This window comes from Corynebacterium argentoratense DSM 44202 (assembly GCF_000590555.1).
Lineage (GTDB): Bacteria > Actinomycetota > Actinomycetes > Mycobacteriales > Mycobacteriaceae > Corynebacterium > Corynebacterium argentoratense.
On sequence record NC_022198.1, the window covers coordinates 1,841,403 to 2,031,902 of the forward strand.

Consider the following 190,500-nt stretch of genomic DNA (forward strand, 5'->3'; position numbering starts at 1 on the left):
GGCGTGATGGGCTTTGGCCGTTTGCTCATTGGGGGGAGGACGGTTGCGATTACTCGAGGCACAGTGACGTCGTCGGATGATGGATGCACGTGGTTGGGTTTTTCTGCGGTGGAGGTCGCGGAGGGTTTTAGGCGGCGCGGTTTGGGGACTCATTTGTGTTCGCAGATGTTGGCGTGGGGCCATACTCAGGGCGCCGGGAGCTCGTATTTGCAGGTTATTAGCAGTAATGTGGCGGGTATTGGACTGTATGATGCTTTGGGTTTTTATGAGCATCATCGGCATCGTTATGCAGAGCTTGTGGTTGGTGGTGCGTAGTGGGTTTCCGGGTTGCGACGTGGAATATTAATTCGATTCGTTCCAGGGTGGATCGGGTTGTTGCTTTGTTGGAGCGCCACGATATTGATGTGTTGTTGTTGCAGGAGACGAAGTGCCCGCCGGACGCTTTTCCTTTTGAGGCTTTTTTTGAACGTGGTTATGACGTCGCGCATAACGGTGTGAATCAGTGGAATGGGGTGGCCATTGTGTCTCGGGTGGGTATTGATCATGACAGCGTTCGGATGTCTTTTGCTGGCCAGCCTGGTTTCGCTAAGGATCCGGCGGCGGAGCAGTCACTGGAGCCTCGGGCCGTGTTTGCGCAGTGTGGTGGGGTGGATTGTTGGTCGCTGTATGTACCTAATGGGCGTAGCTTGAAGGATCGTCATTTCGATTACAAGATTGCCTGGTTGAAGGCTTTTGCCGAGCAGGTGTCTTCGTCGGGGTTGACGGTTGTGGGTGGGGATTTTAATGTGGCGCCTTTGGATGAGGACGTCTGGGATATTGCTTATTTTTCGGGTTCGACGCATGTGTCTGAGACCGAGCGCGCCGCGTTAGATTTATTTGATGACGCCGGGTTGGTTGAGGTCACGCGTCCGCTGACGGGCCCAGGTTTTACGTATTGGGATTATACTCAGGGCCGTTTTGCTAAGAACGAGGGCATGCGTATTGATTTTCAGTTTGCTAGCCCGGATCTTGCGTCCCATGCGCGGGCTGCGCTGATTGATGTGGAGGAACGTTCTGCGGAGCGCACATCGGATCATGCGCCGGTCGTTGTGGATTACGATCTTGAGCCCTCACGCGAGTGGATGCTTGCTCCCGAAGACTGCCCGCAGCGCGAGCAGGAAGACTGCGCCTCGTGATACATACTTTCGCTTCGGTGGTTCCTTTTGATTCTTCGCTGAGCACGTGGCAGTGGGTGGCGTTGTTTATCGAATATACGATCAAGATTGTTGCGATCGGTTGGGTGCCGGCTGGCCGCAAGCCTAGTTCTTCTAGCGCCTGGCTGTTGGCGATTTTGTTGATTCCTTTGATTGGTCTGCCGCTGTTTTTGCTGATGGGCAGCCCTTATATCAATGGTCGTCGCCACCGTATTCAGCGGGAAGCTAATGAGGTCATTCAGGATGTGCAGGCGGATTTGCCTGATGTTCCTGCACCGGTGAGCCCAGAGCTTGCGTCGATCATTCATCTCAATCGGGTGCTTACTGGCATGCCTGCCGTGGTGGGTTGGAACCAGGGCCTGCATTCTGATTATGAGCAGTCGATCCAGGCTATGGCTGATGCGGTGGATGCGGCCGAGAACTATGTTTATGTGGAGATCTACATCGTGGCGTGGGATCACACCACGGACGTGTTTTTCTCCGCTTTGCAGCGCGCGGCAGCCCGCGGCGTCGACGTCAGATTGTTGTTCGACCAGGTTGGCTCCTGGAAGTATCCGGGATACCGCAAGCTTGGCCGCAGGCTCACCCAGGCTGGGGTCAATTGGCGCATGATGCTTCCGCTGGCCCCATGGAAGTGGCGCTTCCGCCGGCCAGACCTACGCAACCACCGCAAACTGTTGATCGTTGACGGCCAGCGTGCGTTCATGGGCAGCCAGAACATGATCGATTCTTCCTACCTGCTGCGCAAGAATGTCAAAAAGGGTACCCACTGGGTTGATGTGATGGTGGAACTGGGCGGCCCAATCGTCAGCTCCTTGGAAATGGTGTTTGCCATGGACTGGTTAATGGAAACCGACGAGTTGGTAGAGATCGTACCTTCGGCCAACGACATTGCCTTGGATTCCTCCCCCGGAGCGAACATTCTGCAGTTGGTGCCCTCCGGCCCCGGTTATTCCACTGAACCGAACTTGAGGATGTTCGTGTCTTTGGTGCACCACACCAAGGAACGCTTGATCGTGTGCAGCCCCTATTTCATCCCCGATGAGTCCCTATTAGAGGCGATCACAACGGCGTGTTACCGCGGCGTCAGGATTGATTTGTTGGTCAATGAGCAATCGGACCAGTTTGTGGTGGGCCACGCCCAATCCAGCTATTACCAGTCGCTCCTCGAGGCTGGTGTGCATATTCACCTCTACCCCGCGCCGGCTGTGCTGCATTCAAAGTTCTTGGTGTGCGACCCTGGCCCCGATGCTATTGCGGTGATGGGCTCATCCAACATGGACATGCGTTCCTTCGGCCTCAACTACGAAATTTCGATGATGAACTCTTCGGGGGATTTGAAAAATCAGCTCACCGACCTGGCTAAACAATACATGGACGTGTCTAGGGAGCTGTCGTTGGAGGAGTGGAAGCAGCGGGGATTGTTCCGACGCTATGTGGACAATGCGATGCGCCTGACCTCCGCCCTTCAGTAGGGCGAAAGCCAGGCGCTCTTCCCGCAGAACACTGGGTGGGGCGACGCAGTTTAGACGTCGCGTTTGTTGATCAGCAGCATGCCCAGCAGCAGGATCACAAAGAAGACCACCACCGAGTACACCAGGGAGCCTGTGGTTTCCCACGGTGCGTCCGGAATGGGGGAATCGTTGATAAAGGCATTGAAGTTGGTGATGGGGCCGAAGCGTGTGAAGAATTTACCGATCTTCGGCAGCATGCTCAGCAAGCCTTCGAGCATGAGGTACCACACCAAAACGATGGAGATGGCGCCGGCACTTTGACGAACCAGCATCCCAACGCCCATGGCAAGGACGACCATCATGACTGCCGTCAGCGGCACCTTCCACAGCTGCTCCTGCACGGCGTCGAGACCAAATTCCAGCGCCGCACCGTACTCTGAGCCAAGCATCAGACGTCCGACAGCGAACACAACGACGGTTGCTAGGAAAGACAACACCGCGGCATAGGTGGCGTAGAGGAACAGCTTGGCTGCCAGGACTTTCCACCGTTGGGGTGTGGCTGTGTATGTCACGGTGTGAACACCGTAGCGGTATTCGGTGGTGACCACCATGACCGCTTGGATGATGATGACGACTATGGCTACGGCGGTCATGCCCAGCAGCATGTTCGACGGGGTAAAGCCCAGCGCGGCCCCGGGTGCATCCTTGTCAGTCATCGTGATTTGGATGAGGGGGAATACGAAGGAGAAGAACAAAAACAGGCTGGTTGTCCACCACAGTGAGGCCGTGGTGTGCAGCTTTGTCCATTCGGCTCGAAGTGTACGCATTAATGCTCTCCTTGGTACTGGACGGAATCGCTCGTGGATGCCATGAAAGCCTCTTCGAGACTGGCGCGTTGGGTGCTTAGCTCGGCTAGGGGGATGCCCACGGAGAAGGCGAGTCCGCCGACGTCTTCACCGCTGCTGCCGTTCACCACGAGGGTGTGCCGGCCTTCCTCATCCTGGCCGCGGGTGAAGCTGAATTGCTCATCTTCAAAGGCGCTGGCCAGTGGTTCGAGGTGCTCGGGTTCGCGAGGGCGAACAACCACCGAGGAGTGCGCACTGTTTTTAATAAATTCGTACGTTGACTGCTGTGCGATGAGCTTGCCACGGCCGATGACCACTAGCTCATCGGCTGTCAGTGCCATTTCGCTGAGCATGTGGGAGCTGACAAAAATGGTGCGGCCTTCGCTGGCGAGGGTCTTGAGGAAGTTCCGCACCCACAGGATACCTTCCGGGTCGAGGCCATTGACGGGTTCGTCCAACATGAGCACCTCGGGATCCCCCAAGAGTGCTTGGGCAAGCCCCAGGCGCTGGCCCATGCCGAGTGAAAACCCGCCGACGTGTTTTTTGGCTACCTCCTCCAAGCCGACGAGGCCGAGAACCTCATCGACGCGGCTGGTGGGTATGCCTGCGGAGTGAGCGATCCATCGCAGGTGGTTGCGCGCGCTGCGGTTGGGGTGCACTGCCTTCGCGTCCAGCAGCGCACCTACGGTGTGCAGGGGGTTGCTGAGTTTGTTGTAGGGCACGCCGTTGATTGTTGCGGTACCGGAATTGGGCCGGTCAAGCCCGAGAATCATGCGCATGGTGGTTGATTTTCCGGCGCCGTTGGGCCCGAGGAATCCTGTGACGATCCCTGGCCTGACGTGGAAGCTCAGGTCATCGACGGCGCGGGTGGCGCGGTAAGTTTTCGTAAGCCCTTCGACTTCAATCATGACATTTACCTTATATGATGGTGTGATGCTGGACTTTTGGCGGCGCCGCCTGCGAGGGCTTCGTTTCTTAGCGACCTCGCTTGGCTTGATGATGCTGGTCACCGTGGTTGTCACGGTGGGAATTCTGGCTGCCGGCGTGTCCATGGCGAATACATCGGATGCGCGGCGTCATGACATGGGGGTTTTGATTTCAACAACAGAGCCCACGGCATTTTCTGCCCACCGTTTGTATTCGTCCTTGTCGGTGGCCGATATGTCAGCCACCACCGCATTTGTTGGTGAGGATGCTGCGGATTATGACGTCGCGTTGCGTCACGCTGTGGAGGCAGCCACTGATGTTGCAGGTGGTTTGGACACCCAGGATCCGGACGACGCGAAGACGATGGCGTTGGTGCAGGAGGTTCAGCAGCAGCTGCCGGTGTATTCGGCGATGGTTGCCAGAGCGCAGGCTCTGGGTGATACCGCGGAAATGTCGGATGCGACTGCGTTGATGCGTACCACCATTCTTCCCACTGCGGAGGCTTTGTTTGTGCGCACCAACCGTAAGGTCTCTGATGATCAGGCGGCGTTGACGCACCCCCAGTGGGTGCCGATTTCTGGTTTGGTTGTTGCCGTGGGCATGTTGCTTTTGGCCCAGGTTTTCTTGGCATGGCGCACTAATCGCCGGCTCAATAAGGGTTTTGCGGCGGCGACGGTCATGATGACGACCGCTTTGTTGTGGGTGGGTGTGTCCAATTGGATGACGTTTAATGCTGGCGTGAAGGGTTTCGAGGAGGCCTCTGACCCGTTGAAGGCTTTGACCAACGCCAGGGTGTACGCCCAGCAGGCCCGCACCGATGAGACCCTCGGTTTGGTGGTCGATAAGCGCACCACGGTCGACACCTTTACATACGATATGCAGCGTATTTCCTACGCTTTGGATGTATATGCGCGTTCCGACTTGGCGGAAACACCGGCGAATGCTGAGCGGCTCGAGGCCGCTCGCTCGGCGGTGGAGCAGTGGAAGCAGGCTCACCCGTTGAAGCTCAGCGGCACTGCCGCCCAGGGCGCGGCCTACCAGTCGGTGGATGACAATGTTGCCGAGCTGATGCGCAATGCCCGCCAAGAACTGCGCAGTTATTTCAATGTTGGTTTTTCCGCCAGCCGGGTGGTCAGCGCGGTCGTGTTTGTGCTGTCGCTGGCATCAGTGTTGGCTCTGTGGTTGGGCATCAGGCCTCGTTTGCAGGAGTACCTATGACAGACAGCAACGTGACTCGATCGAACGCCGCGGACCCCACGCCTACTGCGGCTACGGCGGCTGTGCCCTTTGATCCTTTCGCCGACGATGACGACGAGCTCGATCAGCTGGTCAGTGGTTTAGACAATCACCGGGCTGCACTCAACACATTTAAACAGAGAAGAACGACGTCGCGTGCTGCGCGCCTGGTCGCAGACGGAATGGTGGAGTTGCCGTTCATTCCGCTGCAAGACCCGGAAGATGCTGTGGTCCAACCGGATCCGCGTTTTGAGCCGCCCGTGCTGAAGCCCGGCGATATTGTTGCGGGGCAGTACGTCATCCGCGGCGTCATCGCCCATGGCGGCATGGGGTGGGTGTACCTGGCTGTTGACCGCAACGTGTCCGAACGCTGGGTTGTGTTGAAGGGCATGTTGGATGGGGGCGCCCACATCGCACAAGCCGAGCGGGAGTTTTTGGCGGATATTACCCACCCAGAGATCGTCAAGATTTTTAACTTTGTCGATGATCCTCGGGTGCCTGGTGGCTTTATCGTCATGGAGTATGTGGGCGGGCCATCGTTGAAAGGTCGGCGTTTGGACGTTGATGTGGCCATCGGATACATCCTGGAGATCCTGCCCGCCCTTGAATACCTGCACAGCCGTGGGGTGGTGTACAACGACCTTAAGCCGGACAACATTATTGTCTCCGAAGACCAGGTGAAGTTGATTGACTTGGGTGCGGTGACCGGCATCGGCGCGTTTGGCTTCATCTACGGCACCAAGGGCTTCCAAGCACCAGAGGTAGCGAAGGAAGGCCCATCTGTCGCCTCGGATATTTACACCGTTGGCCGCACTCTTGCGGCTCTGACCTGTGGTTTGCCGGTAGTGGATGGGGCTTATGCCCCGGGAATCCCCTCCCCCACCGACGAGCCAATGCTGCGCCGCAACCTAGCTCTGTACCGCTTCCTGCTGCGCGCCACAGACCCCGATCCTTCGCGTCGATTTTCCACGATCAAGGAGCTCCGCAATCAGCTCTACGGAGTATTGCGTGAAATCCTCGCCCTGCGCGACGGCAAACACTTCCCGGCACAGTACTCGCTGTTTTCCCCTCAGCGTACGACCTTCGGCACCAAGCATGTGGTGTTCCGCACCGACCAATTAGTCGACGGTATCGCCCGCCGCGTCACTATCACCGCACCCGAGGTAGTCTCGGCCCTGCCCGTGCCGTTGATTGACCATAAGGACCCCGGCGCGCGACTGCTCAGCGGATCTTCCTACGCAGAACCCCAAGAAACACTCGAAGCGCTGCGCACAGCAATAGACTCCCAAGAATTTGCTGGGAGCGTCGAGATCCCGCTCGGTGTTGTGAGGACGCTGCTCGATCTCGGTTTTACGGTAGAAGCACAGCAGTGGCTGCAATCGCTGGAGTCACGGTTGGGTCGCGACTGGCGGCATCAATGGTATTCGGGAGTCACCAGCCTACTGCTTGAGGATTTTCCGGCCGCCCAGCGCTTCTTTGCAGAGGTGCTAACCATGCTGCCCGGAGAATCTGCGCCAAAGTTCGCCCTCGCCGCTGTCGACGAACTGATACTGTTAAGCGAAGAATCCTTGTTGTCGCCCGATATTCTGACCGCCGCCAGCATGGGCTCCATCGAAGAAGTCCCCTCTGAGGCTTTCGAATTTATGGACCCAACATGGGGGCATGTGACCGATGATCCGATGGCGCTTCGCTTCCACTCCATGCAGCTCTACGCAGTGGTGTGGGCAACCAACCCTACAACCGTGTCCTCGGCATTTGGGCTTGCACGCCAACTAATGGCAGAGGACCAAGTAGAAGCAGCGGTCGCAGCACTGGACCGCGTACCGCAGGCATCCAGGCACCAGCGCATGGCGAAACTCACCACCATCGTGCAATTGATCACCGGCACGGACGCGTCCGAATCCCGCATCCGGCGTGCAGCCCGCCGCTTGGAAGAAATTCCCACCAACGAACCACGCCTACTGCAACTGAAAATTGCAGTGATGTTCGCCGCACTCAACTGGTTGCGCACCACAGGTTTGGACGCAGCCGCCAGCAGTGGCGAACTGTTCGACGCCCCATTTACCCAACATGGACTACGTGAAGAGCTCGCCCATTCCCTGCGGTTGCTCGCAAGAAACGCCCCCTTCCCACGCCACCGCTACGCACTAGTCGACATGGCTAATGCTGTGCGACCACGAACATGGTTTTAAAATAGAAACCCATGAACCGTTTTTTGTGGGGTCTTCTAGGTTTCGCCGTCGTTGCCACCATCTGCGCAATCGGCGCGTTCGGCTTTGTTGTGTTTCAAAACAAGCCGGGCAGCACCGCCGACAAGGCATCTGCGACGATGACGACAACAGTGACATCCACGGCGTCATCAATCGCGCAAAAGCCAACACCCCAACAAACCACCAGCACCACAACGGCGCCGAAAAAAGATAGTGGCCGCCCCTCCAACCTGAGCGACCACGGATGGTCCGGATACCCCGGCGCCAGCTGCAACAGCAACGACACCTGGGTGTTCGCCGCTGAGGGCCACGGCAACTACATGACGATCTGCAGAGTCGGACAATCTGGTGGTTTGTACTACCGCGGCTACTTCGATGGCGGCAGCTGGGAAGCCGACGTCTCGTACTCCGACCTCGGGTCCTCTACTTTCGAGGTGCCCGCATACCCAGCCGTGTTCCACATTTCGCCCAACGGGTTAGCGGTAAGCGGGCCTGATCCTTTGTACTACGAGTTCGAAGCCAGCTTCACCGCATAGCGAGCAATCGCTAGCTCCTCATTGGTGGGGATCACGAAGACCTTCACCTGGGAATCATCAGTCGAGATCTCACGCGCGCCCTCATTGGGCAGGGCGTTGCGCTCTGGGTCGATCTTGATGCCGAAGCCCTCCAAATTCGACAGGGCATCCGCGCGCACATTGGCGGCATTCTCGCCCACACCAGCGGTGAAAGTAATGGCGTTAACCCTGCCCAACGCAATCATGTAGCTGCCGATATAACGGCGCAGTTGGTGAATATAGACGTTGTAGGCAAGCCAAGCGTCTTCGTTTTCTTCCGCAATCAGGCGCTCAATATCGCGGTAGTCATTAACCCCGCATAGACCCTTCACGCCGGACTCGCGGTTGAGCAGCTTATCGATCTCGTCGATACTCATGCCCGCGCTGCGGTGAAGGTGGAACACAATACCCGGGTCAATATCACCCGAGCGAGTGCCCATCACCAAACCAGACAGTGGGGTCATGCCCATCGATGTATCCACCGCGCGGCCACCACGGATCGCCGCCGCAGAGGCACCATTACCCAAGTGCAGGGTGATCTGGTTGACCGCCTCCGCCGGCATACCCAGCATCTCCGGCACATGGCTGGAAACATACTCGTGACTGGTGCCGTGGAAACCGTAACGGCGCACCCCATGGTTGATCGCGACGTCAGCGTTAATCGCATAGAGCGCTGCGGCAGGTGGCATCGAATGGAAGAAACCAGTATCGAACACAGCGACGTGGTCGACATCCGGCAAGATTCGGCGGGCGACCTCAATGCCATCAATGTTCGCTGGGTTGTGCAAAGGCGCGAGCGGGATAAGGTCGCGGATCATGTCCAGGATCTCATCGGTGATGATCTCTGGCTGGCTGAACAAAATACCGCCGTGCACCACACGGTGGCCGACCGCCGCGATTTCAACGTCGCGGGGGCCGCAGCCGTGCTCGTTCATCAACTCAAACGCAAGATCCAACCCGACGGAGTGGTCCGGGATCGGCGCCTGCTTGGTGTACTTATTCCCGTCGTACTTCAGGGTGATGTTGCCTTGAGGCTCGCCAATCTGCTCCACCAAACCCGACACAAACGGCGTATCGGTGGCATTGCAGGTGGGATCCACCAGCTGGAATTTGATCGAGCTTGAACCGGAGTTCAACACTAGGGCGAGTGCCATTTAGCGTCCACCTGCCTGAATAGCGGTGATCGCGACAGTGTTGACGATATCCGGCACAGTAGCGCCACGGGAGAGGTCATTGACTGGCTTATTCAAACCCTGCAGGATCGGCCCAATGGCCAGCGCGTGGCCGGTGCGCTGGGCGGTCTTGTAGCCGATGTTGCCGGCCTCCAAGTCGGGGAAGATAAACACGCTTGCTTGGCCCGCAACCTCGCTGCCGGGCATCTTCTTCGCCGCAACGCCCTTATCAACCGCGGCGTCAAACTGCAGTGGCCCATCGACCTTCAACTCTGGGTCAAGACCGCGGGCGATCTCCACAGCTTGCGCGGCACGGTCCACATCGGGGCCACTACCGGAGGTACCGGTGGAGTAGGACAACACGGCGACGCGCGGGTCGATACCGAACTTCGCTGCGGTCTGGGCGGACACCACAGCGATCTCGCCCAATTGTTCCGCGGTGGGGTTGGGGTTGACCGCACAGTCACCGAACGCCCACAGGCGGCCGCGCAGCACCATCAGGAAGATCGAGGACACGACGGAGGCACCGGGGGCGGTCTTGATGATCTGGAAGGAAGGCTTGATGGTGTGCGCGGTTGTGTGCGCGGCACCCGACACCATGCCATCAGCCAGGCCGTTGTGCACCATCATGGTGGCGTAGTAGGAAATATCCCGCATGGTTTCGCGGGCTTCTTCCAGCGTCAGCCCCTTCGCCTTACGCATCTCGGCGAATTGCTGGGCAAATTCCTCCCGCTGAGGGTCGGTCTCTGGGTCCTTCAGGTGCGCGCGGCTAAGGTCGACACCCAGCTCTGCGGCACGCGCCTCAATGGCTTGAGGATCACCCAAGATCGTCAGCTCACAAATATCCTGTGCGAGCAGTTGTGACGCCGCGGTCAAAATGCGGTCATCATCGCCTTCCGGCAGCACGATGTGCGCGCGGTGCTGGGCGGCCTCTTTAAGCAACCAGTGCTCGAAGGTCACAGCATTCATCACCACGTCAGCCGGGGTGCGCGTGAGTTCCGTGATGCGCTCGAGCGTCGCGGCGTCATCAAGATTGTCGAGCTCTGCGGCAGTCACGTGACCTGCGATCACCGCGCCCAGATCTTCCGCGTGCTCGTAGGACAAGGCCACGCGGGCGTCGATGTCCTCTGCAACCAACAGCAGCAGGGGAACGCCCAGTGCTGCGGCTGCTTTGGCGTCGAAGTCCAGAGAGCCAGTGCCTTGCAAAAGGGAGGGCTCGCTCAGGGGCTCCGCAGCGATCACCGCGGCCAAAGAGTTGACCTCGCCCGCGACGAGTGATTTGTGTGTGAGGCCCAACGCCCGGGCAAGGCCCGCGACGTCCACCCCCTTGCACGTGCGTCCGATCGACGTGAAGATCACGGAGTTAGCGCTCAAGGTTGGTCCTTCCATCATGTGCGGCCGCTCGCCACGCAGGGCTTTTGTGATACATCGAACAAGTTTAGCTGTTTGGTGCCTGCGTGTGTAAGCATTGAGAGCAAACCCTATCTTTTAAACCATAAGGAATGTCTGTGCGTCCATTGCGTGTTGCTGTCATCGGTTCCGGCCCAGCCGGGATTTACGCCTCCGACCTTTTGATGAAGTCCGACCGCGACGTCCGCGTCGATCTTTTTGAGCGTATGCCCGCTCCCTTCGGTCTGATTCGCTACGGAGTCGCCCCCGACCACCCCCGAATTAAGGGTATTGTCAACGCGCTGTACAAGGTGATGGAAAAGCCCGAACTTCGCCTACTCGGCAACGTTGATGTCGGCAAGGACGTCACCGTCTCTGAGCTGCAGCAATTCTACGATGCTGTCGTGTTCGCCACCGGTGCGACCGCCGACCGCGACCTCAATATTCCCGGTATTGACCTAGAGGGCAGCCACGGCGCCGCAGAATTCGTTGGCTTCTACGACGGCAACCCCGAATTCCCCCGCACCTGGGACCTGTCTGCGGAAAAGGTTGCTGTGATCGGCGTGGGCAACGTGGGTCTTGACGTCGCGCGCGTCCTCGCCAAAACCGGTGAGGAACTGCACGTCACGGAGATCCCGGACAACGTGTACGAAACGCTGAAGAATAACAAGGCCACCGAGGTGCACGTCTTCGGCCGTCGCGGCCCCGCCCAGGCGAAATTCACCCCGCTGGAGCTCAAGGAGCTCGACCACTCCCCCACCATTGAAGTTGTGGTCAATCCCGAAGACATCGACTACGACGAGGCCTCCGAGGCAGCCCGGCGCGAATCCAAGTCCCAGGACCTGGTGTGCCAGACCCTCGAGCAGTACGCTATCCGCGACCCCAAGGGCGCGCCGCACAAGCTGTTCATTCACTTCTTCGAATCCCCGGTGGAGGTCATTGGGGAAGACGGTAAGGTTGCCGGCTTGAAGACCGAGCGTATGCAGCTAGACGGCAAGGGTGGTGTCGTCGGTACCGGCGAGTTCAACACCTGGCCTGTGCAGGCGATTTACCGCGCTGTCGGTTACCGTTCCGATGCCGTGAACGATGTGCCTTTTGACGATCGTGCCGCCGTTATTCCCAACGATGGCGGGCATGTGCTTGACGGTGTTGACGGCTCCCCGATCGCTGGCCTGTACACCACTGGCTGGATCAAGCGCGGCCCCGTTGGCCTGATTGGCAACACTAAGGGTGATGCGAAGGAAACCATCGAGATGTTGCTTGCCGATGACGCCGCGGGCAACCTGCCCACTCCTGCACAGCCCGAGTTGGATGCCGTGATCGGTTTCCTCGAGGGCAAGGGCATCGAGTACACCACCTGGGAGGGGTGGCACAAGCTTGACGCCGTCGAGCGTGAGCGCGGCGAGGCTGAGGGCCGCGAGCGCAAGAAGGTCGTCGAGTGGGAAGAGATGGTGCGCCACAGCCGCAGCTAATCGCCGCGCACCCTCGCACCGGATAGACGTTTAAGGACGATGGGGCTGCCCTATGCCGGGCAGCCCCATCGTCCTTTTTGCAAAGCTTTTTGCTCTTAGGTCTTTACCGGAGTGACTGCCGCGGCGGCGCGGGTCGCCCGCGTCCGAGCAGTGTCGATGTCTTCTGCGGTAGCTAGTGCCACGCCCATTCTGCGGCGCACGTGGGCTTCTGGCTTGCCGAACAGGCGCACCTCCGACTCTGGAATCGATAGGGCCTCAGCGACACCCTCGTAACCAATATGCTTGGCCTCCATGCCGCCGTAGATAACAGCGGATGCACCTGGTGAGGTGACGGTGACATCAATCGGCAAGCCCAGGATTGCTCGGGCATGCAGCTCGAACTCGCTAAAGCGCTGTGAGCACATCGTGACCATGCCGGTGTCGTGAGGACGCGGCGAGACTTCAGAGAAGTAGACCTCGTCACCAGAAATAAACAGCTCCACACCGAACACACCACGGCCGCCCAGGGCGCGCGTAATGCGCGCCGCAACGCTACGAGCGTTGTCCAAGGCTTCTTCACTCATCGGCATGGGCTGCCAGCTTTCAACGTAATCGCCGCTGTCCTGCCTGTGGCCGATGGGTTCACAGAACCAGGTGGCGGCCTCCCCGCTGACGGGATCAATGGAACGCACAGTGAGCAACGTGATTTCGTAATCAAATTCCACAAAGCCTTCGACAATCACCCGGCTTGCGCTCACGCGGCCGCCAGCGATCGCATACTCCCAGGCCGACGCGACGTCATCGGTGTTTTTGATGACGGATTGCCCCTTGCCGGAGGAGCTCATCACCGGTTTGACCACGCAGGGCATACCAATGGTTTCCACCGCTTGCTCGAACTCTTCAAAGGTGTCAGCAAAAGCATAATTACTGGTGGGAAGGCCGAGTTCTTCGGCTGCGAGCCTGCGGATACCCTCGCGGTTCATCGTCAACTGCGTTGCTTCCGCGGTCGGGATGACAGTGAAGGAGGCTTCCTCCAAATCACGCAACGCCTCGGTGGCGATTGCTTCAATCTCGGGGACAATGAAGTGCGGGCGGACTTTTTCCACCAGCGCCGTGACCTCTTCCGGATCCATCATGTCCAGGGTGTAAGCGAAATGGGCGATCTGGTGGGCAGGGGCATCCGAATAGCGATCCGCCGCATGCACCTCAACGCCAAGCCTTTGGAAAGCGATGGCCACCTCTTTGCCTAGCTCGCCGGAGCCCAGGAGCAACACCCGGGTTGCGGTTGGCGACAAAGGGGTACCGATCTTTCGAGGGGTAAACATGCACACAAGTCTAGACCAAATTTTGTAGACAGCTCGGTTCACTCTTATGCTTGCGGGGCACGTTGCTTCAGGGAATCCGGTGAGAATCCAGAACTCCTGTGGGTCAACCCAGACTGCGGCCTGAAAACCCGCGACTGGGAGGAAACACGGGCCTGCCTGCGCAACATGGTGGAGGCCGCGAACCGTATCCGTGAGACTATTCCCGCAACGGGGTAGGATTTCACCATGGCTTACCACGCGGACTCATCAGACCTTGAAGTTAAAGAAATCCTCACGTGGGAGGGCTTCGGTGTTGCCTCCCGTGAGCTCGCCCAACAGATCGTCAACAGTGGTTTCGAACCGGACATCATCATCGCCGTTGCTCGCGGTGGCTTGCTGCCCGCAGGCGCATTGTCCTATGCAATGGGCGTGAAGCTCTCCGATGCCATCAACGTTGAGTTCTATACCGACGTTGAGGAAACCCTGCCTGATCCAGTTCTGTTGGAGCCTCTGCTGGATGTGGATTCGATCCGCAACAAGAAGCTTCTCGTGGTTGATGACGTCGCGGACTCCGGACGCACCCTGGCTCTCGTGCTGGATTTGCTGGCCAAGGAAGGCGCGGACTGCCGCTCCGCCGTGTTGTACGGTAAGTCTCGCTCCGAGATCTCCCCGGATTACGTGTGGAAGCGCACCGACGATTGGATCGTCTTCCCCTGGTCTGCTGAAAAGCCCGTCCAGGCACAGTAAGACTCAGGGGCGCGGAGGGCTTGTCGACGTGAGCGATTATGAGCCCGCTGGAGCCCGCATAAGCGGACTCCAGCGCAGGCGAGTGTAGCGAACGGCGATAAGCCGCTCCGCGCCCCTTACACTTATGTCTTGGGGTTGTTAGGCCGATGTCCAGTTACGGACGTATGCGAATACGCTCGGCCAGTCGAGTTTCTTCACCGCGAAGTTCACGCCAGCGAGGTAGATGGCCGCGGCGATCCCAAGGCTGATCACGGCACCCAGTAGTATCGCTCCTGGGAAGGGGTTGATGAGCATCAGTGCGCTGCCGGGTAGCAGGGGATCCACGGTGCTGAGTCAGTCATGCCTATCACCATAGAGAAAAAGGAATAAGGAAAGCCCCGGGAACTCCACGAACAGGGGTGGCTCCCGGGGCTGGGCTCGCGTGTACTACTAGTCCTTGGTGATCTTGTAGTACAGCGGGAAGCTATTCCACGAGAAGACCACGTCGTGGACCTTGGTGGAGTAGCCTCCAGCGACCGCGCCGTACCACGTCGGGATCAACGGCATGTCGTCGAACAGGATTTCCTGCGACTTCAGGTAGCCCTTGTTGGCTTCCTCGACGGTCGGCTTGGAATTGGCGTCGGCCAACGCGGCGTCAAAGCGTTCGCTGTTGTATAGCTCGTCGTTGCCTGCGCCGCCGGTGCTGAACATCGGGGTGAGGAAGTTGTTTTGGCTCGGGTAGTCACCGAACCACCCGGTGCGGTAGATGCCTTCGATGGAGCCGCCCGCGACGTCAGAAATCATTGACTTGAAGTCGGGATAGGGGTTGAGGACGGCATCGACCTTGAGCTCGTTACGCAGCTGGTTGGCGATGGCTTCCATCCACGGGCGGTGGTCGGCATCGGCGTTGAAGGAAAGCTTCAGTTGACCCTCGTAGGGGCTGATGGCGTCAGCCTGCGCCCAGAGTTCACGTGCACGCTCGGGGTTGAATTCCAGGAATTCGTGGCCGGGGATGTCAGCAGAGTAGCCACTGTTGACGGCTGCTGTGAACTCGGTGGCGGGCTCGCGCACACCACCCAAAATCTTGTCGGAGATCTCCTTGCGGTCGAAAGCCATCGAGATGGCTTTGCGGCGCAGGCGGCCTTCCTCCGTGTTACCGAAGTGCGGGGAGTTGTAATTAATGCCAAGGTACTGGGCGACGCCTGCCGGCTGGGACTCACCGCGACCATCGAGGTCCTGTTTGAAGGTGTCGTAGAGGTTGGTGGGAATCTGGTCGAGGACGTCGAGGTTGTCGGCCTGCAAGTCCGCGTAGGCGGCTTCGAGCTTGGGGTACATGACGAACTTGATGCCGTCGTTGCGTGGCTTGAACTCGCCCGTGTAGTTCTCGTTCGGGACGATGGTCAGGGTGCTTTCGTGCTGCCAATCGGTGAGCTTGTAGGGGCCTGCGCCGATGGGGTTCTCACCGTAGGCTTTGATGTCTTCCAGCGCGGAGTCCGGCATGGGGAAGTACGCGTGGTAGGACAAGGCCAGCAGGAAGTCTGACTGGGGTTGGCCGAGCTCGATGGTGAAGTGGCGGTCGTCTTGGACGCTCAGTCCTTCGAGCTTCTCGACGCTATCTGCGTAACCCTTGATGGGTTTGAGGAACTTGGCGCTCACCAGGTCATTGGCGACTGCGAAGTTCCATGCGTCGACGAAGTTGTGGGAGGTCAGCGGCGAACCGTCGGAGAACTTGAGGCCGTCTTTGAGGGTGACATGGTAGGTGCGGTCACCTTCGAGGCTGATGTCCTCTGCGAGGTCATTGTGGGGGTCGCCTTTTTCATCGACGCTGACGAGGCCTGCGAAGATGCTTCGTACTACGCGGGTGCCGCAGATTTCGTTGGTGTCTGCGGGCACGAGTCCGCGTTTCGGTTCGCAGCCGTAGGCGGTGACGTAGTTGTGTCCGGTTGCGCCCTCGTCGGAGGTGTCGGTGGAGCATGCGCTCAAACCGATCAGGGCGAGTGCTGCAGTGCCAAGCGCTATGGCTTTAGCTCCATTCATGTTTGTACCTATCTATTCAATCAACATAGACCAAGCGGTCTAAAGTGTAGCAGTAATCTATCCACAATCACCAGGCCGCACAATCTGCAGATCACGCACGTGCCTATAAAAAGTCACCTTATCTACTTCTCTAGCCCGCGGCACCCCATCCACGCTGACAAGCAGCCCACTTCCCCCCGCCTGCACTGCCCTACCCGTCTTAATTGATGACGCCGCGTTACCCCTGCGCCCCACAGCCGTCGCCGCGATTCCCGGCGCCCCCATGAGCGGCACCAACCGCGCCACCGCCGGCGCATCGAAGAAGCGACGCTTCCGCACCTTCGACACCAACACCTGCGAATCAACCACCACTTCACCCACTGGCACCGCAATCTCCGCCTGGCCAGCAACAACCACCCCGGCGTCATCACGAATACACGGCGCGGGACGAACCGTACCTTCAAATGCCACCGACCACGGGTCAACAATGCCAAAGTTCACCGCCGCCGGACTGCGCACATCATCAGGCACCCACGCCACAGGCATCCACAAACTGTCGCGGCGCATCAGGCGCGTGAGGACGGCAGACAACGCGGCGTCAGACCCCACAACAACAATCCGCGGATCCCCCTGGACGTACTCAGCCTGCGGCGCCGGACCGGGTTCCCCCTGGTGCGGAGCCTCCGGACTGCGGAACATCTCGTCCAGAGAAGGCGTCGGATCCTCCGGTAATGCCTGCGCACAGTAGTCGTCAACCACCCGCAAGTCACGACGCCCCGGGACCGCAGGCAGGTCCACACTTTCCACAGGGCAGACAGCCTGGCCACAGCGCAAGATCAACATAGTAAGATAATGCACCGTCCGCAGTACGCACGCGAAATAAGGAACATAATGGCCGCAATCGTCATCGTCGGTGCCCAATGGGGCGACGAAGGAAAAGGCAAAGCCACAGACATCCTCGGCGGGCTCGTCGACTACGTCGTCAAACCCAACGGTGGTAACAACGCCGGCCACACCGTCGTCGTCGGCGGTGAAAAATACGAACTCAAGCTGCTGCCTGCAGGTGTACTCTCCGAAAACGCCACCCCAATCCTGGGCAACGGTGTCGTCATCAACCTCGAAGCCCTGTTTGAGGAAATCGACGGACTCGAGGCCCGCGGCGCCAACGCTTCCCGCCTGCGCATCTCCGCCAACGCCCACGTCGTCGCCCCCTACCACCAGGTCCTCGACCGAGTGCAGGAGCGCTTCCTAGGCAAGCGTGCCATCGGCACCACCGGCCGCGGCATCGGCCCGACCTACGCCGATAAGGTCTCCCGCGTCGGTATCCGCGTCCAGGACATCTTTGACGAGTCCATCCTGCGCCAGAAGGTCGAATCCGCGCTCGACGTCAAGAACCAAATCCTGGTGAAGATGTACAACCGCAAAGCCATCGTGGCTGAGGAAATTGTGCAGTACTTCCTGTCCTACGCCGACCGCCTGCGCCCCATGGTTATCGAGGCCGAACTGGAGCTCAACAAGGCACTCGATGAGGGCAAGCATGTGCTGATGGAGGGCGGCCAGGCAACCATGCTGGACGTCGACCACGGCACCTACCCCTTCGTGACCTCCTCCAACCCGACTGCCGGCGGCGCCTGCGTGGGATCCGGTATCGGCCCCACAAAGATCACCAGCTCCCTGGGTATCATCAAGGCCTACACCACCCGCGTTGGTGCCGGCCCCTTCCCCACTGAACTGTTCGACAAGTGGGGCGAGTTCCTGCAAACCACCGGCGGCGAGATCGGAGTGAACACCGGCCGTAAGCGCCGTTGTGGTTGGTACGACTCTGTGATTGCCCGTTATGCATCCCGCGTCAACGGCTTTACCGATTTGTTCCTCACCAAGCTCGACGTGCTCACCGGCATCGGCGAGATCCCAATCTGTGTGGCCTACGACGTCGACGGCACTCGCTTTGATGAGATGCCGATGACCCAGTCCGACTTCCACCACGCCTCCCCCATCTACGAAACGATGCCGGCGTGGGACGAAGACATCACGGGCTGCAAGTCCTTTGAAGAGCTCCCCCAGAAGGCTCAGGACTACGTCCTGCGCCTGGAGGAGCTATCTGGTTGCCGCATCTCCTACATTGGCGTTGGCCCCGGCCGCGACCAGACTATCGTCCGCCACGACGTGATGGACAACTAGTCGCGCACCTCGGGGGGCATCGCGGGGTGCTCGCTCGTCGGCTGAAGCACTGCCACAGCCGAGTAGCGCGACATCCCGCATACTTGCAACAGGTCGACAATGATCGACCGCGACTGCGCTAGAATCACCTGCGCGGTCAGCACCCCACCCTCGGCCACTTCCAGTCCAGCGCGAGCCCCCAACTCCCTTAAGCGACGCACGAGCTCAGGAATAGCGACATGCTCATCTAGGTCTCCGGATTTCGTGTAGAGCTCAGCTAATTGGCCAGCTACATCCGCAAGACTGGAGATAATCCACAGCTGCTCTTTCGACACGGTGTCATGGTCTTCAACCAGGGTGAGTGCCCGTCGCGAGAGCACACGGGTGTTTCTCATCGCATTATCGACGGGGTTCAGGATGCGCACCAAGGATTTGATGCGACGCTTATGGCGCCACAACAGGGGCGACACCGCGACTGATTCCTCCCCCTCTTTCGCTGCGGCGATCATGCTGTTGATGTTTGCCTGCGAACCACGAGCTTTCTTCAGAGCTTTCTGAATGCGCTCGGCATCTTGTTCGGGAATTGCTGCCGCAACTTCTGCGAGGGTGGAGGCAGTTAATGCGAGCACTTTAGAAATTTCCATGCGCCCGCCCTTAAGCGGGCTGGTTGGCATGAGAGCGATGACGATGACGCCGATAAAGCCACCGACGAAAGCGTCAAGCATGCGGCCCGATCCGCCGGAGGTGCCGGGCGGCATGATGGTTGCGATCAACACCGACCCCAGGGCGGCTTGGGTGGCCATGAGCGGGCCTTTGTCGAGGAACACGGCTACGGCGAGGGAGGCCATGACGAGCAGCGGCATTTGCCACCAGCCGGTACCGAAGTGCCCGACGAAAAGGTCACCCACACCAACACCCAAGGACACACCAATGTTGAGTTCGACTGCTCGCCGCAGTCTGTCCCCACCGGTAAGGCCGAGGACGATAACTGCGGCCATGGGGGCGAAGAATGGTTGGTGGTGGCTGAACAGGTGGACGGCAATGAGGTTTGCGAAGCCCGCTGCGACGCCTACTTGGAGGATGGGAAACAGCGAGGCTTTGAGCCGTTGCCATCGTGTGGTGATGAGGTTGGGTGCGTAGTGCAGGCCCATCGTGGGCATCGTCGGCCTCCCATTGTTGGCTCGTGAGGTTACTGTGCTGGGTTTAAACAGTACAAAAGCAAACACCCCACGGCGTTGCCCTTCCATGGTAGTGGTGGGTAACGCTGCAGGGTTTTAAGCTGTTCCGCCTGCTTTAGCTGCAGGGGTACAGGGTTTACTTGTTCAGGGTGGTGCCTACGGAGTGCAGGTCGGTGCAGGACTCGACGACGCGCTCTGCCATGCCGGCCTCAGCAGCCTTGAGGTAGGAGCGGGGGTCGTAGACCTTCTTGTTGCCGACTTCGCCGTCGATCTTCAAAACGCCGTCGTAGTTGGTGAACATGTGGCCGGCGACGGGGCGGGTGAAGGCGTACTGGGTGTCGGTGTCGACGTTCATCTTCACAACGCCGTAGCGCAGGGCTTCTTCAATCTTTTCCTTCTCGGAGCCGGAGCCACCGTGGAAGACGAAGTCGAAGGGCATTGCGCCTTCGTCGAGACCGAGCTTCTTAGCGGCTGCTTTCTGGCCTTCCAGGAGGACCTCGGGCCGCAGCTTGACGTTGCCGGGCTTGTAGACGCCGTGGACGTTGCCGAAGGTTGCAGCCAGCAGGTAGCGGCCCTGCTCACCGGCGCCGATAGCGTCGATGGTCTTTTCGAAGTCTTCGACGGAGGTGTACAGCTGTGCACCAGCCTTGGCTTCGACGCCGTCCTCTTCGCCACCGACGACACCGATCTCGAGCTCGAGGATGATGTTGGCGGCCTTAGCCTTAGCCAGCAGCTCCTGGGCGATTTCGAGGTTCTCATCGATCGGGATAGCGGAGCCGTCCCACATGTGGGACTGGAACAGGGGCAGCTCGCCGCGGTCGACGCGCTCCTGGGAAATGGCGATCAGGGGGCGGACGTAGGTGTCCAGCTTTTCCTTCTGGCAGTGGTCAGTGTGCAGCGCGATGTTGATCGGGTAGTTCTTTGCTGCTTCGTGTGCGAACGCGGCGAGGGCAGTTGCACCCTTGACCATGTTCTTGACGTTAAGGCCAGAGCCGAACTCTGCACCACCGGTGGAGAATTGGATGATGCCGTCGCTTTCTGCGTCGGCGAAGCCCTTGAGGGCTGCGTTAATGGTCTCGGACGAGGTGCAGTTGATGGCGGGAAGGGCGTAGCCACCGTTCTTCGCCTTGGTGAGCATCTCGGCGTAGACTTCCGGGGTTGCGATGGGCATTAAACAAACCTCCAAATTGGGTGTCTTAAGTTCTCTACTTTCCGATTATGCCCGATTGGGCACTTTCGCGCTGGAGTCGTGAGATATCCCACCTTTTTGGGGTCCTGACGCCGCCCCTACCGCAGGTTATCGCGCGTAGCCAGCCTGCGATACTCGTGCTGCAGCCTCGAGCAGCATCCAGCCTGATAACTGCACGGATAGGTCTCGTTCAGCGATTTGTGAGCTGCTCACGGCACCAGAAATGGAGGAGCCGACGACGCCTGAATTCTGTGGCAACGCGGCGTCATTAACCCAATCGGCACTAAAGACGGGGAGCCCATCTATTTCGAGGCGGTGGTTCCAGACACTCTCCGCAGAAGACAAAACCAAACGGGCAGCGATCTTCCGAGTTGCCCGATTAAGTCCGGAATCATCGGGCAATCGGACAGCGACGTCTGCGAGGTAGCGGGCGAGGATCCCCTTGAATAGTCCACCGTCTCCACCACCGGTCTGCCAGTCAATAACGCCGCCGGGCGTTGCCATTGTCTTGGCGATGGAGTGCACTAGGTCCCGAAGTTTGGTGATGTAGCCCATGGCTTCATCGGCTTTTTCGGCATCCGCGATCGAACTGATGGGTTGCTCCAGGCCCGCCGCTTTGCGTAGGGCATCAGAGATTTCTAGGCAGGCACCCAGCATGACGCCCTGGCAGTACGGGTGGATGTCTTTGACCACTTCGGGCCCGTGCATGCGCATACGCACGCCGTCCATGACCAGTCCGTCGTCGCCTACTAGGTTGTCAAACACCCAATCAGTGAGCTCTTTGGCGGCACCCAATTGACCTGCCCGCGCAAACATAATGGCGGCGGGACCGTTGGTGGGAACGTTGTAGAAAGTTTCGTTTGTACGCCACGGCACCACGCCCATGAGGGAGTCTTTGCCGCCCGAAATGTCGCTTTCCAGCCGCTTAAGGTGCTTGGGTTCTTTCTGATTTTTCAAGCTTGTGACGCGTTGGGACGCGAGCGCCAACCACGCTTTGTCGTCGTAGTAGCGGTTGGCACGCACGTTACGCAGGTTGCGCACGCGGATTCCCCGCAGAGTGTACTTCACCCGGGCAAGGCGTGCTGAGGTGGGGTGGCGGTGTGCAGCGTCGATAAGGCAGTCGAGGTAATGGGCCTGCCACCAGTAGTGCCAGTGGAAGAACAGTTTGTCCCGGCTGGTGGGCGGCCAGGTGACGACCGCAAGGTTGGTTTTGGGAATACCCCAGACTCGGCTGGCATGCCGTTCGTTGATTGCTTGCTCCGCGAGGTCAGCGCGGTACGCCCATTTTTCTTGCACGATTATCTTTTCGTCGCGGTGATGCTGATTGTTACCAACTATTACCATAGTCGGCGTGCTGGCGGATCCATGCGTGCATGGCGATACCCGCAGCCACCCCCGCATTGATGGATCGTGTCGACCCAAATTGGGCGATGGAGCACGTCATGAGGGCGCCTTGTTGGGCTGCTTCTGTCACGCCGGGACCTTCTTGCCCGAAGAGAAGGAGGCAGTTGCGTGGCAGGTCTGTGGTTTCCAGTGGCACGCAGCCGGGGGTGTTGTCGATCGCTACGACGATGAGGCCGTTCTCACGCGCCCACTTCAACAGGTGGTCGACGTCGGGGTGGTGCATGAGGTGCTGGTAGCGGTCGGTGACCATCGCGCCGCGGCGGTTCCATCGACTACGCCCCACGATGTGCACCATGGATGCGGCGAAGGCGTTTGCAGTTCGCACGACGGTACCGATGTTGGCGTCGTTTTCGAAGTTTTCGATGGCGATGTGCAGCGGGTGGCGTTTGGTGTCGAGGTCTTCGACGATGGCTTCGCGCCGCCAGTAGCGATAGTGGTCGACTACGTTGCGTCGGTCGCCTTCGGCCAGCAGGACCGGGTCGTAGCGTGGGTCATCGGGCAGTGGCTGCCCCGGGTGTTCTTCAGCCCAAGGCCCGAGCCCAACGGGGCGGGGGTTCCACTCTGTTGGGCCAACTGACTGTTCAGACTCAGCCTTCTCGACCTCCGACTGAGGGGTGTTATGCGAGGTCAAGGTCTTCGAGGCCGAGGAGGTAGCGGTATTCAAGGCCTTCGGCAGCGATGACTTCGCCTGCACCGGTGTTGCGGTCGACTACTGTTGCGACACCTACTACTTCTGCGCCGGCTTCGCGTAGTGCCGCGACAGCGGTGAGTGGGGAGTTGCCTGTGGTGGTGGTGTCTTCGACGACGAGCACCTTTTTGCCGACAATGTCGGGGCCTTCGATTCGGCGTTGCATGCCGTGTTTCTTGGCTTCTTTGCGCACCACGCATGCGTCAACGGGGCGGCCTTCTGCGTGCATGATCGCGGTTGCTACTGGGTCTGCGCCGAGGGTGAGTCCTCCGACATGGGCGTAGTCCCAATCGCTGGTGAGTTGGCGCAGCAGTTTGCCGATGAGTGGCGAGGCTTCGTGGTGGAGGGTGGCACGGCGCAGGTCGACGTAGTAGTCGGCTTCTTTTCCGGAGCTCAAGGTCACTCGTCCGTGAACAACGGCGAGCTTTTTCACCAGTTCAGCGAGGCGTTTGAGGGCAAGTTGGTCGACTTTAGTCATTGGTTTCTTTCATTGTTGTTGCTGAGTCAGCCTTTTCAGTTGCGTCTTCAAAGATAACTGAGGTGTTGGGTAGGTTTCGTATTATGCGGGTGCCGGCGAAGTCACTGACGTTGGGTTGCTCGAGTTTTTCCGCGATGGCATCCACTTCGTCTGCTCCCAGCCCTGTGGGGGTGATGCTGCCGCGTTGCTCGTGTTGGTAGCGGGTGGGTAGTTTGATCGCTGGGGGCTGTGGCAGTGGGGGTGTGATGTTCTGCGCGTTGTTGTCGTCGGTGTCGACGCGTATGAGCTCGTCCCATGGGGTGTGTTTGCTGGGCAGTATGTGGGCAATGTTGGCCAGCGTGATCAACCCCGGATGCGGTTCGGTGTCGCCTGCCGCGACGAGCCAGTCGGATATGCACCAGAATTTGGTGAATTTGTCCGGCAGTTCTTGCAATGCGGGGTGGGTGCGGGGATCCGCGTCCATGTAGGGGTTGTCGCAGGTCCAGCCATCTTGTTTCCGGAAGAAGCTGAGTGTCTGCGGCGAGCTAACAGTGCGCTTTACGGCTACGAGTGGTGGGTCCTGTGTGGTGTACACGTGGTGGCTGAGGTACTCGTGCTTCTGAGTGTGCTTGAGTTTTTTGCCGGGCAGTCCCCATGCTTCCGCTAGTTCCGCCTGGCTGTTTGTGGCGGTGTTTTTGCGGAGCATGCGGGAGCCCATAGTTGCAGCACGTTTGAGTGCGTCTGCGATGCGCGTGAGCAGGTCCGTGAGCATGTGTTAGGCCCCGTGTTGTACTGGGTTGTTGGGGTCGGCGCACCATTGTGACCAGCCGCCCATGTAGATTGCTGCGCCGGGGAGTCCTGCGTGGTGCATGGCGGCGACTGCTTGGCAGCTGTGAATGCCGGATCCGGAATAGATGATGACGTCGCGGGGATCGGTGACTCCGACGGATTCAAACGTTATGCGGATCTGCTCGGGAGTTTTGTATGTGTTGTCTTCGTTAAGCAGTTCTCGGGAGGGCAGGTTGACTGCGCCTGGAATGTGCCCTGCCTTGAGGTCTAGGTGCTCTTTGCGGCCTTGGTAGCGGTTTGCTTCGCGAGTGTCGATGAGTAGTTTGTTGCCTGCTTTGACATCATCGATGGTGGCTACGGGCAGTTGGCCGGGTTCTGGGGTGAGGGTGCAGTTGTTGTGTAGGTTGCCGGGGCCGCCTACAGTGTCGCCGCCGGCTGCTTCCCATGCATCGAGTCCGCCGTCGAGGATTTTGACGTTGCTCACGCCCGCCCAGGTGAGGATCCACCAGGCGCGTGCAGCGTAGATGCCTTTGCCTTGGTCGTAGACGACGACCTCATGGTTGTCTTGGAGACCCCAGGAGTTGAATGCGCGTTGGAGTATTGCTTTGTCGGGTAGTGGGTTTCGTCCGAGCTTGCTGCTGGGTACTGCGGCGAGTTGGGTTGCTGGGTCGCAGCACAGTGCTGTGGGGATGTGCTCGGAGTGAAACTTTTTTTGGGTTGCGTCTTCGCCAGCGACCCAGGTGCAGGCCAACAGTGTTGTGCGGCTGCCGTGGTAAAGCCGGTCGGTGAGTTCGTCGACGCTAACAATGATGCTCATGCCTATCAGTGTAACCCTGGTCAGAGTGGGTCGGCGCAATAAAAAAGGGGTGGTTCACGAAATGCGAACCACCCCAATATCGGCGCTGCAGCGCCAATAGTGTGTACTAAACACCCACCTTCAGGGACTCACCGTCATCGGCAACACCAACGACCACGGCGTCACCATCACGCACATCGCCAGCCAACAACTTCTTAGCCAACTGGTCACCAATGGCCTGCTGCACCAAACGGCGCAACGGGCGGGCGCCATACGCAGGGTCGTAACCGCGCTCCGCCAACCAGACTTTCGCGGCGTCATCAACAATCAGCGTCAACCTGCGGGCAACCAAACGCTTCTGCAGAGACCCAATCTGGATGTCAACGATGCTGGTCAGCTGCTCCTTGCTTAGAGGATCAAAGATCACCACATCATCCAAGCGGTTCACAAACTCCGGTTTGAACGCTGCCTTCACCGCGTCCATCATCTGCTCCCTAGTACCGCCGGCACCCAGGTTGGAGGTGAGGATCAAGATGGTGTTGCGGAAGTCCACCGTGCGGCCCTGGCCATCGGTCAAGCGACCTTCGTCCAACACCTGCAACAGAATGTCGAAGACATCCGGGTGGGCCTTTTCCACCTCGTCGAACAGCACCACGGTGTAGGGGCGGCGGCGTACAGCCTCCGTCAACTGTCCACCCTGGTCGTAACCAACGTATCCGGGAGGAGCACCAACCAGGCGGGCAACAGCATGCTTCTCGCCGTACTCGCTCATGTCGATGCGGACCATGGCGCGCTCGTCGTCAAAGAGGAATTCCGCCAAGGACTTCGCAAGCTCCGTCTTACCCACACCCGTGGGGCCGAGGAACAGGAAGCTACCGGTGGGGCGATCAGGATCGGAGACGCCCGCGCGGGCACGGCGCACAGCGTCCGACACTGCCACGACGGCTTCGTCCTGGCCGACCACGCGCTTGGCGAGGAAGGACTCCATCTCCAGCAGTTTTTCGGTCTCACCCTGCATCATCTTGCCGGCGGGAATACCAGTCCAGGCGCTGACCACCTCGGCGATAGTGTCCGGGGTGACTTCCTCCGACAGCATGGAATTGTTGCCGGATTCCGCCACCTCCGCTTCAGCCTCCTCGACTTGCTTCTCCAACTCGGGGATGCGGCCGTAGCGCAGCTCTGCAACCTTGCCAAAGTCACCTTCACGCTCGGCAATCTCGGACTCTTGACGCAGCGATTCCAGTTGTTCTTTGGCCTCACGCACCTTGTCAATGGCGGTTTTCTCGTTGGACCAGCGGGCAGTCAACTCGCTCAAAGTCTCGCGTTCATCCGCGAGTTCTTGGCGCAGCTTAGCCAGGCGCTCGACCGACGCGGCGTCCGTTTCCTTCGCCAGAGCCATTTCCTCAATCTCCAAGCGGCGAACCGTGCGCTCCAAAGCGTCGATCTCCTCCGGGGAGGAATCAATCTCCATGCGCAGTCGACTGGCAGCCTCATCCACGAGGTCGATGGCCTTATCCGGCAGGAAGCGGGAGGTGATGTAGCGGTCGGACAAAGTAGCCGCAGCAACCAGCGCGGAGTCCTGGATGCGCACACCATGGTGCACCTCGTAGCGTTCCTTCAGGCCACGCAAGATACCCACGGCGTCTTCAACACTGGGTTCGCCCACGTAAACCTGCTGGAAACGGCGCTCCAACGCGGCGTCCTTCTCGATGTACTTCCTGTACTCCTCCAGAGTTGTGGCTCCGACCAAACGCAGTTCACCGCGGGCGAGCAGGGGCTTGATCATGTTGCCAGCGTCCATTGCGGAGTCACCGGTCGCGCCGGCACCGACGATGGTGTGGATCTCGTCGATGAAGGTGATGATCCGCCCGTCGGCATTCTTGATTTCGTCGAGCACGGCCTTAAGGCGTTCCTCAAACTCACCGCGGTATTTCGCGCCGGCGACCATCGAACCCAGGTCAAGGCTAATCAGCGTCTTGCCTTTGAGGGACTCAGGGACGTCACCCGCAACAATGCGGCGCGCAAGGCCTTCGACAATCGCTGTCTTACCCACACCGGGCTCACCAATAAGCACCGGATTGTTTTTGGTACGACGGCTCAGCACCTGTACCACGCGGCGGATTTCCTCATCCCTACCAATGACGGGATCGATCTTGCCTTCGCGGGCACGCTTGGTGAGGTCGGTGGAGTACTTCTCCAATGCCTGGAACTGCCCTTCGGGGTCTTCGCTGGTGACGCGTTGGCTACCCCGTACGGTCGGAAAGGCACCCTTGATAGCGTCGTAGGTGGCACCTTGTTCCTGCAAGGCTTTAGCCGCATCGGATTCTCCGCGCGTAATACCTGCAAGCAGGACTTCGGTGGACACAAACTCGTCGCCAAGCTCGCCGGCTAGCTCTTGAGCTGCGGTAAAGGCGTTGAGGCAGTCACGGTTAAAGTTGGGCTTCGCGATACCGGAGCCTTGAGCTTTGGGGTAAGAATCGACAAGTGCTTGCGCCTTGGCCAGCACCGCATCAGCTTCAACGCCTGCGGCTTTAAGCACCGGGTAAGCGATGGAATCTTGCTGTTTAAGCAAGGCCACCAGTATGTGGGCCGGGCGAATGTCGGGGTTTCCTAATGCGCTGGCCTGCTGCAAAGCGGCTTGTAAAGCTTCGTTGGTTTTTGTGGTTGGTGTGAATGTATCCATTATGTTTCTCCTTTATCTATGGGGCTTGTCGCGCCCTCTCATTGTGTATAACGCACGAGAAGTTGAGTGTGTTCCACTCAAGTAAAAAATCTACAAAATTTTTTGAGTCGACCACATTCAACCTTGCGGGCTGCGGCATACTTAGGTGGTGACTCTCGCCGACACCCTCCGCGCCGAACCGAAGCGCCTCTCCCACTTCGGCGACCTCGCACACTCCGCCCTGCTGCGCCGAGCCCCAGGCCTCATATCGTTTTTCGGCCCCAACCCCCACACCGAACTCACGACCGCAGTCCTGTTCATCCTCACCCACAGCACCCCGGGCCCGCAGGATTCCGGCACACAAACACCCCTCTCACCGCGTATTGACGCCGCGGGGGCAGGCGCCCTGCGCGCCCTCGCCACCGAACACGTGGCCTACATGCCGCCGGACCCCGCACTGTACCTTGCGGCAGCGGACGCCCTGTGCGAAGCACTACGCGACAGCTGCGCCGACCAGCCCTTCCAGCAGGTACTCGCCGCCGAAAAAGCGCTGCGCGAAGCATGCTCGCTCATGGCTACGCATGCCAAAAGCCTAGAACCCACAACCACCACCGCAACCGTCGTCGACGTCGAACAGCGCAACGCGGACATTGTCGTAGTTCGCATGGTCGCGCAACGCCCCATCGCTTACCTCGCCGGGCAGCAGGTCCAGGCCTGCCCGGATATCACCCCCGGTCAGTGGCGCCGCCTCGCCCCCGCCCTACCGTCCAATGATCAAGGCCACGTCGAATTTCACCTGTCCAAGCCTTCCCCGGTGCCCCGCGCGGGCGACACCTGGACGCTGGGGCTTTCCAGCGGAAATACCGCCGTGACAGGCGATCAGGAACTACTGCTCATTGCCGAAGAAACAGGTCTCGCATCGGCCCGCGCGATCATCCTCGACCTGCTCCAACGCGGCGTCACTACCCGCACTCACCTATTCTTCGGTGGCACTTCACCGGGCCGGCTTTACGACCTGTTGGGGCTGTGGCAGTTGGCCGGCACAAGCCCGTGGTTATCCATCACCCCGGTCTACCAGGAAGAACGAGACCCCTGGTGGTTGTCCCCCACCGAGCACTGCTCCTGTCCCCGCGGCCTGCACCTGCCGCAGGTCGGTTCTCTTGCCGACGTGGTTCCGCGCTTCGGCAGCTGGGAAGACCGGGACGTGTTGATCTTCGCGACCGATCACACCATCAATGACGTCGCGTCGGCAATGCGCGCAGCGGGCACTCCGGGCAGTCACATCCGCTCGCTGCGCACTGCTTCCGGCTAATCGTCGGCCAGCACCGGCAGAGTTTTTCGCACGGCGTCAACACCCTCGACGTCTAGGTCATGGATGAGCAGTCCTGGCTCGGCCCCAAGGCTCTCCGAAGGGGTTCCGTCCGCCAGGAAAACACCGCTATTGCCCACGCCGCATGGGCCTTCGCGGGTGATCCCTTGGGTTTCGGGGTCTGCCTGGTCGACAGCGAAAACCACGCAGGTGGAGTCCATTGCCCGAGCAGAACCCAAGGTGTTCCACTGGCGTACTTTACCCGGCCCACTTTGCCACGATGCGGACACGATGATCGCCTGGGCCCCAGCGCGTGCGAGCTGTTTAAACTGCTGTGGGAAGCGAATGTCGTAACAGGTTGCTACGCCCCAGCAGACCCCCTCGTAAGTGAAGGTCAGATTGGCTTCACCTGACTTGACGTTGTCAGACTCTTTAAACCCGAAGGCATCGTAACAGTGGCGCTTGTTATACCGGTGCTCGGTGCCGTCCGGAAGGACGACGAACAAGGTATTGTGCACCCGATTGCGCCCCTCTTGGTTGTCGGCTGGGGTGAAGCCACCGACGACCACCGCGATGGAATGCTCCTGGGCTGCCTGCCGGATGGGGGCTAGGAAATCTTCGATGCACTCCGCATTGTGATCGAGCCGCCCGGTTCCAAAAGCCTGCGACGTTGCCTCCGGAAACGCCACAAGTTGCGCGCCCTTCCCGCTTGCCTCGGAAATTAGTTGGCATACTTGCCGGGCATTATCGGAAGGGCTGGGACCTGTTGTGAGCTGGGCTAGTGCAACACGCATGGGTCAAGCCTATGTGAAATTCTTCTAACTCGTAGCACTATTGTCCACAACCAAGCTATGCGGACACAGTGCCCACAACACAGGTATCTCGCACACTGGTGCCATGACTTCCAAACAATCACCGCTCACCGAACACTTAAGCATTATGAACTCCAGCTTTTTGGATGCGATGCCTTGTTTCGACCCGATGCCGCGACCACAAGTGGCACCGCCCGACTCAACAGGCTTAGGCTTTTGCGAACACCTAGGATCCTTAGAAGCCTTCCGCTCCGCCGCATCAGATTTAGTATCTGCCTGCGAGCACTCAACTTCGCTTATGGATCAGGCAGTTGCCCAGCTGAGGGCATCGGTTGCAGAGTTTATTGCCAGCGTATGGCAGCAGGACGATGTCCTGACCGAGGTGTTGGATGGAGGGCACACGCGGTGAGTCTTCGTCTACCCACTGGCCCACCCTCAGCATCCCATGGCTTATCCACCCTCGAGGCAGCCTTGCGCGTGTGGGCACAGCAACTGTCGGATCATCGCGAGCTCGTCAGCGATAGCTGGTATGCCCACCTTGGGCGAAGCGTCAGCGGAGCAGCCTTCGACGAAGCGTTCACCGCCCACCTGCGTCTAACCTCCCCCGCTGAGCAGGTCATCTCGGTGTTGCAGCAGGCAGAAGGTGTTACCAGTGCAATCGCCACCGCCCGTCGGGATCTTGAGCAGCGTGTGGCCGAAGCAATCGATCATCTTGCCGCCGTGGGGATTTACCTGCGCTCGGGGAATATGTTGTATGCCGCGGACCATGCGGTCGAATTACTGCCTGACGCTCGGGCATTGTTTGATGCTTTTGGTCAGATTGCCTGGGCCATTGACCAGCATGGTGCCGATGAGCTTCGCCGTATCGCGCAATTCACCAATCCTTCCCTCATGCCCGTGTTAACTGCCACGGCAGATGGCCTCGATCAGCTCGATGCACCGTGGCCGCCTCATCCCCATGACGTGGAGCTGTGGGTTTCACAGCACCCTGAGGTGGAATTACTCGACTCCCCCGGTGAAGGCTTTGCCTACGCAGTCGGCGATCCTGGCGCCAGCAGCCACATCATTATTGTCGGCGGTGTTGGGTCCAGCAGCGACAGTTCGTGGGAACGCAACCTGCAGCGGGCGTTGACGACAGCGGCCGCAACAGATTCTCGTGTAGTGATGTGGACGGGTTATGACGCCCCGGGGGTGCTGCCCTTCGGTATCAGCGACCGACGCGCGCATGACGCCGCCGGGGATGTTCATTCATTCATCGAGCACTACGCCAATCAACTAAGGGACAATGATTCCAGTAGTGGCTCGGATCGTACCTTAACGTTGGTGGGCTATTCCTATGGTTCTCTAGTAGCGGGCCTTGCAGCTCGCCAGGGTCTGCCCGTGGATTCCATGGTTTTTGTGGGCAGCCCGGGGACTGGGGCGCATGATGTGGAGGATCTTCGGATCAAGCCCGGCGGAAAAGTGTATGCGGTGATGGGCACTTCAGATCCGATACGGGTGGCAACCAGCAACCATCAGGGGCTGTTCGGTCCCGACCCAGGTGGTGATTCTTTCGGGGCGATTGGGGTGGAAGTCCCCGCAGACCACAGTGGCTACTGGGAAAGCTCGGACTTCCTCGATGTACTCCGCCGGGCTTCGGCTCCCTAGGGCCAACCCGGGGGATATGGCTCCTTAGAACAGGCCGGTGGGCTTGTCGGAGTAAGATACAAGCATGCACTTGGTCTGGGTGTAGTGCGCCACCATATTTGAGAAAAAATTTACAAAAATCTTTGCTTAAATTTGCAGATCACTTTCGTTAAGCTAAAAATCGCTGGTAACCCCACCTCGACAATGCCCCAAATCCTCAAAATGTGATATCACTTTATGTATGAGTAATGACCCAAAAATCCCCCAAACCGTCGAAGTGTCTACCGATCCAGTAGGCCACACAGGCACCAACGTTGATGTCCAGGAACGGCCCGCAACCACAGGCGGGGCAGCAGCCGCCATTATCACCCTCGTCATTGCAGTCGCCCTGCTGGGAATTGCAGCCTTGCTCGCCCTTCAAGCCATGGCGGCACTCATGGAAACTAGCGTTGGCCTGGGCATACTACTTGGCATTGTCGCCGTACTGGCACTGATCGCCTCGCCCATCCTGTTCAGCATGGTCAAGGTCGTCTCCCCCGGACACACCCAAGTCCTGCAGCTGTTTGGCAAGTACCTAGGCACCAACCGGCGAACGGGACTAACTGTCGTCCCACCGCTGTCCTACGCAACGAAAGTCAGCGTACGTGTCCGCAACTTCGAGACCAACGTCATCAAGGTCAATGATGCCGGCGGCAACCCCATTGACATCGCAGCCATCATCGTCTGGCAGGTAGCCGATACCGCTAAAGCCACCTTCGCCGTGGAAGAGGTCGATGAGTTCATCCGAGCCCAAGCAGAATCGGCCCTGCGCCACGTCGCCTCAACCCACCCCTACGCCCCCTCAGCGCAGTATGCGCATTCCCTCTCCGGATCCACCGACGTCGTAAGTGCGGAAATCGCCGATGAGGTCGCCGCCCGCGTCGCCGTCGCAGGCCTCGAAATCGTCGAGGCTCGCATCTCCGCCTTGTCCTACGCGCCGGAAATTGCCCAGGCAATGCTGCAACGCCAACAGGCCTCGGCAATCGTGGATGCGCGGGAAACCATCGTCGAGGGCGCAGTTTCCATGGTCGAATCCGCCCTCGACCAGCTGGAAAAGCGCGACATCGTTGACCTCGATCACGAACGCCGAGCAGCGATGGTTTCCAACCTCCTGGTCGTACTGTGCAGCGAAAACAACACCACCCCCGTAGTCAATGCCGGCAATCTGTACCCCTAAAACGACCGCCTCATGCCAAGGAAACAAGTCCCCCTTCGGCTAGACCCCGACGTCTATGCCGCCCTTGCCAGGTGGGCGGCTGATGACCTCCGTAGCGTCAACGCACTCATCGAAGTGCTCCTTCGCGATGCCCTTAAGCGGGAGGGCCGCATGCCCCGCAGCGCCGGCCCACTACCCCGCCGGGGTCGACCACCTGAAAAAGAGGTGTAAATTACCAACTACCCACTATTGGAAACATTCACCAGACGGCAACATGCACAGAATAACCTGGCAGCCCTACGTACTTGGGGCATTAGTAACAGTAATTTCCACGGGCATGCTCCTTTACGGCTGGGACAACATCCCTGACACCTACGCCACACATTTCACCACTGGTGGCGAAGCAAATGGCTTCACTAACAAAGGCCCCGAGGTGTTCTTCGGCCAATACATGGCAGTAGGAATCCTCACCCTCGGCCTGGCCCTTGCCCTCCCCGACACGTTGCCTCTGCCCAAAAAGACAACACTGGAGCCTTGGCGGTCTTCCTCATCATCGCCACACTTGGAATCGCGATCGGGAGCGTGGCCTATGCCTAGCGTGCAGAGGATAAAGCAGCGGCCGAGACCAAAGATGCCCCAGCCGAAAGGCCCAAGGATGCAGAATTTGATACATCCAAGTACAGGAAGGGAGGGTTTTCTACTACGACCCGGATGACCCAGCTTATTTTGTGGAGAAGGCAATGGGCACCGGAATTGATTTCAACTACGCGCACTGGCCAGCGAAAGTTTTCCTAGTGTTCGTCGTCGCCCTCGTCGTAGTACCTATCCTGTTGGCGGCACTGTCCTAAAAGAACCACACTAACTAGCAGCTGCGACCTCTACGGTTTTCCCACACCACAATCGACGTCGAACGAGGCACATGCACCAGCTCACCGCGCGGCCGACCCCTTTGCGCCGAAAGACGTTCATTGTCCCGCCGCAACTGAGCATTCTCAGCACGCAAAGCCTCATTTTCCACCTTGAGCTGCAGGATCTCCTTAATGCCAGCAAGGTTAACGCCCTTGTCCTGACTTAGCCGCTGAATCGTACGCAAGGTATCAACATCATCCTGCGAATAGCGGCGGCCACCCCCACGAGTCCGGGCGGGGGTCACCAAACCCATGCGATCGTACGTACGCAGCGTCTGCGCATGCATCCCAGCAAGCTCGGCAGCTACCGAGATGACATACACCTTCTCACCCTGCTCCGACTGCCCGGCCGAAGAACGCGAATTGTTGCTCATCACTCATCACGCCCCTGCCCAGCCATCACGCGGATCAACACCCTGAGCAGCCACAGCGTCAGCATAAGCCTGCAGCGCCTGCTTCGCGGCGTCATCAAGCGAGCTGGGAACCTGCACAGCGAGCTTCACCAGCAAGTCACCGGCAGCGCCCTTACGCCGAGGAACACCCTTACCCTTGACCCGCAACACACGGCCATCGTTGGTGCCGGCAGGAACCTTCACCTTCACACGACCATTAAGCGTGGGAACAGACAAAGTTGTACCCAAAGCCAACTCTTCAAACGACACCGGCACCGTCAACAACAGGTTGTCATTCTTGCGTTCAAACAACTTGTCAGGCCGAACGTGCACGGTGACCAACACATCGCCGCTAGGAGCACCATTAGGCCCAGCCTCGCCGCGGCCCGCCAAGCGCACCTTCTGCCCATCATTCATCCCCGGAGGGATCTTCACGTTGATCGTGCGATCACGATTCTGCACACCGGTACCGCGGCAATCCGCACACGGATCCGTGACGACGCGGCCGGAACCATTGCAGTCTGAACACGGCGCACTAAAACCGAAAGCACCACGGTTTTCATTGACGAAACCGCTACCGTGGCAAGTACCGCACGTCGTTGGGTTACCAGACGTCGACCCCGACCCATGACAGGTCTTACAGGGAGCATTGCCCTTAATCTGCAAACTCAGCTGCGTACCCAACACAGCCTCGCGAAAATCCAGGATGACGTCGGTTTCTACATCCGACCCCCGCCGCGGCCGCGCTTGGCGGCGAGAAGAGCCACCGCCGCCACCCCACATGCCGCCGAAGATGTCGCCAAGACCGCCCTCCGCAGAAAAACCTCCACCCGGTCCAGATCCACCGAAGAGATCCGAGAGGTCGGAAATGTTGAAGCCATCCTGCCCGCGAAACCCGCCGGCCGCGGCGCCTCCAAACCGGCCAAAACCACCCTGGGCGATCATGGCCTTCAGCTCGTCGTACTCCGCACGCTTCTTGTCATCACCGATGACGTCGTAAGCTTCCGCAGCCTTCTTGAAACGCTCCTCGGCAGCAGCATCACCGGGATTCTTATCCGGGTGATTATCCCGGGCAAGCGTCCTGTACGCCTTCCTAATCTCGTCGTGGGTTGCGGACGAGGAGACCCCCAGATCCGCGTAATAATCCTTGTCAGCCCATTCAGCTTTGCTCACTGGGCATCTCCTCCTTTCCGGCTATTCGACCGGATAGTTAAATAAATAATTTTTGTTTTAATGTTGTCTAAAATTTCTACTAAAAAGCGGGGTCAGCAGCAGAAATACTGTCCACCGACCCCGCTATTGTGGCCTAAAAGCAGACTCGCTTAGGCCGGATCCGCAATAATCACCATTGCGGTACGGATCAGACGATCACCCATCGCCCAACCAGAGCGAAGGACCGTACCGATCACCTTGGTTTCACCGGTGGAGGTGTCCTGAACAGCCTCGTGGCGCTCAGGGTCAAACTCGTCGCCCTCGGCACCAAACTCGATAACATCGAACTTGGTGAAGGTCGCACGGATTTTATCGTTAACCGCCTTCAATGGGCCCTGCAGGTCACCGTGCTTTTCGGCGAGCTCCAGATCATCAACAACGGCCAACAATTCGGCAACGACACTAGCTTTCGCGGCATCCACCACCGCTGCTCGGTCACGCTCGGTGCGACGGCGGAAGTTCGCATACTCCGCCGTCACCCGCTGCAAGTCCTCTGTACGCTCAGCCAATTGCTGCGCGACGTCGGGCTCAACAGTGCCTTCAACCGGTTCCTCGACCGACGCGGCGTCATCATCCGGCTGTTCAGAATCGGACTGCTCCGCCATCTTGGCGAGAACTTCCTCCTCAGTCAGCGTCGTCGGCTGTTCCTGCTGATCGTCGCCGAAGCCATCGGCCGCGCCTTGCGGATCCTGGGGATCACTATGCTGATCGCTCACGACACAACACCTCTACTTACTTGTTGTCTTCGTCGTCGACAACCTCAGCGTCAACAACATCATCATCAGAGCCGTCCTCAGCGCCGGCCTCAGCAGCCTGGGTCTCGTAGAGCTCCTTGCCCATTTCCATGGACCCCTTGGACAGCTCCTCGACAGCGGACTTGATTGCCTCGATGTCCTCACCCTTCAGAGCCTCTTCGACACCCTTAGCGGCCTCTTCGACCTTGTTCTTGACGTCATCGGACAGCTTGTCGGCGTTGTCTTCGACAGCCTTGCGGGTCTGGTACACCATGGACTCAGCAGAGTTGCGGACCTCCTGCTCCTCGCGGCGCTTCTTGTCCTCCTCAGCGTGAACCTCGGCGTCCTTGATCATGCGATCGATTTCATCCTGGGACAGGCCAGAACCATCCTGAATCTTGATGGTGTTTTCCTTGCCGGTGCCCTTGTCCTTCGCGGTGACGTGGACGATACCGTTAGCGTCGATGTCGAAGGTGACCTCGATCTGCGGAACACCACGGGGAGCCGGAGCGATACCGGTCAGCTCGAAGGAACCGAGCAGCTTGTTGGCAGCAGCCATCTCGCGCTCGCCCTGGAAGACCTGGATCTGAACGCTGGGCTGGTTGTCCTCAGCGGTGGTGAAGGTCTCCGAACGCTTGGTCGGAATGGTGGTGTTGCGTTCGATCAGCTTGGTCATCACGCCACCCTTGGTCTCAATACCAAGCGACAGCGGGGTGACGTCGAGCAGGAGCACGTCCTTGACCTCGCCACGCAGCACACCAGCCTGGAGGGCAGCACCGACAGCAACAACCTCATCCGGGTTAACGCCCTTATTGGGCTCCTTGCCACCGGTAAGTTCCTTCACCAGTTCGGAGACTGCAGGCATACGGGTGGAACCACCGACGAGCACAACGTGGTCGATGTCGCCAACACCAATGCCGGCATCCTTGATGACCTGGTTGAACGGAGCCTTGCAGCGGTCCAGCAGATCCTGGGTGATGCGCTGGAACTCAGCACGGGACAAGGTCTCGTCCAAGAACAGCGGGTTCTTTTCTGCATCCACAGTGATGTAGGGCAGGTTGATGTTTGCGGACTGGTTAGAGGACAGCTCGATCTTTGCCTTCTCAGCAGCCTCACGCAAACGCTGCAGAGCCATCTTGTCCTTGGTCAGGTCGATGCCGTTGGCTGCCTTGAACTTCTCAACCAACCAGTCAACGATGCGCTGATCCCAGTCATCGCCACCAAGCTCGTTATCGCCGGAGGTTGCGCGAACCTCGACCACGCCATCACCGATCTCCAGGAGGGAGACGTCGAAGGTACCGCCACCAAGGTCGAAGACCAGGATGGTCTGTTCCTTGTCCCCCTTCTCAAGGCCGTAAGCCAGTGCAGCTGCGGTGGGCTCGTTAACGATACGCAGGACGTTGAGACCCGCGATCTGGCCAGCTTCCTTAGTTGCCTGACGCTGGGAGTCAGAGAAGTAAGCCGGAACAGTAATGACGGCGTCAGTGACGTCCTCACCCAAGTAGGATTCAGCGTCGCGCTTGAGCTTCATCAAAGTGCGGGCAGAAATTTCCTGAGGGGTGTACTTCTTGCCGTCGATGTCGACAGTCCAGTCCTGGCCGATGTGGCGCTTCACGGAGCGGATGGTGCGGTCAACGTTGGTGACTGCCTGGTTCTTAGCGGACTGGCCGACAAGAACCTCGCCGTTCTTAGCGAAAGCAACCACCGAGGGGGTGGTGCGAGAGCCTTCAGCGTTGGCAATAACGACGGGCTCGCCGCCTTCAAGTACAGATACAACAGAGTTAGTGGTTCCGAGGTCGATGCCTACTGCACGTCCCATGATGATTCTCCTTACTGGTTTTCTACGTTTCTACTACAGTCCGGTTGAGCCTACCTGACTCAACCTTTCACACCGTACAACGTATGCATCCTACAAACTTGTTCCCACTAGACTCAAGTATTGCATGTGTTTTGCATCACATAAATGCAAAAAAGGCACCTAAGCTGGCATTTTACAACCAACTCAGGTGCCCATTGTCAGCGGCTCCAAGCCGCCGGGCCGACGCTAATTAACGCTAATTGCGCCCGTGCGGACCCCAGAAGGGAACTCCGGCACCAGAAGAACCATTCGCGCCAAAGGTCGCAAACATGCCATTGCCCCACAGGGTCACAAGGATCGCACCGATCCCCAACAGGTTCGCGATACCAATGATGATCGCAGCCAAAGACAGCTTCGCCGGGTTCGCGATGAAGTTGCTAAACCAATCGCTCGGCGGCTGCTCAGCTGGCGGCTCCTCCACCGGCGGCTCTTCATCGTCGATGACCGGCGGCGCGGGTTCCTCGCCAGGCTTCGGCGTTGCAACAATGGTCGTGGAGCTCAAGTAAGACTTCTGAGCCTTCTCGCTCGGCACACAGTTCACGCCGAGGGTGAACGTACCGGCCAAAGAGTGCTTGGCAGTAACAGCCATGGACAAGAAGTTTTCGGGCTTATTAAATTGCCCCGCAGCACCCTCGGAACGCAGGTAGGTCCGCACGAACTCACCTGGCTTACCTACAGCCTTAAAGCGAACCTTCACAGCAGGCAGGGTGTAAGTGACCGGCTTACCGTTAACCTCAGCACCCAAACCACCCTGCGACAGGCCAGTGTCCGGGCCATTGCCGACAGTTTTATTCGCACCGCTCAGACGCAAGAACCCACCGTCTTCAGCGGGCTCACCAGCAGCGTTAATACGGGTCACCGTGGGAGCATCCCCGTCCAAGTTCTGCCCCTCGCCAACGAGCTCGTAGGACACAACCTCAGCAACCTCGGGAGAAGGCAGCGCCATGTCGATCTTCACGCGATCCACACGCAAAATGGTTGCAGACTCAGCCTTGCCCTCAGTCTCAATGGGTGCGGGGGTCAGGGTGACATCGAATTCTTCACCCTCCCGAACCCAGCGAGGCGAGGTGGAGCTCAACTCCATCGACTTCGGTGACTCAGCGTCCTGACCAAAAGGCGCACCATTACTCATGCATCGAGCATTGAACTTGCTGGGGCGCGTGTTTTCCGGGCCAATCGCCGAGGAATCACCAGTACCCGGCGCCGAGGATTCACCCGGGGCGACAGGCGCGGGCACTTCCTTGGCAGCAACCTTCACGATAGTCCCCGGCAGCGGAACAAGGGCACGTGTACCTGTAGCCGGGCCGTAGCCGTCCATGTAGCCAATAGCGGCTTCATATAAACCCGGCTGAGCGTCCGCGGGCACCACGAACTGGGCCTTCAGCTTCTCAGTCGCACCCTCAGCCAGACCATAGGACCGTCCACCCGGATGCACTCCAATGTAATTGTCATTCGGCGCGGGACTACGCGTCCAACCCGGATCAGTAAAGCTGCTAAACCAACCAGGCTCGGGATTAGTAAACGTCATACCGCGGGTTGTCAGATGGAATGCTGCACCGTCATTAAAGTCAGCGCTTTCTTCAACGTAGGTGAAACCCACCGGCGGCTCAATGCCAGTCTCAACGCGACGAACCTTCTCCGCCACAGTCGAGGAGACCTCATAAGTCACCGTGTCACCAGGCGCGACCTCCACCGGGGATTCCAGTGATGACGTCGCATCGTTTACTGTTCCCACGACAGTTGCGGTCAACGGGCTTTTCGAATTCGTGCGGGTCTGCGGACCCACAACGTTCACCGTCAGTACCGCATCCCGCACCGGGTTAGCGCCAGCAGTATCAGTGAAACGCGCCAACACAATGTGCGGACCGAAGGAATTAAACGTGTACTCCGCCTGCAAAGTCTTAGCCGGCAACTCATCAACCTGCTGACCATCCACAAACAGTGACAGACTGCCGCCCTCCGGCGCGGACTCTGGGGCCGCAACGTCAAAGGTGATCGTGGAACCCAACGCGACGTCATCAATCGACTGATCCGCCTTCAAGTCAACCGACGCACTATCGTGCTTGTCCCAATAATCAGCAGCACTTGCCGCCGCCGCAGGAGCAGCCACAGCCACCGGAACACCCGGCAACCCAGCCACAGCCAAAGAAGCACACGTAGCCGCAGCTACAAGGCCTGTTCGCACACGAAAAATCTGCATAACTTCCTCAAAAACGATGTAGTACGGACGCCACCGACGGCGATAAACCACATGCAATAACGTGCACGGCCACACTATGGCCCCCGACAACGGGCGACAGCACAAGTGAAGCTTTCGGTGCGCTACGATTGCACAGTGTAGCGAATACAACACTTAGAACCCACACGGCAACCCCATCACCTAAGTAGCAACTGCAACGCGTTGTCCTCTATGGTTTGCACAGTAAATGCGTAATGAAGAAAAAGGTGAAACGTGAACACAACCCCCCAAGGGCCCACCAACAGCCCTTCCAATGGTGACACCCTGCCAGACCTGGCCGACACCATCGCCGACAACGTCGCCGACACCGCCGACGGCTCCGACGCAGCCATGCCGGCCAGCACCGACCGCGCCATCATCATCGGCCGCGACGGCCGCTGGGTCGCAGGGTGGGCACTGCGTTTCATCGTCGTAGCCATCGCCCTCTACATCGCAAGCATCGGGCTCGCGAAAGTATGGATCGGCATCCTCCCCATCCTGCTCTCCATCCTGGTGTGCACCGTTCTATGGCCGCCCGTGCGCTGGCTACGCGCGCACAAATTCCCGCCGGCACTAGCCGTCGCAACCGTCGTGCTCAGCTGCTTCGCCATCGTCGGCGGCATCTTCGCCGCCATGGCGCCCACGGTGACCAGCCAGTCCAAGGAGCTCTACGACCAGGCCCTCGCCGGCGCGCACAAACTGCAGGACTACATCCAAGGCCCGCCGCTCAACATCAAAGCCGAGCAGGTCAACAACGCCGTCGACGAACTCCTCGACAAGGCACGCGCCCAAGGCGACGCCATCACCTCCGGCGTGATCAGCAGCGTCTCCACTGCCACTGAGGTCATCGCGACCGGCGTGATCTGCCTTGTCCTCACCTTCTTCTTCCTCAAAGACGGCCCCAAGTTCCTCCCCTGGGTGCGCCGTACCACCGGCCCTACCTGGGGCTACCACCTCACCGAGGTTCTCAGCCGCACCTGGGTAACCCTCGCCGGCTTCATCCGCGCGCAGGCCATGGTCTCCCTCGTCGATGCCATCTTCATCGGCATCGGCCTGCTCGTCCTGAAGGTGCCGCTCGCGCTCGTGCTGGTCGTCCTGACCTTCTTCGCCGGCTTCATCCCGATCGTCGGCGCCATCTCCGCAGGCGCGATCTCCGTCCTCATCGCCTTGGTGTCTAACGGTGTCACCAACGCCATCATGGTGCTCGTACTCATCATCGCCGTCCAGCAGTTGGAGAGCCACATCCTCTCCCCCATCCTCCAGTCCAAGGCCATGGATCTGCACCCCGTTATCGTGCTGCTGTCTGTCACCGTCGGTGGCGGACTGTTCAAGATCATCGGCGCTTTCCTGGCTGTGCCCGTCGCCGCCACCATCGCCGTATGGATCCGCTACCACGGTGACCTCGTAGCCCTTCGCGCCGGTGAGAAAACCACCGATGACATCGAACTGGCCACCGGTGACAACAACGACGACAGCGGTAACGTCCTCGACACCATCAAGACGAAACTCTCCGCCATGGCAACTAAAACCAAAAAGGCATAGAGCTAACCCGCCCCTAGCTTTCCGGGCATGGCCAGCTGATTTAAGCTACTGGCCATGCCCCTTTTCGCTTCCTGCCCCACGATCACCGCAGAGACGATGACTATAGGCCTCCTCGGCCTCATCCTCTCCGCCCCAGCTTGGTGGTTTTTCGGCAAGGGAGTCGCCCGCCTAGTCACCTTCATCCGTTCAGGCGCGAAAGAAAACACAATTAATGACGTCGCGGAGCTCACCGCGACAAGCAGGCTCAACCAGCCAGGCCGACGGCTGGCCACCCTCGTCAAAGAGGTGGCACTGCACACCGAACTCGCCCGCAAGCCACTGGTCGCCGCAGCGCACTGGCTGGTCATGGTCGGCTTCCTCCTCGGATCCTTCGTGTGGTTCGAGGCCTACATCCAAACCTTCAACCCCGCAGGCGGATGGCCACTCATCGGCCGTACCGCCGCCTACCATGCGGTCGACGAGTTCCTGGGCGTCGGCACAGTCCTCGGCATCCTCGTGTTGATGGTCATTCGAAGGCTCAACCGCCGCCGCTTCTACGGCTCCAACGAACGAGCAGCACTCTTCGTCGAACTGGTCGTCCTGCTCGAAGGCGCCGGGATGATCCTCGTCAAAGCGGGCAAAATCTCCACCTACCCGCTGCTCAACCACGCCGACTGGACCTCCCCTGTCTCCGGACTCATCGCACAGTGGCTACCCGCCAACGCCACCATGGTCAGCGCCTTCGCACTGCTCAAACTACTCACCGGCATGGTGTGGCTCTACATCGTCGGCCAACAACTGTCCTGGGGTGTCGCCTGGCACAGATTCCTCGCATTCTTCAACATCTTCTACCAGCGCAACCCCGACGGCGCGCCCGCGCTAGGCAAACTGCCCACCCCCAACCTCGACGCGACGTCATCAACCGGCGAAGACACCCCACCCGGAGTCGGCACCGTCGGCCACATGCCGTGGAAAATGCTACTCGACGCCGCTACCTGCACCGAATGCGGCCGCTGCCAAGAACAATGCCCCGCATGGAACACCGGTAAGCCACTGAGCCCCAAACTGTTCGTCCGCGACCTCCGCGACGCCGCCCTCGACGGCCCCGCCTACCTCACCCTCGTCGACAACGTCATCGAACCCGACGTGCTGTGGTCCTGCACCAACTGCGGCGCCTGCGTCGAACAATGCCCCGTCGACATCGAGCACATCGACCACGTCGCAAACCTCCGCCGCTACCAAGTACTCGGCGCCTCCGACTTCCCCAGCGAACTCACCAGCCTGTTCAAAAACGTCGAAACCAAAGGCAACCCCTGGGGACGCAACTCCAGCGAACGCATGGACTGGATCGAAGCCGCCCGCCGCGACGGCATCGAGGTCCCACTCGCCCACGAAGTCGACGACTTCGAATACCTCTTCTGGGTCGGCTGCGCCGGCACCTACGACGACAACGCCCGCGCAACCACCCGCGCAACCGTCGAACTCCTGCACACAGCCGGCGTGAAATTCGCCGTCCTCGGCAGCGACGAAACCTGCACCGGCGACCCCGTACGCCGCGCAGGCAACGAATTCCTGTTCCAAATGCTGGCGCAAGAAAACGTCAACACCCTCAACAACGCCTTCGGCAACAATGACGCCGCGGAAGAGGCGACGTCATCACGCGCGCAGCGCAAAATCATCACCACCTGCGCACACTGCTTCAACACCCTCCGCAACGAATACCCCGACTTCGGCGGACACTTCGACGTATTCCACCACACACAACTGCTTAACCGCCTGGTCCGCGAAGGGCTACTGAAGCCGATCCCCCGGACATCGAGCGACCGCAAGCCGATCACTTACCACGACCCCTGCTTCCTCGGCCGACACAACAAGGTGTTCGACCCACCCCGCGAACTGCTGGAATCCATCGCCGGCGGGCCAGCCGGGCTGGTCGAAATGAACCGCAACCGCAACAATGGCTTCTGCTGCGGTGCCGGTGGTGCGCGCATGTTCATGGAAGAAAAACTCGGCACACGCATCGCCGACAACCGCGCAGAAGAAGCCCGCTCGACCGGCGCTGGCGAAGTGGCCGTCGGCTGCCCCTTCTGCAACACCATGCTCGGCGGAGGAATCAAGGCGACAGCTGCCGCTGGTGAAGACGCCGCCGATGCACCCCAGGTGCGGGACGTTGCCGTGATGCTACGCGATTCAATCATGGTCGACGGCGCGCTTCCCAAACCCCGCGCGAAAGCGTTCCTCGGGACACCGGTTCGACGACAGCGCAGCGAAACTACAGTTAACGAGCCTGCAGTCACTGAACAGCCCACCGGATCTGTGGGCTCAGTGGGCTCTGTGGATTCTGAGAAGCCCGCCGCCCCAGCGGGTTCGCCCGCCCCAGTGGTGCCTGTGCCGCCAGCTCCGCCAGCGCCCGCTGCACCAGCACCCGGCGGTGCTGTGCCCAAGCCAGGCGGCAGTGCCTCGAAACCGGGCAGCAGTGTCCCCCGCCCCGGCGGTGCTGTGCCTAAGCCAGGCGCGTCAGTGCCCAAACCCGCTACACCAGCACCCGGCGGTGCTGTGCCCAAGCCAGGCAGCGCAGCACCCGCACCCGGCAGCGCTGTCCCCAAGCCAGGCACATCAGTGCCCAAGCCCGCTGCACCAGCACCCGGCGGTGCTGTGCCCAAGCCAGGCAGCGCAGCACCCGCACCCGGCGGTGCTGTGCCCAAGCCAGGCGCATCCGTACCCAAGCCAGGCAGCGCAGCACCCGCACCCGGCGGTGCTGTCCCCAAGCCAGGCGCATCAGTGCCCAAGCCAGGCAGCAGTGCCCCGAAACCGGGCAGCAGTGTCCCCCGCCCCGGCGGTGCTGTGCCCCGCCCGGGCTCTGACACAGACTCCTAAGTGCACTGAAATGGGCAAATTACACCATTTACCGAGTGTTTTGCCTGGTCGTTTCTCCCAAAGTCGCATATTTGCCCATTTCGGTGCACGGCGTCGTCGTCACTGCGCTGCTCCTACCAACCCGACCTGCAGAGCCCACCAACCCGATCGCCGCCTATTACGCAGTACAAAAAACCGGCAGATTTCCCTTTCCCACTAAATTGACCTGCGGAAACGTCCCGTAAACTCTAAATCTGCCGGTTTTTTGTACTTCTCCCATCAAATCCGCCCTCAACACCGCCCGCCACCAACACACCCCACTAACTAGAGGCGCTCCTTATATACTGTGCCAATGAGTAACTCGCAGTACAGGCCCCGACGTATTTTTGACCAGTCGGAAAAGATGAAGGACGTTCTCTACGAGATTCGTGGCCCGGTATCTGCGGAAGCGGAACGCCTTGAGCTGGACGGCCACCGTATTTTGAAGCTGAACACCGGCAACCCGGCGGTCTTCGGTTTCGAGGCGCCGGATGTGATCATGCGCGACATGATCGCTGCGCTTCCGACCTCGCAAGGCTACACCACTTCGAAGGGCATCATCCCTGCTCGCCGCGCGATCGTGACGCGCTACGAGGTTATTGAGGGTTTCCCTTACTTCGACGTCAATGATGTTTTCTTGGGCAATGGCGTGTCTGAGCTGATCAGTATGGTCACTCAGGCGTTGCTTAATGACGGCGACGAGGTATTGATCCCCATGCCGGATTATCCTCTCTGGACTGCGGCAACGTCTCTGGCTGGCGGTAAGCCGGTGCACTACTTGTGCGATGAGGAGGATGATTGGAATCCTTCCATCGAGGATATCCGCGCGAAGGTGACGGATAAGACCAAGGCGATTGTTGTGATCAACCCGAACAATCCGACGGGTGCGGTGTATTCCCGCAAGGTGTTGGAGGAGATCGCCCAGGTTGCGCGCGAAAACGATCTGCTGATCCTCGCTGATGAGATTTACGATCGGATCCTGTACGACGGTGCCGAGCACATTTCGATGGCCCAGGTCGCTCCCGACATGCTGTGTATTACGTTTAATGGTTTGTCGAAGGCGTATCGTGTGGCTGGTTACCGCGCGGGGTGGATGATTTTGACGGGGCCGAAGCATCATGCGGCTGGCTTTATTGAGGGCCTCGAGCTGCTGGCCAGTACTCGCTTGTGTCCGAATGCTCCTGCTCAGCACGCTGTTCAGGTGGCTTTGGGTGGGCGTCAGTCTATCTATGATCTCACGTGTAAGGGCGGCCGTTTGTTGGAGCAGCGCAATGTTGCGTACGAGAAGCTCAATGAGATCCCGGGTATTAGCTGCACTAAGCCGATGGGCGCGCTGTATTGCTTCCCGAAGATCGACCGCAATGTTTATGACATTCATGACGACGCCCAGTTCATGCTTGATCTCCTGCGCGCGGAGAAGATTCTGATGGTTCAAGGGACGGGTTTTAACTGGCCGGAGCCGGATCATTTCCGTGTGGTGACGTTGCCGTGGGCGAAGGATCTGGAGATCGCGATCGATCGGATCGGTAACTTCTTGGCCAGCTACAAGCAGTAGTGGGCTGCTGGGGGCGGTAGGCTACCTGTTTATGGGTCGTCATCATAAGCCTTCGGGTTCTGCCGCTTCTGGTTCTTCTGTCGCACGCACGCCTGCTTCTTCGGATAATGACGCCGCGTCGGGTTCTGGTTGGCGTCCGCGTGCGCGTGCCACTGGTAGGGATTATCGTGAGCCGTTCACTGTGGTGCAGTGGGTGTTGTCGATTTTCTTGATGCTTGGTGCGGTGGCGACTGTTGTTGGCTTGGTTGTGTTGTGGCCGGCTAGCAGTGAGCCGCGTGTGGCGCCGGAGTTTTCCGCGACGTCACCGCTGCCGAAGAGTCAGGTGTCGGGCGAGGTTGTTATCCGTGACCAGGGTACGTGTAATACACCGTCGGTGGGGAGGGTGTTTGATTCGGCTCCGGTGACTCCTTTGTCGACCCAGGAGGCGCAGTGTGAGCGTGCGATTGTGCAGATTGATTCTGGGCAGAATGCGGGCAAGCGCACCTTGTTGTTGATTGGGGAGCATCCGGGAGATCCTCAGCTGAAGGAGGGGGAGAAGGTCCGTTTGGCGGAGCAGGAGTCTGCTGATGGCCAGGTGGGCTACACGTTTACCGATTATCAGCGTGGCCACAAGTTGCTGGGTTGGGGTATTGCGACGGCGTTAGCGATTGTGCTGATTGGTGCGTGGCGGGGTGCTCGGTCGTTGGTTGGTTTGGCGATCACGTTGGGTGCGGTTGGGGTGTTTTTGATCCCTGCGTTGTTGCATGGCGGTCCGCCGTTGGCGTTGGCTGTTGTGTGCGGCTCGGCGGTGTTGTACCTGGTCTTGTATTTGGTGCATGGGTTTAGTTGGAAGACGTCGGCGGCGTTGGCTGGCACTGTGATTTCGTTGGTGTTGGCGGCGGTGTTGGCGCATCTTGCGATTGGCCAGAATCAGTTGCGCGGGTTGGGCAATGAGGACAATCTGCTGATTCAGTTGTATTTGCCGGATGTGACGGTCACGGGGCTGATGTTGTGTGGGTTCATTATTGGCGCGCTGGGTGTGCTTAATGACGTCACGATTGCGCAGGCGTCGACGGTCAACGAGCTGGCGGACATTGAGCCGAATGCGAATCCGTGGCGGTTGTTTGCTGGTGCGATGAAGGTGGGGCGTGACCATATTGCGTCGATGGTGTACACGTTGGTGTTGTCGTACACGGGTGCGGCGTTGCCTTTGTTGCTGCTGTTGAGTGTCGCGGATCGTCCGTTTGGTGAGGTGTTGACGTCTGATGTGATGGCGACGGAGTTGTTACGTTCTGCGATTGGTGCGTTGGCATTGGCGTTGGCGGTGCCGATTACGACGGCGATCGCGGCGTTTAGTGTGGTTGGTCAGCGTCGTTTGGATGCGGCGGCGGAGCAAGGGGTGAAGCTGCCTTAAAACAGATCAAAGGTGGGGCCAGAGCTGGTAGAGTGAGGGTCCCGCAACCACCGTCGAAGAAGGCCACCACATGCTTCGCAGCTCTTTCGGCCTGCAGCTGGCATTACTAGCCTTACCAAGTGGCCTACTTCTACGGGCACAAAGAGCTACTGGACACCGACACATTCATCAGGTTGCTCATCATCGCAGTCAGTTTCTACACGGCTAGCAGACTGCCCAGCAGAGGCAGCACCCCACCATGGGTCAGCTGGGTGCTACTCCCCCTTGCTATCGGCGCAGCCTACTGGGCTGCTACAGAACGAGCATGGGAGATCGCGCACCATGCAGAGCCCATCATCTTCCCCTCGGTAGCATGGGCTTGCTAGTGGCTGTCGCCATTGCATTACTCAACCAGGGGCTACAGCAAACCAGTGTTCACCCCCGCCCCAAGGCCTGATAGTCCCAGCCAGCAGCCTGCCACGCGGCAGAATCCAGCACATTGCGCCCGTCCAAAATCACCTTCGAACGCACCCGCTCCCCCACCTCAACGGGGTCGAGGTCGATGAACTCCTGCCATTCGGTAGCCAACACCACCACGTCTGCGCCTTGCACGGCGTCCGCGCAACTGTCCACGTAGCGAAGTGTCGGATACACCGCTGCAGCATTAGCCATCGCCTGGGGGTCGTACACAGTGGTGGCTGCACCACCCAGCGACAGCGCTCCAGCCACCGCCAGTGCGGGCGAATCACGAACATCATCACTATTAGGTTTGAAGGCCGCACCCAGCACCGTCACGCGCGCACCCAACAGGCTGCCCCCGCAGGCTTTGTGCACCAACTGCACCATGCGTTCGCGCCGACGCAGGTTAATCGCGTCAACCTCCAGCAAAAACGTCAGCGCCTCATTAGCGCCGAGCTCCCCCGCCCGCGCCATGAACGCACGAATATCCTTAGGCAGGCACCCACCACCGAAGCCCAAACCGGCGCCCAGGAACTTCCGCCCGATGCGTTCGTCGTAGCCGATGGCGTCAGCCAAAGCCATCACGTCGGCGCCTGTACGTTCGCAAATCTCCGACACTGCATTAATGAAGGAAATCTTGGTCGCCAAAAAAGCATTGGCCGACACCTTCACCAGTTCGGCCGTCGCCAAGTCGGTTTCGAGAAAGGGCGTACCTGCGGCAATGGGCGCCGCATAGATCTCACGCGCCAGTCCCACCACGTCAACCGACGGATTGTCGCGAACCCCCAGAACAATACGGTCGGGGGAAATCGTGTCCCTCACCGCGTAGCCCTCGCGCAGGAACTCCGGGTTCCACGCAATCTCCACCCGACTGTTCCGTTGCAAGCGCTCCGCCGTCCCCACCGGCACCGTGGACTTGCCCAACAACACATGCCCTGGTCCCGCAGCCTGGGATAACGCATCCACCGCCGCATCGACGTAGCGCACATCTGCGGCATAGCTACGCGAGCGCTGCGGCGTGCCGACGCCAAGGAAATGTACCTTCGCGAACCTCGCGGCGTCATCAATACTTGTACTAAAACGCAACCTTCCGGCTCTGATGTTTCGCTGAAGCACTTCCTGCAGCCCCGGTTCGAAGAAGGGAACGCGGCCGGCGCTCAGTGCCTCGATTTTCGCGGCGTCAACGTCAACGCCCATCACCTGGTGGCCCAACTCCGCCATGCACGCAGCATGCGTCGCCCCCAAGTACCCAGTACCAATCACCGACATACGCATCAGGGGGCCACCTCCACAGAATCAACAAACTCACGCGCGACCGACGCCGCCGACTGCTTACCCTCACCCACATTACGGTGATTCATCTGCGTCAGCGCCTCGGTTGTCACATGGGTGTTGACATCGCGGATCACCGACGCCGCACCAACGCTCACGCTGCGCGCACGCATGACCGGCAGCACGTTTTGGGGCAGCACCATGCCCTTCGGGTCGTCCAACTGGACCAGGCCTTGGGTGGGCGTGGTCGTATAAATATCAGCAACGTCCGCGGTGCCCTCGTTGAGAGCCGCGATAGTCAGGGGGCCACCGCCGTCAGAAATCGGCACGAGATCCACCCCCACCCCATAGAGCTCCTTCAAACCGGACGGACCATAGGGGCGCTTCGACAACTCCGGGTTGCCGGCCAACCGCAAGCGCACGGGCACATCAGCCAGGTCAGCCAACGAGGCCACGTTGTGGCGCTGCGCAAAGTCTTCCGTGACCCAAAAAGCATCCTTCGACTGTGCAGCAGCGGTCTCACCGGCAACAATGCCCTCCGGCAGCACCCCACGCAACGTGCCCAGCACTTGCTCCTCGGAAGCACCGGGGTCAAGCTCCGCGCCAAAAAACTGCGCCAGATTACCCGAATACTCCGGCACAATATCCACGCTGCCCTCCTGCAGGGCAGCCATGTAGACCTCGCGGGAACCAATACCGGACTTTACCTGCACCTCGTAGCCCGCGTTCTCCAACGCCGCGGCCCACACCTGGCCGATGATCTCCGACTCCGGGAAGTTAGCCGTGCCAATCACCACCGGCCCACCCGGCGCGCCACCGCCCGCCCCTTCAGAATCGAAAGGATCGTGGCTCACACACCCCGCTAGCACCCCCAGCGACAACACGGCGCCGACCACAACGCCCACTACAGACTGTACAGACTTCATCGCTACCATTTCTTAAACCTTCCGCCCCTTCAACACAAGCGCGAACAGACCATCAACCACCAGTGCTAACACCGTCACCATGACGGCACCTTTGAGCATCAGCGGGTAATCGCGCAGCGCCATCCCATCCAACAAGTACCTGCCTAAACCTCCAAGGCCCACGTATGCGGCGATGGTGGCGGTTGCAATAACCTGCAACGCACACGATCGGATGCCGCCCAGGATCGTCGGCAATGCCAGCGGCAATTCCACCGACCACACCACCTGGCGCGTGTTTAGGCCCATAGCCACCGCGGCGTCAACAATCGGGCGCGGAATCGACACCACTCCCGACTGCGCCGCTGCCAACACCGGCGGAACCGCCAGCACCACCAGCACGATCGTCGACGGCACCAAAGGCATGCGCACACCCAAGGGCAACGCGAGGGTCAGCCACGTCAGCAAACCCAACGTCGGTAATGCGCGCAGCACCCCAAAGACCGCCAGCATCACATTGCGGCCCCGACCCGAATGCCCAATCGCCACGCCAAGCGGCAAACCGATCAGCACCGCAAAGCCGACGGCCAGCGCAGAGTAACCGACGTGCTGGCCCAACACCTGCAGCTCATTGCCCCACTCTATGCCCACGGCAAACACACCTTCCCCACTGCGATTAGCACGGCGTCAAACACCGCAGCCAGCACGGCCGTCAGCACCACGCCGACGATGATCTCCGCCGGATAGTCACGCGCGAACCCGTCCGTAAACAGCGTCCCTAAGCTGGTCACGCCGATCAGGGCACCCACGCTGACCAAACTGATCGTGCTGGCGCTCACCACCCGCAGGCCTGCCAACAGCACCGGCCCGGCCAGCGGCAGCTCCACCATCAGCACACGCTTCCACAGCGGATAGCCAACGGCGATCGCCGCTTCCACTGGCTGCCGCGCCAAGCCGGCAAACGCATCCACGGCGGTGCGCAGCATCAGCGCAACACCGTACAGGCTCAGTGCAATCATCACGTTGTAGGGCGACAGCACAGACGTGCCCACGATCAGCGGCAGCACGACAAACAGCGCCAGCGAAGGGATCGCGTACAACACCCCCGATGACGCCGCGGCCACCTTACGCAGCCACGCATTCCGCGCACCCAACCAGCCCAATGGCACCGCTACCAGCGCAGATACCAGCACCGGCGGCCATGACAGCGCCGCATGCTGCCACAGTAGATGCGCCAGGTAGTGCAACTGTTCGGTGCTTACACTCATATCAAGCGTCCCCCTGGACGAAAGCTGTCACGCGCCCGTGTCTATCAACAATGACGTCGCGACCGTCCCTGCGCTGCACAGACACGACACGGTCCTGAACGCCGACGAAGTCCGCTACAAAGTCATTAGCTGGTTGTGTGATCAGTTCTTCTGCGGTTCCGGCTTGCTCGATGCGCCCCCTCTGGCCGAGTAGGACAATCTGGTCCCCTAGTAAAAAGGCTTCTTCAATATCGTGTGTCACCATCACGATGGTCTTGTTCAGGCGGCGCTTGAGGTCCAACACCTGGTTTTGCAGGTCTCGGCGCACCAGGGGATCAATGGCACTGAAGGGTTCGTCCATGATCATGATTGCTGGGTCGTCGGCCAGAGCGCGTGCGATCCCGACGCGTTGAGCTTGCCCGCCTGACAGTTCCCTCGGGTAGCGCTTCGCCAGCGCCCTATCTAGACCGAGATCATCCATCAGTTCGAAGGCGCGCTCCCGGCACTGAGCTTTGGGCACTTTGTTCAACCGGGGCACTGTACAAATATTGTCGAGCACGGTTCGGTGCGGCATCAGGCCAGAATCCTGCATCACGTAGCCGATCCGCCTGCGCAGCCGCACCGGATCTTCCTCCGCACTATCCGCGCCGTCAATAAGCACCCGGCCAGACGTGGGCGTCACCATCCGGTTGATCATCCGCACCAAGGTGGTTTTACCCGACCCAGAGCTGCCGACAAACACCGTTGTCTGGCCGCGGGGAATCTGGAAAGAGAAATCCTCGACGGCGGGAGCCGCAGCCCCCGGATACTTCTTAGATACGTGCTCGAAAACAATCATCGGAAATTCAAATACGCCTTTGACGGAGTCGGGCCGCGCTGCCCCTGGTACTTAGAGCCCAAGCTACCTGCACCGTACGGCGTTTCTGCGGGGCTGGACATTCTGAACAACGCCAGCTGGCCGACCTTCATCCCCGGCCACAGCGTGATCGGCAGGTTCGCCACATTCGACAACTCCAAGGTGATGTGGCCGGAAAAACCGGGGTCGATAAAGCCTGCGGTGGAGTGCGTCAGCAAACCCAACCGCCCCAAAGAGGACTTGCCTTCCAGGCGACCCGCGAGGTTAGCCGGCAGGGTGAACTTTTCTAGCGTCGCCCCCAGGACGAACTCGCCCGGGTGCAGCACGAAAGGCTCATCCTCTGCGACCTCGACCAGGGTGGTCAGCTCATCCTGCTGCAGCTTCGGATCAATGTGGGTGTAGCGGGAGTTATTGAACACCCGGAAGAAGCGATCCATCCGCACGTCAATGCTGGACGGTTGGATGAGCGCGGCGTCAAAAGGTTCAATAACCAGGTCGCCGGCGTCAATAGTGGCACGAATATCACGATCAGAAAGAAGCACGTCCACCAGTCTAACCAACCAACCCCTGGTAATGTGGCTTGCGATGTTAGAAACACTGCTGCTCGCCGCACCGGATACGGGAAGTTTCGGCTTGAGCGATATCCTGTATTACTTCAAACACGTCGATGAGATGCTCATCGCGCTCGGCCCTTACGTGCTGGGCATCACCTGCCTGATCGTCTTCATTGAATCAGGTGTGCTGTTTCCCTTCCTCCCCGGCGACTCCCTCATTTTCACCGCCGGCCTGCTGCACGACAAGCTGGGCCTGAACCTGTGGGTGTTGATGTTCAGCGTGTTCTTGTGCGCGTTGGCAGGTGACCATGTTGGTTATTTCCTTGGCCGTCGCTTTGGTCGCAAGCTGTTTAAGGACAACGCGCGCGTGCTTAAAACCGAGCACCTGCGTTCCGCCGAGGCCTTCTTCGAGAAGTACGGTGGTGCGGCGCTGGTCATGGGGCGTTTCGTTCCGATCGTCCGAACTTACACCCCCCTGGCTGCAGGCATCGCTAAATTCCACTACCCCCGCTACCTGCGCTGGGATCTGCTCGGCGTCTCCCTGTGGGGTCTGGGGCTGACCTTCCTTGGTTCTCGCCTTGGTGGCATCGACTGGATCACCAACAACATCGAGGTGTTGGCGATGGTCATCATCTTTGTGTCGTTGCTGCCGGTGATGATCAAGGGCCTCCAGGGTTACATGAAGAAGCGCCGTGGAGTGGCCGCCGCAGCAGCTACTGCAGAAGTTCCCGAACAGCAGTAGACACGCGCTTGCCGTCAGCCCGGCCGGCAACCAACTGTTGGGCTTGTTTCATCACGGCCCCCATCTGTTTCATGGTGGGGGCCGCACCTGTGTCTGCTTCGACTGCGGCGATCGCCTGATTGATGACGTCGCGGAGCTCGGCGTCATCAAGCTGTGCGGGAAGGAATTCTTCCAGCACCTTTGCCTCGGCTAGTTCGTTGTCGGCTAGTTCCTGGCGGCCGGCGTCGGTGTAAATCTGCGCTGACTCGTGGCGTTTTTTCGCCTCGCGTGCCACCAGTTTGAGGAATTGTTCCTCGTTAATGTCGTGCTTGGAGCCGGAGGTTTCTTCGACGATCACTGCGGCTAGCAGCATGCGCAGTGTTCCGGTGCGTACTTTGTCACCGTTTTTCATCGATTCGATGATGTCGGCCTGGAGGTTGTTTTTAATTTTGCTCATGCGCTGATCATACTGTGGGATACTGTGCTGCGTGAATCTTTCCGCTAAGCGCACGAGTTGGCTTGTCATTGCGGTGTTTGTCCTTGGTGTGGGGGCGCTGTTTTCTTTAGTGTCCGGCAGTGAATCCGTCGGGGCCGCGCGGCGTCGCATCGTTCGGGCCAAGGCGCTATTTGGTCGGGGGAAGGTCAAGGCCAAGCTGCGGGAGCATTTCCTGGAAAGGCACGTTTCGGCTGAAAATATTGACGTCGCGTTGGCGAAAGTCCGCAAGTTAAGCAAGGCGTCTGCGGTGCCGCCGCTACAGATTGTGCTGGAGGTGGTCGAACGCAGCCTTCACGAGAACCTGACCCACGCAGCGTTTGGAGCGCTGGTGGCTGAGCGGGTCAATGAGATCAACAAGGCGCTGGGTGTAAGGCCCGCCCGGCCGCGGCGCCACCTACAACTATGCGCCCAAGACGCCCACGGTGGCAAAGCCCCGACTGGCATAATGGATCGCACTTAGCCCCTCAACGAGAGGAACACCATGCGGATCCTTAAGCGCACCGTCATCGTCCTGTTGGCGGTGGTAGTTATCCTTGCCCTCGGCATTGTTGCCGCACGCTTGTACAACAACCACAAGTACCCGGCCACGCATAGCGCTGAATATTTCAAGGATCCCACCAACCTCGATGCCTACCCACAAGAGCTCGACGGTGTAGAAATCACCCAGGTCAACGACGGCACGCTGCACGGTTTCCATCTCAAGCCGAAAGACAAGAAGCACCCCGGCGTGATTGTCTCCTACGGTGGCTCCGAGGGAGCTGCCGGTTTCGACGATGCAGCAATGCTCGCCGCCGAAGGTTACGAAACTTTGGCGGTGTTCATGTTCGGGATGGAGGGCCAGCCTGCTGCTTTAGCTGAAGTGCCGCTGGAGCAGTTTGACGACGTTCTCGGCTACATCGATAGCCACACTGATGGTGGCCCCATTAGCGTGATCGGCGCGTCTAAGGGGGCGGAGTACGCCCTCAACTTGGCCACCAAGTATGACGAGATTTCTGCCCTGGTGCTGCGCGCACCCTCGGCCTACAACTTTGCGGGTTTGGATTTTTCCCAAGACAGCAAGTCGTCGTGGACGTGGAAGGGGCAGCCGCTTCCTTTCATCGATGTTAGGACTTCGAACGGGGCGGAGTTTGTGTCTAACGTTCTGCTACCGATGATTACCGGAGCACCCATTGAGTACTTGCCGACGTATGTCTCTGCAGTTGAGGAAGATAAGGATCGTACTTCCAAGCTGATTCCTGTGCAGGACACCTCGCCTGCGATCCTGCTGATTGCTGGCGGTGACGACAAGATCTGGGACAGTGCTGGGGCTGCGGAATTGATTCACAGTGAACGCCCGGAAAATACGCTTGTGAAGGTCTACCCTGATGCTGGGCATATTTTTTCCGGTAACGGCGTGCTGAGCACCCCGAAGCTGCGTATGCGGGTGGGTGGCACAGAAGAAAGTAACGCTGCGGCTGCTAAGGACAGCCAGGAGGCGATACTCGATTTCCTCTCGCAGCACCTATCCTGACAATGAAGCACTACCCCCATTTGAGGCCTGCCCCTCAGCTCGAGACAAACAGGCTTTCACTTGGCTCCTAGCCGCCAGCACCGTCAGCGGGTCGCCACGATCTCGAAGCCAAGAACAGGTTACGTTCATCAAGGAGCTGAGAAGCGCGGAACCCAGCCTAGACCTTAAAACTGCTACCTACCTCGCCCAAGCAGCGGCAAAGGCTTCGTAACGGAAGCTCCCGACACAGGGTCATCACCCCGCCGCTGGACTAGGCACTAGTTTCCGCCTATGAGTTCGGTCTAATTTCAAGTAATCCTGTATCTAGAATCAGATCCAAAAAATCGGATGTTGTAGATACGGACGGTTTGGCGAATTTACGTCCGTTTCAATTTTTAGCGCTCTAGCCAGCTATTTTTTAGCGTGCCCACATTCTTGCCCACATTTTTTGGTACGCCTTTTTATGCTCTGACCTGCGGTTTAAGATCCCACAGCAAAGAAAAGGCCCTCTAAAACTGCAGTTCTAGAGGGGTTTGGAGCCGATGACGGGAATCGAACCCGCGCCGCCTGCTTGGGAAGCAGGAGTTCTACCATTGAACTACATCGGCAAATCCGTAACTACAAACGCTCGGACAAAAAGACGATACCCCGCCCGCAGTGATTTTTTCAAACACCGCAGGCAGGTTGCGCATCACCCCTAAAGGTTAATGGCAGGGTGCAGACGCTTCATCGTCCACATGCGGTCCCTCCTAGCACACAGTGCAGTGAGGAACAACGCCAACCCAGTAATCACGGCCACGGCAAACAAAGCTTGAGCCAAGCGGTGATCAACGTTGCCGTACATCAATTGCCTGAAACCATTAACCGAGTAGGTCATTGGGTTAATCGGGTGCAGCCAAGCAAAGATCTTCGGCTCTGTCTCCACCGGGTAGAGGCCACCAGATGCCAGGATCTGGAACATCAACAGTGACATCGCGGCAACCTTGCCTGGTCCTGGGCCAAGCGCGACGTTAAGCATCTGGTTAACTGCAGTGAACATAATGGACACGGCCATAGCGAACAACAGCAATCCGATGGGGTACTTCGGATCCATCCCGACGCCGAAAATGGTCACCGCCACCACGACGGTTGCCTGCAGAATCGAAATGAGGCCTGCGGGGAAAAGACCGTCCAGTGTCGCACGCAAGGGGGCCACACCGCTGGCGACAGCACGGTTCTGCATGGGGCGCAGCAACAAGAAGATGATGATGCCGCCGATGAACAGCGCCAGGGAGAAGAAGAAGGGGGCCAGGCCGCCACCGAAGGTGTTGTTTCCGGCTTCGTTAGTTTGCTGCAGAGCGACAGGTCCTCCGAGGACGCTTGCGGTGTGTTCGCGTTGCGCGGTGCTCCACTGCGGTACGGCTTCGGATCCTTCCCGCAGCTTGGTGGACAGGGTGCCTGCACCGTCGTCGAGTTTCTTGGCGCCTTCGTCTAGCTTGCCCAAACCACCAGACAGTTTGGTTGCTGCTTCCGCGAGCGGAACAGTGCCCTCTGCCTTCAGTTTGTCTGTGCCTTGGGCTAGCTGGTGGGCACCGTCATTGAGTTGAGTGATGCCTGATTGCAGCTCGCCAAGCTTGCCTGGGAGCTGACCTGTGCCGGAATGCAATTGATCGAAACCGCTGCGAAATGGTGCGTTCGGGTCTGACAGCTGGTAGGCCAGTTGGCTTGTCCCACCCGCCAGTTGGTTGATTTGCTGGGTTGCGGGAGCGTTGGCGCCAAGGCCTTGCGTGTCGAGCTGGTAGGCCAGTTGGTCGAGCTGTCGCACTGCGTCTGCGGTGCCGGCGACTCCGCGCAGCTGGTTGGCCAGCTGGCGTACCTGTGCCGATGCATTTGTCTGGGTCGCGGTGACCTGGTCAAGCTGGGTCTTCAGCTGTTGGACACCGTTGTTGATCTGCGTTGCGCCAGCACCGAGTTCATCAACGCCGCCACTGAGCTGGTCAACGCCGGTAGTGAGTTGCTGGAGTTTCACAGTGGCGCTATCGACGCCATCAGCGAGGGTTTGTGTGCCATCGGCGAGTTTGTGCGCGCCGGCGCCGAGTTCACCGAGTTTTTCGTCTACGGTTCCTGCGCCGGTGGCGAGTTTGTCTGCGCCGGCGGTCGCGGTGTCGAGCCCCTGGGACAATTCACCTGCACCTTCAGCGAGTTTCCCTGCACCATCGGCAGCCTGGGTTAGGCCTGTGCCGGCACTCTGAATTCCAACGAGTACCTTGTCAATAGCTTGGCTACCGATTTCTTCTGAGATCACCGGCAGCATGGTGCGCATGACGTTCTCACCGATCATCGTGGAGAGATAGCCGTTGGTGTCGTTGTAGGTGGTTTTGATGACGGCTTGGCGGGGTTCGTCGCCTGCCGGCGAGGCTACTGCCTCGGAGAAATCTGGGGTCAGCTCGACAACGAAGTAGTATTTGCCGTCTTTGACTCCGTCCAACGCGTCCTGTTTGGACACGAAGTCGAAGTGGATTTCGTCTTTACCTTTGAGGTTGTCGACGATTTGGTCACCTGCGTTGAGTTTTTCACCCTTGACGACGGTGCCTTTGTCTTCGTTGACGAAGGCGATGGGTAGTTTGTTGACGTTGCCGAAGGGGTTCCAGAAAGCCCAGAGGTACAGCGCCGAGTACAGCAGGGGCATGAGGATGATCGCGGCGATGGCGATGCGTCCGAGTTTTGTGCGGCCGAAGCGTTTGAGTTCGGTCCCTAGGTTAAATCCGGAGATCATTTCTTTCCCTTAAGGTGCTCGAGGCCGTGTTCTTCTGGTTGTAGGTGTGCGGCGTCTGTGAATAGTTCGATTTCGGTGGCGTCGCCGGCGATGTCTGGTGGTAGTGGGTTGACGGCGTTGACTACTACGGGGATTTTTTGCGCGAGTTGATTGAGGATGCTGATGAGTACCAGGCGGTCTTCTGTTTCGTGGACTTGGTCGAGGTCGTCCATGATGAGCATGCCGATTTCGCTGTGGTTCGCGGGGTGCAGGGCGAGCGCCAGGCGGATGAGGATTCGGTCGAGGCTGCAGATTTGGCTGACGTATGCGTCGAGTGGCGGCAGGCTTCGGGTTCCGAATACGGGGCTGCAGATTTCCTCGTAGTAGTCCTGTGTTGCGCGTTTCCGCACGGAGATCCATGGGCGTGACCAGGCTCGGTGTTCGCCGAAGACGGTGCTGATTTTGACGTCGCGGTCCAGCTGGTCGATGTCTTCGACTCCGGCGATTGCCACGTGTTTGCGGATCTCGCTGGGTTTTGTGTGTCCGAGTACTTCGAGGGTGCCGGTTTTGGGTTTCATGCGACCGGAGATGGTTAGTGCTAGTGCGGTTCGTCCGCTGCCTCCGCGTCCGGAGAGGACGGTGAGCCCTTCGCCGGGGATTTCTACGTCGAGTGGCCCGTAGACGGGACCTTGGTCGCCGACGACGGAGATGCCGTGTGCGGTGACTGCGGGTGGGACATTGGTGGGTGTGCGTCCGTGTGTTCTTGTGTTGTTGGCGGCGGACGGCCCGTGTCCGGTTGTTGTCTGCATGGATCCCTACTCTACATAAGCGGAGGGTCTTCTTCCACTTATTTCGTTTATTGCCACTGAACTGTATAAATATTACTCACAACACTGTCCTATCTAGGTTTACTTTATGGGTGTTGCTACCGATGTTCGCCCCGCGGGTGGAGCATACTGTCCGAGTGAAAGAAAACCTGACTCCGAACTGGTTTGCCAGCGTGATGGGCACCGGCATCGTGGCGAATGCCGCGGCTGCTCTTCCTACCGACAACGCAGCGTTGCGTGCTTTTAGCGTGGTGGTGTGGTTGGCGGCGAGCATGTGGCTGGTCGTTCTGTGCGTGTTGACAGCTTTGCACTGGATTCAGCATCGCGACGTCGCCCGCACCCATCATCTTAACCCCCTGATGGCGCACTTTTATGGCGCTCCGGCTATGGCTTTCTTGACTGTCGGCGCTGGTACGTTGACGGTGGGCGAACCCTTCCTTGGGCACACTGCTGTGATTATTGACGTCGTGTTGTGGTCTGTGGGCACCGCGTTCGGCGTATTCACTGCGGTGTTGATTCCTTTCCTCACCTTCACTAGATACGAGATGAATGCTGACAGCGCTTTTGCTGGTTGGTTGATGCCTGTGGTCCCGCCGATGGTCTCCTCGGCCACGGGCGCACTGTTGGTTCCGCATGTGGGTAGCGCGGCGACGATTTTGTTGTTTGCTTGCTATGCGATGTTCGGCCTCAGTTTGTTTGCTTCCATCGTCATCATCACGATTGTGTGGAACAAGCTGGCCCACCACAAGGTCGGCGCAGCCGGCGCGATCCCAACACTGTGGATCATCTTGGGCCCCCTAGGCCAGTCGATTACTGCGACGAACAACCTGGCGAACCAGGTGCATTTCACGTATCTCAGTGACACTGTGGCAAAGGCCTTCGAGGCTTTCGCACTCGTCTACGGCCTGCCGACGTTAGGCTTTGCGCTACTGTGGGCGTGCATCGCGGCGTCAGTAACTATTAAAACTGCGCTCGAGGGGCTTCCGTTTAGTTTGACCTGGTGGTCGTTCACCTTCCCGGTGGGCACATGCGTCACCGGGATCACGGGCCTGGCGATCCACACGGGCTCGGCCACATTGTTGGTCATGGCCTACGCCAGCTATGTGGGTTTGGTGTCAGCGTGGCTGTTGGTTGCCGTGCGCACCTTCAGGTTCACCTACGCCCAGCGGTCCAGCCAACTGTAAGTTTTTAGTTCACGCACTTCACGATGGGGGCGGGGTCGTACTTGGTCGTCGTGGTGGTGCGTGAAATTTCGCGCCCATCAAGACCTGTCACAACCCGAGTGTCGGTGGTGGTGAAGCCCGGCACCCCAGACGATGGGCTACAGTCTGGTCCGTGGACTTCGACGGTATTCGGCTGGGTCGGGTTGGTCCACGCACCGGGGATGGACTGAACGTTGACGCTCTTGGTGCCGATCAGGCTCACGGTGACCGTGCTGTCGTTAGCCGAGGCCCGAATGATCACCGGGTTGAGGGTCGTGTTCTTAAACTGCAGGTCAATGGCACCTTCGTACACGGTTGCTTCGCGCCCCGCGGGGTAGCGCGAGATGTAGTAGCTGTGCGGAGTGTGCGCGACGTCATCCATCCCTGCAAAGTACGCAGCATTGTAGAGGGTGGTGGCGAACTGGCTGATTCCACCGCCAACGGCCTTGTCTGCGCGGCCGTTGAGGATAATGCCGGACTCCACGAACCCTTGGGCGGTACCCCGCGGCCCCGTGTAGCCGTTGAGGCTAAACGTCTCGCCCGGCGCGACGACCGCCCCGTCCACCATTTGGGCTACGCGGCGAATGTTCACGCCTGAAGCGGAGCTGAACCCTCCGGTGGTGAATTCTCCGACGGTGTTGTTAAAGGTGGCTTTTTCGGCCATTTCGGTGGTGTATGTTGCGGGCTTGTCAGTGTAGGTGACGTCGAATTCTCGCGGTGCGTCCCCGATGATGTGGTTGGGGAGGTCCTCGAGGTTCCATTCAATTTTGACGCCGTCGCTGCTGGGGATGACGGTGGGTTTGCCGCTGACAAGTTTGAAGGTGGCGTTTTTCAGGGGCCGTTCGCTGAGGGCGAGGCCTTCCATGAGGATGTCGCGGGCGCGTTCGGCGTCGAGGTCGGGGCGCAGTTGGCCGCCTTCGGGGATGAAGTGCAGTATTTCCTGCATGCGGCCGGGGGTGATGACGCCTTGGGCGTCGCGGCCTTTGGCGATGACGTCGCTGCTGGTTGCTTTGTCTGCGATGGCTTGCGCTGCGGCGAGGGCGTCGGCGCCGATTTCTGGCGGGTCGACGATTGCGTCGATTGTGACGGGGGCGAGCCAGCCGCGTTGGAGTTTGTCGGCGAGTTCGTCTTGGTCTACGTGTTGGCCGTCGACTGGTTGGGTGGGGCCGGTGGCAAGGTCGAGTGCTGCGTTGGTTGGTGCGGCGGTCAGTTGTTGCGCCAGTTGGGTGACTGCGGGGTTGAAGGTGGCGGTGTTGACGACGCTGACGACCCCCACCTCGTGGGTGTTAAACAAGCTGCTGATGCGCGCTACGGGGTTGAGGCGTGGGGTTCCTGCACGCTCGATTGTTGCGGGAAGGTCGAGGCTCAGTCCTGACGCCGCGGGATTGAACTCTGCGGTTAGGTTTCCGGCTGTGACGGTGATGGGGGCGCTGGTAGGTAGTTGTTCTTGGAGGATTTTTTCGGCTTGGGGTTTGCTCATCCCACCGATGTTGACCCCGGCGACCGTGGTGCCGCGGGGTACGCGGTCTTTCATGACGGCGACGTCAATGCCCCATGCGGCGGCCCCGACGATGCCGATGCCGAGCAGGGCGCTTAATGGGTAGACCTTCCAACGCTTCACAGGGGTTTACCTTAGTGAGCTGCAGGAATTAAGTCCAACGTCTGCTTGTGCTCGGGTGGCTTTGTCGCGAAGTTGTTGCGCGGTGATTTCGCCGCGGTCGACAGCATCGGTGAGTGCTTGCGCTGCGGCCGGAAGTTGACTCGAGTCAATCCATAACGCGACGTCAGCACCCGCAATGATGGCTTGTGCTGCAGCTTCTGGCAGGGGGAGGCGTTCGGAGATCGCGCGCATGCCGGATAGGTCATCGGTGTAGATGGTGCCGGTAAACGGTGGTCCACCGTAGTTTCCGCGGCGTAGGAGTTCGTAGGCGGCGGGGTTGATTGTTGCCGGTTGGTCACCTAGCCCTGGGACATCGAGGTGGCCGAACATGATGGCAGGCTGGCAGTGTTGGAGGATGGTGGCGTAGGGGGTGAGGTCTTCGCGCAGCAGGGCGTCTAGGGGTGGGGTGGTGACGTCGCCGGTGTGACTGTCGCCGCTTGCGTGTCCGTGTCCTGGGAAGTGTTTGAGTACGGGCTGGACTCCGGCGTCGGCGAGGCCTTGGACGAAGGCTGCACCGTAGGTGGCAGCGATGGTGGGGTTGTCGGAGAAGCTGCGGTCGCCGATGGCTCCGTTGGGGTCTCCTGCGTCGAGGTCTAAGACGGGGGCGAAGTCGACGTTGATGCCGGCGTTGTGCAGACGTGTGCCTAGGTCGTAGGCGGTGTTTTGGACTTGTTGCGGGGTCATGGTGGCTGCCATCACCCGTGGCGAGGGGAGGTTGCCGAACAGTGCTGGTTGGCGCACGACTCGTCCCCCTTCGGCGTCGATGCTGACTTTGAAGGGCCGGCCGATGGCTTCTTTGAGTTGCGGGAGTTGTTGAATGAGCGCTGGGTCTGTCCAAAAACCGATGAAGATGCCTGCGGCGCCTTGGTTGAGCACGTTCAGTGCGTCGTCGTAGTTGTTGACGCCGACCATCAGCACGCCTGCGGCTTCGTAGGTGCTTATGTCTGCCGCGGGCGGTGCCGGCGGTGCGGCCGTGGTGTGTGTGATGGGTGTGGTCGCGGGCTGGTTGTCCTGGGTCGATAGGCTCAGTGTGATGGGTGTGGCGACGAGGGCGGCTGCCGCGATGCCGATAGCTGCACGTAGCGCGTTGTGCTGTGTAGTGTTGCGCATGCCGACCTCCTTTCGAACTGAGTCTAGTTTAGGGTGGTAGGCAACAAGTTTGTGTTGTCGTTAAAGGAGTGTGCTGTGGCTACTACGATGCTTGTCGCTTTTGATGGGTCGGATGAGGCCCGGCATGCCGTTGAGTATGCTGCGCGTTTGTTGACGCCGCGTCATGTGTTCATTCTGACTGCGTGGGAGCCGTTGCATCGTCAGGCAGCGAAGGCTGCTGGTGCGACGGGTTTGCATCAGGTGTCGTGGAATGCGGTTGATGAGATGGAGGATCCTGCACGGGCGGAGGCTTTGTCTGTGTGCCGCGAGGGGGTGGAGTTGGCTGAGTCTTTGGGTCTTACTGCGGAGGCGCATTTGGTTGAGTCGACGACGGCGATTTGGTCTGCGATTGTTGACGCCGCGGATCAGTTGCGGCCTGATGTGATTGTGTCGGGTACGCGTGCGGTGACGGGGTTGAAGTCCTTGTGGCAGTCGAGCACTGCGGACAACGTTATTAATAATGCGGGTTTGCCTGTGTTTATTGTGCCGCCGCTGGACTGATAGGGTGTTGTGTTGTGAGAGTAATTTTGGCGAGCGCAGTGGTTGGTGCTGCTGCGGCGGTGGCGTTGGTGTTCGGTGTCGCTTCGGTGGCGTCGGATAATTCTTTGCCTGATGATCGCCCGATTGCTAACGAGGATGCGCTTCTTGGGAGTGCCGAGTACGGCAGCCGTCAATAGGCTGCCGCTGACACTTGCGGTGCCCTTGTTGGGGGTGCTGTGTTTTCTTCAGTCACCGGGGTTGACTGTTGCGGATACTAAGCATGATTTGGTTGCGGATCCGTGGCATTTTCTGAAGCATGCTTTTGATGTCTTTCCTGTTCAGAATCAGGCGTATGGGTATGTGTTTCCGCAGGGGTTGTTTTTTGCTTTAGCGGATCCGTTGCCTGATTGGGTGGCGCAGCGCTTGTGGTGGTGGCTGGTGCTGTCGGTGGGGTATGTGGGGTTTTTCCGGCTGACTGGTTCTTCGGTGGCCTCTGTTGCGTATGTGTTGTCGCCGCATACAGTTGCTACGTTGGGGGCGATCTCTTCGGAGACGTGGCCGATGATGGTGGCGCCGTGGGTGTTGTTGGCGTTCATTCGTCGGGGTGACGGTTGGGCTGTGCCGTTGTGGGGTTCGGTTGTTGCTGCGGGGTGTTTGGGTGCGGTGAATGCTGCGGCGTCGGTGGCTGCGTTGGTGCCTGCGGCGTTGGTGGCTGTGTGGGGTGTGGTGCGTGGGTGGGTTCCGTGGCGTCGTGTTGTGTTGTGGGGCGGCGAGGTTGTGTTGGTCAGCCTGTGGTGGTTGGTGCCGCTGTTCCGTTTCGCGAAGGTGGCCCCGCCGTTTATGGACTATATCGAGTCGGCGTCGGTGACGACGGCCCCGATGAGCGTGCTTAATGTGTTGCGTGGTGCGACCAGTTGGGTGCCTTTTGTGTCGTGGGAGCGCGCGGCGGCCCATGAGATGGCGGTGCAATCGGAGTGGGTGTTTATTACTACTGCGGTGGCGGTGGTGGGGTTGATCGGTTTGGTGCGTGCGCGCTCTCCGTGGCTGCTGATGTTGGTGGTGGGGGTTGTACTGTTGGTGGGTTCGCGTTTTGTTCCGTCGGTGTTGGATGGGCCGTTGGTGGCTTTTCGCAACGTGCACAAGTTTGATTTGTTGGTTCGTATTCCGCTGTGTGTTGGGGTGGGCATCGGGTTGAGCCGGTGGGCTCATTCAGCTGTGCGTAGCGGTGTGCTGTTGTTGGTTGTGTTGGCGGTTTCTCCTGCGTGGACTGGGCGTTTGGCCCCGTTGGGTGCTTACGAGCGGGTGCCGGGCTATTACCAGGAGGCTGCGGATTACATCAATGCCAATGCTGTGGGCACGACGCTGATCACTCCGGCGGCGCAGTTTGCTCGGCAGGATTGGGGGTGGACTCGTGATGATCCTTTTCAGCCGTTGTTGCGTGTTCCGTGGGTGCTTCGGGATGCTATTCCGATTGTTGAGTCGGAGGATATTCGTCAGCTTGATGGTGTGATGGCTGTGTTGGGAGACGAGTCTGTGGAGCCTGTGGATGCGGTGCGGGCGTTGCGGGCGTTGGGTTTTGGCATGGTTGTGGTGCGTCATGACCTGGATATGTCTGCGGTGGCGCAGCCGTCGTTGTGGGTGGCGGATTCGGATTCTCTTTCGCGGCGTTTGGTTCGCGCGGGTGTGCCTGTGAAGCATTTTGGGCGTGTTGACGTCGCGGTGTTGGGGGATCCTGTGGACCTTCCGGCTTGCTCGATGCGGGGTGCGGGTGAGGCTGTGGCGTTGGTGGCTGCACTGTATGGCCAGCGATGTGTTCCTGGGGCGTCGGGGGATGTTGTGACTGATACGCCTGCGTTGGTGGGGCGTGATTTTGGGGATCTCGGGCGCCCGTCGGAGTTTTTAACTGGGGGTTCTCCGCGGGATTATGCGAGTGTGGCGGATCCTGTGCCTGCGGTTGTTCGTGGTGAGGTGCGTGCGTCGCAGCCTGGCTACACGGCAGCAGTTGATGGTGATGTGGAATCTGCGTGGGAGCCTGTGGGCCCGGCGTGGATTGAGTTGCGTAATGCTGCGCCTGTGGTTGCTCCTTGGGTGGAGTTTGTTGCTTCTGGTCGTGGTGTGGTGTGGTTCGAGTCTGATGCTGGGCGTGTGAGTCGGTTGGTGTCTGATGGCGAGCGGGTGCGCGTGCGTGTGCCTGGGCCCAGTGATCGCGTGCGGGTGGGGGTTGATGGTGTGGGTGTTGCGGATGTGCGTTTTGCTGATGTAGATCGTTCGGTGCGGGTCGATGTTCCAGTTCAGACGCGGGCGGTGTTGTTGCAGCGGGTGATGGTTCCGGAGGCGTCGTTGGAGCGGACGCTGGTCATCCATGCGCCTATGCGGGTGCGTATCACGAGTGATGTGGGCTCGTGGGTTGAGGATGTGCAGCCCGGCGAGTTGCGTATCTCCAGTAGAGCGCACTGGATGCTCCTAGAAGTATCCACCAGCATGTGAGTGCGATTCCGAGTGTTGGGGTGGGTGTTGGTGTTGGTCCGAGGTCGCGGATTGTGCCGTCACGCTCGATGACGACTCCGATGCCTGCGTCGCGTAGGTGTTGGTCGTCTGCTTGTTGGGCCCATTGGTAGCGGGGGGTGGGTGGGTCGATGGTGCGGCCGTCGACGCTGAGTTCCCCGGATTGGACGGTGTTGAGTATTTTGCTTCGTGGGTCGACGACGACGCGTTGTTGGTAGGTGACGATCCCGTTGGGGCCTTTGATGAGCACTTCTCTTCCGTGGGCTTGGGTTGCGAGTTGCTGCCAGCTCTGTGGGTAGTCGATGGGTGCGAGTGCGGTGAGTTGTGCGGGTGCGCCCCAGGTGCCGGCTAGGGCGAGTGCGGCTGCGGCGATCTTCATGGTGTGCTTGGTGATGGTGTGTGCGCCGTGGATGAGTAGTGGTGTTGCGAGGGCGAGCATTTTGGTGGAGTCGCGGAGGATCCAGGGCCCGGGGATGAGTGCCGCTGCGATGCCGATGGCGGCGAGTAGGAGGAGTTTTCGGGTGATGACGTCGCGGGGGCGAAGGTGGGCGAGGATGATGATGGTCAGCAGTGCGCTGGCGATGGGGAGTCCTGCGGCGACGGCGTCGGTGTTCCAGATGCCTCGCATGCCTAGGGCTGTGAGTAGTTCGCCTGCTGGGGCGTGGATTTGGCTGCGCAAGATGAAGGCGTCGGTGGGTGGGCTGGTGGGGTGGTTGATGAGTGTGGGGATGAGCCAGGGGGCGGACAGAGCTAGGGCTGCTAGTGGAGTTCTCCAGTTGCGGAGTTGCCCTTGGCAGATCCAGGCGGTGAGTGCGGCGAGTATGCAGCCGGTGGGGGTGATGGATGCGAGCCATAGGTAGGCCCATAGGCTGGGGTGCTGTTTCAGTGCGCTGTGTGCGATGGCTGGTAGGAGCCAGATGCAGATGACGAGGGACCAGTGTCCTTGGAGGAGGCGTTCGATGACCAGTGGGTTGCAGATGAAGACTAGTAGTGCCAGTGCGGGGTTGGGGCCGCGCCATGCTGCGCGTGCTCCGGCGAGCAGCGCGACCGTCATGAGTATGAGGCACAGCCACGGGGCGGGTGCGAGGATTCCCCAGAGGGCGAGTACTCCGTCTTGGGGTGCGTTGCGTGCGGGGAGGTCGCCGGTTCCGAAGTTGTCGGGGCTTAGGGCTGGGTGGGGTACGACAACCCAGTCCCGCCAGGCGAATCCCCACATGGTTTTAGCTGGTGGTTCGTCGGCTGCGGTAGATGCTGTAGGCCGCCCAGAGGAGCATTGCTACGCCTAGCAGCAGGCTGATGTATCGGGCGGTGGCTAGCGCTTTAAGTTTGGTGCGGCCTTCGGTAGCTTTGCTCGTTTGTGCGTCTTGGGTGTCACTGTTCCATTGGGCGTCGACGCGTAGTGCGGTGCGGTAGGGGCTGACTTCGCCGGTGCGTACAACGGTGTCGGCTTCTTCTGGGGTGGAGGCGAAGAAGTAGTGGAGTTTTTCTTGCCCCATGACGATGACGCCGGTGGTGGGTTCGACGTTGAGGGTGCGTTCAACGGTGTAGTAGCGGGTCATGACGATGTTGTCGTCTGGTTTGAGGCCGCGTTCTTGCAGTTCTGAGGGGCTGTACCAGCGTCCTGCGGTGCTGCGCATGCGTAGTCCTGCGAGGGCTGCTTTTTCTTTGTCTGTGACGTTGCCGTCGCGGGTGAAGACGCCTTGGATGGCGTCAAACATGTTCACTGCGTCGAGTTTTTGGGTGTATGTGTAGGTGTTGACGTCGTGTCGGGTTTCATCGTCCAGGTAATCGATGGGGTGGGCGGTTTGTGCTGTGGTGTCGAAGTAGGGGTAGGACTTGCGTTCGGAGTGGAAGGGGAATTGGTATTGGAGGCCTTCGCGTTGGAAGGCTCCGGTGGAGTCGTCGAGGCCTAGGTCGGGGGCGACTGCATAGAAGGTGGAGTCTTCTTTGGGGTAGGCGCTTCGGCGGTCGAGGGTGACGGTGTCGACGGTGGCGGAGATGAGTGCTTCGGCTTCGTTTTTGTCGAGGCGCATAAGTACGTTGCCGGCTCGGAGGGTGACGAGCTTTTTGTCGGAGGGTTCGACGGTGGAGATGTTACGGACGCCTTGGACGGGGGTGTTGCCGATGAAGCATTTGGTGGGCAGATCGCCTTCTGCTGTGCAGTCGGGGTCGTTTTTGTACTGGTCGAGGGCGGTGTTGGTGGCGAAGGCGCGGGCGTCGAAGAGGGTTGCTGTGGTTTCTTCGGTGACGGTGCGGCCGCCGGCGTCGAGGGGGATGACGCGGAGGCGGGGGACGAGGACTGTGGGGATGAGGATAGATAGGACGAAGAGGAAGGTCCCGAGTCCCACGAGGATGCGCTGTGGCGCCGTTGCCGCCATGCAGTCCGCCTTTCGACTAGTTTTTATACAGTGTACAAACCACCTTACAACCCCAGCCTTGATGGGCTGCGCGCCGTGGCGAGCATGGGTGTGTTGTTGACACATACGTCTTTTCAGACCGGCCATCGTCTGCCTGAGCGTTTTGATTTGTTCGTGGCGGTCTTTTTTGTACTGAGTGCGTTTGTGCTGTCGCGCGGCGGCTTCGGCCCGTATGGGGAATATGCGATTAAACGCGTGCGCCGCATCATGCCTGCTTACCTATTGTGCGTCTTGGTTGCTTTCGCGATCTATCCCCAACCGTGGTCGGTGGTCGTGTCGACGCTGACGTTGACGCAGATTTATGTGGGCTTGGCGCCGGGCATTACTCACCTGTGGTCGCTGTGCGTGGAAGTGGCGTGGTACGTGGTGTTGCCTTTTGCCTCCCGAGTCCCTTCGTGGCTGTTGATTGCGCTGGCGTGTGTGAGCTTGGGCTGGGATTGGGTTCCTTTTGGGCCTAATCCGCAGATCATGCCCCCAGCGTTTACGTCGTGGTTTATGGCTGGGATTATTCTGGCTCGTCTTGAGGCTTCTCCCCCACGGTGGTTGGTGGCTGTGGCACGCAGACGGTGGCCGTTGTTGGGGCTAGCTTTGGCCGCATTGGTTACCGCCACAATCGTGGGTCCGCACGGTTTGGTGCACCCCTCGCATACTCAGTTTGTTGCGCGGATCGTGTTGGGCACCGTGTTTGGTTGGTGCATAGTCGCACCGTTTGCGCTCGCACCAGGGGGGCTTCTGGCCTCGAGACCCATGCGTTGGGTGGGGCTGCGCAGCTACTCGCTGTTTCTCTGGCACCTACCGGTGCTGGCGTTGGTCTTCCCGGTGTTGGGCATAGCGCCGTTCACCGGCCACTTCTTCGTGGTGACGCTTGCGACCATCGTGTTGTCCTTGTGGGTCAGCGATATTAGCTACCGGTTGGTGGAGCAACCGTTTTCTCGAGGAGCTTTTCCCACTGTTCCCCGGTTTTTTCCCAACTGAACGTGGTCGCGCGGATGCGGGCAGCATCCCCGAGACGGTGACGCAACGCGGCGTCATCAAGAAGACAACGGGTACTGGTGATCAACTGGGCCTTGTTGTCGACCAGCAAGCCGGTGGTGCCGTCGATGATGGAATCCTGAAGCCCACGCGAACTGTGATAACCGACCGTCGGCACACCATGCTGCGCCGCCTCAATGACCGCCAACCCCCAACCCTCTTTGCGGCTTGGAAGCAGGTGAATATCCGCACCATCGAGAAGTTGATGCTTGCGGGTTTCGCTGACGTGGCCGTGAAAAGTGACGCGATGGTCAACCCCCAGATCGACTGCGTAGGCTTTGAGTTCGTCTTCCCACCAGCCACTGCCAATGATATCGAGGTGGGTGCTGTCGATCGCGGCGAGGACATCGAGTGCGTGTTCAATATCTTTATGCGGCACCAACCTGCACAGGGTGACCAGCCTGTGGGGATGACTTTTTTCCACCCCCTGCGGCGCGGCCGGGACAGGATCGATACCGTTGCGGATAATCGTGATGCTAGGAACACCGAGTTGCGCGAGTTCGTCGGCGCTGGGCTGTGAGACGGTGACGATCGTCGTGCTGCGATGCACCCGCGGCGACACAACGGATTCTAACCACCAGCCGATACGAGACAGTACGGGGCCCGCGACTGGCCATTGTTCACGGTGACAATGGTGGGTGAGCAGGATGACCGGCTTTGTTGTGAACAGTCGGGCGAAGAAGGGGACACCGTTTTGGGTATCAATAACGACGTCGACGTCGCGGTAGCGCTGCAACACAATCGCTAACTGTGCGCGAAAGTATACGCCGAATTTGCCGCCCGCACGGATGTACGTAACCCCGTTGCGTTGCTGCTTTCTGAGTGCACCTGGGTGCTTCGCGCTGCGGTAGGTGACCTGGTGTCCGTGTGCGGCGAGGTATTCGGCGACGCGTTCGAGGTAGCGTTCACTGCCGCCGCCTTGGGGGTGGGTGCTGTCTCGCCAGCACAACATGAGCACCTTCATAAGCGTTAGGCTACCTGGTGTGGTTTTTACTTTCGTATCGGATCGATTGTGCGCGCCGCTAGGCAGGGTGGCAGCAGTGGCGATGCTGCGTCGTTCGTGGCGCTTGTTAAGGTCTTTCTCTTTCGAGCAGTCGGATCCTGGACGTTTTTACGGGCCACTCGCGGAGGATACCGCGGAACTGATCGTGGCTATCGCCGCCGACATGGAGGTATCGGGGGAACCTGTTGCAGTGCTTGATGTCGGGGGTGGTCCGGGGTATTTCCATCGGGCTTTTGCTTCGCGCGGCATGGACTACGTGACGGTAGAGCCGGATGTTGGCGAGATGGCTGCTGCGGGGATTTCGGTGCCGGCGAGTGTTCGGGGCTCCGGCATGGACTTGCCGTTTCGGGACGAGTGCTTTGATGTTGTGTACTCGTCGAATGTGGCGGAGCATGTGACCAAACCCTGGCAGATGGCGGATGAGATGCTGCGTGTGACGAAGCCGGGCGGGGTGATGGTGTTGAGTTACACAGTGTGGCTAGGCCCTTTTGGTGGCCACGAAACAGGCCTGTGGCCGCATTATGTGGGCGGTGATTTTGCGCGACGTCGTTATGAACGTGTGCACGGCCGGCGCCCGAAGAATGTGTTTGGTGAGTCCCTGTTCGCGGTGTCCTGTGCACAGGGGTTGCGGTGGGGTCGGCGGCAGGGGGCAGTGTTTTTTCCGCGCTACCATCCGTGGTGGGCGTGGTGGGTTGTCCGCGTGCCGATCCTGCGGGAATTCTTGACCAGCAACCTGGTAATTGTGGTGAAAAAGAAAGGCGGGTAACGGCTCAATTGAACCATTACCCGCCTATCTTGACCTGACGCTAATTAATCTTACTTGGTTGCGTTACGAATGCGCTGCTTGAGCGCTTCGAACTGATCCCACACTTCACTCGGAACCTTGGGGCCGAGCTTCTTGAGCCATGCCTCGTTGTCGTCGATGTCGCCAGCCCATTCGGAGGGGTGTGCACGCAGTGCTTCGCGCACATCGTCGACGTTGATGTCGAGGCCATCGAGGTCGAGGTCTTCGACGTTGGCGGTGTGGCCTGCGACGGTTTCGCGGGCGTCGACCTTGCCTTCGATGCGGTCGACGATCCACTTGAGGACGCGACTGTTCTCACCGAAGCCGGGCCAGAGGAAGCGACCGTCGTCGCCGCGGCGGAACCAGTTGACGAGGAAGACGGCGGGCATCTTGTCGCCGCCCTTCTTGCCCATGTTGATCCAGTGCTGCAGGTAGTCACCGGCGTTGTAACCAATGAAGGGCAGCATGGCCATGGGGTCGTGACGCAGGGAGCCGACGGGGCCTTCTGCTGCTGCAGTCTGACCGGATGCCAGGAGGGCACCGATCATGGTGGCGTGGTTCCAGTCGTATGCCTGGGTGACCAGCGGGATGGTGTCGGGGCGGCGTCCACCGAAGAGGATGGCGTCGATCGGCACACCCTTGGGGTCGTTGAAGTCCGGGGTTGCGACGGGGCACTGCTCGAGCGGCACGCAGTAGCGGGAGTTCGGGTGGCTGGACAAGGACTCGGAGTCGGAGGTCCAGTCGCGGCCGAGCCAGTCGATGAGGTGCTCCGGCTTGCCTTCGAGGCCTTCCCACCAGACGTCACCGTCGTCAGTGAGTGCAACGTTAGTGAAGATGGTGTTGCCCGGTTCCATGGTCTTCATGGCGTTGGGGTTGGAGGCGTAGTTGGTGCCGGGTGCGACACCGAAGAAGCCGTTTTCGGGGTTGATCGCCCAGAGGCGGCCGTCTTCACCGAAGTGCATCCAGGCGATGTCGTCACCGACGACCTCTGCCTTCCAGCCCTCGATGGTGGGCTCGATCATGGCCAGGTTGGTCTTGCCACAAGCAGAGGGGAATGCTGCGGCGATGTTGTAGGCCTTGCCTTCGGGGCTGGTGAGCTTGAGGATGAGCATGTGCTCTGCCATCCAGCCTTCGTCGCGAGCCATGACGGAGGCGATACGCAGCGCGTAGCACTTCTTAGCGAGGATGGCGTTTCCGCCGTAGCCGGAGCCGAAGGACCAGATCTCACGGGTTTCGGGGAACTGGGTAATGTACTTGGTTTCGTTGCAGGGCCACGCGACGTCCTTTTCGCCTTCGGCCAGGGGTGCGCCGACGGAGTGGAGTGCGCGGACGAAGTCGCCGTGGTCACCGATCTTGTCCAGTGCGGCCTTGCCCATGCGGGTCATGATGCGCATGGAGAGTACAACGTACGCGGAGTCGGTGAGCTGAACGCCGAGCTTGGGGCTTTCGGCGTCGATGGGGCCCATGCAGAAGGGAACCACGTACATGGTGCGGCCCTTCATTGCGCCGCGGTAGTGCTCGGTCATCTCGGCCTTCATCTTGACCGGGTCGACCCAGTTGTTGGTGGGGCCGGCGCCTTCTTCGGTCTCGGAGCAGATGAAGGTGCGGGATTCGACACGGGCGACGTCATCGGGGTTGGAGCGCGCGAGGAAGCTGTTGGGTCGCTTTTCTGGGTTCAGTCGGATGAGGGTGCCGGCCTCGATGAGCTCTTCTGCGAGGCGGTCGGCTTCTTCCTGGGAACCGTCAGTGAATACGACTTCGTCGGGCTGCAGCAGTTCGACTGCTTCAGCGATCCAGGTGAGCAGTTCGACGTTGTTTGTGGGGGCTTGGCCTTTGAGGCCGGGGATGGTGACAGCGGACATCGCTTCTCCTGACATAGTTGGTTCTCAACGTTTAAAAGGGTAATCGCTTCTCTACAGCACCCGCATGGCCTTTTTTGAGACACTGTTCACACAGTCCTATGACCTGTGCACTTTCTACTATGTGCGACATGTTTTTGGCCTAGTTTTTCGTTTTATCACCCCCGATACGGGGGTGCTGCGCCGCTCCGAACAATCACAACGCGCCCCCGGTTTTTCAACGCATTGAACTTTCCGCTGAGCGCCCACACTCCCCTATTGATATAAGCCCGCAGCGCAGGCAGAATGAGGGGGATGTCTACACACGCTAACAAACCAGCCCCCCATGTCGATCCGCGCCCTTCGGGCAATCGCCCACCCCAAACGGACTTCGGCGACGACCTGGATTACCCACGCCTCGGCGCAGTGAGCTTTCGCCGAGGCACCCTCACCGATAACCAGGAAAAAACCTGGGAGGACAACTGGCCGATCTTCGGCAAGGAACTGTCGGAGGATTCTTCGATTATTGACGCCGCGGAGTGGTTCGGTCGGCAGGCTCCCTTGATTGTGGAGATCGGTTCGGGCACCGGCACATCCACCGCAGCCATGGCTCCCGTGGAGGCCGACACGAATGTGGTCGCCGTCGAGCTGTATAAGCCTGGTTTGGCGAAGCTGCTGGGCTCGATTGTCCGGGGCGATATCTCGAATATCCGGATGGTTAAGGGCGACGGTGTGGAGGTGCTGGCACGCATGTTCGCTCCTGAGTCCTTGGACGGGATCCGGATTTTCTTCCCCGACCCGTGGCCCAAGGCCCGCCACCATAAGCGCCGGATTATTCAGTCGGGACCGCTGAACCTCATTGCATCCCGCCTGAAGAAGGGCGGCGTCTTGCATGTGGCCACCGACCACGCGGGCTATGCCGAGTGGATTGACGAGCTCGTCAACGTTGAACCGCAGTTAGAATTTTTGGGCTGGCCGTGGCCGGAATGTCCACAGTTGACGGATCGTCAGGTGATCACCAAGTTCGAGGGCAAGGGCCTCGACAAGGACCACACGATCCGCGAGTACCTGTGGCGCAAGCGTTAAGGGGCTTCAATGAGTTTCGATACCTACCCTGCCCCCTCGAATGACATTGCCCTGTTGATTTGGGATGCCCCGAATATCGACATGGGCTTGGGCTCCATCCTTGGAGGCCGCCCGTCGGCCAATTACAGGCCACGCTTTGACGCTGTGGGCCGCTGGTTGTTGGAGCGCAGCGAGGAACTCTCGGAGGACCTGGATGTGCCCATCTCCCCCGAGGCGACGGTGTTTACCAATGTCACACCCGGTGCTGCCGATGGGATTCGCTCCTGGGTTGAAGCATTGCGCAATGTTGGTTTTGCGGTGTTCGCGAAGCCAAAATTGACGGACGATTCTGATGTGGATCCCGACATGCTGAACCACATCGATGCCCGCCATAACCAGGGTGTTTTGCGTTCGGTGTTTGTTGCAAGTGCCGACGGGCAAAATTTCAAACCCACCCTGGACCGCCTGGTAGACGATGGCGTCCATGTGTGCGTAGTGGGTTTCCAGGAGCACGTCTCGTGGGCTGTCACCGACGATCGCTACGAGTTTTGTGATCTGGAGGACATCCCGGGTGTCTTCCGTGAGCCTCTGCCCCGCGTAAGCTTGGATTCCTTGCCTGAGGGTGGTGCTTGGTTGCAGCCATTCCGCCCATTGAGTTCGCTGTAGTTCGTTGAAGTTTCGCCGCCGCTTTTAAGGAGTTCGATTAAGCCGTGTTTGTTCGTTGGGGCCACTTTGCCTTTAAGTATCGCCGGGTGCTGCCCTTGGCAATTGTCGCGCTGATCGCGGGTATTTACCTGATCTGGGGTACTCAGCTGGGCGCTCGCATGAGCCAGGAGGGCTGGGATGATCCAAACTCCTCATCAACCCGTGCAGCAGCAATCGAGCAAGAGGTGTTCGGCCGCGATAACAACGGTGACGTCATCCTCATGTTTAAGGGATCCCCCGATGCTTTGACTGATGACGCCGTGGCGCGCGACGTCAACAAGCAACTGACGGCGTTTAAGGATGCCCACCCGTCCGAGATTTCACACATCAATTCGTACTTTGAAAAGCGCAATCCGAATTTGCTCAATGCGGATAAAACTTTGGCGTTCGCGGCTGTCGGTTTGGCGGGTGACGGCGAAGATGTGTTGAAGAATTTCCGGGCGATCGAGGGCGATATCCCTGCCGAGGTTGATGGGCTGGAGGTCTCAGTTGCGGGCCAGACGGCGATTGCTGACGCGTTGGATGATGGGATGGCCGGCGATATTTCCCGCGCGGAGGTTTACGCGCTGCCCGCAGTGGCTGTGTTGCTGTTGCTGGTGTTCGCTTCGGTTGTTGCTGCGGCGATGCCATTGATCGTGGGTGTGCTGTCCATTCTTGGTTCCTTGGGTGTGCTCGCAATTTTGGCCGGGTTTACCCAGGTGAATGTGTTCGCACAGTCCGTGGTGACGCTATTGGGCCTGGGCTTGGCGATCGACTACGGCCTGTTTATGGTCAGCCGTTTCCGCGAAGAGTTGGACGCCGGCTCCTCAGTGGAGGATGCCGTGGTTAATGCAACCGCGACAGCGGGTAAGACGGTGGTGTTCTCCGCTGCGATGGTGGCGGTTGCTCTGTCGGGATTGTTGATTTTCCCGCAGGCGTTTTTGAAGTCGGTGGCTTATGGCGCGATTAGTGCGGTGGGGTTGGCGGCGGCGTTGTCGATCGCTGTGCTGCCGTCAATTTTTGGCCTGTTGGGCCGCCGGGTGGACATGTGGTCGATGCCGTGGCGCCGTAAAGCTCAAGCCACAAACAGCGCAGACACCACAGACACTGCCGATCTGGTGCAGCCGGGCACGAGCCGCCTGTGGGCGGCGATTCCTGCCTGGGCGATTAAGCATTCGGTGTGGGTGACGGTTGCTTTGGTGGGTGCGCTGTTGGCGTTGACGCTGCCGCTTGCTGGGGTGAAATTCGGCGGTATTAACGAAACCTATCTGCCGCCGCAGCAGAAGGTGCGTGTCGCGCAGCAGACCTTCGATGAGAATTTCCCGGAGTACCGCACCGAGCCGATCAAGTTGGTGGTGACCGACGCGGATAATCGTGGTTTGAGCAGCATCATTAAGCAGGCTAACCAGGTGGAGGGTCTGACCGGACGTTTCTCCCCTAGCCAGCCGACGAAGGATGGCACCACAGTGCTGTCGGCGGGCATCGCAGATCGGGGTGATAACGCCGCGGTGGTTGATCAGCTGCGTGCCATTGAGGTGCCGGAGGGCGCGGAGGTGTTCATCGGCGGCAGCCCCGCTTTGGAGGTGGAATCCATTGAGGCCCTGTTTAAGAAGCTTCCGTGGATGGCGCTCTACATTGTCGCTGCGACGTTCATTTTGATGTCGCTGGTGTTCAGTTCGGTGATTCTGCCTGCGAAGGCTGTGATCATGACGATCCTGGGTATGGGCGCCACGCTGGGCGTGTTGACGTTGATGTTCGTTGATGGTGTTGGGGCTTCGCTGTTTGGTTTCACGCCGGGCCCGCTGATGAGCCCCGTGTTGGTGCTGATCATGGCCATCATTTACGGCTTGTCCACCGACTATGAGGTCTTTTTGGTCTCCCGCATGGTGGAGGCGCGTGGCAAGGGTAAGTCCACGGATGATGCGATTGTGTACGGTACCGCCCACACTGGGTCGATCATTACGGCGGCGGCTGTGATCATGATCGTGGTGTGTGGCGCGTTCGGTTTCTCTGAGATCGTGATGATGAAGTACATCGCCTTCGGCATGATCGCTGCGCTGTTGTTGGATGCGACGGTGATCCGCATGTTGCTCGTGCCTGCGGTGATGCATTTGCTGCGTGAGGATAACTGGTGGGGGCCCAGGTGGCTGACTGCCATCGGTGGTTTCGGGCATGGTTCTAGCGTTGACGCCGCGTCGCTTCAGGTTTCCACGGAGCCGACTGTGGATGATGTGCAGGTCGATACTCGGCCGGTGCGTAGTGGTAGAACTACGACTGATGACCCGGACCTGATCCCGTTTGATCAGCTGGTTAAGCGCCTGCAGGAAGAGTCCTAAAGGGAGTAGTTCCATGAAGCCCACGTTCGGTACTCGCCAGAAGATCTTCAGCGCCGTGCTGCTGCTGTTGCTCGTCTGGGGTGGTTACCGGCACTGGGATGCGCTGAAGCAGTCCTTTGCGCGAGCGCTCAGCGCCGAGGTTGGGCCTCTGTTGGTGGCGGTGGCTGCGGCGCTGCTGGCGATGGTGTGTATGGCGGAGGTTCTTCGTAGTTTGCTGACCGCGGGGGGCACACATACCGGGCATGGTTCGACACTGCGGTTGACTTTCATTGCCAACTCTTGGTCGTCAACGCTGCCTGCGGGGCAGGCCTTTGCCGCTCTGTATTCTTTCCGCACCATGAAATCCTGGGGGGCGACCAACCTGGTGTGCTCCTGGCAGATCGTCCTGTCTGGGTTGATGTCCACGATGTGGCTGCTCACCCTCGGCGTGATCGGCGTGTTGTTTCTTGGGGCGTCAATCCCCCCGGCGTCAATAATTGTGCCGCTGTTGGCGGCGGGCAGTGTGTTTTGGTTGATTCAGCACCCGGATGTGCTGCTTCCCGCTGCGCGTTGGGTCTGCGCTATCGTCGGCAAACCCGCCTGGGCGGAGCTGGCCGAGCTGCAATTGGATCGCTTGAAGTCGGTGAAGCTGACTGCCCCGCGTTTCGTGTGGGTGTCGGCGTTGTCCCTGGGCAACTGGGTTTTCGACATTGTGGTGCTGTGGGCGTGCATGTGGGCGGTGACGGGGTATGCGGTGGTGCATGCGGTTGAGGGGCCGACGACGGGGCCTGCTGTCACTGGGGTGATTTTGGCTTTCGTGACGGCGAAAATTGCGGGGGCGGTGCAGGCGACACCGGGGGGTTTGGGGCCGGTGGAGACGGCGATGACGGGCACACTGGTGGCTGTGGGGATGACGGGTATGGATGCGTTGGGCACGGTGTTGATTTATCGCCTGATTACGTTTTTCATGGTGACCGGCATTGGGTGGATTGTGTATGCGGCGACGAAGGATAAGTTAGCGGATTCGGTGCGGGAACAGCTAGCCGAGGGATAGCTGTTATCTTGGGCGTTATGAAACTTTCTGAACGCCAGGGCACCGGCGGCTTACCGGGACTCCTTGCCGACCTGATGGCAATCGGTGCTTTTTCTCTGTTGGCCCACATGGCGCACCATAGCCTGTCTTTCGAAGAGTGGCTGCACACGGTCTCTCAGTTTGGCACCGGCGTGTTGTTGGGATGGCTGGTGGTCCACGGGCTGCAGCGCAGCCGTGGACGGTTGCCTCTTTTCACTCAAGGTGTGTGGGTGTGGGCGCTCGCCGTGGTGGTGGGGCTCGTCGAATGGGCGTTGTATAACGGCCGGGTTCCGCATTGGAGCTTCGTCATCGTGGCTACCGTGATGAGTGCGCTGCTGCTCTTCGGCTGGAGACTGCTGCTCACCCTGACCAGCAAAGACTAGAACCCTTCAGGCGCGAACGCGATAGAAGTATACTGCCGAAAGTACTTTTCAGACTCTGGCTTAGGTAACCTCACCCGGTCGACTTCATCTCCAGTATGCCTGTCAATGACACTTAAGGATTCAACGATATAAGCGCCCGTAGCATCAGCATCGGTCAAGTCCTTTTGAGTGGTGTATCCGCATAATTCTGCGCCGCCCACCCTGGGGCAATAACCCTATGATGCTCAAACCGTTGGGATTCCAGACCCGTGGTGGGACGGGCAGTGGAACCTCCAAGACAGCTAATTAGTTTTGCTTGAAAAGCAGCCTAGCGAACAATAATGTCCCATACCATAGAATCCATAATATTGTGAACTATTTCATCTTTTTGGCCTCCACTAGCGCACGGCCGCATCGCCGACGCAGCAGGCAGGCAGGCAGGCAGGCTCGGCACTAAGGCGCAGTTTTAGGCAGCCACCTCCGCGGAGGCTAATTTCACTGTCATGATTGGCACTAGGGGCGTGAGCACAGCGATGACGCCGTCGAAGCCAAGTGAACAGCGACTACATCAGCCCCCACCACCCCCTACATGGGCATGATGGTGTGCTTTTTGGCGAGGGTTTCTTCTTGTTTGGTTTCGAGTTGGCGGAAGGCTTGGCGGAGGGCGATGCGGGTTTCGCTGGGTGCGATCATTGCATCGATGTATCCGCGTTCTGCTGCGACGTAGGGGCTCGTCATGTTTTCGTCGTAGAAGTCCATGAAGATTTTTTTGAGGTAGTCGCGTTGCTCGGGTGGTGCGGCTGCGAGTTGGCGTCCTTGGATCATGACGACTGCTGCTGCGGCTCCCATGACGGCGACTTGTGCGGTGGGCCATGCGAGGTTGATGTCGCCGGTGAGGTTTTTGGATCCCATGACTGCGTAGGCTCCGCCGTAGGCTTTGCGGACGATGAGGGAGACTTTGGGGACGGTGGCTTCGACGACGGCGAAGCCTAGTTTGGCGCCGCGGTGGATGAGGCCTTGTTTTTCTTGGTCGACGCCGGGGAGATAGCCGGGGGTGTCGACGACGAAGAGGAGGGGGATGTTGTAGGCGTCGCAGATGCGGATGAAGCGGGAGGCTTTATCTGCGGCGTCGGCGTCGATGCAGCCTGCGTAGACGAGGGGTTGGTTGGCGATGACGCCAACTGATTTGCCATCGATTCGGGCGAATCCGGTGATCATGTTTTGGGCGAATTCGCCTTGGATTTCGAGGAAGTTGTCGTCGTCGAAGAGTTTGCCGAGGAGGTCGTGCATGTCGTAGCCGGCGTTGGTGTCGTCGGGCATGAAGCTGTCGAGTGCTTCGTCGGCGGAGACGGCGTCGTCGCTGGGGGCCCAGAATTGGGGGCCGGGTTCGTGGCAGGTGAGTGGTAGGTGGTCGAGTAGGTCGTGGACGTAGTTGAAGGCGTCTTCTTCGTCGGTGGCGACGTAGGAGACGTTACCGTTGTGGGCTTGTTGGAGGGCGCCGCCGAGTTCTGCAGAGGTGATGACTTCTCCGGTGACTTCTTTGATGACGTCGGGGCCGGTGACGTACATTTCTGCGCGGCCTTCGACGGCGATGACGAAGTCTGTGGTGACGGGCGCGTAGACGGCTCCGCCGGCGCATTTGCCCAGCATGATGGAGATTTGGGGGCTGCGGCCGGACAGGGGTAGTTGGCGGCGGGCGATTTCGGAGTACATTGCCAGGGAGGTGACGGCGTCTTGGATGCGGGCTCCGCCGGAGTCTTGGATGCCGATGACGGGGCAGCCGATTTTGATGGCCATGTCCATGATTTCGCAGACTTTGCGGCCGAAGGTGACGCCGACGGATCCGCCGTAGACGGTTTTGTCGTGGGCGTAGACGGCGACGGGGCGTCCGCCGATGCGACCGTAGCCGGTGACGACGCCGTCACCGTAGGGGGCGTCGGGTTCGTCGGGGGTGCGGCCGAGGGCTCCGACTTCGACGAAGGAGCCTTTGTCGAGCAGGCGGTTGATGCGTTGGCGTGGCGAGGTTAGTCCCGCGGCGTCACGCTTTTCGCGTGCTCGCTCGCTGCCGGGGTCCTGCGCTTGCTCTAGGCGTGCGCGCAGGTCAGCAAGCTTTTCTGCCGTAGTGCTACTCACTGTGCCTTACTGCCTCTCTTAACAAATCGTGGTCATGTGTCATCCACATGTTTTAGGTTTTACACCCGGTGGGGGCTTATTCGCCGATTGCTTGCGCCAGGCGAGCCGCAACCTTGGCGATCTCTGGCTCGTCGACGACTGCCAGGTGGTCGCCGCGGAGCTGGATGATGTCTAACTCGTCAACGATAGCCGACCATCCACCGTCTAGGTCAATCTTGGCATACCTGGGTTCCAGTTCGATGGCGCCATCGTGCATACGTTCCGCGCGGAACAGCAACACGGGCACCTTCACGTCGGCCCATTGCGCAAGATCGACTTTGTCGAGGATGCGGTTGTCGACGAAGGATGCGCGTTGGTGTTCGAGTACGCCGGCGCTAAGCCCGTGTTCGGAGGCGTCGGTGGTTGCGAGGAAGTCCGCCATCATCTGCAGCATGGCGTCCTCACCGGCGGTCTCTAACAGTTCGTAGGGCACGGGGAAGTCCAGGCCGTAGGTCTTCTTCGCGAAGGCCGAGTAGCGTTCCCACCGGGCCTTGGTTTCTTCCAACGTGTCGGGAACCTGCTCGGAGGGCTGGACGGTGTCAAGCAGCACGATGTGCGCCACCTCGACCTCCGGCGCCCCGGGTTGTGCCAGTTGGTGGGCTACCTCGTAGGCGATGGCGCCACCGAAGGACCAACCACCCAGCACGACAGGCAATCCGTCCGAGTACTGCTTGATTTCATCCAAGTATGCGGCAGCGCGCTCGGGCAGCGGCCCTTCCAGGCGCTCAACCCCATAGACGGGGATGTCTTCGGGTAGGCGACGCATCAGCGGCTGGTAGACCACAGAGGAGCCACCGGCGGGGTGGAACATGAACACGGCCGGCTTGGTGGAGCCTTCTGGCCTAGCCCGCAGCACGCGGATGTTGCCCTCTACCTCGGTTTCGAGGCCTTCACGCACGATGTTGGCGAGGTCCTCCAACGCCCCAGCTTCACGCACCTGCTGCGCGGTGATCTCTACCCCGCCGCGTTCGGTGAGACGCTCGGCGATCTTAGTTGCGGTGGCGTCGTCTACCTCAGGCAATTCACTGGTGACGCCGGCTGCCGCCTTGCCCGTCATGGTCGCCCAGGTCGCAAACACGAGGCGTTCGGATGCATCACGGGGTGCAACACCCACGCCAGTTGCCTGGGTTGCAGCCACCGGCGGCTCCTCGGAGCTGTCGCCACCGTCCGCAGCGGAGGGTTCTGGGGCAGTAACCGTCGCGACGTCATCACTAGATGTGCGGCCGGCGACGAGGTCCTCCACCAGTTTCACGACGTCTGCGACAGAGGCATCACGCAGCGCCTGCACTTGCAGCGGCGGAATTGCGAAGTCATGCTCGATGCGGTTTTTAATGCGCATGCCCATCAGCGAGTCGAGGCCTAGGTCGATCAGCGGGAGCTCACCGGGTAGATCGTCGACGTCGTAACCCATGGATTCGGAGACGATCGCACGCATGCGATCCTCCACCGATTCGCCAGAGGCCGGGTCCCAACGCATGGAATCGTCGGCCTCTTCTGCGACCTCTGCGGCCAGCGGCATGCCACCGGTGGGTGCAAACGCCGCAGCAGCGCCATCGTCTGTGGCAGCCCCAGCGACCACGCCCGCCGTCTCACCAAAACCAGGTAGCCCGGCTGCAGCAAAACCCTCGGCCAGCAGGACGGTCTTGTCGCCCATCACGCGGTAAACCTTGATCACCGCGCCACCAATATGACGATTGACCACGGTCGTAATGTCACCAGACGTCGGCAGGCTCGCGTGCTCCTCAGACGCCAAGACAGACGACCCCGGCAGCGCGTCCTCCGCTGCAGTCTCGATCAACGCCAAAGCGCTGGGCACCATGTCAGCGACGATGGAGTACGCCACCGCACCATCAGGCAAGTTCACGCGGCTACCCGGAAGGTCGGTGCGCTGGGTGGAGGTCGGGCGGGCCGCCGTCCAATAGCGCTGGTGCTTCCACCGCATACCCGGCGCGCTGACGCGCTTGCCGTCACCCAGCACCCGATCGAAGCGGATGGGTTGGCCGGCAGCGTACAGTTTGGCCAGGAGCTCCAACAGTGATGACGTCGCGGGCACCTTGCGTTTCAGCGCGAACGTCAGCTGCGCGTCGGGCTTGCCGGAGGCAAAAGCGGTGTTCATCATGCCCATCAATGCCACCGGGTTGGGGCTGATTTCAACAAGCATCATGTGGCCAGCTGCGAAGGCCTCCTGGGTGGCATCCAGGAACCAGACGCGGCCGCGGGTGCAGCGCGTCCAGTATTCGGAGTCGTGAATAACCTGGCCGGGCTGATAGGTGACACCGCGGTCGACTGAGCTGAACAGTGGTGTGTGCAGCGGCATCGGGGTGATGTCCGCTGTTTCTGCTGCCAGTTCGCCCAACAGGGGTTCGACGGCACTGGTGTGGCCGGCGCCCTTGACGTTGAGCAGGCGGGCGAACTTTTCCTGAGCTTCCAGGTGTTCAACCAGCGCAATAACCTTCTCGCGCGGGCCGCCAACGGTCGTCATGCCGGGGCCTGCATAGACAGCTGGTTCGATACCTTCGAACTCCTGGTTGTCGGCGATGAAGGCATCGAGGTCGTCGACGCTGAACTCCACCACTGCCATGGCACCCAGCTGATCCTCGGGAAGGGACTGCTCGCCCTCCCCCATCAGGCGGCTGCGGTGGCAAGCCACACGCATCGCGTCCTCAGCGCTCAAACCACCGGCTGCGTAAGCGGCAGCAATCTCACCCATGGACATGCCCATCACAGCAGCCGGGCGGGCACCCAGGTGCGCCAGCAGATCCGTCAGAGCGATCTGGATGGCCGTGATAGCAACCTGTGCAGTCTCCGTGTTGTACGTCTGCTCGTCATCGGCGATGATCTCGCACACCGACCAACCGGATTCGAAATCCACAATCTCATCAAGCTGGCGCATACGCTCGGCGAACACAGGCGAGCTCGCCATCAAGTCCTTCGCCATCTTGCGATGCTGAGAACCGAACCCCGAGTACACAAACACCGGACCGGCCTGTTCGGGAGAGTCCGCAACCTCAATACCTGGGGATTTCTTACCCTCAGCCACGATGTTCAACCGCTTGATTGCGTCCTCAGCATTCGCAGCCAACACGGCCGCACGGGAACGACCATGGTTACGCCGAGCAGTCGAACGCGCAACGGCACGCAGACCCGCGACGTCATCAATCGCGGCGTCATCAATAAACTGCGCAAGATCAGCTGCAGCAGTACGGCGACGCGAAGGCAACAAACCCGACACAACCAACGGGGTCGGATCATCAGCACCCAGCAGCAAAGCGGGAGCCTCATCGGGGTCCGCCAACTCGGGATAATCCGTAGCCACAAACTCGCTGACCACGGCATGCGCGTTGGTTCCGCCAAAACCGAAACCACTCACACCCGCAACCGCGCGACCAGAATAGCTCGGCCACTCACGAGGATCCTCAACAACCTCCAGATGCTCAGCATCGAAATCAATGTACGGGTTCGGCCCCGCGAAGTGCAGCGACGGGGCGATCGTCCCATTGCGCATACCCTGCACAACCTTGATCAAACCAGCAGCACCCGCAGCGGACTCGGAGTGCCCAAAGTTCGTCTTGGCGCTGCCCAGCAACAGCGGCTTATCCGCGTCGCGCCCGCGACCCAACACCGCACCCAGCGCAGTAGCCTCAATCGGATCACCCAAAATAGTGCCGGTGCCGTGGGCCTCCACATAATCAACCTGGCTCGGCTCAATGCCAGCGTCCGCGTAAGCGCGCTGCAACACAGCCACCTGCGCATCCGGATTCGGCGCGGTCAAACCATTGGATCGGCCATCGGAATTCACAGCCGTACCCTTGATAACGGCATAAATCGTGTCGCCATCCGCAACGGCGTCCTTCACGCGCTTGAGCACCACCAAACCGGCGCCATCGGAACGGACAAAACCATCCGCATCCTCGGAAAACGCTTTGATCGCACCACTCGGACTAATCACGCCGAGCTCACCGAAAGCAGTGGAAACAAACGGCGAAGCCATAATATTGACGCCGCCGGCAAGCATGACGTCCGCTTCGCCCGCACGCAACGCACGAACCGCCTGGTGCACCGCCACCAACGACGAAGAACACGCAGTGTCAACGCTGATCGACGGGCCGCGGAAATCAAAAGCATAAGAAATACGGTTGGGGATCACCGCACTGGAATTACCCGTCAGCGCATAAGGATGCGCCTCCGCAGGATCCGAAGCGATCATCACCCCATAGTCATTGTTGGTGGAACCGATAACCACGCCAACATTGCCGCCCCGTAGCTCATTAGCGGGAATATGTGCGTCTTCCAACGCCTCCCACGCAAGCTCCATCATGATGCGCTGCTGCGGATCCGTATTGGCTGCCTCCAACGGCGACAAACCGAAAAACTCCGCATCGAAGCTGGCAATATCATCCAAATAACCGCCAGTGGTGTTGACCTGCTGCATCTTCGCAGCCATCACCTCATCGCTGGCGTACTCCGACCAACGGCCAAGCGGCAGCTCACCAGTAGCGGACCGACCCTCTACCAGTAGCTTCCACATTGCCTCAGCATCTGCTGCGCCCGGGAAACGCGCCGACAGACCAACAATCGCGACGTCATGATCGCTGGCGTCCGCGGAACCACTGGCGTACGCACGGATACTATCCGCAGCAGCAGACGACCCCACCCCGCCCTCGGCTGGACCATCAACCAAACGCTGGGCTAAAGCCGCAATCGTCGGATACTCATAGGCGATAGTCGCATCCAACTGAACATCCAGCAGGTTTTCAAGCTCACCAGACAGCACCACCGCATCCCGCGACGACAAGCCAAACGACTGCATCGGCTTATCGTCGCTGATCTCGGAGGCATCCAGCCCGGTCGTGGTGCACACCCAGTCACGCAACCATTGACGCAACTGGGCAACTGTCATCGCACCGGTGGACTCCGCAGTGTTCGGGGTAGTCATCTACCTAGGGCCGCCTTTACCTCATCAAGCTCGAAAAAATCCTTCTCTACTATATATAGGTATCAGCCCAATCCGTTACGCCTTGCAGGCGTACGGACAAACACCCCACCAGTAGGAAAGTTACTGCCCCAAGTAGTGCTTCTTGGCCACCCGGCGCGCAATCTTTCCAGACGAAGAACGCTTGATCTCGTCCGGAGCCACAATGACGACGTCGTGGGGCTGAACCCCGTGCGCTTCCGTCACGGCCGCGCGGATCGCCTGCTTCGCGGCGTCATCACCCTCAGGGGTCTTGTCGAGATCGCGCTCGGCGATGATGACGAGCCGCTCGGTCTCATCACCCTCAATAGCGAACGCCGCGATGGCTGCCGGTCGAATGTGCTCGCTCGCGTGGTCCACGGTGTACTCAATATCCTGCGGATAGTGGTTACGACCAGCGATAACAATGAGGTCCTTCATACGGCCAGTGATGTGGATTTCCCCATCGATGAACACGCCCAGATCGCCCGTCGCCATCCAACGATCATCCTCCGGAGCACCTGCGGCACGGGAGTTCTCCGGCAAACGCTGCACCAAAGTGTTGCGGAACGTCGCGAGAGTTTCCTCCGGACGATCAAGATAGCCGAACGCCATGTTGTCACCATGTGCCCACAACTCGCCAACGGTGCCATCAGGAACCTCGCAGCGGGTCTCGGGATCAACAATAACCAGCTGCTGCGGGCGAACAACCTCACCATTGGACATCAGAGGAACAGCCCCCGGGCCTTCCTCCACCACAACGGCAGCGCCCTGGTTGAGCTTGTCCCGATCCACCCACGTCACACGCGGACGCACCGGAGACTGCGGTGTGGTGACCAACAAGGAGGCCTCCGCCAGACCATAGGACGGGCGCATGCAGGACTCCGGCAAACCATAAGGGCCAAAAACCTCGCGGAAAGCGTTCACGGCCTTCGGGGTGACCGGCTCGGAACCAATGATCAAACCATCGATGTGGCTGAGATCAATCTGCTCGCCCTCCTCCGGACGGCCATACGCCACCGCCAACTCCAGAGCGAAGTTCGGAACCACCGTGTACAGCGCGTTATCGCTCTCGCGGCGGTTAATCTGCTGGATCCAGCGCTTTGGCTGCTGGATGAAGTCCCGCGGCGTCATCATTTCCATCTCAAGACCCAAAATGGTGACAAACGCAGCCAAAATGATGCCCATATCGTGGTGCAACGGCAACCAGCTGACCATACGCAAAGGAGTCTTCAATCTTGCCGCAGTGAAAATCTGCAGCACGTTGGTCAAAATGGAGCGGTTGGTCAACACAACACCGGCCGGGGTGCGGGTGCTACCCGAGGTGTACTGCAGGAATGCCGGAAGGTCAACGGGCGCGCCGATTGCCGCAACCAGGGCCGCAGCCTCGGGGCGAATGAGGGGGTTTTCGAAGCTCTCCGCCAGGGAATCCGGCAGTGAGTCAACGCCCAAGATACGGGGGCGCTCTGCCGCAGGGCGGTCAGAGAACATGCGGCGCACATTCGGCGCAGAACGCTTATTGGTCAGCACAAACTTCGGCTGGGCATCACCCAACACCGCCGCCAAATGATCAGCGTGGCCGGGCTCGTTCGGGTCATACAACGGCACCGGAACCATGCCGGCGTACAGGGAGCCGATGAAGCCGAAGATGTACTCCGGGCTGTTGCCCGCCAGGATCGCCACGCGGTCGCCGATGGAGCCAACCTGCTGAAGGCGTGCCGCAACAGCCTTGATACGGGTGTTGATCTCTGCGCGGGTGAAGTCGTGAGCAACCCCTTCGCGGGATTCTGAGTAATCCCAGAAACGCATGCAGTGGCGGCCAGCCCCACCCTGTGCAGCATCGGCCTGGTACATCATTTCAGCCAAACCGGCGAGGGTGATCTGCGACGGGAGGGCAATGTCGCCCTTGTCGTTGAAGAACTGTCCGATTGCTGCATGCAAGTCCATAGTGTTTAGCCTTTCAAGCTGGTGTTTTGTTTCACTCGCTAAATATATAGGTTTGGGAGCGACAAACATTACATTGCTGCAGTGTTTCGCCCCCGCGCGTCGCTAAGGACTACGGTGCCCCAATGAGGTTCTCAGCCCACTGAACCAGCCACTGATTCGTCGTCGTCCCCTCGAAGACCACCGGGTTTGTCGCATACATTGCATGCACACCGTTGGCATCAACCAGTGCCTGCGCGCGACCAATCGCATCATCAACACCCAACGGGGCGTCACAAATCGAATCATCCGGCGCACAAATTTCAAACACCCGATCGTTCAAACTGCCAAATCCACCCGGTCGGGGACCACGCATCGTTGCACCAGGCGTCACCACCTGAGCGAGACCGTTAAGCGACTGGAGCGACACCTCCGCGCCAACACCCCTAACCTCGATACCAGCGGTCTGGCCAACCCCAGGCTCCCGACGACCATCCGCTACCAGGGCGACACCCCTGATGCGTTCAGCCGGAACCGGAATATCCTGCGTGCCAATCTCATTAGCAATATCGCCCAACAACACCGCACCCTGCGAGAACCCAGCCATAACAAAATCGGTCAAGGGGCACTGCTCATGCATCGTCGTGAGCTCCGCAGCAACCTTATTGGCGCCCTCGGTCCGGGACTTGTCATAACCCATCTCGTGCATAGCACCCAGGTTTTTAAACTGAGCGGTGTACGGGACAGTCCATATCTTCACACCACCCGGCTCACCCTCGGGGTAGCGTTCCTTCAAGGGATTGGTGACGCTGAGCATGAAACTCATCGGGTTGAATGTCGGATTCAGCGGATCGTCATCCGGGGATGACTCCCAGGTACCCGGGGCAGAAATAAACTCCACCGACGGGCACCACTCCGGTTGCTTCGGGCTCTCCGCTTCGGGGCTGCTGGGCGTTTCCGTTGGCCCAGTATCCGATGGTCCCTCGAAATGGCGCATCAGCCCAACGCCAATCACAATGACCACCAACACCGCCAACACGGCGATCAACAACTTGCCGATGCTGGAACGATCCTGTCCAGCACCCCTAGCGTTTCGGCCCATCAGTACAACCCTTCCGTCACGTTGTGTGAGGCCACCACCCTAGCAGCGTTAGCAATAAGCTCGCTGTGCTGCCTGGGTGATGACAGTCCGCGCATCCTCGAGCGACAAATCCGTGTGCCCCAACTCCACCAGCTGCCCCGCGATGGGCTCAACCAGGAAAGACTCTTCCCCGGCGTCCTTAGCGCGGCATACCTCGCTGGCGGTGCCGATCAGTTGCGCCTCGATCCCCTTCGGGTCGATGCCCTTATCCTTCAAATCATCCAGGTAGGCGTGGTCTTTGTCGCTGTAGTCATCCTTAAACGAAGGCACCTCCGAGATCTCCTCCGCCGGCTGGTCATTGACGGCAGCACCACCCTGAGCAGGCTTCGCGGCCCCGCCATTGTGGTCCTTCTTCGCCGAGTCACCAGCCTTCGAATCCTGGCTCTTGTCCCCAGACTTCTGCTCGGAAGCATCCTTGTCTGCCCGCGCCAGGCTAGAGCTCGACGCTGCGGCAGGGTCGGCGTCATCACTTGATGACGTCGCGGAGCCACAGGCCACAAGCCCGCCTGCGAGCAGCACGCCGGCTAGCGCCAGGCCAGCACTCTTACGCACCAACTGCTTCGGGGCACGCATTAGTTGTGTTCCTCGATCACGCGGCCATTAACCTGCTTGATGGTGCCATGCTGGAAGGACATGGTCTCGCCACCAGCGGCGATGGCCTCCTGGTCCTTGGTCGGCCAACCGAAGGGGCCGTTCTCCCAACCGCTAGCGCCCCAGGCGTCACGGATCGGGCCATTGAAGATGAACTTCGCGCCGGTCTCCGGGGTCCAGTAGAAGGAACCATTATCGAAGTGCTGCACCACACCGCCCTTCAGCGGAATCTCGTTAGACGTCGGCGCACCAAGCTTCGAAGCGGTGGTGTTCATCGAACCGTAGCGCTTAGCGATGTCACCGTGAACAACGAAGGCCTTGTCGCCATTGCGGACAACGTAGCCGTGCTGGAACTGCTGAACCAGCTTGCCACCCAATTCCTTGGGCTCCGCGACCGGGTAGCCAAGCGGACCGTTTTCCCAACCGGTAGCGCCCCATGCGTCGAACATGTCCTTCGGGACAGGCTGCGCACCCAACTTCGGAGTCCAGTAAATGGAACCGTTCTGGAAGTGCACGTAGCGTCCGACACCATCCGGGGTGCCCTGCTCACCGGTCAGCGGGAAACCAAGCCACGAATCAGCAGCACCCATCTCCGAGTAGCGGGCGCTGATCAAACCAACCAGCACGTGAGCACCGGTATCCGGGTGCCAGTAGGCGCGACCGTTGCGGAAGTCCTCTGCCTTACCGCCGGCAATGTCGTACTCGTTGTTGACGCACTTGCCGAACTCGCCACCCTTGGTTGCCTCAGCAATCGCACCGACGGGCGCACAATCCGCACCGCGGTCGTCCTTGTCGAGGGCCAGGGCATCAGCAATGTGTGGCCACGCCTGGGTGAGCTCGAACTGCCAGTAAGGCCAGTTATGCACGCCGGAGGGACGGAAGTGGGAAATCACGGGGACACCCGCAGTTTTTGCCCTGTTGACGAAGGTCTGGGTGGTCATGCGGGACAGAACCTCAAGACCAACACCCGCGGGGTTAGCCGGGCCGGTTGCGACCGAGTTGTTCTGGCCGAAATCGTCAGCACCGTTACCAGCGGACACATAGACGGTCTTGCCCTTGAGTGCCTCGATACCGAGCTTCGGGTCGTTGTCGATCCACTTTTGGGAGTTCAACGGGCCCCACATTGCGGTCGCATCATACCCACCGGCATCCTTCAGAGCGCCCTGAATACCCAGCTGCATTCCGGGGCTGGTGGTGTCCAGGTAGCCGGAGAAGGAGCCAACGAAGTTGAACATGTCGGGACGGTGTTCAGCCAGGTTGACGGCAGCAGTGCCACCCATCGACAGGCCGAAAATACCGCGGGTGCCGTTGGAGCGGTATCCGTTGTGCAGCACTGCGGGTAGTTCCTGAGTGAGGAAGGTTTCCCACTTGTAGTTCTTGCCGTTATCTTCGCGGTCCCAGTCAGAGTAGAAGGAAGCCTCGCCGCCGACCGGCAGGACGGTGATGACGTTCTTGTCGGAGAAGAACTGCTGGATGTTGGTGTTGATCGTCCAGCCGTTTTCCTTATCGGTCGCGCGCAGGCCGTCCAGGGCCCAGACCTCGGGGAACTTCTTGCCCGGTTGGGAGTACCAATCGCGCGGCAGCAGCAGCTGCACCTGAACCAGCTGATCAGGCATGGCAGCAGAGCGGATGAACAGTGCGACCCGGCGGTCCGACAACCACTCCTGGCGTTCGACGGATACGCCGTCGGGCAGGCCGTCAATCTTCGGGAAGTCGGTGCGGATGGGGCTGCGCTCGGGGACATTGTCGTCCTTGAGGTAGCCGGAGATTTCGGAGCTGCCGAAGCTCGAGCCTTGAGCCAGCACATCGCGCTGTTCAGCCTCGGCCTTGTCGGCGGGGAAAACGATGAGTCCGGTACCGATTGCAAGTGCCGAGGGAACCGCGAGGGCGGCAATGAGCTTGTTGCGGCGGGTCTTGATTGCGGTGTCGCGCATGAAAGATCCTTAAGTAACTGAAAAAAGGGGTGGCTGAATTGACTCCCGCAATCTCCGGAGGTTCCCCGCCTCCGGAAAGGGCAGTCGTGAAGTACTTAAAATAAAGCACCCTCAAGTTTAAGTTAAAGTTTAAACTTTTACATTAGGGTCGCCCCGGCGTGTTCACCCCGAAACGCCCACCACGTGACTCCGCCGGTCCCCATAACAAAACCCCCGGGCGCACTACTTAGAGCACATCCGGGGGCTAGGGGCGGCGCCAGGAATTATTACCAGGCGTTCATCACGTTGAGCACGCGCTCGCGAGTGAGGTAGAGCTCGTCATTCCACTGGTTCCACGCGTGGACACCATTCGGGCGGTAGTGGTTGGTGACATTGATGCCCTCAGCGCGCGCCTTGGCTTCCCACACCAGCGTGGTTTCCAGGGACAGCGCCTCCAAAACAGAGCCGTTGATCTTCTGCATGGTCGGAATACCGGCATCCTGCGGACCCCACAGGCCAGTAGCCGCAGAAATGTAGACATCGGTGTTACGCAACCCACCGGTGGCCCAGAAAGGATCATCGTGGAAGCGACGGGGGTTGATCAAGATGCCGTACATAGCGCTGACGTTGAATCCACCGGTGTCCAGCAGAGCCAAACGCAGCAGGGTCTGCATGCCGGGCATCGTGGTGGTCAGGTAACCAGACCAGGACATTGCCTGACGGAACTGATCCGGGTGATTACCAGCCAAGGAGATCGCAGAGGTGCCGCCCATGGACAGGCCAGCGATGGAGTTGTTGTGCGGGTCAACACCGAAGTGCTGCTGCAGGTAGGCCGGCAGCTCAGAGGTGAGGAAGGTCTCCCACTTGTAAATCACCGGAGCCGAAGACATGGAAGACAGGTTGGCCGGAGCATCCCAGTCAGCGTAGAAGGAACCCGCGCCACCGATAGGCATCACCAAGGTGATGTTGTGGTCAACGTAGGCCGCAGGAGCGTTAGCATCATGGGTCCACGCGTTGTAGTAGTCGGTCGCACGCATGCCGTCGAGCAGGTAGAGGCCAGCGTTACCGCCGCGGCCAGCCGGCTGAATCTGGACGGGAATGTTGCGGCCCATTGCGGGGCTCCACACGTCACAGCGCTGAACCCAGAAACCAACCGGGTCCCAATCGCAGGAGCCAGTGTTGTCGGGGCGCAGCCAATCGCGGTTGCCTGCGTGGGCGGTGCCCGTGCCCACCATTCCGATGCTGCAGACGGTTGCCGCCGCGACAACGGTGGCTGCAACCTTCCGCGAGATCGACTTCGCGGAGCTCTTGATGCCGCGCAGTGTGCCGAGCAAGCCGGTGCGGGCTGTGTGTCGAGTCGTCATTGCACTCCTTTGTAGGGCCTCTAAGGTGGCCAGATTGAGCCTTTTTCGAGCAAGTTTTACCGAGGTCAAAATTGCTTAACATGTGGAACATCGGCCACCGAGACCAAAACGTTACCAAGTTTTAAAGTACACGTCAGCGGAGAAAAACCAAGTCACTTTCGTCTGACTACCCCAACCTCGGGGTAACACTACTTAACAACATTCACACCAGTCATAAGCCACCTGGGGAAACACTGCCTAACTACGTACTAGCCCACACCTACACCAACGGGACCACATACACGGCCATACCGACGCAGAACACCCACGCCAAAGCAAGAACCTGCAACGTACGGTCACTCAACGCCAACTCATCCGGCGCCCCGCCATCACCACGGTCAACATCGGCAGCGTAACGCAAAATCGCCACAGTAAACGGCACCATCGACACCTGATACCACACACCCGCCGCGCCCCCAGCAGCCTTCGACAAACCAAAACCCCACAACGCGTAGCTCATCACCACAGCCGTCGCCGACAACGTCCACACGAAACGCAAATACGTCGGCGTATACCCCTCCAAAGACTTCCGGATCTTCGCGCCAGAACGCTGCGCCAACAAAATTTCGCTATAACGCTTACCCGACGCCATAAACAACGAACCAAACGCTGCCACCAGCAAGAACCACTGCGACAAATCAATCCCGCCAGCAACACCACCGGCCATCGCACGCAGCATAAAACCACTGGACACCAACGCGATATCCAACACCGGCTGATGCTTCCAACTGAAGCAATAACCCAACTGCAGCGCAATATAAACGGCGACAACAATGCCCAAGGCATGCCCGGCAGTCGCCAACAGGCTCACCCCAAGCGCCGCAATAATCAGCACCACCGCCATCACATACGCCACATTCACCGGCAACACACCAGCAGCGATCGGGCGGAAACGCTTCTTCGGATGCGCCCGGTCAGCCTCAACGTCACGAGCATCATTAATCAAATAAATTGATGACGCCGCGAAGCAAAAAGCCACAAACGCAATGCCAACATCGGCAAGGGTGCGGCCATTCAGCAGCACTTCAGAACCCGCGGCCGCAGGCGCGGCAAGCACCAGGACGTTCTTCACCCACTGCTTAGGGCGCAACGCCTTGATCATCCCATCAACAAGCCCCTTCGGAGGTTTGCCCTCGGTGGGCTCGATACCGCGAGTATGCGGTTCAGATCCAAGTCCAGTGCTCACGATCGTCTTTCTCCCAAAGAAGTAAAAAAGCTTGTCTAACCCTCAAAGTACGGCATGACGGCCTTCGCCGCCGCCACACCTACCAAGGCACCACAGGTGACATCCGTCGGATAATGCACACCCAAAATCATGCGGGAAAGCATCATAGCGCCCGCACCAACATAAGGCACAGAAGAACCAGTCAGCACAGCCAACGCAGCCATCGTCGCAGTTGTTGACGTCGCGTGCGAACTGGGAAAACTATGGTTCGACGGTGTCGACACGCCAACCACGATGCGCTCATCATGAGGCCGCGGCCTGCGCACAACCCGCTTCAACACCACACTCGCCGCATGCGCAACCAACGCAGCCGTACCCAGCCCACACCACTGGCGACGACGATGCTTATCAAACAACGCGCCAGCAGCAGACAAACCCAACCAACCAAGGGCATGCTCCCCCACGTGCGACATCACACGCGCAGTCGGCAGAACTCCCGCGACGTCATGAGTCGCAGACTGAATCGCCACCAACGCATCGGCCTCCCACTCAGGGCCCGCCTTCCACGCAGACCAGCGGTCGGCAACATCACGCAACAGCGCCTGCGAAGAACTAGGCATCAAAGATGTCCTTCCACGCATCAAGACTGCTCAAACGACTATGAGCAGCGCGATACTGCCCGCGAAGCTCATCAAAACGCTCCTCAACAAGCTTCTGCAAACGCCGCGATTCCTTCAACAAATCCTTCGCCTTATTCAAATCACGCTGGCGATACACGACGCCGCGACCATCTGCCATCGTCACCGTCGCGCCGTCAACCCGCGACAAGCTAAACCAACGCGCCTCGATCGGAGCAAAATTCGCCTGAGGCACATCATGATGCGCCGGATCTTCCTTAGTCAGCGAATGCTTCAAACCCTTCGCCAACCACACAGCCTTCTTCACCGGAGCCAAACGGCCACCAATATCCTTCGTCGGAACACCCGGTGCACCCGTCGGCTTCGGCAACTGCGCAGCCGTCGGCAACACCACCGCATCCGGATACGTCTTACGAATCGCAGCGATCCTCGGCAACGACGTCTCCAAAATGTCAAACAACTGATCCGGACCCGCCAAGAAGTCCTTCATCGCCTCATTCTGAATAGCGACCGTCGAGTACTCCAAGCACAACAAATGCTTCAGCGTCGCCTTCTGCATCGAGCGAATAATGCCCTTGACCGGGCCATCATGATCCATCGCCGCAACAATCAAACGGTTACGCAAATGGAAATAGGCCTGCCAATCGATCGCGTCGTCCTTATCCGACCACGCCATATGCCAAATCGCGATACCCGGCCATGTTGCCGTCGGAAAACCAGCCTTACCAGCACGCAAACCGTACTCGGCGTCGTCCCACTTAATGAACAACGGCAGCGGCAGTCCAATACGCTCCGCAACCACATGTGGAATCATGCACATCCACCAGCCGTTGTAATCAACATCGATTCGGCGGTGCAAATCACGAGAATTCTTCGCATCCGGCTTATCACCCGGACTGCCCTTATAACTCAAAGGCATCTCGGAAAAATCATGGTCATAGTGCACATGCGGCGCCGACGTCCACATGAAATCAGCGCGATTAATGACCTCACCCATCGAATGCAGGTGGCTGCGCTCCTGCAAATTCAGCATCTGGCCACCAATCAACGTCGGCGTCTTCGCATAACGCGCAGCCTGCAACGCACGCAACACGCTATCCGGCTCAATCGCAATATCGTCATCCATATACAAAATGTAAGGAGACTTCTTTGCACCAGCAGGCTTAGTTCCATCAGGACCGCCCAAAGCTTCGTACATGATGCGCGAATAACCACCCGAACCACCAAGGTTGCCCTGGCGGAACTCAAAGAACCGATCCCCAAAATGCTCAGTCGCGGCAGCATACCCAGGCTCATCTGCAGGATGCTTATTACCCTGATCAGGCATAATAACCGTATCGATCACCGCATCCACCACCGGATCAGAAGCCAACGCCTCCAAAGCAGCAACAGCATCAGCAGGACGGTTGAACGTAGGAATACCCACAGTCACCCGCGGCTCAAACGGCCCCACCGTACTACCATCCGGCATCACCTGCGGACCAGGCGCCTCAGCCGCAAACCAGCCAGCCGACACAATCTCCGTATCCGACTCCGCCGTCACATCAAACCAATACCAACCCCCATCCTCAAACGGTGCCAAATCCAAATCGAACTCCGCCACCCCATCGGAAACAACCTTGCCCTCAACACCAATACGGCTGCCATCGATCTTCGAGCGGTAGACATCCACACGCGCAGTCCCCGCGACGTCAACACGCAAAAGAACACGAGACAACTGCGACCAGCGACGCCAATAACTCGCCGGAAACGCATTGAAATACGTCTGGAAACTCAACTCAGAACCAGCCGGAATACGCACCTGGGTGCGATTATCCCACCGGGCACGCTCCCGGTTAGTCTCCGCCTCCAACACATACAAGGTGCGCACATCATGCGGCTCACCCAAACGCGGCAACAGCACGCGCTGCAACTGCTCAGGGCCCCCACCCTTCTGAGCGCCAGCATTCTGGGCGCCGGCATTCGCGACAGTGTCGGACTTAACGGTCGTTCGTTCACTCAAGGTAAAAACCTCTAGTCTTTCGGATCTCGTGACGCGCACGCACCCAACGAAGGCACGCACATATCTCCCTCAACCCTAGCGGCAGCAACCCCACCACGGCACGCGGCGCGCGGCTACCACCCAAGCCTCATGCACAGCACCACGCTAGACCAAACTAGCCCTCGCGATCATCCAAATGAATCTCCGTCGGCCACGCCAACACCGCACCCGGCACCTCCGGCTGATCACGATAATCCTCCGGATCCTTCTCCAACTCGATCGTCCGCCCCCTCGTCAACGCAAACTTAATGTTCGACAAAGCCACCCGCGGCGACCACGGCTGACGATAACTGCGATAAATCCGCACAAAATCATCCGTATGAATAGCCCTGCGCGCCTCAATAGTCCCCGGAGTGCTGATATACCCCGGCACCATATCCATCCGAGTCGAAGAATCCGCCAACGCCCACTCCAACGGCAACATCTTGTCGTGACCGATCCGGCCACCCTCGATACGCGGCTGGCGCGCAGCAACCGGATTCGCCAAACCCACCGTATCCACCACGCGAATATCCAAAGGCGCATTCATACCGGTCATGCCAAGGTTGATGTAGGCGACCGTCGGGCGCAGCGTCACCAACCCATCCGGATCAGGAGTGCCAGGCTCCATCCCCGGAACCGTCATCCAATTGAAGGGATGCCCCGGCTCCTGGCTCTGGATCGACAAAATCATCCCCGTTGGCTGCTCATAGGCACGCTCAATCGCCTCCTCGTAACCCCACATGCGGTCAATATCGAGGAAGTCGCTAGCAACCAGCGGAGGATCCTGGGCAGTGTGGCCGCTAAACCACATCCAAAACTCCCGCTCGTCAATAACCCCCAACTCCTTATTCGGATCCTTGTCCGGCGGCTGCCAATCGGTGCCCGCATGCGCCGTGGCGATCGCCCAACCCCCAGCCGCAGCCGCAGCAACCACAGCCAACGCCGGAAAAACAGCACGACCCCGCGCGCCACCCTTCACACTAGTGGTACGGGCGCTACCGGGGCTAGGTGCGCTATGGGTGATGACGTCGCCCCTTCCGCTGGCCTCAGCGCCACCCGCCGCCAGCAACCACACCGGCACCACCATCAACGGGCACAACAGCGCAAACAAAGGGATCAACAGCATGCGCCCATGCATGAAATCCCCACCAACACGAACAACATACAGCCCATGCAGCACACCACACAGCAGCATCACAACCACAACGGTGACGGGGCGACGCACCCGCAACCCCCGCGACGTCATCACCCCAGAATCCTCACCGTCAGCTGCCGCAACCGACACGCCCGCACCACTCGCACGGGAAGCCAACAACCGCGGATCTGCCCCAAACCACACCGCAACCAACACCCCAGCGACCGCCGCAGCAACAACACCAAACAACAAACTGTAGGGCTCAAACAGGTCAGTCACGTACGCCCAACCGGTCGACCACTCCGCATCGCTCGCGGACTTCGCCACCGCCGTCTGCGGCACCAACAAACCGTAATACGCCATACGAAACAGCTGATAACCAGCGGGAAGAGGCAGAGCGGCCACCATAATCAAGCCGCGCCGCCGACACGAACCCGCCCCCAACAGCAGAACAAGCCCAGCGATTGCACCATACAAAACAAGCTCGGGGCGCACCAGCCAACTCAGGCCGCACCACAGGGAGGCAAAGCCCAACACCCCGGGCGAATCGTTGCGCACCCACGTCACCAACACCCACCACAGGACCGCGACCCAAAAAATGCTCAAACCCCACTCGAGCCCCGACGTCGCAAAATCGCGCGCGGGCGGCAACGCCAGGTACACCAGCCCACCCAGCGGCACGAACAGCAGACGGCTCCGGTGTGCGGAGCCCTTAACGCGATACAGCTTCGCCGACCCCAATGACGCCGCGACCATCGCCGCCACAGTAAAGCCCAAGGCCAGCCACAACGCGATGATCTCCAGTCGGGCAGGGGTGAGGAGGGCACCCACATAAATGAGGTACTGCCACAGGGTCGAAGTGTTCGCTTCGACTCGCTCCCCGGCATTGAACACGGGGCCGTTGCCGGCGAGGAGGTTGCGGACGGTGCGCAAAACGATGAGGCCGTCGTCGCTCATCCAGCGGCGCTGCCAGCCGCCGACGCCTGCGAACCCGGCCAAGATGAGGGCGGAAAGCCAGGCCGAGGAGAGGGAAACGGAGAGGGAAAGGGGGGATGAGTGCTTGGTTGTGGGGTGTGTGGTTGCCGGGTGTGTGGTTGTGTCCCGCATGCTTGTGGCGCGTGTGCCCATTGTGGCGGCCTGGGGATGGGGTGCTCGATGCTTACCGGTGGCGCGGGTGGGGGCGTCGGCGTCGGGGTGGGCGCGGTGGGGTTCGGGGCGAGGGGTGCCGTCCACTAGGGTCCTCCTGTGGTTTCCTGCAAAAGACGTGAGGGACGTATCGGCTGGGGCTCCGCGCCGCGGGGGCTGGGGCGTGCGAAATACTGTGGTAATGGTAGGCGTGTGAGGGGCCGGGGGTGGGTTGCCCCACCGGGGCTGCGCTGCGGCGTTGGAGGTGCGTGCGCCGAGAGGGTTTGGGGCGGGGAAGTTTTCGCGGATGGCGCCTGCAAAGAACAGCCGTGCGTGAACCCTAACCGCAAGCATCCGCGACACTCACGCACAACCCTGCATGCGGTCTCATTTTCAAACCGTTTTTCAATAAATGCAACGAGCAAACGCACCTCAGCCCGTCACGGAGACAATCACAACAACTGCACGCGAACCAAGCCGCAACCCTACAGGCTGCTCTGGCTAAAGTCACCGCCCGCATGCACGCCCGGGACACCGACGAAAAACAAACCCGCACCAGCCGCCAACAGACACACATTTTGTCCCTTAACCCGGAAGAAATCGCCCAAACCTACCTTCACACTAGGGCTGCTAAAGACACCCAGCTAGAAACCCCACTAGTTATCTCATGCACCATTAACGAACTAGACCAGCTGGCTCCACACACCCGCTTCAAAACCAACACCGGGCAACTACTCGGCCCCCTCGGCATTCTTTCCCCGCACCTACCCACCCTTTCGTTGTTAACATTGGTCCCATGACCACAGCCCACCCTCGCCGCCACCTTCACCGCCCAAATTCATCCATGGCAGCACTCACCACAGCCAGCGCCACCAGCACCACCAGCGCCCCCACAGCGACAACCGCAGCATTAAGCGCAGCATCAACCGCAGCGTTGAAAGCGACCTTCACCGCCGCTCTCTCCATCTTCGCCATCGCCACCTTCATCCTCGCCACTTCCCTCCCTGCCACCGCGCTCCCCACCACCTCATCACAGTCCCTCCCCCACCCATCTACACAACACGCCCCCGCCACCGCACTCCCCGCCTCGCACCCCGCCCTCTCCGCACAGGCCACTCTCTCTACACAATCCACCCCCTCCGCCGACCACGTCACGGTCACCGTCTGGTCCGACAGCCCCGAACTCACCGACGAAGACGAAGCCTTCCTCACCGCCGAAACCGAAAAACTCGATTTCCCCGATCAGGTCACCACCGTCGATTACCTACTGCTGGCGCACAACAGCGAGGATTTCAACGAGGGGATGCTGAATTTCGCCAAGGAGCAGCGCCCCGACCTCCTCAACGATGGCGCCACCAAATGGGCCCCCGGCCACCTCATCGTCGCAGTCGGCCTCGAACCCCGCCGCAACGGCATCTACTGCGGCGACGATGCCTGCGCTGCCCTCACCCTCAACCGCGGCCCCCGCCTTCACAATTCCCTCGAAGCGATGAAGCCCTCGTTGCGCGGCGGCAACCTCGCAGGCGGCCTCTTCGCCGGCGCCCAAGCCACCATCGACCCCGAAACCCTCATTGGCAACACCCCCGACGATGACCGCCAGCAGAGTTGGTTCAGCAAAATCACCGCTTTGCCCATCGGAATCCTCGTCCCGATCGGCGTCGTCTGGCTCATCTTCAAAAATTCCCGCAAAAACCGCAAGCGCGACCGCAAACTGTACGAAACCGTCACCACCGGCCACGCCGAAATCGCCCCCAAGCTCGACGAATACGACATCCGCGCCAACAGCCTGCGCAGCGACCTCGCCGATTCTGAGCTCCGCCATCAATGGGAGGAGGTCCGCAAACAATTCCTGTCCATCGACTCGACGCTCGCTAAGATCCCCGACAATCCCTCCGATAAGCAGCTCACGAAGCATGGGCGGGACCTTTACTCGGCAAACAACTCCCTGTCGTTGATGCGCAACGCGATGTCCAACATCGATACGCTCTACGACATCGAAAATGGTGACAAGGCCACCCGTATCCGCGAAGCGATGCGCCTGCGCGAAGACTTTAAGGAGGCCGCCCTCGGCACCAGCAACGAACGCTTCGCCGAGGAACTCACGCAGTTGCAAGCCCGCGCGAAAGTCCTGATGGATGATCCCCAACAGGAGGGCTTCGTCGACGCATTCACGCTTCTCATTGCTGACGCCGCGGTGGTGATGAAGGCAATCGGCGCTGAGGAACTCGACGGGGTCACCGAATCCGCCAAGCATCCGAAGCCCACCATTAGTGCCGATGATTGGCGCCCCGGCGTCGGCTACCACGGTTACACGCCGTACGTGGTGATGAGCACTTGGCATTCGCACGACACGGCCAGCGACAATTCTTGGGATACGGGCGATTCCTCCGGGGTGTCGGTCGGCTATTCCACCCCGGGTTTTTCGGGTGGCGGCGGCTCCAGCAGCTGGTAAGCCCCAACCCAGACCCGCACCGCCACCGGATGCTCGGCTATGTTCCCTTGACGTTGAGGATCTGCCGCAGCGGCGTCAATATCCGTGCGGGTGAGGTCGGTGAGCACACCTATCATCCCGCAGCCTATGTCGACCCCGACGGCGGTGGGTATCACGGCCCCTTTGGTTCCGAATACGGTTCCGACGCTGCTTCCGAGCCCGTAGTGGGCGTCGGGCATGAGGGCGACGTGTGGGGCGACGAAAGGCATGTTGGCGGTCAGGCTGAGCTGTTCGGTCACCTTGGGGTCCAGCATGCTGGCGAAGTTGTGCACTGGTACGCGGGTGCTCTGTGCGGTGGTGTTGTCCTGGGTTTGGCCCCAGGTGCCGTTTACATTGTGCATGAAAAAACCTTCCATGTAGTGGTCGAATGTTTTCGGCCGCTGTGTGGCTGTTTGCCGGCGACCGTGTGCCAGTACACGAGAAGGTGTTTTTGTTTATGCGCGCCTTTTACCTTGGGTTTAAGGTGTGTTGGCTACGAGGTTCCCCCTTTTTGCGCACTGGCTGTCCAGTGCGCGGGTACGCATGGCGGAAGATATTAATTAATGACGCCGCGTTATTCCATGCCCCTACCGCATCTGGGGATAGCAGGGGGTTAGGGAGGTGGCGGTCCGTCCGCAGCGTTTTTAGGCGTCGACTCCTAGGAGTTCGGCGAGTTTGTTGTCCCACATGCTTAGGGCGGAGGCGATGGCCATGTGCATGTCGAGGTATTGGTAGGTGCCGAGGCGTCCGCCGAAGAAGACCTTGTTGTTGGCGGTTTCTGCTTCCGCGAGTTCGCGGTAGCGGAGTAGTTTTTCGCGGTCTTCTGGGGTGTTGATTGGGTAGTAGGGTTCGTCGTCACCTTCGGCGAAGCGGGAGTATTCCTTCATGATGACGGTTTTGTCCGTCGGGTAGGTGTCGGCGCGTTCGGGGTGGAAGTGGCGGAATTCGTGGATGCGGGTGTAGGGGTACTCGGCGTCGTTGTAGTTCATGACCGGGGTGCCCTGGAAGTCAGGGATGTCGAGCACTTCGGTTTCGAAGTCGAGGGTGCGCCACCCGAGTTTGCCTGCTTCGTAGTCGAAGTAGAGGTCGAGGGGGCCGGTGTAGACGACGGGGGCGTCGGGGTTTTCGCCGCGTACTTGTTCGCGGACGTCGAACCAGTCGGTGTCGAGTCGTACGTCGATGTTGTCAGAGGCGGCCATGTTTTCGAGCCAGGCAGCGTAGCCGTCTACTGGTAGGCCTTCGTAGGTGTCGTTGAAGTAGCGGTTGTCGAAGTTGTATCGGACGGGTAGGCGGGTGATGTTGCCGGCGGGGAGTTCTTTGGGGTCGGTTTGCCATTGTTTGGCGGTGTAGTCGCGGATGAAGGCTTCGTAGAGTGGGCGGCCGATGAGGGAGATCGCTTTTTCTTCGAGGTTGGTGGCTTCGTCGGTGTTGATTTCGGCTGCTTGTTCGGCGATGAGTGCTTTGGCTTCTTCGGGGCTGTAGTACTTGCCGAAGAATTGTGCGATGAGGCCTAGGCCCATGGGGAATTGGTAGGCCTGGCCTTTGTGCATGGCAAAGACGCGGTGTTGGTAGCCGGTGAATGTGGTGAATTGGTTGACGTAGTCCCAGACGCGTTTGTTGGAGGTGTGGAAAAGGTGAGCGCCATATTTGTGTACCTCGATGCCGGTGTCGGGGTCGGCTTCGGAGTAGGCGTTTCCGCCCAGGTGGGGGCGTTTTTCTACGATGAGGACTCGTTTGTTTGCGTGTGCTGCGCGTTCTGCGATGGTGAGTCCGAAGAGGCCGGATCCGACAACGATGAGGTCATAGGTCATGTTGTTCAAATTTACACGTCGGTGTGGGGTGTGTGCTGTTCACACGGCGCCACGCCACCACGGTAAATATCATGCGAAACTTCATTAACACTGATAACATCCGTTAACAATCCTGTATGCACGCAACAGCTGTAACAGTTAGGACTTGCATGCCCATCACCCCGCACCTGCCCGGCTTCCTCCCCATGCCCGGCGCGTCACGCCGCCGCATCAACCGCCGCAGCAGCCTCCGCCCATCCCTAGCCTTGACTTCTATCACCGGGATCGCCCTGGCGACGGCCGCGACTTTCGGTATCGCACACTCCCCGTCCGGCTTGTTCGCCTCGGGTGATGACGCCGCGGTGCTCGTTGTCGACGACAATGGTTCCGGTCCGATCACCGCCGCAATCGAGTCCACGAGTTTCGACGCCGGCGACAACATCGTTGTGGATGACCCGGCGATCGTCACCCAGGGCGAGGCCCCCGGGCCGAAGGCGGTCAAGGAGTTTTATCGCGAAGAGCCTTTCGATATGTTCGCCTTGAACTGGAGTGGCGACAAAGAAATCGCTGCGTTCTTCCGTTCCGAGCGGCCCGATGGCACCTGGACTGAGTGGTTCGATGCAGAGCCTGTCGACCAGGGCCCCCGCGGCGTCAACAATGGGCGAAATGGTACGGAGCCGGTCTTTGTGGAGAAGACGAACCGAATCCAGGTGTCCACGGCTGGCGTCGACATGACGGAGGCACCAGCGGACCTCGAGGCCACATTCATCGATGGCAAGGCCGCGCAAGATTCTGGCCCTGCGATCGAGCTGACTGCAGATTCCGACGGCATCACCCGTGTGGTTAGCCGCGCCGGTTGGGGTGCCGACGAAAGCCTGCGCTGCTCCTCCCCCACCTATAACGATGAGGTCAATGCGATCACCATTCACCACACTGCGGGTTCGAACAATTACACCCGTGCGGAGGCCGCCGGCGTGGTGCGCGGAACCTACCAGTACCATGCGCAGCGCCTCGGTTGGTGCGATATCGGATACCACGCGCTGGTTGATAAGTTCGGCACCATCTACGAGGGTCGATACGGCGGCCTCAACCGCGCGGTCGAGGGCGCGCACGCTGGTGGCTTTAACGAAAACACCATGGGCATTTCGATGATGGGTGATTACTCCACTGTTCGCCCCTCTGACGCAACGATCCGCTCCGTTGGCGAACTCGCCGGCTGGAAGGCACGCGTATCCGGGTTCGATCCGCTGGGTTATGACACGCATTACTCCGAGGGCACCAGCTATTCGAAGTACCCCTACGGTGCTGCCGTGACCCTGCCGAATATTTTCGCTCACCGCGACGTCGGCAATACTGTTTGCCCTGGTGATGCAGGCTATGCACGGATGGATGACATTCGAGGGATCGCGAAGCAAAAGTACGATTCTTTGAGCGGGACGACGGTGACGGATACGAATCCGAACCCCGATACCGGCGTTCGGCGTCCCTCCCCTGGCACTGGGGGAATTGGCGGCGGCAGCGGACGCAACCCCGGCGGCACCGGTGGTTACGACGGTGACGCGTCCGGTTCAAGCATGCTAGGTAGCTCGAAGGGTGCCGGGGATGTCGATCGCATCATTAACCACGCGAACGACCTGATTGATGCGATCAAGACGATCGATAACGCCACGAAGGAGCTGCGCAACTAGCGCCTCCAATTGGGCAACTAGAACCAGCCTAGAACCAGGTTTCAAGTACCGCCGCCACGCCGTCTTGGTCGTTGGTGGCGGTTACTTTGTTTGCGGCTTGTTTGACGTTGTCTTGGGCGTTACCCATGGCTACTCCGGTGCCTGCCCAGCGGAGCATTTCGATGTCATTGGGCATGTCTCCGAAGGCGATGGTCTCGTGGGCATCGATGCCGATCGCTTCGGCGACTTCTGCGACCGCGGCTGCTTTGTTGACACCCGGCGCGGCGCATTCGATGAGCCCTTCGGGTATCGAGTAGGTGGCGTGGGCCAGGGCCGGGTCGATGTGGTCTTCGAGTAGCGCATACATGTCGGCGCTGTGCATGTTTTCGCAGCGTATGAGCAGTTTGACGGCTGGTTTTTCGAGTAGTTGTGGGTGTTCTTCGATGCCGTGTTCGTCGGAGTCCCAGGCGTGGTCGTAGCGGGGGTCGACGACAAACTGTTTGTCGCGGGGCCCGCCGGTTCCGGTGGCGTATCCGCAGCCCTGGATGTCGTCGAGGTTGACTCTTTCGACGGCGAAGGTGGGGTTGGGTAAGTGGGTGGTGGCTGCGTCGACGAGGGTGTTGAGGGCGTCGGGGTTGAGGACATGGGAGTTGATGATGCTGTCGGAGCGTGCGTCGTAGGTGATGGCTCCGTTGGCGCAGACGCAGACGGGTCGGACGTCGATTTGTTGTAGGACTGGGGCGATCCAGCGGGGTGGGCGGCCGGTGGCGAGGCAGAGCACGGTGCCTTGGGCGGTCATTTTATTAATGACGTCGCGGAGGCGGGGGCTTACGCGTTCGTCACTGCGGATGAATGTTCCGTCGATGTCGCTGGCGACGAGGCGTGGTGGGGTGCCCCTGTTGGGGGTGTCCGTGGTTGTGTTTGGATTGTGGATCATACCTGGCCTGGTGTTTCCTCGCGTTGGAATACGGGTGCGAGGAATTCACTGACGCCGTCTTTGGCGACGGGAGAGGTGACCCATTGCGCTTGCGCGATGACTGCCGGGTCTGCGTTGCCCATGGCGACGCCGGTGCCGACGTAGGCGAGCATGTCAATGTCGTTGGGCATGTCTCCGAAGGCGACGACGCGTGCTGGGTCGATACCTTCTTTTGAGAGTAGCCATTTCAGTCCGCTGGCTTTGGTGACTCCTGCGGGCGATATTTCGGCGTATCCCCAGGGTGCGGAGTAGTTTACGGTGGCGACGTCGCCGAGGTGTTCGGTGATTGCTGCGGCAATGTCCGCGGATGCCACGTCTGCTCGGGCGGTGTATTTGATGATGTGGCCGTTGACGCGCTCTTCGTCCATGACGAGGTCGGCGATGGGGCCTCCCGCGTTTGCACTGCGAGTTGCGTTGATTGCTTCGCGGACGGTCGCGGCGTCATCAGCTGTGAAACCATCGGTGTGGAGGATGGCGTCGCTAATGTCGGTGCTTTCGCTGAGTTCGGCGGGTAGTTTCGCCCCGTCGACGACGAGGGTGCCGTTGGCGGCCACAACGATGGGGGCGAACCCGAGGGCTTGGAATACTTCGGGTAGTTCGCGGGGGGTGCGGCCGGTGGCGAGGAAGGTGCATTTGCCGCGGGTGCGCATGTCGAGGAAGGCGTTGCGGGTGGATTCGGTGACGACGCGGGTGGTGCTGCCTTCTGGCTGGTAGAAGATGGTGCCGTCGACGTCGGTGACAAGGGCTTCGGGGAATTCGGTGAGGCGTGCTCGCACGCGATGGGGCAGGCGGTCGCGAATTTGTTTGGCGTCGCTGACCAGCTGGTTGAGGGCGTCGACTGCTGCGAGTGGGACGTTGGTGGGGATTTGTGCGGACAGTTGGCGGAGGCGGCTGCCTGCGCTGGCGACTTTCGATACCCCTTCTTTCACCCCTTCGACGGCGTCTTCGGCGAGTTGTTCGATGGCGGTTTTTGCAGTGGCGACCGTTTGGGCGGTGTGGTTAGCTGCGTCTTTGGATTGGACGACGAGTTCCTTGGAGGTTTCCCCGAGGCCGGCGAGGAGTGCGTTGAGCTTGTCCGCGAGGGCGTCGAGGTCGTCGCGGAGGGTGCGGACGCGGCGTCGTTCGTTTTGGACGGCGTCATCGAGTTTTTGCGCCTCTTCGAGGGTGAGGGCGCCACCGTCGTAGCGCGCGGGAACCCAGGGTGCTCCTTCGGGGAGCGGGCCGTGGAGTTCGTCGTAGCGCTGCCATAGTTCGGCTAGCCCATCGGCCATGATGTGGCGGAGTTGTTTGGTGACTTCATCGGCGGGCCCTTCTGGGGGGTACCAGGCGGGAAGGACGTTGATTTCGATGGGTGTGTTGCTGCGGCCTAGGTGTTTGGGGCCGTCTTTTGGCCAGACGCGTTGGCTGCCGACGAGGATGACGGGGACGATGGGTACACCGGCTTCGCGGGCCATGCGTACGGCACCGGTGCGGAGCTTTTTGATTTCGAAGGATCGTGACAGGGTGCCTTCGGGGAATACTCCGACGAGTTCGCCGGCTTTGAGGTCTTCTACCGCTTTGTTGTAGCTGGGCACGGTGTCGATGCGGTCGACGGGGATGTGTTTCATGCCGCTCATGACGGGTCCGCCGATGGGGTTGTCCCATACTTCCTGTTTCGCCATGAATCGGACGAGGCGTTTGCGGTTGAGTGCGGTGCGGGGTGAATGTGGGGTGTAGAAGGGGAGGCCGACGTAGGTGAAGTCCATGTAGCCGGTGTGGTTGGCGACGACGACTGCACCGGTGTCTGGGATGTTTTCGGCACCGGTGACGTTGAATTTTAGCCCTTGAGCTTTGAAAACTCCTTTTACTAGGTGGATCACCAAGTGGTAGAAAACGTCGTTAGCCTTTTTAGCCATAGTTTTTAGAGTACAACGTCGGCTACATGGTTGCGGTTACGTTATCGTTTGCTGCGGCGGCGGGCACGCTGGCGGCGCTTGTCGGCTAGCCTCGTGTGAACAGTCCCCCAATACCTGCCCTTTCCCTATTCATTCCCCGTCCCCGTCCCCCACTCCCCTTTTCTTTAGGAGGCTTCACCTCATGGCTACCGACACTCAATACATTGCGGCGATCGACCAGGGCACCACGTCCACCCGCTGCATCTTGTTCACGCACGAAGGCGAACTAGCCGCCGTCAGTCAGTTCGAGCACGAGCAGATTTTCCCCAGAAGGGTTGGGTCGAGCACGATCCGATGGAAATTTGGAAAAACACTCGCCGTGCAGTGGGCGAAGTAATTGCCACTGCGGATGCCTCCCCTTCGAATGTGCTGGCTGTGGGCATTACTAACCAGCGCGAGACCACCGTGGTGTGGGATAAGAATACGGGGGAGCCCGTGTACAACGCGATCGTGTGGCAGGATACGCGCACGATGGCGATCTGCGACGAGATCGCGGGCGAGGATGGTCCGGAGAAGTTCCGTGACAAGACTGGGTTGTTTATTAACTCCTATCCTTCCGCACCGAAGATCAAGTGGATTCTCGACAATGTTGAAGGTGCCCGCGAGCGCGGGGAGGCCGGCGATTTGTTGTTCGGCACGATCGACACGTGGTTGTTGTGGAATCTGACTGGCGGCGCGGAGGGCGATGGCAATGAGCCCGCGCTCCACTGCACAGATGTGACGAATGCGTCGCGCACGCTGCTCATGGATCTGAAGACGTTGCAGTGGGATGAGGATCTCTGCGAGCAGATGGGTATTCCGATGCAGATGTTGCCGGAGATCCGTCCGAGTGTGGGTGATTTCCGTCAGATCCGCGCACGCGGTTCGCTGCCTGGTGTGCCGATTCGCGGTATTTTGGGCGACCAGCAGGCTGCGATGTTCGGCCAAGCGTGCTTCAAGAATGGTGACGCGAAGAACACCTACGGCACGGGCCTGTTTATGCTGCTCAACACGGGCACGAAGCCGAAGTGGAGTGAGCACGGCATGCTGACTACCGTGTGCTACCAGATTGAGGGTCAAAAGCCGGTGTATGCGCTGGAGGGTTCCGTCGCGGTGGGTGGTTCACTGGTCCAGTGGCTGCGCGACAATCTGCAGATCATCCCCAATGCACCTGCGATTGAGAACATGGCGCGCAGTGTGGAGGACAATGGCGGTGTCTACATTGTGCCGGCGTTCTCGGGCTTGTTCGCTCCGAGGTGGAAGCCGGATGCTCGTGGCGCGATCGTCGGTCTGACTCGTTTCGCTAACCGGAATCACTTTGCGCGCGCGGTGCTGGAGGCTACGGCGTTCCAGACTCGCGAGGTTGCCGACGCGATGGTTGCGGATTCGGGTGTGGAGATCACCCGCCTGAAGGTTGACGGCGGGATGGTGCACAACGAGTTGCTGATGCAGTTCCAGGCAGACATTTTGGATACTGACGTCGTGCGCCCCCAGGTCACAGAAACCACTGCGCTGGGCGCGGCGTACGCGGCCGGTTTGAGCGTTGGTTTCTGGGAAAACCTGGAGGTCCTCAAGCACAACAATGCAGAGGACAAGGTGTGGCATCCGAAGATGGACGCCGAGCAGCGTGATGCGCTGTACCACGATTGGAACCGGGCAGTGGAGCGCACCTACGCCTGGGAGGAATAGTCCCCCTGTCCCCTATTTCTTGGGTTCGAGAACCTCGACACCCATGTAGGGGCGCAGGGCTTCGGGGACAACCACGGAACCGTCGGCCTGCTGGTTGTTCTCCAGGATGGCGACCAACCAGCGGGTGGTCGCCAGGGTTCCGTTGAGGGTTGCGCACACCTGGGCTTTGCCGTTGTCGTCGCGGTAGCGCACTCCGAGGCGGCGGGCTTGGAAGGTGGTGCAGTTCGACGTCGAGGTGAGCTCGCGGTATGTGTTTTGGGTGGGCACCCACGCTTCAGTGTCGAATTTGCGTGCGGCAGAAGACCCGAGGTCGCCGCCCGCGACGTCAATAATTCGATAGGGCACGCCGACGGCGCCGAGCATGTCGCGTTCCATGTCGAGGAGGCGTTGGTGTTCTGCTTGGGCGTCTTCGGGTTTGCAGTAGGAGAACATTTCGACTTTGTCGAACTGGTGGACGCGTAGAATTCCGCGGGTGTCTTTGCCGTAGGATCCGGCTTCGCGACGGAAGCAGGAGGACCAGCCGGCGTAGCGCTTGGGACCTTCGGAGAGGTCGATGATTTCACCCTGGTGGTATCCGGCGAGGGCGACCTCGGAGGTGCCGACGAGGTAGAGGTCGTCTGCGGGGAGGTAGTAGATTTCGTCCGAGTGGGCGCCGAGGAATCCGGTGCCGGCCATGGATTCGGGGCGGACGAGGACCGGTGGAACCATCAGTTGGAACCCGGCCTGGCGGGCTTTCATAGCGGCGAGGTTGAGCATTGCTAGCTGTAGGAATGCGCCGTCGCCGGTGAGGAAGTAGAAGCGGGAGCCGGAGACTTTGGTTCCGCGTTCCATGTCGATCAGGCCGAGGGATTCACCAAGTTCGAGGTGGTCTTTGGGTTCAAAGTCGAACTCTGGTGGGGTGCCGACGTGCTCGAGGACGATGTAGTCGTCTTCGCCGCCAGCGGGTGCGCCTTCCACAACATTGGAGATGAGGTATTGGAGGCGTTCGACTTCTGCTTCGGCGTCTTTTTGCGCGGCTTCGGCGTCTTTGACCTGCTGCTTGAGGGCGTTGGAGCCTTCGAGTAGGGCAGGGCGCTGTTCGGGTGCTGCTTGCCCAATTTTTTTACCGAAGGCTTTTTGTTCTGCCCTCAGGGAGTCGGCCTTCGCGATTGATTCGCGGCGGGTTTCGTCGGCGGAGATCAGTTGGTCGACGAGTTGGGGGTCTTCGCCGCGGGTGATCTGGGATTGTCGGACGACGTCGGGGTTATCGCGGAGGAACTTGAGATCAATCACGCTCTTAGCCTACCGCCTTGGTGTGTGCGTAGTGTTTCTCCCTTAACCCCACCCCTTTAAAGGGGGATCATTTTCAAAACGCCTGCGGCGGGGCGAGTGATTTATTAACGTAATTTTTAACCGTTATTTGCGTTCATGCAGCAACTTTCCCGGCGCAGTGTGCGCGTTGTGCGTGTGCTGTCAATGGGCGCGGGCGCAGGATGCTCGTCATTGTTTCTGTGTGTGGGAAGGTAAGTGGTACCCGTGCGGCAGTTTCGATCGTATTCTTTGGACCTGAGTGAGGGGGCCGCGCCGAAGCATGTTCAGCTGCGTCGGATAATCGAGCATTACGTGGAGAATAATTTGTCTCCGGGGGATATGTTGCCGGGCGAGCGCATGTTTGAGGAGCATTTTCGTATTTCGCGGATTACTGTCAGGCGTGCGGCGGGGGATTTGGTTGCCAGCGGCAAGTTGGTTCGTGTGCGCGGCCGGGGGACGTTTGTGGCCTCTACTCCTATGACGTCGAGTACTGGGTTGTTGTCTTTTAGTGAGCAGATGCGGGCGGAGGGTTTGCGTCCGGGCAGCATCATTGTGTTGGCGTCGCGGAGTGTTCCTCCGCCGGAAACTGTGCGTTTTTTCGCGGGTGGGGATCAGGATTCGGAGGTTGCGTTGCAGCCGGCGGGTGATGAGCCTGTGGATTTGAATACGCAGATGCATCATGCTCATGTGCGGCGGGTTCGTTTGGCTAATGGCGTTCCTGTGTCGATTGATGATGGTTGGTATAACAGCAGGTTGATGCCCTCTTTGTTGGAAAATGATGTGTATAACTCGATGTATGACATCATGTCGACGCATTACGATTGCCCTGTGACGGAGACGGTTCAGACGTCCTCTGCAGTGTGTGCGGATTCGGAGCAGGCTGGGTTGCTTGAGGTGTCCGTGGGGGCGCCGTTGTTGCGGGTGTTGCGTCAGTCTTATTCGCGGGGTCGGCCTGTGGAGTGGTGCGTGTCTTTTTACCGGACGGATCGTTTTGCTTTGTGTTCGCGTGTGACTCGCGCTTCTGCTGATTCTTCCGATCGTGGCAATATGTAACCCATGGTTTCTAGTTGGCGTTCTTCGGCTCCTGTGCGTGTCGCCCTTGTTGCTTCTTTGGTGGGCGGTGTTGCTGTGGGTGGTTATGCTTTTGAGTCCGCCCGGGCTGGTTCTTCTGGGGAGGGTGGGGATTCTTCCGCTGCGGGTTCGTCTTCGCAGCCGGCTAGTGATTCTTCGGCTCCGGTGGCGTCGTTTACGACGGCGAGTGTTGGGGATTGCGTGACGTGGGATGTTGACGCCGCGGGCGCGGTGTCGCAGTTTGGGCAGACGGATTGTGCCCGTCCGCACCGTTTTGAGATTTCGGCTCGTGAGGATTTGGGAGCGTATCCGTCGAGTGAGTTTGGCCCGAAGGCGGATATGCCTGGGGTTGCGCGTCAGGCGGAGTTGCGTGAGGAGTTGTGCCAGGGGCCGACGATTAAGTATTTGAAGGGTCATTTTGATCCTGTGGGACGTTATTCTGTGGCGTCGATTTTGCCGCCGAGGGAGCAGTGGGAGGCTGGGGATCGCACGATGTTGTGTGGTGTTCAGGTGACCAATGATGATGGTTCGGTGGAGTTGACGTCGGGTTCTGCGTTGAATCAGGATCAGGCGCGGATTGCTCAGGCTGGGGAGTGCGTTGCGGTTGATGACGCCGAGGTGCCTCGGGTTGTTGATTGTGGTGCGGAGCATTCGTATGAGGTAACGAAGGTGATTGATCTTCAGGAGGTGTTCCCGGATCGGGTGCCGAGTATTGAGGATCAGGATAATTATTTGAAGCCGGTGTGTACGCAGGCCGCGATGGATTATGTGGGTGGGGATGACGCGTTGTATTACTCGACGCTGCAGCCGTTCTGGACGGTTGTGCCGCCTAATTCGTGGTCGGGCGGCAGCCATACTGTGAACTGCACCCTGTTCTTCCCTAATGCTTCTGGCCGTTTTGCGGGTTTAGTGGGTTCGGCGAAGTCTGGGTTCACGATTGATGGTCAGCCTCCGCAGAAGTTGCCGGAGCGTAACCCGATCCGCCAGTAGGCCCGCTGTGGGCGTGCGGCTGCTAGTGAAGTGGGGTGGTGTGTGTGGTTGAGGTCAGCGACGAGCGTTTTGATCAGTTGGTGGAGCAGGCCATTGAGCTGATTCCGCGCGAGTTGCGTCGCCACGTGGATAATGTGGCGATGTTTGTTGATGATTACAATCCTGATTCGCCCTATATTTTGGGTTTGTACGACGGGGTGGCGTTGACGGAGCGGACGAGTGATTATTCGATGCATTTGCCTCCGAGTATTACCTTGTACGCGGAGGCGTTGAAGGACTTTTGTGCTTCAGAGGAGCAGCTGCGTGAGCAGATTGCGATCACGGTGGTGCATGAGGTCGCGCATCATTTTGGGATTGATGATGATCGTTTGCACGAGTTGGGGTGGGGCTAGCGGGGTGTGAGTGTGGGGAGGTTGACGGGCCATGTTCCGATGGGCCCGTCGGTGGTGATTTCGACGATTCCGCAGTTGGGGTAGATGGAGTTGGCGATGAGTTGTCGGTCGACGTCGCAGGCGTTCGCGACGAAGGTTCGGATGGCGGCACCGTGGCTGACGATGGCGAATTTGTCGAGGCCGGAGTCGAGTAGTTGGGTGATGGTTGGGTAGAAGCGGTCGATGAAGGTGGCGTAGCTTTCGCCGCCTGGTACGAGGATTGCGTGGTCGAAGTCGGTGTATGCGCGGTCGAATGCTACGGGGGTGGCGTCGTAGACCCAGGAGTTGAAGGCGCCTTGGTAGATGCGGAGGGCGTCGTCGTCGCCGCGCATTTCTAGTTCACCGGCGGAGATTTCTTCAAGTCCGGGAAGTTGCCCGTGGTAGTCGATGCCGGTGTGTTGGGCGGTTTGGATGGCGCGGGCAATGCGTGAGGAGTAGATGCGAGTGTATCCGCGTTCGCTTAAGTTCCGGCCGGCTTCTTGGGCTTGGGTGCGTCCGAGTTCGGTGAGGTCGGCGCCGGGGTGGGCGGTGTCGAGCAGGTGGTCGATGTTGCTGGGGGTTTCCCCGTGGCGGACGAGTGCGAAGCGGGCCATCTGTACCTTTCGTTGTGGTGCCGGCGCGTGCCGTGTGGCTGCTACCTTTAAGCGTGTGCCTTTAGCGTATGCCGGCGCGCAGGTTGTCGGTCCATTCGTGGGCGCGATGTATCTCTTCCAAGTTTATGGGCGAACGCGGTTGTTCGCATGAGGGCCACGAGCCGAGGTATTCGACTTTTTCGGCGCGGAGGTAGATTGCCCGGAGTGCTTCGGCGACGGGAGCGTCATCAATGTGGCCGACGATGTCGATGTGGAATCGGTATGTTCCCAGGCCAGTGCGGGTGGGGCGGGATTCAATGCGGGACATGTCGACGCCGCGGGTGGCGAGTTCTTGGAGTGCTCCGACGAGTGTTCCTGCTTCGTTGGGGAGGGTGACCATGATGGAGGTGCGGTCGTTTCCGGTGCGGGGTGTGGGTGCCCCCGCGGGTCCGATGAGTGCGAATCGGGTGCGTGCGCCGGCGACGTCTGCGACGGGATGCTCAATGACGTCGAGGTGGTAGATGTCTGCTGCGCGTAGGGGTGCGGCTGCGGCGTCTGCTTTGCCTTCGGCGACCATCTGGGCGGCAGCCGCGTTGGAGGTGGCGGCGATGAAGGTTGCGTCGGGGAGGTTGCGTTCGAGCCATTGGGCGACTTGGGGTTTAGCCACGGGGTGGGTGGTGAAGGTGCGGATGTCACCTAGGCGTCTGCCTGTGCGGACCACGATGGCGAACGCGACGTCAATATCTATTTCGTGGTAGATCTGGGCGCCGGGGTGTGCGGCGAGTGCGTCGAAGGTGGGGGTGACGGGCCCGTCGACGCTGTTTTCGATGGCTACGACGGCGTAGTCGGCGCGGGTGGGTGGCTGCTGGCTAGGATTGGTGGGGTTCAGTACTGCACCGATCGCTTCGGCGGGGCTTGTGACCGCCAGTGGCTGTAGTTCTGCGGTGCCTCCTGGGATGCAGCCGAGTTCTGCGAAGCGGATGAGTGCGGCTTCGGTGAAGGTTCCTTGGGGCCCGAGGTAGGCGACGGTGCAGCTCATGTGTGTGATTGTAGTTGGGATGTGTGGCTTGTGAGTGCTTGCGGCGATGGTGGTGTGGCACGGGCGCTTGAAGATGGGGTGTGCTCTCGGGGGGCCCGGCTGGCGGTTGAGGCATTTGGGGAGTTCATTGGGGGACGGCCGATGGCTGCGACGGGGTTGTCTTTCAATGCGGTCACCGATGGCACCCCGGTCGGTGGCACCCCGGTCGGTGGGCGTTTGTCGGGCTTGTTGGTGGCGGTGAAGGATCTGACTGCGGTGGCGGGGATGCCCCTGGGCTTGGGCAATTCGGGGCGTGCGTTCGTGCCCGCGGAGCATTCGCCTGTGGTCCAGCGCCTGCTTGATGCTGGTTGCGTGGTGGTGGGCAAGTCGGCGACGAGCGAGCTAGGCATGACGGCCTATTGCGAGCCTGTGGTCGATGGGGTGCAGCTGCGGGAGGATGCGCCCCAGTTGTTGAGGGGCCGTACGACGGGTGGTTCTTCGGGCGGTGCTGCGGTAGCGGTGGCACGGGGTGTTGTTCCGGTGGCGCATGCAACCGATGGTGGGGGCAGCATTCGTGTGCCGGCGGCGGCGTGCGGGTTGGTGGGGTTCAAGCCCGAGCACGACACTACCGGTGGGGCGTTGACTGCTGATGGTTTTATTACCCGTAGCGTGTCGGATCAGGCGTTGATGCATGGTTACCAGGAGCATCCGTCCTATGTGTCCCCTCCTCGGTTGCGGGTGGGGCTTCTCACTGCACCTGCGCATGCGCCCGGCGCGCCGGTGGATGATGCGTGGGGTGCTGCGGCGTGCGAGGCCGCGTCGCGTTTGTCGGCGGTGGGGCACCGTGTGGTGGAGATTGAGCCTTATGGGCCTGAGTTTTTTGAGGCTTTTTGTGCGGTGTTGACGGTGCGTGCCCGCAAGATTCCGCGTGTGGTTGGGGAGACTGCGATTGTGTCGTGGTTGCGGGATCGGGGTGTTGACGCCGCGGCTGATTGGTCGCGCACGGGCCCGTTGCTGGAGGTAGCGGGTTCGGCGGATGCCCGTGTTCGGGCGCTTGTTGATGTGGATGTGTTGCTCTCCCCTAGCCTGGCGCATGATCCGCCGCAGTTGGGTTATTTTTCTTCGATGGCTCCGGCGGATGATTTTGCTGCGCAGACTGCGTGGACTCCGTGGGCGAGTACGCAGAATCTCACGGGCCGCTGCGGTATTTCGGTTCCTTGTGGGGTGTTGCCTTCGCCGGGTGTGTCGACGGGTACGTCGGTGTTGTTGGGTTCGGTGCGTGTTGATGAGCCAACGTTGTTGGGTGTTGCACGCGAGGTATTTGATGGTGAGGTCGGGTTATGGCCCATAGATTAATCACAAAATTGATGACGCCGCGAGGGTTGCTGTGGTCGGAGATCGCGGTGGTGTTGCTGGTGACCTTCGGCATGTCGGGGTTGCGTGCTGTGTTGAAGCTTGTGGGGGCGTTGCTTGATCCGGCGCCGTTGAATGAGCAGTCGGTGGCTATTGGTGGCGCCCAGGCGTCTGTTCGGTGGTTGGATGTTGCTTTGCAGTTGAGCAGCGTGTTGAGTCTGCTGAGCTGGGCGGCGTTGGTTCTGGTTCTCGGCATCAGGGTGGTGAGGCCTAGGGCTTCGGATGCTGGGTGGGGTGCGGTGCTGGCGGCATGCATCGGGCTTCCGGGGTTGGTGTTGTACATGGTGGCGGTGCACATGGGGTGGAGTGTGCAGGTTAAGCCCTCCATGGGGTTGAGCTTGAGCGGCATTGTGCTGGCCCTTTTGTGGGCCGAAGCAAACGCTTTGGCCGAGGAGCTTGTGGTGGTGCAGTGGCTGGCGACCCGTCTGGAAACGCTGGGGGTGCGTGTGTGGGTGATCATCGCGGCGTCATCACTGTTGAGGGCCAGTTATCACCTGTATCAGGGTGTCAGCGCGGGTTTTGGCAATGTGGTGATGGGTGTGGTGTTCGCTTATGTGTTTCTGCGGTGGCAGCGCGTATGGCCGCTGGTGTGGGGACATTTTTTGATTGATGCGGTGGCGTTTGTTGGCTACCCGCTGCTGGGGTCGCACCTGGGACTGTAGGAGATTTGCCACATTTTCGGGCATTTTCCGGGCAACAGCGGGCACATTCGGGCATGTTGGGGGCATACTGGAACACAGGAATATCCCTCTAACTGGCTCCCGCGAGCCAAAGGCAGGTTAAACATGAAGGTCAGTGCTGGCAACAAAGTTGTTCTGATCGGCGCCGGCGATGTCGGAATCGCCTACGCTTTCGCCCTCGTCAACCAAGGCGTCTGTGACCACCTCGCGATCATCGACATCGATGAAAAGAAGCTCGAAGGCAACGTCATGGACTTAAACCACGGCGTCGTCTGGGCACCCTCGCGCACCAAAGTCACCAAGGGCACTTACGCTGACTGCGAAGACGCCGCCATGGTCGTCATCTGCGCCGGAGCCGCACAAAAGCCGGGCGAAACCCGCCTACAGCTAGTCGACAAAAACATGAAGATCATGAAGTCCATCGTGGACAACGTCATGGTCAACGGCTTCGACGGCATCTTCCTCGTCGCATCCAACCCCGTCGACATCCTGTCCTACGCCGTGTGGAAATACTCTGGTCTGCCGCACGAGCGTGTCATTGGCTCCGGCACCGTGCTCGACTCCGCCCGCTTCCGCTACATGCTGGGTGAACTCTACGAAGTCGCCCCGACCTCCATCCACTCCTACATCATCGGCGAACACGGCGACACCGAACTCCCCGTGCTATCGTCTGCCACCATCGCTGGCGTGTCCATGCGCAAACTGCTCGAAAAGGACCCCCAACTAGAGGGCCGCTTGGAGCGCATCTTCGAAGAAACCCGCGACGCCGCCTACACCATCATCGACGCCAAGGGCTCGACCTCTTACGGCATCGGCATGGGCTTGGCGCGTATCACCCGCGCCGTATTGCAGAACCAAGACGTCGCACTGCCGGTCTCTGCGCTGCTGCAAGGCGAATACGGACAGAAGGACATCTACCTGGGCACCCCCGCCATTGTGAACCGCAAAGGCATCCGCCGCGTCGTCGAGCTGGAGCTCACCGACCACGAGCTTGAGCGCATGACCCACTCGGCCGACACCCTGCGCGCCATCCAGGACGAGTTCTTCCACTAATTTTTCTTGGGCATGTGCCAAAATATGTGCAACTAGCAGCCTTCAAAAACTGCGACCGGGAAAACCTTCCCGTCGATGTCCTAAATGCGCATGTTTTGGCACAATCTCCTCTCCATGAAGCAGGGTGTGGGGATGGGGTGCTTCACCACACCCCGCTATCGCACCAGTGATTGAGTGCCACCCGCACTGCTAAGTAATGCCGGTGGCGCTGCATTGCTTTTAGGTGAAGTACGATTGGCGGCATGGCTAAAAAGAAAAAGAAGCTTGAAAACCTGCCCGAGGGCATGACCCGTCGCGAGGCGAAGCTTGCGGCTCGCGCTGCTGCTCGTGCGGAGTTGGATCGTGAGCCCCGCCCCTTCGGTGGGTTGGCTGTCGAGGCCGAGCTCATCGCGTTGCAGGAGTTCGTGCCTTCCGCTTGTGCTCGTACCAAGCTTGTAGACGGCACCGAGTTCACCCTTGGCACCGTCCTGCCCGGCGCGGTTGCTGCTTATGTCACCGAGGATGGCGAGCGTTTCGTTGCTCTGCAGACCACGAGCCACAGCCAGAACCGTGGCCGCGACCTCGCTTTTGTTTTGAATTGGCTGAAGGACGCAGCACCGGGCTCTACCCTGGAGTCGGCTCGTAATGATGGCTCGCAGCCGGAGCTGAAGGAGATCTTCAACCCCGAGTCCATTGAGGTTGTTAACCAGGAGACCTTCGAGTGGTGGCCGGGCAACCTGGACGCCAATACGTTGGCTCGTTTCAATGATTCGATCGTTCCGAGCTTCCCTGTCACCCCTTCGGCTTGGTGGGTTGATGCTGGCGATAAGGCTCACATCCGTTGGGTGCGTACTGATGAGGAGCAGCCCTTGCTGGATGCTTTGGCGCGGGTGTCTGCTGCCGGCAATTTGAACTTGGGTGAGAACACGAAGTTCGCTGGTGTGTTCCGTACTCATGGTGTGTTGGTTCCGGTGTTCGACTTGGATCCGGCTGCTGGCCATGACTATGCGGATCAGTTGGCCGAGGTGGATGCGCATATCACCAAGGCACTTGCGGTGGATGCTCCGTTGACCTCTGAGGAGCGTCGCGCGTTGGAGAACATCAAGTCTCGCCAGGTGACGATTCGTTAGCGTAACAGCGATCGACCCCACGATCTCCAGCTTGTAAGGAGGGTGCTGTCGCAGTGGCAGCGCCCTCTTTTTGTTTTCGTCTTGTCAGTGATTCACTTACAAACCCACACCTCCCCCTGGCGGCGCCTCGACTGTCTCCGCAGGTTGATTGCGCGTGATCTGATTTACCCGGCGGGGCGGGGGCTGTTGAGGTTCCGTATTCCGTATTTCCCGGAGTTCGTGGCGAGCAATGAAGGCAACTTGCGGACAATCAGCTAAGGACAATACGCCAGCGTTCCTAGGTGCACTTGGGGGATCAGCTAGAACTGGCTGAACATCTGCTGCGCGGCGCCCTCATCCCAGATGACCACGTTGCCTATTTCGGTGTCCTCAAACCCCGCGACGGGTACGGTTTCGGTGTCGACGCCGCCCCGCATTGCCCAGGCGAGCCGCGCAAGGTTCCATGAGTGGTCGTGTTTGCCGACGGTCAGGTAGCTGGTCACGCCGATCAGGTCGTTGATGTGCAGGGGGTTGACGTGGGAGAGTTTGTGCACGACGGCGCTGAAGAATTCGCGTTGTCGCACAACGCGGTCGAGGTCACCCATGGCGGTTGCGCGTGTGCGCACGTATCCGAGGGCGGTGGCACCGTCCATCACTTGGCAGCCGGCGGGAATGTCCAGGCCGGCTAGTGGGTCGTACATCGGTTCGGCGGGGCAGAGTTCTACCCCGTCAACGGCGTCGACGAGCTGTGCGAATCCCCCGAGCCCGATTTCGGCGTAGTGGTTGACTTTCACCCCGGTTGCTTCTTCCACGGTTTGGGTGAGTAGTTCGGGGCCGCCGAAGAAGAAGGCAGAGTTGATTTTTTCCATCCCGTAGCCGGGGATGTTGACGTAGGAGTCCCTGGGAATCGACAGGATCGTGGGTTTGCCGCTGAGAGGCACGTGGACCAGCATGATGGTGTCGGTGCGTGCGCTGCCGAGGTCGCCGCCGGTGGCGAGCCTAGCGGCGTCTTCTTCGCTTAAACCCGCGCGGGAGTCGGAGCCGACGAGCAGCCAGTTGGTGCCGGTGCTGAAACTGGCGCTGGTGCCGGCGTCGACACGTATGAGTTTGGTGTCGACCCAGATGAGGGTGCCACCGATGATCAGCACGACGACCATGATGGCGGCGAGGAGCCGCCGGAAGATCCGCCCTAGGATGCTTCCTTTTTTCTTAGCTGGCCTCTTCTTGGGTGTTCGGCCTGCCGGCATGTGGTGCGCGGGTGTGTGTTGTGCTGTTCCGGCGTGCACGGCTTGGGGTGTGCGCCTGCGTTCACCTCTGCCGACCGTAGGGTTTTCTGCGTAATGACGTCGCGGGGGTTGCTGCCGCGCATCATAGACGCGTGTCTGTTCGGGTCGTTGGATTGGTTGGGGCCGCCGGGGCTCGCGGGTTTCCCGTGGTTGACGGCGTTCGCGGGGCGTGACGGGGTATTTGGTGGGGCGCACGTTGCGCACGGGCCTGCCGAATCGGTCGAGGATTGGTCGGCCGAAGCGGTCACGCGCGATGTCATCTCCGTAATCATCACCCTCGCCATAATTATCGCCGTAATTATCGGACATAACATACTCCGGTGCCGTGGTGGGGGCAGTAGCCGCCGGGGTTCTTCTCCAGGTATCGCTGGTGGTAGTCTTCGGCCGACCAGAATCCGGTGCCGGCCTGGTCCATCAAGACGACCTGGGTGGTTATCGGACCGTAGCCTTGCTGCGCCAACTGCTTGCCGTACGCGTCGAGGATGCGTTCGACCGTCGCGGCGTCATCACTGGTGGGGAGGAAAAATACGGAGCGGTATTGGGTCCCGATGTCGGCGCCTTGGCGGTTGCCTTGGGTGGGGTCGTGGTTTTCTAGCGCCAGCACAACGAGGTCTTCGAGGCTGGTCACTTGGGGGTCGAAGCGCACCCGCACGACTTCCGCATGACCGGTGGAACCAGAGCATACGGCCCGGTAGCTCGGGTTGGAGGTTCGGCCGCCGGCATAGCCCACCTGGGTGTCGGTGACGCCGGGGGTTTCCCAGAACAGCTTCTCCGCGCCCCAAAAGCAGCCCATACCTACCCAAAACTCGTTCATCCTTCTATGTGTATCATGGTGCGCACATGGCTTGCCGCTCTTCGCGCCCTCCCCCGGGCAACCTGTGCCAGGGATCACCAGTAATCGATGCTGGTTTGTGTGGGGCTGTTGGGTGGCATATCTGATGAAAGGAAACACCATGACCGTCTACACTCTTCCTGAACTCGATTACGCATACGATGCGCTGGAGCCCCACATCTCCGCTGAGATCATGGAGCTGCACCACACCAAGCACCACGCTAACTACGTTGCTGGTGCTAACGCTGCACTCGAGGCCCTGCAGAAGGCTCGCGAGGAGGGCACCATTGGCGCTCAGGTGACTGCCCTGTCCAAGAACCTTGCGTTCAACCTTGGTGGCCACACCAACCACTCCATCTTCTGGAAGAACCTCTCCCCCAATGGCGGCGGCCAGCCCACCGGTGCTTTGGCTGAGGCCATCGATCGCGACTTCGGTTCTTTCGATGCGTTCAAGGATCACTTCAAGGCTGCTGCTTTGGGCTTGCAGGGCTCCGGCTGGGCCGTGCTTGGTTTCGATCACATTGCTGGCCGCCTGGTTATCGAGCAGATGACTGACCAGCAGGGCAACCTGTCCATCAACCTCACTCCGTTGCTGATGCTGGACATGTGGGAGCACGCTTTCTACCTCCAGTACAAGAACGTGAAGGCTGACTACGTTGAGGCCGTCTGGAACGTCTTCAACTGGGATGACGTCGCTGCTCGTTTTGACGCCGCGTCTAAGTAACGCAGTCTGCGGGGTTGCTGCCGCTTGCTAGGGAAGCGCCTTTGATGTGAGGTTCAGTATTAGTTCGTTGCCAGTTCTGGTGTGTGGGGAGGTCGTTGTTCTATGCTGCGCCCTCTTCTCGCCATGCTGGCAGCGGGCTTAGCGACCTTTAACAGCCTGTATGCAACGCAGGCTATATTGCCCGTCCTGGCAGACTATTTTTCGCTGACTCCTTCTCAGGCGTCGTGGACTGTGTCTGCTGCGACGGGCGCTTTGGCGTTGGCGATTGTTCCGGCGTCAGTGTTGTCTGAGCAGTTCGGGCGGGGGCGAGTGATCATCGTGTCCGCTGTGTGCAGCACGGTGGTGGGTTTGCTACTGCCGTGGGCTCCATCGGCATGGTGGCTGATTATCGGCCGTGGCATCCAGGGGGTGTTTTTGGCCGGTGTTCCTGCGGTGGCGATGACGTGGCTGTCTGAGGAGCTCAGTGCCCGTCAGCTGTCGCGGGCGATGGGGGTGTATGTTGCGGGCACTTCTATTGGGGGTTTGAGTGGTCGACTCATCCCTTCCGGCATTTTGGAGCTTTTCACGATGAATCCCTCGTGGGGTTCGGGTGTTGCCCCGTGGCGTGTGGCGATGGCTGCTTCTGCAGCGTTTGCTTTTGTGTGTGCGTTGTTGATCGCCATGATTTTGCCGCCTCAGAAGAATTTCCATCCGAAGCGTTTGACGTTGGGTGGCGAATTCCGCGCTATGGCTTCCCATTGGGCTAACCGCCAGCTGGCGTTGTTGTTCTTCTTAGGTTTCGTGCTCATGGGTAGTTTCGTGTCGATGTACAACTTCATCGGTTTTCGCCTGACCCAAGAGTTTGGTTTGAGCGAGGGCGTGGTGGGGGCGATCTTCTTGCTCTACTTAGCCGGCACGTTTACCTCGGCCAGGGCGGGGCGTTGGCCGCCGGCGAGGGCGTTGTTGTTGTCTTCGATGGCTTATGTGCTCTCAACTGTGGTGATTCAGTCGCATCATTTGGCGCTGGTGGTGGCCGGCCTGTTGGGGTTCACTGCGGCGTTTTTCGCAGCCCATGCGATTGCTAGTTCTTGGGTGGGCAAGCTGGCTACACACGACAGAGCCGAGGCCAGTTCTACCTACCTGCTGTGCTATTACGCTGGTTCGTCGCTGTTGGGTTGGTCGCATTGGTCGACGTGGCTGGTGGTGGCCAGTGTGGTTATTGCAGCAGCATTGTTCCCGGGGCTGAGTCGGCTAGCCAGCGTCGAATAGCTCGAGTGGCGCGGCAGTCGTCGCCGTTGTAGCTCAATAGTTCTTCTTTTTTGCCCTCTTCGTAGGCTCGGATGCTGGCTTCTCCGTCGAGGTCTTCTTCTTGCCAGTGGAAGCCCGCCATGGGGGCGAGCTTTTTCAGCCCTAAGCCGCCTGGCCCTACTAATTGGCTTTTCACTAATTGGAAAACATCAATCCATTCAGTCGAAGAAATAAAGGCTTGGACTTCTTTTTCACTCGGTACGTCGATGCCGGGGTATTGGCCATGGAAGCGTCGAGCAGATTCTTTTAACCAGTGGTTTTCACCATGGTTGGCATAGCAAAAGGCGGCGAAAGTTTTATTGTCTTCGTGTGCTTGTGTGCGAGTGTTGCTAAGCCACTGCCAGAAAGCAGCAAAGTTGGCGGCTTCTTCGGGTCCGCCGAGCGGTTCCCAGGTGGCAAAGGGCCGATAGGTTTGCCCGTCGAAGGTGCCCCACAGGTAGGCGCCGTGGTGCAGGTAGGCCTCCATGTCGATGTCTATTTCTACGTCGAAGCGCGGCGCGGTCACGGTAGGGGTGGTCCGGCACGCGGCGATACCTTCCCGCCATGCGCGGGCTAGTGTTGCTGCGCGGGTGTCCGCGGCGTCATTAATAAGTGCCTCAACGGTGATAACGCCGCGGTTGCGCAGGTCCTGCGCCTTGTCACCGGAGCGGAAGAGGGAGATATCGTCGGCGGCGACGAGTTGGCGTTCGCAGTCGAACCAGTAGCGGCAGTTGGCGCAGTCTTTGATGCGCCTGGGGCCGACGGCCTCCAGTGTGGCTGTGGGAAACTCGCGGGGGATTCCTGCGACGCGGCGGATAAGGGTACCTGTTGGGGGTAGTGGTCGGGGTGCTCGGGCGGAGGTTTCGCTGAGGCTATTGTGAGCGGCGAGTTCTGCCGGGGTGGCTGAGTCAATCGCGTTGAGCTCGGGGGCGACCAGGGCGACCCTGCGGCCCAGGACCCCTAGGCAGTAGTCGATGTCTTCGACAAAGCAGCGTTCTCGGTCTTGGCCGATAACACCCCCGAATGGGACGTGCACACCGGCGTCGCGCAGTCCGAGGGCAGCTAGGGCTAGCCGATAGCTATCTTGGGGGTGGTGGCGCACGCTGTACTCCCCCACCCATCCGTCACTTGTTCCCAGGTTGCGAGTGAAGAATCCGCGGCGTTGAGCGCCTCTTTTCTCCCGTGCCACCCAGTGGTTGGATATGGCGACGGGAAAATAACCAGACACTGTTTTTACTAAAATATCAACGCTAATATCGTATTTTCTAAGCAGACCTTTCACGGTGATGCTAAAGTTGGCATTGGTGATTACCGGCACTTCTGCCGCAATTGCCTCTAATGTCTCAAATGGGTCATCTAAACAATTCCATGGTCGTTGTAAAAGGCTGTGCACGTCTATTCGTGCGGCGTCTCCGCGGCTAGCCCAGTCCGCGGATTGCGGGGTGGGCGGCACTTCGGGGAAGCGCGCTTGCTGTGCGGCCTTGAAGGTGCAACCGCCGAGGAATAGTTCGTTCATGACCCCTCAAACGGTACAGAAGGTAACGCTTTGAAGAAACTCTTTAGCCTTGCTCGGTTGCTCGCCCCTCTGGCTTTGCCCTTGATTTACCGCGGGTTGACCAGCGGCCGACAGCTGCTTTCCGCGAATGAGGAAAGCGAGCAAGCGTTGCGTGCACGGATCACCGCTGCCCGCACAGCAATCGATGAGTCCGATAAGCCCAAGGGTTTCCAGCGTGATGCCCATGACCGCTTGGACCAGCTTGAAAATGCTATCGCTGATGCTCGGAGCCTTCCGGCCAAACAGCGTGCTAAGAAATTCCTCGCGATCAGTCGCGACATTAAGCACACGGTGTAGTCTCTGCGTTTCCTGCGGTGCACACAGTGTGTGAGGTTTAAAAGCTATTTGCTACTGCGAGTTTTACCTGTAAGAAAGGCGGCTGGCTATGGCCCGTCAGAGCATCATCCAGTACATTGACGATCTTGATAACACTCCGATTTCCGAGTCTGAGCTGTCCGAGGTGCATTTCAGCTACCAGGGCGTCGATTATGTCATCGATCTTGGCCCGAAGAATGCCAGCGCATTGTATGATGCGTTGAAGCCCTACATTGCTAATGCTCGCCGCGAGCAGAAGTCTGGCCGCAAGTCCGCACCTGTGGCTCAGCGCCAGGCCGAAAACCGTGCGATTCGCCGTTGGGCGCTCGATAATGGCCACCGTGTGTCTACCCGTGGCAAGATCCCCCAGGACGTCATTGACGCCTACCATGCGGCGAAGGCCCGCGGCCAGGCTTAATTTTTAATCCGCGTTTCAATCGAGCACCCTGCCGCCCCATATGTTGTGGGCGTCGCAGGGTGCTTTCGTCTTAAGGTATGTGCGTTTTACAGGACGCCTTGTTCGCGTGCGGCAGCAACTGCGGAGGTGCGGGACCGCACGCCCAGCTTGTCGTAGATGTGCACAAGGTGGCTTTTGACTGTCGCTTCGGACAGGAACAGTTGGTTGCCGATGTCCTTGTTGGAGCTGCCGCCGGCGACCAGTTTGAGCACTTCAAGTTCGCGTGGAGTCAGTGAGGTGCGCGGCGTCCGGACTCGTTCCATAAGACGGTTGGCAACTACAGGGGACAGGGTGGAATCTCCTGACGCCGCGGAGCGCACTGCCGCCAACAATTCTGCGGGTGGTGCGTCTTTGAGCAGGTAGCCTACGGCGCCGGCCTCTATTGCGCCGAGGATGTCGGCGTCGGTGTCGTAGTTGGTGACCATAAGGACGTTCGGGGGGTTGGCCACGTTGCGTTTGATTGCGGCGGTTGCGTCGGCACCGGTGGACACGAGGGTACCTTCAGCGCCGGGCCCGAAGCGTAGGTCCATGAGGATCACATCGATGCCGCCGGCTTCTGCTGCGGCGATTGCCCCTTCGGCTGTGGCTACTTCGCCAACAACTTCCATATCTGGGGCTGCTTCTAGGACTGCCCGCAAGCCCAGGCGCACAATCTCGTGGTCGTCAGCCAAAAGGACACGAATCATGCCAACCAATTTACCCTAAACCCGCAGAAAGTCTTAAGTAACCCTTTTCTCACCCTTCGACTGTTGCGTCCTCGGCGGCATCGTCGGGGATCAGTGGGATGGCGACGGACACGGCGCATCCGGCACCGGGTTGGGATTCGACGGTGAGGTCGCCGCCGCATTCTGCTGCGCGTTGGCGCATGGCGGCCAGGCCGATGTGGCCGAGGCCTGCGGGCCTGTCTGCGACGGCTTGGGGGTCGAAGCCGACGCCGTTGTCCACGACGTCAAGACGTACTTCGTCTTCTGCGTAGGTGAGGGTGACGCGGCAGCGTTCGGCGTTGGCGTGTTTGATGACGTTGCCCATGGCGCCCTGTGCGATGCGCAGCAGGGTGGCTTCGACTTTCATTGGGAGTTGGCGTTCATCGCCTTCGACGAGGATGTCGGTGCTTAGTGCTTCGCGGTCGCTGTGCTCGGCGACTCCGCTTACTCCACTGGCGGACTGTGCGACGCGCATGAGTGCGCCTTCGAGGGAGGTTTTGGACAGGGCTGCGGGTTGCAGGGCGGCGATCATGGCGCGAGCTTCGCTGAGGTTGTCGGCGGCGGTGTGGCGGGCGAGCTCTAGCTTGCGCAGGACGGGTGCGTCGCCGAGTTCTGCGCGCACGTCGGCTTCTGCAACGTGCAGGAGCATTTGGATGCTGGAGAGACCTTGGGCGAGGGTGTCGTGGATTTCGTGGGCGATGCGTTGGCGTTCGGCGGCCATGCCTGCGGTTCGTTCTGTTTCGGCGAGCTGGTTTTGGGTGCGCAAAAGTTCGTCGATGAGTTCTTGGCGTTCCTGGCTAATGGTTTTCAGCGCCCGGAAGGCGAACGTAATGGTGATGGTGACCAGCGCGGACACGGTGGGTCCTAGGATGCCCGGCCCGGTGATGTGCGGGTATTGGCTGACAATAGACACAGCGGTCGCGCAGGCCACGGCGATAATCCCCCGCCAGTCCGGCATCGCATCCAGGTAGAGGAAGTAAAGGGGGAACACCAGGTAGACGGCGGTGACGCCGAAGGGCAGCATCGCGACCCACACGAGGGTGAGGACGAACAGCCACAGCCCACTGCGGATAAACACCCCTTCCCGCAGTTTTTTGTTGTTATATCCGTAGCCGACCCAGTAGATGACGGCGTAGGCGACGCTGAGGCCGAGGGTTGCCCAGTGCGCTTGCCCCGCTGCAACAACGACGAGGAGCAGTAGTGCGGTCAGCGCATGCACGCCAGTTTTGAACCCTTGGTCCTGTCCGACCTTGGCATGCTTTAGGCTAAGTTCCATGACACGTACTCTACTGCCCCGTAATGTTGCCGCCGCGCGTGGCGCTCGCGTTGCCGCACTACCCGTGCTGGTGGTCTCTGCGCTTTCTGTGTTCGCTCTGGCTGGGTGTTCGTCGGATTCTTCTTCGACCCAGGGCTCTCAGGGTGATGACGTCGCGGGGTCTACTGCCGCAAGTGAGCCTGCGGACGCTGCGGCAGGGGCGGCGTCATCACTGGGTGCGCAGCTGCCTGTGGACGCGCTGCCAGAGGTGGAGCAGGGCCAAGAGGCGTGCCCTTACCTGGATACTCAGTGGTTTGCGGATGCTAATGGGCAGCGGGTGACTGCGAGTGCGGTGGATGGGCGTTTTGATCCGCCGGCGTGCGTGTGGTGGTCCTACCCGCCGGAGCCCCAGGCGCAGGTGATTGTTCGCCATATGGGTGAGGGGAATGAGGGTGTGAAGGCCGCGATTGAGGTTGTGAATGCGGCGGCGCCGATTGATTCCACTGAGCCCGCGGACAAGCCGGATGGTTGGGATGGTGGCCGCGGTGCGACAACGCCGGAGGTCGCCGGTGGTGTGTATGGCGACCAGGGCAGCGTATATGCGGTGCAGAAGGGTTCGACTGCGGTGGTGGTGTTTTCCAACCAGCAGCAGACGGTAAAGCCTCAGATGATCGCGGAGAAAGTCATTGAGAATCTGGGCTTGTAGCTAGCCGCTTGTCTAAAGGAGGTGCTAGACGGAGACGTCGTTGTAGGGCATCATGGTGCTCACCCAGGGGAACACCACTTCCATGAGTAGGAAGAACACTGCTATGGCGACAATGAGGGTGACGATAAGTTTGACGATGAACGGCCCTGGGATGAGCCTCCACAAGTATCCGTACATTAGTTGCTCTCCAGTTCGGGGGGTGTGTAGCCGTCGGTTTTGGGGTCGCTGCGGACAAGCATGGCGTGGAGGATCATGCGTTGCGCGTTTGAGAATTGGGGGTGGCAGGTGGTCATGGTGATGAGAGATTCCATGCCGGGGTCGGCGGCCAGGGTGGTGCCGGGGATGGGGTTGATGGTTTCGACGTCGCCAGGCAGGGTGATCATGCGGCCGGGGACCGCCGAGTAGTCGCCCGCCACGACGCGTTCTACCTGTTCGGGACTGAGGCAGGCGGCGGCTTCTGCTGCGCGGTCGTCACCGGTGGGAAGCATGCGGTAGATGTCCCAACTGTTTTGGGTTTCGACGACGATGGCGTCGCAGGCGTTGAGGTTGCCTAGGTCGTTGAAGGGTGCGCCTTTGCCGACTCGGTGGCCGGCCACAGCGAAGTTCCCGGGCTCACCGGGCATTTGTGTGTCGACGTAGCGGCCGGGGCCCCGCAGGAGGTCGTCGTCGGTGGTGCCTTCGACGATGGCGAATTGAAAGTCGGAGCCGAATGCTGGAATGTACATGCGGGCGAAAGCTTCACCGAGTTCGAGGTTTTTCTTTTGCCGTGGGTTTTTCCATTCCTGCTCCATCTGGTCTTCGGCTTGGTGTTGAAGCTGGTTGGATTCCAGGTTAGTCCAATATGCTTCGTAGAAGCTGAAGAGGAAGAGCAGCGCGCCTACGGTGAGGAGTATTTCACCGAGCAGGTTGACCACGCTGAACTTTTTCATGCGGCCAATCCTAGTAACATCAGGGTGTAATTGCACAATGTGGCGTGCTGACAGGAGTGTGTGGTGCTGTATCCCGTTTCTTTAATCATGAAGGGGTGGCATCTGCTATTCCATCATGTTGTTGGTTTGGATACGTCCCTGGCATGGATTTTAAGCATTTTTGGTCTGATCGTGACGGTGCGTTCGATCATTGTGCCTTTGTCGTGGATTCAGTATCGCAGTTCCCGCCAGCAGGTTAATTTGCGTCCGGTGTTAAAGGAAATCGACGATCGTTATAAGCACCGAGAGGATGCAGAGGCCGGCCAGGCGCGTGAGGACGAACGCCGCGCCGCATATAAAGACAACAAGGTCAATATGTATGCGGGCTGTTTCCCGGCGCTCGTGCAGATGCCCTTCTTTATTGGCCTCTACCAGGTGCTTATTAAGATGGCACGGCCGCAGGACGGTCTGGATTCCGCGACGCACATGCCCATCGGTTTTTTAAATTCCAATGACGTCGAGACCTTCCTGAATACACGGATTTTTGGCGTCCCAATGCCGGCATATGTGGTGATGTCACCAGAGCAGATGGAGCATTTGGGGACGTCGCGGGATGCGGTGTTTCATTTTGTGTTGCCGATGGTTATTGCGGCCGCAATTTTCACGACTATTAATATGCTCTTTTCGCTCTATCGCAATACTTTGACGATGGATTATGAGTCCCCCAGCGGTATCGGGATTTTCCGTTTCGCGGTGGTGCTGTCGCTTATTGCGCCGTTGTTTCCTTTGATCTTTGGGCTGACCGGTCCGGCACCGGCGGCGATCGTCATGTACTGGTTTGCGAATAACTTCTGGACGATGGCGCAACAGTTGCTCATTGCCCGCAGGATTGACCGTCTGATGCCCTTGTCGGATGGTTTTGTTGCGATGCGCGAAAAGGCCAAGGCCGATTATAAAAAGCGGCGGCGAGCTAAGCGCCACGTGAAGTGGACGCGGCGTCGAAACCGTCTGTCGATCTTGGGGGCGGCCGCTACTTTGCGTTTCCACCGCATTGGGGAACTACGCAGCCATAACCAACAGGTTGTGGAGGAATGGAAGCGCGCAAAGCAGGAACGCAAGCAGGAAAGGAAGGAACAGGCCAAAAGGTTTAGGGCAGCCAGCAAGGCTGCTAGCGAAGCGAAGCGGAAGAAGAAGGAGGAAGAAAAAGCCGCCAAGCAGTCCGAATCAGAAGAATCAGGAAGCTAGCGGCATTACAAACAGCTACAGCGAGCGCCTGCGTGTTCTAATCCGCAGGCGCCACACAAGAGGAGTTTAGATGCTGTAATCAGCAGGCGGGGCGTGCAGCAACTGCTGAGCCAACGTCTTAGCAGTATGAAGGGGATCAACAGAACGACTCAACCGAGCCCCAACAAGACCCCCATCAAGGAAAATTAGCAACTGACTTGCCTGGGTAGCCCCCGGATACCCATTTTTCTTCCTCAGAAGCTCAGCAATAGTCTCATGACACCAACGCCGGTGCTCCTGAGCAGCTTCAACAATCCCCCGCTCAGAATCAGTCTCCGGCCGAGGATACTCATTCGCAGCATTGCAAAAATGCGAACCCCGGAAATCTTTGCCAGGCTCATCTTCAATAGCCATATCGAAAAAAGCAAGGATCTTTTCATCCGGGGTAGTCATCGTGGCAGTACGCGCCTCAAAAGCCGCACGCCACTGTTCGTCAAGCGCCTGCAAGTAGGCAATGACGAGGTTATCCTTCGACCCAAACAGACTGTACAAACTAGCTTTCGCCACATCCGCATCGCGAAGGATACGGTCGATGCCAATAACACGAATACCCTCCGTGTTAAACAACTGGGTAGCGCTGCCGAGCAAACGCTCGCGGGGATTCGGGCGTCCGCGGCGTTTCGAAGCTCGGGTCTGTTGGGCCATGAGTAGTTACTTACTTCTTCTTACTTCTTGTTGGTCAAAGCCTGCAGAATGCTGATGAAAATCACAGCGCCAAGGAGGCAGGTGAGGAAGGAAAAGACTATTCCGCCGCCCTTAACATCAACACCCAGCAGAGAAAGGATCCAACCACCAAGCAAACCACCGACAATACCGGTCAAGATGTTACCAACAACACCCTGGCTAGCGTCAGTGCCCTTAATTTTGCTGGCGATCCAACCTGCAAGACCACCAATAATGATCCATGCGAAAATACCTAGAGAAAGAGTCACGTTGTTTTAAACCTCCTGAGAACGAACAACGACCATTGGACAAGGAGCATGCTGCAACAAAGCTCGAGAGGTAGAACCCAACAGCATGCCCTTAAAACCACCCCGACCGTGAGAACCAACAACAAGCAACGAAGCCTGTGCCGCAGCCTCCGCAAGCGCACGAACCGGACGGTCACGCGTCACCTGCAACTGCACATCCACGTCGGGGGACCGCCCCATGATACCTTCCAGGCGTTCTTTCAACAGATCACGCTGAACAGCCTCTTCGTCATCCCACGCAACCGCCAAGCCAGCAACCGCAACATCCATCCACGTATGCACAGCAATCAACGGAACGCCTCGGGTCTTAGCCTGCTCGAAAGCGAACTCGACAGCCTTGTCGGACACCTCCGAACCATCAACACCCACAACAATCGGGCCGTCCTCACCGATCTGACCCTGGCGAATCACAACCACCGGACAATGCGCATGGCTAGCAACCGCCGCCGACACACTCCCCAGAACCATCCCCTGCAGACCGCCAAGCCCACGAGAGCCCATACAAATCATCGAGGTCTCCTCAGACTTCGACAACTCAAGAAGCATGTCAATCGGCGACCCCTCGGCAACCACCTCAACCAACTCGACATCAGAACGAGTCTCACGAGCCAACGCCGACGCAGCATCAACACGAGCCTGCGCCTCCTGCTGAAGCTCATCAAAAAGCTCCTGCGGCGGCACCATACCCTCCGCATACAAAAACTGCGGCATGGTGTAACTCGTAGCAAGCTTCAACGCATGACCAGAACGAGCCGCCCAGCGGACCGCATCATTGCTGGACTCGGAACCATCAATGGCGACAACACAATAACTCATAACTAGAGTCTACTGCGCTTCCTCAATCAGGTGCGCCGCGGGGGAGTTCGCCGGAAGCAGCAAAACATACAAAAACTGCAGAACCTTACCGAACGCAGAGTTAAAAAACTCAACAACCATAGGTATGAAAGAATCAAAAGCCATGGGACCTAGATTACAACAGCCGCTGCCAATACGCGACGGACTTAACCCCTCACGGGTGAAAGTAACCGAACCCGGCTGGACCGCCCAAGCCTTCATCCAACACCTCATCGACACCCAACGCTGGCAAGCACCCAACGATGACGTCGCGCAACGCTTCCGCGCCGGCGAAGTCCGCGACGACCACGGCCGCGAAGTCACCCCCAACGAAGAACTCCCCGTCGGCAAAGACATCTGGTTCTACCGCACTCCCGCCCCCGAAACCCCCGTCCCCTACATAATCGACCACATCTACGAAGACAACAACATCCTCGTCGTCAACAAACCCCCCTTCCTAGCCACCTTCCCCCGCGCAGCACACATCACCGAAACCGTCCTCGTACGACTACGCCGCCAAACCGGCAACAACGAACTCTCCCCCGCACACCGCCTAGACCGGCTCACAAGTGGCGTCCTACTACTCACCAAACGCCGCGAAGTCCGAGGCGCCTACCAAATGATGTTCGCAGACCGAACACCCCGGAAAATCTACCACGCGATAGCCCCCCACAAACCCGAACTCAACATCACCCCAGGCACCACCTGGCGCTCGCGCCTAGAAAAAACCCACGGCGAACTCCAAACCCGCGTCATCCCAAACGGCGAACCCAACGCCATCACCGAAATCCAACACATCCAACCCCTCCCCACCACACCCAACCAACAACCCCTAGCCCGCTACACCCTCAAACCCCACACCGGAAAAACCCACCAGCTCCGCGTACACATGTGGCAAGCCGGCATTCCCATCATCGGCGACCCCGTATACCCAACACTCCACCCCTACACTGACTCCTTCGACACCCCCCTCGCCCTCCTCGCCAAAGAACTCTACTTCCAAGACCCCCTCACCGGACAATCTCGCCACTTCACCTCACCCATAGACGTCGAAAGGCTCATACGCACTTAAAGCCTTGTGGGTGTGTGGGTCTGTTGGGTGTGTTGCTTCACTACACTCGCCTCACGGCCCATAATCGTTCCGCCCCAGGGGTGTGTGGGGTGTGTGTCTTCACTACACTCACCCTCCCTACCGGTCGGGTTCATAATCGTTCAGCCACACACCCCACCCACAGACAACACCCACACACCCCACAGACGACACCCACACACCCCAATACCCGAACAATACCCCTGCTATAAACACACAAAAAGAAGGGAAGACGCCACCCAACAAGTGACGCCTTCCCAACAATCAAGACTGTATATAATTATTGTTTTTTGTTTTAGGCCGGCGGCGACCTACTCTCCCACACACTCCCGTGTGCAGTACCATCGGCGCAGGTGAGCTTAGCTTCCGGGTTCGGAAAGGGACCGGGCGTATCCTCACCGCCATCAACCACCGACACAACCAACACCCCACAAGGCGATGCTAGGTGTGCTGTTTCAGACACTGCATAGTGGACGCAAACATTCAATACATTCGAGCTAAACACCGTTGTAAGCAACCCCCCATCATCAACGGATGGGTGTTTTGGGTGTGTTCGGCGCATTAGTACCAGTCACCTCAACACGCATTACTACGCTTCCAGCTCTGGCCTATCAACCCCCTAGTCTAGAGGGCACCTGATTCATGAAACCTTATCTCGAAACAGGCTTCCCGCTTAGATGCTTTCAGCGGTTATCCCTTCCGTACGTAGCCAACCAGCCATGCCACGGGCGTGACAACTGGCACACTAGAGGTACGTCCGTCCCGGTCCTCTCGTACTAGGGACAGCCTTTCTCAAGTTTCTACGCGCGCGGCGGATAGAGACCGAACTGTCTCACGACGTTCTAAACCCAGCTCGCGTGCCGCTTTAATGGGCGAACAGCCCAACCCTTGGGACCTACTCCAGCCCCAGGATGCGACGAGCCGACATCGAGGTGCCAAACCATCCCGTCGATATGGACTCTTGGGGAAGATCAGCCTGTTATCCCCGGGGTACCTTTTATCCGTTGAGCGACACCGCTTCCACAAGCCAGTGCCGGATCACTAGTCCCTACTTTCGTACCTGCTCGACCTGTCAGTCTCACAGTCAAGCTCCCTTGTGCACTTACACTCACCACCTGATTGCCAACCAGGCTGAGGAAACCTTTGGGCGCCTCCGTTACTCTTTAGGAGGCAACCGCCCCAGTTAAACTACCCACCAGGCACTGTCCCTAACCCAGATCATGGGCCGAGGTTMAGATATCCAATACGACCAGAGTGGTATTTCAACAACGACTCCCACASAACTGGCGTCATGTGATCACAGTCTCCCACCTATCCTACACAAACCGAACCGAATATCAATACCAAGCTATAGTGAAGGTCCCGGGGTCTTTTCGTCCTGCCGCGCGTAACGAGCATCTTTACTCGTACTGCAATTTCGCCGGGCCTGTGGTTGAGACAGCAGGGAAGTCGTTACGCCATTCGTGCAGGTCGGAACTTACCCGACAAGGAATTTCGCTACCTTAGGATGGTTATAGTTACCACCGCCGTTTACTGGGGCTTAAATTCTCCGCTTCGCCACCAAAGTGACTAACAGGTCCTCTTAACCTTCCAGCACCGGGCAGGCGTCAGTCCATATACATCGACTTATCGTCTTCGCATGGACCTGTGTTTTTAGTAAACAGTCGCTTCCCTCTATTCTCTGCGACCACCACCAGCTCAAAACCAGTCTGTCACCAGCAGTGGTCCCCCTTCTCCCGAAGTTACGGGGGCATTTTGCCGAGTTCCTTAACCACAGTTCACCCGATCGCCTTAGTATTCTCTACCTGACCACCTGTGTCGGTTTGGGGTACGGGCCAGATGGAAACATCGCTAGATGCTTTTCTCGACAGCATAGGATCACCAACATCCCCCAACAAGGGGTACGCATCACGCCTCACCCACCATGCACAGCGGATTTACCTACCATGCGGGCTACACGCTTACACCACAATCCACTCAGTGGCTCGGCTACCTTCCTGTGTCACACCATCGCTTGGCTACTACCAGATCAGATCCCACGCATCCACACCAACAACAATCCAAAAGACTGCCATCAGGCTTCAGGGCGGTTAGTATCACTGATTCACCACGGGCGCTTCCATCCGGGTACCAGAATATCAACTGGTTGTCCATCGACTACGCCTGTCGGCCTCGCCTTAGGTCCCGACTCACCCTGGGAAGATTAGCTTAACCCAGGAACCCTTGGTCATCCGGCGGATGAGTTTTTCACTCATCATTCGCTACTCATGCCTGCATTCTCACTCGCACACACTCCACCACAACGATCACTCGGCGGCTTCACATTATGCACGACGCTCCCCTACCCACCCACACACAAAMRTRTGAGYGCCGCGGCTTCGGCGGTGTACTTGAGCCCCACTACATTGTCGGCGCAGAACCACTCGACCAGTGAGCTATTACGCACTCTTTCAAGGATGGCTGCTTCTAAGCCAACCTCCTGGTTGTCTTCGCGATCCCACATCCTTTTCCACTTAGTACACGCTTAGGGGCCTTAGCCGGCGATCTGGGCTGTTTCCCTCTCGACTACGAAGCTTATCCCCCGCAGTCTCACTGCCGTGCTCTCACTTACCGGCATTCGGAGTTTGGCTGATGTCGCTAAGATGTTGGTCCCGCTAAACCATCCAGTAGCTCTACCTCCGGCAAGAAACACACGACGCTGCACCTAAATGCATTTCGGGGAGAACCAGCTATCACGAAGTTTGATTGGCCTTTCACCCCTACCCACAACTCATCCCCTCAGTTTTCAACCTAAGTGGGTTCGCGCCTCCACAACCTCTTACAGCTGCTTCACACTGGCCATGGGTAGATCACTTCGCTTCGGGTCCAGGACATGCCACTCATTCACCCTCATTAGGATTCGGTTTCCCTACGGCTACCACACACGTGTTAACCTCGCGACATGCCGCTGACTCGCAGGCTCATTCTTCAAAAGGCACGCCATCACACCACACAAGGGCGCTCTGACGGATTGTAAGCACACGGTTTCAGGTACTATTTCACTCCCCTCCCGGGGTACTTTTCACCATTCCCTCACGGTACTCATCCGCTATCGGTCAACTTAAGTATTCAGGCTTACCGGGTGGTCCCGGCAGATTCACAGCAGATTCCACGAGCCCGCTGCTACTCGGGAAACACAACCATTACCACACACACACTTTCACCTACCGGGCTCTCACCGTCTACGGCGGGACATTCCAATCCACTTCACCTAGCATGCGCGACTATCACGTAACCAAGAACCGGCAGATCCTCGACGTTATGCTCCCACAACCCCACGCACGCAACCCCTGCCGGGTATCACACGCACGCAGTTTAGCCATCATCCACGTTCGCTCGCCACTACTAGCGGAATCACAATTGTTTTCTCTTCCTACGGGTACTGAGATGTTTCACTTCCCCGCGTAACCTCCACACCACCTATACACGTTCAGTGATGGGTAACCGCCCATAACGACAGCTGGGTTTCCCCATTCGGACACCCTCGGATCAACGCTCGTTTGACAGCTCCCCGAGGCCTATCGCGGCCTACCACGTCCTTCATCGGCTTAAGTTGCCAAGGCATCCACCGTGTGCCCTTACAACACACACAAAAAACACTTACAAGGCAAAATCAAAAAATAAAGATGCTCGCGTCCACTATACAGTTCTCAAACAACACACCCCACACACAATCACCAACCACCATCACGGCCAGCAACCCCACATGGAGCAAGAAACAACACGCCACACACAAAGCGACAAGTGCTGTTCCAGACACCCAACAATGCACCAACGCACCCTTTTCTYWAAGCAGTGTGAAACACCAAACAATTTCTTTCCATGCCTTACCGTCTGCTGCAACCCCACCACCACTTGGTGAGGGTGTGCATCCACCCAAAAACAATGCGTGTTCCACACAAAAAAYAATAAACTCCTTAGAAAGGAGGTGATCCAGCCGCACCTTCCGGTACGGCTACCTTGTTACGACTTAGTCCCAATCGCCGATCCCACCTTCGACAGCTCCCTCCACAAGGGTTAGGCCACTGGCTTCGGGTGTTACCAACTTTCGTGACTTGACGGGCGGTGTGTACAAGGCCCGGGAACGTATTCACCGCAGCGTTGCTGATCTGCGATTACTAGCGACTCCGACTTCATGGGGTCGAGTTGCAGACCCCAATCCGAACTGAGGCCGGCTTTCAGCGATTCGCTCACCCTCACAGGCTCGCAGCGCGTTGTACCGACCATTGTAGCATGTGTGAAGCCCTGGACATAAGGGGCATGATGATTTGACGTCATCCCCACCTTCCTCCGAGTTAACCCCGGCAGTCTCTCATGAGTCCCCACCAWAGTGTGCTGGCAACATAAGACAAGGGTTGCGCTCGTTGCGGGACTTAACCCAACATCTCACGACACGAGCTGACGACAACCATGCACCACCTGTATACAGACCACAAGGGAAACTACATCTCTGCAGCGATCCTGTATATGTCAAGCCCAGGTAAGGTTCTTCGCGTTGCATCGAATTAATCCACATGCTCCGCCGCTTGTGCGGGCCCCCGTCAATTCCTTTGAGTTTTAGCCTTGCGGCCGTACTCCCCAGGCGGGGCGCTTAATGCGTTAGCTACGGCACAGAAGACGTGGAAGTCCCCTACACCTAGCGCCCACCGTTTACGGCATGGACTACCAGGGTATCTAATCCTGTTCGCTCCCCATGCTTTCGCTCCTCAGCGTCAGTTACTGCCCAGAGACCTGCCTTCGCCATCGGTGTTCCTCCTGATATCTGCGCATTTCACCGCTACACCAGGAATTCCAGTCTCCCCTACAGCACTCAAGTTATGCCCGTATCGCCTGCACGCCCGGAGTTAAGCCCCGGAATTTCACAGACGACGCGACAAACCACCTACGAGCTCTTTACGCCCAGTAATTCCGGACAACGCTCGCACCCTACGTATTACCGCGGCTGCTGGCACGTAGTTAGCCGGTGCTTCTTATACAGGTACCGTCACAAAAGCTTCGTCCCTGTCGAAAGAGGTTTACAACCCGAAGGCCGTCATCCCTCACGCGGCGTCGCTGCATCAGGCTTCCGCCCATTGTGCAATATTCCCCACTGCTGCCTCCCGTAGGAGTCTGGGCCGTGTCTCAGTCCCAATGTGGCCGTACACCCTCTCAGGCCGGCTACCCGTCGACGCCTTGGTAGGCCATTACCCCACCAACAAGCTGATAGGCCGCGAGCTCATCCCCAACCGAAAAAACTTTCCACCATCACACACTAAAGGATGGTCCTATCCAGTATTAGACCCAGTTTCCCAGGCTTATCCCGAAGTTGAGGGCAGATCACTCACGTGTTACTCACCCGTTCGCCACTCGAGTACCCAAGCAAGCTTAGGCCTTTCCGTTCGACTTGCATGTGTTAAGCACGCCGCCAGCGTTCGTCCTGAGCCAGGATCAAACTCTCCATAAAAAATCAGCCCAAAAGCATCAAAAAAATGACAGAGCCAAAACCTAGCAACCAGTAAAAACTGGCAAAAAACACGATCATGGTGCATCCGACGAGGAAAAACCACCACAACCAAAACAGTTCATATTTACACAGCCAACCACACAAACACACACGTGCAAGCGCAAGCTGCTGGTACACACAAACAACAAACACCACAACACAACCACCACAAAAACAGCGGCAGTATCAACGTGCCATGGCGCATGAAAAAAACACTTAAAAAAAGTACATTGGCACACTATTGAGTTCTCAAACAACACCACCACAACCACCAAACTGCACAACACCGTGCAACCAGCTGCCGTAGCGACTCGATCTAACTTACACACCATCTTGTTAAAACACAAATCCGGGCCCGAAAGGCTATTTTTCAAACCTCCAGATCACCCCGATAACCTGTGCTTTGAAAGCAAGTAGCGGCTCGTTGACCGAAGAAAAAATTAACACATCAACCCACTGCGCACACAAACCCCCTGGCAGCAGAGATTTTTGCCCGCGGCGTCATCAATTAAGGCACACTGGAAGGCAAGGCCGCAGGCTCGACACCCGCGACCCCATTAGAAAAACTAGATTGAAGGATTTAGCCATGTTGGAACGTACACAGGTGTATGTAGACACCTCGTATCTATTAGCCAGTTTTTATAACTCCTGGGCAACCGGGGCCCGGGCCCAACTAGAAATCGACTTACCGGAAGTCGTCGCCGTGTTAGGGAAAATGGTCGAAGACCAATTACAACAACCGGTACAGCGGCAATACTGGTACGACGGCATTCCCGACTCCGGCCCCCACCGCTACCAACGCGCACTCCGCACCTGCGACGGCGTGCAACTGCGCGCGGGGCAGCTCATCGAATGGGGTGAACGTCGAACACAGAAAGCCGTCGACACACGACTGGTCGCGGACCTCGTGATTGCGGGTTTGGGGCGGCACTGCTCTGACATCGTACTGGTCAGTGGCGACGCAGACATGATCCCCGGAGTGGAAGAAGCAACCGCCGCGGGCCTGCGCGTCCACCTCTACGGGTTCGGGTGGGACTCCATGTCCAGCGCGCTACGTCACGCCTGCGACACCACCACCATCCTCGACCCACGCGAAGACTTCGCCGACTGCATGCGCATCGAGCCACTGGAAGGCCCCTTGCCTGCCGGGCCAGTCGATGACAACGACGACAGCAACCCGCAAACTCAAGAGGATGCAACCGAAGAGGTGCCCACCAACAGCGCTCCCGTCCCACATGATGCGGACAAGCCTGTGGATGAGGACGCTACGGCGATCGATCCCGCCCCCACCGTGCCCACGGAGGTCATGAACCTCGGGCCCACCGTCGCTGCGGAAGAAGTGGACTATTCCGAAAGTCGCTTCAGCTTGTCAGCGGAAGTATCCGCAGGCCAGGCCGGCCAACAAATCTCCATCCAAGAGTCCGCCCAGCGCGCCGAAGTTCGCGTCCGCCAAAAGGGAGCAACCTCTGCCGCAAATTCCGGGTCGGACCCCGACGACATCCCCGCCGACACTCTGTCAGCTAACCAAGCGTCCACCGCGCTGCGCGAGCCGGAGCAACCTGCCACTGAGGAAGAGCACACTTCCACGATCACAGCAGACACCCCCGAAGAGCAGGAAGACACCCAAGACAACACCCCGGGCGCCCCGAAACCAACCCCGCTGGTCATGGCACCGCGGCGTAAGCTCCGCAGCCGTTACGTGCCGCTGCCCAACGAAGTATGGTCCAGCGCGGGCTTCCAAACCCCATTTGACGTGGGCCAACAGTACGCCAGCTGGTGGTATGACAACGCCGCCACCACAGAGCAGCGGGACTCCGCACACCTGCTATCCGGCGGCGGGCTGCCACCGGAAGTCGACCGCCCACTGCTGCAGTTCGCCTGCGAGACACTGCACGAATACACCCTGTCGGAAAGTCAGCGCGTTGCACTGCGCGATGGCTTCCACAGTGGGATCCGCGCGGTGCTGCTGAATATTCAGCGCGGCACCCGCTAGCTCATGTTCTGAACCTTGGTCACCAGCTCGCTCAGGGCTGGTGCGGGCAGTACGCCAGCCTGGCGGAACAACAGCTCGCCATCTTTAAAAACCATGAGCGTGGGGATCGACATGATGCCCAACTGTTGCGCCAGGTTTTGGTTTTCGTCGGTGTTGAACTTGGCGAAGGTGGCGTCCGCGTGCTGCTCGCTGACCTTTTCGAAGATCGGTGCGAACTGTCGGCAGGGTCCGCACCATGGTGCCCATGCGTCTACAACGACGACACCTTTCTGCTGCACAGTCTGAGCAAAGGTGCTTTCCGTCACGTTAATGGTTGCCATGGAATAAACCTCCGAGGTTGTCCGATTATAGGGGGTGAGGACTTTTTGTCCTCGCTATCGGCCAGGATACGCGCTTGTGCAGCAATACCGCGCAAGTAATTGGTTAGTCCTTTAGTTCAAGGTGGTTTGTTATGAAGATTTTTAACGTTGAAGGTATGACCTGCGAGCACTGCGCCAACGCTGTGCGTGAGGAGCTCACGGACGCTGGCCTCGAGGTCGGCACCATTGATGTTGCGGCCGGCACGGTTGAGGCGTCGGGTGATGACGCCGCGGTGGCTGCGGCAATCGCCGAGGCCGGCTACAAGGTGGTTTAGCAGCATGCACGCTGATTTCACCGTCACAGGCATGAGCTGCACGAGTTGCAGTGCCCGGGTGGAGCGCAAGCTGAATAAGCTGCCGGGTGTTCGCGCAGAGGTGAACTACGCGACCGAAACCGCTTCGGTGGATTTTGACGAGTCGGTGGATCCCAAGACGATTACCGACACGATCACCAAGTTGGGTTATGGCTCGAAGCGGCAGCCGGAGATCATGCCTCGGCTGATTGTGGCGGCTGTGTCGACGGTTGTTTTGATGGCGTTAATGTTCGCCCCGCACCGGTGGATGGCCATCGCGCAGCTGCCGTTTGCCCTGCTTGTGTACTTCTACAGTGGCTGGTTGTTCCACCGAAACACCCTCAAGGGCCAGTTGACCATGGATACCCTGGTCACGTTGGGTACGACTGCGGCGCTTGTGTATTCGCTGATGCACATGCACTGGGGGTGGCCGCCGGTTGCCCACGGCCACGTGTACTTTGATGCGGTCGGGATGATCACGACGTCATTGTTGTTGGGGAAGTTGTTGGAGCATCGGGCGAAGAATCGGAGCTCGGCGGCGTTTCGTGAGTTGCTGAATTTGGGTGCTAAGCAGGCCGTTTTGGTTGATGGCCGGACGGTGCCTGTGGCTGACCTGCGGGTGGGGGATGTGTTTGTGGTGGGGCCGGGGGAGAAGGTCGCGACGGATGGTCGTGTGGTGCGGGGCAGTAGCGAGGTCGACGAGTCCATGTTGACGGGTGAGTCGCTGCCGCGTGCGGTGGCTGTGGGTGATGACGTCGCGGGCGCTACGTTGAACACGGTTGGGTCGCTGGAGGTTGAGGCGACCAGGGTGGGGGAGGACACCGTGTTGGCTCAGATTTCTGCGCTGGTTGCGGGGGCGCAGCAGAAGGCTCCGGTGCAGCGTTTGGTCGATCAGATTTCCCGCTTTTTTGTGCCGACTGTGATTGCTATTGCGCTGGTTGTTGCGTTTTTTGATGTGCCTTCGGCGGTGGCGGTGTTGGTGGTTGCGTGCCCGTGCGCGTTGGGTTTGGCGACTCCGACAGCATTGCTTGTGGGCACTGGTCGGGCGGCACAGTTGGGCCTGCTTATTAAGGGCCCGCAGGTGTTGGAGCAGTCGCGCAAGGTCGATACGGTGGTTTTTGATAAGACGGGGACGGTGACGTCGGGTGAGTTGACTGCGTCATTGGACTGCGAGGACGCGGCCGTAGTGGGTGGGGTGGCGTTGCAGCACTGTGATGTGGTGGAGCTAGTCGCGGCAGCGGAGTCCGGTTCTGAGCATCCTGTAGCTCGTGCGTTGGTGCGGTATGCACAGCAGAATTGTGGTAATCAGTGGCGCGAGTGGGAGGTGTCGGATTTTACGGCGCTGCCTGGGCTTGGTGTGCGGGCGCGTGTTGCGCATCCGGCGTTGGGGGTTGTGTGCGTGGAGGTCATCCGCGGCGTCATTAGTGTTAATGGTGTGTTGGTGGCGCGGGTGTCTGCGCGGGATTCGCTCAAGCCGACAAGCAAGCAGGCTATCGATTTGTTGAAGGCTGACGGTGTGGAGCCTGTGCTGTTGACGGGTGATTCCGCTGCGGTGGCCCAAGCTGTGGCTGCGGAGGTGGGGATCGATCGAGTCTGGTCCGAGGTTATGCCCGATGAGAAGCTTGATGTGGTGCGCACCTTGCAGGACCAGGGCCGTGTGGTCGCGATGGTGGGGGATGGAATTAATGACGCCGCGGCGCTTGCGCAGGCAGATGTGGGTATCGCGATGGGGTCGGGTACGGATGTGGCGATTGAGGCCAGTGACATTACCGTGCTGAACTCTGACCTGCGCGGGGTGGATACGGCGCTGCGTTTGTCGCGGGCGACAGTGCGGACGATCCGCGGGAACCTGTTTTGGGCGTTCGCTTACAACGTGTTGTTGATTCCGGTTGCTGCGGCCGGACTGATGGAGCCCATGTGGGCGGGTGCTGCGATGGCGTTGTCGAGCGTGTTTGTGGTGACAAATTCCCTGCGTTTGCGGCGTTTCTAGCTTCGCAAACGCGGGGGTGTGGGCGGATTGACCTGTGGTTTTAGTGGCGTTTGATCGCCAATATCATGCGGTCAATGTCGTGGAGGACATCGTCGGCGACCGCAGGGTCGATCCCGGCTTCGCGGCGGGCTTCGAGCACTTCACGCTGGGCGGCGCGCAGGGCTTCGTAGCGGATGCGGCTGGCGCGCTCGCGAATATCGTTGATCTTCTTTTTGCTGGCCAGGCGGGTGGCGGCGCATTCGGTGTCGTCGAGGTCCTCGGTGCCGGTTTCTTCCGCAATCCAGTGTTGAATGCTGGCTACCGTGTTAGGGGGTAGCTCTTCTGCTTTGGCGTGCAGCACAACGCTTGCTGCCTCGCGGGCGCGGCGCAGGAGGTTTTCGCGCGCGGCGTCACCAAAGGCATCCGGGCCTTGGTCGAGCGATAGTTTGCGCATCAACCACGGCAGGGTGAGGCCCGGGACCACCATGGTGATCGTCAGTACGACCAGGGCGATGACGGTGAATTCCTGCTGCCAGGGGGCGTAACCATAGGGGATAGACAACACAAGCGCCAGGGTGACAAGTCCGCGCATGCCGGCCCATGTTAGCAGGAGGACTTCCTGCAAGCGCAGTGGTGCGCCCATGGGTGGGAAGATGGTTTTGCGGGTGATTTTTCCTGCGGCGCTGCCCACCGCGTGCACCGGAATGTACTTGCTTGAGGCGTACTCTGCGACGGTGCCAGCCAAGGATGCGAGTTTGCGGGTGTTGTAGTTGTACAGCACCAGCATCCACACCAGGCGCACGACGATGAGCACGACGGAGAGGATCGCGCCGACCCACACACCGTGCCATAGTTGGGAACCGACGTCGGCGACGGCTTCGCGCACCGACAAACCAATCAGGCCGAACGCCACACCAGTAAACAACATCTCGACTGTTTCCCAGAATGCGTGTCCGGTCAGGCGGTCTTCTGCACCGACCTTCACGCGGGAGTGCATCTCCACTGCGGCGATGACGATCGCGATGACACCGGAGGCGTGCAGCTCTTCTGCCAGCAGAAACACGGCGAAGGGAATCACCCAACTAAAGGCGTTGCGGGCAACGGGAGATTCCATCCAGTCAGTCAGCTTGGCACTGACCCAACCGACACCTAAACCAATAATTACAGCGACGCTGGAGGAATAGAGGAAGTCCAGAACGCCCGCTTTGATGCTGAGGTTTTCACCCGCTTGGATGGCGCCGAGGGCGACGTGGAACGCGACGATAGACGCGGCGTCATTAAACAATCCCTCGGTTTGAAGGGTGCTGATGAGCCGTCGGGGTACACCTGCGGGCTCGGCGACGGCATCCACGGCAACGGGGTCCGGCGGAGCCAACGCACTGCCCAAAAGAACAGCGGCAGCCAAACCAAGCCCAGGCATAACCAACATCGCGGCACCGGCGGCGGCGACCGTCGTGAAAAATACCAACAGAACGGACAGCGCAATGATGGTGCCGCGTTGCCTCCGGATCACTGACCAGCTGGTTCTACGGGCCATCGCCCACAGCAACGGGGGCAAGAAGATCGGAAGAATAAGGTCGGCAGGTATGTGCACCCTCGGCAGACCCGGGAAGAAGATGGTGCCTGCGGCGACGAGGGTGAGAAGCACGGGCCAGGGCAAGCCGACGCGGTCGCCGATAGCGACCACAATGACGGCGACGAGCAAAAGGCCTATGGCCAGGAAGAGGAAATCCACGAAGAGTCCTTCGCTGTGCTGAGGGTGTTAAATTCTTGTTAATAAGAATAACACCGGGAGCGAAGGGGCACCTCAGCCCGTGGAGTGTAAGCGGAATGGTGCGCCGGTTATTTCCGCAGCTCATCAACGGTGACGTCGGGGGCGCATTCCACCAAGGTCAGCTCGCCGTCGTCCACGCTGAAGACCGCATGGCACCGAGGATCGCGACATCAATAGCCCGGCTGCGTATCATGGCGAATTCGTCAAACAACAACGGTCAAACTCCTGGTATCGATCCTGCACTTATATCTGCACAACGACTTCAACCGTACGTTGCCCGCTGCAAGGGGGACGTGACGGTGGCATTGGATCTTTACCTACGTGATCGGTCTCTGAGCAGCTCATTATTTCACGATCTAGCAATCATCGAGGTCGCTCTTCGAAACTCGATCGACAAAGCTCTAGTCTCGAAGTACGGCCCCAGCTGGCACAGGCTATCCGCAAGCATCTTTAACCAGCGCACATTTAATGCCATCAGTCGGGGATGGAGCGGATTGGATGAGATCCATCGGTCGCATCACAACAATCTCGATGCAACCAGGGGAAGGTTGCTGGGCATTTGAGCAGGTTCATCGAGTACATCTGATTCGAAATAGAATCGCACACCACGAATCGCTTATAAACGGAATCCCCATTCCCGGCTCCAAAGACGCCGCCAACCGGACGCGGCGTATTCCGCCACAAGAATACTTCCCCGCATTCCTTCGCCTAGTGGGTATGATCGACCGAAACCTCAAGGACTTCATCATGAGGAACTCAACCGTTCCTAATTTTCTTGGTGACTCGGCAATATCCCCAGATCCTATCGGAACTAGCCGCGGGCTAGGTTCGCAAACCTCGAGTAATGCAGCTGGTGAGCCACACTCACCGTATCAATCGGACCACCACGGTGCTTCGCCAAAATAATATCCGCCTCACCCGCACGAGGATCCTCACGATCCTGAGAATCCGGCCGATACAGCAACATCACCATATCCGCGTCCTGCTCCAACGAACCCGACTCACGCAGATCCGCCAACTGAGGACGCTTATCCGTACGCGACTCCGGACCACGGTTCAACTGCGAAATCGCAATCAAAGGAACATCCAGCTCCTTCGCCAACAACTTCAACTGGCGTGAAAACTCCGACACCTCCTGCTGACGCGACTCCACCTTCTTACCCGAAGACATCAACTGCAGGTAATCCACCACAATCATCGACAGCCCCACCTTCTGCGACAGCCGCCGAGCCTTCGAACGAATCTCCATCATCGTCAAATTCGCAGAATCATCAATGTACAACGGGGCGTCATTAATCTGGCCAATCTTGTTAGCCAGCTTCGCCCACTGCTCATCATTCATGCGGCCTGCACGCATGTCCGACAACTTGATCTCCGCCTCCGCAGACAACAAGCGCATCACAACCTCAGACTTGGACATTTCCAAGCTGAACAACACACTCGGCTTCCCATGCGCAATCGAACACGAGCGCATGAAATCCAACGCCAACGTCGACTTACCGACACCGGGACGAGCAGCCACAATAATCATCTGCCCGCCATGCAAACCATTCGTCCGATCATCCAAGTCGATGAACCCAGTCGGAACACCCTGCGCCAAACCACCATGCGCATGGATCTGATCCAACTCATCCATCGTCGGCTCAATCATGTCCGCCAGCACCGAATAATCCTCAGCAGTCTTCTTCTGCGCAATCGCAAAAACCTCCTGCTGCGCCATATCCACCACAGCATCAACCTCAGCCCCCTCAGTGCCCTCATAGCCCAACTGGACCACCCGAGTACCCGCATCAACCAACCGACGCAACGTCGCCTTCTCAGAGACAATCTCCGCGTAATAACGCGCATTCGCCGCCGTCGGCACCGAACTGTACAGCGTATGCAAATAAGGCGCGCCCCCAGCACGCTCCAAATCATTGTTGCGATCCAACCTGCCCGCAACAATAACCGGGTCAATATCCTTATTCTCCGCGAATAAGTCAATAATCGCCTGGAAAATCAGCTGGTGCGCAGGGCGGTAGAAATCCTCAGCAGACAGCTCCTCAATAATGTCGACCACCGTATCCGGCGCCAACAACATCGCACCCAACACACCCTGCTCCGCATCATTATCATGCGGAGGCTTACGGCCGGACTCATACGCCTGCTGAAGCTCATCGCGCCCCCTAAAACTACGGCCACGATCTTGGCCATAGCCGCCACTACGGTAATTGGAATTAGAACGGTTAGACGCGGACGGCTGGTAGTCATCCTCCGGAGCTGGCGGTGCGTAATCGTCCTCCGGCGGGGGAGGGGTGTCATCAAACGACACAGCCCCCGCGCCTGCGTCAGTATCCTCCGTCGCGCCCGAGTTCACACCAGAGTCCTCAGCCGCCGAATTGGCATCCCAAGCCATAACCAAACCCTCACTCCAGAAACCAACAACAACGCCTGGAAGAGCTTCCAGACAACATGCGAACAGTCTACGCGTCTGCCAATTTTCAAGATTTCCGAGGCCCCCAAGATTGCAAAATGTTGCTCGAAACCGTTGCTTTTTGTTGGTTAAAACCGTTGCAAAATATTGATCTTGCAGGTCAGCGGCTCGCCGCCCTCGCACCCTAACAACAGCCGCCGCAACACCAACCACACAGCCGCACCCCCACGACGTCAACAAGCAACCCCAACAACGGCAAAAGCCTCCACCCGGGGATATACCCACAAGCGGAGGCTCAAGCCTGCTGTTGTCATGTGGCCACACGCGTGGCCGCCGATGCTATAAAAGCCTAAAACTAGGCAGCAACGACCTTAAAGTTCACCTTGGCGGAAATGTCGCCCTGAAGCTTAACGTCAACGTCATAAGCACCAACGCTCTTAACGTGACCCTTCTTCAAAAGCACAGAGTGCTTGGACAGGGAAGGACCGCCAGCGGCCTTCACTGCGGCAACAATGTCTTCGGCCTTCACAGAACCGAACAACTTGCCATTTTCTGCGGTGCGGACCTCAACAGAAACACCCTCCAGTGCCTCCAGCTGGGCCTTGACCTCGCGTGCATGATCCAGGTCGCGGATCTCCCGCTCAGCCTGAGCGCGCTTAATGCCCTCAATCTGCTTCTCAGCGCCACGAGTCGCCACAATAGCGAAACCGCGCGGAAGCAGGTAGTTACGTCCGTAGCCAGCCTTGACCTCGACAACGTCACCAGGGACGCCCAAGTTATCAACGGCGGCGGTGAGGATCAGCTTCATGATCCCTGCCTTTCAGGAAAAGTTAAAAAGATTTCAAGTTAAAACGGGGGTTCGTCATCTGCCCCGGCAAAACCACCAGAAGCAGGAGCACTATTCCACGGATCATTATCCGGAACAGCCGACATATTCTGATTGCCACCAGACGCCTGCGGAGCGGGGCCACCAAAGCCACCGGACTGCTGCTGCTGGAAACCACCAGAATTGCCCTCACCACGGCTCACACGCTGAACCTGCGCCGTCGCATACTGCAAAGAAGGACCGACCTCGTCGACCTCAATCTCCATCACACTACGACGCTCACCCTCGCGGGTGTCGTACGAACGCTGGCGCAACCGACCGGTCACGATAACGCGCATACCCTTCGTCAACGTATTAGCAACATTCTCCGCAACCTGACGCCACACGTTGCACGTGAGGTACAGTGCCTCGCCATCTTCCCACTGGTTAGTCTGACGATTAAACCGGCGAGGAGTGGAAGCAATACGGAAATTCGCTACGGCGACATTCGACGCCGTGAAACGCAATTCAGGATCAGCAACAAGGTTGCCGACCACAGTAATCTGAGTTTCGCCCTGAGCCATGAGAACCTACTTTCTAGTGAACCCTTTTGCTTTCATCCGGCCAGTGTAGCCAGATACAAGCAATGGGGGAGTTGACTAGCGATCGGCGCGCAGCACCTTGGTGCGCAGAACGTCGTCGCTCAGGTTGAGAAGACGATCCAGCTCGAGCACGGTAGCGGACTCGCAGTGGAGATCGACGACAGCGTAGATGCCTTCGTCTTTCTTGTTGATCGGGTACGCAAGAGTGCGCTTGCCCCAAATATCAACCTTATCCACGGTGCCGTTTTCCTTGCGGACAACCTCGAGGAACTTATCCAGGGACGGGGCGACAGTGCGTTCATCCTGAGACGGGTCAAGAATGATCATGAGTTCGTATTTACGCACGGACCTCATCACCTCCTATGGTCTAGTAATTGTGTAACGGCCATACCCCCTTTGGGTATGACAGGAGGACTGCTGCATAAAGCAACCTTGTTAGAGTAGCCGACAAAGAAGCTAAACAGCAAGCGTGGCCCAGAAAATCGCAATCGTGGTGGGAATGACCGTAATCAACGCAATCGCTACGGCCATCAGCCCCCACGTCAACCACGGGGACTTGCCCAGGCGGAAGCTTAAGAAACTACCCGTGAAACAGGCGAACCCAGCAAAAACGCTCGCCATAGTCACAATCAGTGCCGTATCCGTCATGGATGTACCTATCCGAAAATGTTCGGGATAACGATGCCCGGCGCGAGCTCAATGGTATCCGCCGGGGGAGCAGCAGGTGCTTCCTCTACCGGGGGAACATCCACCGGCATCTCCTCCTCAGGCGCTTCCTCCTCCGAGGCGTCATTGTTGCCGCCAGAGCTCGGCGGAGCGTAGACGTAGGGGGTAGAGGAGTAGCCCATGCCCTTCGGCTCGGGGAAGTCCTCGTTAGGCTCGCCCTCCAGGGCCTGATCCATGGTGGACTTCCAAATGCGGGCCGGCATGCCGGAACCGTACATCAAACCGCCCGACGAGTTGGTCAACGCCGAATTGTCTGCAGTGCCGACCCACACAGCCGTCGCCAACTGGGGAGTGGCGCCAATCATCCAGGCATCCTTGTTCTGACCAGTGTCGCCCAACTGAGTCGTACCAGTCTTCGCAGCAGACACGCGGCCACCCGCCAACTGATTGTTGTTGGAGTACGCAGCAATCGGACCCATCGCAGCAATCACATTGTTAGCGACCTTCGCGCTGACGCGACGCTCGCCCTCAGTAGCCTCATGTTCGTACAAGACGTCACCAGCCTGGGTGGTGATCTTCTGCACCAAGTACGGCTGGTGCCACACACCCTGGTCCGCCAACGTTGCCAAAGCAACAGCCATGTCCAAAGGACGGGACTCGTACTGGCCCAAAATAATGCCGTCTTCGGGACTACCACCGTCGTGGGTCAACGTCTGATCGAAACCAGGGATCTGCTTTGCCACACCCAACGCATGCGCCATATCGGCAACATCCTGGGCGCCATTGTCCAAGTCATGCTCCAAACGGATGAAGCTCGTATTGTGCGAACGCTTCAGGGCCTCCTGAATCGAGCAGAAACCACAGTCGTTACCTTCAACGTTGTTGACCGTGGCGTCACCCATCTGCACCGGAGCACTGGAGTAACCCTGGGACAGGGGAATGCCCTGCTGCAAAGCGGCAGCCAACCCGAAAACCTTAAACGTCGAACCGGTCTGGAGACCTGAGTTCGCATAGTCCCAACCGTTGGGATCTTCGCCACCGTAGTAGGCGCGGATCGCGCCCGTCTTCGGCTCCACACTGACCACTGCAGCACGCAAAGAAGGATCATCGGGACGCTGAGCCATCTGCTCACGCACACTGTCCACCGCGGCGTTTTGATCCTTGGGGCGAATCGTCGTCGTGATGCGCAGGCCCTTGGTCTCCACGTCCTGCTCACTGATACCGAGCGTGCCGAGCTCCGCCATCACCTGATTCTTGATCAAGCCATTCGTGCCCTCCGCCTGAGTGAAAGCTTGGCTGTTATTCGGATCAATCGTCTCCGGATAGACCTGCTCAGCACGCTCCTGCGGGGTCAGCCACCCCTCCTGCTCCATACCGTCGAGTACGTAATTCCAGCGCTGCTCGGCTTCCTCGCGGTTAGTCCACGGATCCAAACTACTCGGGCGCTGAATACACGCAGCCAGCACCGCAGACTCCGCAGGCGTCAACTGATCCAAAGGCTTGCCGAAATATGCCTCGGACGCAGCCGCCACACCATAAGAATTACGGCCGAAATAAATAGTGTTCAAATACGCCGAAAGAACATCATCCTTCGGCCACTCGTTAGCCATCTTCGCCGAATACACCAGCTCGCGCAGCTTGCGCTTATAGGAACGATCATTACCGACCATGGCGTTCTTCACGTACTGCTGAGTAATCGTCGAACCACCACCGGCAGAAGAATCACCCGTGATCTGCCCCTTAATCGCACGGGCAAAACCCGTCACCGAAAAACCAGGGTTGGTGTAAAACTCGCGGTCCTCCGCAGCCAACACAGCATGCTTCAACGAATCCGGCACGCGATCAATCGACACCTGCTCACGGTTGCCCTCCTGAGGCACAATCCGAGCAAGCTCCGTCGAAGAATCATCCGCATAAATCGTCGACACTTGCTTGTTAACAAGCTCCTCCGGCTGCGGCACATCCGCCATCACATAAGCAATCATGAACGCCACAAACGGGGCACCCACCATAATCACCAAAGCCGACAGGGCACCAACCAGGGCCTTCTTCTTGCGTGACCACGCGGCCTTCGCCCGACGGCGGCCACCAGAACGCCCAGCGCCACCCCTGGCGGGACGCCCCCCAGAACGACGCGGACCCTGACTATTAGACGCACTGCTCACAGCAACAGCTCTCCGAAACTAGAAGAAAAAGAACACTTTCCCCGCTAGCCTAGCGAACTTTTAACCCCTACATATAGCTCTAACTACAAGTGGCCTCCTGCACCATCAGCAAAAAATTCCACCCACACGCAGTACACACCTCCACCGTATGCACCTCCGCACTACCCGTCTGCGCAACCAACGCCTCTAACTCTGCCTCGCTACGAGCACTATTAGCCCTCGACCCCACCGCATCACCAAACACCCACCACACCTCACGCAACACCCCATCACGCTCACACACCGGGCACACCCCAGCAACCGCACGACCATGAAACTTCGCCGCAGTCTGCAACAAAAAATCCCCCTCGCATGCCTCCGCCCGAGACACACGCCCCTCACGAATCTGCTTAATATACTGAGCCCTACGCCACCTGTGCGACACAGTAGAACCAAAAGAAATCATGCGGCCATGCTACTGACCGCCCGCGCCACATGCAGAAAACAAGCGCCCCAAACCCACAGCACAGTGCCCACAAACCTGCCGATTTGCTGTTAACTTCTGTGCCAAAGGCCCACGGTTATGGTGCAAAACGATAGTAAACGATACTATGGGCGTTATGACGAACACCCCCCTTGACATCGCATCCCAAATCCGCCCCGCAATGACAAAACTCTACGTCACCTACTTCCGCGTCGCACAACAATCCGACCTCACTGGGCCACAACTAACCATCATGACCCGCCTCGAAGAGCACGGCCCCGCACGCATTAGCGAAGTAGCCCGCGAAGAGGGCATCCGAATACCCACCGCCTCCAACGCACTCCACCAACTCGAAGAACGCGGCATGATCTCCCGCCTCCGCGATACCTCCGACAAGCGTGGCGTCCGCGTCAAGCTCACCGCACAAGGCCGCGAAGAACTCAAACGAGTTGGAGCAGAACGCGACCGCCACTTCGCCACCCTCCTCGAACTCCTCGACGAAGACGAACTCAAACTCGCCGAACAACTCATCCCCGTCATCAAACGCCTCGCCTCCAACTACAACCCCGAGGCCTTCGAAAAATAAACCACCACGGCCATGCACAGCCACCCAGAAAACGACCCGCACCTCAAAGTCGAGCTCCCAGAAGAACTCCAAAAAGAACTCGACTTTGACGCCAGCCGCCTAAGCCAACTCACCGAAGACGGAGAGGACCACCCCCTCTACCAGCTAGAACGCCACCGTCAATCCCTACAGCAAGCGGTGTTCTTCGCGGCGTCAACAATTTTTCTGACCCTGCTGGCAGGCCTCATGCTCGCCCTCACATCCCACGCACTCGGCGGCCCGCTCTGCGACGCCGGAGTAGCAACATGGATCTGCAGCCACACCTTCGAACTGCTCTTCCCCCTCCTACCCGGCGCGATCGCCCTGGCAGGACTCATCGGCTGCGCCCTCGGCTGCTACAAAAAATACAAAAACCACGACCGCTGGCAGCCGTGGCTCGCGGCCCTATGGGTGCTTCTACCGTTCACCCTCATGTGGCTCACCGGCACCGGCACCATGGCCATCGTCGGGCACTAAGCCTGCGCCAACTGCTCCGCCTGCTCGCGCGCAACCTCCACGCAACGCTCCTGCCCACAATGGCGGGTGGCAACATTGCCGAAACAATCAGGGCACATCAGCACCAACTGCCGGCAATCATCCTCGTTGACACAATGCTCAAACTTGTTAGTCTCCGCGCCGCAGTGGATGCAGTGGCCCAGCGCCTTGAAGTCCTCACCGAACTCCATGTGCATGCGCTTATCAAACACATACAACGAGCCCTCCCATAGGCCCTGGTTGCCGTACTTTTCCCCATAGCGGACGATTCCGCCATCGATCTGGTAGACCTCCTTAAACCCACGGTTTTTCATCAACGAGGACAAAATCTCGCAGCGGATACCACCCGTGCAATAGGTGATCACCGGCTTGTCCTTCAGGTCGTCATACTTGCCGGACTCCAACTCGCGAATAAAATCATGCGTCGTATTCACATCCGGCACAATCGCATCCTTAAACTTGCCGATCTGGGCCTCCATCGCATTGCGACCGTCGAAAAACACGACGTCAGGATTATTTTCCACAAGCTCGTTGACTTCCTCAGGCTTCAAATGCACCCCGCCGCCAACAACGCCATGCTCATCAACCTTCAGCTCGCCCGGCGCGCCAAACGCCACAATCTCATCGCGCACCTTCACGCTGAGCTTCGGGAAGTCCTCCGCCCCACCCTCAGACCACTTGAACTCGATGCCCTTGAAGTATTCCTTCGTCTTCTTCACATAGGTCTTGCAGGCATCAATATCGCCTCCGACCGTGCCATTAATGCCGTGCTCGCTGATCAAAATACGGCCGCGCAGCCCCAAAGACTGGCACAGGTCGCGCTGCCACAGCATCACCGCACGCGGATCGGAAATCGGCTGGAACTTGTAGTACAGGAGGATCTTGCTAATAGACACGCTGCTAAGTCTAGCCGCCATTTGACAGATGTCTTATATTACAAACCATGGCCCGCGCATCCCAGCACCCCACAAACCTTCCCGCCCTCCACAAGCTGATCACACAACTGGCAATCATCCGAGAGACCTCCGGACTCACCATCGATGACGCCGCGAAGGCCATGGGCGTAGACAAAGCCGCCGTCTCCAAGCTGGAACGCGGGCTAACCAACCCCACCCTCCTAACCGTCGCCCGCTACGCAGACGCCGTCGGAGCCACACTCGCACCCATCGCCGTACCCCGCGCGCAAGGGCAACAGTGGACGGGCCTTGCCGACGAAGTACTGCTAGCCCTCGACAACGAAACCGAACTACCCACCACCCCAACACCCCACAACGTGAGCCACGCACATGCCTGAAGGACACGTCATCCACCGGCTCGCCCGCGACATCAACAATAATTTCGCAGGCCACCACGTTCGCGTCACCTCACCCCAAGGGCGCTTCGCGACAGAAGCAGCCCAACTCGATGGGTGCGAACTCACCCAGGCCGTCGCCGTCGGCAAACACCTGTTCATCTGCTTCGACGCGCCCTGGGCAATCCACATCCACCTCGGCCTGGTCGGCAAATTCCACTTCACCCACGGCGAGCCCCGCGGCGTCGTTCGTCTACGCATCGGCCTCGAAGACACCGACACCTACGCCGACCTCAAAGGACCACAGTGGTGCCGGCTGATCACCGCGGCGTCCATACCCGACATCGCCGACACCCTAGGCGCCGACCCCATCCTCGGAGGCCCACCCGAACGCCGCGACGCCGTCCTCCAACAAGTCGCACGCTCCAAACGCACAGCAGCGAGCGTGCTCATGGACCAGAAACTCTTCGCCGGCGTCGGAAACATCTACCGCGCCGAAACCCTCTTCCGCCTAGGCATCGACCCCATGACCCCCAGCCGAGAAATCGACGCACCCACCTGGCGTGACATCTGGGACGACCTCGAAACCCTCATGCGCGCAGGCGTCGACGCCGGCCGCATCGACACCGTCCGACCCGAACACACTCCCGACGCCATGGGACGACCACCCCGCAAAGACGACCACGGCGGGGAAGTCTACGTCTACCGGCGGGCAGGCGACCCCTGCTACATCTGCGGCACCCCCATCGAACACAGCGTCATCGAAGGACGCAACCTCTTCTGGTGCCCCACCTGCCAACACTAAGCCCCGGCACCCGGCCTCTCAACCGCAACCAACGCGACGCGCTACTTCACCACAAGGTTGACCATGCGGCCGGGAACCACGATCTCCTTCACAACCGTCTTACCCTCCACATGCGCAGCCACAGCAGCATGCGCAGCAGCCAGCAGATCATCCTTCGACGCATCCACAGCAACAGTCATACGACCACGAACCTTGCCATTGACCTGCACCGGAAGCTCAACCGAATCATCCTTGAGCCACTTGTCCTCAAAGGTGGGGAAGGGCTCATAAGCCAGCGTGGACTGCCCACCCAAACGCTGATGCAGCTCCTCCGCAATATGCGGTGCAACCGGCGCCAACATCAACACCAGCGGTTCCACAGCAGCCCGCGGTGCCCCATCCGGGTACGTCTTCGTCACATAGTTGACGTACTCGATCAGCTTTGCGACCACAGTGTTCATCCGCAGATTGTCGTAATCGTCACGGACACCGGCGATGGTGCGATGCAGCTGCTTGTTATCCTCATCGGTCAACGCGGCGTCATGAAGACGAATCGCACCTGATTCCTCATCAACCACCAAACGCCACGTGCGCTGCAAGAAACGCTGAGCACCCACGACGTCCTTCGTAGCCCACGGACGCGAGGTATCCAACGGGCCCATCGCCATCTCGTACACGCGCAGAGTATCCGCACCATAATCGTCACAGATCTCGTCCGGGGCGACCGCGTTCTTCAGTGACTTGCCCATCTTGCCGTATTCCTGCGTAACAGGCTCGCCGTGGTAGAAGAACTGGCCATCGCGCTCCTCCACCTCAGCCGCCGGGACATACACGCCACGAGAATCCGTGTAAGCAAACGCCTGGATGTATCCCTGGTTAAAGAGGCGACGGTAGGGCTCCTTGGAGGACACATAGCCCAGGTCAAACAGGACCTTGTGCCAGAAACGGGAGTACAGCAGGTGCAGCACAGCATGCTCGACACCGCCCACATAGAGGTCGACGCCGCCTGGGTCCTGCGCACCGCGATCAGCCTGCGGCCCAGTCCAGTACTGCTCGTTGGCAAAGTCGCAGAACGCATCATGATTTTCGGGATCAATGTAGCGCAGCTGGTACCACGAAGAACCAGCCCACTGGGGCATCACGTTGGTGTCGCGGCGGTACATCTTCGGCCCATCACCCAGATCGAGCTCCACGTTGACCCAGTCCGTGGCCTTCGCCAACGGCGGCTGCGGGGAGGAGTCAGCGTCCTCAGGGTCGAAGCTCACGGGCTTGTAGTCATCGACCTCCGGCAATTCGATCGGCAGCATCGAATCCGGCAGGGCGTGCGCGACACCGTCTTCGTCGTACACGATGGGGAAGGGCTCGCCCCAGTAACGCTGGCGGGCAAACAGCCAGTCGCGCAGCTTGTATTGGATCTTGCCGACACCCGCGCCCTGCGCCTCCAGCCACTCAATGGTGGTGGCCTTGGCCTCATCCAAGGACATGCCGTTGAGATCCAGACCGCGGTCATTAGCGGAATTAACCGCCGTACCTGCATCAACGAAAGCCTCTTGCTCGATGTTGCCACCGGCCACAACCTCGATAATCGGCAGGTTGAACTCGGTCGCGAACTCGTAGTCGCGGGTGTCGTGCGCGGGCACGGCCATAATCGCGCCCGTGCCGTAGCCGGTCAGGACATAGTCGGCGATGAACACCGGAAGCTTGTCCCCATTGACCGGGTTGGTGGCGTACACGCCAAGGAACACACCCGTTTTGTCCTTATTCTCTTGGCGCTCGACATCGGACTTCGCTGCGATTGCCGCACGGTAGGCTTCTACCGCTTCCATTGGTGACGCCGCGTTGTATGTCCACTTCGGGTCAACATCTGCTGCGTACGGGGTGTCCGTCACCAACGTATCCACAAGCTCATGCTCGGGGGCGAGCGTCACATAGCTAGCGCCGAACAAGGTGTCGGGGCGGGTGGTGAACACGGTGACGGTGTGCCCCGCGACGTCAAAATCAACCTCGGCGCCCTTAGAGCGGCCGATCCAGTTGCGCTGCATCGCCTTGACTTTGTCGGGCCAATCCAGCAGGTCAAGGTCATCGATCAGGCGATCAGAGTAGGCGGTGATGCGCATCATCCACTGGGACAACTGCTTGCGGAAGACGGGGAAGTTGCCGCGCTCGGACTTGCCGTCTGCGGTGACCTCCTCATTAGCCAGCACCGTTCCCAAGCCGGGGCACCAGTTAACCATCGAATTACTGCGGTAGACCAGGCGGAAGGAGTCCACGACCTCTGCTTGAGCAGCGCGATCCAGGGTGGGGTAGTCCTCGTGGCCTTCGACCTCGCCGCGCTCGAGGCGCTCGATCAGTTGCGCGATCGGCTTAGCCTTCTGCTCGTCCTGATCAAAGTAAGCGTTGAAGATCTGCAGGAAGATCCACTGCGTCCACTTGTAGAACTCCACATCGGTGGTGGCGACGCTACGGCGACGGTCGTGGCCCAGGCCCAAGCGGCCGAGCTGCCGCTCCATATTGTCAATAGACTCCTGGGTTTTGATCCGCGGGTGGGTGCCGGTTTGGATCGCGTATTGCTCCGCTGGCAAGCCGAAAGCGTCGTACCCGAGGGTGTGGAGGACATTTTTGCCAAGCATGCGGTTGTAGCGGGCGTAGACGTCGGTGGCGATGTAGCCCAACGGGTGGCCGACGTGGAGACCAGCGCCGGAGGGGAAGGGGAACATGTCCTGAACGAAAAGCTTCGGCTTGTCCGCAGCCCCCGGGTTGGCTGGGTTTTCGACGGCGAGGTTACCCACGGGGTTGGGTGCGTTGAAGGTGCCGTTATCGATCCAGTAGTTCTGCCAGGCAGATTCGATCTGGCCAGCCAGTTCGGGGGAATAGCGATGCTCGGGAGTCATAAACAGACAGTCTAATACGTGGGGGGTGGGCGCTTTGTAGGTGTTGGGTTATGGGTGGCCACGTCACCCCAAGCATCCCCGGAATTGTGATTTTTCTCCAAGCCTCACAACTTCCAAACGGACACAATCGGACATAAACTATGCCTTATAGCAGGAAACCGCGCAATAGTAATACCAACCACAAAGGAGTAACCACTATGGTGTCACTCATCGTAGCGGCGCACGACAAACTCGCGCCCGCACTCATGGGCACCGCCACCATGATCCTCGGCCCCACAGAAGGCGTCACAACCGTCACCTTCATGCCCGGCCAAGGCCCCGACGACCTCATCGCCGAATACGAACAAGCCACCCAGGGCACCAACCCCGACGACGGCGTCCTCATCCTCGTGGACCTGTTCGGCGGCAGCCCCTACAACGCCGGCGCACGATTCGCCGCCAACCACCCCAACGCCGACGTCGTCAGCGGCGTCAACGTACCCATGCTCATGGAAGTACTCGCCGCCAACAAACGCGACGGCGCCACACTCGACACACTCGTCGACAAAGCCCTCAAAGCAGGCACAACCGGGGTGCGATCCTTCAAACGCGGCAAACCAAAAAAGAAAACCACACCCGCCGCAACCACAACCGAAACCAACGCGACGTCATCACCCAAAAACGACACCACAAACAGTGACGCCGCGGGGGCCATCGATCCCAACTTCCCCAAAGACCCCAACCACACCATGAACTGCGTGTTCATGCGCATCGACAGTCGCCTCATCCACGGGCAAGTCGCGGGTTCCTGGGTCAACCACGTCGGGCCACAAACCCTCATCGCCGCCAGCGACAGTGCCGCCAACGACGAACTACGCAAAGAACTCCTGCTGCAGGTCGGTCCCGCCAGCGCACGCACCAACGTGCTCGGCGTCGATAAAACCATCCGCGTCTACTACAACCCCGACTACGAGGGCATGAAAACCATGATCGTGGTCGAACAACCCGAAGACGCACTCGCCCTCATCAAAGCGGGCATCACCGTCAAGGAACTCAACGTCGGCGGCGTGACCTTCAAGCCCGGAATGAAGCAGGTCAGCGAAGCGGTGTACGCCAGCGACGAACACCTGGCTGTCTACAAAGAACTCGCGGACATGGGTGTGCCCATGATCCTCCAACAGGTACCCAACTCCCACCGCACGGAGCTCATGGGCGCCCTCAAGCAGAAAGGCCTCATCTGATGAGCACAATCAGCTTCATCATGGTGGTGCTCGTCGCACTAATCGCCGGCATGGCGTCTGTGTGCGATGAACGCCAATTCCACCGCCCCATCGTTGCCTGCACCCTCATGGGGCTGGCGATGGGCGACCTCAAAACCGGCATCATCCTGGGCGGATCCCTAGAGCTGATCGCCCTGGGTTGGATGAACGTGGGCGCCGCCATGGCCCCCGACGCCGCGTTGGCCTCCACCGTCGCAACCGTGCTGGTCATCGCATCCGGCATGTCCATCGCCGAAGGCATCGCCATCGCCGTGCCACTGGCCGCAGCCGGCCAAGTGCTCACAATCTTCGTGCGCACCATCGCGGTGTTCTTCCAACACCAAGCTGACAATTACGCGCAGAAGGGTAGTTTCCGCGGGGTCGAGATGATGCACTTCTCCGCACTGTTGTTGCAGGGTTTGCGCGTCGCCATCCCCACCGCGATTATCGCAGCGGCCGCTAAGACCACCGCGGTTGCAAGCTTCCTCGATTCCATTCCGGAGGTCATCACGGTCGGCCTACAGATCTCTGGTGGCTTCATCGTGGTTGTTGGTTACGCCATGGTCATCAACATGATGAAGGCCCGCATCCTCATGCCGTTCTTCTTCCTCGGTTTTGTTCTTGCGGCGTTCATCCCCGACCTCAACCTGGTTGGTTTGGGCATCATCGGCGCCTGCCTGGCCTTGGTGTATGTGCAGCTCAACCCCATGTTCCACGACCGTATCGCCATGCCGGCCCGCGCACGCGTCGGCGCCAACTACGACAACGAGCTCGAGTAAGGAGCGCTCACAATGTCTACGTCTACCAACAATGACAAAGTAGTCCAGGCCGCACAGCCGGATGCCCCGGTCGACGCTGCCACCTCAACCGCCGAGCCGCAGCTGACCAAACGCGACGTCATCGATACATACATTCGCTCGACGTTCATGCTTGGTTCCTTCAACTTCGAACGCATGCAGGCCATCGGCGTGGCAGTCACGATGATCCCCGCGATCAAACGCTTCTACCACACCAAAGAAGACCAGGCAGCAGCCATGCGCAGGCACCTTGAGTTCTTCAATACTCACCCGTGGATCGCCTCGCCGATTTTCGGTGTGACCGCCGCAATGGAGGAGCAGCGTTCGCGTGGCGAAGAGATTGATGACGCCGCGATCACCAACGTCAAAGTCGGCCTGATGGGTCCGCTGGCTGGTGTCGGCGACCCACTGTTCTGGGGGACGGCGCGGCCCGTGCTGGCTGCGTTGGGTGCGTCGCTTGCGATCCAGGGCAACATTTTGGGCCCGATTATCTTCTTCTTCGGCCTGAATCTGATCCGCTTCGCAACCCGCTGGTATGGGTTCCGGGTGGGTTACGAAAAGGGTGTGCAGATCGTCGGTGAGGTCTCTGGTAACACCTTGAAGCGGCTGACTCAGATGGCGTCCATCATGGGTCTGTTTGTGATGGGTGCGCTGGTCAGCAAGTGGACGTCGATCAACATCCCGTTCGTGCTCAGCGAGTACGACAACCAGGCCGGCGAGCACGTGGTCACCACGGTTCAGTCCATTTTGGATAGTCTGCTGCCTGGCCTTGTGCCGCTGCTGATGACCTTTGCCTGCATGTGGCTGCTGCGCCGCAAGATCAACGCCATCTGGATCATTTTTGGCATGTTCGCCATCGGCATCCTGGGTTACTGGGCAGGTATCCTCGCACCATGATCCAGCTATCCCCGGCACGCCTGCTGGCCAGTGATCTTGATGGCACGATCCTGTTTCAGCGCACCATGAGCAACAATGACGTCGCGTCGCTGAAGCGGTGGCATTCGCAGGAGCCTGCGGGTTCGCATCAGTTGGTGTGTTGCACCGGCAAGTCACTTGCTGCGACTCGGTACTGCATTGATCAGTTTGGTGTGCCGTGGGATTTTTATGTGATGTACACGGGTGCGGTGGTGTGCGACAGTGACTACCGCATCTTGCATGCCTCTACTTTGGGCAACGATGTGATGCTCGAGGTGTGGGAGTTTTTGTCCCGCGTCCCCGGTATCGCGGTGTATGCCACCACGTTAGACACGGAGGATGTGTCCTTGGGGGAGTCCTTGCCGCAGGGGGTGGCAACCGACATGATTCAGACGTTCGTGCCCTTGGACCTGGCGCGTATCCCGGAGCATCAGTTCGTAGGTGTTCCCATCTGGGTTCCCGCAGAGGCCGCGCAGGTGGGCACCGATATAGACGACCTGCAGGCACAGATCCTTGCCCGTTTCGGTGACGTGTTGGATTGCCACCGCAACCAGGACTTTTTGGACATCGTGCCGAAGGGTGCGACCAAGGGCAGCGGCCTGCGATGGCTCTTGGATTACTTGAGCACAGGGGAGTGCCCAGGGGCGGGGGAAGGCGCGGTGCAAGGCGTGCAGGAGAGCGCGGCCTGCGATGGCGGCCGGGTGGAGTTGCTGACCGCCGGCGACAGCTTCAATGACCTTGATATGCACCGCATCGCCGACATCTCCGCCAGCTTCCCGCACTCCCCAGCAGAGGTTCAGGCCGCCACCACCCACGTGGTGGGCAGCATGGCCGAATTCATCGACTTAAACCTCAAGCACTAGTTCCACCGCCCTAGCTGAAGCAGGCATCCCACCAGCACTGAAAAGGAACACCACAATGGCTACGAATAATCCCGGCGGAAACCCCGGCGCGACACCACACCATGGACGCAACCCGAAGGGGGATGGGCAAAAGTCCTTTATGGAAACGCTGCGGGAAGTCGGGGGCAAAGAACTTGACCCGCGGCGTCATGAATCCGATCTTGTTGTCTCCGTTGCGGGTGTCGTTACTGGTCTGATGATCGCCGCGATCGCCGTATACAAGTGGTTTCCGGTGGTCAGCGTGGTGTTTTTGGTGTGCGCGCTGATCGCTCTGTGGGGTCGGTGGGTGATCCGCCGGCAGGTACTGCGCGACGTCGCCGACCTTGCGACCGCGAAGGAAGGGTTCGCTGCCACCGGGCAGGAGGAGTACCGGGAGTTTGTGCGGCTGCGCAGCCAACAGATGCTCACCGACAACAAGGCGCTGACCGCCTACGGCCGCTCGGTGGTGCAAGATTACGCCCAGTGGGCCGGGTGAATTTTTAGATTTTTGCGGGGTTTGTGCCAAAATCTGTTCATTTTGGCCTCCCAGAAAACAGCGACCTGGGGAAATGCTGCGGCGGTAAGCCTAGTTGCACACATTTTGGCACAGTGCGCTCGCTGACGGCCGCCGCCAGCCTCCCCACTGGCCGCAGCGGAGTGGCTAAGCCTTTCCGGAAGCCTCAGCGGCTTCGGCGGCGTCGAGGTCTTCTTCGATAGCTTCGATCTCGTAGCCCATCGGGGGCTCTTGGATTTCGGATCGGGAAATCTTGCCCTTGGCCAGCTTGTTGAGAACCATGGCGATCGCGCCGTCGCCGGTGACGTTGCAGGCGGTACCGAAGCTGTCGATCGCGATGTAGGCGGCGATCATCAGGGCAACCATGTTGTCGTCAAAGCCGAGGTTGGAGGCCAGAAGGCCGGTGGCTGCCATGATCGCACCGCCGGGGACGCCCGGGGCGGCAACCATGGTGATGCCCAGCATGAGGATGAAGCCTAGGGCGGTGCCGAAGGTCAGGGGGATGTCCGTCATGTACATGATTGCGAAGGCGAACAGGCTGATCTTCAGCATGGAGCCGGACAAGTGCGTGGTGGCGCACAAGGGGATGGAGAAGCCGGCGACGGTGGGGGAGACGCCGTTTTTCTTGGCGCATTCGTAGGTCACGGGGATGGTGGCTGCGGAGGAGGAGGTGCCCAGGGCGGTGACGTAGGCGGGCATCATGGTCGCGAGTGCCTTGAAGGGGTTGCGGCCTGCGAATACGCCGGCGATGAGGAATTGCACGACGAGCAGCAGGATTGTCATGACGATGGCGACGAGCAGCACCTGGGCGAACCCGGTGAGGGTGGCGGTGAGGTTGCCGTTTTTACCCATGGAGATGAACATGCCGCAAATGAAGATCGGGAGTAGCGGGATGATGAATTTGGAGATGACGCGCATGATGACGCGCTCAAGGTCGCGGACGACGTGGTCGAGTGCGTCGGATTTCACAGCGGTCATTGCGGTGCCGAGAGTGAAGGCCAGCAGCAGCGCAGTCATGACGCCCATGGGCGGCGGCATTTCGATGCTGAAGTAGGGGCTCAGTGCGCCTTCGTCAACGTCAACTGCGGCGATGAGGGATTGTCCGGCGAGTAGTTTGGGGTAGAGCAATGACGCCGTGCCGAAGGCCAGGAGGCCTGCGAATACGGTGGATGCGTAGGCGATGCCGGTGGTGACTGCGAGCCATTTACCTGCGCCTTTGCCGATGCCGGAGATGGCGGGGGTGATCAGGGCGAAGATCAGTACGGGGATGAAGAATCCGAGGAAGTTGCCGAAGAGGCCGTTGAAGGTGACGAAGGCTTTGGCAATGCTGTCCGGGAGGATCTGGCTGCCGATGATACCCAGCACAATCGCGACGACGATTTTGAATAACAGTGAACTGCTGAGGCGTTTTAAATCCATTTTAATGGCCTTAAATATTCTTTTTGATTAATAGTACGAACGGTAGATTACCAGCTACTTGGGCATAGTCAGGCACTGAACTACACTTATTTACTCATGATGGTTAACGTACTTGTTGCTTCAGTGACTGGCATCGCCGCTGCGGCGCAACTTGTCGCCGGTGGTCTCGCGTGGAGTGGTAAGTTGCCTGGTAATGGCGTGGTGGGGCTCAATATTCCTGAGGTTCGTACCTCTCGTGAGCGTTGGGACGCTGCCCATCGTATCGCTGGTCCGTTGTGGACGCTGTCGGGTGTGGCTTTGGTTTTTGCCACGCTGATTGCAGTTGTTGCTAGTGGTTGGATGTGGTTGGCTTTCGCGTTCGCGTTGTTGTGCGCGGTGGTTGCGCAGGGTGTTGCGGGGTATATGGCTGCGCGTTCTGCGGCTGTGTGGGCGATGCGGGATGAGATTGAGGCTTCGCGTAATGACGCCGGCTGTGGTGACGGTGGCGGGTGTGGTTGCTGTGGCGATGGCGCCGCGGAGGCTTCGGAAGAGCCTTATGATCCTTCGAAGGATTGTGGGGTTGCTGGGGGTTGTGGCTCTTGCGCGCTGAATGGCAGTTGTGAGCAGTCGGCTGCGGCGCCGCTGGCTGGTGGCGGTCACGTTAATGTTGACGCCGTGTTGCGCGCGGCGTCACAAAGCGATAACTCGCAGCGGTGAGTTGCGGCGCGGTGGCTGCCCCTGCTGCTGGTCGTTTGCGGCGGCAGGTGTATAGTTGGACTCATGTTGAAATTGAGCTGGTGGCGCCCGGTCTAGCGGGCACGTTTGCGCACTAGCCTTGTGGCTCGCATCCTCGGTTTTTCTCCGAGCGTGCGGGCCACTTTTTTTAAATGCACCTTTATTTTTAGGAGTCTTGTCGGATGATCGTTGTTGAGCGGCCTGTCCGCTATCACCAGTCTGCTGCGGAGTTGTTTGCTTCGTTGGGGGCTGCCAGCACTGGGGATGCGGTGTTGTTGGAGAGTGCCGACATTCAGTCGAAGGAGGGGTTGAAGTCTATTGCGATTTTGCGGGGCTCCGTGCGGATTACGTGCCAGGGCAACCGTGTTGTTGCGGAGGCGTTGACTCCGAGTGGTGTGGATATTGTTCGGCGTTTAGCGCAGCAGTTGCCTGATTATGTTGATTCTTCTGGGACCTCTGAGATTTCTGGGGGCGATGACGCCGCGGTGGTTGCGGTTTTTGTTTTTCCGGATGTGTCGGCGTCGGTTGCTGTGGATGAGTTTGAGCGTTTGCGTCAGACTAATACGTTGGAGCCTTTGCGTTTGTTGCAGCAGGATTCTGGTTATGAGGATCCGGAGTTACCGTTTTTGGGCGGCGGGTTTGCGTTTGATTTTTTGGAGTCTTTTGAGGCTTTGCCGCGTGTGGAGCAGGGCACTAATTTCTATCCGGATTATCAGTTTTTGAATGCTGAGATTTTGTTGACGGTTGATCATCAGAGTCGGACTGCGTTTTTGCGGGGGGTGTGCATTCCGGAGCAGCGTGATGTGTTGGCGGGGGATTTGGATGCGTTGGTTGCTCAGATTGAGGAGGAGTTGACGGGTGGTGACGCCGCGGGGGTGACTGCCCCTGTCGATGCTGCGGGTTCTTCCGTGCAGGCGCGGGCGTCGATGAGTGATGCCGAGTTCCGCGATGTTGTTGAGCAGATGCAGAAGTACATTTATGAGGGGGATATTTATCAGGTTGTTCCTGCTCGGGCGTTTACGATGCAGTGCGAGGATGCTTTTGCTGCGTATAAGTCTTTGCGTGCGTTGAATCCTTCCCCTTACATGTTTTACGTTCGGGGCGAGGTTGATGGGAAGCCTTATGAGTTGTTTGGTGCTTCGCCAGAGTCGAATTTGAAGTTTAATGCAACTTCTAGGCAGGTGGAGTTGTATCCGATTGCCGGTACCCGCCCACGCGGTGCGGATCATGAGTTGGATATTCGGGCGGAGCTTGAGTTGCGCACGGATGCCAAGGAGATCGCCGAGCACACCATGCTGGTTGATTTGGCGCGTAATGACTTGGCTCGTGTTGCGGTGCCGGCGACTCGCCAGGTTGCGGATTTGTTGCAGGTTGATCGCTATTCCCGCGTGATGCATTTGGTCAGCCGGGTGGTTGCGACACTTCGCCCAGAGTTGGATGCGCTGGATGCGTATCGTGCGTGCATGAATATGGGCACATTGACGGGTGCGCCGAAGCTTCGCGCTACAGAGTTGCTGCGGCAGACGGAGGGGAAGCGCCGTGGTTCCTATGGTGGCGCAGTGGGCTACCTGCAGGGTGGGGGAGATATGGATACATGCATTGTGATTCGTTCGGCGTTTGTGGCTGATGGTGTCGCCACGGTTCAGGCCGGCGCTGGTGTTGTGCGTGGTTCCCAACCGCAGTCGGAAGCAGATGAGACTTTGCATAAGGCCTTCGCTGTGCTGAATGCGATTGCGCAGGCCCAAGGTAGTGATGTGGAGGTGCTTCGATAATGAGCGCTCGGATTGTATTGATCGACAACCAGGATTCCTTTGTATATAACCTGGTGGATGCTCTTGCGGTGGCGGGGTTTGAGTATGTGGTGTACCGCAACACCATCGAGCCTAAGGTTGTATTTGATTACAAACCTGATTTGATTGTGCTCAGTCCCGGCCCCGGCCACCCTCTGGAGGCCGGCAGCATGATGGAGATCATCAAGCAGGCCTATGGCACCATCCCGATCCTCGGCATCTGTCTCGGCTTCCAAGCTCTCCTCGAGCACTTCGGCGGGGACGTCCGCCCCGTCGGCCCCGTACACGGCGTCTCTGACATCATGGAGCTCACCGAGGAGGGTGTTGCCAGCGGCCTGTTTGAAGGCCTGACGATCGATTCCGGCCCAGATCTACCCGGCGTCATTGGTACAAAAGTTCCTGTCGCCCGCTACCACTCGCTGGGCTGCACAGACATCCCCGAAGCACTGCTGTCCTTAGCGACCTGCACCAGCGATGCAGGCACCGTCACCATGGCGGCACGCACGCGGGACAACATGGCCATCGGCCTGCAATTCCACCCAGAGTCCGTGCTGACACCGTCCGGACCGCACATTATTAACCGCTGCGTCGAAGCATTAAGCACAACGTCTACCCAACCCGCTGCCAAACCAAGTAACGCAGACGCTACACACAAGGCCGACACTGCCGACACTAAGGAATAGTCATGATGAACACTCAACCCTCGACCACCGCAAACGCCGCTGCGAACACCACCCCGGAGCAGCTCTTACACACCCTTTTGATGGGCCAGCAGCTGGGTGCCGAGGACACCACCTCTGTCTTCCGCGCGCTAGCGGCTGGCGCGTTTAGCCCCACCCAGATCGCCGCGCTCCTCGCAACGCTGCGAACCCGCGGTGAAACACCGACAGATATTACCGGCGCGGCGCAGGCCTTCATCGAGGCCGCACGCCCGTTCCCGGTCACGGGTTCGCCTCTTATCGACTGCGTGGGCACGGGAGGGGATGGCGCAAACACCATTAACATTTCCACCACCGCCGCGTTGCTTGCTGCCGCTGGTGGTTTGCAGGTCGTCAAGCACGGCAACCGTTCGGTGAGTTCCAAGTCGGGTGCGGCGGATGTACTCGAAGCCCTGGGGTTCGACCTTGGGCAGGATCCTGACGCCGCGTCGCAACAGCTGGCAAGCAGCGGTTTCTGCTTCCTGTTTGCACCGGGCTACCATCCCGCCTTCGCCCACGTGATGCCCGTGCGCAAGGAGCTCGCCATCCCGACGATCTTCAACGTCCTCGGCCCCCTGCTCAACCCGGCGCGGCCCGCCTTGCAGCTGATGGGCACCGTGCGCCCGGACCTTGGTCCCATGCTGATCGAGTCTATGCGCAATCTTGGTCGGGAGCGTGCCCTGGTGGTGCACGGGTCTGGTACGGACGAGGTCGCTGTGCACGGCTCTACTGATGTATGGGAGCTGCGTGATGGCGAGATCACCCAGTACAGCATCACCCCCTCTGACTTGGGCTTGGGAACCTACGATTTGTCCGATCTTGTTGGCGGCGAGGGTAGCGATAACGCCCAAGTTGTGCGCGATATTTTCGCAGGAACTGCCAGCGAGGCCCATCGGGATGCAGTCCTCGCCTCCGCCGGTGCACTGTTCTACCTCGCGGGTGCTGCCGACAGTTGGGCTGATGGGGTCGCTGCGGCACGCGACGTCATTTCTTCCGGGCGGGCTGCCACGTGGCTCGCACAGTTTTCTACCGCAGGGGAGCGCGCATGAGCAATCACACCGCAGGCCTTCCGACAGTGTTGGAGGAGATCGTCGCAACCCGCCGCACCCACCTTCCCGAAATCCGGGCGCGGGTGGCTGGTGTGGAGCCCGAGCCGTCAACGCGTTCGCTGTTCGATAGCCTCAACCAGGGGCTCGGCGGCCGGCGTTTCATCATGGAGTGCAAGTCCTCCTCGCCCTCGTTGGGTATGATCCGTGAGGCTTATAATCCGGGCGATATTGCTCGGATCTATAGCTGTTATGCTGCGGGTATCTCGGTTTTGTGCGAGCCCACGCGCTTCGGCGGCAGTTATGACCACCTCGCGACGGTCGCGGCCTCGACCCATCTTCCGGTGTTGTGTAAGGATTTTATTATTGACGTCGCGCAGGTGAAGGCCGCGCGCGTGTACGGCGCGGATGCGATCTTGTTGATGCTGTCTGTGTTGTCGGATGAAGAGTATCGTCAGCTGAGTGCTGAGGCAGAGCGTTATGGCCTCGACGTGCTGACGGAGGTTATTGACGCAGACGAGGTAGCTCGTGCTATCGCCCTGGGCGCGAAGATTTTTGGTTGCAACAACCGCAATCTTCATGATCTGTCGATTGATCGCGGTCGCACGGCACGGTTGGCTCCGCTGGTCCCCGCTGGCGCTGTCTTTATTTCAGAGTCGGGTATCCGGACTAATGAACACGTTAAGGACATCACCCGTTTTGTTAACGGCTTTTTGGTCGGCTCCCAACTGACAGGGGAGTCGGACGTTGATCGCGCCGCCCGCGAGTTGGTGTACGGCCCCACCAAGGTGTGTGGTCTTCGCACGCCGAGTGCCGCCCAAGCCGCACGCGCAGCAGGCGCCACATACGGCGGCGTCATTTGTGAATCCGCCTCGCCCCGCAATGTTTCACGTGAAACAATCGAAAAAATCACGGCGGCCGAGCCCGGCCTGACCTACGTAGCCGTCAGCCGGCGCACGGAAAACTTCTCCGAGTTGAATAATCTGCCCGAAGTAGACGTTCTACAGGTGCACGCGCCAAACGTCACTGTGTCAGAGGAACTGGATTTGATCGCTCGTGCTAGGGCGGAGGCTCCAGATCTTCAGATCTGGCGCGCGGTCAACATGGCCGACCCCCAGGCGCACACTATCATTGAGGCGCTCGTAGACCAGGGCATCGTCACAATGTTTGTCCTCGACAACGGCAACGGAGGAACAGGTAACCACTTCGACTGGTCGAGCCTGAACCTAAGCTCCGAAGTGTTGTCGCGCTGTCTGATCGCCGGTGGCATCGAACCCGATAACGCGGCGGCCGCCCTTTCTACTGGCGTCGCTGGCGTCGACCTCAACTCCGGTGTCGAATACACCGCAGAGGTCGTCGCTGGTGCGCCCGAGCTAGCCCACCATAAAGACCCTTCCCGTATCCGTGCAGCCCTTGAAGCAGTCCGCACGTTCACCCCAAGCCACTAGGAGTCCGCAATGAACGAACACCTTAACCCCAGCGGCAACCCAGACGGCGTTGCCCCCATCCTCAACCCTTACTTCGGTGAGTTCGGTGGGCAGTACGTGCCCGAGCTTCTCATCCCGGCGCTCGACCAATTGGAGAAAGCCTTCGTCGACGCGATGGATGACGAAGACTTTTGGGAGGAGCTCCGCGGCTACTTCCGCGACTACCTCGGCCGCCCGACACCGCTGACCGAATGCTCCAACCTTCCCCTTGATCGCACCCTCGACCTCAGTGCTCCCGCCTCCAGGGTAGGGGAGCGGAGTGAGTGGACGCACCGTGCGGGTGAGGGAAAAGTTCGCATCTTCCTCAAGCGCGAAGACCTCGTGCACGGTGGCGCTCACAAGACCAACCAGGTCATTGGCCAGGCCTTGCTCGCTAAGCGCATGGGCAAGACCCGCATCATCGCAGAGACCGGCGCGGGCCAGCATGGCACCGCAACAGCACTCGCCTGCGCACTGCTCGGTCTCGACTGTGTAATCTACATGGGCGCCGAGGACGTCGCCCGCCAGCAGCCCAACGTCTACCGCATGGAACTGATGGGCGCGAAGGTCGTCGCGGTCGATAGCGGATCTGGCACGTTGAAGGACGCCGTCAACGAAGCCCTGCGCGACTGGACTGCAACCTTCCACGAGTCTCACTACCTCCTCGGCACCGCAGCTGGTCCGCACCCATTCCCGACCATCGTCCGCGAATTCCACCGCGTCATTTCCACCGAGGCCCGCGCCCAGGTGATCGAGAAGACCGGTGGCCTGCCGGACGTCGTCGTCGCCTGCGTAGGTGGTGGTTCCAACGCCATCGGCATTTTCTCTGACTTCATCGATGACGAGGGCGTTGAGCTCATCGGCGTTGAACCCGCGGGTGAAGGTCTGGATACCGGCCACCACGGCGCCCCAATCCACGCTGGCGACATCGGAATCCTGCACGGTGCACGCAGTTACCTGATGCGCACCTCTGATGGCCAGGTGGAGGAGTCCTACTCGATCTCCGCCGGCCTTGACTACCCGGGCGTCGGCCCACAGCACGCGCATCTGCATAAGTCCGGCCGCGCACAGTACGTGGGTATCTCCGATCGTGAGGCTCTGCGCGCATTCCAGGTGCTGTCCCGTCACGAGGGCATCATCCCCGCCCTGGAGTCCAGCCACGCATTGGCCTACGCCCTCAAGCGCGCTGATAAGGCAGTAGAAGAGGGTAAAGAATTGACCATCGTCGTCTCCCTGTCCGGCCGTGGCGATAAGGACGTCGACCACATCCGCCGCACTTTAGAAAGCCACCCCGAGTGGGTTTACAACCCGGAGGAGAACTAACATGTCCCGTTACGATGCCCTTTTTGCCGCGCTTGATGCCAAAAACGAAGGCGCTTTCGTTCCCTTCGTAACCCTCGGTGATCCGAATGAGGAAGCCTCGTATCGCATCATCAAGGCCCTCATCGAGGGTGGTGCTGATGCCCTGGAGCTCGGCGTTCCCTTCTCCGATCCGGTCGCTGACGGCCCTACCATCCAGGCGGCGCACATCCGTGCACATGCTTCGGGTATTGATGTTGACGCCGCGTTGCGCGTTGTACGCAGGATCCGTGACGAGCATGCAGATATTCCGATTGGCTTGCTGATCTACGGAAACGTCGCCTTTGCTCGCGGTACCGAGCAGTTCTACCGGGACGTCGCCCAGGCCGGTGCCGATTCAGTACTCCTGCCCGATATTCCGGTTCGCGAGGGGGAGTCTTTCGCGCAGGCAGCTACAGCAGCCGGGGTCGATCCGATCTTTATCGCACCGCCTAACGCTAACCCTTCCACCTTGGAGGGGGTAGCACGGCTCTCCCGGGGTTACATCTACGCAGTATCCCGCGTGGGCGTGACGGGGGCTGAAAAGGAATCCTCGACCGAGGGCCTTTCCGACGTTGTCGCCAACCTCAATAACTTTGGGGGAGCGCCGGCGTTACTCGGCTTCGGCATTTCCACACCCGCCCATGTTGCGGACGCCATCGCCGCGGGTGCTGCCGGAGCCATCACCGGTTCCGCAGTTACCGCGATCGTCGCAAAACACTGCGAGCAACAAGAGGACGGACACTGGGCTGTTAAAGATGACGGTGCGCTCCACGATGATATCATCGCTTACGTTCAGCAGATGAAGGCCGCCACCGCGCGCACCTAAATTCCCTATCCTCTATTCCCCATGTTTCACGTGAAACATGGGGATTTTTTTCCACTCCACCAAAACTTCCTTTCCAATGTTTCACGTGAAACATCGCCAACCCAACAGGACGAACCCGCCGCGAACGACACGACGTAACAGTGACGTTTGTGGTCCTATGTTGTATATGGATGAAAAATCGCTTAATTTTCGAAGTTTTCGGCCTACAAGATGAGCTAGGTTGCCCTAGGATGACAGCACGATGCGGCACGCGTTAACTAGAGGCATGTCTGATCAACACCCCTTGGGCGATAAGGTGTGTAGCCGTCGCCTCTTTTTGTTGGGCACCGCGGCCACACTCGCGGGCGCACTCGCCGCGTGCGGCGGGGGAGCGGAAGCCCTCGAAGTTGACCCCTCCGAGATTCCGGTCGGTTCCGCAAAGGTTTTTGGCAAGTTCATCATCGCCCAACCCACCGAAGGAAAATTCGTAGCTTACTCCTCACGATGCCCACATCAGGGCGCGCGCGTGGCGGATGTTGAAGGCGACCGTCTGGTGTGCCCTTCGCACGGGAGCGAGTTTTCCATCGCTGATGGCAGCGTGCTGGTCGGTCCTGCGCGGGATCCTTTGGAGCCAGCCAATCTCAAAGCGGCCGACAACAAACTGGAAGTCAGCTAAGCACTTCCTCACCACTTCGCCGAAACGTGTGTGTTTCACGTGAAACATCCGCAGTGATCCACCCCCGGCGTCGCCAAGCGCATAAGCTAGGCACATGACCACACCACACACGACAGCCGGGGCGAAGGTGAAGAACTTTTTCGGGCGCCTTGATCCACTCATTGTGCTCATCATCAGTGCAGTACTCGTGACCATCGTCTTACCGGCTAGGGGAGAGTTTGCGGAGCACTTCAGCTTAGCCACCAAGCTAGCCATCGCCCTATTGTTTTTCCTCTACGGGGCTCGACTCTCACCGCAAGAAGCCGTAGCTGGCCTGAAGCACTGGCGTCTACACCTCACGATCTTGGCTTTTACGTATGCCATTTTCCCCTTGATCGGCGTGGCTCTCAGACCCTTGCACTTAGTGTTTGGAATGCCCCTCTACCTGGGGATTTTATATCTCACTCTTGTGCCTTCAACGGTTCAGTCCTCCGTCGCATTTACAAGCATCGCCCGTGGCAACGTTGCTGGGGCTATCGTCAGCGCCTCTGCATCAAACCTCATCGGCGTTGTACTCACCCCGGTGCTCGTCATGATCACGATGGGAGGAAGCGTCACGCTCAGCCCGAGGATCTTTGCGGACATCGCGATCCAGCTGCTGCTGCCATTTGTTGTCGGTCAGCTGTTGAGGCCTTTGGTTAAGGATTTTGCGAAGAATAAGGCTACGAAGCTTGTCGACCGTGGGTCGATCACCATGGTTGTGTATTCGACTTTTTCTGCGGGAATGGTCGAAGGCATTTGGGGCACGGTGCGACCGCTGGAGCTTCTCGGGCTTGTGGTCCTTGCTGTGCTGTTAGTTGGGTTTATGCTGTGGCTGACGCGGGCGGTCGCACGATGGCTGAAGTTCAGCGATGCGGACGTGAAGGCCATTCAGTTCTGCGGGACGAAGAAGTCTCTTGCTACGGGTTTGCCGATGGCTGCGGTTATTTTTGGTGGAGCGAATTTGGGGTTGTTGATCTTGCCGCTGATGATTTTCCACCAGGTTCAGTTGATGATGTGTTCGTTCCTGGCAGGGCGTTATGCCAAGCAGTTAGACTAGCGGCATGAGTACACCAAGCAGCCCTCAAGCATCCGGTGTTGTTCTGTACGTTAAGTTGATCTTCGATGTGCCGGAGACGCGGATGGAGCATATCGCGGAGCTTAGTCCGACAGATGATCCGACGTTGTGTCAGATGCTGCGGATTGTGGAGGTTCGTGATGGCCGCCCTGTGGGGTATGCGCAGCAGGGTGAGAGCAAGAATATGAATGTGCCGGAGCCGTTTGTTCCGCATCCGGATACTTATGGTGATTTCCCCGACGTGTCGTTTGAGTATGTTGGGGCGGAGCACTTTAATGCTCTGTGGGCTCAGGCGTTGGCCACCTTGTAGGGGAGGGGGCGACATAGTCGGGATGAACGATCCCTCTACGCCCACCTAAGGTTCGAGAGGTGGAGGAGGGTTTGGGGGATGCGCTGCGAGCGATTCCCGACCCAACAAAGGTTCATAGCTGAACTATAGAGGCGAGGGGCGACATAGTCGGGATGAACGATCCCTCGACGCCCACCTAAGGTTCGAGAGGTGGAGGAGGGGTTTGGGGGATGCGCTGCGAGCGATTCTGCAGGACCGGCCGCGGGAGCAGCCGGACCGAAGCCTAGCGAGCGGCGCATACCCCGCAACCCCCTCCCTCAGGCTATTTGAACTCTTGCTCATACCAGGTGAGGAGCGCTGCTTCGGCTTCTTCGGGGGTCATGGGGCCGTGTTCGAGGCGGAGTTCTTTGAGGTGGTTCCAGGCTTTGCCGATGTGGGGTCCGGGGGGTAGGCCGAGGATGTTCATGATGGCGTTGCCGTCGAGGTCGGGGCGGACTTTGGCGAGGTTTTCTTGTTGTTTGAGTTCGGTGATGCGGGTTTCTAGGTTGTCCATTGCTTTGCGCAGGCGGGTGGCTTTCCTTTTGTTGCGTGTGGTGACGTCTGCGCGGACGATGGTGTTGAGTTTGTCGAGTAGGTGTTCGGCGTCGTTGACGTAGCGGCGTACTGCGGAGTCTGTCCATTGGTTGTCGGAGTATCCGTAGAAGCGCATGTGGAGGTAGACGAGTTGTGAGATGTCTTTGATGTGTTGTTTGGGGAATTTGAGGGCGCGGAGGCGGCGGCGGGTGAGTTTGGCGCCTTCGACTTCGTGTTGGTGGAAGGTGACGCCGCCGCCGGGTTTGGTGCCGCGGGTGTTGGGTTTGCCGATGTCGTGGAGGAGGGCTGCCCAGCGGAGGATGAGGTCGGGGCCTTGGGTTTCTTGGTCGATGGCTTGGCGTAGGACGGTGAGGGAGTGTGCGTAGACGTCTTTGTGTTGATGGTGTTCGTCGGGGGTGAGTTGGAGGGCGGGGATTTCGGGGATGATGTGGTTGGCGAGGCCTGTGGTGACGAGGAGGTCGATGCCTTGTTCGGGGTGGTCGCCGGTGATGAGTTTGTTGAGTTCGGTGGTGATGCGTTCGGTGCTGATGCGGTTGATTTCTTGGGCCATGCTGGTCATGGCTTGGTGGACGCGTGGGGTAACGGTGAATCCGAGTTGGGAGGTGAAGCGTGCTGCGCGAAGCATGCGTAGGGGGTCGTCGTTGAAGCTGACTTGGGGTAGCTGGGGGGTGTCGAGGAGGTGATCCTTGAGGGCTTGGAGGCCGTTTAGGGGGTCGTGGAGTTGGTGGGTATTGAGGTCCAGCGCTAGGGCGTTGCAGGTGAAGTCGCGGCGGATGAGGTCTTCTTCGAGGGTGTCGCCATATTGCACATCGGGGTTGCGGGTGATGCCGTCGTAGTTGTCGCTGCGGAAGGTGGTGATTTCGATTTGGAGGCCGTCGTGTTCGCCGGAGATGGTGCCGTAGCGGATGCCGGTGTCCCATACTGTGTTGCAGTATTTTTGGAGGATTTGTTGTGTGATTTCTGGGCGTGCTGGTGTGGTGAGGTCGTAGTCGGTGCCGAGGCGTCCGAGGTAGAGGTCGCGTACGCTGCCGCCGACGAGGTAGATGGGGTGGCCGGCTTGGGCGAAGAGTTCGCCGAGTTTTTGTATGGGTTTGAGGGCTTCGGCGATGTCGGTGGGTGTGGGGGCGGGTTGGCGGCTGTCGTGCTGGGTCACTGTTGTAAGTTTACAGGCCGGGCGGATGGACTACGATAATCATAATGAGTACGAAGCCGGGACCGCTGAAGAGACGCCGTATACCTAAGCGGCCGATGAGGCCTGTCGCGGTGCCGCCGTCGCGTATGCAGACGAGTGATGAGACGTCTGCTGGTGGTTTGGTTGTGTCGGGGTTGGCTGAGGCTGTGGGTGATGATGGCCAGGTTGATTTGTCGGCTGTGTATGTGGCGTTGATTGGTCGTGTGGATCGTCGGGGGCGGTTGTTGTGGTCGATGCCTAAGGGGCATGTGGAGCCGGGGGAGACGTTTGAGGCGACGGCTGAGCGTGAGGTGTGGGAGGAGACTGGTATTCATGGTGAGGTTTTTCATTCGCTTGGTGTGATTGATTATTGGTTTGTTTCGGAGGGGACGCGGATTCATAAGACGGTTCATCATTTTTTGTTGCGTTATGTGGATGGTGAGCTTAATGATGAGGATCCTGAGGTTACGGAGGTGACGTGGGTTCCGTCGACGGAGTTGTTTGAGCGTTTGGCGTATGCGGATGAGCGTAAGTTGGCTCGTCTTGCGCATGATTTGTTGCCGGATTTGGCGCGTGCGGAGAGGGCTGCGGGGAGGCTTACACCGCGATGAGTGGTGGTTTGTTGCGTCGGGTGGCGTGTGCGTGCGTGTGTGGGGTTGTGGCGCTGTGGGGGGTTGGTGTTGGTGTGGCGCAGCCGTTGCCGAATCCGGCGGATCCTAGTGATCCTGTGATGCGGTCGTGGTGGGCTGATCCTTCGGCGCGTGTTCAGGATAGTGATGCGCGTGTGACGGTGCGTTTGGTGGAGTTTGGGGGGCTTGGGGCTAAGGCGCGTTTGCGTGTTCATAATGGTTTGGATCGGACTGTGTCTGATGTTGTGGTGCGTGTGCAGCATAGTGATCCTTTGGCTGATGTGGAGCAGGGGCGTGTGTTGTTGGCGGGGGATCAGTCATTGTTTAGTTTTATTGAGCCTTTTCAGCGGGTGGGGTCTGTTGCTGCGGGGGAGGATGTTGATGTGGTGGTGGATGTGCCGCGGGTTGAGGATGCTGGGGTGTATCCGTTTTTGTTTAATATCAATGGGGTTGTGGAGGGGCAGGAGTCTTATTTGGATTCTGAGCGGTTGTTGGTGCCGCATAAGATGGCGAGTGTGGGGGATGTGAGTGTTGTGGTGCCGTTGGCGGCGCCTGTTCGTGTGTTGCCGGGGGAGACGGGTGAGGCTCCGGAGCAGCAGCCGTTGATTTTGGAGGAGGATTTTGATGTTGCGCCGTTGACGGAGACGTTGCGTGCGTATCGTGATTTTGTGTTGGGGGAGCGTACGGGGGCTGCTGGGTGTTTGGCGTTGGATCCGCAGGTGTTGTTGGCGGTGGATCGGATGTCGCGTGGGTATCGGATTGCGGATCGTCGTACGTCGCCGGTGGATGAGACGATTCGTCTTCGTGATTCGTGGTGGTTGGATAAGCCGCGTTTTGAGGAGGGTGATCCGGCTCCGGCGGTGGAGTTTATGTCGGAGTTGCACAACCTCATTGAGGTTACTTTTAAAGACAACCAACCGTCTGCGGTTCCCGCGGGCATACCCGGCGAAGACGGGGCACCCCAAGCAAACAATGGGGGTGAGGACGCCGGGCCCAACAATGATGGGCAAGGAACTGCGGGCCCGATACCTTCCGCGGCGTCAGGACCTGGTTGTATTATTTCACTACCCTTTGCTGGGGCAGACATTAACGCTGCATCACGCTCCGGCTTAGACCCCTTCCAAGGTGCAGACGCCATCGAACACATCCTCGGCGTTACCCCCCTAAGCTACGAGTACGCCCAAACCAACTTCGCACTAGCCGCAACCCTCGACGCCATGGGGCCAGACCCCATCACCACCCCCACCTCAGACCCCACCACCCGCTACGACTACACAATCGACTCCGAAGAAGCCCGCAGGCTCACAGCCAAAGCAGCAATCCAGCTGCAAGCCTCCCAAGGCAACACCCTCATCATGCCCACCCGCGTCACACCACAAGACGCCCACGCAATCCTCGACGCCGCCACCGAAGCAATCGATCGGGGTGCCACCCCAATCCCCGCACCGCGCAACAGACCAGAATCAGTGGACTCCCCGGCGTCATTAACAGACACGGAAATTGTGCGAGCCCGACAACAATCCGGCTACATCGGCGACCTGACAACCCTGATGGTCAACGATCCACAAATAACACTCACCAACACAGAATTCACCCAACCACTGCGCTACGACATTCTGCGCGCACTGTCGCTCTACGACCGCCAATCGATGCACACCCACACCCAAGCCGTCCGCCGCAGCGACAACATCCTCAGCGCTAACCGCGACACACTGCAACAACTGCGCAACAGCGTCAGCCTGCTGCCTCCCGGCAACGTCTACACCCGCACATCCGACAGCTCACCACTGCTGATCGTCGGCCGCAACGGCCTGCCTCTACCCATCGATGCACGCGTGCTTTATGACGCCCCGGGGGCCACCATCCACGTGCCGGATACTGTCCGCATACCTGCACAAGGCTCCATAACCATCCAAATGACCGCCGATTTGCCGGGCGACTCAGGCATCAAATTGTGGCTTGCAACCGAATCAGGCAATACGATTAGCGAACCTGTGGACATTCGTGTCCAGACTGCGCACATCTCGTGGCGATTCATCATCGCCGTGGGCATCGCTCTTGTGGTGATCCGTGCACTGGTAGTTTTTGGCAAAAGAAAGCGATAAGTACCCCTATGAGTACTCGAAGCAGAATCATCCGACCTAACCCCCCAGTGAGTGAAGCCGGCATGAACAACGCTCCTGCCCGCGGCCCCGGAGCCGAGGCAGTGGTGGACAGTGGTGCACCAACAGAGCGTTCTGCGAAAGCATCCGATAAGGACGTGGTGCGCGCGGGTGGCTCGATGGCTATCGCCACGCTGCTGTCCCGCATGACTGGCTTCTTACGCAACGTCGCTATTGGTGCGACGATGGGCCCGGCGATCTCTTCGGCTTTCAACACAGCCAACACTCTGCCCAACCTGATTACGGAGATCGTGCTGGGTGCGGTGCTGACATCACTAGTGGTGCCGGTGCTCGTCCGAGCGGAAAAGGAAGACCCAGACGGTGGAGCGGAGTTCATCCGCCGCATGTTCACACTGTCTGCAACTCTGCTGGTGGGTGTGACACTGCTGGCAATTCTGGGGGCTCCGCTCCTGACGCGGTTGATGTTGGATACGGACGGCAAGGTCAACTTGATCCAGTCAACATCCTTTGCCTACCTGCTGCTACCGCAAATCCTGTTCTACGGGATGTTCTCACTGTTCATGGCCGTATTGAACACAAAGTCTGTGTTTAGACCCGGCGCGTGGGCGCCGGTAGCAAACAACGTGGTGGTTTTGTGCGTCCTGGGATTGTATTGGACGCTGCCTGGTGGTTTAACGCCGGATGCTCCTGCTGGTGTGACTGATCCACACATTCTTCTGCTTGGTGTGGGCACCACGTTGGGTGTGGTTGTGCAAGCACTGATTTTGCTGCCTTCGTTGAAGCGGCTCAAGATTGATCTGCGGCCGCTGTGGGGAATCGACCATCGCCTAAAGCAGTTCGGTGGGATGGCGTTGGCGATCGTCGTTTATGTCGCGATCAGTCAGCTCGGCTACGTGGTGACAACCCGTATTGCGTCCATGAGTTCTGCTGGTGCGCCCATTATTTACCAGCAGGCTTGGTTGTTGTTGCAGGTGCCTTACGGCATTATTGGCGTGACCCTGCTGACTGCGATCATGCCGCGCCTATCGCGTAACGCAGCCGATGGCGACCACCGCGCCGTCGTCCACGACCTCACCCAGGCCACCAAGATCACCCTGCTGTCGATGATCCCGGTGATCGTCTTCTTCACCGTGTTTGGTCTCCAGCTGGCAACAGCACTGTTCGCCTACGGCGCCTTCGACGCCACTAGCGCGGGCATCCTGGGCTTGACGTTGAGCTTTTCTTCCTTCACCCTGATCCCTTACGCGATTGTTTTGCTGCATTTGCGCGTGTTTTACGCCCGTGAGGAAGCGTGGACGCCCACATACATCATCGCTGGTATCACCGCGACAAAGGTGCTGTTGAGCCTCCTGGCGCCCATGGTGGCCAACAGCGACCGCGACGTCGTTATCCTGTTGGGTGCCGCCAATGGTTTCGGCTTTATTTCTGGTGCTGTCATTGGTTCCTTCCTTCTGCGCCGTAAGCTTGGGCCGCTCAATGGTCGTTCGATTGCGCGGACAACGGCGTGGTCGCTGGGCGCGTCAATCGCTGGTGTGATTGTTGCGGTTCCGTTGGTGCGTTTCGCTGTGCAACCACTGTTGGATCGTCTGCTTCCGGATCAGGGCATGGGGCGGTCGCTGTCGTACCTGTTGTACTGCGCGGTCGCGGGAACGGTGTTTTTGGCGACTGTGGCGTTGGTGCTGTCGCGCTCCAAGTTGGAGGAGTTGGCGGTGTTGGACGGGGTGAAAAACCGTCTGCGTCGTGGCCGCGCACAGGAAGCGCCGGAGCTTGTGGAGCTTCCGCCGTTGTCTGTCGGTGAGGTTCGTATTCCTCGTTTGCTGCCCGGTGCGCCGATCGCTAATGGTGCCTTCCGTCTGCTCAGTAATCATGGTGAGATTGCCGGCGAGCACGGCCCGGGTGAGGGCGCGAAGTTGTGGGCTGCGAGCGAGGGCGATAAGCGTGTGGCGATTGCGTTTGCTCACGGTATCCATGTGGAGGCGACGCGCGCGTTGGCGAAGCACTGTGGCGTTCGGGTTCGTATCTTCCCCTACAGGGACGGTCATTTGGTGGTCAGCCCGTGGCGGGAGGGCGTGGATCTTGTGGATGCCGAGGAGCGCGAGCTGATTTCCCACGCGGAGTTGGCGCAGGCGCTGCAGCCTTTCGATGCATTGCCTTTGGCGTCGGCACAGCAGTTGCGTCTGACTCCCGATGGCGTGGTGTTGGCGTTCCCGTTGGTGTTCACCGAGGATTTGTTGTCTTTGGGTGTTGACGTCGCGGGCTTTGCTGCGGCCACTAATGCTGCGGATTGTGGTGATCCGGCTAGTGGGGAAGAGTCTGACTGCTTTGAGCTTCCTGTGTCGGCTGGTTTTGCGCACCGGGCGTTTAATGAGCTGACTGATCTGGATATGGATGAGGTAGCTGAGGTTGAGCAGTGGGAGAAGCCCGGTAGTGGTTTGTTAGGTGCGGGGGAGACGCAGCCCGTTCCGGTGCCGCCCTTGTCTGCTGGTTTTGGTTCACGTGGTTACTCCACGGGCGGCAAGCTTGTGTTGGCTTCGGCTGTGATGATTGTTGTGTTCTCTGGTGCGGCGTTGGTGTGGTTGATGCTGGGTCGCTTGGGTGGCCCGTATGGTCCGGTGGCGTCCGATCCGATTGCTAGCGTTGCGCCGAAGGTTGTGCAGGATTCTGGTCGGGTGGCGACGGTTGTGTCGGCACGGCATTGGCCGGGTTCGGAACAGCTTGCTGTGAGCAAGGAGGACCCTTGGGTGGCGTTAGATGCTGAAGGGGTGGCGTTGACGCTTGAGACTCCGATCCGTCCGACCAAACTGTCTTTGGAGGCGCAGGGTGTGTCGACGAAGGTGTCGGTCTTTGGCGTGCAGGGCAACACGCCGCCGGTGCTGTTGGGCGAGGGCATGGTTGGTGGCCCCGATTCGGCTAACCCGGGTGCGGTGACGGAGATCGGGCTTTCCGCGGACGAGGAGTATTCCGAGATCATCGTGTGGGTGTCCCCCGAGCCTGTGCTGTACCCTGATGGTTCTGTGGCAGAGATGCCCGGTGAGGGCGTGCGGGTATCCCAATTGACTGTGGTCGGTAAATAGTCCGCGCCACGCTCTGCGAGCCCTCGGGGTGAGCGGTTGAAAAACCGCCACACACCCCGGGGGCTTGTTGTATCCTTGTAGAACTGTTTGTTTTTCCTATGGGGATGTGGGGACTACGGGGGGTTTGTTGTGGGGGAGTCGTCTAGCGACGCGGCGCAAAAACTCATGGATACGGAGCTGGTGCAGGCGCACTTGCGGGGCGAGCCCTGGGCCATGCCGGAGATCGTCCGCCGCTACCGTCCCATGATGGGTTTCGTCGCGCGCCGATTCTGCCGCACCTCGGAAGAAGTCGACGATATTGTCCAAGAAGCCCTGCTGAAGGCCGTCAACAATATGCCTTCCTTCCGTTTCGAGGCGCAGCTATCCACCTGGTTGCGCCGCCTGACCTACAACGTCGCCTACGACCATGCCTTCCGCAGACCCTCCCGGGTGGAAACCGTCTGCCACCAAGGCGACCTAGGCGATGTGCGTGGGGAGGAACCCGCACACAGCGAGGAAATCTCCCACGGAAAAATCTTCATCCAAGACCTACTGGACCGCCTGCCCCCGGAGCAAAGGGCCGCCCTACAACTCGTCGACCTGCAGGGATATTCGCTTAATGACGTCGCGGAGGGTTTAGGCATCAAGGAAGGGACGCTGAAGTCGCGCCGGGCCCGGGCGCGGGCGGCGCTGAAGGAGGTCCTGGCTCAAGTGTGGGAATAGCCTGCCTGGGGCCGGGTGGGAATGAAACAGCTTGCGGGTGGCGTTGTAGGGGGTGGCGGCCAGCACCAGGCCGTGCGGTAAGGTGCTGGGAGAAACAAGTTCAGAAAGCGTGGTCTCTATGACAAACCCCACCGACGTCCGCGACGTCATCATTGTTGGTTCCGGTCCTGCCGGCTACACCGCAGCTGTGTACGCCGCCCGTGCCGAACTCAAGCCCGTCGTATTTGAAGGTATTGAATACGGTGGTTCGCTGATGACAACCACTGAAGTGGAAAACTACCCGGGCTTTGCGGAAGGCATCATGGGCCCGGAGCTCATGGAGCAGATGCGCAGCCAGGCTGAACGCTTTGGCGCCGAGCTTCGCATGGAACTGGTAGAGGAAATCCGCCTGGACACTACCGCTGACGCCACCGGAACTCCCGTGCACACGGTGGTTGCGGACGGCGTCGAGCACCAGGCACGCACTGTCATCCTCGCGATGGGTGCAGCACCCCGCTACCTCGGTGTTCCCGGTGAACAAGAACTGTTGGGCCGTGGCGTGTCCGCCTGCGCCACCTGCGACGGCTTCTTCTTTAAAGATCACGACATCGCTGTCATCGGCGGCGGCGACTCCGCCATGGAAGAAGCACTGTTCCTCACCAAATTCGCCAAGAGCGTCACCATCGTGCACCGCCGCGAAGAATTCCGCGCCTCCAAGATCATGCTGGAACGCGCACAGTCGAACGACAAGATCCGCTTCGTCACCAACGCAACCGTGGCACGCGTCCTTGGCGAACAATCAGTCACCGGCCTCGAACTACGCAACACTGTCACCGACGAACTGACGGAACTTCCCGTCACCGCCATGTTTGTTGCCATCGGTCTCGACCCGCGATCGGAACTTGTCCGCGACGTCATTAATACCGATGACGCCGGCTACGTGCAGGTCGCACAGCCGTCTACGCGCACCAATGTCCCCGGCGTATTCGCAGTGGGTGACCTGGTCGACAGCACCTACCAGCAGGCAATCACCGCTGCTGGTTCCGGCTGCCGGGCCGCCATCGACGCCGAACACTACCTAGCTGAACACTAAAACCCGAACACTTTTAACACTTAAAGGAGACACCCCATGTCCGCAGCGCAAGCAGTCACCAAAGACACCTTCAAGCAGGTCGTAGCCGAGTCCGACGTTCCCGTACTCGTCGACTTCTGGGCACCTTGGTGCGGCCCCTGCAAGAAGCTTGGCCCCATCCTCGACGACGTCGCCGCGGAACTCGGCGAGCGCGCAAAAATCGTTAAGGTCAACGTTGATGAAGAGCGTGAACTGGGCACCGCCTTCCAGATCATGTCCATCCCCACCATGATCTTCTTTAAGGGCGGCGAGGCCGTAGCGCAGGTCACCGGCGTGCAGCCCAAGGGCACCATCGTTTCTAAACTTGAAAGCCTCATGTAGCGGGTAGTCTGGCCTGTTAGAAACATTAAGGTACAAGGCCTAGAATGATACGGCTGTAAGCACCCGCGCACCTTGTGGGTGCTTCGTGCCCGCTTGAGCCCATGGAAGGGATGCGTCAGCAGTGACTGAGATTTTGCGTGTTGGTGACTCGGATCCCCGAGTCGCAGAGGTTCGAGCAACCCTCGCTCGGCTCGGCCAACTCGACGGATTCGACGGTGCCGACACACAGTCCTTTTCCGCCAGCGATACCCACTTTGACGCCCACCTGGCCCAAGCACTCCAGGCCTTCCAGCAGTCCCGCGGCATCATCGCCGACGGTGTGATCGGCGAGGTCACCCTGCGTGCACTCCGCGAGGCCTCCTACACGCTGGGCGCCCGCGTCCTGCAGTACCAACCGGGCAAAGTCCTGGTTGGCGATGACGTCGCTGAACTTCAAGACCAGCTTCACGAACTCGGCTTCTACTCTTCCCGCGTCGACGGCCAATTCGGCCCAGCCACGCACGAAGCCGTCATGAACTACCAGCTCAACTACGGCCTGAACACTGATGGTATCTGTGGGCCGAACACCGTCCGCGCCCTGTCCTACCTGGGGCTGCGCATCACTGGTGGTTCGCCCAATGCCATCCGCGAAATAGAGCAAGTTCGCCGCGCAGGCCCCCGTCTGACCGGCAAACGCGTCGTCCTCGACCCGGGCCTGGGTGGCCAAAACAAGGGTCTCACCGTCAAGGGCCCCTACGGGGACATCACCGAAGAGGAGATCCTCTGGGACATCGCCAGCCGCATCGAAGGCCGCATGGTCGCCGCCGGTGTGGAGACTATTATGTCCCGTCCTCGCATGGACGACCCCACCTTTGAGGACCGAGCAGAAATCGCTAATGCTTTTGGCGCCGACCTTATGATCTGCCTCCAGTGCGACCGATACCCCAACGACAAAGCCAATGGTGTCGCTACGTTCTACTTCGGCTCCGAGAAGGGCAGCAACTCCATCACGGGTGAGAAACTCTCTGGTTTTATCCAGCGTGAGATTTCTGCCCGCACGGAATTAACGAACTGCGGAAATCACGGCCGCACCTGGGACATTCTGCGCCTGACGTACATGCCGGCGATCGACGTTGTACTTGGGTACCTCACCAACCCCAATGACGTCGCGATCCTCACGGATCCACAGGCCCGTGACGCTATCGCAGAGGCCATTGTGGTTGCCGTGAAGCGTCTTTACCTTCTCGACGATGACGATCAGCCGACGGGTACCTACAAGTTCTCGGAACTCCTAGAACAAGAAGTGCTTTAGCTGCCCCCTCGATCGGCTAGCGCTCGTCGCTTCCCCGGAGCAGGCCGATGATTCGTTCAAAATCATCCTTATCACCGAACTCCACCACAATCCGGCCCTTACGCTTACCAACGCTCACAGACACCCGAGTATCCAAACCATCAGCCAAAGACTCCGCCGCCCGAGTGAAAAACTCCGGCGTCGGAGCCTTCTCACGCTTCGCCTTCTTCGCCGGCTCATCGCCGCGATTAATCAGCACCACAGCCTCTTCTGTGGCCCGGACCGACAAACCTTCGGCAACGATCCTGTCAGCCAAAGCCTCCTGCGCTTGCGCACCGGCCTTCAAACCCAACAAAGCACGAGCATGACCCGCACTAATAACACCCGAAGCGACCTTACGCTGCGCCCCCACAGGCAGCTGTAGAAGACGCAACATATTGGTGATCAACGGACGCGAACGACCGATCTTATCCGCCAACTCAGTTTGGGTAACACCAAACTCCTCCAGCAATTGCTGATAGGCGTGGGCCTCTTCCAAGGGGTTCAACTGCACACGGTGGATATTTTCCAGCAACGCGTCGCGAAGCATGTCCGCGTCATCAGTCTCACGAACAATCGCCGGGATACGCTTCAACCCAGCCTTCGTCGCCGCCCGCAAGCGACGCTCACCCATGATCAGCTCATAAGTGCCATGCGGGGCGCGACGCACCACGATCGGCTGCATCAAACCAAACTCGCGGATCGAATGGATGAGCTCCTCAAGCGCGGCCTCATCGAAAACCTGACGAGGCTGCTTTGAGTTCGGCGCGATCGCACCAATCGGAAGCTCCTCGTAAACCGCACCAAAACTATCTGCGTTCGTGCCAGCCTTAGCGGCAGCCTCCGCAGCACGGCCCGAGGAAGCAGTATTCTGCGGGCCATCGCCCAACAACACACTCGCGGCACCACTACTTAAACGAGGCTTCGACTTACCCCCCGGGACCACATTGGTCATATCTACCTTGCGTTCCGAAGAAGCAGCCTTCGAAGACTGTGCTCCCCGCGCCCCCTTAGGCTGCGCAGCAGCTTTGGCGCCAGAAGCCGCCTTGTTAGCAGCGGTAGGGGCGGCGTCATTATCCACAGGATCGCTCTGAGGAATAAGCGCCGCCAAACCACGACCCAAACCACCCGTACGCTTTGTTGGACGCTTAGACGCCATGGCTACTTCTCCTCACCATCATCAGCCGAAACCGAACCCTGCGGGGCAGCACCCACAGGAGAATCACCCGTAGCCGGATAATCGCCGCGAGTCGCGATCTCCTTCGCTGCATCAAAATAAGCCATCGCACCACGCGAACCCGGGTCATATTCCAACACTGTCTGCCCATAACCAGGAGCCTCGGAAACCTTCACCGAACGCGGAATCACCGTGCGCAACACGACATCACCGAAATGACCCTTAACCTCGTCAGCGACCTGCTCAGCCAACTTAGTGCGGGCATCAAACATCGTCAACAAAATACAAGAAATATGCAGCTCAGGGTTCAAATGCTGACGGATCATCGTGATGTTGTTAAGCAACTGACCCACACCCTCCAGCGCGTAATACTCGCACTGGATCGGGATCAATACCTCCGTCACAGCAGTCATCGCATTGATCGTCAACAAACCCAGCGACGGCGGACAATCGATAAAGACATAATCGAAACCGTGGTCGCTCAAGAACTTCTCGTTCAACGCATCCGACAAGCGGTACTCACGGCGCACCATCGACACAAGCTCGATTTCCGAACCAGCCAAATCAATAGTCGCCGGAATGCAGAACAAATTCTCATTGAAAGGGGAGGGCTGCATAGCTTCAGCCGCAGTGCACTCACCAATGAGCATCTCGTAACTCGACAAGGTGCCCACCCGGTGCTCCGCCCCCAAAGCAGTCGACGCATTACCCTGCGGATCAAGATCAACCACCAGGACCTTCAACCCACACACCGCAAGGCCCGCGGCGAGGTTCACCGAAGACGTCGTCTTGCCGACGCCACCCTTCTGGTTGGCCACAGTCAGCTTGCGGACCTTATCGGGCCGGGGCATGCTCAAGGTATTCGACTGCACCTGGGCAGCCCTCTGAGCTGCGGCTGCGATAGGGGTGTCGTCCCAAACCTCGTCCATTAAAGCCCCTCAAAAGTGCGAAGAAGATTCATAAAGCGTACCCGTTAACCCTATCGCACATCGCGGACTAATCCACGGCCGGGGTTAACGCCTGCGCTCAATACTGATCAACGTCGTCGGCTGAGGCAACAAGGCCTCGCCAACCACAAAGATTTTGGACGCCCCCGCGCCTGCTTTCGCAATAATCGCGGCGTCACGATCCAATTCTTCCGCCACGCTTTCGCCCTTCATCGCCGTCATTCGGCCGCCAACCTTCGCCAGCGGCAAGGACCAGTGCGCCAGCTTGCCCAGGGGAGCGACCGCGCGGGAGGTCACGACGTCAGCGAGACCAACCTGCTTACGGATAGCTTTATCCTCTGCGCGGCCACGCACAACCGTCACGTTGGGCAGCTCCAACTGGTCGACAATCTCAGCAAGGTACGTGCTGCGCTTGAGCAATGGCTCAATCAGAGTGATGTCCAGATCTGGGCGGGCAATCGCCAGGGGAATGCCCGGCAGGCCCGCCCCAGAACCAATGTCGGTGACCTTGATGCCGTGGCGCATGGCTTCCCCAATCACGGCGCAATTGAGGATGTGACGATCCCACAGTTTCGGAATCTCACGAGGCCCCATAAATCCGCGGATGTTTCCATCAGTGGCGAGGGACTCGTGATAGCGGATTGCCTTGGGGAGGTTGTCTCCGAAAATTTCTTCAGCTGCTGCTGGGACGTCTTGTTTCACGTGAAACGCTGCCTACTTCTTCTTTTTCTTGTTCTTAGCGTTCTGAGGGCGCTGACCCGGCTTCGGGGCGCTGGCGCGCTTAGCCTCACGCTTGGCTGCGAGCTCTTCTTCCTCTTCACGGTCCATCTTCGCGAAGACGTAACGCTGCTGGAAGAAGGTCCAGATGTTGTTGGAGAGCATGTAGAACAGCAGGCCGATGTGCCACACAGCACCGGTGAACAAAATCATGCCCGGCATGAACCAGACCATCATCTTGTTCATCATCTGCATTTGTTGCGCCATCATGTCATTCTGCGGCGCCCTCTGCTTGCCGCTGGCGATACGTTGCGCATTGCGGGCAATCGACATCTTCGCAACAAAGTGCGTTGCGGTAGCAGTCAGCAAAATCAATGGGCCGGCAACCATGATGATCTTCGTGCGGGTGAAGTCCACCGGCTGGAAGGCCTCATACATAGAATCCGGCATAGAGATGTAGGCCGAGAGGGGAACGCCGAAGAAGCGAGCATCCAGGAAGCTCTGCACATCAGAGGGGGAGAAGATGTAATTCGCAGTCTGGCGGTTTTGCTCGATGCTCAAACCCAACTGGAACTTGCCCGTGCCGGTTCGGTTAAAGGAACGCAGCACGTGGAACAAACCAATGAACACTGGCATCTGAACGAACAGCGGAAGGCAGCCGGCTAGGGGATTAACACCCATTTCCTTTTGCACCTTGCGCATTTCGACCATTTGGCGCTGCTGGTCGTTTTTGTACTTGTTCTTGATTTCCGTCATCAGCGGCTGCATTTCCTGCATCTTGCGCGCTGAACGCATCTGGTTCATCATCGGACGAACCAGCAGAATACGAATAGTCCACGTCAGGAAGACGATCGACAGCAGCCAGGTCACACCCCAGTTGGGGTCAAGCACCAGCGAGAACACTTTGTGCCAGAACCACAAGATTGCGGAAATTGGCCAATAGATGAAATTAAGCACGGTAGTTCGTCAAACTCCCTTAAAGATGTTTCTGCGGTACGGGGTCGTATCCGCCTGGATGCCACGGCCCGCACTTCACAATGCGAACCGCAGTCAAATAAAGGCCCACGATGGCGCCCCTACTTTCTAACGCTTCGAGCGCATAATTGCTGCATGTTGGCTCAAAACGGCACGTGGAGACCATTTTAAGGGGTGAAAGGTACTTTTGGTAGCCACGCACGGCTTTCATCAGCACAGCGGACAACATTTATCTGCCCACCCCTTGGCGTGCTTGGCGAGTATTCGTATGAGTTTTCGCGCCGAAGGATTTGTCGAAGGCTTTATCCAAAGCAAGTTCGAGTTCCCGTTGAAGCTCGACTGTAGTTAATGACGCCGCGCCTGGAAAAGCACGCACGACAACGTCAATGTAGCCACGTGGTTCTTCCGCGGCGTCAACACCCAAGGCAGGATGTTCAGCCTTAACTAGGTTAAAAAATGCCGCGCGAAGTTTGCGTGCGGTGTTATGCCGAACGACGGAATTACCCACGGCCTTGGAAATAACCAGGCCGCAGCGCGGTGCGCGAGGTGTCGATAGCTCGACCGAAGACCCGCTATTTTCACCCGGCAGGGTGGCTCTGGCGCTAAGAAAATGAATCATCAGGTTGCGGGATTTAACCCGACGACCCTTTTTCATCACAGTCTTAAACTGCGCTTGTGTGCTCAAACGATGTTCAACGGGAAGCACAGCACCACCTCAAAAAGACATGACAATGCAAAACGGCCCGAGGAAACCACGGTGGGCTTCCCGGGCCGTTTAAGCGTTAGTGCTTACGCAGTCAGCGAAGCACGGCCCTTACGACGACGAGCCGAAACAATTGCACGACCCGCGCGAGTACGCATGCGGGTACGGAAGCCGTGCACGCGTGCACGACGACGGTTGTTCGGCTGGAACGTCCGCTTGCCCTTAGCCACGGTGAACACTCCTTAAAATAAAACGACGGTTTAATAGCAAAGCCAACCGCATCGGGCGATGGCTTTGTCGCGACCTACGACAATGAAACCCCGGCAAGAATGGGCTGAAAAAGACCCTGTGCCAGGGGATCACCTGGAAGGCGATGCGATACGCGACAGCAACCGATGTTTAAACAAGGGCTCACTATCTGCGACAGACTCACAACAGGTTACGCGTCGGAGTACAGATAAACAAATCGACACGCCGAATGCATATTTCGGCATCCGTGCTGGCAGTGGCACAAACTGTAAGCGCGAAGAAAGCACCCCTAACTACCCCTGAAACAACACTTTTGTAATTTCTGTGCTGTTAATTTGTTCTCAAGTCCCGAAGGTTCGTGCGCACCTTAAAGCCAACGCTGACACGCTTCACTGCCCAATACAACAAGGCAAGCCCCAAAAATGCACGCCTTGTCGGCGTGTCGCCACCGACAGCTAGCCGCAGACGTTCATCAACGCCAGCGATTAATCCGAACAATTCACAACAGTTTTTCACACCCCAAACCGCACATAATGAGGCCTGGAAAACACGAGCCAATCAACCCAGTACACCCATGCAAACGTCTGCCTAGACACCAGGGAGGGGTTGGGGGTAAATATGTGTCTGGTCCGAGCTTTGCTCACACCCTGTGAAAACACAGCGACTGTGGATAACTCTAAACTTTTACTTGAGACTTAAGGTTTAAGGTTAAAAAATCCCAGTTCACGGGGTAGATCAAAGTTCACACAGTTATCCACAGCCCTATGATGTCCCTGTGGATAACATACCGGAAAGAAGTTATCCACAGGTGTGGATAAAACTGTGAAAGCCTAGGCATCGGCATTTTTTACCTGTGGACACCACACGTGGAAAACTTTCAAAAAACGACACGAATCGACGACGAAGGGAAAACGA

At 59.1% G+C, this 190,500-nt stretch carries 163 protein-coding genes, 1 tRNA gene, 3 rRNA genes and 6 pseudogenes (1 of these 173 cut by a window edge); 83 read left to right on the plus strand and 90 right to left on the minus strand.

Features of this window, described 5'->3' with window-relative positions:
* The 3 genes in view from CARG_RS08605 to CARG_RS08615 are tightly spaced (at most 38 nt apart) and all read left to right on the plus strand, a layout consistent with a single transcriptional unit that may run on beyond the window.
* Positions 1-315, plus strand: partial view of an N-acetylglutamate synthase, CG3035 family gene (locus CARG_RS08605; protein WP_021012260.1) — the final stretch only. 681 nt of this gene lie to the left of the window's left edge; only the last 315 of its 996 coding nucleotides appear in the window; its start codon lies off the left edge, out of view; it ends in the stop codon at positions 313-315.
* Positions 315-1,175: an exodeoxyribonuclease III gene (locus CARG_RS08610; RefSeq protein WP_021012261.1), complete on the plus strand. Its 861-nt coding sequence runs from the start codon at positions 315-317 to the stop codon at positions 1,173-1,175. The genes CARG_RS08605 and CARG_RS08610 overlap by 1 nt, the downstream gene beginning before the upstream one ends.
* A 38-nt stretch (positions 1,176-1,213) precedes the next feature.
* Positions 1,214-2,668, plus strand: coding sequence for a phospholipase D-like domain-containing protein (locus CARG_RS08615; protein ID WP_041747809.1), 1,455 nt, complete (start codon positions 1,214-1,216; stop codon positions 2,666-2,668).
* A gap of 50 nt (positions 2,669-2,718) precedes the next feature.
* Here CARG_RS08615 and CARG_RS08620 read toward each other — a convergent pair whose 3' ends face one another.
* Complete coding sequence (locus CARG_RS08620; RefSeq protein ID WP_021012263.1) at positions 2,719-3,474, minus strand: ABC transporter permease; 756 nt, start codon at positions 3,472-3,474, stop codon at positions 2,719-2,721.
* Positions 3,474-4,400: an ABC transporter ATP-binding protein gene (locus CARG_RS08625; RefSeq protein ID WP_021012264.1), complete on the minus strand. Its 927-nt coding sequence runs from the start codon at positions 4,398-4,400 to the stop codon at positions 3,474-3,476. The genes CARG_RS08620 and CARG_RS08625 overlap by 1 nt, the downstream gene beginning before the upstream one ends.
* Between CARG_RS08625 and CARG_RS08630 the strand changes: the two genes are divergently transcribed.
* The 3 genes from CARG_RS08630 to CARG_RS08640 are packed head-to-tail and all read left to right on the plus strand — an operon-like array spanning position 4,399 to position 8,401.
* Positions 4,399-5,637 (plus strand): hypothetical protein, encoded by a 1,239-nt coding sequence (locus CARG_RS08630; protein ID WP_021012265.1) that lies wholly within the window; start codon positions 4,399-4,401, stop codon positions 5,635-5,637. The genes CARG_RS08625 and CARG_RS08630 overlap by 2 nt on opposite strands.
* Entirely contained in the window at positions 5,634-7,847 is a 2,214-nt protein-coding gene (locus CARG_RS08635; protein WP_021012266.1) for a serine/threonine protein kinase, read from the plus strand. The genes CARG_RS08630 and CARG_RS08635 overlap by 4 nt, the downstream gene beginning before the upstream one ends.
* A gap of 11 nt (positions 7,848-7,858) precedes the next feature.
* Positions 7,859-8,401, plus strand: a complete 543-nt coding sequence (locus CARG_RS08640; RefSeq protein WP_021012267.1) for a hypothetical protein — start codon at positions 7,859-7,861, stop codon at positions 8,399-8,401.
* Here CARG_RS08640 and CARG_RS08645 read toward each other — a convergent pair.
* Complete coding sequence (locus CARG_RS08645; protein ID WP_021012268.1) at positions 8,371-9,573, minus strand: acetate kinase; 1,203 nt, start codon at positions 9,571-9,573, stop codon at positions 8,371-8,373. The genes CARG_RS08640 and CARG_RS08645 overlap by 31 nt on opposite strands.
* The gene (pta, locus tag CARG_RS08650) at positions 9,574-10,983 is read right to left on the minus strand and encodes a phosphate acetyltransferase (protein ID WP_021012269.1); all 1,410 of its coding nucleotides are present in this window, start codon (positions 10,981-10,983) and stop codon (positions 9,574-9,576) included.
* Between the two features lie 110 nt (positions 10,984-11,093).
* On the opposite strand from pta, the gene CARG_RS08655 reads away from it, so the two are divergent.
* Positions 11,094-12,452, plus strand: a complete 1,359-nt coding sequence (locus CARG_RS08655) for an FAD-dependent oxidoreductase (RefSeq protein WP_041747131.1) — start codon at positions 11,094-11,096, stop codon at positions 12,450-12,452.
* Positions 12,453-12,547: 95 nt separating this feature from the next.
* On the opposite strand, the gene purT is transcribed toward CARG_RS08655, so the two are convergent.
* Complete coding sequence (gene purT, locus CARG_RS08660; protein WP_041747133.1) at positions 12,548-13,756, minus strand: formate-dependent phosphoribosylglycinamide formyltransferase; 1,209 nt, start codon at positions 13,754-13,756, stop codon at positions 12,548-12,550.
* An 87-nt stretch (positions 13,757-13,843) separates the two neighbouring features.
* Between purT and CARG_RS09930 the strand changes: the two are divergent.
* Positions 13,844-13,972: pseudogene (locus CARG_RS09930) on the plus strand (hypothetical protein); the annotation flags it as partial.
* Positions 13,973-13,981: 9 nt separating this feature from the next.
* Positions 13,982-14,482: a phosphoribosyltransferase gene (locus CARG_RS08665; protein ID WP_021012272.1), complete on the plus strand. Its 501-nt coding sequence runs from the start codon at positions 13,982-13,984 to the stop codon at positions 14,480-14,482.
* Between the two features lie 138 nt (positions 14,483-14,620).
* On the opposite strand, the gene CARG_RS08670 is transcribed toward CARG_RS08665, so the two are convergent.
* From CARG_RS08670 to CARG_RS08680, 3 genes are all read right to left on the minus strand, one after another.
* Entirely contained in the window at positions 14,621-14,806 is a 186-nt protein-coding gene (locus CARG_RS08670; RefSeq protein ID WP_021012273.1) for a hypothetical protein, read from the minus strand.
* 105 nt (positions 14,807-14,911) lie between these two features.
* Positions 14,912-16,498 (minus strand): peptide ABC transporter substrate-binding protein, encoded by a 1,587-nt coding sequence (locus CARG_RS08675; protein ID WP_021012274.1) that lies wholly within the window; start codon positions 16,496-16,498, stop codon positions 14,912-14,914.
* A gap of 57 nt (positions 16,499-16,555) precedes the next feature.
* Positions 16,556-17,320, minus strand: a complete 765-nt coding sequence (locus CARG_RS08680; RefSeq protein ID WP_021012275.1) for a hypothetical protein — start codon at positions 17,318-17,320, stop codon at positions 16,556-16,558.
* A gap of 48 nt (positions 17,321-17,368) precedes the next feature.
* Between CARG_RS08680 and CARG_RS08685 the strand changes: the two genes are divergently transcribed.
* Positions 17,369-18,658 carry an adenylosuccinate synthase gene (locus CARG_RS08685; RefSeq protein WP_021012276.1) on the plus strand — a complete coding sequence of 430 codons (1,290 nt, stop codon included), beginning with the start codon at positions 17,369-17,371 and terminating at the stop codon, positions 18,656-18,658.
* On the opposite strand, the gene CARG_RS08690 is transcribed toward CARG_RS08685, so the two are convergent.
* The 8 genes from CARG_RS08690 to clpB all read right to left on the minus strand — a co-directional run bounded on the left by CARG_RS08690 (position 18,655) and on the right by clpB (position 27,821).
* Positions 18,655-19,797, minus strand: a complete 1,143-nt coding sequence (locus tag CARG_RS08690) for an FUSC family protein (RefSeq protein ID WP_021012277.1) — start codon at positions 19,795-19,797, stop codon at positions 18,655-18,657. The two genes, CARG_RS08685 and CARG_RS08690, sit on opposite strands and share 4 nt — an antisense overlap.
* Before the next feature lie 154 nt (positions 19,798-19,951).
* Positions 19,952-20,986, minus strand: coding sequence for a class II fructose-bisphosphate aldolase (gene fbaA / locus CARG_RS08695; RefSeq protein ID WP_021012278.1), 1,035 nt, complete (start codon positions 20,984-20,986; stop codon positions 19,952-19,954).
* Between the two features lie 126 nt (positions 20,987-21,112).
* A complete protein-coding gene (locus CARG_RS08700) occupies positions 21,113-22,300 on the minus strand; it encodes a glycoside hydrolase family 76 protein (RefSeq protein WP_021012279.1) in 1,188 nt (395 codons plus the stop codon).
* A gap of 31 nt (positions 22,301-22,331) precedes the next feature.
* A complete protein-coding gene (locus CARG_RS08705) occupies positions 22,332-23,039 on the minus strand; it encodes a TrmH family RNA methyltransferase (protein WP_021012280.1) in 708 nt (235 codons plus the stop codon).
* Positions 23,026-23,574 (minus strand): orotate phosphoribosyltransferase, encoded by a 549-nt coding sequence (gene pyrE, locus CARG_RS08710; protein WP_021012281.1) that lies wholly within the window; start codon positions 23,572-23,574, stop codon positions 23,026-23,028. Before pyrE ends, CARG_RS08705 begins: the two co-directional genes overlap by 14 nt.
* Entirely contained in the window at positions 23,567-24,325 is a 759-nt protein-coding gene (locus CARG_RS08715) for a hypothetical protein (RefSeq protein ID WP_021012282.1), read from the minus strand. The genes pyrE and CARG_RS08715 overlap by 8 nt, the downstream gene beginning before the upstream one ends.
* A 3-nt stretch (positions 24,326-24,328) precedes the next feature.
* Entirely contained in the window at positions 24,329-25,159 is an 831-nt protein-coding gene (locus CARG_RS08720; protein WP_021012283.1) for a sulfurtransferase, read from the minus strand.
* Between the two features lie 106 nt (positions 25,160-25,265).
* Positions 25,266-27,821: an ATP-dependent chaperone ClpB gene (gene clpB / locus CARG_RS08725; RefSeq protein WP_021012284.1), complete on the minus strand. Its 2,556-nt coding sequence runs from the start codon at positions 27,819-27,821 to the stop codon at positions 25,266-25,268.
* Between the two features lie 148 nt (positions 27,822-27,969).
* Between clpB and CARG_RS08730 the strand changes: the two genes are divergently transcribed.
* Positions 27,970-29,112: a ferredoxin reductase domain-containing protein gene (locus CARG_RS08730; RefSeq protein ID WP_021012285.1), complete on the plus strand. Its 1,143-nt coding sequence runs from the start codon at positions 27,970-27,972 to the stop codon at positions 29,110-29,112.
* Here the strand turns inward: CARG_RS08730 and CARG_RS08735 are convergent.
* Positions 29,109-29,903, minus strand: coding sequence for a nitrilase-related carbon-nitrogen hydrolase (locus CARG_RS08735; protein ID WP_021012286.1), 795 nt, complete (start codon positions 29,901-29,903; stop codon positions 29,109-29,111). The genes CARG_RS08730 and CARG_RS08735 overlap by 4 nt on opposite strands.
* A gap of 423 nt (positions 29,904-30,326) precedes the next feature.
* Between CARG_RS08735 and CARG_RS08740 the strand changes: the two genes are divergently transcribed.
* The 5 genes from CARG_RS08740 to CARG_RS10565 all read left to right on the plus strand — a co-directional run bounded on the left by CARG_RS08740 (position 30,327) and on the right by CARG_RS10565 (position 33,590).
* Positions 30,327-31,568, plus strand: a complete 1,242-nt coding sequence (locus CARG_RS08740) for an alpha/beta hydrolase (protein ID WP_021012288.1) — start codon at positions 30,327-30,329, stop codon at positions 31,566-31,568.
* Between the two features lie 220 nt (positions 31,569-31,788).
* Positions 31,789-32,763 carry an SPFH domain-containing protein gene (locus CARG_RS08745; protein ID WP_021012289.1) on the plus strand — a complete coding sequence of 325 codons (975 nt, stop codon included), beginning with the start codon at positions 31,789-31,791 and terminating at the stop codon, positions 32,761-32,763.
* 12 nt (positions 32,764-32,775) lie between these two features.
* Entirely contained in the window at positions 32,776-32,973 is a 198-nt protein-coding gene (locus tag CARG_RS09935; protein ID WP_081761669.1) for a hypothetical protein, read from the plus strand.
* 43 nt (positions 32,974-33,016) lie between these two features.
* On the plus strand, positions 33,017-33,457 hold the full coding sequence (locus tag CARG_RS10760; protein ID WP_407637005.1) for a DUF1648 domain-containing protein: 441 nt from the start codon (positions 33,017-33,019) through the stop codon (positions 33,455-33,457).
* The gene (locus CARG_RS10565; RefSeq protein ID WP_268869942.1) at positions 33,414-33,590 is read left to right on the plus strand and encodes a DUF5808 domain-containing protein; all 177 of its coding nucleotides are present in this window, start codon (positions 33,414-33,416) and stop codon (positions 33,588-33,590) included. Before CARG_RS10760 ends, CARG_RS10565 begins: the two co-directional genes overlap by 44 nt.
* A gap of 14 nt (positions 33,591-33,604) precedes the next feature.
* Here the strand turns inward: CARG_RS10565 and CARG_RS08755 are convergent, their stop codons facing one another.
* The 5 genes from CARG_RS08755 to CARG_RS08775 form a co-directional block, all read right to left on the minus strand.
* A complete protein-coding gene (locus CARG_RS08755; protein WP_021012291.1) occupies positions 33,605-34,024 on the minus strand; it encodes a heat shock protein transcriptional repressor HspR in 420 nt (139 codons plus the stop codon).
* A 6-nt stretch (positions 34,025-34,030) separates the two neighbouring features.
* A complete protein-coding gene (dnaJ, locus tag CARG_RS08760) occupies positions 34,031-35,215 on the minus strand; it encodes a molecular chaperone DnaJ (RefSeq protein ID WP_021012292.1) in 1,185 nt (394 codons plus the stop codon).
* Between the two features lie 149 nt (positions 35,216-35,364).
* Positions 35,365-35,970: a nucleotide exchange factor GrpE gene (gene grpE, locus CARG_RS08765; protein WP_021012293.1), complete on the minus strand. Its 606-nt coding sequence runs from the start codon at positions 35,968-35,970 to the stop codon at positions 35,365-35,367.
* 16 nt (positions 35,971-35,986) lie between these two features.
* A complete protein-coding gene (dnaK, locus tag CARG_RS08770) occupies positions 35,987-37,807 on the minus strand; it encodes a molecular chaperone DnaK (protein WP_021012294.1) in 1,821 nt (606 codons plus the stop codon).
* A 235-nt stretch (positions 37,808-38,042) separates the two neighbouring features.
* Positions 38,043-40,046: a hypothetical protein gene (locus CARG_RS08775; RefSeq protein WP_021012295.1), complete on the minus strand. Its 2,004-nt coding sequence runs from the start codon at positions 40,044-40,046 to the stop codon at positions 38,043-38,045.
* A 369-nt stretch (positions 40,047-40,415) separates the two neighbouring features.
* Between CARG_RS08775 and CARG_RS08780 the strand changes: the two genes are divergently transcribed.
* The 5 genes from CARG_RS08780 (at position 40,416) to CARG_RS08800 (ending at position 47,793) form a co-directional block, all read left to right on the plus strand.
* On the plus strand, positions 40,416-41,606 hold the full coding sequence (locus CARG_RS08780) for an AI-2E family transporter (RefSeq protein ID WP_081761738.1): 1,191 nt from the start codon (positions 40,416-40,418) through the stop codon (positions 41,604-41,606).
* A 54-nt stretch (positions 41,607-41,660) separates the two neighbouring features.
* The gene (locus CARG_RS08785) at positions 41,661-44,462 is read left to right on the plus strand and encodes a (Fe-S)-binding protein (protein ID WP_021012297.1); all 2,802 of its coding nucleotides are present in this window, start codon (positions 41,661-41,663) and stop codon (positions 44,460-44,462) included.
* A 331-nt stretch (positions 44,463-44,793) separates the two neighbouring features.
* Positions 44,794-46,035, plus strand: coding sequence for a pyridoxal phosphate-dependent aminotransferase (locus CARG_RS08790; RefSeq protein ID WP_041747139.1), 1,242 nt, complete (start codon positions 44,794-44,796; stop codon positions 46,033-46,035).
* Positions 46,036-46,066: 31 nt separating this feature from the next.
* Complete coding sequence (locus CARG_RS08795; RefSeq protein ID WP_021012299.1) at positions 46,067-47,428, plus strand: YibE/F family protein; 1,362 nt, start codon at positions 46,067-46,069, stop codon at positions 47,426-47,428.
* Positions 47,429-47,547: 119 nt separating this feature from the next.
* Positions 47,548-47,793, plus strand: a complete 246-nt coding sequence (locus tag CARG_RS08800) for a hypothetical protein (protein ID WP_041747140.1) — start codon at positions 47,548-47,550, stop codon at positions 47,791-47,793.
* Between the two features lie 49 nt (positions 47,794-47,842).
* Here the strand turns inward: CARG_RS08800 and CARG_RS08805 are convergent, their stop codons facing one another.
* Genes CARG_RS08805 through dcd form a run of 6 tightly spaced genes read right to left on the minus strand, consistent with a single transcriptional unit; the run spans position 47,843 to position 52,685 of the window.
* Positions 47,843-49,135 carry a UDP-glucose dehydrogenase family protein gene (locus CARG_RS08805; protein WP_041747818.1) on the minus strand — a complete coding sequence of 431 codons (1,293 nt, stop codon included), beginning with the start codon at positions 49,133-49,135 and terminating at the stop codon, positions 47,843-47,845.
* A 5-nt stretch (positions 49,136-49,140) separates the two neighbouring features.
* Positions 49,141-50,064 (minus strand): ABC transporter substrate-binding protein, encoded by a 924-nt coding sequence (locus tag CARG_RS08810; RefSeq protein WP_041747819.1) that lies wholly within the window; start codon positions 50,062-50,064, stop codon positions 49,141-49,143.
* A 12-nt stretch (positions 50,065-50,076) separates the two neighbouring features.
* Positions 50,077-50,685 (minus strand): ABC transporter permease, encoded by a 609-nt coding sequence (locus CARG_RS08815; protein WP_456151388.1) that lies wholly within the window; start codon positions 50,683-50,685, stop codon positions 50,077-50,079.
* Complete coding sequence (locus tag CARG_RS08820; RefSeq protein WP_021012303.1) at positions 50,682-51,308, minus strand: ABC transporter permease; 627 nt, start codon at positions 51,306-51,308, stop codon at positions 50,682-50,684. Before CARG_RS08820 ends, CARG_RS08815 begins: the two co-directional genes overlap by 4 nt.
* Before the next feature lies 1 nt (position 51,309).
* Positions 51,310-52,125 carry an ABC transporter ATP-binding protein gene (locus tag CARG_RS08825; RefSeq protein ID WP_021012304.1) on the minus strand — a complete coding sequence of 272 codons (816 nt, stop codon included), beginning with the start codon at positions 52,123-52,125 and terminating at the stop codon, positions 51,310-51,312.
* Positions 52,122-52,685 (minus strand): dCTP deaminase, encoded by a 564-nt coding sequence (dcd, locus tag CARG_RS08830; RefSeq protein ID WP_041747821.1) that lies wholly within the window; start codon positions 52,683-52,685, stop codon positions 52,122-52,124. Before dcd ends, CARG_RS08825 begins: the two co-directional genes overlap by 4 nt.
* 43 nt (positions 52,686-52,728) lie before the next feature.
* Between dcd and CARG_RS08835 the strand changes: the two genes are divergently transcribed.
* Positions 52,729-53,439 carry a DedA family protein gene (locus CARG_RS08835; protein ID WP_046204487.1) on the plus strand — a complete coding sequence of 237 codons (711 nt, stop codon included), beginning with the start codon at positions 52,729-52,731 and terminating at the stop codon, positions 53,437-53,439.
* Here CARG_RS08835 and CARG_RS08840 read toward each other — a convergent pair.
* Positions 53,411-53,875 carry a GatB/YqeY domain-containing protein gene (locus tag CARG_RS08840; protein WP_041747825.1) on the minus strand — a complete coding sequence of 155 codons (465 nt, stop codon included), beginning with the start codon at positions 53,873-53,875 and terminating at the stop codon, positions 53,411-53,413. The two genes, CARG_RS08835 and CARG_RS08840, sit on opposite strands and share 29 nt — an antisense overlap.
* A 31-nt stretch (positions 53,876-53,906) precedes the next feature.
* On the opposite strand from CARG_RS08840, the gene CARG_RS08845 reads away from it, so the two are divergent.
* Together CARG_RS08845 and CARG_RS08850 are read left to right on the plus strand one after the other, a co-directional pair.
* Entirely contained in the window at positions 53,907-54,374 is a 468-nt protein-coding gene (locus CARG_RS08845; RefSeq protein WP_144198626.1) for a hypothetical protein, read from the plus strand.
* Between the two features lie 21 nt (positions 54,375-54,395).
* The gene (locus tag CARG_RS08850; protein ID WP_021012309.1) at positions 54,396-55,424 is read left to right on the plus strand and encodes an acyl-CoA thioester hydrolase/BAAT C-terminal domain-containing protein; all 1,029 of its coding nucleotides are present in this window, start codon (positions 54,396-54,398) and stop codon (positions 55,422-55,424) included.
* A 513-nt stretch (positions 55,425-55,937) separates the two neighbouring features.
* On the opposite strand, the gene CARG_RS08855 is transcribed toward CARG_RS08850, so the two are convergent.
* The 3 genes from CARG_RS08855 to CARG_RS08865 all read right to left on the minus strand — a co-directional run bounded on the left by CARG_RS08855 (position 55,938) and on the right by CARG_RS08865 (position 58,946).
* Positions 55,938-56,011: transfer RNA gene (locus tag CARG_RS08855), tRNA-Gly, on the minus strand.
* An 89-nt stretch (positions 56,012-56,100) separates the two neighbouring features.
* Complete coding sequence (locus CARG_RS08860) at positions 56,101-58,158, minus strand: YhgE/Pip domain-containing protein (RefSeq protein WP_021012310.1); 2,058 nt, start codon at positions 58,156-58,158, stop codon at positions 56,101-56,103.
* Entirely contained in the window at positions 58,155-58,946 is a 792-nt protein-coding gene (locus tag CARG_RS08865; protein ID WP_021012311.1) for a hypothetical protein, read from the minus strand. The genes CARG_RS08860 and CARG_RS08865 overlap by 4 nt, the downstream gene beginning before the upstream one ends.
* Positions 58,947-59,101: 155 nt before the next feature.
* Between CARG_RS08865 and CARG_RS08870 the strand changes: the two genes are divergently transcribed.
* Entirely contained in the window at positions 59,102-60,148 is a 1,047-nt protein-coding gene (locus tag CARG_RS08870) for a TDT family transporter (protein WP_021012312.1), read from the plus strand.
* 4 nt (positions 60,149-60,152) lie between these two features.
* Here CARG_RS08870 and CARG_RS08875 read toward each other — a convergent pair whose 3' ends face one another.
* Entirely contained in the window at positions 60,153-61,787 is a 1,635-nt protein-coding gene (locus CARG_RS08875) for a VanW family protein (RefSeq protein ID WP_021012313.1), read from the minus strand.
* Positions 61,788-61,793: 6 nt separating this feature from the next.
* Complete coding sequence (locus CARG_RS08880) at positions 61,794-62,936, minus strand: glycoside hydrolase family 3 N-terminal domain-containing protein (protein ID WP_021012314.1); 1,143 nt, start codon at positions 62,934-62,936, stop codon at positions 61,794-61,796.
* Positions 62,937-63,023: 87 nt separating this feature from the next.
* Between CARG_RS08880 and CARG_RS08885 the strand changes: the two genes are divergently transcribed.
* From CARG_RS08885 to CARG_RS08895, 3 genes are read left to right on the plus strand one after another with little or no spacing between them, the layout of a single operon-like run.
* Positions 63,024-63,476 carry a universal stress protein gene (locus tag CARG_RS08885; RefSeq protein ID WP_041747831.1) on the plus strand — a complete coding sequence of 151 codons (453 nt, stop codon included), beginning with the start codon at positions 63,024-63,026 and terminating at the stop codon, positions 63,474-63,476.
* A gap of 14 nt (positions 63,477-63,490) precedes the next feature.
* A complete protein-coding gene (locus tag CARG_RS09945) occupies positions 63,491-63,652 on the plus strand; it encodes a DUF2613 family protein (RefSeq protein ID WP_160291997.1) in 162 nt (53 codons plus the stop codon).
* A complete protein-coding gene (locus tag CARG_RS08895; RefSeq protein ID WP_236620189.1) occupies positions 63,627-65,942 on the plus strand; it encodes an alpha-(1->3)-arabinofuranosyltransferase domain-containing protein in 2,316 nt (771 codons plus the stop codon). Before CARG_RS09945 ends, CARG_RS08895 begins: the two co-directional genes overlap by 26 nt.
* On the opposite strand, the gene CARG_RS08900 is transcribed toward CARG_RS08895, so the two are convergent.
* Together CARG_RS08900 and CARG_RS08905 are read right to left on the minus strand one after the other, a co-directional pair.
* Positions 65,839-67,176, minus strand: a complete 1,338-nt coding sequence (locus CARG_RS08900; RefSeq protein WP_021012318.1) for a hypothetical protein — start codon at positions 67,174-67,176, stop codon at positions 65,839-65,841. The genes CARG_RS08895 and CARG_RS08900 overlap by 104 nt on opposite strands.
* Before the next feature lie 4 nt (positions 67,177-67,180).
* The gene (locus CARG_RS08905; RefSeq protein ID WP_021012319.1) at positions 67,181-68,338 is read right to left on the minus strand and encodes a DUF3068 domain-containing protein; all 1,158 of its coding nucleotides are present in this window, start codon (positions 68,336-68,338) and stop codon (positions 67,181-67,183) included.
* Between the two features lie 30 nt (positions 68,339-68,368).
* On the opposite strand from CARG_RS08905, the gene CARG_RS08910 reads away from it, so the two are divergent.
* Positions 68,369-69,352: an acyltransferase family protein gene (locus tag CARG_RS08910; protein WP_041747146.1), complete on the plus strand. Its 984-nt coding sequence runs from the start codon at positions 68,369-68,371 to the stop codon at positions 69,350-69,352.
* On the opposite strand, the gene CARG_RS08915 is transcribed toward CARG_RS08910, so the two are convergent.
* Positions 69,279-70,373: a glycosyltransferase family 4 protein gene (locus CARG_RS08915; RefSeq protein WP_021012320.1), complete on the minus strand. Its 1,095-nt coding sequence runs from the start codon at positions 70,371-70,373 to the stop codon at positions 69,279-69,281. The two genes, CARG_RS08910 and CARG_RS08915, sit on opposite strands and share 74 nt — an antisense overlap.
* Before the next feature lie 82 nt (positions 70,374-70,455).
* Between CARG_RS08915 and CARG_RS08920 the strand changes: the two genes are divergently transcribed.
* A complete protein-coding gene (locus tag CARG_RS08920; protein ID WP_052331985.1) occupies positions 70,456-71,178 on the plus strand; it encodes a class I SAM-dependent methyltransferase in 723 nt (240 codons plus the stop codon).
* A 50-nt stretch (positions 71,179-71,228) separates the two neighbouring features.
* Here the strand turns inward: CARG_RS08920 and CARG_RS08925 are convergent, their stop codons facing one another.
* The gene (locus CARG_RS08925) at positions 71,229-73,058 is read right to left on the minus strand and encodes a phosphoenolpyruvate carboxykinase (GTP) (protein ID WP_021012322.1); all 1,830 of its coding nucleotides are present in this window, start codon (positions 73,056-73,058) and stop codon (positions 71,229-71,231) included.
* A 291-nt stretch (positions 73,059-73,349) separates the two neighbouring features.
* On the opposite strand from CARG_RS08925, the gene trmB reads away from it, so the two are divergent.
* From trmB to CARG_RS08950, 5 genes are read left to right on the plus strand one after another with little or no spacing between them, the layout of a single operon-like run.
* Positions 73,350-74,120, plus strand: a complete 771-nt coding sequence (gene trmB / locus CARG_RS08930) for a tRNA (guanosine(46)-N7)-methyltransferase TrmB (protein ID WP_021012324.1) — start codon at positions 73,350-73,352, stop codon at positions 74,118-74,120.
* 9 nt (positions 74,121-74,129) lie between these two features.
* Entirely contained in the window at positions 74,130-74,765 is a 636-nt protein-coding gene (locus tag CARG_RS08935; RefSeq protein ID WP_021012325.1) for an NYN domain-containing protein, read from the plus strand.
* 44 nt (positions 74,766-74,809) lie between these two features.
* Positions 74,810-77,119 (plus strand): MMPL family transporter, encoded by a 2,310-nt coding sequence (locus tag CARG_RS08940; protein WP_021012326.1) that lies wholly within the window; start codon positions 74,810-74,812, stop codon positions 77,117-77,119.
* Between the two features lie 13 nt (positions 77,120-77,132).
* Positions 77,133-78,152: a TIGR00374 family protein gene (locus tag CARG_RS08945; RefSeq protein WP_021012327.1), complete on the plus strand. Its 1,020-nt coding sequence runs from the start codon at positions 77,133-77,135 to the stop codon at positions 78,150-78,152.
* Between the two features lie 17 nt (positions 78,153-78,169).
* Positions 78,170-78,553, plus strand: coding sequence for a DUF3054 domain-containing protein (locus CARG_RS08950; RefSeq protein ID WP_021012328.1), 384 nt, complete (start codon positions 78,170-78,172; stop codon positions 78,551-78,553).
* A 564-nt stretch (positions 78,554-79,117) separates the two neighbouring features.
* Here the strand turns inward: CARG_RS08950 and CARG_RS08955 are convergent.
* The 11 genes from CARG_RS08955 to CARG_RS09005 all read right to left on the minus strand — a co-directional run bounded on the left by CARG_RS08955 (position 79,118) and on the right by CARG_RS09005 (position 98,820).
* Positions 79,118-80,665: an acyl-CoA carboxylase subunit beta gene (locus tag CARG_RS08955; RefSeq protein ID WP_021012330.1), complete on the minus strand. Its 1,548-nt coding sequence runs from the start codon at positions 80,663-80,665 to the stop codon at positions 79,118-79,120.
* A gap of 76 nt (positions 80,666-80,741) precedes the next feature.
* Positions 80,742-85,640 (minus strand): polyketide synthase Pks13, encoded by a 4,899-nt coding sequence (gene pks13, locus CARG_RS08960; protein ID WP_021012331.1) that lies wholly within the window; start codon positions 85,638-85,640, stop codon positions 80,742-80,744.
* 120 nt (positions 85,641-85,760) lie between these two features.
* The gene (locus CARG_RS08965; protein ID WP_021012332.1) at positions 85,761-87,602 is read right to left on the minus strand and encodes a FadD32-like long-chain-fatty-acid--AMP ligase; all 1,842 of its coding nucleotides are present in this window, start codon (positions 87,600-87,602) and stop codon (positions 85,761-85,763) included.
* Between the two features lie 109 nt (positions 87,603-87,711).
* Positions 87,712-88,638, minus strand: coding sequence for a cutinase family protein (locus CARG_RS08970; RefSeq protein ID WP_041747842.1), 927 nt, complete (start codon positions 88,636-88,638; stop codon positions 87,712-87,714).
* Between the two features lie 90 nt (positions 88,639-88,728).
* Complete coding sequence (locus tag CARG_RS08975) at positions 88,729-89,292, minus strand: DUF732 domain-containing protein (protein ID WP_021012334.1); 564 nt, start codon at positions 89,290-89,292, stop codon at positions 88,729-88,731.
* Positions 89,292-91,244: an alpha/beta hydrolase-fold protein gene (locus CARG_RS08980; RefSeq protein ID WP_021012335.1), complete on the minus strand. Its 1,953-nt coding sequence runs from the start codon at positions 91,242-91,244 to the stop codon at positions 89,292-89,294. Before CARG_RS08980 ends, CARG_RS08975 begins: the two co-directional genes overlap by 1 nt.
* Positions 91,245-91,510: 266 nt before the next feature.
* On the minus strand, positions 91,511-92,587 hold the full coding sequence (locus CARG_RS08985) for an alpha/beta hydrolase (RefSeq protein ID WP_021012336.1): 1,077 nt from the start codon (positions 92,585-92,587) through the stop codon (positions 91,511-91,513).
* 259 nt (positions 92,588-92,846) lie between these two features.
* Positions 92,847-93,812 carry a decaprenyl-phosphate phosphoribosyltransferase gene (locus tag CARG_RS08990; protein ID WP_234654191.1) on the minus strand — a complete coding sequence of 322 codons (966 nt, stop codon included), beginning with the start codon at positions 93,810-93,812 and terminating at the stop codon, positions 92,847-92,849.
* Between the two features lie 35 nt (positions 93,813-93,847).
* Positions 93,848-94,411 (minus strand): phosphatase PAP2 family protein, encoded by a 564-nt coding sequence (locus tag CARG_RS08995; protein WP_021012338.1) that lies wholly within the window; start codon positions 94,409-94,411, stop codon positions 93,848-93,850.
* Positions 94,404-96,341, minus strand: a complete 1,938-nt coding sequence (locus CARG_RS09000) for a glycosyltransferase (protein WP_041747846.1) — start codon at positions 96,339-96,341, stop codon at positions 94,404-94,406. Before CARG_RS09000 ends, CARG_RS08995 begins: the two co-directional genes overlap by 8 nt.
* A gap of 244 nt (positions 96,342-96,585) precedes the next feature.
* Positions 96,586-98,820 (minus strand): hypothetical protein, encoded by a 2,235-nt coding sequence (locus CARG_RS09005; RefSeq protein ID WP_021012340.1) that lies wholly within the window; start codon positions 98,818-98,820, stop codon positions 96,586-96,588.
* Between the two features lie 688 nt (positions 98,821-99,508).
* Here CARG_RS09005 and CARG_RS09015 point away from each other — a divergent pair.
* The gene (locus CARG_RS09015; protein ID WP_144198629.1) at positions 99,509-101,164 is read left to right on the plus strand and encodes a DUF5129 domain-containing protein; all 1,656 of its coding nucleotides are present in this window, start codon (positions 99,509-99,511) and stop codon (positions 101,162-101,164) included.
* Between the two features lie 71 nt (positions 101,165-101,235).
* Here CARG_RS09015 and CARG_RS09020 read toward each other — a convergent pair.
* Together CARG_RS09020 and glf are read right to left on the minus strand one after the other, a co-directional pair.
* Positions 101,236-101,457, minus strand: a pseudogene (locus CARG_RS09020) (RtcB family protein); the annotation flags it as partial.
* A gap of 369 nt (positions 101,458-101,826) precedes the next feature.
* The gene (gene glf, locus CARG_RS09025) at positions 101,827-102,993 is read right to left on the minus strand and encodes a UDP-galactopyranose mutase (RefSeq protein WP_021012345.1); all 1,167 of its coding nucleotides are present in this window, start codon (positions 102,991-102,993) and stop codon (positions 101,827-101,829) included.
* Between the two features lie 149 nt (positions 102,994-103,142).
* Between glf and CARG_RS09030 the strand changes: the two genes are divergently transcribed.
* Entirely contained in the window at positions 103,143-104,660 is a 1,518-nt protein-coding gene (locus CARG_RS09030; protein ID WP_021012346.1) for a peptidoglycan recognition protein family protein, read from the plus strand.
* 28 nt (positions 104,661-104,688) lie between these two features.
* Here the strand turns inward: CARG_RS09030 and CARG_RS09035 are convergent, their stop codons facing one another.
* Both CARG_RS09035 and CARG_RS09040 read right to left on the minus strand, forming a co-directional pair.
* Positions 104,689-105,576: an HAD family hydrolase gene (locus tag CARG_RS09035; protein WP_021012347.1), complete on the minus strand. Its 888-nt coding sequence runs from the start codon at positions 105,574-105,576 to the stop codon at positions 104,689-104,691.
* On the minus strand, positions 105,573-107,510 hold the full coding sequence (locus CARG_RS09040) for an HAD-IIB family hydrolase (RefSeq protein ID WP_021012348.1): 1,938 nt from the start codon (positions 107,508-107,510) through the stop codon (positions 105,573-105,575). Before CARG_RS09040 ends, CARG_RS09035 begins: the two co-directional genes overlap by 4 nt.
* Positions 107,511-107,691: 181 nt before the next feature.
* Between CARG_RS09040 and glpK the strand changes: the two are divergent.
* Positions 107,692-109,217, plus strand: a pseudogene (glpK, locus tag CARG_RS09045) (glycerol kinase GlpK).
* Positions 109,218-109,229: 12 nt separating this feature from the next.
* Here the strand turns inward: glpK and serS are convergent.
* The gene (gene serS, locus CARG_RS09050) at positions 109,230-110,489 is read right to left on the minus strand and encodes a serine--tRNA ligase (protein WP_021012349.1); all 1,260 of its coding nucleotides are present in this window, start codon (positions 110,487-110,489) and stop codon (positions 109,230-109,232) included.
* A gap of 243 nt (positions 110,490-110,732) precedes the next feature.
* Between serS and CARG_RS09055 the strand changes: the two genes are divergently transcribed.
* The 3 genes from CARG_RS09055 to CARG_RS09065 are packed head-to-tail and all read left to right on the plus strand — an operon-like array spanning position 110,733 to position 112,960.
* The gene (locus CARG_RS09055; RefSeq protein ID WP_041747152.1) at positions 110,733-111,560 is read left to right on the plus strand and encodes a GntR family transcriptional regulator; all 828 of its coding nucleotides are present in this window, start codon (positions 110,733-110,735) and stop codon (positions 111,558-111,560) included.
* Positions 111,561-111,563: 3 nt separating this feature from the next.
* On the plus strand, positions 111,564-112,568 hold the full coding sequence (locus tag CARG_RS09060) for a septum formation family protein (RefSeq protein WP_041747154.1): 1,005 nt from the start codon (positions 111,564-111,566) through the stop codon (positions 112,566-112,568).
* 44 nt (positions 112,569-112,612) lie between these two features.
* Entirely contained in the window at positions 112,613-112,960 is a 348-nt protein-coding gene (locus CARG_RS09065; RefSeq protein WP_041747852.1) for a metallopeptidase family protein, read from the plus strand.
* Here CARG_RS09065 and CARG_RS09070 read toward each other — a convergent pair.
* Positions 112,957-113,592: a histidine phosphatase family protein gene (locus CARG_RS09070; protein WP_021012353.1), complete on the minus strand. Its 636-nt coding sequence runs from the start codon at positions 113,590-113,592 to the stop codon at positions 112,957-112,959. The two genes, CARG_RS09065 and CARG_RS09070, sit on opposite strands and share 4 nt — an antisense overlap.
* A 61-nt stretch (positions 113,593-113,653) precedes the next feature.
* A complete protein-coding gene (pheA, locus tag CARG_RS09075; RefSeq protein ID WP_021012354.1) occupies positions 113,654-114,610 on the minus strand; it encodes a prephenate dehydratase in 957 nt (318 codons plus the stop codon).
* A 54-nt stretch (positions 114,611-114,664) separates the two neighbouring features.
* On the opposite strand from pheA, the gene CARG_RS09080 reads away from it, so the two are divergent.
* The 4 genes from CARG_RS09080 to CARG_RS09095 all read left to right on the plus strand — a co-directional run bounded on the left by CARG_RS09080 (position 114,665) and on the right by CARG_RS09095 (position 118,844).
* A complete protein-coding gene (locus CARG_RS09080; RefSeq protein WP_144198632.1) occupies positions 114,665-115,945 on the plus strand; it encodes an amidase family protein in 1,281 nt (426 codons plus the stop codon).
* A gap of 11 nt (positions 115,946-115,956) precedes the next feature.
* Positions 115,957-116,664 carry a CPBP family intramembrane glutamic endopeptidase gene (locus CARG_RS09085; RefSeq protein ID WP_021012356.1) on the plus strand — a complete coding sequence of 236 codons (708 nt, stop codon included), beginning with the start codon at positions 115,957-115,959 and terminating at the stop codon, positions 116,662-116,664.
* Between the two features lie 123 nt (positions 116,665-116,787).
* Positions 116,788-117,735, plus strand: a complete 948-nt coding sequence (locus tag CARG_RS09090; RefSeq protein ID WP_021012357.1) for an L-lactate dehydrogenase — start codon at positions 116,788-116,790, stop codon at positions 117,733-117,735.
* A gap of 242 nt (positions 117,736-117,977) precedes the next feature.
* Positions 117,978-118,844, plus strand: a complete 867-nt coding sequence (locus CARG_RS09095) for a DUF5926 family protein (RefSeq protein ID WP_021012358.1) — start codon at positions 117,978-117,980, stop codon at positions 118,842-118,844.
* Positions 118,845-119,143: 299 nt separating this feature from the next.
* Here the strand turns inward: CARG_RS09095 and CARG_RS09105 are convergent, their stop codons facing one another.
* Together CARG_RS09105 and msrA are read right to left on the minus strand one after the other, a co-directional pair.
* On the minus strand, positions 119,144-120,418 hold the full coding sequence (locus tag CARG_RS09105; RefSeq protein ID WP_021012360.1) for an LCP family protein: 1,275 nt from the start codon (positions 120,416-120,418) through the stop codon (positions 119,144-119,146).
* The gene (gene msrA / locus CARG_RS09110) at positions 120,408-120,923 is read right to left on the minus strand and encodes a peptide-methionine (S)-S-oxide reductase MsrA (protein WP_236620142.1); all 516 of its coding nucleotides are present in this window, start codon (positions 120,921-120,923) and stop codon (positions 120,408-120,410) included. Before msrA ends, CARG_RS09105 begins: the two co-directional genes overlap by 11 nt.
* Positions 120,924-121,062: 139 nt before the next feature.
* Between msrA and CARG_RS09115 the strand changes: the two genes are divergently transcribed.
* Together CARG_RS09115 and CARG_RS09120 are read left to right on the plus strand one after the other, a co-directional pair.
* Positions 121,063-121,665, plus strand: a complete 603-nt coding sequence (locus CARG_RS09115) for a superoxide dismutase (RefSeq protein ID WP_021012362.1) — start codon at positions 121,063-121,065, stop codon at positions 121,663-121,665.
* Between the two features lie 102 nt (positions 121,666-121,767).
* On the plus strand, positions 121,768-122,913 hold the full coding sequence (locus CARG_RS09120; RefSeq protein WP_021012363.1) for an MFS transporter: 1,146 nt from the start codon (positions 121,768-121,770) through the stop codon (positions 122,911-122,913).
* Here CARG_RS09120 and CARG_RS09125 read toward each other — a convergent pair.
* Positions 122,861-124,447 carry a TM0106 family RecB-like putative nuclease gene (locus CARG_RS09125; protein ID WP_041747162.1) on the minus strand — a complete coding sequence of 529 codons (1,587 nt, stop codon included), beginning with the start codon at positions 124,445-124,447 and terminating at the stop codon, positions 122,861-122,863. The two genes, CARG_RS09120 and CARG_RS09125, sit on opposite strands and share 53 nt — an antisense overlap.
* 30 nt (positions 124,448-124,477) lie before the next feature.
* Between CARG_RS09125 and CARG_RS09130 the strand changes: the two genes are divergently transcribed.
* Positions 124,478-124,783, plus strand: coding sequence for a DUF6474 family protein (locus CARG_RS09130; RefSeq protein WP_021012365.1), 306 nt, complete (start codon positions 124,478-124,480; stop codon positions 124,781-124,783).
* A gap of 88 nt (positions 124,784-124,871) precedes the next feature.
* Positions 124,872-125,219 carry a histone-like nucleoid-structuring protein Lsr2 gene (locus tag CARG_RS09135; RefSeq protein ID WP_021012366.1) on the plus strand — a complete coding sequence of 116 codons (348 nt, stop codon included), beginning with the start codon at positions 124,872-124,874 and terminating at the stop codon, positions 125,217-125,219.
* Between the two features lie 86 nt (positions 125,220-125,305).
* Here CARG_RS09135 and CARG_RS09140 read toward each other — a convergent pair whose 3' ends face one another.
* Both CARG_RS09140 and CARG_RS09145 read right to left on the minus strand, forming a co-directional pair.
* The gene (locus tag CARG_RS09140; protein WP_021012367.1) at positions 125,306-125,944 is read right to left on the minus strand and encodes a LuxR C-terminal-related transcriptional regulator; all 639 of its coding nucleotides are present in this window, start codon (positions 125,942-125,944) and stop codon (positions 125,306-125,308) included.
* Positions 125,945-125,993: 49 nt separating this feature from the next.
* Positions 125,994-127,238, minus strand: coding sequence for a sensor histidine kinase (locus CARG_RS09145; RefSeq protein ID WP_021012368.1), 1,245 nt, complete (start codon positions 127,236-127,238; stop codon positions 125,994-125,996).
* On the opposite strand from CARG_RS09145, the gene CARG_RS09150 reads away from it, so the two are divergent.
* The gene (locus CARG_RS09150) at positions 127,237-127,923 is read left to right on the plus strand and encodes a DUF2020 domain-containing protein (RefSeq protein WP_021012369.1); all 687 of its coding nucleotides are present in this window, start codon (positions 127,237-127,239) and stop codon (positions 127,921-127,923) included. The genes CARG_RS09145 and CARG_RS09150 overlap by 2 nt on opposite strands.
* Before the next feature lie 24 nt (positions 127,924-127,947).
* Here CARG_RS09150 and CARG_RS10350 read toward each other — a convergent pair whose 3' ends face one another.
* Together CARG_RS10350 and CARG_RS09160 are read right to left on the minus strand one after the other, a co-directional pair.
* The gene (locus CARG_RS10350; protein WP_021012370.1) at positions 127,948-128,100 is read right to left on the minus strand and encodes a hypothetical protein; all 153 of its coding nucleotides are present in this window, start codon (positions 128,098-128,100) and stop codon (positions 127,948-127,950) included.
* Entirely contained in the window at positions 128,100-128,852 is a 753-nt protein-coding gene (locus CARG_RS09160) for a class E sortase (protein WP_021012371.1), read from the minus strand. Before CARG_RS09160 ends, CARG_RS10350 begins: the two co-directional genes overlap by 1 nt.
* A 63-nt stretch (positions 128,853-128,915) precedes the next feature.
* On the opposite strand from CARG_RS09160, the gene yidC (CARG_RS09165) reads away from it, so the two are divergent.
* Positions 128,916-130,076 (plus strand): membrane protein insertase YidC, encoded by a 1,161-nt coding sequence (yidC, locus tag CARG_RS09165; RefSeq protein ID WP_021012372.1) that lies wholly within the window; start codon positions 128,916-128,918, stop codon positions 130,074-130,076.
* Positions 130,077-130,142: 66 nt separating this feature from the next.
* Here the strand turns inward: yidC (CARG_RS09165) and CARG_RS09170 are convergent, their stop codons facing one another.
* Genes CARG_RS09170 through CARG_RS10620 form a run of 4 tightly spaced genes read right to left on the minus strand, consistent with a single transcriptional unit; the run spans position 130,143 to position 132,046 of the window.
* Complete coding sequence (locus tag CARG_RS09170) at positions 130,143-130,760, minus strand: TetR/AcrR family transcriptional regulator (protein WP_021012373.1); 618 nt, start codon at positions 130,758-130,760, stop codon at positions 130,143-130,145.
* Between the two features lie 20 nt (positions 130,761-130,780).
* Positions 130,781-131,047 (minus strand): GlsB/YeaQ/YmgE family stress response membrane protein, encoded by a 267-nt coding sequence (locus CARG_RS09175; RefSeq protein WP_021012374.1) that lies wholly within the window; start codon positions 131,045-131,047, stop codon positions 130,781-130,783.
* A gap of 6 nt (positions 131,048-131,053) precedes the next feature.
* Entirely contained in the window at positions 131,054-131,902 is an 849-nt protein-coding gene (locus CARG_RS09180; RefSeq protein ID WP_021012375.1) for a universal stress protein, read from the minus strand.
* A 9-nt stretch (positions 131,903-131,911) separates the two neighbouring features.
* Positions 131,912-132,046: a hypothetical protein gene (locus tag CARG_RS10620; RefSeq protein WP_021012376.1), complete on the minus strand. Its 135-nt coding sequence runs from the start codon at positions 132,044-132,046 to the stop codon at positions 131,912-131,914.
* 55 nt (positions 132,047-132,101) lie between these two features.
* Between CARG_RS10620 and CARG_RS09185 the strand changes: the two genes are divergently transcribed.
* Positions 132,102-132,992, plus strand: a complete 891-nt coding sequence (locus CARG_RS09185) for a pseudouridine synthase (RefSeq protein WP_021012377.1) — start codon at positions 132,102-132,104, stop codon at positions 132,990-132,992.
* A gap of 316 nt (positions 132,993-133,308) precedes the next feature.
* Here CARG_RS09185 and rrf read toward each other — a convergent pair.
* The 3 genes from rrf to CARG_RS09205 form a co-directional block, all read right to left on the minus strand.
* Positions 133,309-133,426 (minus strand): 5S ribosomal RNA (gene rrf / locus CARG_RS09190).
* A gap of 124 nt (positions 133,427-133,550) precedes the next feature.
* A 23S ribosomal RNA gene (locus CARG_RS09195) occupies positions 133,551-136,641 on the minus strand.
* A gap of 329 nt (positions 136,642-136,970) precedes the next feature.
* Positions 136,971-138,492: ribosomal RNA gene (locus tag CARG_RS09205) — 16S ribosomal RNA — on the minus strand.
* The 16S, 23S and 5S rRNA genes sit together here, the layout of an rRNA operon.
* A 625-nt stretch (positions 138,493-139,117) precedes the next feature.
* Between CARG_RS09205 and CARG_RS10765 the strand changes: the two are divergent.
* Both CARG_RS10765 and CARG_RS10770 read left to right on the plus strand, forming a co-directional pair.
* A pseudogene (locus CARG_RS10765) lies at positions 139,118-139,697 on the plus strand (NYN domain-containing protein); the annotation flags it as partial.
* A 491-nt stretch (positions 139,698-140,188) separates the two neighbouring features.
* Positions 140,189-140,524 (plus strand): annotated as a pseudogene (locus CARG_RS10770) (NYN domain-containing protein); the annotation flags it as partial.
* On the opposite strand, the pseudogene trxA (CARG_RS09220) reads toward CARG_RS10770, so the two are convergent.
* Positions 140,521-140,853: pseudogene (gene trxA / locus CARG_RS09220) on the minus strand (thioredoxin); the annotation flags it as partial. The pseudogenes CARG_RS10770 and trxA (CARG_RS09220) overlap by 4 nt on opposite strands.
* Positions 140,854-140,975: 122 nt before the next feature.
* Between trxA (CARG_RS09220) and CARG_RS09225 the strand changes: the two are divergent.
* Entirely contained in the window at positions 140,976-141,158 is a 183-nt protein-coding gene (locus CARG_RS09225; RefSeq protein ID WP_021012381.1) for a heavy-metal-associated domain-containing protein, read from the plus strand.
* 4 nt (positions 141,159-141,162) lie between these two features.
* On the plus strand, positions 141,163-143,166 hold the full coding sequence (locus tag CARG_RS09230) for a heavy metal translocating P-type ATPase (protein ID WP_021012382.1): 2,004 nt from the start codon (positions 141,163-141,165) through the stop codon (positions 143,164-143,166).
* Between the two features lie 40 nt (positions 143,167-143,206).
* Here the strand turns inward: CARG_RS09230 and CARG_RS09235 are convergent, their stop codons facing one another.
* Positions 143,207-144,880 (minus strand): cation:proton antiporter, encoded by a 1,674-nt coding sequence (locus CARG_RS09235; protein ID WP_021012383.1) that lies wholly within the window; start codon positions 144,878-144,880, stop codon positions 143,207-143,209.
* 35 nt (positions 144,881-144,915) lie between these two features.
* On the opposite strand from CARG_RS09235, the gene CARG_RS09240 reads away from it, so the two are divergent.
* On the plus strand, positions 144,916-145,482 hold the full coding sequence (locus CARG_RS09240) for an Abi family protein (RefSeq protein WP_169733222.1): 567 nt from the start codon (positions 144,916-144,918) through the stop codon (positions 145,480-145,482).
* Between the two features lie 248 nt (positions 145,483-145,730).
* Here the strand turns inward: CARG_RS09240 and dnaB are convergent, their stop codons facing one another.
* From dnaB to CARG_RS10355, 7 genes are all read right to left on the minus strand, one after another.
* Complete coding sequence (gene dnaB, locus CARG_RS09245) at positions 145,731-147,314, minus strand: replicative DNA helicase (protein ID WP_021012385.1); 1,584 nt, start codon at positions 147,312-147,314, stop codon at positions 145,731-145,733.
* 373 nt (positions 147,315-147,687) lie between these two features.
* Positions 147,688-148,140, minus strand: a complete 453-nt coding sequence (gene rplI, locus CARG_RS09250) for a 50S ribosomal protein L9 (protein ID WP_021012386.1) — start codon at positions 148,138-148,140, stop codon at positions 147,688-147,690.
* 38 nt (positions 148,141-148,178) lie between these two features.
* Entirely contained in the window at positions 148,179-148,721 is a 543-nt protein-coding gene (locus CARG_RS09255) for a single-stranded DNA-binding protein (RefSeq protein WP_021012387.1), read from the minus strand.
* Positions 148,722-148,796: 75 nt separating this feature from the next.
* Positions 148,797-149,084 carry a 30S ribosomal protein S6 gene (rpsF, locus tag CARG_RS09260; protein ID WP_041747866.1) on the minus strand — a complete coding sequence of 96 codons (288 nt, stop codon included), beginning with the start codon at positions 149,082-149,084 and terminating at the stop codon, positions 148,797-148,799.
* A 111-nt stretch (positions 149,085-149,195) separates the two neighbouring features.
* On the minus strand, positions 149,196-149,387 hold the full coding sequence (locus CARG_RS09265; protein WP_021012389.1) for a hypothetical protein: 192 nt from the start codon (positions 149,385-149,387) through the stop codon (positions 149,196-149,198).
* An 8-nt stretch (positions 149,388-149,395) separates the two neighbouring features.
* On the minus strand, positions 149,396-151,570 hold the full coding sequence (locus CARG_RS09270) for a transglycosylase domain-containing protein (protein WP_041747171.1): 2,175 nt from the start codon (positions 151,568-151,570) through the stop codon (positions 149,396-149,398).
* A gap of 79 nt (positions 151,571-151,649) precedes the next feature.
* The gene (locus tag CARG_RS10355; RefSeq protein WP_041747172.1) at positions 151,650-152,015 is read right to left on the minus strand and encodes a DUF5318 family protein; all 366 of its coding nucleotides are present in this window, start codon (positions 152,013-152,015) and stop codon (positions 151,650-151,652) included.
* 154 nt (positions 152,016-152,169) lie between these two features.
* Here CARG_RS10355 and CARG_RS09280 point away from each other — a divergent pair, with 154 nt between their 5' ends.
* On the plus strand, positions 152,170-152,619 hold the full coding sequence (locus CARG_RS09280; protein WP_021012392.1) for a MarR family winged helix-turn-helix transcriptional regulator: 450 nt from the start codon (positions 152,170-152,172) through the stop codon (positions 152,617-152,619).
* A gap of 12 nt (positions 152,620-152,631) precedes the next feature.
* The gene (locus CARG_RS09285) at positions 152,632-153,114 is read left to right on the plus strand and encodes a hypothetical protein (protein ID WP_021012393.1); all 483 of its coding nucleotides are present in this window, start codon (positions 152,632-152,634) and stop codon (positions 153,112-153,114) included.
* Here the strand turns inward: CARG_RS09285 and trhO are convergent.
* Complete coding sequence (gene trhO / locus CARG_RS09290; RefSeq protein WP_021012394.1) at positions 153,111-154,028, minus strand: oxygen-dependent tRNA uridine(34) hydroxylase TrhO; 918 nt, start codon at positions 154,026-154,028, stop codon at positions 153,111-153,113. The genes CARG_RS09285 and trhO overlap by 4 nt on opposite strands.
* Positions 154,029-154,075: 47 nt before the next feature.
* Between trhO and CARG_RS09730 the strand changes: the two genes are divergently transcribed.
* Both CARG_RS09730 and CARG_RS09300 read left to right on the plus strand, forming a co-directional pair.
* The gene (locus tag CARG_RS09730) at positions 154,076-154,426 is read left to right on the plus strand and encodes a helix-turn-helix domain-containing protein (RefSeq protein WP_021012395.1); all 351 of its coding nucleotides are present in this window, start codon (positions 154,076-154,078) and stop codon (positions 154,424-154,426) included.
* Entirely contained in the window at positions 154,419-155,228 is an 810-nt protein-coding gene (locus CARG_RS09300; protein ID WP_021012396.1) for an Fpg/Nei family DNA glycosylase, read from the plus strand. Before CARG_RS09730 ends, CARG_RS09300 begins: the two co-directional genes overlap by 8 nt.
* 41 nt (positions 155,229-155,269) lie before the next feature.
* Here CARG_RS09300 and leuS read toward each other — a convergent pair whose 3' ends face one another.
* Positions 155,270-158,098, minus strand: a complete 2,829-nt coding sequence (gene leuS / locus CARG_RS09305) for a leucine--tRNA ligase (protein WP_021012397.1) — start codon at positions 158,096-158,098, stop codon at positions 155,270-155,272.
* A 197-nt stretch (positions 158,099-158,295) separates the two neighbouring features.
* On the opposite strand from leuS, the gene CARG_RS09310 reads away from it, so the two are divergent.
* From CARG_RS09310 to CARG_RS09330, 5 genes are read left to right on the plus strand one after another with little or no spacing between them, the layout of a single operon-like run.
* On the plus strand, positions 158,296-159,318 hold the full coding sequence (locus CARG_RS09310) for a mannose/fructose/sorbose PTS transporter subunit IIA (protein WP_021012398.1): 1,023 nt from the start codon (positions 158,296-158,298) through the stop codon (positions 159,316-159,318).
* Positions 159,318-160,115 (plus strand): PTS mannose/fructose/sorbose transporter subunit IIC, encoded by a 798-nt coding sequence (locus tag CARG_RS09315; protein ID WP_021012399.1) that lies wholly within the window; start codon positions 159,318-159,320, stop codon positions 160,113-160,115. Before CARG_RS09310 ends, CARG_RS09315 begins: the two co-directional genes overlap by 1 nt.
* A gap of 12 nt (positions 160,116-160,127) precedes the next feature.
* A complete protein-coding gene (locus CARG_RS09320) occupies positions 160,128-161,030 on the plus strand; it encodes a PTS system mannose/fructose/sorbose family transporter subunit IID (RefSeq protein ID WP_021012400.1) in 903 nt (300 codons plus the stop codon).
* The gene (locus CARG_RS09325) at positions 161,027-161,911 is read left to right on the plus strand and encodes an HAD hydrolase family protein (protein WP_021012401.1); all 885 of its coding nucleotides are present in this window, start codon (positions 161,027-161,029) and stop codon (positions 161,909-161,911) included. The genes CARG_RS09320 and CARG_RS09325 overlap by 4 nt, the downstream gene beginning before the upstream one ends.
* A gap of 55 nt (positions 161,912-161,966) precedes the next feature.
* Entirely contained in the window at positions 161,967-162,425 is a 459-nt protein-coding gene (locus CARG_RS09330; protein ID WP_021012402.1) for a hypothetical protein, read from the plus strand.
* 165 nt (positions 162,426-162,590) lie between these two features.
* Here the strand turns inward: CARG_RS09330 and CARG_RS09335 are convergent, their stop codons facing one another.
* Positions 162,591-163,862: a dicarboxylate/amino acid:cation symporter gene (locus CARG_RS09335; RefSeq protein ID WP_021012403.1), complete on the minus strand. Its 1,272-nt coding sequence runs from the start codon at positions 163,860-163,862 to the stop codon at positions 162,591-162,593.
* A 96-nt stretch (positions 163,863-163,958) separates the two neighbouring features.
* On the opposite strand from CARG_RS09335, the gene CARG_RS09340 reads away from it, so the two are divergent.
* The 10 genes from CARG_RS09340 to CARG_RS09385 all read left to right on the plus strand — a co-directional run bounded on the left by CARG_RS09340 (position 163,959) and on the right by CARG_RS09385 (position 173,804).
* Positions 163,959-164,558, plus strand: coding sequence for an SdpI family protein (locus tag CARG_RS09340; protein ID WP_021012404.1), 600 nt, complete (start codon positions 163,959-163,961; stop codon positions 164,556-164,558).
* 200 nt (positions 164,559-164,758) lie between these two features.
* Entirely contained in the window at positions 164,759-166,348 is a 1,590-nt protein-coding gene (locus tag CARG_RS09345; protein WP_021012405.1) for an anthranilate synthase component 1, read from the plus strand.
* Positions 166,348-167,049, plus strand: a complete 702-nt coding sequence (locus CARG_RS09350) for a glutamine amidotransferase-related protein (protein ID WP_021012406.1) — start codon at positions 166,348-166,350, stop codon at positions 167,047-167,049. The genes CARG_RS09345 and CARG_RS09350 overlap by 1 nt, the downstream gene beginning before the upstream one ends.
* A 5-nt stretch (positions 167,050-167,054) precedes the next feature.
* Entirely contained in the window at positions 167,055-168,113 is a 1,059-nt protein-coding gene (gene trpD, locus CARG_RS09355) for an anthranilate phosphoribosyltransferase (protein WP_081761745.1), read from the plus strand.
* A complete protein-coding gene (gene trpCF, locus CARG_RS09360; RefSeq protein WP_021012408.1) occupies positions 168,110-169,558 on the plus strand; it encodes a bifunctional indole-3-glycerol-phosphate synthase TrpC/phosphoribosylanthranilate isomerase TrpF in 1,449 nt (482 codons plus the stop codon). Before trpD ends, trpCF begins: the two co-directional genes overlap by 4 nt.
* Positions 169,559-169,567: 9 nt before the next feature.
* Positions 169,568-170,899, plus strand: a complete 1,332-nt coding sequence (trpB, locus tag CARG_RS09365; protein WP_021012409.1) for a tryptophan synthase subunit beta — start codon at positions 169,568-169,570, stop codon at positions 170,897-170,899.
* 1 nt (position 170,900) lies between these two features.
* A complete protein-coding gene (trpA, locus tag CARG_RS09370; RefSeq protein ID WP_021012410.1) occupies positions 170,901-171,743 on the plus strand; it encodes a tryptophan synthase subunit alpha in 843 nt (280 codons plus the stop codon).
* Positions 171,744-172,008: 265 nt separating this feature from the next.
* Positions 172,009-172,398, plus strand: coding sequence for a Rieske (2Fe-2S) protein (locus CARG_RS09375; RefSeq protein ID WP_021012411.1), 390 nt, complete (start codon positions 172,009-172,011; stop codon positions 172,396-172,398).
* Positions 172,399-172,492: 94 nt separating this feature from the next.
* Positions 172,493-173,476, plus strand: coding sequence for a bile acid:sodium symporter family protein (locus tag CARG_RS09380; RefSeq protein WP_021012412.1), 984 nt, complete (start codon positions 172,493-172,495; stop codon positions 173,474-173,476).
* Positions 173,477-173,480: 4 nt separating this feature from the next.
* On the plus strand, positions 173,481-173,804 hold the full coding sequence (locus CARG_RS09385) for a hypothetical protein (RefSeq protein WP_021012413.1): 324 nt from the start codon (positions 173,481-173,483) through the stop codon (positions 173,802-173,804).
* Positions 173,805-174,105: 301 nt separating this feature from the next.
* On the opposite strand, the gene CARG_RS09390 is transcribed toward CARG_RS09385, so the two are convergent.
* The gene (locus CARG_RS09390) at positions 174,106-175,530 is read right to left on the minus strand and encodes a CCA tRNA nucleotidyltransferase (RefSeq protein WP_021012414.1); all 1,425 of its coding nucleotides are present in this window, start codon (positions 175,528-175,530) and stop codon (positions 174,106-174,108) included.
* Positions 175,531-175,574: 44 nt separating this feature from the next.
* Here CARG_RS09390 and CARG_RS09395 point away from each other — a divergent pair, with 44 nt between their 5' ends.
* From CARG_RS09395 to CARG_RS09425, 7 genes are all read left to right on the plus strand, one after another.
* Positions 175,575-176,159, plus strand: coding sequence for an NUDIX hydrolase (locus CARG_RS09395; RefSeq protein WP_081761676.1), 585 nt, complete (start codon positions 175,575-175,577; stop codon positions 176,157-176,159).
* A complete protein-coding gene (locus CARG_RS09735) occupies positions 176,156-178,282 on the plus strand; it encodes a hypothetical protein (RefSeq protein WP_021012416.1) in 2,127 nt (708 codons plus the stop codon). The genes CARG_RS09395 and CARG_RS09735 overlap by 4 nt, the downstream gene beginning before the upstream one ends.
* A gap of 62 nt (positions 178,283-178,344) precedes the next feature.
* Positions 178,345-181,374: a murein biosynthesis integral membrane protein MurJ gene (locus CARG_RS09405; RefSeq protein WP_236620143.1), complete on the plus strand. Its 3,030-nt coding sequence runs from the start codon at positions 178,345-178,347 to the stop codon at positions 181,372-181,374.
* 129 nt (positions 181,375-181,503) lie between these two features.
* A complete protein-coding gene (locus CARG_RS09410) occupies positions 181,504-182,076 on the plus strand; it encodes a sigma-70 family RNA polymerase sigma factor (protein WP_021012418.1) in 573 nt (190 codons plus the stop codon).
* Positions 182,077-182,194: 118 nt separating this feature from the next.
* A complete protein-coding gene (trxB, locus tag CARG_RS09415) occupies positions 182,195-183,148 on the plus strand; it encodes a thioredoxin-disulfide reductase (protein ID WP_021012419.1) in 954 nt (317 codons plus the stop codon).
* A 36-nt stretch (positions 183,149-183,184) separates the two neighbouring features.
* The gene (trxA, locus tag CARG_RS09420; RefSeq protein ID WP_021012420.1) at positions 183,185-183,508 is read left to right on the plus strand and encodes a thioredoxin; all 324 of its coding nucleotides are present in this window, start codon (positions 183,185-183,187) and stop codon (positions 183,506-183,508) included.
* A 121-nt stretch (positions 183,509-183,629) separates the two neighbouring features.
* Entirely contained in the window at positions 183,630-184,799 is a 1,170-nt protein-coding gene (locus CARG_RS09425; protein WP_021012421.1) for an N-acetylmuramoyl-L-alanine amidase, read from the plus strand.
* A gap of 16 nt (positions 184,800-184,815) precedes the next feature.
* On the opposite strand, the gene CARG_RS09430 is transcribed toward CARG_RS09425, so the two are convergent.
* The 7 genes from CARG_RS09430 to rpmH all read right to left on the minus strand — a co-directional run bounded on the left by CARG_RS09430 (position 184,816) and on the right by rpmH (position 189,566).
* Positions 184,816-185,976: a ParB/RepB/Spo0J family partition protein gene (locus CARG_RS09430; RefSeq protein ID WP_021012422.1), complete on the minus strand. Its 1,161-nt coding sequence runs from the start codon at positions 185,974-185,976 to the stop codon at positions 184,816-184,818.
* A gap of 2 nt (positions 185,977-185,978) precedes the next feature.
* Positions 185,979-186,923, minus strand: coding sequence for a ParA family protein (locus tag CARG_RS09435; protein WP_021012423.1), 945 nt, complete (start codon positions 186,921-186,923; stop codon positions 185,979-185,981).
* Between the two features lie 84 nt (positions 186,924-187,007).
* Positions 187,008-187,643, minus strand: a complete 636-nt coding sequence (gene rsmG, locus CARG_RS09440) for a 16S rRNA (guanine(527)-N(7))-methyltransferase RsmG (RefSeq protein ID WP_021012424.1) — start codon at positions 187,641-187,643, stop codon at positions 187,008-187,010.
* Between the two features lie 12 nt (positions 187,644-187,655).
* Positions 187,656-188,615 (minus strand): membrane protein insertase YidC, encoded by a 960-nt coding sequence (gene yidC / locus CARG_RS09445; RefSeq protein ID WP_021012425.1) that lies wholly within the window; start codon positions 188,613-188,615, stop codon positions 187,656-187,658.
* 19 nt (positions 188,616-188,634) lie between these two features.
* Positions 188,635-188,862: a membrane protein insertion efficiency factor YidD gene (yidD, locus tag CARG_RS09450; protein WP_021012426.1), complete on the minus strand. Its 228-nt coding sequence runs from the start codon at positions 188,860-188,862 to the stop codon at positions 188,635-188,637.
* Positions 188,863-189,339: a ribonuclease P protein component gene (rnpA, locus tag CARG_RS09455; protein WP_021012427.1), complete on the minus strand. Its 477-nt coding sequence runs from the start codon at positions 189,337-189,339 to the stop codon at positions 188,863-188,865. It abuts the gene before it with no gap.
* Between the two features lie 83 nt (positions 189,340-189,422).
* Positions 189,423-189,566, minus strand: a complete 144-nt coding sequence (gene rpmH / locus CARG_RS09950) for a 50S ribosomal protein L34 (RefSeq protein ID WP_081761677.1) — start codon at positions 189,564-189,566, stop codon at positions 189,423-189,425.
* Positions 189,567-190,500 lie beyond the last annotated feature (934 nt).

Bases quoted from the DNA above. Each gene is read 5' to 3' on its own strand.
- CARG_RS09385 (WP_021012413.1), top strand. From the start codon at position 173,481: ATGAGTACACCAAGCAGCCCTCAAGCATCCGGTGTTGTTCTGTACGTT.
- CARG_RS09430 (WP_021012422.1), bottom strand. From the start codon at position 185,976: ATGGCGTCTAAGCGTCCAACAAAGCGTACGGGTGGTTTGGGTCGTGGT.
- CARG_RS08735 (WP_021012286.1), bottom strand. From the start codon at position 29,903: ATGCGTGTTGCACTAGCCCAGCTCACAACAGGTCCCAGCCCTTCCGAT.
- CARG_RS08780 (WP_081761738.1), top strand. From the start codon at position 40,416: ATGCCGGCCAGCACCGACCGCGCCATCATCATCGGCCGCGACGGCCGC.
- CARG_RS09030 (WP_021012346.1), top strand. From the start codon at position 103,143: ATGCCCATCACCCCGCACCTGCCCGGCTTCCTCCCCATGCCCGGCGCG.
- CARG_RS09120 (WP_021012363.1), top strand. From the start codon at position 121,768: ATGCTGCGCCCTCTTCTCGCCATGCTGGCAGCGGGCTTAGCGACCTTT.
- dnaK (WP_021012294.1), bottom strand. From the start codon at position 37,807: ATGGGACGTGCAGTAGGCATCGACCTCGGAACCACTAACTCTGTTGTA.
- CARG_RS09320 (WP_021012400.1), top strand. From the start codon at position 160,128: ATGTCTACGTCTACCAACAATGACAAAGTAGTCCAGGCCGCACAGCCG.
- CARG_RS08950 (WP_021012328.1), top strand. From the start codon at position 78,170: ATGAAACTTTCTGAACGCCAGGGCACCGGCGGCTTACCGGGACTCCTT.
- CARG_RS08945 (WP_021012327.1), top strand. From the start codon at position 77,133: ATGAAGCCCACGTTCGGTACTCGCCAGAAGATCTTCAGCGCCGTGCTG.
- CARG_RS08905 (WP_021012319.1), bottom strand. From the start codon at position 68,338: ATGGCGGCAACGGCGCCACAGCGCATCCTCGTGGGACTCGGGACCTTC.
- CARG_RS09115 (WP_021012362.1), top strand. From the start codon at position 121,063: ATGACCGTCTACACTCTTCCTGAACTCGATTACGCATACGATGCGCTG.
- CARG_RS10620 (WP_021012376.1), bottom strand. From the start codon at position 132,046: ATGGCTTTTGATTCTTTCATACCTATGGTTGTTGAGTTTTTTAACTCT.
- CARG_RS08685 (WP_021012276.1), top strand. From the start codon at position 17,369: ATGGCCGCAATCGTCATCGTCGGTGCCCAATGGGGCGACGAAGGAAAA.
- trmB (WP_021012324.1), top strand. From the start codon at position 73,350: ATGTCTACACACGCTAACAAACCAGCCCCCCATGTCGATCCGCGCCCT.
- CARG_RS09125 (WP_041747162.1), bottom strand. From the start codon at position 124,447: ATGAACGAACTATTCCTCGGCGGTTGCACCTTCAAGGCCGCACAGCAA.
- CARG_RS09335 (WP_021012403.1), bottom strand. From the start codon at position 163,862: ATGGATTTAAAACGCCTCAGCAGTTCACTGTTATTCAAAATCGTCGTC.
- CARG_RS08675 (WP_021012274.1), bottom strand. From the start codon at position 16,498: ATGAATGGAGCTAAAGCCATAGCGCTTGGCACTGCAGCACTCGCCCTG.
- clpB (WP_021012284.1), bottom strand. From the start codon at position 27,821: ATGGATACATTCACACCAACCACAAAAACCAACGAAGCTTTACAAGCC.
- CARG_RS08625 (WP_021012264.1), bottom strand. From the start codon at position 4,400: ATGATTGAAGTCGAAGGGCTTACGAAAACTTACCGCGCCACCCGCGCC.
- CARG_RS09395 (WP_081761676.1), top strand. From the start codon at position 175,575: ATGAGTACGAAGCCGGGACCGCTGAAGAGACGCCGTATACCTAAGCGG.
- CARG_RS08680 (WP_021012275.1), bottom strand. From the start codon at position 17,320: ATGTTGATCTTGCGCTGTGGCCAGGCTGTCTGCCCTGTGGAAAGTGTG.
- CARG_RS09090 (WP_021012357.1), top strand. From the start codon at position 116,788: ATGAAGGTCAGTGCTGGCAACAAAGTTGTTCTGATCGGCGCCGGCGAT.
- leuS (WP_021012397.1), bottom strand. From the start codon at position 158,098: ATGACTCCCGAGCATCGCTATTCCCCCGAACTGGCTGGCCAGATCGAA.
- CARG_RS09350 (WP_021012406.1), top strand. From the start codon at position 166,348: ATGAGCGCTCGGATTGTATTGATCGACAACCAGGATTCCTTTGTATAT.
- CARG_RS08900 (WP_021012318.1), bottom strand. From the start codon at position 67,176: ATGTGGGGATTCGCCTGGCGGGACTGGGTTGTCGTACCCCACCCAGCC.
- CARG_RS09285 (WP_021012393.1), top strand. From the start codon at position 152,632: ATGCACAGCCACCCAGAAAACGACCCGCACCTCAAAGTCGAGCTCCCA.
- CARG_RS09935 (WP_081761669.1), top strand. From the start codon at position 32,776: ATGCCAAGGAAACAAGTCCCCCTTCGGCTAGACCCCGACGTCTATGCC.
- CARG_RS08920 (WP_052331985.1), top strand. From the start codon at position 70,456: ATGCTGCGTCGTTCGTGGCGCTTGTTAAGGTCTTTCTCTTTCGAGCAG.
- pks13 (WP_021012331.1), bottom strand. From the start codon at position 85,640: ATGACTACCCCGAACACTGCGGAGTCCACCGGTGCGATGACAGTTGCC.
- trxA (WP_021012420.1), top strand. From the start codon at position 183,185: ATGTCCGCAGCGCAAGCAGTCACCAAAGACACCTTCAAGCAGGTCGTA.
- CARG_RS09150 (WP_021012369.1), top strand. From the start codon at position 127,237: ATGACACGTACTCTACTGCCCCGTAATGTTGCCGCCGCGCGTGGCGCT.
- CARG_RS10760 (WP_407637005.1), top strand. From the start codon at position 33,017: ATGCACAGAATAACCTGGCAGCCCTACGTACTTGGGGCATTAGTAACA.
- trpA (WP_021012410.1), top strand. From the start codon at position 170,901: ATGTCCCGTTACGATGCCCTTTTTGCCGCGCTTGATGCCAAAAACGAA.
- CARG_RS08865 (WP_021012311.1), bottom strand. From the start codon at position 58,946: ATGCAGACAACAACCGGACACGGGCCGTCCGCCGCCAACAACACAAGA.
- fbaA (WP_021012278.1), bottom strand. From the start codon at position 20,986: ATGCCCATCGCAACCCCGGAAGTCTACGCCGAGATGCTCACCAAGGCG.
- CARG_RS09340 (WP_021012404.1), top strand. From the start codon at position 163,959: ATGATGGTTAACGTACTTGTTGCTTCAGTGACTGGCATCGCCGCTGCG.
- dnaB (WP_021012385.1), bottom strand. From the start codon at position 147,314: ATGGCTTGGGATGCCAATTCGGCGGCTGAGGACTCTGGTGTGAACTCG.
- msrA (WP_236620142.1), bottom strand. From the start codon at position 120,923: ATGAACGAGTTTTGGGTAGGTATGGGCTGCTTTTGGGGCGCGGAGAAG.
- pta (WP_021012269.1), bottom strand. From the start codon at position 10,983: ATGATGGAAGGACCAACCTTGAGCGCTAACTCCGTGATCTTCACGTCG.
- trxB (WP_021012419.1), top strand. From the start codon at position 182,195: ATGACAAACCCCACCGACGTCCGCGACGTCATCATTGTTGGTTCCGGT.
- CARG_RS09375 (WP_021012411.1), top strand. From the start codon at position 172,009: ATGTCTGATCAACACCCCTTGGGCGATAAGGTGTGTAGCCGTCGCCTC.
- CARG_RS08980 (WP_021012335.1), bottom strand. From the start codon at position 91,244: ATGCGCGACACCGCAATCAAGACCCGCCGCAACAAGCTCATTGCCGCC.
- CARG_RS09085 (WP_021012356.1), top strand. From the start codon at position 115,957: ATGACGCCGCGAGGGTTGCTGTGGTCGGAGATCGCGGTGGTGTTGCTG.
- CARG_RS08720 (WP_021012283.1), bottom strand. From the start codon at position 25,159: ATGAGCATCATTGTTAGCGTCGACGAACTCACCGACCGGCTTTACCAC.
- CARG_RS08820 (WP_021012303.1), bottom strand. From the start codon at position 51,308: ATGAGTGTAAGCACCGAACAGTTGCACTACCTGGCGCATCTACTGTGG.
- CARG_RS08640 (WP_021012267.1), top strand. From the start codon at position 7,859: ATGAACCGTTTTTTGTGGGGTCTTCTAGGTTTCGCCGTCGTTGCCACC.
- trpD (WP_081761745.1), top strand. From the start codon at position 167,055: ATGAACACTCAACCCTCGACCACCGCAAACGCCGCTGCGAACACCACC.
- CARG_RS09015 (WP_144198629.1), top strand. From the start codon at position 99,509: ATGACCACAGCCCACCCTCGCCGCCACCTTCACCGCCCAAATTCATCC.
- CARG_RS08620 (WP_021012263.1), bottom strand. From the start codon at position 3,474: ATGCGTACACTTCGAGCCGAATGGACAAAGCTGCACACCACGGCCTCA.
- CARG_RS09280 (WP_021012392.1), top strand. From the start codon at position 152,170: ATGACGAACACCCCCCTTGACATCGCATCCCAAATCCGCCCCGCAATG.
- purT (WP_041747133.1), bottom strand. From the start codon at position 13,756: ATGTTTACCCCTCGAAAGATCGGTACCCCTTTGTCGCCAACCGCAACC.
- CARG_RS10355 (WP_041747172.1), bottom strand. From the start codon at position 152,015: ATGATTTCTTTTGGTTCTACTGTGTCGCACAGGTGGCGTAGGGCTCAG.
- CARG_RS08805 (WP_041747818.1), bottom strand. From the start codon at position 49,135: ATGTCGGTGATTGGTACTGGGTACTTGGGGGCGACGCATGCTGCGTGC.
- CARG_RS08630 (WP_021012265.1), top strand. From the start codon at position 4,399: ATGACATTTACCTTATATGATGGTGTGATGCTGGACTTTTGGCGGCGC.
- CARG_RS08635 (WP_021012266.1), top strand. From the start codon at position 5,634: ATGACAGACAGCAACGTGACTCGATCGAACGCCGCGGACCCCACGCCT.
- CARG_RS09435 (WP_021012423.1), bottom strand. From the start codon at position 186,923: ATGGACGAGGTTTGGGACGACACCCCTATCGCAGCCGCAGCTCAGAGG.
- CARG_RS08975 (WP_021012334.1), bottom strand. From the start codon at position 89,292: ATGCGTGCCCCGAAGCAGTTGGTGCGTAAGAGTGCTGGCCTGGCGCTA.
- CARG_RS08985 (WP_021012336.1), bottom strand. From the start codon at position 92,587: ATGACGACTCGACACACAGCCCGCACCGGCTTGCTCGGCACACTGCGC.
- trpCF (WP_021012408.1), top strand. From the start codon at position 168,110: ATGAGCAATCACACCGCAGGCCTTCCGACAGTGTTGGAGGAGATCGTC.
- CARG_RS08655 (WP_041747131.1), top strand. From the start codon at position 11,094: ATGTCTGTGCGTCCATTGCGTGTTGCTGTCATCGGTTCCGGCCCAGCC.
- CARG_RS09105 (WP_021012360.1), bottom strand. From the start codon at position 120,418: ATGTCCGATAATTACGGCGATAATTATGGCGAGGGTGATGATTACGGA.
- CARG_RS09135 (WP_021012366.1), top strand. From the start codon at position 124,872: ATGGCCCGTCAGAGCATCATCCAGTACATTGACGATCTTGATAACACT.
- CARG_RS08835 (WP_046204487.1), top strand. From the start codon at position 52,729: ATGTTAGAAACACTGCTGCTCGCCGCACCGGATACGGGAAGTTTCGGC.
- yidD (WP_021012426.1), bottom strand. From the start codon at position 188,862: ATGTTGTCCGCTGTGCTGATGAAAGCCGTGCGTGGCTACCAAAAGTAC.
- CARG_RS09310 (WP_021012398.1), top strand. From the start codon at position 158,296: ATGGTGTCACTCATCGTAGCGGCGCACGACAAACTCGCGCCCGCACTC.
- CARG_RS09330 (WP_021012402.1), top strand. From the start codon at position 161,967: ATGGCTACGAATAATCCCGGCGGAAACCCCGGCGCGACACCACACCAT.
- pyrE (WP_021012281.1), bottom strand. From the start codon at position 23,574: ATGACTAAAGTCGACCAACTTGCCCTCAAACGCCTCGCTGAACTGGTG.
- CARG_RS09070 (WP_021012353.1), bottom strand. From the start codon at position 113,592: ATGGCCCGCTTCGCACTCGTCCGCCACGGGGAAACCCCCAGCAACATC.
- CARG_RS08690 (WP_021012277.1), bottom strand. From the start codon at position 19,797: ATGCCCACGATGGGCCTGCACTACGCACCCAACCTCATCACCACACGA.
- CARG_RS08645 (WP_021012268.1), bottom strand. From the start codon at position 9,573: ATGGCACTCGCCCTAGTGTTGAACTCCGGTTCAAGCTCGATCAAATTC.
- CARG_RS08715 (WP_021012282.1), bottom strand. From the start codon at position 24,325: ATGCTCACGGACCTGCTCACGCGCATCGCAGACGCACTCAAACGTGCT.
- CARG_RS08860 (WP_021012310.1), bottom strand. From the start codon at position 58,158: ATGATCTCCGGATTTAACCTAGGGACCGAACTCAAACGCTTCGGCCGC.
- CARG_RS09225 (WP_021012381.1), top strand. From the start codon at position 140,976: ATGAAGATTTTTAACGTTGAAGGTATGACCTGCGAGCACTGCGCCAAC.
- CARG_RS09170 (WP_021012373.1), bottom strand. From the start codon at position 130,760: ATGGCCCAACAGACCCGAGCTTCGAAACGCCGCGGACGCCCGAATCCC.
- CARG_RS09405 (WP_236620143.1), top strand. From the start codon at position 178,345: ATGAACAACGCTCCTGCCCGCGGCCCCGGAGCCGAGGCAGTGGTGGAC.
- trpB (WP_021012409.1), top strand. From the start codon at position 169,568: ATGAACGAACACCTTAACCCCAGCGGCAACCCAGACGGCGTTGCCCCC.
- CARG_RS09160 (WP_021012371.1), bottom strand. From the start codon at position 128,852: ATGAAAAAGTTCAGCGTGGTCAACCTGCTCGGTGAAATACTCCTCACC.
- CARG_RS09040 (WP_021012348.1), bottom strand. From the start codon at position 107,510: ATGGCTAAAAAGGCTAACGACGTTTTCTACCACTTGGTGATCCACCTA.
- CARG_RS08995 (WP_021012338.1), bottom strand. From the start codon at position 94,411: ATGCCTAGTTCTTCGCAGGCGCTGTTGCGTGATGTTGCCGACCGCTGG.
- pheA (WP_021012354.1), bottom strand. From the start codon at position 114,610: ATGAGCTGCACCGTCGCCTACCTCGGGCCCCAAGGAACCTTCACCGAA.
- CARG_RS09325 (WP_021012401.1), top strand. From the start codon at position 161,027: ATGATCCAGCTATCCCCGGCACGCCTGCTGGCCAGTGATCTTGATGGC.
- CARG_RS08790 (WP_041747139.1), top strand. From the start codon at position 44,794: ATGAGTAACTCGCAGTACAGGCCCCGACGTATTTTTGACCAGTCGGAA.
- CARG_RS08810 (WP_041747819.1), bottom strand. From the start codon at position 50,064: ATGAAGTCTGTACAGTCTGTAGTGGGCGTTGTGGTCGGCGCCGTGTTG.
- CARG_RS08965 (WP_021012332.1), bottom strand. From the start codon at position 87,602: ATGGACTTGCATGCAGCAATCGGACAGTTCTTCAACGACAAGGGCGAC.
- CARG_RS09095 (WP_021012358.1), top strand. From the start codon at position 117,978: ATGGCTAAAAAGAAAAAGAAGCTTGAAAACCTGCCCGAGGGCATGACC.
- CARG_RS08850 (WP_021012309.1), top strand. From the start codon at position 54,396: ATGCGGATCCTTAAGCGCACCGTCATCGTCCTGTTGGCGGTGGTAGTT.
- CARG_RS08925 (WP_021012322.1), bottom strand. From the start codon at position 73,058: ATGTCCGCTGTCACCATCCCCGGCCTCAAAGGCCAAGCCCCCACAAAC.
- CARG_RS08795 (WP_021012299.1), top strand. From the start codon at position 46,067: ATGGGTCGTCATCATAAGCCTTCGGGTTCTGCCGCTTCTGGTTCTTCT.
- CARG_RS08785 (WP_021012297.1), top strand. From the start codon at position 41,661: ATGCCCCTTTTCGCTTCCTGCCCCACGATCACCGCAGAGACGATGACT.
- CARG_RS09315 (WP_021012399.1), top strand. From the start codon at position 159,318: ATGAGCACAATCAGCTTCATCATGGTGGTGCTCGTCGCACTAATCGCC.
- CARG_RS09180 (WP_021012375.1), bottom strand. From the start codon at position 131,902: ATGAGTTATTGTGTTGTCGCCATTGATGGTTCCGAGTCCAGCAATGAT.
- CARG_RS08745 (WP_021012289.1), top strand. From the start codon at position 31,789: ATGAGTAATGACCCAAAAATCCCCCAAACCGTCGAAGTGTCTACCGAT.
- rplI (WP_021012386.1), bottom strand. From the start codon at position 148,140: ATGAAGCTGATCCTCACCGCCGCCGTTGATAACTTGGGCGTCCCTGGT.
- CARG_RS09735 (WP_021012416.1), top strand. From the start codon at position 176,156: ATGAGTGGTGGTTTGTTGCGTCGGGTGGCGTGTGCGTGCGTGTGTGGG.
- CARG_RS09145 (WP_021012368.1), bottom strand. From the start codon at position 127,238: ATGGAACTTAGCCTAAAGCATGCCAAGGTCGGACAGGACCAAGGGTTC.
- CARG_RS08825 (WP_021012304.1), bottom strand. From the start codon at position 52,125: ATGATTGTTTTCGAGCACGTATCTAAGAAGTATCCGGGGGCTGCGGCT.
- glf (WP_021012345.1), bottom strand. From the start codon at position 102,993: ATGACCTATGACCTCATCGTTGTCGGATCCGGCCTCTTCGGACTCACC.
- CARG_RS08775 (WP_021012295.1), bottom strand. From the start codon at position 40,046: ATGCAGATTTTTCGTGTGCGAACAGGCCTTGTAGCTGCGGCTACGTGT.
- CARG_RS09380 (WP_021012412.1), top strand. From the start codon at position 172,493: ATGACCACACCACACACGACAGCCGGGGCGAAGGTGAAGAACTTTTTC.
- CARG_RS09230 (WP_021012382.1), top strand. From the start codon at position 141,163: ATGCACGCTGATTTCACCGTCACAGGCATGAGCTGCACGAGTTGCAGT.
- CARG_RS10350 (WP_021012370.1), bottom strand. From the start codon at position 128,100: ATGTACGGATACTTGTGGAGGCTCATCCCAGGGCCGTTCATCGTCAAA.
- CARG_RS09300 (WP_021012396.1), top strand. From the start codon at position 154,419: ATGCCTGAAGGACACGTCATCCACCGGCTCGCCCGCGACATCAACAAT.
- CARG_RS08935 (WP_021012325.1), top strand. From the start codon at position 74,130: ATGAGTTTCGATACCTACCCTGCCCCCTCGAATGACATTGCCCTGTTG.
- CARG_RS09265 (WP_021012389.1), bottom strand. From the start codon at position 149,387: ATGACGGATACGGCACTGATTGTGACTATGGCGAGCGTTTTTGCTGGG.
- CARG_RS08885 (WP_041747831.1), top strand. From the start codon at position 63,024: ATGCTTGTCGCTTTTGATGGGTCGGATGAGGCCCGGCATGCCGTTGAG.
- CARG_RS08915 (WP_021012320.1), bottom strand. From the start codon at position 70,373: ATGAAGGTGCTCATGTTGTGCTGGCGAGACAGCACCCACCCCCAAGGC.
- CARG_RS09140 (WP_021012367.1), bottom strand. From the start codon at position 125,944: ATGATTCGTGTCCTTTTGGCTGACGACCACGAGATTGTGCGCCTGGGC.
- CARG_RS09345 (WP_021012405.1), top strand. From the start codon at position 164,759: ATGATCGTTGTTGAGCGGCCTGTCCGCTATCACCAGTCTGCTGCGGAG.
- CARG_RS08880 (WP_021012314.1), bottom strand. From the start codon at position 62,936: ATGCGCAACACTACACAGCACAACGCGCTACGTGCAGCTATCGGCATC.
- CARG_RS09035 (WP_021012347.1), bottom strand. From the start codon at position 105,576: ATGATCCACAATCCAAACACAACCACGGACACCCCCAACAGGGGCACC.
- CARG_RS08755 (WP_021012291.1), bottom strand. From the start codon at position 34,024: ATGAGCAACAATTCGCGTTCTTCGGCCGGGCAGTCGGAGCAGGGTGAG.
- CARG_RS09255 (WP_021012387.1), bottom strand. From the start codon at position 148,721: ATGGCTCAGGGCGAAACTCAGATTACTGTGGTCGGCAACCTTGTTGCT.
- CARG_RS09060 (WP_041747154.1), top strand. From the start codon at position 111,564: ATGGTTTCTAGTTGGCGTTCTTCGGCTCCTGTGCGTGTCGCCCTTGTT.
- CARG_RS09730 (WP_021012395.1), top strand. From the start codon at position 154,076: ATGGCCCGCGCATCCCAGCACCCCACAAACCTTCCCGCCCTCCACAAG.
- CARG_RS08665 (WP_021012272.1), top strand. From the start codon at position 13,982: ATGGCTTACCACGCGGACTCATCAGACCTTGAAGTTAAAGAAATCCTC.
- CARG_RS08840 (WP_041747825.1), bottom strand. From the start codon at position 53,875: ATGAGCAAAATTAAAAACAACCTCCAGGCCGACATCATCGAATCGATG.